Annotated in this window: 49 protein-coding genes; 38 read left to right on the forward strand and 11 right to left on the reverse strand. The window is 47.9% G+C overall.

The features are described 5' to 3' along the window. The 8 genes from KBW69_RS06845 to KBW69_RS06865 all read right to left on the reverse strand — a co-directional run. A partial coding sequence (locus tag KBW69_RS06845) for a hypothetical protein (protein WP_257280396.1) occupies positions 1–679 on the reverse strand: 679 nt, incomplete at its 3' end. 37 nt (positions 680–716) lie between these two features. Further along, the gene (locus KBW69_RS23670) at positions 717–842 is read right to left on the reverse strand and encodes a transposase (RefSeq protein ID WP_373690677.1); all 126 of its coding nucleotides are present in this window, start codon (positions 840–842) and stop codon (positions 717–719) included. 34 nt (positions 843–876) lie between these two features. After that, the gene (locus KBW69_RS06850; RefSeq protein ID WP_257280397.1) at positions 877–2,397 is read right to left on the reverse strand and encodes a C2H2-type zinc finger protein; all 1,521 of its coding nucleotides are present in this window, start codon (positions 2,395–2,397) and stop codon (positions 877–879) included. Next, on the reverse strand, positions 2,304–2,570 hold the full coding sequence (locus KBW69_RS23675) for a transposase (protein WP_373690678.1): 267 nt from the start codon (positions 2,568–2,570) through the stop codon (positions 2,304–2,306). Before KBW69_RS23675 ends, KBW69_RS06850 begins: the two co-directional genes overlap by 94 nt. Positions 2,571–2,604: 34 nt before the next feature. Further along, positions 2,605–4,287 carry a C2H2-type zinc finger protein gene (locus KBW69_RS06855; RefSeq protein ID WP_257280398.1) on the reverse strand — a complete coding sequence of 561 codons (1,683 nt, stop codon included), beginning with the start codon at positions 4,285–4,287 and terminating at the stop codon, positions 2,605–2,607. A gap of 37 nt (positions 4,288–4,324) precedes the next feature. Further along, a complete protein-coding gene (locus KBW69_RS23680) occupies positions 4,325–4,507 on the reverse strand; it encodes a transposase (protein ID WP_373690676.1) in 183 nt (60 codons plus the stop codon). Next, complete coding sequence (locus KBW69_RS06860; protein ID WP_257280399.1) at positions 4,485–6,185, reverse strand: C2H2-type zinc finger protein; 1,701 nt, start codon at positions 6,183–6,185, stop codon at positions 4,485–4,487. The genes KBW69_RS23680 and KBW69_RS06860 overlap by 23 nt, the downstream gene beginning before the upstream one ends. A gap of 176 nt (positions 6,186–6,361) precedes the next feature. Further along, positions 6,362–8,002: a C2H2-type zinc finger protein gene (locus KBW69_RS06865; RefSeq protein WP_257280401.1), complete on the reverse strand. Its 1,641-nt coding sequence runs from the start codon at positions 8,000–8,002 to the stop codon at positions 6,362–6,364. 656 nt (positions 8,003–8,658) lie between these two features. Between KBW69_RS06865 and KBW69_RS06870 the strand changes: the two genes are divergently transcribed. The 4 genes from KBW69_RS06870 to KBW69_RS06885 all read left to right on the forward strand — a co-directional run bounded on the left by KBW69_RS06870 (position 8,659) and on the right by KBW69_RS06885 (position 15,524). Further along, positions 8,659–10,635 (forward strand): hypothetical protein, encoded by a 1,977-nt coding sequence (locus KBW69_RS06870; RefSeq protein WP_257280402.1) that lies wholly within the window; start codon positions 8,659–8,661, stop codon positions 10,633–10,635. 356 nt (positions 10,636–10,991) lie between these two features. Continuing rightward, entirely contained in the window at positions 10,992–13,211 is a 2,220-nt protein-coding gene (locus KBW69_RS06875) for a hypothetical protein (RefSeq protein WP_257280403.1), read from the forward strand. Between the two features lie 292 nt (positions 13,212–13,503). Next, positions 13,504–14,760, forward strand: a complete 1,257-nt coding sequence (locus KBW69_RS06880; protein WP_257280404.1) for a valine--pyruvate transaminase — start codon at positions 13,504–13,506, stop codon at positions 14,758–14,760. Positions 14,761–15,068: 308 nt separating this feature from the next. Then, positions 15,069–15,524, forward strand: coding sequence for a DUF29 domain-containing protein (locus KBW69_RS06885; protein WP_257280405.1), 456 nt, complete (start codon positions 15,069–15,071; stop codon positions 15,522–15,524). On the opposite strand, the gene KBW69_RS06890 is transcribed toward KBW69_RS06885, so the two are convergent. Further along, a complete protein-coding gene (locus KBW69_RS06890) occupies positions 15,484–15,831 on the reverse strand; it encodes a hypothetical protein (protein WP_257280406.1) in 348 nt (115 codons plus the stop codon). The two genes, KBW69_RS06885 and KBW69_RS06890, sit on opposite strands and share 41 nt — an antisense overlap. A gap of 183 nt (positions 15,832–16,014) precedes the next feature. On the opposite strand from KBW69_RS06890, the gene KBW69_RS06895 reads away from it, so the two are divergent. The 16 genes from KBW69_RS06895 (at position 16,015) to KBW69_RS06970 (ending at position 75,640) form a co-directional block, all read left to right on the forward strand. Then, entirely contained in the window at positions 16,015–16,743 is a 729-nt protein-coding gene (locus tag KBW69_RS06895; protein WP_257280407.1) for a PepSY domain-containing protein, read from the forward strand. A 304-nt stretch (positions 16,744–17,047) separates the two neighbouring features. Further along, the gene (gene argF / locus KBW69_RS06900; protein WP_257280408.1) at positions 17,048–18,049 is read left to right on the forward strand and encodes an ornithine carbamoyltransferase; all 1,002 of its coding nucleotides are present in this window, start codon (positions 17,048–17,050) and stop codon (positions 18,047–18,049) included. Positions 18,050–18,418: 369 nt separating this feature from the next. Beyond that, complete coding sequence (locus KBW69_RS06905; protein WP_257280409.1) at positions 18,419–19,822, forward strand: V-type ATP synthase subunit B; 1,404 nt, start codon at positions 18,419–18,421, stop codon at positions 19,820–19,822. A gap of 3 nt (positions 19,823–19,825) precedes the next feature. After that, positions 19,826–20,479, forward strand: coding sequence for a V-type ATP synthase subunit D (locus tag KBW69_RS06910; RefSeq protein WP_257280410.1), 654 nt, complete (start codon positions 19,826–19,828; stop codon positions 20,477–20,479). Next, positions 20,469–22,277, forward strand: coding sequence for a V-type ATP synthase subunit I (locus KBW69_RS06915; RefSeq protein ID WP_257280411.1), 1,809 nt, complete (start codon positions 20,469–20,471; stop codon positions 22,275–22,277). The genes KBW69_RS06910 and KBW69_RS06915 overlap by 11 nt, the downstream gene beginning before the upstream one ends. A 2-nt stretch (positions 22,278–22,279) precedes the next feature. Beyond that, positions 22,280–22,729 carry an ATP synthase subunit C gene (locus KBW69_RS06920; RefSeq protein WP_257280412.1) on the forward strand — a complete coding sequence of 150 codons (450 nt, stop codon included), beginning with the start codon at positions 22,280–22,282 and terminating at the stop codon, positions 22,727–22,729. 51 nt (positions 22,730–22,780) lie between these two features. After that, positions 22,781–23,467 carry an ATPase gene (locus tag KBW69_RS06925; RefSeq protein WP_257280413.1) on the forward strand — a complete coding sequence of 229 codons (687 nt, stop codon included), beginning with the start codon at positions 22,781–22,783 and terminating at the stop codon, positions 23,465–23,467. 62 nt (positions 23,468–23,529) lie between these two features. Then, positions 23,530–24,243 (forward strand): DUF2764 domain-containing protein, encoded by a 714-nt coding sequence (locus tag KBW69_RS06930; RefSeq protein WP_257280414.1) that lies wholly within the window; start codon positions 23,530–23,532, stop codon positions 24,241–24,243. Between the two features lie 77 nt (positions 24,244–24,320). After that, positions 24,321–26,165: a V-type ATP synthase subunit A gene (locus KBW69_RS06935; protein ID WP_257280415.1), complete on the forward strand. Its 1,845-nt coding sequence runs from the start codon at positions 24,321–24,323 to the stop codon at positions 26,163–26,165. Positions 26,166–26,623: 458 nt separating this feature from the next. Then, entirely contained in the window at positions 26,624–33,775 is a 7,152-nt protein-coding gene (locus tag KBW69_RS06940) for a hypothetical protein (RefSeq protein ID WP_257280416.1), read from the forward strand. 239 nt (positions 33,776–34,014) lie between these two features. Then, positions 34,015–40,872, forward strand: coding sequence for a hypothetical protein (locus tag KBW69_RS06945; protein WP_257280417.1), 6,858 nt, complete (start codon positions 34,015–34,017; stop codon positions 40,870–40,872). Positions 40,873–40,968: 96 nt separating this feature from the next. Next, on the forward strand, positions 40,969–47,805 hold the full coding sequence (locus KBW69_RS06950) for a hypothetical protein (RefSeq protein WP_257280418.1): 6,837 nt from the start codon (positions 40,969–40,971) through the stop codon (positions 47,803–47,805). A 93-nt stretch (positions 47,806–47,898) separates the two neighbouring features. Continuing rightward, entirely contained in the window at positions 47,899–54,381 is a 6,483-nt protein-coding gene (locus KBW69_RS06955) for a hypothetical protein (RefSeq protein WP_257280419.1), read from the forward strand. 342 nt (positions 54,382–54,723) lie between these two features. Next, positions 54,724–60,294: a hypothetical protein gene (locus KBW69_RS06960; protein WP_257280420.1), complete on the forward strand. Its 5,571-nt coding sequence runs from the start codon at positions 54,724–54,726 to the stop codon at positions 60,292–60,294. A 90-nt stretch (positions 60,295–60,384) separates the two neighbouring features. Next, on the forward strand, positions 60,385–66,639 hold the full coding sequence (locus KBW69_RS06965) for a hypothetical protein (protein WP_257280421.1): 6,255 nt from the start codon (positions 60,385–60,387) through the stop codon (positions 66,637–66,639). A gap of 271 nt (positions 66,640–66,910) precedes the next feature. Next, the gene (locus tag KBW69_RS06970; RefSeq protein ID WP_257280422.1) at positions 66,911–75,640 is read left to right on the forward strand and encodes a hypothetical protein; all 8,730 of its coding nucleotides are present in this window, start codon (positions 66,911–66,913) and stop codon (positions 75,638–75,640) included. Positions 75,641–75,735: 95 nt separating this feature from the next. Here the strand turns inward: KBW69_RS06970 and KBW69_RS06975 are convergent, their stop codons facing one another. Next, positions 75,736–75,864, reverse strand: a complete 129-nt coding sequence (locus tag KBW69_RS06975; protein WP_257275467.1) for a hypothetical protein — start codon at positions 75,862–75,864, stop codon at positions 75,736–75,738. 104 nt (positions 75,865–75,968) lie between these two features. Here KBW69_RS06975 and KBW69_RS06980 point away from each other — a divergent pair, with 104 nt between their 5' ends. The 6 genes from KBW69_RS06980 (at position 75,969) to KBW69_RS07005 (ending at position 108,019) form a co-directional block, all read left to right on the forward strand. Continuing rightward, on the forward strand, positions 75,969–82,463 hold the full coding sequence (locus tag KBW69_RS06980; RefSeq protein ID WP_257280424.1) for a hypothetical protein: 6,495 nt from the start codon (positions 75,969–75,971) through the stop codon (positions 82,461–82,463). A 262-nt stretch (positions 82,464–82,725) separates the two neighbouring features. After that, positions 82,726–83,208 (forward strand): hypothetical protein, encoded by a 483-nt coding sequence (locus KBW69_RS06985; protein WP_257280425.1) that lies wholly within the window; start codon positions 82,726–82,728, stop codon positions 83,206–83,208. Between the two features lie 112 nt (positions 83,209–83,320). Continuing rightward, positions 83,321–91,003 (forward strand): hypothetical protein, encoded by a 7,683-nt coding sequence (locus KBW69_RS06990; protein WP_257280426.1) that lies wholly within the window; start codon positions 83,321–83,323, stop codon positions 91,001–91,003. A 92-nt stretch (positions 91,004–91,095) separates the two neighbouring features. Next, a complete protein-coding gene (locus KBW69_RS06995; RefSeq protein ID WP_257280427.1) occupies positions 91,096–97,176 on the forward strand; it encodes a hypothetical protein in 6,081 nt (2,026 codons plus the stop codon). A gap of 111 nt (positions 97,177–97,287) precedes the next feature. After that, entirely contained in the window at positions 97,288–102,729 is a 5,442-nt protein-coding gene (locus KBW69_RS07000) for a hypothetical protein (protein WP_257280428.1), read from the forward strand. A gap of 286 nt (positions 102,730–103,015) precedes the next feature. Continuing rightward, positions 103,016–108,019, forward strand: coding sequence for a hypothetical protein (locus tag KBW69_RS07005; protein ID WP_257280429.1), 5,004 nt, complete (start codon positions 103,016–103,018; stop codon positions 108,017–108,019). Positions 108,020–108,124: 105 nt separating this feature from the next. On the opposite strand, the gene KBW69_RS07010 is transcribed toward KBW69_RS07005, so the two are convergent. Then, on the reverse strand, positions 108,125–110,248 hold the full coding sequence (locus KBW69_RS07010; protein ID WP_257280430.1) for a hypothetical protein: 2,124 nt from the start codon (positions 110,246–110,248) through the stop codon (positions 108,125–108,127). Positions 110,249–110,837: 589 nt separating this feature from the next. Here KBW69_RS07010 and KBW69_RS07015 point away from each other — a divergent pair. The 12 genes from KBW69_RS07015 to KBW69_RS07070 all read left to right on the forward strand — a co-directional run. Further along, complete coding sequence (locus KBW69_RS07015; RefSeq protein ID WP_257280432.1) at positions 110,838–116,702, forward strand: hypothetical protein; 5,865 nt, start codon at positions 110,838–110,840, stop codon at positions 116,700–116,702. Between the two features lie 2,631 nt (positions 116,703–119,333). Next, complete coding sequence (locus tag KBW69_RS23685) at positions 119,334–119,495, forward strand: hypothetical protein (protein WP_368736454.1); 162 nt, start codon at positions 119,334–119,336, stop codon at positions 119,493–119,495. Positions 119,496–124,359: 4,864 nt separating this feature from the next. Then, the gene (locus KBW69_RS07025; protein ID WP_257280434.1) at positions 124,360–130,380 is read left to right on the forward strand and encodes a hypothetical protein; all 6,021 of its coding nucleotides are present in this window, start codon (positions 124,360–124,362) and stop codon (positions 130,378–130,380) included. A gap of 126 nt (positions 130,381–130,506) precedes the next feature. Next, positions 130,507–136,692 carry a hypothetical protein gene (locus KBW69_RS07030; RefSeq protein WP_257280435.1) on the forward strand — a complete coding sequence of 2,062 codons (6,186 nt, stop codon included), beginning with the start codon at positions 130,507–130,509 and terminating at the stop codon, positions 136,690–136,692. A gap of 129 nt (positions 136,693–136,821) precedes the next feature. Continuing rightward, positions 136,822–142,701: a hypothetical protein gene (locus KBW69_RS07035; RefSeq protein WP_257280436.1), complete on the forward strand. Its 5,880-nt coding sequence runs from the start codon at positions 136,822–136,824 to the stop codon at positions 142,699–142,701. A gap of 177 nt (positions 142,702–142,878) precedes the next feature. Then, positions 142,879–149,106: a hypothetical protein gene (locus KBW69_RS07040; protein WP_257280437.1), complete on the forward strand. Its 6,228-nt coding sequence runs from the start codon at positions 142,879–142,881 to the stop codon at positions 149,104–149,106. Between the two features lie 136 nt (positions 149,107–149,242). Beyond that, positions 149,243–155,032 (forward strand): hypothetical protein, encoded by a 5,790-nt coding sequence (locus KBW69_RS07045; RefSeq protein WP_257280438.1) that lies wholly within the window; start codon positions 149,243–149,245, stop codon positions 155,030–155,032. Between the two features lie 135 nt (positions 155,033–155,167). Beyond that, the gene (locus KBW69_RS07050; protein ID WP_257280439.1) at positions 155,168–161,641 is read left to right on the forward strand and encodes a hypothetical protein; all 6,474 of its coding nucleotides are present in this window, start codon (positions 155,168–155,170) and stop codon (positions 161,639–161,641) included. A gap of 138 nt (positions 161,642–161,779) precedes the next feature. Beyond that, positions 161,780–167,722 (forward strand): hypothetical protein, encoded by a 5,943-nt coding sequence (locus KBW69_RS07055; RefSeq protein WP_257280440.1) that lies wholly within the window; start codon positions 161,780–161,782, stop codon positions 167,720–167,722. A 406-nt stretch (positions 167,723–168,128) separates the two neighbouring features. Continuing rightward, positions 168,129–173,876: a hypothetical protein gene (locus KBW69_RS07060; RefSeq protein WP_257280442.1), complete on the forward strand. Its 5,748-nt coding sequence runs from the start codon at positions 168,129–168,131 to the stop codon at positions 173,874–173,876. A 28-nt stretch (positions 173,877–173,904) separates the two neighbouring features. Further along, positions 173,905–180,030: a hypothetical protein gene (locus KBW69_RS07065; protein WP_257280443.1), complete on the forward strand. Its 6,126-nt coding sequence runs from the start codon at positions 173,905–173,907 to the stop codon at positions 180,028–180,030. An 82-nt stretch (positions 180,031–180,112) separates the two neighbouring features. Beyond that, positions 180,113–185,744, forward strand: a 5,632-nt coding sequence (locus tag KBW69_RS07070; protein WP_257280444.1) for a hypothetical protein, incomplete at its 3' end; no start/stop codon positions are given.

The following is a 185,744-nucleotide window of genomic DNA, read 5'->3' on the forward strand; positions in this document are numbered from 1 at the left end:
ATTTTTTGGAGCCTGCCTTCCTTTGTTTTTTCGCAGGAGGTGGATTTAATGTTAATGCCAGACCGATTGTACTGTCAGCTCCCGAGACAACGGTCGGACCCTCAGCAGGATGGCTTACCGGGCCAGAATCCTGATCGCCTGTTTGCAAACAGACATCTGTTCTGCAAATGAAAGAGTCATCTGAGGTTGAACGACACCAGGTACTTGTGAAGGGAGCGAAGATACAGCGTCCTTGTCGATGACAGCAGGGCTGTTCATGGCAATTTTCGTCAAGGCTATGTCGGGAGTCTATTGGCCGACCCGAATTTTCATCATTATGGTCGTTGTCGTATAGAGAATGCGATTTTTCTGAATGTCTATTGAATGACTGAACATGATCCTCTGGCTCCGTTGTCCGGGAATAGTTTCCGCCGCCCGTTCCGTACATCAAAGTGATGATCTGAAATTTGTTTCGCCTGCAGGGTTTGTCATCAGGCGGTGAGCCTGACTCTGAATATCCGTTTGTGCAGGTAATGTGTGATGGTTCGTTTTGCACCGGCCTCCCATCGTTCATTGGCATCACAGATAATGTGCCCGGCTCAGTTTTTATAGAAAAACTCTGGCTTGTCAAAGCCCCGTTCTGGTTAACCTCAACGATAAAACGGTAAGTCTGTGGATCAACCGGGCAAACGAAAGGCACAACCACCAATACGTGCAGGAGTAGGCTTTTAATAGTTCTATCCTTTGTTTTCTATGGATAGGAGCAGTGAGGATAGACGAGATTTGTCATCGGTTAACCCGCCGCAGGTGATAGACAGATGGACATGTACATTGCACTTCAGATCATGCCCAAATGTGTGCAGTGCCCTTCCCTCTTGAGCCTATGACGAGCAGACATCAATCACTTGACTTTGCATCATCAAGCTTTCGTTTTCGGTGCTGCCTTTTGTGAATCGACAGGGCTTGAGCGTTTGGCAGGGTCTTCTGGCACTCAGCGCAGGTTTGCTCTGGGGTGTGATCTTTTCTTTTGTGAACCGACAGAGTTCTCGCGTTTGGCAGGGTCTTATGGCACTCAGCGCAGGTTTGCTCTCCGGTGTGATATTGACTTTTGTGAGTCGACAGGGCTCTCGCGTTTGACAGGGTCTTCTGGCACTCAGGGCAGGTTTGCTTTCCGGTATGATCTTTTCTTTTGTGTGACGACAGGGCTTTCGCGTTTGGCAGGGTCTTATGGCACTCAGGGCAGGTTTTCTCTCCGCCGTGATTTAGACTTTTGTGATCCGAAAGGGATTGAGCGTTTGGCAGGGTCTTCTGACACTCAGGGCAGGTTTGGTCTGAGGTGTGATCTTTTCTTTTGTGATCCGACAGGGCTTTCGAGTTTGGCAGGATCTTCTTGCACTCAGCGCAGGTTTGCTCTGGGGTGTGATCTTTTCTTTTGTGAGCCGACAGGGCTTGAGCGTTTGGCAGGGTCTTCTGGCACTCAGGGCAGGTTTGCTCTGGGGTGTGATCTTTTCTTTTGTGATTCCACAGGGCTTGAGCGTTTGGCAGGGTCCTCTGGCACTCAGGGCAGGTTTTCTCCGGGGTGTGATTTTTTCTTTTGTGATCCGAGAGGGCTTGAACGTTTGGCAGGGTCTTCTGGCATTCAGGACAGGTTTGCTCTCCGGTGTGATATTGCCTTTTGTGAGCGCTCGATGAGGCTTGAGAGCTAAATGATTTTTCACAGCCGGGGTTATCACATCGGTATTTTTTGGAGCCTGCCTTCCTTTGTTTTTTCGCAGGAGGTGGATTTAATGTTAATGCCAGACCGATTGTACTGTCAGCTCCCGAGACAACGGTCGGACCCTCAGCAGGATGGCTTACCGGGCCAGATTCCTGATCGCCTGTTTGCAAACAGACATCTGTTCTGCAAACGAAAGAGTCATCTGAGGTTGAACGACACCAGGTACTTGTGGAGGGAGCGAAGATACAGCGTCCTTGTCGATGACAGCAGGGCTGTTCATGGCAATTTTCGTCAAGGCTATGTCGGGAGTCTGTGGGCCGACCCGAATTTTCATCATTTTGGTCGTTGTCGTATGGATAATGCGATTTTTCTGAATGTCTATTGAATGACTGACCATGATCCTCTTGCTCTGTTGTCCGGGAATAGTTACCGCCGCCCGTTCCGTGCATCAAAGTGATGATCTGAAATTTGTTTCGTCCGCAGGGTTTGCCATAGGGTGGTGAGCCTGACTCTGAATATCCGTTTGTGCCGCTAATGTGTGATGGTTCGTTTTGCACCGGCCCCCAATCGGTCATTGGCACCGCAGATAATGTGCCCGGCTCAGTTTTTATAGAAAAACTCTGGCTTGTCGAAGCCCGGTTCTGGTTAACCTCAATGATAAAACGGTAAGTCTGCGGTTCAACCGGGCAAACAAAAGGCACAGAGACCAATACGTGCAGGAGTAGACTTTTAATGGTTCTATCCTTTGTTTTCTGTGGATAGGAGCAGTGAGGATAGACGAGCGGATAAGAGTTTTGTCATCGGTTAACCCACCGCAGGTGATAGACAGATGGTCGTGAACATTGCACTTCAGATCATGCCCAAATGTGTGCAGTGCCCTTCACTCTTGAGCCTATGACGAGCAGACATCAATCACTTGACTTTGCATCATCAAGCTTTCGTTTTCGGTGTTGCCTTCTGTGATTCGACAAGGCTCGAGCCTTTGGCAGGGTCTTCTGGCACTCAGGGCAGGTTTTTTCTCCGGTGTGATATAGACTTTTGTGAACCGATAGGGCTCGAGCGTTTGACAGGGTCTTCTGGCACTCAGGGCAGGTTTGCTCTCCTGTATGATCTTTCCTTTTGTGAACCGACAAGGCTTGAGCGTTTGGCAGAGCCTTCTGGCACTCACGGCAGGTTTGCTCTCCGGTATGATAATGACTTTTGTGATTCGACAGAGCTTTGGCGTTTGGCAGGGTCTTCTGGCACTCAGGGCAGATTTGCTCCGGGGTGTGATCACTTCTTTTGTGATCCGACAGGGCTTTCGTGTTTGTCAGGATCTTCTGGCACTCAGGGCAGGTTTGTTCTCCCGTGTGATATTGACTTTTGTGAGCCGTCAGGGCTTGAGCATTTGGCAGGGTCTTCTGGCACTCGGGGCAGGTTTGCTCTGGGGTGTGATCTTTTCTTTTGTGATCCGACAGGGCTTTCGAGTTTGGCAGGATCTTCTTGCACTCAGCGCAGGTTTGCTCTCCGGTGTGATATTTTCTTTTGTGATTCCACAGAGCTTGAACGTTTGGCAGGGTCTTCTGGCACGCAGGGCAGGTTTGCTCTCCGCTGTGATATTGACTTCTGTGAGCTGACAGGGCTTTCGCGTTTGGCAGGATCTTCTGGCACTCAGGGCAGGTTTGCTCCGGGGTGTGATCTTTTCTTTTGTGAGCCGTCAGGGCTTGAGAATTTGGCAGGGCCTTCTGGCACTCAGGGCAGGTTTGCTCTCCGCTGTGATATTGACTTTTGTGAACCGACAGGGCTTTCGCGTTTGGCAGGGTCTTCTGACATTCAGGACAGGTTTGCTCTCCGGTGTGATATTGCCATTTGTGAGTGCTCAATGAGGCTTGAGAGCTAAATGATTTTTCACAGCCGGGGTAATCACATCGGTATTTTTCAGAGCCTGACTTCCTTTGTTTTTTCGAAGGAGGTGGATTTAATGTTAATGATGGACCGGTTGTGCTGTCAGCTCCCGAGACCACTGTTGGAGCTTCTTCAGGATGGCTTACCGGGTCAGATTCCTGATCGCCTGTTTGCAAACAGATATCTGTTCTGCAAGCGAAAGAGTCGTCTGAGGTTGAACGACACCGGATACTTGTAGAGGGAGCGAAAATACAGCGTCCTTGTCGATGACAACAGGGCTGTTCATGGCAATTTTCGTTAAGGCTATGTCGGGAGTCTGTGGGCCGACCCGAATTTTCATCATTTTGGTCGTTGTCGCATGGATAATGCGATCTTTCTGAATCTCTATTGAATGACTGACCGTGATCCTCTTGCTCTGTTGTCCGGGAATAGTTACCGCCGCCCGTTCCGTGCATCAAAGTGATGATCTGAAATTTGTTTCGTCCGCAGGGTTTGCCATAGGGTGGTGAGCCTGACTCTGAATATCCGTTTGTGCCGCTAATGTGTGATGGTTCGTTTTGCACCGGCCCCCAATCGGTTATTGGCACCGCAGATAATGTGCCCGGCTCAGTTTTTATAGAAAAACTCTGGCTTGTCGAAGCCCAGTTCCGGTTAACCTCAATGATAAAACGGTAAGTCTGCGGTTCAACCGGGCAAACAAAAGGCACAAAGACCAATACGTGCAGGAGTAGACTTTTAATGGTTCTATCCTTTGTTTTCTATGGATAGGAGCAGTGAGGATAGACGAGATTTGTCATCGGTTAACCCGCCGCAGGTGATAGACAGATGGACGTGAACATTGCACTTCAGACCATGCCCAAACGTTTGCAGTGCCTTTTCCTCTCTGGCCTGTGACAAGCAGACATCAATCACTTGACTTTGCATCATCAAGCTTTCGTTTTCGGTGATGCCTTCTGTGATCAAATAGGGCCCTCGCGTTTGGCAGGATCTTCCGGCACTCAGGACAGGTTTGCTCTGGGGTATGATCTTTTCTTTTGTGATCCAACAGGGCTCGAGCCTTTGGCAGGGTCTTCTGGCACTCAGGGCAGGTTTTTTCTCCGGTGTGATATAGACTTTTGTGAACCGACAGGGCTCGAGCGTTTGACAGGGTCTTCTGACACTCAGGGCAGGTTTGCTCTGGGGTGTGATCTTTTCTTTTGTGAACCGACAAGGCTTCAGCGTTTGGCAGAGCCTTCTGGCACTCAGGGCAGGTTTTTTCTCCGGTGTGATATAGACTTTTGTGAACCGACAGGGCTCGAGCGTTTGACAGTGTCTTCTGGCACTCAGGGCAGGTTTGCTCTCTTGTATGATCTTTCCTTTTGTGAACCGACAAGGCTTGAGCGTTTGGAAGAACCTTCTGGCACTCAGGGCAGGTTTGCTCTCCGGTATGATATTGACTTTTGTGATTCGACAGAGCTTTGGCGTTTGACAGGGTCTTCTGGCACTCAGGGCAGATTTGCTCCGGGGTGTGATCACTTCTTTTGTGATCCGACAGGGCTTTCGCGTTTGCCAGGATCTTCTGGCACTCAGGGCAGGTTTGTTCTCCTGTGTGATATTGACTTTTGTGAGCCGTCAGGGCTTGAGCATTTGGCAGGATCTTCTGGCACTCGGGGCAGGTTTGCTCAGGGGTGTGATCTTTTCTTTTGTGATCGGCCAGGGCTTTCGCGTTTGGCAGGGGCTTCTGGCACTCGGGGCAGGTTTGCTCCGGGGTGTGATCTTTTCTTCTGTGGTTCGACAGGGCTTTCACGTTGTGCAGGATCTTCTGGCACTCAGGGCAGGTTTTTTCTCCGGTGTGATATTGCCTTTTGTGAGTGCTCAATGAGTCTTGAGAGCTAAATGATTTTTCACAGCCGGGGTAATCACATCGGTATTTGTCAGAGCCTGACTTCCTTTGTTTTTTCGAGGGAGGTGGATTTAATGTTAATGATGGACCGGTTGTGCTGTCAGCTCCCGAGACCACTGTTGGAGCTTCTTCAGGATGGCTTACCGAGCCAGATTCCTGATCGCCTGTTTGCAAATAGACATCTGTTCTGCATACGAAAGAGTCATCTGAGGTTGAACGACACCAGGTACTTGTGGAGGGAGCGAAGATACATCGTCCTTGTCGATGACAACAGGGCTGTTCATGGCAATTCTCGTCAAGGCTATGTCGGGAGTCCGTGGGCTGACCCGAATTATCATCATTATGGTCGTTGTCGTATAGAGAATGCGATTTTTCTGAATGCGTATTGAATGGCTGACCATAAGCTTCTGGTCCCGTTGTCCGGGAATAGTTACCGCCGCCCGCTCCGTACATCATAGTGATGACCTGAAATTTGTTTCGCCTACAGGGTTTGTCATCAGGTGGTGAGCCTGACCCTGAATATCCGTCTGTGCCAGTAATGTGTGAGGGTTCGTTTCGCACCGGCCTCCCATCGGCCATTGGCATCGCAGATAATGTGCCCGGCTCAGTTTTTATAGAAAAACTCTGGCTTGTCGAAGCCCTATTCAGGTTAACCTCAACGGTAAAACGGTAAGTCTGCGACTCAACCGGGCAAACGAATGGCACAAAGACCAATACCTGCAAGAGTAGACTTTTAATCGTTCTATCCTCTGTTTTCTACGGATAGGAGCAGTGAGGATAGACGAGAGAATAAGGTTAACCCGCCGCGGGTGTTAGACAGATGGACGTGAACATTACACTTCAGATCATGCCCAACCGTATACAGCGCCCTTCCCTGCTGAGCCTGTGACAAGCAGCAATCAATCACTAGACTTTGCGTCGTCAAGCTTTCGTTTTCGGTGTTGCCTTCTGTGATCCGACAGGGTTTTCGCGTTTGGCAGGATCTTCTGGCACTCAGGGCAGGTTCGCTCCCCGGTGTGATATTGACTTTTGTGAGTCGTCAGGACTTTCGCGTTTGGCAGGGTCTTCTGGCACTCAGGGCAGGTTCGCTCCCCGGTGTGATATTGACTTTTGTGAGTCGTCAGGACTTTCGCGTTTGGCAGGGTCTTCTGGCACTCAGGGCAGGTTCGCTCTCCGGTGTGATATTGTCTTTTATGAGTCGTCAGGGCTCGAGCGTTTGGCAGGGTCTTCTGGCACTCAGGGCAGGTTCGCTCTCCGGTGTGATATTGACTTTTGTGAGTCATCAGGGCTTTCGCGTTTGGCAGGCTCTTCTGGCACTCAGAACAGGTTTGTTTTGGGGTATGATATATACTTTTGTGGCACGCCAGGGCTTGAGCGTTTGGCAGGACTTTCTGGCACTCAGGGCAGGTTTGTTCTCCGGTGTGATATTGACTTTTATGAATTGACAAGGCTTGAGCGTTTGGCAGCGTCTTCTGGCACTCAGGGCAGGTTTGCTCCGGGGTGTGATCTTTTCTTTTGTGAGCCGACAGGGCTTGAGCGTTTGGCAGGGTCTTCTGACACTCAGGGCAAGTTTGCTCCGGGGTATGATCTTTTCTTTTGTGATCCGACAGGGCTTGATTGTTTGGCAGGGTCTTCTGGCACTCAGGGCAGGTTTGCTCCCCTGTGTGATATTGACTTTTGTGATTGTTCAATGAGCCTATAGAGCCGAGTGATTTTTCACAGCCGGGGTGAACACATCGGTATTTTTTGGAGCCTGCCTTCCTTTGTTTTTTCGCAGGAGATGGATTTAATGTTAATGATGGGCCGGTTGTGCTGTCAGCTCCTGAGACAAAGGACGAACCTTCAGCAGGATGGCTTACCGGGCCAGATTCCTGATCGCCTGTTTGCAAACAGACATCTTTTCTGCAAACAAAAGAGTCGTCTGAGGTTGAACGACACTGGGTACTTGTGGAGGGAGCGAAGACACAGCGTCCTTGTCGATTACAGCAGGGCTGTTCATGGCAATTTTCATTAAGGCTATGTCGGGAGTCGGTGGGTCGGCCCGAATTTTCATCATTATGATCGTTGTCGTATAGATAATGCGATTTTTCTGAATGTCTATCGAAGGACTGACCATAATCTTCTGCCCCCTTTGTCCGGGAATAGTTACCGTCGCCTGTTCCGTACATCAAAGTGATGATCTGAAATTTGTTTCGCCTACAGGATTTGTCACCGAGTGGCGTGCCTGCACCTGAATATCCGTTTGTGCGGGTAATGTGTAATGGTTCGTTTTGCATCGGCTTCCCATCGGTCATTGGCATCGCAGATAATATGCCCGGCTCAGTCTTTATTGTCAGAGCCCTGTTCTGGTTAACTTCAACAATGAAACGGTGGGTCTGCAGCTCAATCGGGCAGACGAAAGGCACAAAGACCAATACGTGCAGGAGTAGGCTTTTAATGGCTCTATCCTTATGTTTTCTATGGATAGGAGCAGTGAGGATAGACGAGAGAATAAGGAGTAAGGAACTAAAACATGGTTTTTCGTGGATTCTCCTATCCATAGTAAACGTGCTGAAGTTCTACTGAAACGCCGATGCTTTATACATGACAACTGTCGTTAAATAATACTTTTAGCAAAGCGATGTACTCAGAGACGATCACAGAGCTACAGAAAGGCGATTACCTGGTCCCGATGAGGTTCACCTGAATCGTCGAATGCGGGATGTGATGACGACTGCTGAGCAGAGAGCTGAGCAGAGAGCTGAGCAGAGAACCAGATGTTAAGCCCGAGGCGACAAAGCCATCATACAAATAGATATGGCCACTACAAGTGGCCTGCTGGCGAAGCAGATGAATTATGGAGCCATAATCGACACAGATTAAAATTTTAGTGGGGGTTATTTTTAGCTCTTCAATATGACCATTAATCTTCAATATAAAACGAGTCTCACGCCGCTGGATCTCAGGAGGCTTTGGTTCGCAACTCTATTATCATCTATTTTTCAGTCTATCCTGGTCATAGAACAATCTAAATAATAATGACTTTTATTGTTTATATTCTTACCTGCTACCTATACTCTTCCCTTGGCAAGTAAAGCCATTCTCCCGAATAACGATAGTAACTGGCTGTTATCAGGCCGCTGTCCTGTTTCAGTATGAATAATTGTCTGTACTGGCCATTTTTGTTCTACGACAAATATTGTGTAATGAGGACGTCATGAAGCATTCACTGTCTCTTTTCATTATCACTTTTGTTACGATCCTGTGTTCTGAATCTTCTCCGGCTTTGCCTACCACTTCACCAAGCCTGAGACCTACCTTTAACGACACCCATCATCAAACCACTGCCTCAGCGGGCGATCTGAAGCTTTTCGAGTTGTGCTCAGGTAATATTGAGCATCCGGATCTGCTCACTACGGAGGCCATGAAACAAGCGGCTGTTAAAGCGCTTGAGCAGGTCTCTGCTACCTCTAAACAACTCATCGATCGGTGTGTTATCAAGACCCCGCTCAGAGACAGCTACCTCGACGAAGAAATCGCTGAATTCAATGCCAACAAGTCATGGGAAGATACCACCAGCACCGCCTTTTTACTGGTGGGTGTTGGTATGAAGTCAGAAACGATCATAGCAGAAGAAAACTGTGCTTTGAAAAAACCGGTTATTGCCGGCCAAAAGGAGGGTCAGCTTTCAGTCTTGCCCAGTAACTGGCTTGAACAATTTCAGATCAAAAAAACACTTCATTTAAAGACCGGACAGATGCTGATCGGGGTACCACTTGACAGCAGTAACGGTTCATTCGCAGATGACTATTTTGCTGCCGTACAAAGAAAAATTGAACCCACACATCACTGTAATCCAAGTCACCTCTATGAAGGCTACTACAGGAAAAGTACGACTTATAAAGGGGAGCTGATTCACTTCAGTGGTGCAGGTATCCTGATCACTGGTTTAACCACATTGCCTGCATTACACAATACTTTTGGGGCATACCTTCGCATGAAAGATTATTGTTGGAGAGCAGATGAAGAAAAGTATTTCCACATCACAAGCCACGAGGCGCACAGTGAAATGCTGAAAGGAGAACTGGATCTGAAATCGCTGGAAGTTCCGCATAAAGGTTACATGCTCAATATTTTCGGGAATGAGCTCTTCCAAATCCTTCAGCCCGCCGTTAGCATTTCTCTTGCGGATGAATCCGAAGACGTCGATTCAAGGATGTTTAGCGGCAGAACCCTGGTTGGCTTTTCGAACAATAAAGTCTATTCCTGCTACACAGGTCAGGTTGAAAAGGCCCTGAATATTGATATCGCCTACCAGGATGCCTCACCGCAACCCGAGTTTATCCGGGCCCTGGAATTCAAAAACAATCACATCCTGGGGAATGCACCACAGGCCATGAGCCTCGTTCTTCCCGAACACGTTAAAGCCGACATCAGCAACAATCAGTTTGTAACGACAAAAGTCAGTGCCAGGAGTTCAAGAGGTATTTGCCTTGCCGGCCCGGTCCAGAGCAGAAAGAACTGGCAATTCCCACTGATCGCCAATCTATCGGGCAATCTTATAAAAGGCTATCGGACAGCACTGTCCTTGGCGGGCTATCAGAAGCTGGTGTTGAACTCAAACCAGCTTCTGGGCGATCGGGTGTCCATTGGACGCCATGGGAATCTGACTTTGCCGGTCACACTGGCAGGCGACAAAAACAACCAGTTTAAGGCGGGCAATGACCACCCCTGTTACCAGCTTGAACATACTCATATTATCGGTGGCTTTATATTTTCCGACGCTACTACGACCTGTCCAAGTAGCTTCACTCCCCCAACAATGTATACTTCCTTATACCCGCAGACATTCAGCTCTGTAAAATCTTCTGACTCTGTCACAACACCGGTTGTACATTCCCAGACAGAAAAACCATCTACCAGAAAACGGCTCACCAGTTCACAAAGACTCGTGACAGGAATTCGGCAAGTCTTCAGCAATGCGACGGAGGCAAGTTATCTTGAGTCCCTTGATGACAAAGTCAGTGATAGTTCGACGAGTCTGAACGTTTGGCAAACCTCGCTGGTAGTCGTTGGCGGTTTAGCTATTGTGCCTACGGCTATTGTTCTCGGTTATTTCAGATACAAAATGAAACTCTATTTACTGACACCTCCTACCGAATGGTACCGCTTGAGGTCTCAAGATGATCTTTAATGGGCACTGAGCAGCAGTTATATTTTGACAGGGATGATTATCTCCGGTGAAGGTATAAACTTCGCCGCTGTGGGTCGAACGTACTTCTTAATTTCGCCCCTGAAGAGTAATGATTTCAGACATTAATATCCTCCCCCGCCCTGATCAGCTATAGTCTTACGCGAAATGAAAATAATCACTTTTCAAAAAATCCTACCGCCGAATAACACCGACTATACTCTCTTAGCAAATAAAAACATTATCTAACAAAAACAATAGTACCTGCTTGAGATCAAGCTGCAGCCATATTTCGGCATGAATGATTATTAGTACTAACCGTTTTTGTTTTACGACACTTATTGTGTAATGAGGACGCCATGAAATACTTACTGTCTCTCTGCATTATTATTTTTATAACGGCCTTATTTGTTGAATCTTCCCCAGCTTTCCCCACCACTGCAACAACCGCGAGCCCCACTTACAGTGCCACCCAACCTCAAACCACTGCCGCAACAGGCAGACTGGAACTTTCCGAGTTGTGCAAAGGAAAACCCTTAGGCGAGGACCTGCTCACCTCAGAAGCCATGGTACAGGCAACTCTAAAAGCACTCAGGCAAGTCTCTGTCAGGACCAGACAATCCATTGACCGATGTGTTATCTACACCCCGACCGAAAAAAGCTATTTCGACGAAAGCAAAATCAACTACCTCGACGAAAGCATTGATGAGTTCAATTCTGACAGACCATGGGAAGAGACCACCAACACCGCATTTCTTCTGGTGGGTGTCGGCATGAAGTCAGAACCTGTTTCCGCTGGTGAAGACTGCGCTTCGAAACGGCCGGTCATTGCCGGTAGCCACGACGATCTGCCTTCGGTCCTGCCCGGTAGCTGGCTTGAACACTTTCAGGTCAAAGAAACCATCCATTTAAAAGCAGGGCAAATGCTCATCGGGGTGCCACTGGACCGCAGTGACGGTTCATTGGCAGACGGCTATTTTGCTGCCCTGATGAAGAAAATTGAGTACAAACATGACTGCAGAGATGGCGGTTGGTCCTGGTCCAGACGCTACCACCATAACAGCGAAAAAGTTTTTTTCAAAGGTGAGCTGATTCACTTTAACGGTGCAGGCATCCTGATCACGGGTTTGACCACGTTACCTGCACTGGACGCCTTTATGGAAGATGCTGGCAAACATTGCGAAGCTGATTCGAAGATTATCACTACTGCCAGCCACGAAGTGTACACTGAGATGCTGAAAGGAGAGCTGAACCTGAAATCCCTGAAAGTCCCGGCTAATGGCTACATGGCCAATATTTTCAGGAATGAGTTCTTTCAAATCCTTAAGCCTGCCATCAGCCTTTCTCTAGCCGATGAATCGGAAAACGTAGATTCAGCACTGTTCACGAACAGAACCCTGGTTGGCTTTTCGAACAATCAGGTCTATTCCTGCTACAACAAAAAAAATCCCGTTGAAACGGCTGTGGATATTAACCTTACCTACCGGGATACCTCACCCCGAAGCGAGTTTATTCGGGCCATAGAATTCAAGGACAATTACATATTGGGGAATGCGCCAAAAGCCATGAACCTTGCTCTTCCCGAACACGTTACAGTCAGCATTGTCAACAGTGAGTTTGTAACGACAAAAGTCAGTGACGTTAATGCAAAAGGCATTAGCATTCATGGCCCGGACCAGAGCAGCGAAGACTGGCGAGCCCCGTTGACCGTCGATATGACGGGCAATCTTATCAGGGGTTATCAGGCAGCACTGTCTTTGACCGGTTATCAAAAGCTGGTATTGAAATCAAACCAGCTTCTTGGCGAGCTGGTGTCCATAGAACGCCGGAACGATCTGACACTGCCTGTGACACTGTCAGGCGACAGCAACAACCAGTTTAATGCACTCGGTAATGATCCCTGCCACCAGCTTGAACATACTAACATTATCGGTGGCTTTGTATTTTCTGATGGGATCACCTCCTGTCCAGGTAGCTTCACTCACCCAACAATGTTTACTTCATCATTCCGCAGGCTATTCAGCTCGATTAAGTCTATTACTTCTGCTACAACAACCCATGTTAATTCCGGGACACCGAACCCATTAACCTCTGGCTTTTCCTTAAGCACTGAATCTGCTTTGAAATCGATACTGACAAGCTCAGAGAAAAATCTTAAGGGCACATCGTCGCCAACCCACTCAACTCCCTTTAAAAAACGGAGTAACAATACTAAAGATAAAATTTCCAAGGGCAGAAATGCCAGACTTAACGACACCAAGCCCGGTCCATCACCAGCCAGAAACCTGCCCACCCATTCACAAAGTCTTGTGACAGAACTAAAGCCGACCTACAACAATTCAACTCCGGCAAGTCTTGAGTTCTCGGATGGTCGCAGAGGTGGCAGTTCGTCAGGCTTTAAGCCCTGGCAAAAAGCACTGACCGTCGTTGGTGGAGTTTTGGTTTTTGCTGCTGGTATTGCCGCTATCACCTACTACAAGGTCAAAAATAAACGTTCTCCCCAGAAGGAGCCTCTTATCGATATGAAACATATGGATGACCATCTGCAAGTTATGAATGACCCTCTGGCTGAGTTGTAAACGCGTAAACCGTCCGCCGGAACTCCTGTCTCGACTGATACGATGAGGCAGGGTGCAGGACGCAGCGCTAAAAATATCTTATGCACAGCAACACAATCTCAGTTAAACTCCCGAGGTATCTCCTGCCCAAGAGCACAGCACTTTTGCGACAACCTCGCACCCTGACGGCAATTTTCACTCAATAATGCCTCTGGCAGGATATTCCTTTCCGGACTTTACCGCGTAATCAGCGAGAGTCTTTTCGTTTTATGTTGAGCTGTTCACAGCTGTATGCAGATAACCTGAGGCAAGCATGAAGCTTTCCACATTTGGCACTAAATTTACCAGTCATACCGGCATACTCCAGCTTATGGATGATCTGGGCAATGCACTGGCCGGCGGCCAGGATATGATTATGATGGGAGGAGGGAATCCTGCCCATATTCCTGAAGTGGAAGAGGCTTTTCGTCAGCGACTTCAGACAATTCTGGACAGTCAGTCCGAGTTCACCCGACTGATCGGCACCTATGACCCGCCCCAGGGAGAAAAAGAATTTGTTCATGAGACGGCCCGCTTTCTCAACCGTCAGTTTGGCTGGAAACTGGGAGCGGAAAACATTGCCTTGACCAACGGCAGCCAGGCCGCGTTCTTCATGCTCTTCAATATGTTTGCCGGTCATTATGATGATGGCAGCCATCGCTGTATTCAATTGCCACTGGCGCCTGAATATATTGGCTATGGTGACGCAGGTCTGAGCGATAACTTCTTCCTGGCTAACAAGCCTGAAATCAAGATCATCAATGATGACATGTTCAAATATCATGTCGATTTCAGCAGCCTGGAAGTGGATGAACGTACCGGTGCACTTTGTGCTTCCCGTCCGACTAACCCAACCGGTAATGTCCTGACCGACCTGGAAGTCAGCCGACTGGACGAAATGGCCAGAGCCCATGACATTCCCCTGATCATTGACGGTGCCTACGGAACCCCATTCCCAAACCTGATCTTCAGCGATGCCAACCCGGAATGGAATGAGAACACTATTCTCTGCCTCAGTCTTTCCAAACTTGGCCTGCCAGCTGCCAGAACCGGTATCGTTATTGCCAACGAGCAGGTTATCAAAGCATTATCGGGCATCAACGCCATCATGAATCTGGCTCCCAACAGTTTTGGCAGCCTGATCGTGCTGGATATGATCCGTGACGACAGTATCATTGATCTCAGCAAAAATGTGATTCGTCCTTATTATGAAAACAAGGCCAGGTTTGCTGTTTCTTTATTGCAGAAGCATCTCAATGGCGTCAACTGGAAGGTACACACACCGGAAGGTGCCATGTTCCTGTGGCTCTGGTTTGAGGGACTGCCCATCAGCAACCAGGAACTCTACGAACGACTAAAAAAGCGCAACGTTCTGGTAGTCTCCGGCCACTATTTCTTTCCGGGCATCAACGATGACTGGCAGCACAAGCATGAATGCCTGAGGATGACGTATGCTCGCGATAATAAAACCGTAGAGCGTGGTGTTGCTATTATTGCTGAAGAAGTTCGCAAGGCTTGTCAGGGGCAATAATCGGTCCTGATTCTACCGTAAAGCTCTGCTCAAAGTGCGGGGCTTTCAAGTGGTCTTGATGAGCCCCGTGTCAGGTTGAGTGAACCCATCCGGATGAGGCCAAAATAACCAGCGTAATTAAGGTCAATACGGGATTGAGGCCAGCCAGGAGAGGTTTTAAGATGCTTTGCCAGTGAATGGGGGGGGTTGCACGTTAGGTGACTGCTTGAGGTAATGGGCTTGCAGAATACCTGCTATCTGCCGCCTGTTCACTCTTTCATAAGCCTGATAAACTGAATAGACCGGCTGAGATTGTCTGGAATCACACCATGAATAATGATCAGAAAACACTTTATGAGTCCGACTTCTATAGCTGGACAAAACAGCAGGCTCAACTCATTAAAGAACGCCGGTTCGACGAACTCGATCTCGATAACCTTGCCGAAGAAGTGGAAGATATGGGGAAGCATGAGCCGCGTTCATTGACCAGTCACTTGATGCAACTGCTCATGCATTTATTAAAATGGCAGTATCAGCCAGAGCGACGTTCAAGAAGCTGGCGCGACTCCATTATTTTGCAAAGAGCCAAGGCTAAAGATGTACTGGATGAAAACCCCGGCCTGAAGCCCAGGAAGGCAGAACTGTACAAAAAAGCCTACAAAAAAGCCGTCGTCCTTGCGGCCAGGCAAACCGAGTTACCCCTTGAAACCTTCCCTTCAGAATGTCCGTGGACGTATGAAGCAGTCATGCACGATGACTTTCTTCCAGAGAATCCGCCTCACTAGCCGCCATGCGCCTGCGGTGCTTGTGCAGGCGGTTGCCTTCACAGTAAGCACAGCCACCGTGATTGTGCCAGAACCATCCCTGTTCAGCGGTGCATCTTTCCATAAACGGTACAGAGCCTGTCTTGGCTTGCGCTTGGTTCGACTCATAATCCCCCGCCATAATCACGGCGGTCACGGTATCGGTACCCTCTAACTCAATCTGCCACCGTGAACCCCGACCGGCAGGCAGACGAAAGCCCCGATCTGAAGTCAGATCAAACTTTGTCTCGAAATTGTCCCCTACAGAGGACTCCGGCTTGCAATCCATCCATTCAAATCTACATTAACAGCTAGTTCCATAGCTCGTTTTTCTTCGCTGAAAACAGAGCCATTCTTGTAAAACGGTTCTTTCAGAAAAGATGTAAATTCATAGTGCGGTTTCATATTCCAGTTTGGACGAGATCCCTTCCAAGGCTTTGCATCTGCAAAGTAAATCCACAGGTACTGTGTCATGTACAAAAGCCAATTCCCGTCACGTCTCGCTCAAGTCTTCACTCTGTCGCTAATCATGTCACTGTTCATAGTAATGGGTAGTCAGGCCGAATCCCCTACACCTGCGGAAGCTAACCATCTGGTGCCATTGGAACAAATCATCAGTCAGATTCGGAAAAAGTACGGTGAGGTCATCATTCAAAACGTTCGTCTTACAGAAGAAGACAGACGCAGGGTCAGGGTCATTGACTTTACTGACAGTAGAAACAGAAACCAGCGTGCAGTCGTTGATGCCCAATCAGGCAAGGTCATTGAAGTTGCCCAATTGCAGACGCCCATGCCGCTGGAAAAAATCATAGAGAAAGTCAAAAGCAAGCATTCTGTTGCGGTCATCCTGAAAACAAGGACCGACATGCGAAATGGCCAGCGGGTTCGAATCATTGACTTTATAGACAAAAAACAAAAGCGCTGGTCTACGACGCTTGATGCCTATACCGGAATGCTCGTTGATGATATCACCTACACAGTGCAACCTCAGGGTAAACTTGTGTCCCTGAGTCAGGTCATAACAAAGGCCAGAGAAACTCACAATAGTATTGTGATTCTGAAAACCCGACTGGCACGCTGGAAGAAACAGCAGGTTCGGGAAATTTATTATCTGGATGAGAGTCGCTTCAAGAAAAGGCTGGTCGTAAATGCCTCTAGTGGAGATGTCATTGAAGATCGCCCCTACCCGTCGCTGCTCTAGTCGTCGCTATAAAAGTCCGGCATACCCGGCTTCTGACTTCAGGTACTCCACGATAATATATGGGCAATCAGCCAATCGGTGGCTTAAAATCAAAAACATAACGTAAGCACTTACTGATTACGGGAGCCGCACCTGCTCTGACTGGTAACGGCAGACGTATTTCTACGTAGTGCTATCCGGTTTTTGCGCATATATTCTAACGCCCGCTGGAGTCTTGTGCCTGTTCGTCTGGAGTGCCGCCGAAAGATGCGACAAATGTCCACAGCAAGCAACCATGCGCCTAACAAAAAGCAAGAGTAAAACGATGGATTTCAGACTGCCCAACCAACCTTTCCTGAAACTGCTTGATTTCACAGCAGAGGATATTGCCTCGTTGCTCGATCTGTCCCTGCAACTGAAGCAGGCCAGGAAAAGCGGCAATGAACCCCGCTTTCTTCAGGGTCGCAACATCGCATTGATTTTTGAAAAAGCATCCACCCGAACCCGCTGTGCTTTTGAAGTAGCCAGCTTTGATCAGGGTGCAAATGTGACCTACATTTCCGGTGGCTCACAGATGGGCAGTAAGGAATCGGTAAAAGACACCGCCAGGGTTCTGGGCAGAATGTATGATGGTATTGAGTTCCGTGGCCATTCCCAGCAGCATGTTGAAGAACTGGCAAAATACTCAGGCGTTCCCGTTTGGAATGGCCTGACCGACGACTGGCACCCGACTCAGGTCCTGGCCGACTTTCTGACCATGCTGGAACATGGCAAGGGTCGTCCTCTGAGTAAACTTAAGCTCTGTTATACTGGCGATGGCCGGAACAATGTGGCGAACTCACTGCTGGTGGGTTGTGCCAAGATGGGCGTCGACTTCAGAATTGCCGCTCCAAAAGGATACACCCCTGCCCCCGAACTGCTGAATCTCTGCGAGCCAATAGCAGAAAAATCCGGAGCAAGAATCACCGTTACCCAGTCCGCTGAAGAAGCCGTCTCAGAATGTGACTTTATCTATACCGATGTTTGGGTCTCCATGGGAGAGCCGGTAGAAGCCTGGGACGAGCGTGTACGTCTGATGTCACCCTATCAGGTAAATACCTCTATGCTGGAAAAAACAGGAAACCCTGACGTCCGGTTCCTGCATTGTCTGCCTGCTTTCCACAACGATGAAACCACGATTGGCCGTGAGATTGCCAGCAAGTACAACATGTCGGGTCTGGAAGTGACAGAAGACGTTTTTGAGTCCGGGCACTCCATTGTTTTTGATCAGGCAGAAAACCGTATGCATACCATCAAGGCAGTGATGGTGGCGACACTGGGAGCTTGATCGGTCAGGTAAAAGCCGGGGCCATCAAAGGAAAATATTGTTCGCGTCAGGAATGAACCTGACAAAGTCTGGACACTGAAACGTCTGGAATTGTCTACTATTGAGTAAATTTTGCTACATATCCAAGTTGCTGGCTGACACTGTGGAGCTAACACTCCAAAACCTCCGGCAACCCGTTAGCACCTGATTGCCGTTTTCATAACTTTATAGGCGACAGGTAACTTATGATTAACCGGAGGCCCTTCGATCCGGGCCTGAATGACCATGATTTTATTTTGTGGAATGTCAGAAGCGCATGGTGATTAAGTTCTGACGACTCCGGTCAATCGTGCCAATTTTCCAGTTCCCAAGCCGTATAGAGGAGCAGCAATGCCCCAGAGTCTATTGCGATACACCAACATTCTCAGCATCGTTGGTGACTTGATTCGCGTTCAAGTGCCTAACCTGACGGAAGGCAATGCCCGGGCCAGCTATGGCGATCTGGCGATGATCGAACAAAACGGACAGGTGTATTCTCTGGCCCAGATCATCAAGATCGATCAGGAAGAAGTTTCCCTGCAGGTGTTTGCCGGGACCAAGGGTCTGTCCACTGATGCCTCCGTCTGCTTCCTGGGTGAGCCTATGAAGGCCACCTATTCTCCCAACATCCTGGGTCGTATCTTCAACGGTGCCGGTGAGCCCATTGATGGCGGTCCGGGGCTGGAACAGGACCCCAAGGTTGAAATCGACGGCCCGTCGGTAAACCCTGTCCGTCGTGTACTGGCATCAAGAATGGTACGAACCAATGTTCCAATGATTGACGTATTCAACACTTTGGTTGAATCACAGAAGATCCCTATCTTCTCTGTTGCCGGTGAACCCTACAATCGCTTTCTGGCTCGTATTGCCATTCAGGCTGAAGCTGACGTGGTAGTGTTTGCTGGCATGGGCCTGATCTTCGATGACTACCACTTCTTTCGCACAACTTTTGAAGAAGCCGGTGTATCTTCCCGTACCGTCATGTTTACCAATCAGGCCTCTGACCCTACTGTAGAACGTCTTCTGACGCCCGATATGGCTCTGGCAGTAGCAGAGCATTTTGCTGTCAACGAGAGCAAGAAAGTTCTGGTTTTGCTGACCGACATGACCTCCTACGCTGACGCCATGAAAGAGATCGGCGTCGCCATGGATAAGATCCCGGCTAACCGCGGTTACATGGGTGACCTCTACTCTCAGCTGGCCAAACGTTACGAAAAAGCCTGTGACTACAAGGGCGCTGGTTCTGTCACCATCCTTGCGGTCACCACCATGCCGGGCAACGATGTGACTCATCCGGTTCCGGATAACACCGGTTACATTACCGAAGGTCAATTCTACCTGCACAATGGTGTCATTGATCCGTTCGGTTCACTTTCCCGCCTGAAACAGATGATTCAGGGCAAAGAAACCCGGGACGACCACGCGCATATCATGAACACCATGATCCGATTCTACTCTGACTCCGTGAATGCCCAGCAAAAACAGGCCATGGCCTTCGAACTGTCGAGCTACGACCTGAAAGCCATTGCTTTTGGTGAAAAATTCAAGAACCGCTTCATGGTTCTTGAAGCCCGGATGGGTCTGGAAGAAGCTCTGGATCTTTGCTGGCAGACACTGGCTGAATGTTTTGAGCCCGAAGAAACCCTGCTGAAACAGAGCCTGCTGGACAAGTACTGGCCCGGTCTCGCTGAAGCCGGGGAGTCCGCCGGGGCCACTGAAAAGTCTGACTCGGATACAACGGCTGCAGGGGCGTAAACCATGGCCAAGGTAGCCCTCAACAAAAGCTCGCTGAATAAAGAGAAGCGCAGCCTGAAGACCTACAACCGTTACCTGCCAGCACTGGAATTAAAGCGCCAGCAATTGATGGCTGAGCGGAAAAAGGCTGAAGAGGCGCTGGCAGAAACCCGGTCTCATTTGGCAGATGTGGAGCGTCTGGTCAGGGAACAGCTCCCGATGTTGGCCCGTGAAGACGTGCCCCTGGAAGGACTGGTCAGAGTCACCAACGTCACACTGATTGATGAGAATATCGTAGGTACCGCGGTACCCAGGGTAGAGAACATCTCTATTCGTGTGAAAGCCTACAGTGATTTGGCCAAGCCGGTCTGGGTTGACTTCCTGGTCGAGCTGCTTCAGCAGATGGTGCGCCTGCGCATTGAGTATCAAGTGCGTGTACTGCGTCATAAAGAGCTCGATAAGGCCACCCGGACGACATCACAGCGGGTCAATCTATTTTCCAAGGTACTGATTCCGCAAACCCGCGAGAGTATCCAGAAAATCCAGATCTACCTGTCTGATCAGGATCGAGCCAACGTCATGAACGCCAAGCTCTCCAAAGGTAAAGTACTGGCTCAGGAAGCGAAGCTGGCCAAGGCCCGTGAACAGGAATCAGGGGAGGCAGTCAATGGCCATTAAACGACTGAATAAAATGACTCTCTACGGGCCCGGGGAAGAGAAAACCCGAATTCTTCAGGCGCTTCAGGCTCTGGGATGCATGCATCTGATTCCATTGTCCGATAATACGGTGGATCAAAGCCTGCGTATGCAACCGGCACAGGCCACTGAAGCTCTGGCCTGGCTGGAGCGGTCACCGCGTACCCGTCGACAGCTCAAAGACAAAAATCAGGCCTGCATTGATCAGATCGTTGCCGAGGTGCTCGACAACAAGACCTCTGTTCGGGAAGTGTCTGATGCCCGTGACAAATTGATTGAGCGAATCCGTGAAGTGCGTCAATGGGGTGAATTCAGCTTACCCAAACTGTCAGACCTGAATGGCCAGCGCTTCTGGTTCTATGTGGTTCCTCTGAGCAAAATGGAGACCCTTTCCGATGCTCTGAAAGAAAATGACCTGCCCTGGGAGGAGATTCACAGGGATTCTCGCGAAGCTTATGTGATCGTCATTTCCAGCAGTGAACCGGCAGAGGACCTGTTGCCAGTCCCTCGCTCCCATGTGGGTATGGTGCCTCTTTCCAGACTGGAAATGGAACTGGAAGAGTCCGAGCATTTGCTGGAAGAACTGCTGGCAGAGCGGGAAGCTTTGACCCGCTGGAACTACCTGCTGGGCCAGGCAGTTGCAGCCAAACAGGATCAGGCAGCCCTGGAAGAGGCCAGCAGTGGCACTCAGGATGAGGAAACCTTCTTCCTGCTTCAGGGCTGGGTAGCGGTATCTGAGAAAAAAGCGGTGGAAGCTTTCTGTCTGAAAAACAGCGTTGCAGCCATCTTCGAAAAGCCCTCTGAAGAGGACAACCCGCCTACCCTGCTGGAAAAATCTGACAGTATTGGTGGCGGTTCAGATGCACTGGGCTTCTTCCAGACGCCCAACTACCGCACCTGGGATCCGGGTAATCTGGTCTTTTACTCGTTTTCACTGTTCTTCGCCATGATCATGAGTGACGCCATGTACAGCCTGCTGTTTGGTGGCATCGTGTTCATGTTCCGCAAGAACCTGAAAAAAACCGAGGCCGGTTCACGCCTGATGAATTTGGCTTACTTCATGTCAGCAGCGGGTGTTGTCTGGGGTATTCTGATCGGCAGTTACTTTGGTGTGGCGCCGGATTCGGGAAGTGTTCCCGGTCAACTGGCCGTTGTCAACCTGAACGACTACAACGCCATGATGAAACTGTCAGTCTTTGTCGGTGTGACGCATTTGATCATCGCCAACATCATGACGGCAGTGGTTAATCGAAAAAGCAGTTATGCGCTCGCCCCGATCGGTTGGGCAGTCATTATGGGCTCAGGTTTGTCCATATGGTTGGGCATGACTCACACCCTGCCGTCGATTTTTGCCGACAGGGTTGGACCGGCAGGCCTGGTCATAGGTGCTTTACTGGTTTTCCTGTTTACCAGTACCCGACCCGTTCGCTCCGTTGGCAGCTTTTGCCTGAGAGGTCTGGACGGTCTGAAAGCGGTTTATAACATTACCTCCGCTTTCGGTGACGTACTGAGTTACATGCGTCTTTTTGCCCTGGGACTTTCCGGTGCATCTCTGGCCATGACTTTCAACACTCTGGCTATGGATGCACTGGACTCCAGCCCGGTCATTGGTGTGCTGTTCAGCGGCCTGATTCTGCTGCTGGGACACATACTCAACTTTGCCCTGTGCATCATGAGCGGTGTCGTACACGGCATGCGTCTCAACGTTATTGAATTCGTTAACTGGGGTCTGTCCGACGAGGGCTACCCATTCAAATCTTTTAAAAAACAAGAGGATTAACCATGGAAAATCTGATCTTGGCCCTGGGCTGGATAGGCGTATTCGCACCGGTTGCATTGGGGGCAGTAGGTTCAGCCATTGGCTGCTCAGTCGCTGGCCAGGCAGCTTGTGGTGCCATGCTGGATGTTGAGAGTGGATACGGCAAATTTATTGGTCTGTCGGCAATGCCTTCCTCTCAGGTTATTTACGGCATCGTCATCATGTTCACCCTCAGCGGTATCGGTGTTTCCGATAACAGCGCCCCTGGCCTGCTGGGCATTGGTCTACTGACCGGTATTGCCCTGATGTACTCTGCTATCTACCAGGGTCAGGCGGTTGCCGCTTGCATCAATGCCTCCAAGAACAAACCAGAAGTCTTTGGTCTGTCCATTGCTCCTGCTGCGATCGTTGAAGGCTTTGCGGTATTTGCTTTCGTATTTGCCCTGGTTCTGGGTCAGCAGATTGCGGCCTGATCAGAAGACTGTGAACAGTGAACGGTGGACCGTTAACCAGAGGAATAAATTATGACAGCAGCAATGAATCCTGGCGGCCAGAACGTCTCTGTTGGCGTTCAGGAGCTGATCGAGAAACTGCGCAATCAGGGCGTACAAGACGGTCGTGATCAGGCTGACCGTATTATCAACGAAGCCCGGGCCAATGCCGCTGAGCTGATCCGGGAAGCTCAGGCGAAAGCCGACACGATTGTCAGCAAGGCTCGTGAAGAGGCGGACTTCATCACCAAATCCGGTCAGGAAGCCCTTCAACTCGCAGAGCGTAACGCCGTTCTGGAACTGAAAGATTACCTGCTGGAAAAATTCTCCGGACAGGTCAGTGCGCTGGTCAGCGGCTCTCTGGAGAAAGAAGAAGTGCTCAAGCAAATGATTCTGGAAGTGGCGGGCGAAAATAACCTGCACGGCGAGAAAAATCTGGAAGTGGTTCTGCCACGCAAAGTCATCGGTGTTGATGAGCTGCGCAAAAACCCGGATCTGGTTAAACAGGGGCCTCTGTTGGACTTCGTCACCGGTCAGGCCGCTGAAATGCTTCAGGAAGGCGTGACCTTCTCGGTAGGCAAGACCTGCCAGAGTGGTATCAAGTTCCGTCTTCACGACAAAGAGATCGAAGTGGAACTGAGCGACACAACCGTCACGGCTGTTTTGCTGAGACACCTTCAGCCTCGTTTCCGGGCACTGCTGGAAGGTATCGTCAAATAATGAGTAAAGAGTCAGAAGTTAACAGCCAAGACTGAAAACACCTGACTTTCAGGGAGAATGAAATGGCAGAAAATGCCTATTACACTTTGGTGACTTCGCTTCCTCATATCGATTCACTGTTTGACAGCAAGATCACTCCGATCTCCCGTCTGCAACTGGATCGACGCCTCTCCATGTTGAATCAGGAAGACAAGGATACCCTGATCAAGGTGGAGCAGCTTATGCACTGGAGCCACCTGGGCGAAGACGTCGACGAAGCAGCTCTGATCAAACTGGCCGCCCGCCTGCATGGTGAGCTTCCCAGCCAGACCCTGCGTGATCTGATCAACTGGCGGCTAGACATGAGAACGGTCATGGCAGCATTGCGCCGTAAGATGCAGGGCAAGCAGGCACCGGGCGACCCCCAGTGGAGCTTCGGCACCCGCTATGCCTATATTCGCCGCAACTGGAGCAATCCAACACTGGGCCTTCAGCACGCCTTCCCGTGGATTCCACAGGCTATTGATTGCCTGAACAGGCAGGATTATCTCAGTCTCGAGAAAACCCTGCTGGAAGCCGTATGGCGCCGACTGGACGACGCTGGCAGACAGCACTGCTTCGACTTTGAAGCGGTAGTGATCTACCTGCTGCGCTGGAACCTGGTGGCCCGCTGGACAGCCTACGACGGTGAACAGGCAGTGGACCGCTTCAACGAATTGACTGATCTGGCCCTGGGCGAATTCGTCAACCCATTATCTGGAACCCGTGACGGTGACAGCTTGATTGAGCAGTCATAATGTGAAGAGGCACTACTTTTCAAGTGCCCCTGAGTGCATCGTCATGGCAAGCAGTAAACAGCTTTTGGAAAACTCCCATGAGTGAACAGACAAACACAGAACTGGAACAACAGGCTTCGGCCAAAGTCGTTGCCGTGATGGGTGACATCATCACCATCAAGAGTCTGGGCAGTAAGCCGCTGACCAAAAACGAAGTCGTCTACGTGATGCCCGGCCGCCGCTCCAATGAACAGGTGGAGGAGCAACTGATGGCAGAAGTCCTGAGGGTTCGCGGTGATATCGCTGACATTCAGGTCTACGAAGACACCCGGGGGGTCGCAGTAGGCGACGCCATCATCCAGACGGGCCATCTGCTCTCTCTGGAGCTGGGTCCCGGCATTCTTTCCATGATCTACGATGGTCTGCAGAACCCTCTGGAGAGACTGGCCTCTCTGCATGGTAAATTCCTGCAGCGCGGTGTCCAGATTGATGCGCTTGATCGCAGTCAGACGTGGGCCTTTACGGCAGTGGCCAAGATTGGTGACAAACTGCACGCGGGTGAAACCTTTGGTACGGTTCCCGAAGGTCGCTTTACGCACAAGATCATGATTCCTTTTAACACCGAAGGCGAAGTGGAAGTGATCTGGATCCAGGAAGGCTCCTTCAGCGTTGATACCGTCGTTGCCAAAGTGCGAAACCGGCAGGGTGACGAGATCGACCTTACGATGGTACAGAAGTGGCCGGTACGTCACTCCATTTCTGAAACCTTGTCCGGAAAAGGTAAAACTGAACGTCAGTATCCTGATACACCCCTGGTGACTACCCAGAGAATCGTGGACACTTTCTTCCCCATTGCCCGTGGTGGAACCGGTTGTATCCCCGGCCCGTTCGGTTCTGGAAAAACAGTATTACAGCACTCTTTCTCGCGTTACTGCGATGCCGACATCGTCATCGTAACAGCCTGTGGTGAACGCGCCGGTGAGGTGGTGGAAACCATTGAAGAATTTCCACACCTGCAAGATCCTACCACCGGCGGCTCCCTCATCGACCGCACCGTTATCATCTGTAATACCTCATCCATGCCTGTGGCCGCCCGTGAGGCTTCTATCTACACGGGTCTGACGCTCGGTGAATACTACCGTCAGATGGGGTACAACGTTCTCGCGCTGGCAGACTCCACTTCCCGCTGGGCCCAGGCCATGCGTGAGACCTCCAACCGTCTGGAAGAGATTCCCGGTGAAGAAGGTTTCCCGGCTTACATGGACTCTGCCATTAAAGGTGTATACGAACGTTGCGGTGTCATCCGTAACGAAGAAGGAGACGAAGGCTCCCTGACTCTGGTGGGCTCTGTATCCCCCGCCGGTGGTAATTTCGAGGAGCCTGTAACCCAGGCAACCCTGAGTACGGTCAAAACCTTCCTGGGACTTTCCTATGACCGCGCCTATAAGCGTTTCTACCCTGCCATTGACCCATTGATCTCCTGGTCCCGCTATCTTGATCAGTTATCCGGGTGGTACAGCAATAACCTGTCCGCTGACTGGGTAGATACCGTCAAGGAAATGCAGGCCCTGCTTGTCAAAGGTGACAGCATCAACCAGATGATGCAGGTGACCGGTGAAGAAGGTATTACTCTGGAAGATTACGTTACTTTCCAGAAGTCTTTCTTTCTGGATATGGTCTACCTGCAGCAGGACGCCTTTGATGATGTCGACAGCAGTTGCCCATTGAGCCGTCAGAAGGCCTGCTTCGAGCTGGTTGTGAGCCTGATCGGTCAGCAGTACGCCTTCAAGGATAAAGAAGTAGCCCGTGACTACTTCGTGAAGCTGACCGGCCTGCTCAAGAACCTCAACTACTCACACGATGGCTCCCCGGAATATAACGGCTATCTCCAGAAGATCGAAGAGTTAAGAAGTCAATACATTGGTACCGCTGCCGCGGCCTGATTCTGAGCTTCTCAAAAAAGCCGACTACTGTCGGCTTTTTTAATGAATCCATAAAAAAGTTTGAACCTGTTCAAAATACGACAAGTTACAACGATAGTCCTACTTTACCCGCCCTCTCTTCAGTCTCCCCCCCATCAGACCTTACCCATCAGATAGCAGGTAAAAACGACCTGGAAATCGCTCTGATCTCTTAACTGACTCCCTGGCCAAAATTTAGATATTTAGCCTCTCGAACTTGCAGCTCTCCATTTAACTGCTAAATGTTTTGGGTACTTAAAAATTCTCTTAACAGCTTACCGAAACAGCCGTGAGTGATTGGCAGCCGTGAGCGATTGACAGCCGTGAGCGATTGACAGCCGTGAGCGATTGGCAGTCATGAGCGATTGAAAGTTACTTCCTCGCCTGATGTGGAAATGACTTTTCTCGGTAATAAAAGTACTCAGCTCAGAGGTAGTAGAATGACAAAAGCTCGCCCTAATGCATTAAGCCTTGCAGTGACCGTTGCCATCAGCTCTTCGATTATTAGCACACAGGCACTGGCTGATCGCAAACTGCAGATAAAATCTGCCGATATTCTGGGCAATGGACATGCGGAGCTTACCCATAGTGAAGTCATGATTCGGCCCACCTTAGGTCCTGATGAACAGCCAATCCCCAAATCCTTTACAACCACTTACCCTTATGAGCCTGGGGAAGATGAAGTCTGTCTCTATAATTCTTTGAGCTTTGCAGACGCTTTTTATAATACTCCTGCCAAGGTTTCCAGTGTTGATCTGTTTGAGACAGACGAGAATAACGTTGCTCAGAAATACACCAAAGTCCTGAAGGCCGGTGATGAGGGCGTTTTCAGATTCACCCATAATCTTGAAGAAACGGAACTGGTCATCGAAGTCAGAGGCGGAATGACCGATCGGAATACCATTGAGGATATTCGTAATCAATGGCAATCGCTCGGCATCAAAGGATTAGAACCATCAACGAAAATCGCCAACCCCTTGCAACTGGCTGATTTGCTGGAAGTGGCCAATAACAGAGCAGGAAACCTCGGCTCAAGTGAACACTATGTTCCCCTTGCCACCATTGAGGTAGGAAAAATTGAAGTAGAAGGGCGCACATTCATGCGTCTTATCGCTTCGGGCGATCAGCCCCCTGAACTGCAACGTCTGGGTCAATCAATCTTTGTCAATGACGATGCACTCCTGTCAGCAGCCGCCTCAGCCTATATTCAGGTTCATGTCCTGGAAGAGGATCTACAGCAGCAGGCGCTTAATGAACTGTTGGCACACAGCAAACCCGTCGGGTATGTTGTACACGTCGAGAACGACAAGCGGGTTTATCCTGTGCCTGAGGGCTATCCAAAGCTGGAAGTATCAGAAATTCCGGGGGAGGTGATTGTTTTCCATGGTCAGAAACTGAATCCGCATGATATCGCTGTTGTAGAAAGCATCCATAACCTCTGGCAACAAGCTCAGGGTGATAACCCCACTTCCGGATTAACAACAAAGATAAGAAAAAGGAAGGTCGAAAGCTACCAATACGTCATTCGAAGCAGGCAGATGGCAGTGCTGGAGGAGCTTGTTGCACGGCAAAACGCTGCTGTTAACGAAGGACAGGAGACGCTTGCAGGGGAAGATAATCCGGAGATACCTTCGCTTGAAATGAGAGACAGGCTGGCGATACGTTCGCTTGCATACTACGAGTCTCTCCATCAGGCGTTGGCCATTGCTGCTTCAGATCAAGCCGATGAAGTCGAGTTCACACTAAAACCAGAACACATCAAAATCGCCTCGTCATTTATCACACACACCTGGCTGCAAATGCAACTGGCAAAACACTTCAGCTTCAAACCCGTGCTTAGAAATCTTCTGAATAAACAGCATTTTGTTCAGAATATGCTGGATGATACTTTAGCCAGTATCTCCAAACTAATGAACGATTTTATTTACAATGACGAAGATTTTGCTGACAAAATCCGGCGTGACCTGGCCAGACAGCTGATTGAAGTGGATAACAAGCTCGAAGAGCTTCAGCTAAAAGAAGCCAAACTCGTCCAGTTTAAAAATCAACTGCAGCAAGCAACGGAAAGAGCCGACGCCAGTGATAAGGAAAAGCAGGAAACACAATATCGCTATCAAGACGCTAAATTTGCGTATGAAACTCTTCGACGCAACATGGAAGAACTGGAAAGCCAGAAGCAGAAACTTGATCAGGAAGTCAAACAAATTCCAAAGCTGGAACAACAACTCCATGATGCCAGACTGGAGGCCAGAAAGACTTACAACTCTGAACTGGCAGCAATGCTTGGCATTGATGACTGGGATGATACCCAGCCACCAGAAGGGCAAGCCAGACGTCTCTTGGAGAAAATTAATGACATGCGTTCAAAGGTTATCGCAACCTATACCGCACCAGAAACATCTGATGAAGAAGCTTTACAAGCAAAACCGGCGGCGTTTGAAGGCATATCAGGTACTACTCCGATCAATGAAGAGGATCTGAGTTACAGCGCTAATGGGCCCGTTCCAAATATAGATAAGACATTAGACGCAACAGGACGGTCCAGTAAAGAAGCTGCAAAGGCAAAACCGGCGGCCATTGAAGGCCGGTCAGGTATTACTCCAGTCAATGAAAACGATCTGATTTACAATGTTCTTGGGCCCATGCTAATTCAGGATGAGACATTATTGGAAGGAGCGAATCCAGAGCAAATTCTTGCTCCCATTGAAAGAGGCTGTGGTCTGGTCCCGGTTGACAAAGCTGACCTGAAGGCTCGTGTCCGGGCCATTAAGGAACACATTGAGCACGTCAACCACCCCAGCTACCTCAGGCAGCAGGATGAACAGGCCAATCAACAAACGGTTCAGCAACAAAGCACCACCCGCACAGAGGCTGAAAAAGCAGCAGCCACCAAAGCTCGCCTTGCACTCATCGCCTCACATTTAAACATGCCGGATTTTGATGACAATACAGATATTGACACACAGCATAAACTTCTGGTCGAGAAGATCAAATCACTAAATGCCTTAACACAAAAACTAACCAAACTGAGTGATGATCAACAGAGCGAGATTAAAACACTTCGCGAAGAGAATACTCGTCAAGAAGAAGATATTGCAAGACTTCGTCCCGCAGAACAGATGTATGCAATTAAGTTTAAGCTGAAGAAGCCAGCAGATTTGGAAGCAGAACTGGAAAGCCTCAGAACACCACGCCACATAGTTAAACCGGAAGTACTTTGGAAACTGGGCGCCGTGGAGAAAGCTCTGAAGATGGATGATTTCGGTGCAGAGGACGATGTCTATTACCGACGCAACGCCATTTCTGAGGCGTTACAGACATCCATCACAAAATTCAGGCAGAGAGCTGAGGAAGACGCGCTGAAGGTACTGAAGACTGCAGAAGAAATATTTGAGATCAAAGTCAATGAAGGTGATGACAACAGAGAAAGACTTCACAGAATTCGTGCAATACTCGACGGCGATGATGTCACCGAAAAAAAACTGGATGATATAGAGAATGCCCTCAGCAAAGAAAAGTTCACGTCCAATTACGAAACAACGGGGACAAAACCTGGAAAGCTTCATGAGCTTCTTACCTTTTTTGTCGAAGACGCAGATGAACGAGTCTTGGCACAGCAGACAAGCATGCTCAAAACTGCAGAGGACGAGCTGGGCATCGCCACGAGTAAAAACCTCGCTGCCATAGAAAGAGGTAAGGATTCCGTTGCTAAACTGGCCGAAAAGCTGCAAGTAGATTTAATAAAAGACGCCAGTCTGGAAGAACAAAAGGGTTCTCTTATAAACAGAATCCAGACGTTAAAGCCTCTGGTAGGCTCACTCTCTGTCGATGAAGAAGGGGTCAAAAGATATAAAAACAATCACATTGCTCGCGTACTCAACATTGAGGACTATAGAGATGATGCCCCAATAGATGATCAGGTCAATCGTATTTTAGAAAAGCTCGCAGAGCTGGAAGCAGTAGCAAACACAGCGGGTCAGCCTGACACTCATGAGCGTATCGAAGCTATCGATGCTGAACTTGACAGGCAAATAGCCCGCCTGGGCCCCAAACCCCGATACACTCTTGATCGTGAGGTGGCCAGAGCCAGAAGAGCAGTAGCAGATGCTGAAAGTGAGCTGAAGGCTACTTATCGCAAGCTGGAGAACGTTCGTCGCAAACGACAGATATCTGCCGGTCCTGCTGACGTTAACCCAATCACGGATGAGGACAAGACAACGCCTGATCAGGTAATGAAAAAACTTCAGGCTAATTTAGGCCTGACACCGGTTGACAAGCAAACCACTGAAGAGCGAGTAAACGACATCAGAGATCTTTTACATGGAGAAGATTCAGAGAAACAATATGAAATCGCTCAACAACTGAAAGCTACCACATCAGAACTGAAAATCTCTGTTGACGGTGACCCTGACAGGCTGACAGAAGAGGATTACTTTAATGCCATTGTGACCCACGCGGACACTTATGGTCAGGATGAAGTTGATTATCCAGCGGGCGAACTGCCTGAAACCAGGAGAAAGTACGCTCAGGTCACGAAATTCCTTCATGAGCACGCTTTAAGAGTAATGGAAATGACCCATGCACAGGATGAAGAAAAGCAAGCACAAGAGGAACTGAATACTATAAATCAGGCGATCGACCACTCCAAAGACAGTGATCCGAAAGCTAAAACCAAACTTGAAGACGAAAGAGACGTGCAGGCATTAGTCCTGAAACAAAAAAGAGCAGTCATATCAGAAGCACAAGAAGACCTGGAAGCTCATGTAGCGACTCTTAGAGACCTTGAAGATAACGTGGGCCTCAAGCCAGACCCTACTGCCCACTATACTGACCGGGTTGACGCCCTGAGAAACAAACAGCTGGAGCTGGGAGGGGATGATGGTAGTGGCGGCAAGATTCTGCAGCTGACCGGGGAACAGGACACTCTGAACAGAGAAATAGAAGTCAGGAAATCGGAAATAGATAAATTAAAGAAAGTGCTGCATGCTGCGGAGGAAGCCGCCGAAAATGAAGGTGGTCCCTTCCAGTACACGCCGGGGCAGGCAAGAATACTGGCCGATTTGCACGCCTACATGCAGTCGCACTCCCTCAAAAAACAGGCTCTGGAAGCCGTAATTGGCCTGTCAGAATCGGCAGAACTAAACGGTAAATCGATACCCAATCTTCAGACTTTTGACCTGGACGATGAATTTGCGCCGATTCGCCTGCAGGCCCTGGCCGGGGACAATCTGCCCTTTAATCAGGCCAGTCGGATTGTAGCAGTCTTCAAAGACCTGAAGGCGACGTTCACCTTCGAGCTCGCAGAAGATCAGTCTCTGAATCCTTTGGAAGAAGTCCAGATGCTGGCGAGCCGGGCGAGAATTTACATGAACACCGGGGCACAACAATTCGACGATGAAATCCACGGCATAGGTGAAGCAGCCATTCACTTCATTGAGCATGAACCAGAGGGCCTGAAAAGCTTCTCGGAATACTTCGCTACTCATTCTGCCAGTGGTCACAGGATCATCACTCTGCTGCGTGAAGGTCTGATCAGCAAGGTTGAACTGGAACACTACATGAAGGCCGTCAGAGGTGTCGATGGTTATCAGCTGGTGGATGAGTTTGAGCACTTCATTGGCTATAAACACGGCGTCAGGGTGCCTGAGTTCAGGAAGGTTGTTCAGATGCTGTCCGACAAGGGTGCTGAGGAATTCATGCAGAGTGCCTTTACTCCTGTGACCGTGACCACCAATGGCCCGGCAGGCATGAAAGAATCTTTTGCCGGCATGAAGGAGTATGCCGCTTCTGTGATCGCCAACTACGTTCTTGACGATATTGCCTTTGAAAACGGCCGCAGGACGGCAGCATTCCTGACCAATGTTCAGGATACCCTGACACCTTATGCCAATGCCGTTGGCCTGTCTGAATCAGACCTGATCAAGATCATCCATAGTACATTGATGCAGACTCATGCCGCAGCAGTTGAGCAGCAGCTCAATGATTACTGGATCAAGCCTTCAGCCTTCCTGGCACAGGCGGTCACCTGGTACTTCTCTAGCTACAAACCTCTACTGGTCACCCATACCGTCTTGCAGGCCGCCAGGCTGTCCCTGTCAAACATGGCTTTCCTCTATCTTCTGGACCTGACCAACAGGGGTGATTACACGCACAGGATGCTCACACCTTTCCAGCACTGGTTGGAGCGCTATAGTGTTGATCTTGACCGAACCAGGCAATATGCCTACCACCGCGGCATTGAACAAGTCGCTGAAGTTGGCGGACTGGCAATGCCTTTTGGCAAAGCCGCTTCCTCAGTCATTCTGCTGAAAACCGGCTCTATGCTGTTTAAAAGACAGTACAACGCCAACCCCCGGATGTATCGCACTCTTTACCGTCTGGTGCCCGAAATGGTGAAATCCATGGGTTCCGGACAAGGCGTTCAGGTACCATTACTGCACAGAATTACACCAGAAAAAGTGAAAACCCTGGCCTCTGCCACAGCCGGTCTGGTGCTGGGTCCGGTAGCCACCGTCGGAGCATACACCCATGGTCTTATATCCGGGTTTACCTATGCTCAAACCTTCGGACTGGCTCTGGCATCGGGTCTCACATTCGACTTCTTCATGAACGACAACAAAATGCTCACTCAGTGGCTGGGTGGACCTCTGGGCCGCAGTCTTGACAAGCTTAATCGCTGGCGAGGTGCCGGTGAAACGGAATCTGACTATGTGAAACGGACTGCCATTGCCACACCTCAACGCTTCGGTGAAACCGATAAAGAGTATGCCAACCGTGTTAAAACCAACCACATGATGCATGGCTGGACGCGCAAAGAGAATTATCTTCAGTTCCGTGAACGACGTGATCGCACCATGAAGATGTATGAAAATGGCTGGGAGAGATACTTCAGGGAAAATGTGCCTAAATGGTCATTCTCCCACGCAGAAAGTGTTCCTTACTCTTACACCTTAGGCGCCTTTTACGAATGGCAGGAGGGCAGTGACAAGAAAGTGCCTGTCCATCATGAGAAAAATGCTCCTCAATCAAGCTTTTTACCTTCAGCTTCAGGCGATCTGCTTGATACTGATGAGAAGAGGGGGAAGTTGGATTGGGATGAATGGGAAAACGTCAGTGAAGCAACCACGGAATCGGCAACAACCGGTATTTTCAAATCTGTGACCAATGAAACACCGATAATAACTCCAAGTATGACGTTTCACCTTGAGTTCGCAGTCACCACTCCGACTGCCACCCCCCCGGAAGTGGCGATGACACCTGTTGCTAAAACGCTAACTTCTTCGGCTGGTGAGGCATCCGTGACCAGTCAGATACCCTTGGCGACCCCGGGTGTAACGGCTGCCCCCAAATCCACAACGGCGACTTCATTGACAGTGCCCGAAGTAACGCCAACCGCAAAAGTGGATGACTTTGAGGAAGACGAGATATGGGAGGACATTGAACCCCAACCATTACCCACTTCAACTTCAGCGACAACAACTTCAGCGCCTCTGCCCCCCTCTGCAGCCGTGCAACCAAAACAGGCTGATCCGGAGTCGTTCGACTTTGATGAAGATTGGGGTGACATTATGAATACCCACAACGAACTCTGATATTAGAAACCGGTAGACGATTCCACCATAGCTATCCAAAAGAAGCCAGTATAAAGGAATACATACTGGCTTCTTTCTGATCAGGCAACCAATCAGCCACCTGAGAGAAGGTATGAATGAATGTATTCCTTCCCTGAAAAAACGCGACTAACAGCCATGAGCGATTGACAGCCGCTTCTTCGCCTGGTGTGGAAATCACTTTTCACGGTAATAAAAGTTTTCAGCTCCGAGGTAGTAGAATGACAAATGCTTGCCCCAATGCATTAAGTCTTGCCGTGGCCGTTGCAATCAGCTCCTCCATGATGGGTACACAGGCACAGGCCGATCGCAGGCTTCAGACAAAATCTATTGATATTCAGAGCGACGGCCATGCGGAGTTTATCCGGAGTGAAGTCATGGTTCAGCCAACTTTAGGTGATGACCAACAGCCAATACCCAACTCTTTTACCACCTCTTACCCTGACCAGTCTCAAAGAAATACGGACTATGTCCCTCCTTCTCTGAGCTTTACAGCAGTTCTTTCTGGTGTTGATGGTGGTGTTTACAGTGTTGATCAGTTTGAAACAGGCAAGAATAACCTTGCTCAGAAATACACCAAAGTCCTGAAGGTGGGTGATGAAGGCGTCTTCAGGTTCACCCATAATCTGGACAAAAAGGCACTGCACATTGAAGTCAGAGGCGGAATGACCGACCCGGATTCAATTGCGGCTGTTCGTGCTCAATTGGGTTGCGTCCCATCATTGGAACCGTCAACGAAAATCGCCACCCCCTTACAACTGGCTTTTTTGCTGGAAGGTGTCGACGACAGAGCAGGAAGCCTCGGCAGAAGTGATCACTATGTTGCCCTTGCCAGCATTGAAGTAGAAAAAGTAGAGGTGAATGGACGTACCTTTATGCGTCTTATCGCTGCGGGCGATCAGCCCCCTGAACTGCAAAGTCTGGGTCAATCACTCTTTGTCAATGATGAGGTTCTCCTGACAGCCGCTGCCTCGGCTTACATCCAGGTTCATGTCCTGGGAGAGGATTTACAACAGCAGGCTCTTAATGACCTGTTGGCATACAGCAAACCCGTTGGCTATGTTGTACACGCCGAGGATGATACAGAGGTCTACCCTGTGCCTCCGGGTTATCCAAAGCTGGAAGTATCAGAAGCTCCGGGGGAGGTTATTGTTTTCCATGGTCAGAAGCAGAATCCGCATGACATCGCTTTCGTAGAAAACCTCTATAAACTCTGGGTAAAAGCCTGGCTTAACAACCGCACCCCCGCAGCAGCAACACGAGTTAACAAATATAAGGTCAAAAGCTACCAGTACGTCATTCGCAGCAGGCAGATGGAGCTGTTGGATCAGTTTGCCAATCAGCTGGCCGCTCATCCCAATGCTGAGCTTGACGAAGATCAACTGATGATGCTTGCAGACTATGAATCTCTCCAGCAGGCATTGAGTAGCGCCACCCCGGACGCGGCAGATGAATTTCAACTTGCAATAAGACACATCAAAGTTGCCGAGTCGATTATCACGTCACCCTGGATTCAGGTTCAACTCGCAAAACATTTCGGCTTCAAACCCGCACTGAGAAATCTTCTGACTAACGAGCATTTTCTCAAAGAATTTATGTCCATTGTCAACGGCGAGGCGGCCAATGCTTTTGACTACGACGAAGAGTTTGCCAGCAAAATCGTTGCCGACATGACCAGGCAAATACTTGAGAGGGAAAGCAGACAAAAGGAGCTACAGACGAAAGAAGTACGACTCGCCCAGCTCAAAAAGCTTTACCATCTCGAAATGGATAAAGCCAACCCCAATGATGAGGAACAACTGACAACGCAACGACACTATCAGAACATTGAGGGTGAGCTTGCAGAGGTTCGTGTCAAACTGGAAGATCTGAAAAACCAGGAACGGAAACTTCAGCGGGAAGTCAAACGAATTCCAGAGCTGGAACAACAAGTTCGTGATGCCAGAAAAGAAGCCAGTAATCATTACAACGCTCAATTTGCAAAAGAGCTTGGTATTGTTAACTGGGATGACACCCAGCCACAAAAAGAGCAAGCCAGACGCATCACAGGGAAACTTAATGAAATCTTCAGAGCCGTTGCCGCAACAAAACAGCCTGAGGAAGAAGCTGTAAAAACAAACCTCGCCGCTATTGAAGTCCAGCTCGGTATTGCTCCAGACAATGAAAACGATCTGGATGCCCGCTTTCAGTCCATTCAACGGCATCTGCAACAGAAGGAAAAATTAACCGATGAGGCAATCTGGAATAGACTGATTGTCATTGAACAGCTCGGAGAGCAACATCTTCAGCATTTACAAAAGCTGAAAAAACAGAAAAACTGGCTACAGGAACTTCAGCAGGAACTTGATCGAACTCCAGCGCTGAGACGAGAAGTTCGTGATCCTATAGAAAAGACCATAACCGATTACTACGTTCAACTGGCAGAAGGGCTTGGTATTAGCAACTGGGTTGTGACCGAGCCATTTGAAGAACAAGCCAGACTCATCAGAAAGAACATTCATAAAATCAAAAGATCGGGAAAGTCCCGGAAAAAAGCTGTAATAGAAAAACTGGCGGCCGTTGAAGGCCAGTACAACATCTTTCCCAACAATGAAAACGATCTGGAAGCTCGCTTTCAGTCCATTGAACAGCACCTGCAACAGCACCTGCAACAACAAACAGAACTCATCGAAGGGGTAATACGAAATAGACTGGCTAACCTTGAAGTTCAGCTGGGTCTGGTTCCGGGTGACGAAGAGCAAATGGCATACCGTCAAGACCTCATTCGGCAGCACTTAAGGCAGCAGATAGATCAGGTCGACCAGGATTACCTTCGGCAACAGAGCATCAAAACAGGCGCTGAAAAAATAGCTGCAACCAAAGCTCGATTTGCAAGCATTGCCAAACATTTAAACATTCAGAACTTTGATGACAATGAAGATATTGAGACCCAGCAAAAACGTCTGATTCAGAGAATTCAGACACTGAATACTCACGCCGCCAAGGAAGAAACGTTCGTCAAACTCAGGCAGGAAGCTATGGCGACGGTTCTTGGCCTTGAACTGAATGAAGACAGCACATTAGAAGACCGCCAGGAACTGATAGAACATCGTCAGCTCAGGCTCTACAGACTTGCAGATTTCGAAAAAGAACTGGAACACATCTCAGTATCAGGCCATCCGATAACCACGCTTTCGGAATTGGAAGATGTACTACAAGACATCAGAACACCAGGCCACCCCAGATTCAAACCTGAAGTACTTGATAAACTGAGTGCCGTCGAAGAAGCTCTGGAAATGAGGGAACTCAATAGCGAGGATGATGAGTACTATCGTCGTCAGGCTATTTCAAGGGACATTCAGACATACATCAGCGAAGCCAGAGAGCGGGCAGAAGAAGACGCGCAAGATGTACTGAGAGCCGTAGAAGAAATACTCGGGATCAATGTCAATGAAAGTGATGACAAAGGAAAACGACTTGACAGGATTCTTGCAAAACTTGCCGACGATGAAGTTACCGAAAAAAAACTGAGTGATATACATAATGCCCTCTGGGGAGAAGAAGACTTCACACCTGCGAACAGCATAGCCAAGGTTCGAAGACTTAGTGAGCGACTTAGCCTTTATGTCATGGACTCGGATTTGCGAGCCACAACACAACAGACAAGGTTGCTTAAGGCTATAGAAGATGAGCTGGGCATCGACAGGAATGAACACGTTGCAGCTAAAGAAAGAGGCAAGAATTTCGTTGCCAAACTGGCCGATGATCTGAAAATAGACATTGTAAAAGATGCCAGCCTGAATAATCAGAAAGCTGTTCTAAAAGCCAGATTTCAGGCATTGGATGATGCAGTAAGCAAGCCCTGCGATGATGAAGGTAAAAGAAGAGGAATACATAATGAAATTGCCTACCAGCTTGGCATTCAGGGCTATAGAGATGATGCCCCTGCAGATGATCAGACCCATCTCATTAAAGAAAAACTCCAACAGCTGAATAAAGCAGTTTTTATGGCGGGTTGGCCTAAGTTTAATGAGCGTATCACAGCCATTAATGCTGAGCTTGACAGGCTAATGGCTTGTCTGGGACCTAAACCACGATACGTTCTTGATCGTGAGGTAGCCAAAGCCAAAAGTGACACAGAAAAAGCTAACAGTGAACTGGAGAAACTTCGTCGCAAACTCGATGCTGTTCATCGTAAACAAGTGGTAATCGCGCATCCTGATGACGTTCACCCTGATACAGATAAAGTCATCACAGCGCTCAATCAGGTCATGAAACACATTCACACCGAGCTGGGCCTGACTCAGGATGACAATCACACCCCTGAAGACCTATTAGACGACATAGAACGCTTTTTACAAAAAGAAGACGATGCAGTAAGGCGAGTTGAGACCGTTCAGAAACTGAGAGATACCATCAAAGAACTGAAAATCCCTTTTAAGAATGACCCTGATAATCAGTCAGAAGCAGACCATATTAAAGTCATTAGAGAATATACAGCCTCTCATGGCCGGGATAAAGTCGATCAAGCATTGGGCGAATTGCCTGAAACAAGGAGACAATACGCTCAGGTCAGGAAGTTCCTGCATGAATACGATTTTAGAGCAACGGAATTGGCCAATGCACAGGATGAAGAAAAGCAGGCCCGGGAAGCTTTAGACACTAAAAATCAGGCGATTGGCCATTCCAAAGACATCAATCCGAAAGCTAAAACCCAGCTTGAGCGCAGTAGAGAAGTGCTGGATTTAGTTCTGGAACAGAAAAAAGCAATTACATCAGAAGCACAAGAAGCCCTGAAGGCTCATGAAGCGAAGCTCAAAGCCATCGAAGATCACGTGGGTCTTAAGCCAGCCCCTACAGCCCGCTACGCTGACCGGGTTGATGCCTTGAGAAATAAACAGATAGAAATGGGCGGGCTTGATGGTACTGGCGGTAAGATCCTGCAACTGACTCAGAAACAGGACCGTCTAAACAGACAAATAGAATTCAGGACAGCGGAAATAGAGCAATTAAAGGAAGTCCTGAAAGCCGCAGAGAAAGCCGTCGAAAATGAGGGTGGCCCCTTCCAGTACACGCCGAAACAGGCAAATATACTGACCGATATCTACGCCTTCGTACAGTCGCACCCTCTCAAAAAACAGGCTCTGGAAGCCGTAATGGGCCTGGCAGAATCAGCAGAGCTAAGCGGTCAGTTATTACCCAATCTTCAGACTTTTGACTTAGACGATGAATTTGCACCGATTCGCTTGCAGGCGTTGGCCGGAAACCAGCTAACGTTTGATCAGTCCAGACGGATTGTGGAAGTCTTTAAAAATCTGCAGACAACATTCACGATGGAGCCTGAAGAAGGTCGGTCTCTGAATCCTCTGGGAGAACTCCAGAAGCTGGCAGACTCGGCAAGAGCTCACATTAAAACCGGGCCACAACAATACGACGATGAAATACGCGGCATGGGTGCAGCAGTCATTCATTACGTCGCGCATGAATCAGGGGATCTGAAAAGCTTCTCGGAATACTTCGCTACCCATTCTGCCAGTGGTAACAGGATGATTGCTCTGCTGCATGAAGGTCTGATCAGCAAGATTGAACTTGAGCACTACATGAAGGCTGTCAGAGGTGTCGATGGATATCAGACAGTGGCTGAATTTGAGCACTTTCTTGGTGATAAACACGGCGTCAGGGTGCCTGAGTTCAGGAAGGTTATCCAGATGCTGTCCGACGAGGGTATTGAGCAATTCATACAGAATGTCTTTACTCCTGTGACCGTGACCAGCATTGGCCCGACGGGTATGAAAGAGTCTGTAGCCGGTATGAAAGAATACGCAGCTGCGGTCATCGCCAACTACGTTCTTGACGATATTGCCTTTGAAAACGGTCGCAGGACTCTGGCATTCCTGGCCAATTTTCAGGATACCCTGACACCTTATGCCAATGCCGCTGGCATGTCTGAATCAGACCTGATCAAAATTATAAATAGTACATTGATGCAGGCTCATGCCGTAGCGGTTGAGCAGCAGCTCAATGATTACTGGGTCAAACCTTCAGCCTTCCTGGCACAGACGGTCACCTGGTATTTCTCCAGCTACAAACCTCTACTTTCGGCCCATAACACTCTCGAGGCTACCTTACTATCCCTGTCAAACATGTCGTTCCTCTACCTTCTGGATCTGACCAACAGGGGCGATTACCTGCACCGGATACTGACACCTTTCCGGCACTGGATGGAACACTATGGCGTCGATTTTAACCGAAACAGGCAATACGCCTACCACAGCGGCATTGAACAAGTCTCTGAATTGGGTGGACTGGCAATGCCATTGGGCAGGACCGCTTCCTCAATCATTCTGCTAAAAACCGGCTCTATGCTGTTTACCAGACAATATAACGCCAACCCCCACAGGTATCGCAGCCTTTTCCGCCTGGTTCCCGAAATGGTGAAATCCATGGGTTCCGGACAAGGGGTTAAGGTACCGCTGCTACACAGGATCACACCGGCAAAAGTGAAAACCATGGCATCTGCCACAGCCGGTCTTGTGCTGGGTCCGATAGCCACTGCCGGAGCATACGCCCACGGTCTTATATCCGGGTTTACCTATACTCAAACCTTCGGACTGGCTCTGACAACAAGCCTCACTTTCGACTTCTTCATGAATGACAACAAGATGCTCACTCAATGGCTGGGTGGACCTCTGGGCCGGAGTCTTGACAGGATCAATCGCTGGAGAGAAGCAGGCGAAACGGAATCTGACTATGTGAAACGTACTGCCATTACCACGCCTCAACGATTCAGTGAAACCGATGAAGCCTATGCCAACCGTGTTAAAGCCAACAACATGATGCATGGCTGGACGCAGGGCGAGCATTATCTTCAGTTCCGTGAAAGACGTGATCGGACCATGAAAATGTATGAGCATGGCTGGGAAAAATACTTCAGGGAAAATGTGCCTGAATGGTCATTCTCCCATGCAGAAAGCATTCCTTACTCCTACACTCTGGGAGCCCTCTTTGAATGGCAAAAAAGCAGTAATAAGAAACTTCCTGATCATGATAGAAAAATGCTTTCCGGGAAAGAGGATAAAGAGACCAGCGACGAACTTTGATATCAGAAATCAGCGGATGGCCTGTCCATCACAATCCAAACGAACGAAATCACTATAGAGGAATACATACTGGTTTTGTTTTTCTGAGGCAATAGAATGACGAACGCTCGCCCTAATGCATTAAACCTTGCAGTAGCGGCTGCAATCAGCACCTCCATCATTGGCACACAGGCACTGGCCGACCGCAAGCTGCAGACAAAGTCTGTCGATTTTGTGGGCAATGAACATTTGGAGTTTACCCACAGTGAGATCATTGTTAAGCCAACATTAGGTGATGACCAGCAGCCAATACCCAAATCCTTTACCACTACCTACCCTGATCAGCCTCAAGCCAGAGCGGTCTGTGCCGGCCCTAATATGGGCTTTACGAGCATTCTTTCCGTCACTGATAGTTGCGTATCCAGCATTGACCTGTTTGAAACAGACGAGAATGACGCTGCTCAGAAATACACCAAACTCCTGAAGGTGCGTGGTGAAGGAGTCTTCAAGTTCACCCATAACCTTGAAGAAGAGGAACTGGTTATTGAAGTCAGAGGTGGCATGACCGATCAGGATTCAGTGAAGGCTGTTCGTGATCAACTAAAAGGCGTTCAATCACTGGAACCGTTTACGAAAATCGCTGGCCCCGGACAACTGTACGCATTGTTGCAAGGTGCCGATGACAGAGCAGAAAACCTCGGTACCAGTGATCACTATGTTCCCCTTGCCACCATTGAAGTAGAAAAAGTTGAAGTGAATGGGCGTACCTTCATGCGTCTCATCGCTTCGGGCGATCAGCCTCCTGAACTGAAGCGACTGGGTCAATCGCTTTTTGTCAACGATGAAGCTCTCCTGGCAGCCGCCGCCTCTGCCTATATCCAGGTTCATGTCCTGGGAGAGGATATACAACAGCAGGCCCTGAATGAACTGTTAGCACACAGCAAACCCGTCGGATACATTGTACACAGGGAGGATGACACACAATTTTATCCTCTGCCTGCGGGCTATCCAAAGCTGGAAGTATCAGAAGTTTCGGGAGAGGTGATTGTTTTCCATGGTCAGAAACTGAATCCGCATGATATCGCTTTTGTAGAAAACCTCAATAAACCTCTGGGTACCGAACTCGCTTCTTCGTTAACAAGACAGGTTAAAAAATACAAGGTCAAAAGCTACCAGCACGTCATTCGAAGCAGGCAGATGGCAGTGCTGGAGGATTTTGTTACACGACACGACGCTGCAGTTAACAGAGATCAGGAAACGCTTGCAGGGAAAAATAAACCGGAGACACTTTCCCTTGAAGAGGAAGATAAACTGGCGATACTTTCGCTTGCATACTACGAGTCTCTTCATCAGGCGTTAGCCAGCGCTACTCCAGATGAGGCAGATGAATTTGAGTTCACACCGGAACACATCAAAATCGCTTCGTCAGTCACCACGCCAACCTGGTTGCATATTCAACTTGCAAAACACTTCAACTTCAGACCCGTACTGAGAGATCTTCTGAATACCCGGCATTTTGTTCAGAATATGCTGAATACTGCACCCCATATCTCCAAACTACCGGGCGATTTTTGTTACAACGACGAACATTTTGCTGACAAAGTCCTGCGCGACCTGGCCAGACAATTGATTGAGGTGGATAACACGCTCGAAGACCTACAGATAAAAGAAGCCAAACTCTTACAGCTTGAAAATCAATTGCAGCAAGCAATGGAAAGAGTCGACGCAATTGACAAGGAAAAACAGCAAACACAACGACACTATGAGCAAGCTGAATTTGAGCTGGGACATCTTCGTTACGATATAGAAGAGCTTGAAAACCAGGAACGGAAACTTCAGAAGAAAATCAAACAAATTCCAAAGCTGAAACAACAACTCCGTGATGCCAGAATAGAAATCATAAATACCTACAACTCTGAGCTGGCAATAGCGCTTGGCATTGATGACTGGGATGATGCCCAGCCACAAGAAGAGCAATCCAGACGTCTCCTGGAGACAATTAATGACATGCGCACAAAGGTTGTCGCAACCTATACCGCAACAGGACAGTCTGATGAAGAAGTTGTAAAAGCAAAACTGGCGGCGATTGAAGGCCAGTTCAGTATTACTCCGGACGATAAAAACGATCTGAGTTACAGCAACCCCAGGTCCGGTTTAAATCTGGATGAGACATTAATGATGGCCGAAGAGAATCCTTCGGAGAGTCTGGCTTTAATTGAAAGACATTATGGTCTGGTCCCGGTTGACAAAGCTGACCTGAATGCACGTATCAAGGCCATTCAGGAACACCTTAAGCACGTTAACTACTTCAAGCAACTGGAAGAACAGGCCGATCAACCACCTGTTCAGCAACAAAGCATCGGCACAGAGACAGAAAAAGCAGCAGCAACCCGAGCTCACAATGCAGTCATAGGCTCGCATTTAAACTTGCCAGATTTTGAAGACAATACAGATCCTGACACTCAGCAAGAAGTTCTGTTCAATTGGATTGAATCAATGAATGCTGAAATACAAAAATTAACAAAAGTGAGCGATGATCAACTTAGCGAGATTGAAACACATCGCAAAAAGATTGAAACACTTCGCAAAAATATTGAAACACTTCGCAAAAGTCTTAAAACACTTCACATAAAGGATGCTGATCAAGTTGGTCTTATTCGAGAAATTCAGTCACGGAATTATAGACAACTTGACGAAAATGTAGCACTTCTCAGAGAGAATGCTCGTCAACTTGAAAAACTTGTAAGACTTGATACACAGCATATTCAAGGCGAAGCCATCAAGGCCCGGCATTTACAGAAAATGAACGCTGTGAGCGAAGAAGTGGAGATTCCTTTAGAATATATGCTGATGCATTTAGAGGAAATATACTCCAGAAGAGGTTATAGCAAAGCCGACGCCGCATTCTTACGAGCTGCTTTGGCAGGGTTTTATGGTACCAGCGGAGCAGAGGAAAATAGAAAACTGACAGACGCAGTGGAAGTCAGGGTGAAGAAGCTTGCAGATTTGGAAGAAGAACTGGAAAGCCTCAAAACACCTCGCCACATTGTCAAGTCTGAAGTACTTGAGACAATGGGTAACGTGGAAAAAATCCTGGAGCTGGATGACCCCGATAAAGAGGACGATGTTTATAAGCGTCGTAACGCCATTTCCAGGGGAATGCAGACATCCATCACAGAAGCCTCACAGAGGGCAGAGGAAGAGGCGCTGGATGTACTGAGATCCGTAGAAACACTACTCGGGATCGAAGTCAATGAGGATGATGAGAAAGCCACAAGACTTGACAGGGCTCGCAGTAGACTTGACGGCGATGATGTCACCGAAATAAAGCTGGATGATATAAAGAATGTCCTCTGGGATGAAAGCATCAAGCTTGATGAAGATAGAGATAGCAAACTCGATACTCTTCGTGCGCGTCTTACGTATTTAGTTGAAGACACGAATCTGCAAGCCAAATGGCAACAGTTAGATTTCCTTGAAGCAATAGAGTACAGACTGGACATCAACGTGGATGAAAACGTTGCTGCCAAAGAAAGAGGCAAGGATTTCGTTGCTAAACTGGCCGACGAACTAAAAGTGGAATTAAAAAAAGATGCCAGCCTGAATGAACAGATCCACGCTCTGGGGTACAGAATTCGGACATTAAACGATGAACTGGACAAAGTCATCAATGATCTCCTTGATAATGAAAGCATGGAAAGAGCCATATATAGCGAAATTGCCCATAACCTCGGGATTCAGGACTATGAAGATGATGCCGACGAGGATGTTCGGATCAATCTCATTACAGAAAAATTCCAACAGCTGTATAAAGAACTTTATGAAGCGGGTCGTCCTACGGTTAATGAGCGTATTGCAGCCATTGATGCTGAGCTTGACAGACAATTGGCTCGTCTGGGACCTAAACCACAATACGTTCTTGATCGTGAGGTAGCCCGAGCCAGGGGAAACATAGCAAAAGCTGAGATTGAGCTGGAGCAACTTCATCACAAACTGGATGCTGTTCATCGTGAACAGGTGGTATTCGCAGATTCTACTGATGCCCCCCCTGACACAGATAAATACATTGCAGCTCTCAATGGGGCACTGAAAGACATTCATACCAGGTTGGGCCTGACTCAGACTGATAATCAGACCCCTGAAGATCATTTAAACGACATTGAACGTTTTATTCAGAAAAGCGAATACTATGCAGAAAGACGAACTGAGGCCCTTCATCAACTGCACACTACCATCAAAGCTCTGAAAATCCCTTTTGAAAGTGACCCTGATAATCTGTTAGAAGAAAGTAATATCATGAATGCCATTAGAGACTATAGAGCCTCTCATGACCGAAATGAAGTCAATAAAGCATTGGGGGAACTGCCTGAAACCAGACACAAGTACACTCAGGTCACGAAGTTCCTGCATGAGCACGAGGCCAGAGAAATGGAATTAGCCAATGCACAGGATGAAGAAAAACAGGCACAAGAGGCACTTAACACTAAAAATCAGGCGATTGACCCTTCCAAAGACAGCGATCCGAAAACTAAAACCAAACTTGAGCACAATCTTGAGCACAATCTTGAGCACAATAGAGAAGTACCGGACTTAGTTCTGGAAAAGAAAAAAGCACACATTTCAAAAGCACAGGAAGCTTTGAAGGCTCATGAAGCGACTCTTAAAGTCATCGAAGATGACGTGGGCCTTAAGCCAGACCCCACTGCCCGCTACGCTGACCGGGTTGAGGCTTTGAGACATAAACAGGTAGAAATGGGCGGGTTTGACGGTAATGGCGGTAAGATCCTGCAACTGACTCAGGAACAGGACCGTCTGAACAGAGAAATAGAAGTCAGGACAGCGGACATAGAGCAATTAAAGGAAGTCCTGAAAGTCGCAGAGAAAGCCGTCGAAAATGAGGGTGGTCCCTTCCAGTACACGCCGAAACAGGCAAATATACTGACCGATATCTACGCCTTCGTGCGGTCGCACCCTCTCAAAAAACAAGCTCTGGAAGCCGCAATGGGTCTGGCAGAATCAGCAGAGCTAAGCGGTAAGTTATTACCCAATCTTCAGACTTTTGACTTAGACGATGAATTTGCACCGATTCGCTTGCAGGCATTCGCCGGAGACGACCTGACTTCTAAACAGGCCAGTCGGATTGTGGAAGTTTTCAAGAGCCTGAAAACGACCTTCCCGAAATCTCTTTTCAAGCCCATAGAAGGTAGGCCTCAGAATATTCTGGAAGAAGTTCAGGTGCTGGTGCACAGAGCCAGAAATGAAATAAAAACCGCAGCTCAACAATACGACGAAGAAATTCTCGGCATAGGCTCGGCGGGCATTCAATATGTCGAGCATCTGCCAGAAGACCTGAAAAGCTTCTCAGAATACTTCACTACTCATTCTGCGAGTGGTAACAGAATCATCACTCTGCTGCATGAAGGCCTGATCAGCAAGACTGAACTTGAAAACTACATGAAGGCTGTCAGAGATGTCGACGGATATCAGACAGTGGCTGAATTTGAGCACTTTCTTGGTTATAAACACGGCGTCAAGGTGCCTGAGTTCAGGAAGGTTATCCAGATGCTGTCCGACGAGGGTACTGAGAAATTCATGCAGAGTGCCTTCACTCCTGTCACCGTGAGCGCCAGTGGCCCGGTGGGTATGAAAGAGTCTGTTGCCGGCATGAAAGAGTACGCAGCTGCGGTCATTGCCAACTACGTTCTTGACGATATTGCCTTTGAAAATGGCCGCAGAACGGCAGCATTCCTGACCAATATTCAGAATACCCTGACACCTTATGCCAATGCCGTTGGCCTGTCTGAATCAGACCTGATCAAAGCTATCCATGACACATTGATGCAGGCTCATGCCGCAGCGATTGAGCGACAGCTCAATGATTACTGGGTCAAACCTTCAGCCTCTCTGGCACAGATTGTCACCTGGTACTTCTCCAGCTACAAACCTCTGCTGGTGGCCCATACCACCCTGGAGGCTGCCATACTATCCCTGTCAAACATGTCGTTCCTCTATCTTCTGGACCTGACCAACAGGGGTGATTACACGCACAGGATGCTCACACCTTTCCAGCACTGGCTGGAACGCTATGGTCTTGATCTTGACCGAACGCGCCAGTACGCCTTCCACAGTGAAATTGAACAACTCTCTGAAGTGGGTGGGCTGGCGATGCCATTGGGCAAGGCCGCTTCCTCAGTCATTCTGCTGAGAACCGGCACCATGCTGTTTGCCAGACAACACAACGCCAACCCCCGGATGTATCGCAGCATTTCCCGTCTGGTGCCCGAAATAGTGAAATCCATGGCTTCCAGACAAGGAGTTCGAGTGCCACTGCTTCACAGAATCACACCAGAAAAAGTGAAAACTCTGGCTTCTGCCACAGCCGGTCTGGTGCTGGGCCCGGTAGCCACTGTCGGAACATACGCCCATGGTCTTATATCAGGATTTACCTATGCTCAAACCTTCGGATTCGCTCTGGCGTCGAGTCTCACTTTCGACTTCTTCATGAACGACAACAAGGTACTCACTCAATGGCTAGGCGGACCTCTGGGCCGAAGTCTTGACAAGCTTAATCGCTGGAGAGGCGTAGGTGAAACGGAATCTGACTATGTGAAACGTACTGCCATTGCCACGCCTCAGCGATTCAGTGAAACCAATGAAGAGTATGCAAAGCGTGTTAAATCAAAGGACATGATGCATGGTTGGATGCGGAACGAGCATTATCTTCAGTTCCGTGAACGACGTGATCACACCATGAGGATGTATGAGCATGGCTGGGAGAAATACTTCAGGGAAAATGTGCCTAAATGGTCATTCTCCCATGCTGACAGCATTCCCTACTCCTACACTCTGGGTGCCTTCTTTGAGAGGCAACAAGGCAGTAATAAGAAACTTACTGCTCTTGATAAAACAACACTTCCCAAGGGAGACGATAAGGGTATCAGTGACGAACTCTGATATCAGAAATCAGCGGATGACCTCTTCATAGCCATCCAATCGAAGCCGGAATAAAGGAATACATAAGGGCTCCGTTAACTCTGAGGTAGTAGCATGACAAATGCACGCCCCAATGCATTAAGCCTTGCAGTAGCAGTTGCAATCAGCTCCTCCATCATAAGCACACAAGCACTGGCCGAGCGCAAGCTTCAGATAAAGTCTGTCGATATTTCGGGCAATGGACATGTGGAGTTTATCCAGAGTGAGGTCATACTTAAGCCAACCTTAGGTGATGACCAGGAGCCAATACCCAAATCCTTTACCACTACCTACCCTGATCTGACTCAAGCCAGAGCGGACTATCTCGTTCCTTCTAATGGCTTTACAGAGGTTCTTTCTTTCATTGATGGTGCCGTTTCCAGCGTTGACCTGTTTGAAACAGACGAGAACGGTGCTGCTCAGAAATACACTAAAGTCCTGAAGGTAGGTGGAGAGGGAATCTTCAGGTTCACCCATAACCTTGCAGAAGAGGAACTGGTCATTGAAGTCAGAGGCGGAATGACCGATCAGGATTCTGTTGAGGCTGTTCGTGATCAAATAACTTTCTCTGACTTATTTTTAGAACCTTTAACGAAAATCGCCAGCCCCGCACAACTGTATAGATTGCTGCAAGGTGCAGATGTCAGAGCAGGAAACCTCGGAACCAGTGACCACTATGTTGCCCTTGCCACCATTGAAGTAGAAAAAGTTGAAGTGAGTGGCCATACATTCATGCGTCTTATCTCAGGAAGGGATCAGCCTCCTGAACTTAAACGTCTGGGTCAGTCGCTCTTTGTCAATGATGAGGTTCTGCTGGCAGCCGCCACCTCTGCCTATATGCAGGTTCATGTACTGAAAGGGAATTTACAGCAGGAAGCTCTGAATAAACTGTTGTCATACCATAAACCCGTCGGATATGTAGTACACATTGAGGATAACAGGCAGACTTACCCTGTGCCCACCGGTTATCCAAAACTGGAAGTGACTGAGGCTCCGGGAGAGATTATTGTTTTTCATGGTCAGAAGCAGAACTCTGCGGATATCGCCTTTGTAGAAACCCTCTATACACTCTGGCAAGAAGCTGAGGGTAATAACCACGCTCTTGCAGTAACAACAAAGGTTAAAAACCTTAAGATCGAAAGCTACCAGTACGCCATTCGAAGCAGGCAGATGGCAGTGCTGGAAGAGTGGGATGCGCGGTACGAAGCCGGTGAAGCTGTCATTGGCGAAAATGAGGCGAGGAAACGTGCACAAGAAGATCAAACGGTGATGTTTTCGCTTGATTTCTATGAGTCTCTCCAACAGGCATTGACCAGTGCTACTCCAACAGATCATGTCCATGAATTTGAGTTCTCACTGGAACACATCAGAGTCGCTTCGTTATTCATCACACCAATCTGGTTGCAGGTTCAACTCGCAAAACACTTTAGCTTCAAACCCGTAATTAAAGGTCTTCTCACTAACCCGCATTTTATTCGGAGTATTCTCAGCATTATACCCGTTTCCTCCGAATTACAGACCGAATTTTTATACAAAAACGAAGAGTTCGCTAACCAGGTTTTAAGCGACATGGCCAGACAATTGATTGAGATCGAAAGCACGCAGGAAGAGCTACAGATAAAAGAAGCCAAACTCATACAGCTTAAAAGTCAATTGCGGCTCACAGTGGATAAAGCCACTGCCAGTGAAAAGAAAAAATTAAGAGCACAACAAATCAGGCTACAAGTTGAGGATGAACTTGCTCAGCTTCGTAACATACACGAAGTATTGCATAGCCAGACACAAACACTCCAGCAGGAAGCCCAACGAATTCCTGCGCTGGAACAAAAGATTCGTGATGCCAGAAAAGAATCCAGAAAGGTTTACAACTCTGAACTGGCAATACAACTTGGCATAGATGACTGGGATGATACCCAGCCACTGGATGAGCAAGCCAGACGCCTCTCAGAAAAAATTAATGACATGAACAGAGCGGTCGCCGCAACCTTTACTGAAGCAGGTCTGCTTGATGAGGAAGCTGTAAAAGCAAAACTGGCGGCGATTGAAGGCCAGTTCGATATTAAACCCCTCAATGAAGACGATCCGGGAGCCCGCTCCCGGTCCATTCAACAGCATCTGCATTATAGGGCAGAGCTGCTCGGTGAGGAGGCTCCACACAGACTGGCCATCATTGAAAGCCAGCTTGGTCTGGTTTCGGATGACGAAGCCCACCCGAAGACCCGTCGTCAGGCCATTCAGCAGCACCTTGAACAACTGGAAGTTCAGCTCGTTCAACAACGTATTCAACAACAAAGCCCCCCCACAGAGGCTGAAAAAGCAGATACAACCAAAGATCGCCTTGCACTCATAGCCTCACATTTAAACATTAAGGAGTTTGATGGCAATGCAGATATTGACGTTCAACAAAATCTCCTGCTTTGGAGAATTGAGTCACTGAATGCTCAAGTACAGAAAGCTCAATGCTGCAGGGATGACACTATCGTCAAAGTCATGACAAGTGCTTTGGCAGCGATTGTTGGTATCAAGTTGAATGAAGACACCACAGAAGAAGACATCAACGCACTGATGGAAGTCATACATGACAGGTTTCAACGTCTTGAAGATACGGAAGAATTACTCAGCGACATCAGAACACCTGGTCACCCCATATCCAAGCCTAAAGTACTTGATAAACTGCGAGCCGTGGAAAAAGCCCTGAAGATGGATAACCTCGATAGCGAGGACGATGAGTATTACCGTCGTCACGCTATTTCTAAGGACATACAGGCATACATCACAAAAGCCGGAGAGCGGGCAGAGGAAGAGGCGCTGGATATACTGGAAGCCGCAGAAGAAACACTCGGGATCAATATCAAGGAAGGTGATGACAAAGCAGCAAGACTTGACAGGGTTCGTACAATACTAGACGGCAATGATGTCACTGAAAAAAAACTGGATGATATACAGTATACCCTCTGGGAAGAAGAAATCGATTTTGATGAAGATAGGGATACAAAACTCGATAATCTTCGCGCGCGTCTTGCCTCTGAAGTTGAAGATACGAATGAACGAGCCAGAGAGCAACAGGAGTATTTTCTTGGAGCCATAGAATACAGGCTTGGCATCGACACGAGTAAAAACGTTGCTGCTAAAAAAAGAGGCAGGGATTTCGTTGCTAAAGTGGCCGACGATCTGAAAGTAAAATTTAAACAAGATGTCGGCCTGGATGAACAGAAGTATGTTCTGCAATCCAGAATTCGGGCATTGAAGTATGAATTAGACCAAACCTACAATGATCTCTACGATGATGAGAGCATCATCGAAACCAAATATAACGAAATTGCCCACCTCCTTGGGGTTGAGAACTATATAGACGATGGCACTTTGGATGTTCAGTTCAATCTCATTACCGAAAAACTACAACAGCTGTATGAAAAAGTGTTTAAAGCGGGCCAGCCTGAGGTTCATGAGCGTATCGCAGCCATTGAGAATGAACTTGACAGGCAAATGGCTCACCTGGGACCTAAACCCCGATACGTTCTTGACCGTGAGTTAGCCAGAGCCAGAGGAAACATAGAAGAAGCTGAAAGCGAGCTCGATGAACTTCATCGCAAACTGGGGGCTGTTCATCGTCAACAAGTGGTATTCGCAGATTCCACTAACATCGACCCTGAAACGAGTAAAGACAAGACGACGCCTAATCAGGTAATGAAAAAACTTCAGACTGAGTCAGGTCTGACACCGGTTGATAAGCAAACGACCGGAGAGCGAGTAAACGACATCAGACACTTACTGCAGAGCGCAGGTTCAGAGAAACATGATGAAATCGTTCAAAAACTGAGAGCTGCTACATCAGAACTGAAAATCTCTGTTGAAGGTAACGCTGAAAGGCTTGCCGAAGAGGATTACTTCGATGCCATTATAACCTATACAGACACTCATGGTCAGGACGAAGTCGAGCACGCAATGGGCGAACTGCCTGAAACCAGAAAAAAGTACGCTCAGGTCACGAAATTTCTGCATGAGCACGCTTTAAAAGAAATGGAATTGACCTGTGCACTGGATGAAGAAAAGCAGGCACGAGAGGAACTGAACACTAAAAATCAGGCGATGCATCCTTCCAAAGAAATCGATTCGAAAACTAAAACTAAACTTGAGCACAATCGACAAGTGCTGGATTTAGTCCTGAAACAGAAAAAAACAAAAATATTAAAAGCACAGAAAGCTATGATGGCTCATAAAAAGGATCTTAAAGCCATTGAAGACGACATGGGTATTAAGCCAGATCCCACTGCGCGATACGCTGACCGGGTTGATGCTTTGAGAAAAAAACAGATAGAAATGGGCGGGCTTGATGGTACTGGCGGGAAGATCCTGCAACTGACCCGGGAACAGGACAGCCTTAACAGAGAAATAGAAGTCAGAAAAGGGGAAATAGAGCAATTAAAGGGAGTCCTGAAAGCTGCAGAGGAAGCCGTTGAAAATGAGGGTGGCTCCTTCCAGTACACGCCCAGACAAGCAAACATACTCACCGATATCTACGCCTACGGGCAGTCGCACTCCCTCAAAAAACAGGCTCTGGAAGCCGCAATAGGTCTGGCAGAATCAGCAGAGCTAAGCGGTAAGTTAATACCAAATCTTCATACTTTTGACTTAGACGATGAATTTGCACCCATTCGCTTGCAGGCATTGGCCGGAAACCATCTGAGGTTTGATCAGGCCAGACGGATTGTGGAAGTCTTCAAAAATCTGAAGACTGCATTCACAATTGAGCCCGCAGAAGGCCAGTGTCTGAATCCTCTGGGAGAAGTCCAGAATCTGGCAGACTGGGCAAGAACCCACATTAAAACCGGGCCACAACAATACGACGATGAAATACGCGGCATGGGTGCAGCAGCCCTTCACTACGTGGCGCATGAACCAGAGGATCTGAAAAGCTTCCCGGAATACTTCGCTGCCCATTCTGCCAGTGGTAACAAGATCATCGCTCTGCTGCGTGAAGGTCTGATCAGCCAGGTTGAACTTGAGCACTACATAAAGGCCGTCAGAGGTGTCGATGGTTATCGGCTGGTGGATGAGTTTGAGCACTTCCTTGGCTATAAACACGGCGTCAGGGTGCCTGAGTTCAGAAAGGTTGTCCAGATGCTGTCCGACAAGGGTGCTGAGGAATTCATGCAGATCGCTTTTACTCCTGTGACCATGACCACCAACGGCCCGGCAGGCATGAAAGAGTCTGTTGCCGGCATGAAAGAGTATGCCGCTGCGCTCATCGCCAACTACGTTCTTGACGATGTTGCTTTTGAAAACGGTCGCAGGACTCTGGCATTCCTGACCCATGTTCAGGATACTCTGGCACCTTATGCCCATGCTGTTGGCCTGTCTGAATCAGACCTGATCGAGATCATCCATGGCACATTGATGCAGGCTCATGCCGCAGCGGTTGAGCAGCAGTTCCATGATTACTGGATCAAACCTTCAGCCTTCCTGGTACAGGCGGTCACCTGGTACTTCTCCAGCTACAAGCCTCTTCTGGTGACCCATACCGCTCCGGAGGCTGCCGAACTGTCCTTCTCAAACATGGCACTCCTCTATCTTCTGGATCTGACCAACAGGGGTGATTACCTGCACAGGATACTCACACCTTTCCAGCACTGGTTGGAACGCTATAGCGTTGATCTTGACCGAACCAGGCAATATGCCTACCACAGCGGCATTGAACAAGTCGCTGAAGTTGGCGGACTGGCAATGCCTTTCGGCAAAGCCGCTTCCTCAGTCATTCTACTGAAAACTGGCTCTATGCTGTTTAACAGACAGTACAACGCCAACCCCCGGATGTATCGCACTCTTTCCCGTCTGGTTCCCGAAATGGTGAAATCCATGGGTTCCGGACAAGGCGTTCAGGTACCACTGCTGCACCGGGTAACGCCACAAAAAGTAAAGACTCTGGCCTCAGCCACAGCCGGTCTGGTGCTGGGTCCGGTAGCCACCGTCGGAGCATACACCCATGGTCTTATATCCGGGTTTACCTATGCTCAAACCTTCGGATTCGCTCTGGCATCCAGTCTCACTTTCGACTTCTTCATGAACGACAACAAGATACTCACACAATGGCTGGGTGGCCCCCTGGGCAGCAGTCTTGACAAACTTAAACGCTGGCGAGGTGCAGGTGAAACGGAATCAGACTATGTGAAACGGACTGCCATTGCCACACCTCAACGCTTCGGTGAAACCGATGAAGAGTATGCCAACCGTGTTAAAGTCAACCACATGATGCATGGCTGGACGCGGAAAGAGAATTATCTTCAGTTCCGTGAACGACGTGATCGCACCATGAAGATGTATGAAAATGGCTGGGAGAGATACTTCAGGGATAATGTGCCTAAATGGTCATTCTCCCACGCAGAAAGTATTCCTTACTCTTACACTCTGGGTGCCTTCTACGAATGGCAACAGAGACGTAACAGGCGAGCCACAAGGACCGCAGCGCCCGAGGCTACAGCTGTGAAAACTGCACTGAATGACCAGGAGATTGAGAAGTTCGATCCCGATAAAGATGAGAATACCCACGACGAACTTTGATATCAGAAAACAGTGAGTGGTCCCTTCATAGCCACCCAAAAGAAACCAGTATAAAGGAATATACACAGGTTTCTTTCGGATCATGCCATCGATAAAACCCTGTTAGAAGCCATTTTAGAAGCTATGAATGCACTCCTGCCCTGAAAAACAACTCAACTCTATTGGCATTGAACCTTGCCACTGTCAACTAAATTCGCTCAATAGCTTAACGGATTTGCCATAGTGAACTAAATTTTCTCAACAGTCTGGCAAAACTGCCATGAGCGATCGACAGCCGCTTCCCCGCCTGGTGCGGAAATCACTTTTCAAGGTAATAAAAGTACTCAGCTCCGAGGTAGCAGAATGACACATGCTCGCCCCAGTGCATTAAGTCTTGCTGTGGCGGTTGCCATCAGCTCTTCCGCCATTGGTGCACAGGCACTGGCTGATCGCAGGCTGCAGATAAAATCAATCGATATTCAGGGCAATGGACATACAGAGTTTACCCAGAGCGAGGTTGTGGTTCAGCCAACTTTAGGGTACGACCAGCAACCGATACCCAAATCCTATACCACCACCTACCCTGATCAGGCTGAAGCCAGAGCGGGCTATGAGGTTCCTTCTGAAGGCTTCACGGACGTTCTCTCTGGCATCAGTGGTGGTGTTTCCAGTGTTGATCAGTTTGAAACAGACGACTATGGCGTTGCTCAAAAATACACCAAAGTCCTGAAGGTAGGTAATGAGGGGGTCTTCAAGTTCACCCATTACCTTGCAGACAACAAACTGTTGATTGAGGTCAGAGACGGCATGACCCATCAGGATTCAATTGATGCTGTTCGTGGTCAATCATCTGGCATCCAACGGTTAGAACCGTTAACGAAAATCGCCAGCCCGGAACAACTGGTCGCACTGCTAAAAGGTGCTGATGAAAGAAAAGGAAGCCTTGGCGAAGTTGATCACTATGTTCCCCTTGCCACCCTTGAAGTGGACGAAGTTATAGTGAACGGGCGCACCTTCATGCGTCTTATCGCCTGTGGCGATCAGCCTCCTGCGCTGCAGCACCTGGGTCAATCACTCTTTGTTAATGATGAGGCTCTTTTAGCAGCAGCCACCTCTGCCTACACTCAGGTTCACGTTCTGGGGGAAGGTATACAACAGAAAGCCCTTAATGATCTGTTGTCATACCATAAACCCGTCGGCTATGTTGTCCACATCGAGGATGTGGCACAGCCTTATCCTGTGCCTGAGGGTTATCCAAAAATGGAACTGATTCAGGCTACAGGGGAAGTGATTGTTTTCCGTAGTCAGAAACAGAATCCGACCGATATCGCTTTTGTGGAAGGTCTCTACGACCTATGGGGAGAATTTGATGGTAATGACCGTGCTTCTGAAGCAACAGCTCAGCTTATTAAAAAAGACAAGGTCAAAAGCTACCAGCACGTCATTCGAAGCAGGCAGATGGCACTGCTGGAGACTTTAGCTGCCGAGCACAATGCTAATGAACAAACAATAGCCGCATTCGAAGATAAACTGGTGACGCTTGCATTCTATGAATCTCTTCAGCAGGCATTGACCAGTGCCAGCTCAGATGGAGCAGATGAATTTGAATTCACAATACCACACATCAGAGCCGCTTCGTCGTTCATCACGCCAACCTGGATGCATATGCAACTTGCAAAACATTTCGTCTTTAAACCCACACTTAGAAACCTTCTGGCTAACCGGTATTTTTTCCAGAATATTCAGAAAGTCATACCCATTGCCGCCGAAGTGACTGGAGATCCTTTTGCCGAAGACGAACGCTTTGCTTCCAAATTGATGGGTGACATTACCGGGCAACTGTTTGAGATGGAAAGCAAGCTGGAAAAGTTGCAGGTAAAAGAGGCTGAACTTGCCGAAATATCAAAGACAGCACGTGAAACAAGGGCAATGGCCACTCAATATATTAAGGAAAATCACAGGGCAGTAAACCTCAATCAGCTACAGGAGGCTGAGGTTAAAAGGCTCCGTCAAGACTTGGCGGATCTGAAAAACACCAAAACACCGAACCGTCCCAAAGCCAGACCTGAAGTACTTGAGACATTGAGAGCTGTGGAAAGAGCCCTGGATGAGACCAGCCTCAGTGAAAAAGACGATGTCTATTTACATCGCATGCACATCTCTTATTACCTGCGGATACACATCATAGAAGCCAGGAGGCCAAAGGAAGAGGCCTTGGTCATACTGCAAAGCTTAGAAAGATTATTCAACATCAAAATCGATGAAGGTGGCGACAAAGCAGCAAGGCTTGAAAGAATCCGTAAAAGGCTTGATGGCGGTAATATCTCACCCTATGAGCTGGATAAGATGGATGAGATCCTCTGGGAGGATCACAGCACAGCTCTTGAGGATCTCGAAGGCAGAGATATCAGACTCAACTCCATCCATGCACGTCTTGCCTTTAAAGTCGAAGAATCGGAACAGCGAGCCAGAGAACAACAGGCAGCTTATCTTATCGCTGTAGAGGATGAGCTGAATATCTACCCTCACGAACACACTGCTGCTAAAGAAAGAGGCAAAACTTTCATAGCTAAACTGGCCAGTGATCTGCAGGTAAGATTTGAAAACAGTGCCAGCCTGTCTTACCTGAAACATGCTCTAATCGCCAGAATTGAGGCATTACGGGAAGAAGCCAATGAAATCTGCGACGATGAAGGTGTCCAAAGAATCAAAAACAATGAAATTGCCCATCAGCTCAACATTGAAGACTACAGGGATGATGCCAGTGCAGACGAACAGAACAGTCTAATTAAAGAAAAACTTAAACAGCTGAATGAACAAGTTTTCAAAGCGGGTCAGCCTGACGTTAATGAGCGTATTGCAGGCATTGAGAATGAACTTGACAGGCACATGGCTCGTCTGGGACCTAAGCCCCGGTTCGTCCTTGATCGTGAAATCACCATGGCCAAACAAACACTGGAACAAGCAAGAGCTGAGCTGGCAGTTGTTTATCGCAAACTGAATGCTATTCAAGGCAAACGACCGCTAGTTGTGGTTCATAATAAATACCCTGTCCGGGAGGGAGACGGCAAAGCTCTCAGTCGGGCAGTGCAACTCACTCCGGGCGCATTGGGTCAACCCGCAGGTGATGAGCAAACCCCGGAGAGTCGGGTAGACGCCGTGAGACAAATGCCGCTGCAAGGCAGTGAAGAAAGACGAGATCCAGTCATTGATAAACTGGAAGCTGCCTTTAAAAAAATGAACATCAGGATAAGAAGAGGTGATATCGGATTATTGAAGAAAGCTGATTACATTGCCATTAGTGCCTCTACAAATACTGATAATCGGGTCGAAACCGATACAATCGATAATGAACCGGGTGAACTGCTTTTAACCAGAATAAAGTACCGCCATGTCGCGGAATTCCTCCATGAGCACGACAAGAAAAGTATGGAATTGACCAATGCACGGCTGGAAGAAAGGAATGCACAAGAGAATCTGGATCGTAAAAAACAGGAGATTAAAGATCCCGGAGACATCGATGAACAGGCTAAAACCGCACATAACAAGGAGATCGCTGCGCTGACTTTAGCCCTGAAGCAGAAAACTGAAGCCGTATTAAAAGCAAAAGACGCTCTGACGGATTATCATGAAGCAGGTCTTGGCGCTAGCGAAGAAGCTATTGGTCTCAAACCAGACACTTCTGACGCCCATGAACAACGGATTAATGCCCTGAGAAAAAGACAAGTACAACTGGGCGGCTACGATGGTACTGGCGGCACGATCCAGCAACTGATTAAGAAACAAGCTCGTCTGGAAGATGAGATTAAAACCAGAGAAGCAGACATTGAGAAAATGAACGAAGTCCTGAAGGCTGCAGAGGAAGCCGCCGAACATGACGGCGGTCCCTTCCAGTTCACTCCGAAACAGGAAAAAGCCCGGGCTGATATCCACAAATTCGTGCAGCAGCACCCTCTCAAAAAACAGGCTCTGGAAGCCGCACTGGGCCTGACCGAAGCAGCAGCAGAGAGCGGTAAGGCAACACCGTTCCTTACGACTTTCGATTTTGACGATGAATTTGCACCGATTCGCTTACAGAAAATGGTCGGAGACAATTTGAGTTTTGATCAGGCCAGCCGGATTGTGGAAGTCTTCAAAAACCTGAAGAGGCACTTTCCGGTCATCCCTCACGAGCCTCCGGAAGATCAGTCTCAGAATGTACTGACAACAATCGAAAAGCTGGTATTCAGGGCCAGGCATCAGATGAAAACAGGGGCTCAACAATACGACGATGAAATACACGGCATGGGCCTGACAGCCGTTCACTACGTAGAGCATGAACCAAGTAACCTGAAGGGTTTCTCGGAATACTTCACTACCCGTTCTGCCAGTGGTAAGAAGATCATCGCCCTGCTGCGTGAAGGTGTGATCAGCAAGCTTGAACTTGAGAATTACATAAGGGCCGTCAGAGGTGTCGACGGTTATCAGACAGTGGATGAGTTTGCACACTTCCTCGGTTATAAACACGCTGTCAAGGTGCCTGAATTCAGGAAGGTCGTCCAAATGCTGTCCGATGAGGGTGCTGAGCAATTCATGCGGATTGCCTTTACTCCTGTGACCGTGACCGCAACTGGCCCGGCGGGTATGACAGAGTCTGTTACCGGCATGAAAGAGTACGCCGCTGCGGTCATCGCCAACTACGTTCTTGACGATATTGCCTTTGAAAATGGCCGCAAGACGGCAGCATTCCTGACCAATGTACAGGATACCCTGACACCTTATGCTCATGCTGCCGGAATATCTGAATCAGAACTGATCCAGGCTATCCATGGCACATTAATGCAGGCTCATGCTGCAGCGGTTGAACGACAGCTGTATGATTACTGGATCAGACCTTCAGCCTTCCTGGCACAGGCGGTCACTTGGTACTACTCCAGCTACAAACCTCTATTGGTGACCCTGACCGCCATGGAGGCTGTCGACATATCTCTCTCAAACATGGCGTATCTCTATCTTCTTGATCTGACCAACAGGGGTGATTACACGCACAGGATGCTCACACCTTTTCAGCACTGGCTGGAACGCTACGGTGTAGATCTTGACCGAACCAGCCAATATGCCTACCACCGTGAAATTGAAAAAATCTCTGCGTCAGGCGGACTGGCAATGCCACTGGGCAAGGCTGCTTCCTCAGTCATTCTGTTGAAAACAGGCTCTCTGCTGTTTGCCAGACAGTACAACGCCAACCCCCACAGGTATCGCAGTATTTTCCGTCTAATTCCCGAAATAGTGAAATCCATGGGTTCCGGACAAGGGGTTCAGATACCACTGCTGCACAGAATCACACCAGAAAAAGTGAAAACCCTGGCCTCTGCAACAGCCGGTCTGGTGCTGGGTCCGATAGCCACGGCCGGAGCATACGCCTACGGTCTGGTATCCGGGTTCACCTATGCTCAAACCTTCGGATTCGCTCTGGCGTCGAGTCTCACTTTCGACTTCTTCATGAACGACAACAAGATGCTCACTCAATGGCTGGGTGGGCCTCTTGGTCGTAGTCTTGACAAGTTTAATCGCTGGAGAGGCATGGGTGAAACGGAATCTGACTATGTGAAACGCACCGCCATTGCCACGCCTCAACGCTTCAGTGAAACGGATGAAGAGTATGCCACCCGTGTTAAAGCAAACAATGTGATGCATGGCTGGACGCGGGACGAGCATTATCTTCAGTTCCGTGAACGACGTGATCGCAGCATGAAGATGTACGAACATGGCTGGGAGAAATACTTCAGGGACAATGTGCCTCAATGGTCATTTTCCCACGCAGAAAGCATCCCTTACTTCTACACTCTGAGTGCCTTCTTTGAGTGGCAAGAAAACAGTGATCAGAAACTTTCTGGTCATGATAGAGAAATGCTACCCACGGGAGACAATAGAGATATCAGTGATGAACTCTGATATCAGAGATCAACGGATGACCTCCTTATGACCTCCAAACGAAACCTGTATAAGGAATACATATTGGCTTCGTTCCTCTGAGGTAGCAGAATGACACATGCTTGCCCCAATGCATTGAGCCTTGCCGTGGCGGTTGCCATCAGCTCTTCCATCGTGGGTACACAGGTACTGGCCGATCGCAGGCTGCAGATAAAGTCTGTCGATATTATGGGCTATAGCCATATGAAGTTTACCCGAAGCGAGGTCATGGTTAAGCCAACTTTAGGTGATGACCAACAGCCAATACCTAAATCCTTCACGACCACCTACCCTGATCAATCCAGAGTCAAAGCGGACTATGTTACTGCTGCTGAAAGCTTTACAGACACTCTCTCTGAAACCGATGTTGACGTTTCCAGTGTTGATCTGTTTGAAACAGGCGAGGATGACGTTGCTCAGAAATACACCAAAATCCTGAAGGTCGGTAATGAGGGAATCTTCAAGTTCACCCATAACCTTGAAGAAACGGAACTGGTCATTGAAGTCAGAGGCGGAATGACCGATCAGGCTTCAGTTGATGCTGTCCGTACTCACTGGTCTAACATGCTATCACTGGAACCGTTCACGAAAATCGCCAGACCCACACAACTGTTCGCAGTGCTGGATGGTGCCGAAGAAAGAACAGGAAACCTCGGCAACAGTGATCACTATATCGCCCTTGCCACCATTGAAGTAGAAAAAGTTGAAGTGAATGGGCGTACCTTTATGCGTCTTATCTCCGGGGGTGACCAGCCTCCTGAACTGAAGCGCCTGAGTCAATCGCTCTTTGTCAATGATGAGGCTCTTCTGGCAGCGGCCACCTCTGCCTATATACAGCTTCATGTCCAGGGAGAGAATTTACAACAAAAGGCGCTTAATGAACTATTGGCACACAACAAACCGGTCGGATATGTTGTGCACGTCGAAGATAACACAGAGGCTCATCCTGTGCCCGCCGGTTATCCAAAACTGGAAGTGACTGAGGCTTCGGGTGAGATTATTGTTTTCCATGGTCAGAAACAGAATCCAGCCGACGTCGCTTTTGTACAAAACCTCTATGGCCTGGTAAAAACTGATCCTGGCAACCATGCCACAACAAGGATTAACATAGGAAAGGTCAAAGACTACCAGTACGTCATTCGATGCAGGCAGATGGCAATACTGGAGGAGTTAGCCGCAGATCACAAACTTCACAATACTGAAATTGACAAATGTCAGCTGTCAATGCTTACCTACTATGAATCTCTCCAGCAGGTATTGACCAGTGCTATTGCGGATGTGACACCTGGATTTGAATTCACAGCTAAACACATCAGAGTCGCTGCTTCGGTCATCACGTCAACCTGGTTACAGTTTCAACTCAGAAAACACTTCGGCTTCAAACCCGTACTTAAAAATTTTCTGTCTTGCCCGCTCTTTGTTCAGAATATTCAGACATTCATACCTGTTATCAACATTATCAGCAAATCACAGATCGATGCTTGGGGGGGCGACGAACGGTTTGCTTCCAAAGTCATTAGAGACATGACCAGACAGCTGCCTGAAATGTATTACAGACTGGAGGAGCTAAAGGTAAAAGAAGCCAGAATCCTCCGGATTAAACATCAGTTTCAGGACTCAACGGATACAGAGGTTGACAATGAAAAGGAAAAACTCGAAGCACAACAAATCAGGCAAGGAATCGAGGATGAGCTTGCAAAACTTCGTGTCGAAATGGAAAGTCTGGAAATTCAGGAACAGAAACTTCAGCAGGAAAGCAAGCGCATTCCAGCGCTGGAACGACCACTTCATCATGCCAGAAATGTATATAACTCGAGGCTGGCAAGAGAACTTGGCATAGCTGACTGGGATGATACCCTGCCACAAGAAGAGCAAGCCAGACGCATCACAGAAAGAATTAATGAAATCTTGATGGCCACTGTCGCAACAGAACAGCATCAACTCAAAACCGTAACAACAAATCTGGCCGCTATTGAAGGCCAGCTCGGTATTATTCCGGACAATAAAAACGATCTTGATGCCCGCTTTCAGTTGATTCAACAGCACCTGAAGCAGCAGGCAACCCGGATCGATCAAAAATATCTTCAGCAACAGGTCGTCATGACAGAAACTGAAAAAACATCTGTAACCAAGGCTCAATTTGCAACCATTGCCGCACATTTAAACATTCAGGATTTTGACGACAAGGCAGATATTGAGACTCAAAAGGCACTTCTGATTCAGAGACTTCAGACACAGAACACTCAAGGCGGAAAATTGAACGTTCATCAAGAACGTATCCTTCAGAAAATTCAGGAGCTGAATGCTCAAAGCGGTCTTGGTAAAACCGACGACATACTCATGCAAAATGCTCTTTTGACAGTGTTTTATGGTGTGAAACTACCTGAAGATAGCACAGTAGAGGATCGCATCGCACTGCTAGATACAATACATAAGAATGTACTTGAGAATGAACAAAAGCTTGCAAGTTTGGAAGAAGAGCTGGAAGACATCAGAACACCTGGCCATCCCAGAGCCAAGCCTGAAGTACTTGGTAAACTGAGTGCCGTGGAAGAAGCCCTGAAAATGGATGATCTCGATTTAGAGGACGATGAGTATTACCGTCATCACGAAATTTCCAGGGAGATGCAGATATCTATCACAGATGCCAGACAGCAGGCAGAGGAAGAGGCACAGAATATACTGAAAACCGTAGAAGAAATGCTCCGGATCGAAGTCAATGAATGGGATGACAACGAAAAACGACTTGACAGGGTTCTCATAAAACTTGACGACGATGATGTCACCAAAAAAATGCTGGATGATATACATCACGCCCTCTGGAAAGATGACCTCGAACCTGGGGACAAGACAGATAAAGTTTGGAAGCTTCGCAAGCGTCTTACCTTTTATGCCACATACACGGATTTGCGAGCCTCAGAACAACAGACAGAGTTGCTTGACGCTGTAGAGTACGAGCTGGGGATTGACCGAAGTAAAAACGTTGCTGCCAAAGAAAGAGGTAAGCATTTAGTTGCTAAGCTGGCCGATGATCTGAATATAGAATTTGAAATAGATGCCAGCCTGAATGAACAGAAGGCTCTTCTGGAATACAGATTTCGGGAATTAAATTACGAAGTTGGCAAACCCTATGATGATGAAGGTATCAGAAGGGGAATAAATAATGAGATTGCCAGTCACCTGGGCATTCAGGGCTATAAAGAGGATGCCCCTGCTCGTGATCAGATCTGTCTCATCAAAGAAACACTCGGACAACGGTATAGAGCAGCTTTAGAGGCGTTTCACCCCAGAGTAGATGACCGTATCGCAGTCATTAATGCTGAGCTTGACAGGCAAATGGCTCGTCTGGGATCTAAACCCCGATATGTTCTTGATCGTGAGCAAGCCAGAGCCAGAAGATACATAGAAAAAGCTGAAAGTGAGCTGGAGCAACTTCATCGCAGACTCAATGCTGTCCATAGTGAACAAGTGATAGTCGCACATTCTAATGACGCCCCCCCTGACACGGATAAATACATCACGGCTCTCAATCAGGCAATGAAGCAGATTCAGACCGAATTGGGCCTGCCTCACGCTGAAAATCAAAACTCTGAAGACCGATTAAACGACATCGAACGCTTCCTGCAGAGAAACGAGGACGATGCAGAAAGACAAGTGGAAATAATCCGGAAACTAAGAGCTGCCATTAAAGATCTGAAAATCCCTTTTGAAAATGCTCCTGATAATCTGTTAGCAGAAGATTGCATTGATGCCATTAGAGACTTTACAGCCTCTCATAGTCGGGACGAAGTCGATCACGCAATGGGCGAACTGCCTGAAACCAGGAAAAAGTACGCTCAGGTCACAAAATTTCTACGTGAGCATGATTTTGTAGAAATGGAATTGACCAATGCACAGACGGAAGAAAAGCAAGCACAAGAGGCTCTGGACACTAAAAATCAAGACATTGACAATTCCAAAGACAACGATCCGAAAGCTGAGACTACTCCAGAGCAGACCAGAGAAGTGCCGGATTTAGTCCTGAAACAGAAAAAAGCAAAAGTGTCAGAAGTACAAAAAGCTGTAGACGATCATGAAGCTGATCTTAAAGCCATCGAAGACGACATTGGTCTTAAGCCAGATCCCACTGACCGCATCGCTGACCGGCTTGATGCTCTGAAAAACAAACAAGTACAACTGGGCGGGGATGATGGTGCTGGCGGCAAGATCCTGCAACTGACCAGGGAAAAGGACCGCTTGATAAAAAAAGTAGACGCAAAGAAGGCGGCAATAGAGACATTAAAGGAAGTCCTGAAAGCTACTGAGGAAGCCGTCGAAAAAGACGGTGGTCCCTTCCAGTACCACCCGAGACAAGCAAATATATTGGTCGATATCTATGCCTTCGTAAGGACGCACTCTCTCAAGAAGCAGGCTCTGGAAGCCGCAATGGGTTTGGCAGAATCAGCAGAAAAAAGCGGTAAGGTCAGACCCGATCTTCCAACTTTTGACTTTGACGATGAATTTGCACCGATTCGCCTGAGAGCATTGGTCGGAGACGATCTGACGTTTAATCAGGCCAGACGGATTGTAGAAGTCTTCAAAAATCTGAAGACGACATTCATGTTCCAGCCTATAGAAGATCAGTCTCTGAATACCTTGGAAGAAGTCCAGGATCTGGCAGACTGGGCAAGGACTCACATTAAAACCGGGCCACAACACTACGACGATGAAATCCACGGCATGGGCGAAGCAGCTATTCATTACGTCGAGCATGAACCGGAAGACCTGAAAAGCTTCTCGGAGTACTTCGCTACCCGTTCTGCCAGTGGTAACAGGATCATCGCTCTGCTGCATGAAGGTCTGATCAGCAAGGTTGAACTAGAGCACTACATAAAGACCGTCAGAGGTGTCGACGGTTATCAGACAGTGGATGAATTTGAGCACTTCCTTGGCTATAAACACGGCGTCAAGGTGCCTGAGTTCAAGAAGGTTCTTCAAATGCTATCCGACAAAGGTACTGAACAGTTCATGCAGGGTGCCTTTGCTCCTGTGACCGTCACTGCCACTGGACCGGCGGGTATGAAAGAGTCTGTTACCGGCATGAAAGAGTACGCCGCTGCGGTCATCGCCAACTACGTTCTTGACGATATTGCCTTTGAAAATGGCCGCAAGACGGCAGCATTCCTGACCAATGTACAGGATACCCTGACACCTTATGCTCATGCTGCGGGAATATCTGAATCAGAACTGATCCAGGCTATCCATGGCACATTAATGCAGGCTCATGCTGCAGCGGTTGAACGACAGCTGTATGATTACTGGATCAGACCTTCAGCCTTCCTGGCACAGGCGGTCACTTGGTACTACTCCAGCTACAAACCTCTATTGGTGACCCTGACCGCCCTGGAGGCTGTCGACATATCGCTCTCAAACATGGCGTACCTCTATCTTCTTGATCTGACCAACAGGGGTGATTACACGCACAGGATGCTCACACCTTTTCAGCACTGGCTGGAACGCTACGGTGTAGATCTTGACCGAACCAGCCAATATGCCTATCACCGTGAAATTGAAAAAATCTCTGAGTTAGGCGGGCTGGCAATGCCACTGGGCAAAGCTGCCTCCTCAGTCATTCTGTTGAAAACCGGCTCTCTGTTGTTTGCCAGACAATACGACGCCAACCCCCACAGGTATCGCAGTATTTTTCGTCTAATTCCCGAAATAGTGAAATCCATGGGTTCCGGACAAGGGGTTCAGATACCGCTGCTGCACAGAATCACGCCAGAAAAAGTGAAAACCCTGGCCTCTGCCACAGCCGGTCTGGTGCTGGGTCCGATAGCCACGGCCGGAGCATACGTCTACGGTCTTGTATCCGGGTTCACCTATGCTCAAACCTTCGGATTCGCTCTGGCGTCGAGTCTCACTTTCGACTTCTTCATGAACGACAACAAGATGCTCACTCAATGGCTGGGTGGGCCTCTTGGTCGTAGTCTTGACAAGTTTAATCGCTGGAGAGGCATGGGTGAAACGGAATCTGACTATGTGAAACGCACCGCCATTGCCACGCCTCAGGGCTTCAATGAAACGGATGAGGAGTATGCCAACCGTGTTAAAGCAAACAACGTAATGCATGGCTGGACGCGGAACGAGCATTATCTCCAGTTTCGTGAACGACGTGATCGCAGCATGAAGATGTATGAGCATGGCTGGGAGAAATACTTCAGGGACAATGTGCCTCAATGGTCATTTTCCCACGCAGAAAGTATTCCGTACTTTTACACTCTGGGCGCCTTCTACGAAGGGCAAAAGAGCGGTGGCAAGAGAGCCACAAAGACTGTAGCTGAGTAACCCCTTACAGAGCAATTAAACCCCGTTAGAAACTATGTATGTCCCCCCTTCCTGAAAAAACAAATCAATTTTATTGGCATTCCACTTTGCCATTGTGAACAAAATTCGCTCAACAGCCTACCGGATTTGCCAATGTGAACTAAATTCTCTCAACAGCTCATCGGAACAGCAATGAGCGATTAACAGCCATCGGCGATTAAAAGTTGCTTCTTTGCCCGGTGTAGCAATCACTTTTCACGGTAATAAAAGTACTCAACTCTGAGGTAGTAGAATGACAAATGCTCCCCCCAATGCATTAAGTCTTGCAGTGGCCATTGCAATCTGTTCATCCGTCATTGGTACGCAGGCGCTGGCGGATCGCAGGCTGCAGACAAAATCTACCGATATTCAGAGCAATGGATATGCGGAATTTACCCGGAGTGAGGTCATAGTCAGGCCAACTTTAGGTGATGACCAGCAGCCAATACCCAAATCCTTTACTACCACTTACCCTGATCAGGCTCAAGCCAGGGCTGGCTATGACATACCTTCTGAAGGCTTCACAGACACTCTTTCTGGCATCGTCGGTGGCGTTTCAACTGTCGATCTGTTTGAAACAGACGACAATGACGTTGCTCAGAAATACACCAAAGTCCTCAAGGTAGGAGATGAGGGGGTCTTCCGGTTCACCCATAACCTTGCAGAAGAGAAACTGGCCATTGAGGTCAGAAACGGAATGACCGATCAGGAGTCAATTAATGCTGTTCGTACTCAATTGAATGGCATCCATTCCCTGGAAAAGTTCACAAAAATCGCCAGTCCCGAACAACTGGCCGGAGTGCTGAAAGTTGCGAATAGAAGAGCAGGAAACCTTGGCGCAAGTAATGACTACGTCGCCCTTGCCACCGTTCAAGTAAACGAAGTTAAAGTGAACGGGCGCACCTTTATGCGTCTTATCGCTGGAGGCGATCAGCCCCCAGAACTGCGCCGCCTGGATCAATCGTTGTTTGTCAATGAAGAGACGCTTTTAGCAGCAGCCACCTCCGCCTATACCCAGGTTCATGTTCTGGGGGAAGATTTACAACAGGAAGCTCTGAATGAGCTTTTTTACTACCGTAAACCCGTCGGCTATGTTGTATACGTCGAGGATGAGACCAGGGCATATCCCGTACCTGAGGGTTATCCAAAGCTGGAAGTGACTGAGGCTCCGGGAGAGGTGATTGTTTTTCGTGGTCAGAAGCAGAATTCGGCCGATGTCGCTTTTGTGGAAAATCTCTACAACATGTTTGCGGAAGAATTTTCCAGCATACCCCCTTCTGAAGCGAGAGCACAGATTAGAAAAGACAAAGTCAAAAGCTACCAGTACGTCATTCGAAACAGGCAGATGGAACTGCTGGAGGGGATAGCTGCATGGCACAATGCTCAACTTAACGAAGACGGACAAACGACGCTTATATACGAAGATGAACTGAGGCTGATTGCACAGTTCGAATATATCCAGCAGGCATTGACCAATGCTACTCCAGGCCAGGCAGATGAATTTGAATTGACAGTAAGACAAATCGAAGCCGCTATGTCAGCCTCCACGGCAAGCTGGATGCATAATCAACTCGAAAAACACTTTGGTTTCAAACCCGTATTTAGAAATCTTCTAAGCAATCGGTATTTTGTTGAAAATATTCATGAGGTTGAAGGCGATAACACCGAAATGCCTGACGATCCATTAAGCGAAGACGAAAGCATTGCTGCCAAACTCACCGATGACATACCCAGACAGCAGATTGATGATGAGCCTGTGCAGAATCGCAAAGTGATAGAGGCACAGCAAAACCAGTTACAGAAACTTCAGCAGGAATTCGAAAAAACCCCAGAGCAGGAAAAGCAAGTTTTTCAAGTCAGTAGATTTTTCATAAAAAATCAAAATGCTTATTCGGCGGCAAAGCTTGGTATTGATGACTGGGATGATACCCAGCCACTGGAAGAGCAAGCCAGACTCATCAAAATAAAAATTCATGAAATCTACACATCGATGGCCGGAGCGGGACAGCCTGATGAAGAAGCTGTAAAAGCAAAACCGACGGCCATTGGTGGCAAGCGCGGTATTGCTTCGGTCAATCAAAATCATCTGGGTACCCTTCAGTTCGTTCATCAGCGGCTGCAATTTGACAAAACACTGGCCGATGAGGAAGTCCGGGAAAAACTAGCTGTCTTTGAAGGTTACCTCGGTCTGGTTCCGGAAAACAAAGATCACCTTGAAGCCCGTCACCAGGCCATTCAAAAGCACCTTAAACAGCAGGTACTTGAGGTTCAGGATCTTCAGCTCCAACAAGAGATAGAAGAACATAAAAACCATTTACAGAAACTTCAGCAGGACGTCGAACAAATTCCAAAGCTGGAAAGGCGAGTTTATCGAGTCAGAAGATTATTCATAAGAGCTCAAAACGCTTATACAGCAGCAAAGCTTGGTATTGATGACTGGGATAATACCCGACACTTGGCAGAACAATCCAGAATCATCGAATTAAAAACTCATGAAATCTACACATCAATGGTCGCAGCAGGACAGCCTGATGAAGAAGCTGTAAAAGCAAAACCCACGGCCATTGGTGGCAAGCGCGTTATTGCTTCGGTCAATAAAAACCATCTGAGTACCCTTCAGTTCGTTCATCAGCAGCTGCAACAGGACACAGAACTGTCCGATGACGAAGTCCGGGAAAAACTAGCTATCTTTGAAGGTTACCTCGGTCTGGTTCCGGACAACAAAGATCACCTTGAAGCCCGTCACCAGGCCATTCAGCAGTACCTTGAACAGCTGGAACTTGAGATCGATCAACAATATCTTCAGTTTCAACAAGAGCAGGAAAAACAGAAAAGCCTTTTACAGAAACTTCAGCAGAGAATCGAACAAATTCCAAAGCTGGAACAACAAGTTCGTGATGCCATTGAAGATGCTAAAAAAGCTCGCAACGCTCAAACAGCAGCAAAGCTTGGTATTCGTGACTGGGATGAGAACCAACCACTGGAAGAACAAGTCAGGCTCATCGGAAAAAAAATGCATGAAATCATTCAGGCAGTGCCCGCAACATCTACCACAATAGAACAGCCTGGTGAAGATGATGTAGAAGCAAAACAGGCACCGATTGAGTTTGTTATTTCCCCGCGCGATGAGAAGGGTCCGAGAACCCGGCTTGATTACATTCAACAATTTCTGCAACAGATGCCAGACCCCATTGATGAGGAAGCCCGACTGGCTAAAGTTGAAACTCTGCTCGGCCTGGTGCCGAAAAACGAAGATGACCATGAAACCCGTCATCAGGCCATTAAGCAGCACCTTAAACAGCGAGGACTTGAGGCCGTTAAACGATATGTTGAGAATCAAAAGCCGGAAGAAAAGAAAACATGGGCACAGAATGCTCATCACCTGATCGATCTAAATCCATCGCTTGAAAAACAGGTCCTTCATGCCAGAGCAGAAGCCACAAACAATCGCAACGCAGAAATAGCAGCAGAGCTTGGTATTGATGACTGGGATAATACCCAGCTACCCTGGGAACAAGCCAGACTCATCAGGGAGAAAATTCGTAAATTCAAGCAATTGATTCCCGCAACAGGACAGCCTGATGAAGAAGCTGTAAGAGCAAGACCGGCAACCATTGGAAGCAAGCGCAGTATTACTTCGATCAATGAAGACGATCAAGCTGTCGCTCAGTTCATTCGACAGCAGCTGCAACAAGATGAAAAACTGGCCGAAGAGGAAGCCCGCAAAAAACTGGCTTTTTTTGAAAGTAAGCTCGACCTGATTCCGGAAAACAAAGATGACCTTGCAGCCCGTCATCAGAACCTGCGGGAACGCATCAGTCAGCAGTTCAGTGAGGCCTATGGACAACATCTTCTGACTCAACAAGAATTGGCAGGACGGAGAAGATGGTTAAATCATATTCAGGAAGAAGTCGAACGAATTCCAATACTGAGAAAAGAAGTTCGTGAAGCAGTAGCAGCAACCAGACAAGAGTGCTACGTTCAAATAGCAGCAGCGCTTGAAATTAATAACTGGGATGTTACCTGGCCACCCGAAAAACAAGCCAGACTTATCATAGAGAAAGTTCATGAAATCAAACGACAACCAGCCGCAACATCAATTACCGCAACATCAATTACCGCAACATCAATTGCCACAACATCAATTGCTGCAACACCAGTTGCCGCAACACCGGTTGCTGCAACGTCAATCGCCGCAACATCAATTGCCGCAACATCAACTGCCCTAAAACCAGTTGTCGCAACAGATTCCTTAGAAGAGCAGCCTGGGGAAGAAGCTGTAAAAGAGGCACTGGCGACCATTGAAAGTAAGCTCGATATTACTCCAGACAATGAAAACGATCTGCATGCCCGCTTTCATTCCATTCAGCAGCAACTGGAACAAAATGAAGAACGAACCAATCGGATGATCCAGAATAATCTGGCTGACATTGAATTGAAGCTCGGTCTGGTCCCGGATAACGGAAAGACCCCTGAAGTCCGTCACCAAGCTATCATGGAATGTCTAAAGCAGCTGATAGCTCAGGTCGATCAGGCACATCATAAACTTACGACAATGGATGATGAACTTGAAATTCCGCATCAGAGAGTTGAGACATTGAGAGATCAAAAGGATTTTGAAGGCTCTTTCACCCCTTCCAAAAAAGGTGCTCTGGCAACGGTTCCCGGTATTGAGCAGGCTGAAGACACCACATCAGAAGACCTCACCCTTCTGGAATTAAAAGTGCGTGGCAAGCTCATAAGGATTAAAGTGCTGGAAAGAGAACTGGCTGACATGAGAACACCAGGCCACCCCATAGCCAGGTCTGAAGTACTTGAGACACTGAGTGACGTGGAAGAAGCCCTTGAGATGAGTGACCTTGATGAAAGCAATGATGTCCATCTTCGTCGCCAGAAAATTTCTGAACACATGCATGCATTCATCAGAGAAGCCAGACAGCGGATAGAGGAAGAGGCTCTGAACATACTGAAAGCCGTAGAAGAAATACTCACCATCGAAGTCAATGAAGAGGATGACAAAACTACGAGATTCATCAGGGTTCGTAAAATCCTTGACGACAATGATCTCCCGAATTACATGGCGGATAAGATAGACAGTACCCTTTGGGCAACTGGAGGCGAAACTCCGGACGAGAAGCACCTCAAACTCAAGAGGCTTCTTGCCCATCTTCACTATAAAGTCGAAGGCCCGGAACCGGATGAGCATGCCAGAGAACAACAGACAGAACAGCTGGCAGCATTAGAAGAAATACTCAACATCAAATCTGAAGAGAGTGAAAAAGCAGAAAGATTTGCCCGGGTTGTTAAAATACTTCGCTTCACTGATATCCCGGAATACACGCTGGATCAGATAGATCAAAGCCTCTGGAAAGAAGACAGCAAAGCACTCAGCGAATGGGGTCTTAAGCTCAGGAAGCTTCGTGCAAGTCTTGCCTACAAGATCGAAGATTCATACCTGGATAAGCAAGCCAGAAAACGACAGTCGAGGCTGCTTAATATCGTAGAAGACGAACTGGATATCGACATCATTGAAAACGTTACTGCCAAAAAAAAGGGCAAGGCTCTCACTGCCAAACTGGCTGACGAGCTGAAAGTAGAGTTTGAAGAGGGTGACCTGTCTTATCAGAAGGAGGCTCTGAAAGCCAAAGTTCAGACATTAATGGATGAAGTAGACGAAAGTTACGACGATGCAGATGCCAAACAAGCCAGAAACAATGAAGTGGCTCATCAACTCAACATTGAGGGCTATAAAGATGATGCCACTATCGAAAACCAGAACCGTCTGATTGAAGCAAAACTCAAACAACTGTTCAAAGAAATTCTCAATGCGGGTAAGCCCGACGTTCATTCGCGTATCGCAACCATTGAAAAAGAACTTGACATGCAAATGGCTCGCCTGGGACCTAAACCACGATACGTCCTTGATCGTGAGTTAGCCGTGGCCAGACGGGCAATTGAAGAAGCTGAAAGAGAGCTGTCTGGTGTTTATCACAAGCTTAAGAAGCTTCAAGGCAAACAACTGAAATTTGTGATTCATGACACGATCACCCCTATCTCGGAAGAAGGCGACACAGCTCTCAATCGGGCAATGAAACGAATTCAGACCGATTTGGGTCTACCCGCAGGTGATGAACAACCCCCCGAAGAGAGGTTAGAGGACATCAGTCATTTCCTGCAGCGATACGGTGCAGAAAGACTAGGTCATGCTGCTAACAAACTGAAAGCTGTCGTAAAAAATCTGCACATTCTGGTAAAAGAAGGTGATCTCGGATCATTGAAAGAAGCTTATAACTTTGCCATTAAAGTCTATTCATATGCTCACGGTTGGATCGAGCCCGATGCACGCGATAACGCATTAAATGAACTGACGTCAATCAGGAAAAAGTACACTCAGGTCACAGAATTCCTGCATGAGCACGTCAGGAAAACTATGGAAGTGACCCATACACAGCTTGAAGAGTTGAATGCACAAGAGAATCTGAATCGTAAAAAACAGGAGATTGAACATCCTGGATACATCGATGAGCAGGCTAAAACCGCGCATAACAAGGAAATGGCTGCGCTGGCTTCAGTCCTTGAGCAGAAACGTGAAGCTGTATCAAAAGCAGAAGAGGCTCTGACGGATCATCATAAAGCAGCTCTTGACGCCACTGAAAAAGCTCTGGGTCTTAAACCAGACGTTTCTGATACCCATGAACAACGGCTTAATGCCCTGAGAGAAAGACAGATAAAACTGGGCGGTGCTGATGGAACAGGCGGCAGGATCAAGATACTTCAGGAACAGGCCCGTCTTGAAGGCGAGATTAAAACCAGGAAAGCAGATATTGAGAGAATGGAGGAAGTCCTGAAGACTGCAGAGGAAGCCGTGAAAAATGACGGCGGTCCCTTCCAGTTCACGCCAGAACAGGAAAAAGCCCGGGGCGATATCCTCAAGTTCGTGCAGCAGCACCCTCTCAAACAACAAGCTCTGGAAGCCGCAATGGGCCTGACCGAAGCAGCAGTGAAGAATGGTAAGACAATACCATTCCTTACGACTTTCGATTTTGACGATGAATTTGCACCGATTCGCTTGCAGACAATAGTCGGAGACAATCTGAGTTTTGATCAGGCCTGCCGGATTGTGGAAGTCTTCAAGAGTTTGAAGAGGAACTTCCCGGTCTACCCTTTCGAGCCTTTAGAAGGTCAGCCTCAGAATGTCCTGACAAAAATCGAGGGGCTGGTGAACAGGGCCAGAAATGAGATAAAAACCGCGGCTCAACAATACGACGATGAAATACACGGCATGGGCCTGAAAGCCATTCACTACATTGAGCATGAATCCATTGACCTGAAGGGTTTCACGGAATACTTTACTACCCGTTCTGCCACTGGTAGAAAGATTATCGCCCTGCTGGGTGAAGGTCTGATTAGCAAGGTTGAACTTGAGAACTACATAAAAGCCGTCAGAGGTATCGACGGTTATCAGCCAGTGGAAGAATTTGAACACTTCCTTGGCTACAAACACGGCATTAATGTGGCTCAATTCAGTGCTGTTGTCCAGATGCTCTCCGACAGGGGTACTGAAGAATTCATGCAGGGTGCCTTTACTACTTTGACCGCAACCGGCCCGGCGGGTATGAAAGAGTCTGTTGAAGGCATGAAAGAATACGCAGCTGCGGTCATCGCCAACTACGTTCTTGACGATATTGCCTTTGATAACGGCCGCAAGACCTCAGCATTCCTGAACAATGTTCAGGACACCCTGACACCTTATGCCAATGCCGTTGGCGTGTCTGAAGCAGAGCTGATGAAGGCTATCCACGACACATTGATGCAGGCTCATGCCGCAGCGGTTGAGCGACAGCTCAATGATTACTGGGTCAAACCTTCAGCCTCTCTGGTACAGGCAGTCATCTGGTACTACTCCAACTACAAACCTCTGCTGCTGACCCATACCGTCCGGGAGGCAGCCAGACTGTCTCTCTCAAACATGGCGTACCTCTATCTTATGGATCTGACCAACAGGGGCGATTACTCGCACAGGATGCTCACACCTTTCCAGCACTGGCTGGAACGCTATGGTGTTGATCTTGACCGTAACAGCCAACATGCCTTCCACAGTGGCATTGAAAAAATCTCTGAAGCAGGCGGGCTGGCCATGCCATTGGGCAAGGCCGCTTCCTCAGTCATTCTGCTGAAAACCGGCTCTCTGCTGTTTGCCAGACAGTACAACGCCAACCCCCGGATGTATCGCAGAATTTTCCATCTGGTTCCCGAAATAGTCAAATCCATGGGTTCCGGACAGGGTATTAAGGTACCGCTGCTGCACAGGATGACGCCAGAAAAAGTGAAAACCCTGGCCTCTGCAACAGCCGGTCTGGTGATGGGGCCAGTAGCCACTGTCGGAGCATACGCCCATGGTCTGGTATCTGGATTTAACTATGCTCAAACCTTCGGATTCGCTTTGGGGTCGACTCTCACTTTCGACTTTTTCATGAACGACAACAAGCTACTCACTCAATGGCTGGGCGGACCTCTGGGCCGCAGTCTTGACAAAATCAATCGTTGGAGAGGCCTGGGCGAAACGGAAGCGGACTATGTGAAACGAACTGCCATTGCCGCACCGCAACGCTTCCATGAAACGGATGAAGAGTATGCCAAGCGTGTTAAAGCAAACAACGTGATGTATGGCTGGGCACGAAACGAAAATTATCTTCAGTTCCGTGAACGACGTGATCGCACCATGAGGATGTTTGAGCATGGCTGGGAGAAATACTTCAAGGAAAATGTGCCTAAATGGTCATTCTCCCACGCAGAAAGTATTCCATACTCCTACACTCTGGGTGTCTTTTACGACTGGCAACAAAGCGTTGACAAGAAAGTTCCTGTTCATGACAAGAGAAATGCTCCTCAGTCAGGTCTTCTACCTGAAGTCGTGAAACCAACACAGGCAAATCTTGATAAAGGTTGGCGTGACAATGAGAATACCCGAGACGAACTCTGATCAGAAACCAATATAAAGGAATACATCCCGGTAGGAGACGATTTCGAGACAAAGCTTGATATGAGCTGGTTATTTTTGGCCTCATCCAGATGGGTTCAGTCAACCTGTCCCGTATTGCCCGAACTATGGGACACGGTACCGGGATCGACTTCGGGCGTAAACGTCTCAAGCGTTTCTTCGTCCGGAGTGGCATGGATATTCCTTCCCTGAAAAAAACAACGCAAAGGAACAACTCTCAGCTAAATTGAACGATTGAAAGCACCCTTCCCTGCCCGGTTTGGCATTCACTTGTCACGGTGATAAAAGTACTCAGCCCTGAGGTACTAGAATGACATATGCTCGTCCCAATGCGTTAAGCCTTGCAGTGGCCTTTGCCATCAGCTCTTCCTTCATTGGTACACAAGCACTGGCCGATCGCAAGCTACACATAAAGTCTGTCGATATACTGGACAATGGACGTAAAGAGTATACCCAGAGAGGGATCACGGTTCGGCCAACGTTAGGTCATGACCAGCAGCCAATACTTAAATCCTTTACCACCACCTATCGTGATAAGCCTGATCGCAGGGAAAGCTATTACGTTCCTGCTATGAGTTTTACAGAAATTCTTGCTGAAGTTACAAGTGACGTTTCCAGTGTTGATCTGTTTGAAACAGACGAAAATGGCGTTGCTCAGAAATACACCAAAGTCCTGAAAGTGGGCGATGAAGGAGTTTTCAGGTTCACCCATAACCTTGGAGAAAAGGAACTGGTCATTGAAGTCAGAGGCAAAATTACCGTTCAGGATTCAATTGAGTTTGTTCGTCGACAATCAGGTGGCAGCCTGTCGTTAGACCCACTAACGAAAATCGCCAAACCTTTAAAGCTGGCTGAGTTGCTCGACACTGTCGATCTCATGGCAGGAGACATCGACCTCGGCCCTGGCGATCACTACGTTCCCCTTGCCACCATTGAAGTTGAAAAAGTTGCAGTGAAAGGGCGCACCTTTATGCGTCTTATCGCTTCGGGCGATCAGCCCCCTGAACTGCAGCGCCTGGGTCAATCACTCTTTGTCAATGATGAGGCTCTCTTGGCGGCAGCCACCTCCGCCTATATCCAGGTTCATATTTTAGAAGAGGATTTACAACAACAGGCTCTCAATGAACTGTTAGCACACAGCAAACCCGTCGGATATGTTGTACACGTCGAGGATGACACACAGGTTTATACTGCACCTGCGGGCTATCCAAAGTTGGAAGTAACAGAAGCGCTGGAGGAAGTTATTGTTTTTCGTGGACAGAAGCAGTATCCGAACAATATCGCTGTTGTAGAAAAACTCCATAAACTCTGGGAAAAAGATGAGAGTGATAAGCCCGCTCATTCAGTAAAAAAGTGGTTTAAAAGCTATGATATCCAAAACTACCGGTACGTTATTCGGAGCAGGCAGATGGCAGTGCTGGAGGAGCTGGCTGCACACCACGATACTGAATTTAACGAACATCAACTGAAGACGCTTGCATACTATGAATCTCTCCAGCAGGCATTGACCATTGCTAATCCGGATAATGCCTATAAATTTGAATTCACACCAGGTCATATCAGAGCCGCTTCGTCGGCCATCACGCCCTGCTGGTTGCAGTTGCAACTCGTAAAACACTTCAGCTTCAAACCCGCACTTGGAAACCTTCTGGTTAACCCGCATTTTATTCAGAATATTCAGAAAGTTATACCTGATATCAACGATCTCCACCGAGCGCGAATTGATGCTCCTGAGAACGACATAGAGTTTGCTTCCAGGATCACTGTCAACATGGTCAAACAGCTGATTGAGAATGAAAGCAAGCTGCAAGAACTGTGGACAGCAGAAACTCAACTCTTCCAGCTTAGAAACCAGTTAAAGCTCTCAACGGAGCAAGCCACTGCCAGTAAAACGGAAAAACTGAGAGCGCAACAACTCAGGCTGGAAAAGCATGTTCATGATGTCATAGCAGATGCCATCAGAGCTCGAAATACTCAACTGGCAGCAGAGCTTGGTATTGATAACCCGGATGATAGCCAGCCAACTGAAGAACAAGCCAGACTTATCAGAAAGACAAGTCATGAAATTGACCAGTCGCTTGCCTCAACATTTGCCGCAACAGGAAAGCCTGACGGAGACACTGCAGAAGCAACACTGACCGCCATAGAGCGCCAGCTCAGTATTTTTCAAGGCAATGATAAGGATTTGGGTGCCCGCTTTCGGTTCATTCAAAATTATTTGCGACAACACGCTGAACAGAACCACGAGGCATTTCGGAAAAAAATGGCTATCGTTGAAGGTCGGTTAGGCCTGGTTCCGAAAAACGAAGAGGACATGGAAGCCCGTCACTATGCCATTCATCAGGCCATTCAAAAGCATCTCAAGCAGCAGACAGTTCAGATCGAACACCCTCTTCAGCAACAGAGCATTGGAACAGAAGCTGAAGCTGAAATCAAAGCCCGCTATAAAACTCTTGCCTTAGATTTAAACATTAATAATTTTGACAGCAACACAGATATTGACTTTCAAGAATACCGACTGCTTCACAAAATTGAATCACTGAACACTGCAATAAAGAAAGCTCATATGCAGAATCTTCGACAAAAAAATTTGCTTAACGAACTTCAGTCAACGAATGTTCCACTGGACGACCATCAGAATGATCTGTTTCAAAGAATCCGAAAACTCAATGATAAATGCTGTTCGGAAAAACCTCACGTCAAATCCATGAACGATGGTGTGGAATGGATTTTGCGTTTCAGACCGGATAAAGACATCGCACCAGAAGAACAAAAGGCAGATATCGAAGCATTAAATCGCGCGTTCCGCATTCATCCAAATTTTCAACTAACAATGAAAGATATCAGAACACCTGACCACCTCAAAGCCATGCCCACAGTACTCAGGAAACTGAGAGGCGTGGAGAGAGCCCTGAATAAGAAGCACAGTGGTGAGGAGGGCGATGTGTATTCCCGTCGTCGCGCGATTTCTGAGGAAATTCAGACGTACATGACAAAAGCCAGACAGCAGTCAGAGGAAAAGGCTTTGGAAATACTGGCAGATGCTGAAAAAATACTCGAAATTGAAGTCAATAAATATGAACACAAAAAAGCAAGGCTTGACAAGGTTCGTGCAACTCTTGACGGCAATGTCGTCTCCGAAAAAAAACTGAATGATCTGGTGCATACCCTCTGGAGACAAAAAATCCCGGCTGAGTTCGAAGAAAGGGAAGCAAAACTTGAGAAGCTCCATTCGGTACTGACCTATGGTGTCGAAGAAGCCGATGAGCGCGCTTTGGGAAGACAGATTCAGATGCTTGATGATATAGAGGATGAGCTAGGCATCGACGCAAGTCAAAACGTTGCTGCTAAAGAAAGAGGCAAGGATTTGAAAATTAAACTGGCCGAAATTCTGAAAGTAGAATTTGAAAAAGTCAACTTCCTGCATCCACTGGAGGATGTTCTGACTCATAAAATTTGGGAATTAGAGAATGAAGTAGGCGAACCTTATGACAATGAGGGTATCAGAAGAAATAAAAACAATGAAATTGCTCGTCAACTCAACATTAAGGACTATAAAGATGATGCCTCGAAAGATGATCAAATCCATCTCATTAAAAAAACACTCGAGGAGCTGTACGACAAAGTCGACACAGCGGGTCTGCCTCTAGTCAATGAGCGTATCGCAGCCATTGATACTGAGCTTGACAGGCAGATGGCTCTCCTGAAGCCCAAACACCGATACACTGAATCTGAGGTAGCCGAAGTCAGGACAGCGATAAGGGATGCTGAAACTGAGCTAGAGGCTCCTTATCGCAAACTGGAGGCTGTCCGTCGCAAACAGGAGGAGATCTGTGAAAATCCCGCTAACGTCGCCCCTATCACGAATGACGACAAGGCAGCGCCTGATCAGGTAATCAAAAAATTTCAGACCGAATCAGGTCTGACACTGGTTTTTAAGCAAACGACCGGAGAGCGAGTAAACGACATCAGACACTTTTTGCAGAGTGAAGATTCAGAGAAACACGATGAAATCGTTCAAAAACCAGGAGCCGCCACATCAGAACTGAAAATCTCTGTTGAGGGTGCCCCTGATAATTTGGCAAAAGAGGATGACTTCACCGCCATTAAAACACATGCAGACACTCATGATCAGGGTGAAGTTGATCAAACAGTGGGTGAACTGCCTGAAACCAGAAAAAAGTACCTTCAAATCACGAAGTTTTTGCTTGAGCACGATCGCATAGAGATGGAGTTAACCGGTGAAAAGATGAGAGACAAGAGATATCAGGAAGATCTGAAGCGTCAAAATCAGAGGATTAAGGATTCCAAAGACAAGAATCCGGAATCTGCAAGCCTGCTTAAAAACATAAGAAACATGATGAGTTCAGGCCAGAAAAACGTAGGAGTCAGAATATCAAAAGCACAAAAAGCTCTGGAGGATCATCAAACAAATCTTAAAGCCATTGAAGATGACGTGGGTCTCAAGCCAGCGCCCACTCTCAGCAACGCTGAACGGGTTGAAGCCCTGAGAAAGAGACAGCTGAAACTGGGCGGGGATGATGTTACTGCCAGCGCACTTGTGCAACTGGCCCGGGAAGAGCAAAGTCTGAACAAAGAAGTAGAAATCAGGAAAGCGGAAATAAGCGTATTGAAGGAAGTTCTGAAATCTTCTGAGGAAGCCGCCATAGAAAAGGGTGGGTTCTTCCAGTACACGCCGGGACAGGCCAATATACTGGCCGATATCCACGCCTTTGCCAGGGCGCACTCTCTGAAGAAACAGGCTCTGGAAGCCGCAATGGGTCTCATAGAATCAGCAGAAAACAGCGGTAAAGTCAGACCCTATCTTCCGACTTTTGACTTTGACGATGAATTTGCACCGATTCACTTGCAAGCATTGGTCGGAGACGATCTGAAATTTGCCCAGATCAGACGGATTGTGGAAGTCTTCAAAAATCTGAAGACAACATTCATGTTCCAGCCTGTAGAAGATCAGTCTCTGAATACTTTGGAAAAAGTCCAGGATCTGGCAGACTGGGCAAGGACTCACATTAAAACCGGACCACAAGAGTACGACGATGAAATCTATGGCATGGGCGAAGCAGCTATTCACTTCGTTGAACACGAACCAAAGGATCTGAAAAGCTTCTCGGAATACTTCGCTGCCCGTTCTGCCAGTGGTTACAGGATCATTGCTTTACTGCGAGAAGGTCTGATCAGCAAGATTGAACTTGAGCACTATTTAAAGGCTGTCAGAGGTGTCGATGATTACCAGACAGTGGATGAATTTGAACACTTCCTTGGCTACAGACACGGCATCAAGGTGCCCCAGTTCAGGGCCGTTGTCCAGATGCTGTCCGACGAGGGTGTTGACGAGTTCGTACAGAGTGCTTTTTCTCCTGTGATCATGACCGCAACTGGCCCGGCAGGTATGCAGGAATCAGTTGCCGGCATGAAGGAGTACGCAGCTTCTGTCATCGCTAACTACGTTCTTGACGACATCGCCTTCGAAAACGGCCGCAAGACGGCTGCATTTCTGGCCAATGCTCAGGATACCCTGACACCATACGCCAATGCCATTGGCGTGTCTGAATCAGAGCTGATCAAGGCTATCCATGACACATTGATGCAGGCGCATGCCGCAGCGGTTGAGCAGCAGCTCAATGATTATTGGATCAAGCCCTCAGCCTTCCTGGTACAGGCGGTCACCTGGTACTTTTCCAGTTACAAGCCTCTACTGGTGACCGAGACCGCCCCGGAAGCTCTCAGGCTGTCTCTCTCAAACATGGCGTTCCTCTATCTTCTGGACCTGACCAACCGGGGCGATTACACGCACAGGATGCTCACACCTTTCCAGCATTGGTTGGAACGCTATGGTGTCGATCTTGACCGAACCGGCCAATATGCCTACCACACCGGCATTGAACAAGTCGCTGAACTGGGCGGGCTGGCCATGCCATTGGGCAAGGCCGCTTCCTCTGTTATTCTGCTGAGAACCGGCTCTCTGCTGTTTAACAGACAGTACAACGCCAACCCCCGGATGTATCGCAGCATTTCCCGTCTGGTGCCCGAAATCGTGAAATCCCTGGCTTCCGGACAAGGCGTTCAGGTACCGCTGCTGCACAGGATCACACCAGAAAAAGTGAAAACCCTGGCCTCTGCCACAGCCGGTCTGGTGATGGGTCCGGTAGCCACGGTCGGAGCATACGCCCACGGTCTTTTATCCGGGTTTACCTACGCACAAACCTTCGGATTGGCTCTGACAACAAGCCTCACTTTCGACTTTTTCATGAACGACAACAAGATACTCACTCAATGGCTCGGCGGCCCCCTGGGCCGGAGCCTTGACAAGATCAACCGCTGGAGAGGCGTGGGTGAAACCGAAGCTGACTATGCGAAACGTACTGCCATTGCCACGCCTCAACGCTTCAATGAAACGGATGAAGAGTATGCCAACCGTGTTAAAACGAACAACATGATACATAGCAGTAAACGCAGGGGGGTATATGGCTGGACGCGGAACGAGAATTATCTTCAGTTTCGTGAACGACGTGATCGCACCATGAAGATGTATGAGCATGGCTGGGAAAAATACTTCAGGGACAATGTACCTAAATGGTCATTCTCCCACGCAAAAAGTATTCCTTACTCTTACACTCTGGGTGCCTTCTATGAATGGCGGCACAGGAGTGACAGGATTGACAGGAAGGCTACAAGGACTGCAACGCCTGAGAAAACCCTTTCGGCCATGAAAGTAGCACGGGCTGATCAGAAGATTGAGAAGTTCGCCTCTGAAAAAGATAAGAATATCCACAACGAACTTTAATATCAGAAACCAGTGCATGGCCCCCTTAATAGCCATCCAAAAACAACCAGTATAAAAATACGTAGCGTCGGGCCATCGATCAAGCCCTGTTATGAGGCGTGCATAAATGTATTCCTGCCCCGAAAAAACAACACAATTCTACTGTCATTGGACTTTGCCATTGTGAACTAAATTCACTCAACAACTTACCGGAACAACCCTGGGCGATTGACAGCCCCGTGTTAATTGAAGTTGCTCCCTTTCCCGTATGGTGCCCGATATAGTGAAATCCATGGGTTCCGGACAGGGGGTTCAGCTACCACTGCTGCAGAGGGTAACACCGCAAAAAGTGAAAACTCTGGCCTCTGCCACAGCCGGCCTCGTGCTGGGTTCGGTAGCCACTGCCGGAGCATACGCCTGCGGTCTGGTATCAGGGTTTACCTGCGCTCAAACACTTGTTTCCACACCTCAACGCTCCGTTGAAACCGATGAAGAGCATGCCAACCCTGTTAAAGCCAAAAACATAATGCCTGGCTGGACGCGGAAGGAGAATTATCTTCAGTTCCGTGAACGACGTGATCGGACCACAAAGATGTATGAGCATGGTTGGGAGAAATACTTCAGGGAAAATGTACCTGAATGGTCATTCTCCCACGCAAAAAGTACTCCTTACTCCTACACTCTGAGTGCCTTCTTCGAGTGGCAACAGGACAATGACAAGAAGCTCTCTTGTCATGATCGGGAAATGCCTCTCGGGAGACAATAAAGAGACCAGCGACGAATTCTGATCAGAAATCAGCGGATGGCCTCTTGATAACCATCCAACCGAAAGCAGTATGAAGGAATACATACTGGTTTCGTTCTTCTGAGGTAGTAGAATGACGAACGCACGCCCCAATGCTTTAAGCCTTGCCGTGGCCTTTGCCACCAGCTCTTTCATCATGGGTACACAGGCACTGCCCGAGCGCAAACTGCAGACAATATCTGTCGATATTCAGGACAAGGGACATTACGAGTTTGTCCAGAGTGAGGTCATCGTTAAGCCCACTTTAGGTGATGACCAACAGCCAATACCCAAATCCTTTACCACCACCTACCCTGATCTGTCGACATTCAGAGCAGTCTATACCGGCCCTGGCATTAGCTTTACAGACATTCTTTCCGTCACTGATGGTAGCGTTTCCAGCGTTGACCTGTTTGAAACAGACGAAAATGACATTGCTCAGAAGTACACCAAACTCCTGAAGATCGGTGATGAGGGTGTCTTCAGGTTCACCCATAACCTTGCAGAAAAGCAACTGGTCATTGAAGTCAGAAGCGGCATGACCGATCAGGATTCAGTTAAGGCTGTTCGTGATCAATGGAGTGGCGTCCAATCTTTAGAACCGTTAACGAAAATCGCCAGTCCCCCACAACTGTCAGCATTGCTGCAAGGTGCCGATCACAGAGCAGGATACCTCGGCACCCGTGATGACTTTGTGCCCCTTGCCATCATTGAAGTAGAAAAAGTTGAAGTGTATGAGCGTACCTTCATGCGTCTTATCGCTGCAGGTGATCAGCCTCCTGAGCTGAAACGCCTGGGTCAATCACTCTTTATCAATGATGATGCTCTCCTGGCAGCAGCCACCTCTGCCTATATCCAGGTTCATGTCCTGAGAGAGGATATACAACAGCAGGCTCTTAATGAATTGTTAGCACACAGCAAACCCGTCGGATACGTTGTCCAGGTCGAGGATGACACACAGGTTTATCCTGTGCCTGCGGGTTATCCAAAACTGGAAGTGACTGGTGAGACCCGGGGGGGGATTATTGTTTTCCGTGGTCAAAAACAGAATCCGGCCCAAGCCGCTTTAGTGGAACGCCTATTCAGACTCTGGCAAACATCGGGTCATACTCATGAGTCTGAAGCACAAGTATCAACCCGGATTAAAAAAAGGATGCTCAATAACTACCAATACATCATTCGAAGCAGGCAGATGGCAATACTGGAGGAGCTAGCTGTACAGGGCGGGATTGAACTTGAAGATAAGGTAGAAAGGCTGCTTACGCTTGCATACTATGAATCTCTCGAGCAGGCATTAACCAATGCTGCTCCACCCTATGAGGTAGATGAGTTTGAATTCACAGTAAGACACATCAGGGTGGCTTCGTCGGTCGTCACGTCAAGCTGGGTACATAATCAACTCTTCAGACACTTCGGTTTCAACCCCGTACTTAGAAATCTTCTGAACAATCAGCTCTTTATTCACAGTATTCATCGAGTGATACCTGCTATCAGCAATATCAACCAAGTGCAGGATGATGCTCCCGGGGACGATAAACAGTTTGCTTCCAAAGTTATAAACAACATTTCCAGACAGCTGATGGAGATGGAAAACAAGCTGCTGGCTTTGCGGCAAAGAGAAGGCGATATCACCCAGCTCAGATACCTGATGAAGCTCGCAACGGAGAAAGCCGAGGCCATTGAAAAGGAAAAACTCGGACTGTTTCAGGATCGGCAACAACTGGAAACTAAGCTTGCACAGCATCGCAACAGGATGGATGCAGTGCAAGACCACATGGTGAAACTTCAGCAACAAGTCGAACAAATTCCAGAGCTTGAAAAAAAACTTCATATGGTCAGAGCCATTGCCAGAGAAAAGAAAAACCAGTTAGAACGACTTGAGCAGGAAGTCGAACGAATTCCAACGCTGGAACGAGAAGTTCAAGATGCCAGAGACGATGCCATAAGAGCTCGCAACGCTCAAACAGCAACAGAACTGGGTATTGACGACTGGGATGAGACTCAGCCGCTGGAATTACAAGCCAGACGCATCAGAGAAAAAATCCTTAAAATCAAGCCATTGGATGCCACAACAAGACAGCCTGCTGAAGAAGCTGCAAAAGCAAAGCAGGCGAACATTGGAGGCAAGCGCAAAATTACTTCAGTCAATGGAAACACTCTGGATGACCTTCAATCCACTCAAGAGCAGCTGGATCAAATCACCGGACTACCTGATGAGAAAGTCCGGGAAAAACTGGCTACCATTGAAGGTCAGCTCGGCCTGACTCCGAATCACGAAGAAGACCTTGAAGCTCGTCGCAAGGCGATTCAATGGAATCTTAAACGGCAGGCAATTGAGATTACTCAACAATATAAAGAGGAGCAACTGGAACAGGAAAGACCGGATGTCTGGTTACAAAAACTTCACCAGGCATTCGAACAAATTCCACAGCTGGAACAACAGGTTCGTGATACCGCAGCAGATGTCACAAAAGCCCGCAACACTAAAACAACAGATCTTGGTTTTGATGGCAGAGATGATACCCAGCCAATGGTTGCTGCAATGAGACAACCCGCGCAAGAAGCTGCAAACGCAAAGCAGGCGAACATTGGAGGTCAGCGCATCTTTACTTCAGTCAATGGAAACACTATGGGTCAACTTTATTCCATTAAAGATCAACTGCTTCAAATCGCTGGACTGCCCGATGAGAAAGCCCGGGAAAAACTGGCTAACATTGAAGGCCGACTCGGCCTGATTCCGAATATCGAAGATGACCTTAAAGCCCGTCAGCAGGCCATTAAGTGGGATCTTAAACAGCAGGAAATTGAGATTATTCAACAATATAAAGAGGCTCAACATGATCAGGAAAAACCGGAAGTCTGGTTACGAAAACTTCAGCAGACAATCAAACAAATTCCAAAGCTGGAACAACAAGTTCGTGATGCCGCAGCAGACGCCACAAAAGCCCGCAATGCACAAATAGCAGCAGAGCTTGGTATTGGTAACTGGAATGATGCCCTGTCACCAGAGGAACAAACGAGCATCATCAGCCAAAAAATTCTTGAAAACAAGCCTCCAGTACCCGCAACATCGATTATCGCAACACCGTTTGTCGCACCATCGGTTGTCGCACCCTCGGCTGTCGCACCCTCGGCTGTCGCACCCTCGCCTGTCGCACCCTCGCCTGTCGCGCCCTCGGCTGTCGCGCCATCGGTTGTCGCAACACCGTTTGTCGCAACATCGGTTGTCGCAACACCAGTTGCCAGAACATTGGTTGCCGCAACACCGGCTGCCATAACATCAATTCCCGCAAAAGACACAACAGAACACCCTGCGGAAGAGGCTGCAAAAGAAAAAATAGCGGCCATTGAAAGCAAACTCAATATTATTCCAGACAATGAAAATGATCTGGAGACCCGCCTTCAGTCCATTCATCAACAGCTGCAACATGAGCAAGGGCCAATCGGTCGTGTAACCCGGAATAATCTGGCTAACTTTGAAATTCAGCTCGGTCTGGTTCCGGATAATAAAAAGGACCCGCAAGTCCGTCACCAGGCTATCAGGGAGCAACTAAAAGAGCAGGTAGCTCAGATCGATCAAGAACTTTTTCAAGCTAAGGTTAAAGCCAGCTATGCAACCCTTGCCGCCTATTTAAACATTGAGAATTTTGGTAGCAGTGCAGATATTGAGGATCAGGAACAGCGCCTGCTTCAAAAACTTACAACAATGGATGCTGAACATAAAATTCTGCATAAGAGCCTGAAGACATTGAGAGATCAAAAGGATTTAGAGGACTCTTTCACCTATGCCAGAAAAGCCGCTCTGGCAGAGGTTCTTGGTATTGACCTAAATAAAAACAGCAAACTGGAAGACCGGAAAACCCTGGAAAGAACGGTACATGTCAAGCTCTTCGAGCTTGCAAAGCTGGAAAAAGAACTGAAAGACATCAGAACACCAGGCCACCCTGAAGCGATGCCTGAAGTCCTTGAGACACTGAGTAATGTGGAAATAGCCCTTGAGATGCGTAACCTTGATGAAAGTAACGATGTATATCTCCGTCGCCAGGCCATTTCTGATGACATGCAGGCATTCATCAGAGATGCCAGACAGCGGACAGAGGAAGAGGCCCTCAGCCTGCTGAAAGCCGCAGAAGAAATACTCAACATCAAAGTCAATGAAGAGGATGACAAAACAACAAGACTCACCAAAATTTATAGAATACTTTACATCGGTGACCTCCCGGACAAGCTGCTGGATGAGTTAGACAATAACCTCTGGGCTTATAAAATCACGGCCCGGGGCGAGAAGAATCTCAAACTCCTTAAGCTTCTTGCACATCTTCACTATAAAATCGAAGACCCGGGCCCGGGTAAGCATGCCACAGAACAACAGATAGCTCTGCTGGAAGCCGTAGAAGAAATACTTAATATCAATTTCGATGAAGAGGATGACAAAGCAGCGAGACTTGCCTGGGTCCATACAGTGCTTGACGACGGCGATATCTCAGAAGATACGCTGGACCGCATAGGTCAAGCCCTCTGGAAAGGAGACAGCACAGCCCTGAGCGAGAGGGATCTCAAACTCAAGAAGCTTCGTGCGGTTCTAGCCTATAAAGTTGAGGATTGGTACCTGGACAAGCACGCCAAAGAACAACAGACATGTTTGCTTGCAGCCGTAGAGGAGAAGCTGAAGATCCACCCTCATGAATATGTTGCTGCTAAAGAAAGGGGCGAAGCTCTCACCGCGAAACTGGCCAAAGATCTGAATATCGCATTTGCAGAAGATGACAATCTGTCTGATCAAAAGGATGCTCTAAAAGCCAAAGTTCAGGCATTAATGGATGAATTCGACGAAGCTTCTGACGATGAAGGTGTCAGAAGAGCCAGAAACAATGAACTGGCCCATCAACTCAGCATTAAGGACTATGAAGAGGATGCCACTATCAACAATCAGAACAGTCTGATTGAAGCAAAACTCAAAGAGCTGTATGAAGCAATTTTCAATGCAGGTCAGCCTGACATTAATGAGCGTATCGCAACCATTGAAAATGATCTTGACAAGCAAATGGCTCGCTTGGGATCTAAACCCCGATACGCTCTTGATCGTGAGCTAGCCAGAGCCAAAGGAGACATAGAAAAAGCTAAAAGTGAGTTGGAGTCAATCCATCGCAAACTGGATGCTGTTTATGGTAAACAAGCGGCATTCGCACATTCTGGTGACACCCCCTCTGACACGGATTATGCAGCCACTGATGGTCAGGTTGAAGTCGATCACGCTAAGGGCGAAATGCCTGCCATCAGGAGAAAGTACACTCAGGTCACGAATTTCCTGCGAGAGCAAGATTTGCGAGAAATGGAATTGGCAGCCTATGCAAAAGTTGAAGAAAAACAGGCACAAGAGGATCTGAACAACAAAAATCAAGACATTGACGAGAGCCCTTTGCAGAATTTAGTAGCGAACCGGAAGCAAGCTCTGTTATCAGAAGCACAGGAAGCTATGGAGGATCATGAGGGGAGTCTTAAAGTCATTGAAGATGCCATGGGTCTCAAACCAGACTCTACCGCTAGCTATGATACCCGGATTGATGCCCTCAGAAAGAAAAAGCTGGAACTATTCGGGGATGATGGTAGTGGCGGCAAAATCCTGCAACTGATCCGGCAACAGGAGCGTCTGAAAAAAGAAGCAGTAGTCAAAAAAGCGAATATAGAGAACATGGAGCAAGTTCTGGAAGCTGCAGAGGAAGTTGTCAGAAATGAGGGTGGCCCCTTCCAGTACACGCCGGGACAGGCAGAAATACTCGCCAATATGTACGCCTTCATTCGAGCGCACTCTCTCAAGAAGCAGGCCCTGGAAGCCGCAATGGGTCTGGCACACTCAGCAGAACTGAGTGATAAACCAGTACCCGATCTTCTGACTTTTGACTTTGACGATGAATGGGCACCTGTTCACTTGCAGGCATCGGTCGGCAACGATCTAACGTTTGATCAGGCCAGACGAATGGTAGAAGTCTTCAAAAATCTGAAGACGACATTCACGTCCGGGCCTGAAGCAGGTCCGTCTCTGAGCCCTCTGAAAGAAGCCCGGGATCTGGCAAACAGGGCAAGGATTTATATTAAAAGCGGGCCACAACAGTACGACGATGAAATCCACGGTATGGGCGAAGCCGCTATTTACTTCGTCGATTGTGAGGCAAGGGATCTGAAAGGCTTCTCGGAATACTTCGCTGCCCGTTCTGCCAGTGGTAACAAGATCATAACGCTATTGCGTGAAGGTCTGATCAGCAAGGTTGAACTGGAGAACTACATCACGGCCGTCAGAAGTGTCGACGGTTATCAGACAGTGGATGAATTTGAGCACTTCCTGGGCTATGGACATGGAATCAAAGTGGCTGATTTCAAGGCTGTTGTCCGGATGCTGTCCGATGAGGGTGTTAAGGAATTCATGCAGAATGCCTTTACTCCTATGCCCCTGACTGGCCCGGCGGGTATGAAGGAGTCTGTTGCCGGCATGAAAGAGTACGCAGCTTCTGTTATCGCCAACTACGTTCTTGACGATATCGCCTTTGAAAACGGCCGCAAGACGGCTGCATTCCTGACCAATGTTCAGGATACCCTGACACCTTATGCCAATGCTGCTGGCATGTCTGAATCAGAGCTGATCCAGATTATCCATGGCACACTGATGCAGACTCATGCCGCAGCCGTTGAGCGGCAGCTCAATGATTACTGGATCAAGCCTTCGGCCTCGCTGGTGCAGGCGGTCACCTGGTACTTCTCCAGCTACAAACCTCTACTGGTGACATATACCGCCAGGCATGCTGCCAGAGTGTCCCTCGCAAACATGGCGTTTCTCTACCTTCTGGATTTGACCAACAGGGGTGATTACCTGCACCGGATGCCAACACCTTTCCAAAACTGGTTAGAACGCTACGGTGTTGACCTTGACCGAACTGACCAATATGCCTACCACAGTGGCATTGAAAAAGTCTCTGAAGTGGGTGGGCTGGCAATGCCATTGGGTAGGGCCGCTTCCTCAGTCATCCTGCTGAAAACCGGCTCTTTACTGTTTGCCAGACAATACAACGCGAACCCCTACATGTATCGCAACATTTTCCGTCTGGTGCCCGATATAGTGAAATCCATGGGGTCCGGACAGGGAGTTCAAATACCGCTGCTGCACAGGATGACACCCGAAAAAGTGAAAACTCTGGCCTCTGCCACAGCCGGTCTGGTGATGGGTCCGGTTGCCACGGCCGGAGCATACGCCTATGGTATACTATCCCGGTATACCTATGCGCAAACGTTCGGGTTTGCTCTGGCGTCGAGTCTCACTTTCGACTTTTTCATGAACGACAACAAGATGCTGACTCAATGGCTGGGTGGCCCCCTGGGCCGAAGTCTTGACACCATCAACCGCTGGCGAGGAGTCGGTGAAACCGGCGATAACTATGCGAAACGTACTGCCATTGCTACACCTCAACGCTTCAATGAAACGCATGAAGAGTACGCAGGCCGCGTTAAAGTAAACAACATGATGCATGGCTGGACTCGAAGCGAAAATTATCTGCAGTTTCGTGAACGCCGTGATCGCACCATGAAGTTGTTTGACAATGGCTGGGAGAAATACTTCAGGGAAAATGTGCCTGAATGGTCATTCTCCCATGTAGAAAGTATTCCCTACTCTTACACTCTGGGTACCTTCTTCAACTGGCAACAGAGCGACGATAAGAAAGTTTCTGGTCATGATAAAAAAATGCTTCTCAAGGGAGACGATAAAGTGACCCGCGACGAACTCTGATATCAGAAATCAGCGGATGACCTTTTCACAACCATCCCAACGAAACCAGTTTAAAGGAATACATACTGGTTTCGTTCTTCTGAGGCATTAGAATGACGAGCGCTCACCCCAATGTATCAAGCCTTGCAGTAGCCGTTGCCATCAGTTCTTTCGTCACGGGTACACAGGCACTGGCGGATCGCGGGCTGCAGACAAAGTCTGTCGATATTCAGAGCAACGGACATACAGAGTTTACCCGGAGTGAGGTCATCGTTAAACCCACTTTAGGTGATGACCAGCAACCTGTTTTCCAATCCTTTACCACCACGTATCCTGATCAGGCTCCGGCCAGAGCGAGCTATATCGGCGCTTCTATAAGCTTTACAGACATTCTTTCTGATATTGATAGTGTTGTATCCACTGTTGATCTGTTTGAAACAGGTGAGAATAACGTCGCTCAGAAATACACCAAAGTCCTGAAAGTGGCTGATGAGGGTGTCTTCAAGTTCTCCCATAACCTTGCAGAAAAGAAACTGGTCATTGAAGTCAGGGGCGGAATGACCGACCAGGATTCAGTTAAGGCTGTTCGTGATCAATTAATGGGCATTGAATCATTAGAACCGTTAACGGAAATCGCCGGACCCGGACAACTGTTCGGAGTCCTGAAAGGTGCAAATGACAGAGCAGGAAACCTTGGCACAAGTGATCACTATGTCGCCCTTGCCACCATCGAAGTAGGAGCCGTTGAAGTAAACGAGCGCACCTTCATGCGTCTTATCGCTTCCGGCGATCAGCCCCCCGACCCGGGACACCTGGGTCAATCAATCTTTGTCAACGACGAGTCCCTTTTTGCAGCCGCCACCTCAGCCTATATCCAGGTTCATGTCCTTGGAAAGAATTTACAACAGAAGGCACTTAATAATCTGTTAGCACACAGCAAACCCGTCGGATATATTGTACACATTGAGGATGATACACAGGCATATCCTGTGCCTGCGGGTTATCCAAAGTTGGAAGTGGTAGAGGACCCGGGAGAGATTATTGTTTTCCGTGGTCAGATACCGAATCCGGGCGATGTCGCTTTTGTGGAAAGACTCTTTACACTCGACGAAGAAGCTGTCATTGATGACTCTCCTTTTCCAGTGATAGCAAAGGTTAATAAAAACAAGGTCAAAAGCTATCAGTACACCCTTCGTAGCAGGCAGATGGCGCTGCTGGAGGAGTTGGCTGCACAGCCCAATGCAGAACCCGACCCTCATAAACTGATGAAGCTTGCGGACTATGAATACCTCCAACAGGCATTGAGCAGTGCAATTCCAGATCGAGCAGATGAATTTCAGTTCTCATCTGCAAATATCAAAGTCGCTGCAAGGATCATCACGCCAAACTGGATGGAGGCCCAATTCGTAAAACACTTCAGCTTCAAACCAAAACTTAGAGATTTTCTGACTAATGGGTATTTTGTTCAGAAACTTATGCCTCTTTTACCCTCAGTGATGGTCGGGGCCTTTGACAGAGACGAAACGTTTGCAACCAAAATCATGGACGACATGACCAGACAACTGATTGAGGTGGAAAACAAGCTGAAAGAACTACAGAAAGAGGAAATCAGGCTCATCCGGTTTAAATATGCGTTGCAGCACGAATTGGATAGAGCCGATGCCAGCGAGCACATGAAACCGGAAGTACAAGAACGCTATCGGAAAGTTGAGGATAAACTTGCAGAGATTCTTGTTAAGCAGAAAGGTCAGAGAGACCTGCAAGAGAAAATGATGCAGGAAGTCGAGCGAACTGCTCTGCTGGAACAACAACTTCGTAATTCCAGAAAACAAGCCAAAAAAATTCACATTACTCAACTGGCAAAGGAGCTTGGTATTGATGACTGGGATGATACCCAGCCACAAGAAAAGCAAGCCAGACGTCTCTTGGAGAAAATGAATGATATGTGCAAAGCAGTTATCGTGGCACTTACCGCAACAGGACAACCTGACGAAGAAGCTGTAAAAACAAAAGTGCCGATGATTGAAAGCCAGCCCGGTCAACAACGTACTCAACGACAAAGCATCAGCACAGAGACGGAAAAAATAGATAAAATCAAAGCCTGCTTTGCAATCACTGCTTCACATTTAAACCTCAAGACATTTGATGGCAATGCAGATATTAAGACTCAGCAAAAAGTTCTGCTTCAGAGAGTCAGGGCACTGGATGCTCATAGACAGACAATCATGGCGCTGAATGATCGTCAACATCAACCGCTTCAAAGACTTCTCACAAAGAACATTCAAGACGGAGAAATGAAGGTTCAGGATTTACAGGCAAAATTTGTTAAAAGCGGTCTTGATGAAGCTGAAATCAGACTCATGCAAGCTACTGTGGCAACAATTTATGGTACCGCACCGGACCCGGACAGCACACCAGAGTCTCGCAGAGAATTCATGGAAACTATCCAGTTCAATATCAGGAAACTTGAAGTTCTGGAAGATGAACTGGAACTTATCAGAACACCTGTCCACTCAGCCGGGCCTGAAGTGCTTGATAAACTCAGTGCCGTGGAAAAAGTCCTGGGCATGCCCAGTAACGAGTACGATGTGTATTACCGTCGTCAGGCCATTGCTGAGGTAATGCAGTCACACATCACAGCCGCACAGCGCGCAGAAAAAGAGATCCTGGAATTACTGAAGGGCTCAGAGAAAACACTCGAAATTGAAGTCAATAAAGGCGATAACAAAGTAACAAGACTTAGCAAGGTTCACAGGACACTGCTCGAAGATGATATCCCGGAAAACAAACTGGATGAGATAGGAAATAACCTCTTTAAACCAGGCAGCATAACTCTGAGTGCAGACAAGCAAGAAAAAATTAATCTGCTTAGTACACATTTTAGAGGTCATATCTTAAACGAGTTTGAGTCCCCCTTAAGACTACAGAAAAGGTTACTTCAAGCTATAGAGACCGGACTGAAGATTGACAAGAATGAAAACGTTGCTGCCAAAGAAAGAAGCAGGGATTTCATTGCTAAACTGGCCTGGAATCTAAAAGTAGAATTAAAAAAAGATACCAGTCTTAATGAACAGAAGGATGCTCTGAAAGAAAAAATTTGGGCATTAATGGATGATTTATACGAACACAATGTCGATGAAGCTATCAAAAGAGATATAAACAATAAAATTGCTCACCAACTCGAGATTGGGGACTATCAGGATGATGCCCCCATGGAGGATCAGCTCAGTGACATCGCAGCAAAACTCATAGGTTTGGCAGAACAAGTAAACGAAGCGGGTCACCCCAATGTCAACGAACGTATCGCAGCCATTGATGCTGAGCTTGACAGGCAACTCGCTCGTCTGGGGCCTAAACCTCGATACGTTCTTGAGCGTGAGGTCGCCAGAGCCAGACAAGCAGTAAGAGAAGCTGAAGATAAGTCGGAAGCGGTCTATCGCAAACTAGATGATGTTTATCACAAAAAGGGGCCTGTTTCTGCTGACGTCGACCCTGTCACGGGTGAAGACATGATAGCGCCTGATCGGGTAGTGAAAAAAATTCAAACCAGCCTGGGTCTGACACTGGGTGATGAGCAAACCACTGGAGACCGAATAGACGACATCAACACCATCGTTCATGGTTGGGATGAAGTCGATGAAGTTGATCAAACAGCGGGGGGCGAACTGCCTCAAACCAGGAAAAAGTACGCTGATGTCACAGAATTCCTGCGTGAGAACGACTGGAAAAGTGTAGAAGTGACCAATAGACGGCAAGAAGAGTGGAACGCACAAAAGTTTCTCGATCGTAAAAAACTGGAGATTGAAGATATTGGTAACACAGATGAGAAGACTAAAACCAAACGTAAGCAGGAAATCGCCAGACTGGGTTTAATCCTGAAGCGAAGAAGTGAAGCTTTATCAAAAGCAAAAGACGCTCTGACGGATTATCATAAAACCTTTCTTGACGTCGCTGAAGATGCTGTTGGCATTGAACCAGCCCCTTCTGATACCTATAAAGACCGGATCAAGACCCTGAGAAACAAACGTCTGGAGCTGGGCGGGAATGATGGAAAGGGTGGCAAGATCCGGCAACTGGTTCAGGAAAAGGCCCGACTTGAAGCTGAGCTTGAGACCATAAAAGCAGACATCGGGAGAATGAAGGAAGTCCTGAAGGCTGCCGAAGAAGCCGTCGAAAATGACGGCGCCCCATTCCAGTACACGCCCGGACAGGCAAAAATACGGGCGGATTTGCATGCTTACATTCAGGGGGAATCTCTCAGGAAACAAGCTCTTGAAGCCGCAATAGGTCTGGCAGAATCAGCAGTAAAAAGCGGTAAGACAATCCCCTGCCTGTCAACTTTCGATTTTGACGATGAATTTGCACCGATTCGCTTGAAGGTATTGGCCGGAAACGATCTGACGCTTGATCAGGCCACCCGGATTGTCGAAGTCCTCAAAAATCTGAAGGCAACATTCACATCAGAGTCTTCAGAAAACCAGACTCTGAACCCTCTGGAAGAAATTCAGAAGCTGGCCTTCCGGGCGAAGATTCACATCGGAACCGGGACACAAGAGTACGACGATGAAATCCACGGTATGGGCGCAGCAGCTATTCACTTCGTCGAGCATGAACAAGGGGATCTGAAAAGCTTCCCGGAATACTTCGCTACTCACTCTGCCAGTGGTAACAAGATCATCACTCTATTGCGTGAAGGTCAGATCAGCCAGGTTGAACTTGAACACTACATGAAAGCCGTCAGAGGTGTCGACGGTTATCAGACAGTGGATGAATTTGAGCACTTTCTTGGTTATAAACACGGCGTCAAGGTGCCTGATTTCAGGCAGGTTGTCCTGATGCTGCCGGACGAGGGTATTGAGGAGTTTGTACAGGATACTTTTACTCCTGTGACCGTGGCCACCTCTGCCCCGGCAGGTATGCAGGAATCAGTTGCCGGCATGAAAGAGTTCGCAGCTGCTGTCATTGCCAACTATGTTCTTGACGATCTTGCCTTTGAAAACGGTCGCAGGACGGCAGCATTCCTTACCAATGTTCAGGATACCCTGACACCCTACTCCCATGCTGCCGGAATATTTGAATCAGAACTGATCCAGACTATCCATGGCATATTGATGCAGGTTCATGTTGCCGCTGTTGAGCAACAGCTCAATGAAAACTGGGTCAAACCTTCAGCCTCCCTGATACAGGCGGCAACCTGGTACTTCACCCACTACAAACCGCTACTGGTGAGCCACAGCGCCCCGGAGGCTGCCAAATTGTCCCTCTCAAGCATGGCTTTCCTCTATCTTCTGGATCTGACCAACCGGGGCGATTACACGCACAGGATGCTCACACCTTTCCAGCACTGGTTGGAACGCTGCAGTGCTGACCTTGACCGAACCGGCCAATATATCTACCACAGCGGCATTGAAAAAGTCTCTGAAGTGGGTGGGCTGGCAATGCCATTGGGCAAAGCTGCTTCCTCAGTCATCCTGCTGAAAACCAACTCTTTACTGTTTGCCAGACAATACAACGCCAACCCCTGTAGGTATCGCAACCTTTTCCGCCTGGTTCCTGAAATAGTGAAATCCATGGGTTCCGGACAGGGGATTCAGATACCCCTGCTTTACAGGATCACACCTGAAAAAGTGAAAACACTGGCCTCTGTCACAGCCGGCCTCGTGCTGGGTCCGGTTGCTACTGCCGGATCATACGTCCACGGACTTGTATACGGATTTACCTACGCGCAAACCTTCGGATTGGCCCTGGCGTCGAGTCTCACTTTCGACTTTTTCATGAACGACAACAGGATGCTCACACAATGGCTGGGCGGACCTCTGGGGCGAAGTCTCGACAAGCTTAATCGCTGGCGGAGCACGGGTGAATCGGAATATGGCTATGTGAAACGTACAGCTATTGCCACGCCTCAACGCTTCAATGAAACGGATGAAGAGTATGCAGGCCGTATTAAAACAAACAATGTAATGTTTGGCTGGACACGGAGTGAGAGTTATCTGCAATTCCGTGAAAGACGTGATCGCACCATGAAGATGTTTGACAATGGCTGGGAGAAATACTTCAAGAAAAGTGTGCCTCAATGGTCATTTTCCCATGCAGAAAGTATTCCTTACTCCTACACTCTGGGAGCCTTCTATGGATGGCAGCAGAGCGGTAATAAGAAAGTTCATGCTCATGATAAGAAAAATGCTCCTTAAGAGAGACGATAAAAAGACCGGCGACGAATTCTGATATCAGCAATCAGCGGATGAACTCTTCATAAAGAAACGAAACCTACCATACTGATTTAGTTCTTCTGAGGTAGTAGAATGACAAATGCCCGTCACAATGCATTAAGCCTTGCTGTGGCCATTGCCATCGGTTCTTTCATCGTCGGTACACAGGCACTGGCCGATCGCAGGCTGCAAACAAAGTCTGTGGATATTCAGAGCAATGGACAGGCGGAATTCACCCAGAGTGAGGTCATCGTTAACCCAACATTGGATGATGACCAGCAGCCAATCCCTAATTCCTTTACTACCACCTACCCTGATCAGGCTGAAGCCAGAGCGGGCTATGTCGTTCCTTCTGACGGCTTTACAGACATTCTTTCTGGTATTGAGGGTGGCGTTTCCGTAGTTGACCTTTTTGAAACAGACGACAATGACGCTGCTCTGAAGTACACCAAAGTCCTGAAGGTCGGTAATGAGGGAGTCTTCAGGTTCACTCATAACCTTAAAAAAAATAAACTGCTCATCGAAGTCAGGGAAGGAATGACACATCAGGATTCAATCAGGGCTGTTCGCGCTCAATCAGACAACACCCAAACATTAGATCCGTTTACGAAAGTTGCCAGCCCCGAACATCTCGCTGGAGTGCTAAAAAGCGCCAGGGAAAGAACAGGAAAACTTGGCGAAGTAGATAAATTTGTTGCACTTGCCAACCTCGAAGTAGACAAGGTTGATGTAAGAGGGCGCACCTTTATGCGTCTTGTCGCTGTCGGCGACCCTCCTCCTGAACTGCAGCGCCTGGGTCAATCGATCTTTGTTAATGATGAAGCTCTTTTAGCAGCAGCCACCTCTGCCTATACCCAGGTTCATGTTCTGGGAAAAGAATTACAACTGTGCGCTCTGGAAGATTTTTTGTCATACGATCAACCCGTCGGCTATGTTATACACGTCGAGGATGAGACACAGATTTATCCTGTTCCTGCTGATTATCCAAAACTGGAAGTGACTGAAGCTCAGGGGAAGATTATTGTTTTCCGTGGTCAGAAACAGAATCCAACCGATATAGCTTTTGTGGAAGGTCTCCATGACATCTGGGCAGGACTTTCCGATTGTGATGATGAGCCGATTTTACAAGTTAAAAAAGACAATGTCAGAAGCTACCAGTACATCATTAGAAGCAGACAGATGGCACTGCTGGAGGAGTTAGCCTTACAGCACAATACCGGACTTAACAAAGGTAGACAGTACGATCAAAAACTGGAGTCGCTTGCATACTATGAACATCTTCAGCAGGCATTGACAACTGCTACTTCAGATGGAGCAGATCAATTTGAATTCACAATACCACACATCACATTCGTTTCGTCGTTTATCACTCCTACCTGGGTGCATATGCAACTGGTAAAACACTTCGGCTTCAAACCTGTACTTAGAAATTTTCTGACTAACCGGGATTTTATTCATGATATTCACGAACGTATTCCCACTATCACCAAAATGTCTGGCGATCCTTTTGACGATCTTTTTGACGAAGACGGCAGCTTTGCTTCCAGGGTCAATGACAACTTTGCCGGTCAGCTGCTTGAGATGGAAAACGAGCTTTACGAGCTAAGCAAACGGTTACAGCGCAGAGCACAAATAGCCATTGGTAGTGATGAAGAAAAACTGAGAACCCCACAACTCAGGCCGGAAGTTGACGATGAGATTATGCAGCTTCGTCAAGACCTGGAACAAAAGACAAACCTGATACATAGACTTCAGAAAGAAATCGATCGAACAAACCCACAGCTGGAACGCAAAGTCCTTGATGCCAGAGCGAAAGCCAGAAAGATTCGCAACCTTGAACTAGCCATTCAGCTTGGTATGGATGACTGGGATGATACTCTGCCACCAGAACAGCAAGCCGAACTCATCCGCATAAAAATTCATGAAATCAAACAGGCGATTGCTGCCGCAGGGCAGTTTGATGATGAGGCTGCAAAAGAAGCTGCAATCAAAGCCATTTATACATCTTTTGCCGTGTATTTAAACATTCAGAATTTTGATGACAATACAAGTATTGACGTTCAGAAAAAATGTCTGATTCAAAAAATCAAGGCCATAAATTCTCAGGAACAGCTCCTGTCTCAAAAACTTAAGACAATGGATCTTCAACAGGACATCCTGATTAAGAGAATCAAGACACTGAGTAAGCAACAGGCTATTGAGAATTCTTACACTGAGGAAAGAAAATATGCTATAGCGGCGATTCTTGGTATACAGAGCGAAGATAACACACCAGAAGACCGCGAAACTCTGGAATCAACAGTGCGTATGAAACTCTTCGAGCTTGCAAAGCTGAAACAGGAACTGCAAGACATCAGGACACCCGGCCACCCCAGTGCCATGCCTGAAGTACTCAAGAAACTCAGTGTCGTGGAAGAAATCCTGAGTCCGGATCGCTCCTCTGAAAAGGACGATGTGTATCTCCGTCGTCAGGACATTTCTGATGACATACAGGCATACATCCGGGAAGCCGGACAACGGTCAGAGGAAAAGGCCCTGAAAATACTGGAAGCCATAGAAGCACTATTCAACATAAAAACCAATGAAAATGATGACAAAACAACAAGAGTTGACAGGATTCGTACAAGACTTAATGACGATAATCTTCCGAAATACATACTGAATGAGATGGCCAAAGCCCTCTGGGAAGATGACAGCACAGCTCTGGAGGAGAGAGATATCAGACCTGACAGGATTCGTAAGCGTCTTACTTTTAAAATCGAAAATTCGGATCAGCGAGCAAGAGAACGACAGGCAGATTATATTCTGGCTTTAGAGGACAGGCTAAACATCTACCCTCATGAAAACGTCCCAGCTAAAACAAGAGGTGAGGCTTTCACTACTAAACTGGCCAGTGATCTGGGGTTAAAATTTACAAAGAATGAGAACCTGTCTGACCGGAAGCATGCTCTGAGAGGCAAAATTCTGGCATTAATGAGAGAAGTAAACGAAATCTATGACGATGAAAGTATCAAAAGAATCAGAAACTATGAAATAGCTTGCCAACTCGGCATTAAGGGCTTTAAAGATAATGCCCCTTTCGACCAAAGTCTGATTGAAGCAAAACTCCAACAGTTGGATGACAAAGTTCTCAATGCCGGTCGGCCTGACGTTAATGACCGTATTGCAGCCATTGAAAATGAGCTTGACAGGCAAATGGCCCGCCTGGGACCTAAACCCCGATACGTTCTTGAACGTGATGTGGCCAGAGCCAGAAGAGACATAGAAAAAACTGAAAGTGAGCTGGAGGAATTTCGTCGCAAACTGGATGCGGTTCATAGTAAAGCAGTGCCGAATTCAGTACCGGAACAGAAAGAAACACTCGTATCAGATGACGCCCGGATTGTTGCCTTAAGAAACAAGCAGCTGGAGCTGTTCGGGGATGATGATACTGCCGACAGGATCCTGCAACTGACCCGGCAGCACGAATGTCTGGAAAGAGAAGTAGAAGTCAGGGAAGCGAATATAAAGAACATGAAGCAAGCACTGGCAGCTGCAGAACAAGCCATGGAAAATGAGGGCGGGCCCTTCCAATATACGCCGAAACAGGCAAACATACTGGCCCATTTACACACCTTCACTCAGGCACATCCTCTCAGGAAACAGGCTCTGGAAGCCGCACTGGGTCTGGCAGAATCAGCAAAACTGTGCGGTAAACCGGTACCCAATTTCCAGACTTTCGACTTTGACGATGAATTTGCACCCATTCGCCTGCAGGCAAAGGTCCCTGATCTGACATTTAATCAGGCCACCCGGATTGTGAAAGTCTTCAAAGATCTGAAGACGACATTCGCCCTCGAGTCTCCGGAAGATCAGTCTCTGAAGATTCTGGATGAGGTCCAGAATCTGGCGAGCCATGCGAGGGCTTACATTAAAACCGGGCCACAAGAATACGACGATGAAATATACGGCATGGGCGAAGCAGCCACTTACTTCGTTCAGCATGAGCAAGGGAATCTGAAAGACTTCTCGGAATACTTCGCTGTCCGTTCTGTCAGTGGTAACAAGATCATCTCTCTATTGCGTGAAGGTCTGATCAGCCAGGTTGAACTTGATCAATATCTAAAGGCCGTCAGAGGTGTTGATGGTTACCAGACAGTGGATGAATTTGAACATTTTCTTGACTACGGACATGGCGTCAAGGTGCCCCGGTTCAAAGCCGTTGTCCGGATGCTGTCCGACGAGGGTGTTGACGAGTTCGTACAGAGCGCTTTTTCTCCTGTGATCGTGACCGCCACTGAACCGGCAGGTATGAAGGAGTCTGTTGCCGTCATGAAAGAATATGTAGCTGCTGTCATCGCCAACTACGTTCTTGACGACATTGCCTTTGAAAACGGCCGCAAGACTGCAGCATTTCTTACCAATATTCAGGATACCCTGGCGCCTTACGCCAATGCCGTTGGCGTGTCTGAATCTGGGCTGATCAAGGCTATCCATGACACATTGATGCAGGCTCATGCCACAGCGGTTGAGCTAGAGCTCAATGATTACTGGATCAAACCTTCCGCCTTCCTGCTACAGGCAGTCACCTGGTACCTCTCCAGCTACAAGCCTCTACTGGTAACCCGGACCGCCCCGGAAGCTGTCAGGCTGTCTCTCTCAAACATGGCGTTCCTCTATCTTCTGGACCTGACCAACCGGGGCGATTACACGCACAGGATGCTCACACCTTTCCAGCACTGGCTGGAACGCTACGGTGTTGATCTTGACCGAACCGGCCAATATGCCTTCCACACCGGCATTGAACAAGTCACTGAATTGGGCGGACTGACAATGCCTTTCGGCAAAGCCGCTTCCTCAGTTATCCTGCTGAAAACCGGCTCTATGCTGTTTAACAGACAATACAACGCCAACCCCCATAGATATCGCAGCCTTTTCCGTCTGGTGCCCGAAATCGTGAAATCCATGACTTCCGGACAAGGAGTTCAGGTACCGCTGCTGCACAGGATCACACCAGATAAAGTGAAAAGCCTGGCTTCTGTCACAGCCGGTCTGGTGCTGGGCCCGGTAGCCACGGCCGGATCATACGCCCACGGCCTTTTATCTGGGTTTACCTACGCTCAAACCTTCGGATTTGCTCTGGCGTCGAGTCTCACTTTTGACTTCTTCATGAACGACAACAAGGTACTCGCTCAGTGGCTCGGCGGACCACTGGGCCGTAGTCTTGACAAGCTCAATCGCTGGAGAAGCGTGGGTGAAACGGAATCTGACTATGCGAAACGTGCTGCCACTGCCACACCTCAACGCTTCAATGAAACGGATGAAGAGTATGCCAACCGTGTTAAAGCAAACAAAGTGATGCATGGCTGGACCAGAAACGAGAATTATCTTCAGTTCCGTGAACGACGTGATCGCTCTATGAAGATGTATGAGCATGGCTGGGAAAAATACTTCAGGGATAATGTACCTAAATGGTCATTCTCCCATGCAGAAAGTATTCCGTACTCTTACACTCTGGGTGCCTTCTACGAATGGTTGGCAAAAGGGCATCTGTAGTGATTTCTTTCAGGTCGGGCCATCGATCAAACCCTGTTATAAGGCATGCATGAATGTATTCCTGCTCTGAAAAAACAACTCAATTTTACTGGCATTGGACTTTGCCACTGTGAACTAAATTCGCTCAACGGCTCACCGGATTGGCCACTGTGAACTAAATTCACTCAACAACTTACCGGAACAGCCTTGAGCTATTGACAGCCCAGAGTTACTGGAAGTTGCTCTCTCAACTGGTGTAAACATCACTTTTCACGGTATAGAAAGTTATCAGCCTTGAGGTAGTCGAATGACACATGCTCGCCCCCATGCACTGAACCTGGCAGTGGCCGTTGCAATCAGCTCTTCCATCATTGGCACGCAGGCACTGGCGGAACGCAGACTGCAGACAAAATCCATCGATATTGCGGGCAATGGTCATACAGAGTTTACCCAGAGTGAGGTCATGGTTCAGCCCACTTTAGGTGATGACCAGCAGCCAATACCCAAATCCTTTACCACCACCTACCCTGACCAGGCTCAAGCCACAGCGGGCTATAACATGCCTTCCGAAGGCTTCACAGACGTCCTTTCCGGCATCGCCGGTGGCGTTTCCACTGTTGATCTGTTTGAAACAGATGACAATGACATTGCTCAGAAATACACCAAAGTCCTCAAGATTGGTAATGAGGGGGTCTTCAGATTCACCCATAATCTGGCAGAAAAGAATCTGCTCATTGAAGTCAGATTCAGAATGACCCAACAAGATTCCATTGGGGCAGTTTGCGCTCAACTAGGCGACACCCAAACATTAGAGCCATTTACAGAAATTGCCTGCCCTGAGCATCTGGTCGGTGTGCTAAAAGGTGCGAGTGAAAAAGCAGGAAACCTTGGCGAAGTTGATCACTATGTTGCCCTTGCCACCCTTAAAGTAGACAAAGTTAAAGTGAATGGGCGCACCTTCATGCGTCTTATCGCTGCCGGCGTTCAGCCTCCTGAACTGCATCGCCTCGGTCAATCGCTCTTTGTTAATGATGAAGCTCTTTTTGCAGCAGCGACGTCCGCCTACACTCAGGTTCATATTCTGGGGAAAGATTTACAACAGAGAGCCCTGAATGATCTGTTGTCATACAATAAACCCGTCGGCTACGTTGTACACGTTGAGGATGAGAGCCAGTCTTATCCTGTGCCGGCGGGTTATCCAAAACTGGAAGTGACTGAGGCTCCGGGGGATATTATTGTTTTCCGTGGTCAGAAACAGAATCCGGCCGATCTCGCTTTTGTTGAAGGTTTCTATAAGCTCTGGGAAGAAGACGATGTCAATAACCCTAAACCTCCGGTAGCAACACAGGTAAAAAAAGACAAGGTCAAAGGCTACCATTACGTCATTCGAAGCAAACAGATGGCATTACTCGAGGAGATCGCTGCAAAGCACGATGCCCAATATGGCATAGATAAACTGATTACGCTTATGTACTATGAATCTCTCAAGCAGGCATTGGCAAGTGCTGCTCCAGATCAGGCAGATGAATTTGAATTCACAATAAGACACATTAGAGTCGCTTCATCGGTCGTCACGCCAACCCTGATGCATCATCAACTCGTAAAAAACTTCAGTTTCAAACCTACACTTACCAATCTTCTGAATAACCGGTTCTTTGTTTGGGATATTGAGAATACGGTATCTGTTGTCAGCGGCATCAACCTGGCGCAGGCTAACGCTCTTGGGGACGACGAAAGGTTTACTTCCAAAATCCTCGGCGACGTTCTCAGACAGCTGATTGAGATGGAAAACGAGCAGTCAAAGCCAGAGGGAGAAGAGGGCGGAGACACCGTCCTTAACAACCAGTTAAAGAGAGTCATTGCCAGTGACAAAGAAAAACACCGAACGCTTCAGCAAGCCCTGCACAGGGTCATTCAGCTGCACCTTCAGCAGCAGGCAGATGAGGTCGTTCAACCACCTGTTCAGAATCAACAAAAAAAGGAAGAACAGAAAAATGGGTCACCAAAACGTCATCATGAAGTCAAACGAACTCCCGTGCCGAAACAACCAGTTCGTAATTCCCGGCCAGTTGCTACAAGAGTTCAAAACGCTCCGGGGGCAGTAAAGCTGCCTGCGATTGAAGGCCCGTCCGGAATTACTCCGGCCCATGAAAACGACCTGGATGCCCGCTTTAAGACCGTTCAACCTCACCTGCCACACAAGAAAGAACTCACTGATACGGTTATTCATAATTACCTGGCTGACATTGAAATTCTGCTCGGTCTGGTCCCGGACAATAAAAAAGACCCGAAAGTGCGTCATCAGGCCATAAAGCAACACCTCAAACGGCAAGCAACACGAATCAACCAGCTTAGAAACGAGATAGTGTTGACGACGGAGAAAGCTACTGCCAGTGAAAAAGAAAAGCTCAGAGCACTTCAACTCAAGCAACAAATTAAAGATGAGCTTCTACAAGTTCGTAAGGAGAAGGAAGAACTGCAAAACCAGTCACAGATACTTCAGCAGAAAATCGAACAAATTCCAAAGCTGGTACAACAAGTTCGTGATGCCAGAGCAGATGCCACTAAAGCTCGAAACGCTCAACTGGCAGCAGAGCTTGAGATTAATGATTGGGATGATACCCAACCACCCGGGGAACAAGCCAGACTCATCCGACAGGAAATTCATAAAATCAAACAATTGCTGCCCGCAACAGAACAGCTTGATGAAGAAGCAGTAAAAGCAAAACCGGCGACTACCGGAGGCAAGCGCAGTATTACTTTGATCAATGAAAATGATATGGCTGCCCTTCCGTTCATTCCACAGCCGCTGCAACCAAACGAAGAACTATCCGATGAGGAAGCTCGGGAAAGACTGGCTTTTTTTGAAGGTAAGCTCAGCCTTATTCCGGAAAACAAGGATGATCTTGAAGCCCGCCATCAGCACCTGCAGAAGTGCATTAAGCAGCAGTTCTTTGAGGTCTTTCGACAAGATTTTCAGAATCAACAAGATTTGGCAAAACGGAGAAAATGGTTACATCCTGTCCAAGACGAAATCGATCGAATTCCAATGCAGAGAAAAGGAGCTCATGAAGCACTAGCAAGCAGACAAGGGGCAGCAGCGCTTGAAATTGATAATCGGGATGATACCCAGCCATCAGAAAAACAAGCCAGACTCATCATAGAGAAAGTTTATGAAATCAAGCAACCGGAAACTGTAACACCGCTTACCTCAACACCGGTTGCCCTAACATCCATTGCCCCAACATCCATTGCCTCAACACCGGTTGCCCTAACGTCCATTGCCCCAACATCTATTGCCCCAACATCTATTGCCCCAACATCTATTGCCCCAACATCTATTGCCCCAACATCCATTGCCTCAACACCGGTTGCCGCGATATCCATCGCCGCAACAACGCTTACCACAAAAGATTCCTCAACAGAGCAGCCTCAGGTTGAAGCTGTAAAAGAAACACTGGCGAATCATGACGCGCTTCTTGAAGCCACTGAAGAAGCCGTGGTTCTTAAACCAGACTCTACTGACACCTATGATGACCGGCTTGATGCCCTGAGAAAAAAACAGGTACAACCGGGCGGTGATGATGGCACTGGCGGCAAGATCCGGCAAATGATTCAGGAGCTGGCCCGTCTGGAAAGTGAGATTAAAACCGGGCCACAACATTACGACAATGAAATCCACGGTATGGGCAAAGCAGCTATTCACTACGTCGATCATGAACAAAGGGACCTGAAAAGCTTCTCGGAATACTTTGCCAAACATTCTGCCAATGGTGACAGGATCATCGCTCTGCTGCGTGAAGGTCTGATCAGCAAGGTTGAACTTGAGCAGTACATGAAGGCTGTCAGAGGTGCCGATGGTTATCAGACAGTGGATGAATTTGAGCACTTCCTTGGTTACAAACACGGCGTCAGCGTGCCCGAGTTCAAGAAGGTTGTCCAGATGATGTCCGACAAGGGGTCTGAGGAATTCATGCAGAGTGCCTTTACTCCTGTGACCGTGAGCACTAATGGCCCGGCGGGTATGAAAGACTCTGTTACCGGCATGAAAGAATACGCAGCAGCGGTGATCGCCAACTACGTTCTTGACGATATTGCCTTTGAGAACGGCCGCAAAACGGCAGCATTTCTGGCCAATGTTCAGGATACCCTGACACCTTACGCTCATGCTGCCGGAATATTTGAAACAGAACTGATCCAGGCTGTCTATAGCGCACTGATGCAGGCTCATGCCGCAGCAGCTGAGCAACAGCTAATGAAATACTGGGTCAAACCTTCAGCCTCTCTGATACAGGCGGTCACCTGGTACTTCTCCAACTACAAAGCTCTTCTGGTGACCAATACCGCCCGGCAGGCGGCCAGTCTGTGCCTCTCGAACATGGCCTTCCTCTATCTTCTGGATCTGACCAACCGGGGCGATTACACACACAGAATGCTCACACCCTTTCAGCACTGGTTGGAGCGCTATGGTGTCGATCTTGACCGAACCGGCCAATATGCCTTCCACAGTGGAATTGAAAAAGTCTCTGAAGTGAGTGGGCTGGCAATGCCATTTGGCAAGGCTGCTTCCTCAGTCATTCTGCTGAAAACCGGCTCTATGCTATTTATCCGACAGTACCACGCCAACCCCCGGATGTATCGCAGCATTTTCCGCCTGGTGCCTGAAATGTTGACATCAATGGCTTCCGTACAAGGCGTTCAGGTACCGCTGCTGCAAAGAGTCACACCAGAAAAAGTGAAAACTCTGGCCTCTGCCACCGCCGGTATCGTGCTGGGTCCGATAGCCACTGTCGGAGCATACGTCTACGGTCTGATATCCGGGTTTACCTTCGCTCAAACCTTCGGATTCGCTCTGGCGTCGAGTCTTGGTTTCGACTTCTTCATGAACGACAACAAGATGCTCACTCAATGGCTGGGTGGACCTCTGGGCCGAAGTCTTGACGGACTTAATCGCTGGAGAAGCATGGGTGAAAGGGAGTCTGACTATGTGAAACGCAACGCCATTGCCACGCCTCAAGGCTTCAGTGAAACAGATCAGGAGTATACCAACCGTGTTAAAGCAGACAAGGTAATGTATGGCTGGACGCGGAACGAGAATTATCTTCAGTTCCGTGAACGACGTGATCACACCATGAAGATGTATGAGCACGGCTGGGAGAACTACTTCAGGGAAAATGTGCCTAAATGGTCATTCTCCCACGCAAAAAGTATTCCTTACTCTTACACTCTGGGCGCCTTCTACGAGTGGCAACAGAAAGGTAACAGGAGAGCCACAAGGACAGCGTTGCCTGAGGAACCCCTGCAGCCATGAAAGCAGCAATGTTTGATCGTAAGGCTTGTTGGTTCGGAACCTCAGGGCCTGAAAAAGCATGGGAACCCGAGTTTAGCGACACCCTCTCAAGGGACGGGTGTCATTTCAAGGGGTGAGGTCATTGTTCCGGTTTACAGCAACAGGCTTGCGTTTTCGATGTCTTCTTTTGTGATTCGTCAGGTCAAAAGCATTCTTGCAGACAGTCCCGCATGGTCTTTGCAGACCATCCTCTCCGAATACTGTCACATCGCAGGTTTGTGGTCTGCTATGGTCTTTTCTTTTGTGGTTCGACAGGCCTTTGGTATTATCGAAGAGCTTTCCGCATGGCCAAGGTCGGCCATCCTCTCCGATTAGTGTTACGTTGCAGGTTTTTGGCCCGGTATGGTATGTGCTTTTGTGATTCGACAGGCTTGTAGCACTCCTAAGCACCGCCCCACACGGCCGCCGCTGCCCATCCTTCTCAATTACAATTTCCTTACAGGTTTGTTGCCCGGTGTGATCTTTCCTTAAATGATCCGACAGGGCCTGATAACTCCTGCAGACCTTCCCGCATGGCTGCTGCTGGCCATCCTCTCCGGCCATGGTCACTTCACAGGTTCGTTTACCACAGTGCATGTTGCTTTTGTGACTCGACAGGGTTTGAACATTCTTGCAGATTGACCCGCACAGTCGCTCCTTGCCATCCTTGCCAACTACGGTTACGTCACAGGTTTGTTGTCCAGTGTGGAAGATTCTCTTGTGATCCGTCAGGGCTTTAGAACTTTTGCAGTTCGCCCCGCATCGGCGACGCTGGCCATCCTCCCGGATCACGGTTAAGTCACAGATCCGCTGCCCACTATGGTGACTGTTTTTGTGAGTTGACAGTGCATTAGCATTCCTGCAGACCGCCCCGCATGGCTGCGGCTGGCCATCCTTCCCAATCACCATCACGATACAGGTTTTTTGCCCGGTATGGTGTCTTCTTTTGTGATGCGACAGTGCATTAGTATTCTCGCAGACCATTCCGCATGGCCGTGGCTGGCCATCCTCCGGGACTACTGTTACGTCACAAGTTTTTTGCCCGGTATGGTATAAACTTTTGTGATTCGACAGGGCTTGAACACTATTGTAGGCCTTTCCGCATGGTCGCTGCTGGCCATCCTTCCCAACCATGGTCACGTAACAGGTTTGTTGCCCGGTGTGGAAACTTCTTTTGTGATAGCTAAGGGCATTATGATTCCGGAAGACCATTCCGCATGGCCATGACTGGCCATCCTCCGCGACTTCTGTTAAGTCACAGGTTTTTTGCCCGGTATGGTATTTGGTTTTGTGAGACAAAAGTGCTTTTTGATTCTTGTAGACTTTCCGGCATTGCCGCAGTTGGACATCCTCGCTGACTAAGATGACGTTGCAGGTTCCTTGCCCGGTAGAGTCAGTTCTGGCTGCCCCTGCACCCATTGAGTCTGCGACCCCGTCTACAGGGCTGCAACGATAGCAGTGTCCATTGGCCTCGTGGGAGCATGGGCTCTCTCCGGAAGTTTCTTCAGTGCAGTATTTCGAACTTTCTTCACAATCTGACACTATGCTATCGGATGAGTTGGAAGATTGCCGGAATCGACAAACACCATTACAGGGATAGATATAACAATTTAAACCCAAAGTATGCAGGTGTTGTTCAGGATCTTCGTTATCGCCGACAGAGCTGGAAAACAGGAGATTGGTGAAATAGCCCGTGATGTGACTGCTGGCTTGTGGGACACGCTGGCCTGATGATTCTGATGGCTGATAATGAGGTTGTTCTTGTTCAGAGCCTGGCATCATAGCGGTGATGGCAAGCCGGTGATTTTGACTCGTTTCTTGTTGCCCAATCGGGTTAAACAGCGGTGAGTTGGCGTTCCAATAGCTTTTTAAAAGCCAACTGATAGTGATAACTGCTTCTACAGTTATGTGTGAATAAGGGTTTGAGCATAGAGAGGCGTCTCTGGTACTCAGAATGAGCTCATAAGCAACCAGCAGATCCGTCGCGTAAAGCCATCGCCACGAAATTGATTCTATGAGAGTCGTTTTCACTTCCTGACTGTCAGGTTTGTGTCGTTTTTCATCAGATGATGAGTCTGGTTCTACATTGCCGTTTGTGTCGACAGTGTCTGATGGGTTGCCTGACAATGTTGGTCGGTTAAGCTTAATAGAAAAGTTCTGGTCAGGAAAATCTGTATTCTTTTCAACCTCGATAACAATATGTCTTGCCAACGGTTTAGTCTGGCAGACGACAGAAAACGACAGTAACAGCAGTGCCGCAAAAAGTGATTGTTTAATAATTCTGTCCCTGTCTTCTGGTTTACAGAGAAGAAGGATAGATCAGGAAAACAAGGGTGTTTTTATCTTCTTGGCTCGTTACCATGATCTAGCAGCCTGTCGGACTTAAGCGTCCGTAGCGAGGATTGCAAGAAATTGAGGATAAAAATTTCTGCTTCTGAGGAGAATAGCGAGCTATTTGACGAAGAAGCAGGAATTTTTAGACCAATTTATTGCAACCGCAGTAGGACAGCCTTAAGTCCGACAGGCTGCTAGCATGGGAACGAGTCAAAAGCAAAGCTTCTTCAGTTGAATCTCAGAGTTGTTAATCTCTTTAGGGGACAATTTCGAGACAAAGCTAAATTCGCCCAATAGCTAGCGGATTTGCCATTTTGAACTAAATTCACTCAACAGCTTACCGGAACAACAATGAGCGATTCACAGCCGTGAGCAAGTAACAGCCGTGAGCGAATGGAAGTTAGTTCCTGGTCTGGTGTGGAAATGTCTTAACGGTAGTCAAAGTAATCAGCTCTGAGGTAGTCGGATGGCACATGCTTGCCCCAACGCACTGAGCCTTGCTGCGGCCGTTGCCATCGGCTCTTCAATTATTGGTACACAGGCACTGGCCGATCGCAAGCTGCAGACAAAATCTGCCGATATTCTGGGCAATAAACATGCAGAATTCACCTGGAGTGAGGTCATGGTTCGGCCGACTTCAGGCCCTGACCAACAGCCAATACCCAAATCCATTACAACCACTTACCCTTATGAGCCTCTGCTCAGTGTGGACTATGTTATTCCTTCTTTAAGCTTTACAGAGGTTCTTTATGGTATTGAGGGTGGCGCTTCCAGTGTTGATCAGTTTGAAACAGACGAGAATGACGTTGCTCAGATGTACACCAAAGTCCTGAAGGTTGGTGATGAGGGCATTTTCAGGTTCACCCATAATCTTGAAGAAAAGGAACTGATCATTGAAGTCAGAGGCAAAATGACCGATCAGGATTCAATTGATGCTGTTCGTGATCACTTACACCAATCATTGGAACCGTTAACGAAAATCGCCAGCCCGGAACAACTGGCTGATTTGCTGAAAGCTGCCAACAGCAGAGCAGGAAACCTGGGCAAACACGATCACTATGTTGCCCTTGCCATCATTGAAGTTGAAAAAGTTGAAGTGCGTGGTCGTACCTTCATGCGTCTTATTGCTTCGGGCGATCAGCCCCCTGATCTGCAAAGTCTGGGTCAATCGCTCTTTGTCAATGATGAGGCTCTCCTGGCAGCAGCCACCTCTGCCTATATCCGGGTTCATGCCCTGGGAGAGGATTTACAACAGCAGGCTCTAAATGAGCTGTTGGCACACAGCAAACCCGTCGGATATGTTGTACTCGCGGAGGATGATACGCGGGTTTATCCTGTGCCTGCGGGCTATCCAAAGCTGGAAGTAGCAGAAACTCCGGGCGAAGTTATTGTTTTTCATGGCCAGAAGCTGAATCCGAATGATGCCGCTTTTGTAGAAAACCTCTATAAGCTTCGGGAAGAAGCTAAGGCTAATAACCCCGTTCATTCAGTAACAACACAAGTTAAAAACTATAAGGTTGAAAGCTACCAATACGTCATTCGAAGCAGTCAGATGGCACTGCTGGAGGAGTTTGCTGCGCGGCATGGTGCTGAAGCTAACGAAGGTCAAATAACGCTTGAATACGAAGATAAAGTGGCTGCGTTTGCGCTGGCAAACTATGAATCTCTGCTGCAGGCATTGAGCAGTGCTACTCCAGACCGGGCAGGTGAATTTGAACTCACACCGGAACAAATCAGAGCCGCTTCAACAGTCATCACGCCAACCTGGATGCAGAGCCAACTTCTAAAACACTTCAGCTTCAAACCTGCACTTAGAGATCTTCTAACGAACCCGCATTCTGTTGAGAAGATTCTGAAGCATATACCCATTGTCGCCAAATCAGTGACCAATATTTTATACAAAAACAAAAAGTTTGCTTTCCATTTCCTGGACAACATGGTCAGAAAGCTCACTGAGGTAGACAGCGAGCTCGAAGAGCTACTTCAGGCAGTCGAACTCCGCCAGCTTGAATATAAGCAGCAGCACGAATCGGATCCAGCCGATGCCAGTGATGAGATAAAACTGATAGCGCAAGGAATCCATCGGATGATTAAGGATAAACTTGCACAGATTCTTGTGAAGCTGAACGATCAGAGAAGCCTGCAACAGTCGCTTATTCAGGAAATCGAACGAATTCCTCTGCTGAGACAACAAGTTCCTGATGCCAGAAAAAAAGCCAGAAGTGTTTACAACTCCGGACTTGCGATACAACTTGGCATAGATGACTGGGATGACGCCCAACCACTGGAAAGGCAAGCCAGACGGCTCTTGGAGAAAATTGATGACAAGTGCAGCGAGGTTCTCAAAACACGTTATCACTCAACGGAACAGGCTGATGATGGTGCTGTAAAAGCAAAACTGGCTGCGATTGAAGGCCAGCTTGGTATCACTCCCATCAATGAAAACGATCTGGATGACCACTACCGGTCCATTCAACAGCACCTGATATATAAAACAGAACAGATCATAGGGGATGACCCCTTCATACTTATCATTAAACAACGGCCCGGCGGCGGCCTGGTCCCGTTCGACGAAGCTGACCTGCAGGCCCGTGACCAGGTCAATAAGCAACAAAGCGCCCTCACAGAGGCTGAAAAAGCAGCTGAAATCAAAGCTCGCTTTGCCGTCATTGCGGAACATTTAAACATTCAGAATTTTCGTGGCGATGCAGATATTGACACTCAGCTGGCACTTCTGCTTGAGAAAATTAAGTCAATGAAATCTCATCAACCAAGACTTATGAATCTGAGTACCCGCCAAAATGACCCGCTTGAAAAATACCGCACAAAGAATATTCAAACCGAACAAATGAAGTTTCAGCATTTACTGAACAGACCCGTTCAAAACAGGTACGGTGAAGCTGACATCAAACGCCTGCAGGGCACTGTGGCAAATACTTTTGGTATAGAACTGGAAAACCCCGGAACAAAAGGCCAGATAGCCAGACTTGAAATTCTTGAGAAACTGGATGCCGTAGAAAAAGCCCTAATCCCGGCAATAAAGCGTAGTCTCTTCGACGATGTAAGAACCAGATATAACGAGATTGCCCATCATCTTGGCATTGAGGACTATAAATACGCTGCCCCCGATATTGTTAAGATCCATCTCATTAAAGAAGAACTCAAAAAGCTGTCTGTAAAACTTTTTGCACTGGGTGACCCTGACGTTAATGAGCGTATCGCAACCATTAATGCTGAACTTAACTGGCAAATGGCTCGTCTGGGATCTAAACCCCGATATGTTCTTGATCGTGAGGTAGCCAGAGCCAAAGGAGACATTGAAGAAGCTGAAACTGAGCTGGAGGAACTTCATCGCAAACTGGATGCTATTCATCGTAAAGAAGTGGCATTCACACATTCTACCGACGTCCACCCTGACACAGATAAAGATATCACGGTTCTCAATCAGGCAATGAAACACACTCAGACCGGGTCAAGCCTGACTCAGGGTGATAATCAAACCCCAAAAGACCAATTAGACGGCATTGAACGTTTTATTCAGAAAAGCGAAGACGGTTCAGGAAGACGAGTCGAGATCGTTCAGAAACTGATAGCTACTATTAGAAATCTGAAAATCCCCTTTGATAATGACCCTGATAATCTGTCTGAAGAAGATTACATCAATGCCATAGTAGACTATGCAGCCTCTTACGGTCGGGATAAGGCCGATGAAGTCGATTACCTGGGCAAATTGCCTGAAACCAGGAGACAGTACACTCAAATCACGGAGTTCCTCCATGAGCACGATTTTAGAAAAATGGAATTGGCCTATGCACAGGACGGTGAAAAGCAGGCACAAGAGGAACTGGACACTAAAAATCGGGCGATTGACCATTCCAGAAACATCGATCCGGAAACTAAAACCAAACTTAAAGACGAAAGAGATGCGCAGGCCTTGATTCTGGAATGGAGAAAGGCAGTAGTATCAGAAGCTCAGGCAAATCTGGAGGTTCATGGAGCGTCTCTCAGAGTTATTGAGGATGACGTGGGTCTCAAGCCAGAGCCCACTGCCCGCTTGGCTGAGCGTGTTGATGCCCTGAGAAATAAACAGGTGCAACTGGGAGGGCTCGATGGTACTGGCGGCATGATTCAGCAACTGACCGAGGAACAGGACAGTCTGAACAGAGAAATAGAAATCAGAAAAGCGCGAATAGTGATCTTAAAGGGAGTTTTGGAATCGGCAGAAGAGGCTATCGAAAATGAGGGTGTTTCCTTCCAGTACACGCCGGGACAAGCAAAAATACTGACCGAAATACACACCTACATGGGCGAACATTCATTCAGGAAACAGGCTCTGGAAGCCGCAATGGGTCTGGCGAAATCAGCTGAACTAAGCAGTAAGTCAATACCCAATCTTCAGACTTTTGACTTAGATGATGAATTTGCACCGATTCGCTTGCAGGCATTGGTGGGAGATCATATGACGTTTGACCGGGCCAGACGGACTGTGGAAATCTTCAAAAATCTGAAGACGACATTCACGATCAGGCCCACAGAAGATCAGTCTCTGAATCCGCTGGGAGAAGCCCAAAAGCTGGCGGAAAGGGCAAGAAGTCACATTAAAACCGGGCCACAACACTATGACGATGAAATCCACAGCATGGGCGAAGCCGCTATTCACTTCATCGAGCATGAACCAAGGGATCTGAAAAGCTTCTCGGAATACTTTGCTGCCCATTCTGTCAGTGGCAACAGGATTATAGCTCTGCTGAGTGAAAGTCTGATCAGTAAGGTTGAATTAGAGAACTATATGGAGGCCATCAGAGGTGTCGACGAATATCAGACAATGGCTGAATTTGAACACTTTCTTGGTTATAAACACGGCGTCAAGGTGCCTGAGTTCCAAAAGGTTGTCCGGATGCTGTCCGACAGAGGTACTAAGGAATTTATGCACAGTGCCTTTACTCCTGTGACAGCCACTGGCACGACGGGCATGAAAGAATCTGTTGCAGGTATGAAAGTTTACGCGGCTGCGGTCATCGCCAACTACGTTCTTGACGATATTGCCTTTGAAAACGGCCGCAAGACAGCAGCATTCATGGTCAAGGTTCAGGATACCCTGACACCTTATGCTCATGCTACCGGCATGTCTGAATCAGACCTGTTCAAGGCTATCGATAGCACATTGATGCTGGCTCATACCGTTGCTGCTGAGCTACAGCTAAACGATTACTGGATCAAGCCTTCAGCCTTCATGGTACAAGCCCTAACCGGGTACTACTCCAGCTACAAACCTTTAATGGTGACCCATACCGCCCCGGAAGCTGTCAGGCTATTCCTCTCAAACATGCAGCTCCTCTATTTTCTGGATCTGACCAACAGGGGCGATTACATGCACAGGATGCTCATACCTTTCGAACACTGGATGGAACGCTATAGAGTTGATCTTGACCGAACCCGCCAATATGCCTATCACAGCAGAATTGAAGAAATCTCTGAAGTGGGCGCTCTGGCAATGCCATTAGGTAAGGCTGCTTCCTCGGTTATTCTAATGAAAACCGGCTCTGCGCTGTTCACCAGACAGTACAACGCCAACTCCCATAGGTACCGCACCATTTACCGTCTGGTCCCCGAAATGGTTAAATCCATGGGATCCGGACAAGGAATTCAGATACCGCTGGTGCACAGGATCACACCGGAAAAAGTGAAAATTCTGGTCTCTGCCACAGCCGGCATCGTACTGGGTCCGGTAGCCACTGCCGGAGCATACGCCCACGGTCTTTTATCCGGGTTTACCTACGTGCAAACATTCGGATTAGCTCTTACAACAAGCCTCACTTTCGACTTTTTCATGAACGACAACAAGATACTAACTGACTGGCTGGGAGGACCTCTGGGCCGAAGTCTTGACAAACTTAATCGCTGGAGAGGCCTGGGTGAAACGAAAACTGACTATGTTAAACGCACTGCCATTGCCAAGCCTCAACGCTACAATGAAACGGATGAAAAGTATGCTTGCCGTGTTAAAGTAAAGAACGTAATGTACGGCTGGATGCGAAACGAGAACTATCTTCAGTTTCGTGAACGGCGTGACCGAACCATGAAAATGTACAGCAATGGCTGGGAGAAATACTTCAAAAAAAATGTGCCTAAATGGTCATTCTCCCATGCAGAAAGTATTCCTTACTCTTACACTCTGGGTGCCCTCTACAAATGGCATCAGAATATTGACAGGAAAGCCAGGAGGACCTCAGCACCTGCCTCCTCTACAGCTGTGAAAGCAGCAATGGCTGGTCACGAGATTGAGAGGTTCGACCCTGATAAAGATAAGAAAATCCACGGCGAACTTTAATATCAGAAATCAGTGAATGCCCACTCAGTAGCAATACCCATCGAAAAGCAACCAGTATAAAGGAATACATAGTGATTGCTTTCAGGTCAGGCTATCAAATAAACCCTGTTTTCAGGCATGCATGAATGTATTCCCGCCCTGAAAAAACCACTCAATTTTACTGGCATTGGACTTTGTCATTACGAACTAAATTCGCTCAATTGCTTACCGAATTTGCCACTGTGAACTAAATTCACTCAACAACTTACCGGAACAGCCATGAGAAACTGGAAGTTGCCTGCTTATCTGGTGTGGTGATCACTTTTCACGGTAATAAAATACTCAGCTCTGAGGTAGTAGAATGACATATGTTCGCCCCAACGCAATCAGCCTTGCCGTGGCCGTTTCCATCATTTCTTCCATCACTGGTACACAGGCACTGGCCGAACGCAGGCTGCAGACAAAATCCATGATTATATTGGACAATGGACATACGGAGTTTACCCAGAGTGAGGTCGTGGTTCAGCCAACTTTAGGTGATGACCAGCAGCCAATACCCAAATCCTTTACTACCACCTACCCTGATCAGGCTGAAGCAAGGACTGTCCATGACATATCTTCTGAAGGCTTCACAGACGTTCTTTCTGGTATCGACGGTGGCGTTTCCACTGTTGATCTGTTTGAGACAGACGACAATGACGTTGCTCAAAAATACACCAAAGTCGTCAAGGTCGGTAATGAGGGGGTCTTCAGATTCACCCATAACCTTGCAGAAGAAGAGCTGATCATTGAAGTCAGAAATGGAATGACCGATCAGGATTCAATTGAGGCTGTTCTTGCACACTTGGATGGCACCCAACCATTTGAACCGTTAACGAGAGTCGTCAGCCCCAAAAAGCTGGTCGGAGTATTGAAAGGAGCCAATGATAGAGCAGGCAACCTTGGCAAAGTCGATCACTATGTAGCCCTTGCCACCATTAAAGTAGACAAAGTTGAAGTGAATGGGCGCACCTTTATGCGTCTTGTCGCTGTCGGCGATCAGCCGCCTGAACTGCAGCGTCTGGGTCAATCGCTCTTTGTCAATGATGAAGCGCTTTTAGCAGCAGCGACTACTGCCTACACCCAGGTTCACGTTCTGGAAAAAGATTTACAACAGAAAGTCCTGAATGATTTGTTGTCATACCAGAAACCCGTCGGATATGTCGTCCACTTCGAGGATGAGACACAGGTTTATCCTGTGCCTGCGGGTTACCCAAAACTGGAAGTGTCTGAGGCTTCGGGGGAGATTATTGTTTTCCGTGGTCAGAAGCAGAACCTGGCCGACACCGCTTTTGCCAGAAGCTTCCGTAACCTCTGGGACATAGACCCTGATAACCCCAGCTCTCCGGTATCAGTGAAGGTAAAAAAAGATAGGATCAAAAACTTACAATACATCATTCGAAGCTCGCAGATGGCACTGCTGGAAGATTTATTTGAGATGTACGATGCCAGAGCTTACGAAGATCAATCGACTAAGCTTTCACTGAAAAAAGAACAGGCGACGATTGAGCTTGCATACTGGGCATCTCTCGAGCAGGCATTGATCAGTGCTACTCCAGATCAAGCAGATGAATTTGTATTCACACCAGATCATGTCAACATCGCTGCTTCGGTCATCACACCAACCTGGATGCGTGCTCAAATCGAACGACACTTCAGCTTGAGACGCGAAATTAGCAAACTCCTGAATAATCAGCTGTTTCTCCACAATATTAAGGAAGTGGTACCTCTTGTCAGCATTACCAATGAAGCCCAGATCGATATTCTTGGAGATAACACAGAGTTTGCTTCCAAAGTCACGAGCGACATGGCCAGAAAGCTGATTGAGCTGGAAAGCTCGCTGGAAATGCTGCAGGCAAGTGAAAGCGAACGAGAAAGTGAACTCATCCGGTTTAGAAGCCATATAGAGCTCACAACGGAGAAATCCACTACCAGTAAACAGGAATTATTCAAAGCACTTCGAAGCAAGCAAAGAATTGAGAATGAGCTCGCACGGCTTAGAGGAGAGAGGGGAGAACTGCGTAGCCTGTTACTGGAACTTCAGCGGGATGTCGAACGAATTCCCAAGCTGGAGAAAAAAATTCGAATTTTCAAATCATTTGCCACAAAAACTTTCAATACTCAAACGGCAGCAAAGCCCGATATTGATGATTGGGATGATACCCAGCCACCGGAAGAACAAGCCAGACTCACCGGAAAAAAAACTCTGGCGATCAACCCATTGGTTGCCGCAACAGGAGAGCCTGTTAAAGAGGCTGCAAAAACAAAACAGGCGGATATTGGCGGCAAGCGCGGTTTTATTTTGGACAATGGAAACGACCTGACTAACCTTCAGTTCATTCAACAGCAGCTGGAACAAGACGCTGAACTCTCCGATGAGGAAGATCTGGAACAACTAATTCTTAATGCCAGAACCGATGCCACAAAAGCTCGCAACGCTCAAATGGCAGCAGAGCTTGGCATTGATAACTGGGAGGATGCCCAGCCATTAGCAAAACAAGCCAGACTCATCAGCCAGAAAATTATTGAAATCCGACGACCAGTTACCGCAACATCGGTTACCGCAACATCGGTTATCGCAACATCAGTCATCGCAACATCGGTCATCGCAACATCGGTCATCGCAACACCGTTGGCCACAACAGCGGTTGCCAGGACGTCGGTCGCCGCAACACCGGTTGCGACAATATCAGATACCGCGACGGTTACCGCAGCAAACGCTGCAACAGAAAAACCTCGGGAAGAAGCAGTCAAAGAACAACTGGCAGCCATTGAAAGCGAGCACGATATTACTCCAGACAATGAAAACGGTCTGGATTCGGGTCATCGATCCATTCAACAGCACCTGCAACAAAAGGCAGAACCAGCCGATTGGATAGCCCAGAATAATCCGGCTAACATTGACGTTCAGCTGAGTCTCGTCCCGGATGAAGAAAAAAACCTGGAAGTCCGTTACCAAGCCATTCAGGAGCCAGCAAAACAGCAGGCAGTTCAGATCGTTCAAGAACATCTTCGGCTACAGAGCATTAGAAAAGATGCTGAAAAAGAAGATGAAATCAAAGCCCTCTATAAAACCATTGCCGCACATTTAAACATTCCGGATTATGATAGTAATGCTGATGATGATGATATTGAAGCTCAACATGATCGCCTGATTCAGAAACTTAAGGCAATGTACACTAAACATGAAATCATGCGTAACAGACTTAAGACCCTGCTCGGTCAAAAGGATTTAGAGGACTCCTTCACCCACGTCAGAAAAGCCACTCTGAAAAAGATTCTTGGTAATGAGCTGGCTAAAGACAGCAATCTGGAAGACCGCTTTATCCTGGAAAGAACGGTATATCTCAAGCTCTTTAAACTTGCGAAGCTGGAAAAAGAACTGGAAGACATCAGAACACCAGGCCACCCCAAAGTCATGCCTGAAGTCCTTGAGACACTCACTGCCGTAGAAAACGCCCTTGATATGCATTGCCTTGATCAAAACGACGACGTCTATCTCCGTCGCCAGGACATTTCCAGAGAGGTGCAAGTGTACATCAGAGACGCCAGACAGCTGGCTGAGAAAGAGGCCCTGAGCATACTGGGGGTCGCAGAAGAAATACTCGGCGTCATAGCCTATGAAGAGGACGACAAAATATCAAGACTCACCAGGATTTCCGGCATACTCAATAGCCATGCTATCCCGGATGAGAAACTGGATGAGATACGGGATGAGATAGATATCATCCTTTGGGCATTTGAAAGCAAAACCCTGAACGTGAAGAACCTGACACTCATCAGGCTTCTTGCCCACCTTCGCTATAAACTCGAAGACCCTGCCCCGGATAAGCAAGCCAGGTTGCGACAGACCGATCGGCTGGAAACCATAGAAAAAATACTCAACATTAAATTCAACGAAGAGGATGACCAGGCAGCAAGACTTCCCCTGATTCTCACACTGCTTGAAGGTGATGATGTTCCGGAAGATACGCTGGAGCAGATAGATCAGACCCTCTGGAAAGAAGACAGCACAGCGCTCGACGAGAGTGTTCTCAAACTCAGGAGGCTTCATGCGACTCTTGCCTATAAAGTCGAAGATTTGCATCTGGAAAAGCAAGCCAGTGAAAGACAGGCACGTTTACTTGCAGCCGTAGAGGACAAGCTCAAGATCTACCCTTCTGAACACATTGCTGCTAAAGACAAGGTCAAGGCTCTCACCGCTAAACTGGCCAAAGATCTGCATGTAGCACTTGAAGTAGATGACAACCTGCCTGATGGGAAGGATGCTTTAAAAGCCAAAATTCAGGCGTTAATAGTGGGCATGGCCAATGACGATGAAGCTGTCAGAAGAGCCAGAAACAATAAAGTAGCTCACCAGCTCAACATTAAGGACTATAAAGATGATGCCGCTATCGACGACCAGAACAGCCTGATTGAAGCGAAACTCAATGAGCTGTTCGGAGAAATTTTCAATGCGAGTCAGTCTGACGTTAATGAGCGAATCGCAACCATTGAAAATAGACTGGACGGGCTAATGGCTCGCCTGGGACCTAAACCCCGGTACGCTCTTGATCGAGAAGTAGCCAGAGCCAGGAAAGCTGTGGGAGAAGCTGAAAATGAGCTGCAGGCTCTTTACCGCAAGCTGGGGGCTATTCTTCATGTACGTGTGGTATCTAATTCTCCTGCCACCTTCCCTCTCACGGATGAAGAAAAGGCAATTATTAATCAGAGAATGAAACAAATTCAGACCGGTTTAGGTCTGGTTGCAGTTGATGAGCAAACCTCGGAAGAGCGAGTAGACGACATCAGACATTTCCTGCAGGGAGACGGTTCAGGGAGACGAGCAGAAGTTGTTCTGAAACTGAGAGCTGTCACATCAGATCTGGACATCTCTGTTGAGAGTAACCCTGATGCATCAGAAGAAGAGAATTATTTTAATGCCATTAAAGCCTCCGTAGCCACTCCCGGTCGGGATAAATTCGAGGTAGTCGTTGAAACAGTTGGTGAACTGCCTGAGATCATGAAAAAGTACGCTCAGATCGCAAAATTCATGCGTGAGCGCGACCATAAACTGAAGGAAGTGATCCTCGCACGAGCAGAAGAAAGTGATGCAAGACACAATCTGGACAGTAAAAATCAGGAGATTGACGAGCTTAAGGGCGTCGATCAGGAAGCCAAAGCTCTGCTTGAAGACGAGATAGCCGCGCTGGAGTCAGTCCTGAAACAGAAAAGTGCGGCTATACCGTTAGCACAAAAAGCTCTGGCGGATCATGAAGAAAATCTTAAAGACATTGAAGATGAACTGGGTCTTAAACAAGATTATAGTGCCAATTATGAAGACCGGATCGACGCCCTGAAAAACAAACAAGTAAAGCTGGGCGGATATGACGGTACTGGCGGGAAGATCCTGCAACTGACCCTGCAGCAGGAGCGCCTGAAAAAGGAAGTAGAACTCAAGACGGCGACTATAGAGAACATGAAGCAAGCCCTGGAAGCGGCACAGGAAGCTGTCGAAAATGAGGGTGGCCCCTTCCAGTACACGCCGAAACAGGCAAAAATACTAACCGAGTTGCACGCTTATATGCAGACGCACTCTCTCAAGAAACAAGCTCTGTCAGCCGCAATGGCTCTTGCAGAATCGGCAGAAAAAAGCGGTAAGCTAATACTACCATACCTTCCGACTTTCGATTTTGATGATGAATTGGCACCGATTCGCCTGCAGGCAATGGTTGGAGACCATCTGACGTTTGATCAGGCCAGACGTATTGCGGAAGTCTTCAAAAACCTGAAGGCGACCTTTAGGTCTGAGTCTGCAGAAGATCAGCCCACGAATGCCCTGAAAGAAGTCGAATTTCTGGCACACAGGGCCAGGATCGAGCTAAAAACCGGGGCTCAACAATACGAAGACGAAATATACGGCATGGGCGCAGCAGCCATTCACTTTGTCGAGCATGAACCAGAGGACCTGAAAGGCTTCTCAGAATATTTCGCTACTCGTTCTGCCAGTGGTAACAAGATTATCGGTCTGCTGCGTGAAGGTGTGATCAGTAAGGTTGAACTTGAGAACTACATGAAAGCCGTTAGAGGTGTGGATGGTTATCAGACAGTGGATGAATTTGAACACTTCCTTGGCCACAGACACGGCGTCAATTTGCCTCACTTCAAGACCGTTGTCCAGATGCTGTCCGACAAAGGCACTGAGGAATTCATGCAGAGTGCCTTTACGGCTGTCCCCGTGACTGCCACCAGCCCGGCAGGTATGAAAGAGTCTGTTGCCGGCATGAAAGAATACGCAGCTGCTATCATTGCCAACTACATTCTTGACGATATTGCCTTTGAAAACGGCCGCAAGACGGCAGCATTCCTGACCAATGTTCAGGATACCCTGGAACCTTACGCTCATGCTGCTGGAATATTTGAATCAGAGCTGATCCGGGCTATCCATGACACATTGGTGCAGGCTCACGCCGCAGCGGTTGAGCGACAGCTCAATGATTACTGGGTCAAACCTTCAGCCTCTCTGTTACAGGCGGTTATCTGGTACTACTCCAACTACAATCCTCTACTGGTGACCTATACCGCTCCGGAGGCAGCCAGACTGTCTCTCTCGAACATGGCGTTCCTCTATCTTCTGGATCTGACCAACAGGGGTGATTACACACACAGACTGTTTACACCTTTCCAGCACTGGCTGGAACGCTATGGTGTTGATCTTGATCGAAACAGCCAATATGCCTATCACAGTGGCATTGAAAAAATATCTGAAGCAGGCGGGCTGGCCATGCCATTGGGCAAGGCCGCTTCCTCAGTCATTCTGCTGAAAACCGGCTCTCTGCTGTTTGCCAGACAATACAACGCCAAACCTCGTATGTATCGCAGAATTTTCCATCTGGTTCCGGAAATAGTGAAATCCATGGGTTCCAGACAAGGGTTTCAGGTACCGCTGGTACACAGGATCACACCAGAAAAAGTGAAAACTCTGGCCTCTGCCACAGTCGGCCTGGTGCTGGGTCCGGTAGCCACTGTAGGAGCATACGCCCACGGTCTTATATCTGGATTTACCTATGCTCAAACCTTCGGATTCGCTTTGGCGTCGACTCTCACTTTCGACTTCTTCATGAACGACAACAAGATACTTACTCAATGGCTGGGCGGACCTCTGGGCCGCAGTCTTGACAAAATCAATCGTTGGAGAGGCGTGGGCGAAACGGAAGCGGACTATCTGAAACGAACTGCCATTGCCACGCCCCAACGCTTCAATGAAACGGATGAAGAGTATGTCAGCCGAGTTAAAGCAAACAACGTGATGTATGGCTGGACACGAAACGAGAATTATCTTCAGTTCCGTGAACGACGTGATCGAACCATGAAGATGTTTGAGAATGGCTGGGAGAAATATTTCAAGGACAATGTGCCTAAATGGTCATTCTCCCATGCAGAAAGCACTCCGTACTCCTACACTCCGGGTGCCTTCTATGATTGGCAACAGGGCGATGATCAGAATGTTCATGGTCATTAAAAGAAATACCCCACAATCAAGATTTCTACCTGCAGCCATGACCCGCTGACAGCCGCGAGCGATTGGAAACCCTCTTCCTCACCCGATGTGGCCATCGCTTTTCGCGGTAATAGAAGTACCCGGCTCTGAGGTAGTAAAATGACATATACTCGCCCCAATGCATTAAGCATTGCAGTGACCATTGCCATTAGCTCTTCCATTATTACTACACAGGCACTGGCCGCGCGAAGGCTACAGACACATTCTGTTGATTTTTCGGGCAGTGGACAAGCGATTATTACCCAGAATGAGGTTCTGCTTAAGTCAACTTTCGGTGATGCCCGTCAGCCAATACCCAAATCTACCACCACCTACCCTGTTCAGACTCAAGCCAGAGTGGGTAATGATGTTCCTTCCGCAGGCTTCACAGACGTTCTTTCTGGTATTGAGGGTGGTGTTTCCACTGTTAACCTGTTTGAAACAGACGAGCATGACATTGCTGAGAAATACACCAAAGTCCTGAAGGTCGGTGCTGAGGAGGTATTCAGGTTCACGCATTGCCTGAAAGACAAAAAACTGCTCATTGAAGTCAGAAGCGGGATGACCGACCCTGATTCAGTGGCAGCAGTTCGTGCTCAATTAGGTGACGACCTGCAATTAGAACCTTTAACGGGATTCGCCAGCCCCATACAACTAGTCGGGGTGCTCAAAGGTGCGAATCAAAGAGGAGGAAGCCTTCGTTCAACTGATCACTATGACGTCCTTGCCACTATTAGGGTAAAGGAAGTTGAAGTGAACGGGCGCACCTTCATGCGTCTTATCGCTGCCAGCGATCAGCCTCCTGAACTGCAGCGTCTGGGTCAGTCGCTCTTTGTCAATGATGAGGTGCTTTTCGCAGCGGCCACCTCTGCCTATACCCAGGTCCATATTCTGGGGGAAAATTTACAACAGGAAGCTCTGGATGATCTGTTGTCGTACCAGAAACCCGTCGGATATGTTGTACACGTCGAGGACAACACACAGGTTTATCCAGTTCCTGAGGGTTATCCGAAACTGGAAGTAACTGAGGCTCCGGGAGAGATTATTGTTTTCCACGGTCAGAAACACAATCCGACCGATGTCGCTTTTGTGGAGAGCCTCCAAAGGCACTGGGAAGAATTTGACGCTAATGATAATGACTACACTACAAAGATTAAAAGAAACAAGGTCAAAAGCTACCAATACATCATTCGAAGCAGGCAGATGGCTCTGCTGGAGGAGTTTTCTGCCAAATTGGCTGTACAGCACGATGCTGAACTTAACGTATTTAAACTGTCGACGCTGACATACTATGAATCTCTTCGGCAGGCATTGGCCGTTGCTGCTCAGGATGAAACCGACGAATTTGAATTCTCAACCACAAAACACATCCGGGTCACTTCATCTGTTATTACGCCAATCTGGATGCAGGTTCAACTGGAAAAACACTTCAGCTTCAAACCCGTGCTCAGAGAACTCCTGACTAACCCATATTTTGTTCAGAATGTTCGCAAAGATGTAGAGTCGGTCGCGGAACTGATGCAGAGCTTTGCTTTTGACGAAGGCGCAAAGTTTGCTCACAAAGTCATTGGTGACATGACCACTCAGCTGCATGAGATGGAAATTGAGCTGGATGAGCTACAGGAAAGAGAAGGCAGATTCACCGGGCTAAGCAAACGGCTACAGCGAGCCATTGGCAGTTATGAGGAAAAACTGAGAGTCCAACCACTCAAGCTGGAAATTGACGATGAGCTTATAAAGCTTCGCAACCTTGAATTGGCCACACAGCTTGGTATGGACGACTGGGATGATACTCTGCCACTGGTAAAACAAGCCGAACTGATCAGTATAAAAATTCATGAAATCAACCTGGCGATTGCCGCAACAGGCCAGTTTGATCATAAAGCTGTAAAAGCAAAACTGGCAGGCATTGAAGGCCAGCTCGGTATTTCCCCGGTCGATGAAAACGATCTGGATGCCCGCTTTCAATCGATTCAACAGCAAATACAGCATATTCAACACAAGACAAAACAGGCCGACGAGGAGACCCTGCGCAGACTGACTACTATTGAAGGTCAGCTCGCTCTGAGACCGAACAACGAAGCTGACCTCGAAGCCCGTCACCAGGCCATTCTACAGCACCTTAAGCAAAGGGATGCCCTTTTCTTTCAACTGTATCTTCAACAACAGAGCACCAGAAAAGATGCTGGAAAAGAAGCTGAAATCAAAGCCCGCTATGCAACCATTGCTACACATTTGAAGATTCCGAATTTTGATAGCAACGCAGATATTGAGGTTCAACAAGAAAGCATCCTTGCATCACTTGCCGGAATGAATCTCAGAGAGGAAGTTATGCGTCAAAAACTTTATGAAATGAACAATCAACGCAATAGGGAGGATTCTTACACAAGGATCAGAAAAGTTGCTCTGGCAGCAGTTCTTGGTATTGAGCTGAGTGATGTTGAAACCAGACTGAAAGACCGCGACACCCTGGAATCAACAGTCTATTTCAAGCTTTTTAAACTTAAAGAGCTGGAAGAAGAACTAAAAGACATCGGAACACCAGGTCACCCCAAAGCCAAGCCCGAAGTCGTTGGGAAACTGACTGCTGTGGAAAATTCCCTGAAGATGCATTACGCCAATAGTGAGAACGATGTGTATTACCGTCGTCACACCATTTCTAAAAAAATTCAGGCATATATCACAGCAAGCAGGCAGCGGGTAGAGGGAGATGCGCAGGTGGTACTGAAAACCGTAGAGGAAATACTCGGGATCAATGTCAATGAAGGTGATGACAAAGCAACAAGACTTGACAGGATTCGTACAAAACTCGAAAACAATGATTTATCAGACTCCATGCTGGATGCGATAGTACAAACTTTCTGGAAAGAAGACATTACACATGCGAGCCAACAGAGGGCAACAAAATACGAGAATCTTAAAAGGCATCTTACGTTTTATGTCGAAGATGCGAATGAGCGAGCCATTAGACAACAGATAAAGCTGTTTAAAGAGATAGAGGCCAAACTGCATATCTGCTTCACTGTAAGCAATGCGGCTAAAGAAAGAGGCAGGACTTTCCTTGCTAAACTGGCCAATGATCTGGGGATAATATTAGAAGACGATATTCACCTTTCTGACAACAAGTATGCTATTAGCAACGAAATTTCGGCATTAATGGAAGAAGTAGGCGAAGTCTATGGCGATAAAGATGTCAAAAGAGTCAGAAATAATGAAATTGCTCATCAAATCAACATTGAGAATTATAAAGATGACGCCACTATAGAAGACCAAAACATTCTAATAAACAAAAAACTCCAACAGCTGTCTGAAGAAGTTTTCAAAGCAGGTGTTGCTGACGTCAATGAGCATATCGCAGCCATTGAAAATGAGCTTGACAGACAAATAGCTCGCCTCGGACCCAAACCCCGATACGTTCTTGATCGTGAGGTAGCGACTGCATGGCGAGCAATAGAAGACGCTGAAAGTGAGCTGGAGACGGCTAATCAAAAACTGGATGCTATCCTTGTCAAACAATATTTATATGCCGGAACCCGTGCTGTCCAGAAAAGTATCTCGGATGAAGGTGACAGAGCTCTCAATCAAGCAATGAAAGAACTTCAGATCAAGTTCGATCTGGCTGCAGGTGACGAGCAACCCCTTCAGGAGCGAGTAAAGGACATTACACATTTCCTGCCAGAACGAGTGGAGGACATCAGACATTCTCCGCAAGGGGACAGTAGAGAAAGTCGAGATAAAATTGTTCAGAAACTGAGAGCCAAAACAGATGCTGTTGTTCAGGAAGCTTACAATGAAAACAATGAAGTATTGTCTGAATTGACTTTAACCAGAGAAAAGCACTCTCAGGTCACAGAATTCCTGCGTGAGCAGGACAGGAAAAGTATGGAAGTGACCCATACACGGCATGAAGAGAAGAATGCACGAGAGAATCCGGATCGCAAGAAACAGGAGATTGAAGATCCCGGTAACATTGATGAGCAGGCTAAAACCGCACATAACAAAGAAATCAAACAGTTACAACCGGGCAGTAGTAATGTTATTAGCAACAAGATCCGGCAACTGATTCATAAAAGGGCCCGTCTGGAAAGTGAAATTGAAGTCAGGAAAGCAGACATTGAGAGAATGAAGGATGTCCTGAAGGCTGCCAGGGAAGCCGTCAAAAATGACGACGGTCCCTTCCAGTACACACCGAGGCAGGCAGAAGTTCGGGCTGCGATGGCCGCCTTCATTCAGCAGCACCCTCTCAAACAACAAGCCCTCGGAGTCGCATTGGGCCTGACAGATGCGGCGAGAGAAAGTGGTAAGGCAACGCCATTGCTTGCGACTTTCGATTTTGACGATGAATTTGCACCGATTCGCTTGCAGGCAATGGTCGGAAACAAACTGACTTTTAAACAGGCCAGTCGAATTGTAGAGGTATTCAAGAGCCTGAAAACGACTTTGCCGGAATCCCGGCTCGAGCCTTTAGCAGATCAACCCCGGAATGCCCTCATAGAACTCGAGACTCTGACGCTCTGGGCAATGTATGAGATGGAAACAGGGGCACAAGAATACGACGACGAAATTCGCGGTTTAGGCAAAGCGGCCATCAGCTTCGTTGAACATGAACCAGAGAACCTGAAAAGCTTCTCGGAATATTTTGCTACCCATTCTGCCAGTGGTAACAGGATCATCGCTCTGCTGCGTGAAGGTCTGATCAGCAAGATTGAACTTGAGCACTATATAAAGGCCATCAGAGGTGTCGATGGATATCAGACAGTGGCTGAATTTGAGCATTTCCTTGGTTATAAACATGGCGTCAGAGTGTCTGAGTTCAGGAAGGTTGTCCATATGCTGTCAGACAGGGATGCTGAGGAATTCATGCAGAGTGCCTTTACTCCTGTGACTGTAACCACTACTGGCCCGGCGGGTATGAAAGAGTCTGTTGCTGGCATGAGAGAGTACGCAGCTGCGGTCATCGCCAACTATATTCTTGACGACATTGCCTTTGACAGTGGCCGCAGGACGGCAGCGTTTCTGGCCAATATTCAGGATACCCTGGCACCTTACGCCTACGCTGCCGACTTGTCTGAATCAGACCTGATCAAGGCTATCCACGACACATTGATGCAGGCTCATGCCTCAGCGGTTGAGCGACAATTGTCTGATTACTGGGTCAAGCCTTCCGTCTTCCTGCTACAAGCGGTCACCTGGTACTACTCCAGCTACAAGCCTCTGATGGTGACCCAAACCGCCCTTGGGGCTGCCCGTCTGTCTCTCTCAAACATGGCGTTCCTCTACCTTCTTGATCTGACCAACAGGGGCGATTACACACACAGAATACTCACACCTTTCCAGCACTGGTTGGAACGCTATGGTGTTGACCTTGACCGAGTCGGCCAATATGCCTACCACAGCGGCATTGAAAAGATCTCTGAAGCAGGAGGACTGGCAATGCCATTGGGTAAGGCCGCTTCCTCAGTCATTCTGCTGAAAACCGGCTCTCTGCTGTTTGCCAGGCAGCACAATGCCAGTCCCCGGATGTATCGCAGCATTTCCCGTCTGGTGCCCGAAATCGTGAAATCCATGGCTTCCGGACAAGGAGTTCAGGTACCGTTACTGCACAGGGTCACGCCAGAAAAAGTGAAAACCCTGACCTCTGCCACAGCCGGTTTGGTGCTGGGCCCGGTTGCTACTGTCGGATCGTACGCTCACGGTCTTATATCTGGGTTTACCTATGCTCAAACCTTCGGATTCGCCCTGGCGTCGAGTCTCACTTTCGACTTTTTCATGAACGACAACAGAATGCTCACTCAATGGCTGGGTGGACCTCTTGGACGTAGTCTTGACAAAATTAATCGCTGGCGGGGCTTGGGTGAAACGGACGATGAGTATCTGAAACGTACCGCTGTTGCTCCACCCCAGGGCTTTCGTGAAACCAATGAAGAATATGCAAGCCGTGTCAGAGCAAACAACACGATGTATGGCTGGACTCGAGACGAAAATTATCTGCAGTTCCGTGAACGCCGTGACCGCACCATGAAGATGTTTGAAAATGGCTGGGAGAAATACTTCAAGGAAAATGTGCCTAAATGGTCATTCTCCCACGCAGAAAGTATTCCTTACTTCTACACTCTGGGTGCCTTCTACAAATGGCAATAAAGCGATGATAAGAGAGTTCCTGTACATGACAAGAGAAATATCGCTCAATCAGGCCTTCTGCCTGAAGTCGTGAAACCAACACAGGCAGATTTTGAGCAAGGTTAGGGTGACGATAAGGGTAGTAGAATGACATATACTCGTCTCAATGCATTAAGCCTTGCAGTGGCTGTTGCCATCAGCTCTTCCATCATGGTTACACAGGCACTGGCTGATCGCAGGCTGCTGACAAAGTTTGTTGGTATTCACGGCAATGGACGAGCGGAGCTGATCCAGAGTGAGGCCGTAGTTAAGCCGACTTTAGGTGATGACCAGCAGCCAATACCCAAATCCTTTACCACCACCTACCCAGATCCGGCTCCATTCAATGCAGACTTTGTCTTTCCTTCTTTCACAGACGTTCTTTCTGGCATCGACGCTGGTGTTGCCATTGTTGATCTGTTTGAAACAGACGAGAATGACGTTGCTCAGAAATACACCAAAATTTTGAAGGTGGCTGATGAGGGTGTCTTCAGGTTCACCCATAACCTTGAAGAAAGAGAACTGGTCATTGAAGTCAGGGCCGGAATGACCGATCAGGATTCAGTTGAGGCTGTGTTTGATCAAATGGATTGCATCGAACCTCTGGAGCCGTTGACAAAAATTGCCAGACCCGCACAAATGGCCGAAGTGCTCGAAGGTGCCGATCAAAGAGCAGGAAAACTCGGCACCCGTGACCACTATGTCGCCCTCGCTACCATTGAAGTAGAACAAGTTGAAGTGAATGGACGTACCTTCATGCGTCTTATCTCCGGAGGTGATCAGCCTCCTGAACTGAAGCGCCTGGGCCAATCGCTCTTCGTCAATGATGAGGCTCTCCTTGCAGCAGCCACCTCTGCCTACATTCAGGTTCATGTCCTGGGAGAGGATTTACAACAGCAGGCTCTTAATGAACTGTTAAAACACAGTAAACCCATCGGATATGTTGTGCACGTCGAAGATGATACTTATGCTTACCCTGTGCCTGAGGGCTATCCAAAGCTGGAAGTAAAAAAAACTCCGGGGGAGGTTATTGTTTTCCATGGTCAGTTGCAGTATCCGAATGATATCGCCTTTATAGAAAACCTCCATAAACTCCTGGAAAAAGCTGAGAACAATTATCCCGCTGAGGCACTAAAAACACAGATTAAAAGCTACGACACCAGAATCTACCAGTACGTTATTCGGAGCAGGCAGTTGGCACTGCTTGAGGAGTCAGCTGCACACTACGAACAACGCAAAACTGAATTCAAATTATATCCACTGGCCAGGCTTATATACTATGAATATCTCCGGCAGGCATTGACCAGTGCTACTCCGGACAATGACTATCAATTTGAATTCACATTTGGACACATCAAAGCGGTCTGGTCTGTCATCACGCCAACCTGGTTAAAGTTTCAACTCGAAAAACACTTCGGCTTCAAACCCGTAATTAGAGAGCTTCTGACTAATCAACGCTTTATTCAAACGTTCATGTCTGTTATTCGCTTTATCAGCAAAAAGGAGATCGGTCCTCCCGGGGTCGACGAACAGTTTGCTGACAAAGTGATTAGCGACATGATCAGGCAGCTGCCTGAAACGTATAAAAGACTGGAGGAGCTACAGACAAAAGAAGCCACAATCCTCCATATTAAAAATGAGTTGCAGCACTTATCGGCTACAGAAGTTACCAGTGAAGAGGAAAAACTCAAAGCACGACAAATAAACCAACGAATCGAGGATGAGCTTGTAAAGCTTCGTGTCGAACTGGAAGCCCTGGGAAACCGGGAACAGGATCTTCAGCAGGAAAGCAAACAAATTCCAGCCCTGGCACAACAACTTCGTGATGCCAGAAAGGCTTACTATTCTGAAAGAGCAACAAAGCTTGGCATAGGTGACTGGGATGATAACATGCCACCAGAAGAGCAAGCCAAACGCATCCGGGAGAAACTTAATGAAATCTTCAGAGCAGTTACCACAACAGGACAACCTGAGGAAGACACTGTAAAAATAAATCTGGCCACTATTGAAGGCCAACTCGGTATTGTTCCGGATAATGAAAATGATCTGGATGCCCGCTTTCAGTCCATTCAAAAGCATCTTCAGCAAAGCGCCAGCTCATACACCAGAAAAACAGCACATATCAAAGCCCGCTATTTAGCCATTGCCTTACATTTGAAGATTCAGGATTTTGATATCCATGCAGATGTTCACGATCAGGAAAAATGCCTGCTTCAAAAAATTGAAGCAATGCATGCTCAAGAAGCAGTTCAACGCCAACAACTCAAGACAATGGATGATCAACTTGATAAACAGTATGCTTTCATCAAGGAGACAAAAGCCGTTCTGGCAGCGGCACTTGGTATTGATCTGATCGAAGACACTACACTGAAAGACCGCACAAGCCTGGAATCAATGCTGCGTAACAAACTCTATGATCTTTCAAAGCTGGAAAATGAACTGAACGACATCAAAACACCAGGCCACCCCAAAGTCATGCCTGAAGTACTTGAGAAACTGACTGCTGTGGAAAGTGTCCTGAATATAGATAACCTCGATACAGAGAACGATGTGCATTACCGTCGTGACGCCATTTCTAAAGAAATTCAGACATACATCAAAGAAACCGGACAGCGGGTAGAAGAAGAAGCTCTGGAGATGCTGATAGCCGTAGAAAAAGCACTTGAGATCAATGTCAATGAGGGTGATGACAAAGCAACAAGACTTGACAGGATTGAAATAAAAATTAACAACGATGATATCTCAGAGTCCATGCTGGATACGATAGAACAAATTCCCTGGAAAGCTTACACCGCAGTTGTTCAAAAGACGGTTGCTCAAAAAAGGACCAGTAAATACGATAAGCTAACCAGTCTTGCCTTTTATATCGAAGCTGCGGATCGGCGAGCCGTAAGAAAACAGGAAAGGCTGCTTAAAGATATAGAGGACAGGCTGCAGATCTACCCCATTGCAAACGATGCGGCAAAAGAAGGGGGCAAGACGTTCCTTGCTAAACTGGCCAATGATCTGGGGTTAATGTTTGAAAACGACGTCCACCTCAATGACAACAAGTATGCTATTGACTGCAAAATTTCGGAATTAATGGATGAAGTAGAAGAAACCTATGGCGATGAAGAGATCAGAAGGGGCAGAAACAATGAAATGGCTCATCAACTCAACATTGAGAACTATAAAGATGACGCCAGTATAGAAAACCAAAACATTCTAATTATCAAAAAACTCAAACAGCTGGATAAAGAAGTTTCCAAAGCAGGTGTTGCTGAGGTTAATGAGCATATCACAGTTATTGAAAATGAACTTGACAGGCAAATGGCTCGCCTCGGCCCCAAACCCCGATACGTTCTTGATCGTGAAGTAGCGACAATCAGGCGAGCAATAGAAGAAGCTGAAAGTGAGCAGAAGACAGCTAAGCAAAAACTGGATGCTATTCATACCAGACAATGTTTCTTTACCGGGACTCCAGCTGTCAGCGGAGGCCGCTCGGATGAAATCGACACAGTTCTTAATCAGGCAATGGAAATAGCTCAGACCGGGCTGGGTCTGACTGCAGGTGACGAGCAAACCCTTGAAGAGCGGGTAGAGGACATCAAACATTTCCTGCAGGGACACAGTAAAGAAAGACGAAATGAAATTTTTAAGGAACTGAGAGCTCAAATACATCTTGACATTAAAACGACAGGTTATCCCCATTTACACGAAGTAGTTGATTACTTTGTCGATACTTTAGTCTATGTAGATACTCTTGTTCGGGAAGCAGAAGATGAATTCAGTGAAGCATTGGATGAACAGACTTTAACCAGACAAAAACACTCTCAGGTCACAGAATTCCTTCGTGAACACGACAGGAAAAGTATGGAAGTGACCAGTACACAGCTTGAAGAAAGGAATGCACAAGCGAATCTGGATCGTAAAAAACAAGAGATTGAAGATCTTGGAGACATTGATGAGCAGACCAAAACCGCACATAACGAGGAAATGGCTGCACTGGGTTTAGTTCTGGAGCAGAAAAGTGAAGCTCTATCAAAAGCAGAAGAGGCTCTGACGGATTATCATAAAGCAGTTCTTAACACCATCGAAGAAGCCGTGGGTCTTGAACCAGAGGCTACTGACACTCAGGAACAACGGGTTAATGCCCTGAGAAACAAACAGTTACAACTGGGCCGTGATGACGTTGTTAGCAGCAGGGTCCGGCAACTGATTCAGGAAAAGGCCCGCCTGGAAGGTGAAATTGAAATCAGGAAAGCAGACATTGAGAGAAAGAAGGACGCCCTGGCGGTTGCAGAGAAAGCTGTTGAAAATGACGATGGTCCCTTCCAGTACACGCCGAGGCAGGCAAAAGTTCGGGCCGCTATGGACGACTTCATGCAGGAGCACCCTCTCAAGCAACAAGCTCTGGAAACCGCCATCGGTCTGGCAGGATTGGCAGCAGAAAGCGGTAATGCAATACCAACCCTTGCGTCTTTCAATTTTATCGACGAATTTGCACCGATTCGCTTGCAGACAATGGTTGGAGACCATCTGACGCTTGTTCAGGCCAGTCAGGCTGTAGAAATCTTCAAGGACATGATGAGGTGCTCCCCACCCTACCCTTTGTCTATCGTAGATCACCCTGTCTTGCCAAAAGTCCAGGAGCTGGTTTACAGGGCCAGGAATGAAATGAAAACCGGGGCTCAACGATACGACGACGAAATTAATGGCATGAGCAAAAGAGCCTTTCACCCTCTCGTGCCTGAAAGATTCTTCTCGGAACACTTCGCTACTCATTCTCACACTGGTATCAGGATAATAGCTCTGTTGAGTGAAGGTCTGATCAGCAAGGTTGAACTTCATAATTACATTAAAGCGGTCAGAGGTGTCGATGGTTATCAGACAGTGGATGAATTCGAGCACTTCCTTGGCTACCGCTACGGCGTCAATGTGCCTCAATTCAAAAAGGTTGTTCAAATGATGTCTGACGAGGGTGCAAAGGAATTCATGCGCAATGCCTTCGATCCTGTGACCGTGACCACCACTGGCCCTTCAGGTATGAAAGAGTCTGTTACCGGCATGAAAGAGTACGCAGCTGCGGTCATCGCCAACTACGTCCTTAACGATATTGCCTTCAATAACGGCCGCAGGACGGCAGCCTTCCTGGCCAATATTCAGGATACTCTGGCACCTTATGCCAATACCCTTGGCGTGTCTGAATCAGAGCTGATCAAGGCTATCCATAACACCTTGATGCAGACTCATGCTGCAGCGGTTGAGCATCGGCTCAATGATTACTGGCTAAAACCTTCAGCCTCTCTGGTACAGGCGGCCGCCTGGTACTTCTTCACCTATAAGCCTCTGCTGGCGATCCATACCGCCGAGCAGGCTGAAAGGCTGTCTCTCTCAAACATGGCGTTCCTCTATCTTCTGGATCTGACCAGCCGGGGTGATTACCTGCACAGAGCTCTCACACCTTTCGAGCACTGGCTGGAACACTATGATGTTGATCTTGACCGAACTCGCCAATATACCTACCACGACGGCATTGAAAAGATCTCTGAAGTGGGCGGGCTGGCCATGCCATTGGGTAAGGCCGCTTCCTCAGTCATTCTGCTGAGAACCGGGTCTCTGCTGTTTGCCAGACAGTACAACGCCAACCCCCGGATGTATCGCAGCATTTCCCGTCTGGTCCCTGAAATGATGAAATCCATGACTTCCGGACAAGGGTTTCAGATACCGCTGGTGCACAGGATCACACCAGAAAAAGTGAAAACCCTGGCCTCTGCCACAGCCGGTTTGGTGCTGGGTCCGGTAGCCACGGTCGGATCGTACGCCCACGGTCTTTTATCAGGGTTTACCTACGCTCAAACTTTTGGATTCGCTCTGGCGTCGAGTCTCACTTTCGACTTCTTCATGAACGACAACAAAATGCTCACTCAATGGCTGGGTGGCCCCCTGGGCCGCAGTCTTGACAAGATCAACCGCTGGATAGGCATGGGCGAAACGGAATCTGACTATGTGAAACGTACTGCCATTGCCACACCGCAACGCTTCAATGAAACGGATGAAGAACATACCAACCGTGTTAAAGCAAACAACATGATGTATGGCTGGACGCGAAACGAGAATTATCTTCAGTTCCGTGAACGACGTGATCGCACCATGATGATGTACGAGCATGGCTGGGAAAAATACTTCAGGGACAATGTGCCTAAATGGTCATTCTCCCACGCAGAAAGTATTCCGTACTCCTACACTCTGGATGTCTTCTATGGGTGGCAAATGGGGGATGATCAGAAAGTTCATGGTCATCAAGGAAAATAACCTCTCAATCAGGATTTCTACCTGAAACAGTGATCCCCTGACAGCCATGAGCGATTAGAAATCGCTTCCTCGCCCGCTGTGGCAATCACTTTTCACCGCAATAAAAATAGTCAGCTCCGGGGTAGTAGAATGAGAAAATTTCGTCCCAATGCATTAAGCCTTGCCGTAGCCATTGCCATCAGCTCTTCCATCATTGTCACACAGGCACTGGCCGATCGCAGGCTGCAGATAAAATCTTTCGATATTCGGGACAATGGACATAAGGAGTTTACCCGGAGTGAGGTTATAGTTAAGCCAACTTCAGGTGATGACCAGCAGCCAATACCCGGATCCTTTACCACCACATACCCGGACCAGACTGAAGTCAGAGCGGGCTATGACGTTCCTTCTGAAGGCTTCACAGACGTTCTTTCCGGCATCGAGGGTGGCGTTTCCAGTGTTGATCTATTTGCAACAGACGATAATGAAATTGCTCAGAAATACACCAAAGTTCTCAAGGTCGGTAATGAGGGAATCTTCAAGTTCACCCATGATCTTGCAGAAACGAAACTGGTCATTGAAGTCAGAAAAGGAATGACCGATCAGAGCTCAATTTCAGCTGTTCGTGCTCAATCAGATGATATCCAACCATTAGAACCGTTTACGAAAGTTGCCAACCCTGAACTTCTGGTCGGAGTGCTGAAGGGTGCGAATGAAAGAGCAGGAAGTCTTGGCGAAGTTGATCACTATGTTGCCCTTGCCACTATTGAAGTAGACAAAGTTGAAGTGAATGGGCGCACCTTCATGCGTCTTATCGCAGCAGGCGATCAGCCTCCTGAACTGCAACGTCTGGGTCAATCGCTCTTTGTCAATGATGAGGTGCTTTTAGCAGCAGCCACCTCTGCCTACGCCCGGGTTCATCTTCTGGGTGAAGATTTACAACAGGAAACTCTGAATAAACTGTTGTCCTGCCATAAGCCCGTCGGCTATGTCGTATACGTTGAGGATGACACGCAGGCATACCCTGTGCCTGCAGGTTATCCAAAACTGGAAGTGACTGAGACTCCGGGGGAGATTATTGTTTTCCGCGGTCAGAAGCAGAATCCGACCGATATCGCTTTTATTGAAGGTATCTATGACGTCTGGATGGAAGAGTTCTACAACAGCCCTCGCCCCCGGGAAACAATACAGGTTAAAAAAGACAGGGTCAAAAGCTACCAGTACATCATTCGAAGCAGGCAGATGGCACAGCTCGAAGGGTTAGCTGCAGAGCACAATAATGGAATTGTCAAAAGTGAACATACGTCGCTTTTATACCATGGCAAACTGGTGACGCTTGCATACTATGAATATCTCCAGCAGACATTGACCTGTGCTGTTTCGGATGGAGCAGACGAATTTAAATTCACAATGCCACACGTCAGATTCGTTTCGTCATTCATCACGCCGACCTGGATGCATATCCAACTCGTAAAACGTTTCAGCTTCAAACCCGTACTTGGAAATCTTCTGACTAACCGGGATTTCATTCAGAATATTCATGAAATAATCAGGTCCGATATCAGCGTATTTTCTAACGATTATTTTGACGATCCTTTTAGTGAAGAGGAAGGCTTTGCTTCCAAAGTCGCTGGCAGATTTGCCGGACAGCTCATTGAGATGGAAAATGAGTTGCAAGCACTAAGGGCAACAGAGGCCAAACTCAACGATCAAAAGGAATTAACAGAACGAACATTAACAGAACGAACAATAGTATCAGTCATTCCAAGTGGTCAGAAAAAGCAGAAAATATCAGGACAAGCACAGTATTGTGTGGATGAACTTGCACAGATTCATAACAGGTTCGACAGCCTTGCAGATTCGAAACAAGAACGGCAAGACATCAGAACACAAAGCAACCCCAAACCCATGCCCGAAGTCCTTGAGACGCTGAGTGCCGTAGAAAAAGCCCTTAAGATGCATGACCTTGATGAAAACGACGACGTGTATCTCCGTCGCCGGGGCATTTCTGAAAACATGCAGGAATACATCAGAGATGCCAGACAGCTGGCAGAGAACGAGGCTCTGGACATACTGGATGACGTAGAAGTAGTACTTGACATCAGAGTCAATGAAGAGGATGACAAAACAACAAGACTCACCAGAGTTTTTATAACACTTAACCGCAATCCTCTCTCAGAAAAGATACTGGATGCGGTACTGAATCGAATCGATAACATCCGCTGGCAATATGAAAGCAAAACTCAGGACGAGAAGGAACACAAACTCATTATGCTTCTTGCAAACCTTCACGATAAAGTCGAAGGCTCTGACCCGGACATGCAAGCCAGAGAACAACAGTCCGCTGTGCTCGAAGCCGTAGAAAAGATTCTTAACATCAAATTCGACGAATGGGATGACAATGCAGCAAGACTTGCCCGGGTTCATACCCTACTTGCCGATCATGATGTCTCAGAGCAATTGCTGGATCAGATAGATCAAACCCTCTGGAAAGAAGACAGCAAAGCTCTGAACAAGAAAGATCTCAAATACAACAAGATTCGTGCGACTCTTATCTATAAAGTCGAAGATGCCTACCTGGACAAGCACGCCAGGGAACAACAGACAATTCTGCTTAGAGCTGTTGAGGACGAGCTAAGCATCAACCCTGATGAAAACGTTGCTGCCAGAGAAAGCGGCAGAGCTTTCACTGTCAAACTGGCCAAAGACCTGAATGTAGCACTTGAGCAGGATAACAACCTGTCTGATCAGAAGGATATCCTGAGAGCCAGAGTTCTGGAATTAATCGAAGAATCAAATACAGCTTATGACGATGAAGCTGCCAGAAGATCCTGGAACAATGCAGTGGCTCATCAACTCAACATTGAGGATTATAGAGAAGATGCCATTATCAACGACCAGAACAGTTTGATTGAAAAAAAACTCCTGCAGCTGGACGATTTAGTTATCAATACAGGTCAGCCTGACGTTAATGAGCGCATTGCAGCCATTGAGAACGAGCTTGACAGGCAATTGACTCGTCTGGGCCCCAGACCCCGATACGTTCTTGATCGTGAGCTAGCCAATGCCAGACGAGCATTGGAAAATGCTGAAAACGGACTGAAAGAGGTTTACCGTGAACTTAAGACAATTAGTGGCAAACACGTATTATTTGCGGGAAAACGCAGTGATCTCCAACACCTCCCGGATCAAGACGACGCAACTCTCAATCGGCTAATGAAACAACTTCAGACCGGCTTTGGTCTGGCTGCAGGTGACGAACAAACGTCTGAAGAGCGATTAGAGGACATCAGACATTTCCTGCGGGAACACAGTACAGAAAAAAGAGATGAAATCATTGAGACACCCGGAGCCAGAGCAGATCTGGATATCCATATAAAAGAAGATGACCTCAGTTCACTGCAAAAAAATGATTACTTTTTTTCAGTTACAAGCCATAAAAAAAATCATGGTCCGGACGAAACCGGTACCCTTGAGGAAGCATTGGGTGAACTGCCTTTAGCCAGAAAAAAGTACACTCAGATCACAGAATTCCTGCGTGAGCACCACAAGAAATTTATGGACGTGATCAATGCAATGTCTGAACAGAGGGATGCACAAGAGAATCTGGATCGTAAACAACAGAAGATTATTGATTTTGGAGGCATCGATGAGGAGGCTAAAACCCTACATAAGCACGAAATGGTTGAGCTGAGTTTAATCCTGAAGCAGAAATGTGAAGCTGTATCAAAAGCAGAAGATGCTCTGACGAATTACAATGTAGCGTTTCTTGGTACCACTGAAGAAGCCGTGGACCTTAAACCAGACACTTCTGACACCTTTAGACGACGACTTGATATCCTGAGAAACAGACAGGTACAACTGGGTGGTCATGATGGTACCGGCGGTGAGATCCGGCAACTGATTCAGGAGCAGGCCCGTCTGGAAGATGAGCTTGAACCCAGGAAAGCAAACATTGAGAGAATAAGGGAAGTCTTGAAGGCAGCAGAGGAAGCCGTCGAAAATGATGTCGCTCCCTCCCAATTCACACCCAGGCAGATAAAAGTCCTGACCGATATCCATGACTTCATGCAGCAGCACTCTCTCAAGAAACAAGCTCTGGAAGCCGCAATGGGTCTGGCAGAATTAGCGGAAAAACGCGGTGGGCTAATACCCTACTTTCCGGCTTTAGGTTTTGCCGATGAACTTCAACCGCTTCGCCTGATTGTATCGATCGGAGACGGGCTGACGCTTGATCAGGCCAGTCGGATTGTGGAAGTTTTCAAAAGTCTGAAAACGACCTTCCCGCCCCCTCTCAACCCTGGAAAAGATCAGCCTCTCAATGTCCCTAAAAAAGTCCATGAGCTTGTGGTCAGGGCCAGGCGCGAGCTGCAAAACGGGGCTCAACAATACGACGATGAAATTCGCGGCATGGGCAAAACAGCCATTCATTTCGTCGAGTGTGAACCAAAGGAGCTGAAAAGCTTTTCGGAATACTTCGCTGCCCATTCTGCCAGTGGTCACAAGATCATCACTCTGCTGCGTGAAGGTCTGATCAGCAAGGTTGAACTTGAGAACTACATAAAGGCCGTCAGAAGTGTCGATGGTTATGAGCCAGTAGAAGAATTTGAACACCTCCTTGGCTACAGACGTGGCATCAAGTTAATCCACTTCAGAGGCGTTGTCCATGGGCTGTCCGAAAAGAGTGCTGAGGAATTCATGCAGAGTGCCTTTGCACCTGTGACTGTGACCACCACTGGCCCGGCGGGTATGAAGGCGTCTGTTGCCGGCATGAAAGAGTATGCAGCTGTGGTCATCGCCAACTACGTTCTTGACGATGTCGCCTTTGAAAACGGCCGCAAGACCGTAGCATTCCTGACTAATGTTCAGGATACCCTGACACCTTATGCCAATGCCGTTGGCGTGTCTGAATCAGAGCTGATCAAGGCTATCCATGACACATTGATGCAGACTCATGCCGCAGCGGTTGAGCAGCAACTGATTAAATACTGGATCAAACCTTCAGCCTTTCTGGTACAGGCTGTCACCTTGTACTTCTCCAGCTACAAACCTCTTCTGGTGACCCGGACCGTTCTGGAGGCTGCCAGACTGACCCTCTCAAACATAGCGTACCTCTATCTTCTGGATCTGACTAACAGGGGTGATTACACGCACAGGATGCTCATACCTTTCCAGCACTGGCTGGAACGCTACGGTGTTGATCCTGGCAGAACTGGCCAACATGCCTACCACAGCGGCATTGAACAGATCTCTGAAGTGGGCGGGCTGGCGATGCCATTGGGCAGGGTCGCTTCCTCAGTCATTCTGCTGAGAACCGGCTCTATGCTGTTTACCAGACAGTACAACGCCAACCCTCAGATGTATCGCAGCATTGTTCGTCTGGTTCCCGAAATACTAAAATCCATAGCTTCCGGACAAGGGGTTCAGGTACCGCTGCTGCACAGGATCACACCAGAAAAAGTGAAAATACTGGCCTCTGCCACAGCAGGTCTGGTGCTGGGTCCGGTCGCCACGGTCGGAGCATACGCCCACGGTCTTTTATCCGGTTTTACCTATGCTCAAACCTTCGGATTCGCTCTGGCATCGAGTCTCACTTTCGACTTCTTCATGAACGACAACAAGATGCTCACTCAATGGCTGGGAGGACCTCTGGGCCGCAGTCTTGACAGAATTAATCGTTGGAGAGGCGCAGGTGAAATGGCATCTGACTATGTGAAACGTACTGCCATTGCTACGCCTCAACACTTCAGTGAAACGGACGAAGAGTATGCCAACCGTATTAAAACAAACAACATGATAAATGGCTGGACGCGGATCGAGATGCATGGCTGGACACGAAACGAGAATTATCTTCAGTTCCGCGAACGACGTGATCGCACCATGAAGCTGTACGAGCATGGCTGGGAGAAATACTTCAGGGACAATGTACCTAAATGGTCATTCTCCCACGCAGAAAGTATTCCTTATTCTTACGCTCTGGGTAGATTCTTCGAGTCAAGGATTGCAGCGCCAGAGGAAACCCCTCCCTGAAAAAACAACTCAATTTTACTGGCGTTGAACTTTTGCCACTGTGAACTAAATTCTCTCAACAGCTTATCGCAACAGCCATGAGCGATTGACAGCCATGAGCGAATAAAAGTCGCTTCCTCGTCTACTGTAGCAATCGCTTTTCACGGCAATAAAAGCACTCAATTCCGAGGAAGTAGAATGACACATTCTCGCCCCAACGCATTAAGCCTTGCAGTGGCCATTGCAGTCTGTTCTTCCATCATTGGTACACAGGCTCTGGCCAATCGCAGACTTCAGACAAAATTTGTCGGTATTCAGGACAATGCGCAAGCGGAGCTGATCCGGAGTGAGGTCATAGTCAAGCCAACTTTAGACGATGACCAGCAGCCAATACCTAAATCCTTTACCACTACCTACCCTGATCGGACTCGATTCAGTGCATATTTCATTCCTTCTTTCACAGACATTCTTTCCGGCATCGACGCCGACGTTTCCATTGTTGATCTGTTTGAAACGGACGAGAATGACGTTGCTCAGAAATACACCAAAATCCTGAAGGTGGGTGATGAGGACGTCTTCAGGTTCACCCATAACCTTGAAGAAGAAAAACTGATCATTGAAGTCAGGGCCGGAATGACCGATCAGGATTCGGTTGAGGCTGTGCTTGATCAAATGGATAGCACCGAACCACTGGAACCGTTGACAAAAATCGCCAGACCCGCACAACTGAACGAGGTGCTCGAAGGTGCTAATGAAAGAGCAGGAAAACTCGGGACCCGTGATCACTATGTTGCCCTTGCCACCATTGAAATAGAACAAGCTGAAGTGGATGGGCGTACCTTCATGCGTCTCATCTCCGGGGGGGATCAGCCTCCTGAACTGAAACGTCTGGGTCAATCACTTTTCGTCAATGATGAGGCTCTCCTGGCAGCAGCCACCTCTGCCTATTTTCAGGTTCATGTCCTGAGAAAGGATTTACAACAGCAGGCGCTTAATGAACTGTTAAAACACAGCAAACCCATTGGATATGTTGTACACGTCGAAGATGACACGCGGGCTTACTCCGTGCCTGTGGGCTATCCAAAGCTGGAAGTAACCGAAGCTCCGGGGGAGGTTATTGTTTTCCATGGTCATATGCAGTATCCGAACGATATCGCCTTTATAGAAAACCTCCATAAATTCCTGGAAAAAGCTGAGAGTAATTACCCCGTTGATGCACTAAAAACACAGGTTAATAGCTACGATACCATGATCTATCAGTACGTTATTCGCAGCAGGCAGATGGCACTGCTGGAGGAATCAGCGGCACATTACGAACAGTACAAAACTGAATTTAAAACCTATCCACTGGCGAGGCTTGCATACTATGAATATCTCCGGCAGGCATTGACCAGTGCTACTCCGGATAATGCCTATCAATTTGAATTCACATTTGCACACATCAAAGCTGCCTGGTCTGTCATCACACCAGCCTGGTTACAGTTTCAACTCGAAAAACACTTCGGCTTCAAACCCGTAATTAGAAATCTTCTGACTAATCAACGCTTTATTCGGACGTTAAGTTCTGTTGTCAACATTATCAGCGAAACGCAGGTCGGTCCTCCCGGGGTCGACGAAGAGTTTTCTGCCAAAGTGATTAGCGACATGACCAGGCAGCTGCCTGAAATGTATAAAAGCCTGGAGGAGCTACAGACAAAAGAAGCCATAATCCTCCAGATTAGAAATAAGTTGCAGCACACAACGGGTGCAGAGGTTACCAGTGAAGAGGAAAAACTCAAAGCACAACAAATAAGCCAACGAATCGGGGATGAGCTTTTAAAGCTTCGTGCCGAAATGGAAGCGCTGGAAAACCGGGAACAGGCACTTCAGCAGGAAAGCAAACGAATTCCAGCCCTGGCACAACAACTTCGTGATGCCAGAAAGGTTTACAATTCTGAAAGAGCAACAATGCTTAGCATAGATGACTGGGATGATACCCTGCCACCAGAAGAACAAGCCACACGCACCCGGGAGAGACTTAATGAAATCTTAACAGCCGTTGCCGCACCGGGACTGCCTGAGGAAGACACTGTAAAAACAAATCTGGCCGTTATTGAAGGTCAAATCGGTATTATTCCAGATAATGAAAATGATCTGGGTGCCCGCTTTCGGTCCGTTCAAACGCATCTTCAGCAACAAAGCACCAGAACAGACGCTGCAATCAAAGCCCGCTATGCAACCATTGCCGCTCATTTAAACCCTCAGGGTGTTGATAGCAATGCAGATATTGATGCTCAAGAAGAACAACTGATTCAAAAAATTAAGACAATGAGTGCTCAAGAGCAACTTATGCGTCAGCAACTGTATAAAATGGACGATCAGCGCGAAATAGAGAATTCTTACACCAGGACCAGAAAAAGGGCTGTGGCAGCGGTTCTTGGTATTGATCTACGTGAAAACACCCTACTGGAAGACCGTGCCACCCTGGAATCAACAGTCTATTACAAGCTCTACAAACTTAAAGAGCTGGAAGAAGAGCTGGAAGACATCAGAACACCAGACCACCCCAAAGCCAGACCTGAAGTACTTGAGAAACTGGCTGCTGTGGAAAAAGTCCTGAAGATTGATGACTTAAATGGAGAGGACGATGTGTATTACCGTCGTGAAGCCATTTCTAAAGAAATTCAGACATACCTCATAAAAACCAGACTGCGAGTAGAGAGAGAAGCGCTGGAGATACTGAAAACCGTAGAAAAAATACTCGAGATCAATGTCAATGAAGGTGATGACAAAGCAACAAGACTTGGCAGGATTCGTACAAAATTTGACAACAATGAAGTCTCAGAATCCATGCTGGATACGATAGGACAAACTCTCTGGAAAGAAGACATCACAGCTGCGAGCCAAAAATGGGCAGTAAAATACGAGAAGCTTCAGAGGCGTCTTACCTTTTATGTCGAAGATGCGGATGGGCAAGTCATAAGACAAAATACAGAGTTGCTTAAAGATATAGAGGAAGAGCTGCAGATCTACTCCATTGTAAGATATAAGGCAAAAGAAAGAGGCGGGGCTTTTCTTGCCAGGCTGGCCAATGATCTGGGGGTAAAATTTGAAAACGATGCCCCCCTGTCTGACAACAAGTATGTTCTTTACAACCAAATTTGGGCATTAATGGAAGAAGTAGAGGAAGTCTGTGGCAATGAAGATGTCAAAAGAATCAGAAACAATGAGATAGCTCATCAACTCAACATTCAGGACTATAAAGATGACGCCACCATCGAAGACCAAAACATTCTCATTAACAAAAAACTTCAACGGTTGGATGAAGAAGTTTTAAAAACAGGTTTTGCTGACGTTGACGGGCATATTACGGCCATTGAAAATGAGCTTGACAGACAAATGGCCCGCCTGGGCCCTAAACCCCGATACGTCTATGATCGTGAGGTAGTCACTGTCAGGCGGGCAATAGAAGAAGCTGAAAGTGAGCTGACAGGTGTTCAACGCAAGCTGAACACGCTTCGTGACAAGCAGGTGGCATTTTTGGTGAGCCGTGCGGACCTCCAACATACTTCGGATGAAGAGGAAACACCTCTCAAACAGGGCATTAAACAACTTCAGAACGAGTTGGGTCTGGCTGCAGGTGATGAGCAAACCTTTAAAGATCGAGTAGACGACATCAAACATTTCCTGCGGACATGCAGCGCAGAAAAACGGGATGAAGTCCTTGGGAAAGCCACAAAAGCACTGAATATTCAGATAAATGGTGACCTCGGTTTACTGGAAGAAGCTGATCACTTTATTGCCAATAAAGCCTATTCAGAGAGTCATGATCAGGACGAAACCCATGAAGTCCGGGGTAAACAGCGTTTTGCCACGAAAGAGTACATTCAGGTCAGGAAATTCCTGCGTGTGCATGACAAGAAAGTGATGGATGTAAACGATGCAAGGGCTCAGGAGGATCATGCACGAACGAATCTGGTTCGTAAAGAACGGGAAATGATCGATTTTAGAATCACCGTTGGGCCGTCTGAAGCAGTACCTAGGTACGAAATGGCTCAGCTGGCTTTAGCCCTGAGACGTAAAAGTGAAGCTGTTTCCAAAGCAAAACAGGACTTGGCGGATCATGACGCGCTTCTTGAAGCCACTGAGGAAGCCGCGGGTCTTAAGCCAGACTCTACTGACACCCTTGAAGACCGGATTAATGCCCTTAGATACAAACGGGTACAACTGGTCTGGGATGGTGGTAGTGTCGGCAAGATCCGGCAACTGAATCAGGAACAGGCCAGCCTGGAAGGTGAGATTGAAATCAGGAAAGCCTGCATTGAGAGAATGAAGGATAACCTGAGGATTGCAGAGAAAGTTGTCGAAAATAACGATGATCCCTTCCAGTACACACCGAGACAGACAAAAGTTCAGGCCGCTATGAACGCCTTCACACAGCAACACCCTCTCAAGCAACAAGCCCTGGAAGCAGCCATCGGTCTGACAGAATTAGCAGCAGAAAGCGGTAATGCAGAACCGTTCCTTACGACACCATTCTTTTCGACTTTCGATTTTAAAGATGAATTTGCACCGATTCTCTTGCAGGCAATGGTTGGAGACAATCTGACCTTTGATCAGGCCATTCGGATTGTGAAAGTATTCAAGAGCCTGAAGACGACCTTCCCACCCAGCCCTTTCGAGCCAACGGAAGATCGGCCTCTGAATGTCCTGAAAAAAGTTCAGGAGCTGGTGTACAGGGCCAGGAATGAGATGGCAACCGGGGCTCAACAATACGACGGTGAAATACGCGGTATGGGCAAAAGAGCCATTCATTTCGTCGAACATGAATCAAAGGATCTGACAACTTTCCAGAAATACTTCACTGCCGGTTCTGGCAATGGTAACAAGATCATCGCTTTGCTGCGAGACGGTCTGATCAGTAAGGTTGAACTTCAAAACTACATGAAAGCCATCAGGGGTGCCGATGGTTATCAGCCAGTGGAAGAGTTTGAACACTTCCTTGGCTACAGACACGGCGTTAATGTGATTCACTTCAGTGCCGTTGTCCATATGCTGTCCGACAAGGGCGCTGAGGAATTTATGCAGAGTGCCTTTATGTTTGTCCCCGTGACTGCCACTGGTCCGGCGGGCATGCAAGAATCTATTGTCGGCATGAAAGAGTTCTCAGCGGCGGTCATCGCCAACTACGTTCTTGACGATATTGCCTTTGAAAACGGCCGCAAGACGGCAGCATTTCTGACCAATGTTCAGGATACCCTGACACCTTATGCCAATGCCGTTGGCGTGTCTGAATCAGAGCTGATCAAGGCTATCCATGACACATTGATGCAGGCTCATGCCGCAGCGGTTGAGCAGCAGCTCAATGATTATTGGATCAAGCCTTCAGCCTTCCTGGTACAGGCGGTCACCTGGTACTTCTCGAGCTACAAGCCCCTTCTGGTGGCCCAGACCGCCCCGGAAGCTCTCAGACTGTCTCTCTCAAACATGGCGTTCCTCTATCTTCTGGACCTGACCAACCGGGGTGATTACACGCACAGAATGCTCACACCTTTCCAGCACTGGCTGGAACGCTCTGGTGTCGATCTTGACCGATCTGCTCAATATACCTACCACACCGGCATTGAAAAAATCACTGAACTGGGCGGGCTGGCCATGCCATTGGGCAGGGCCGCTTCCTCTGTTATTCTGCTGAGAACCGGCTCTTTGCTGTTTAACAGACAGTTCAATGCCAACCCCCGGATGTATCGCAGCATTTCCCGTCTGGTGCCCGACATCGTGAAATCCATGGCTTCCGGACAAGGTGTTCAGGTACCGCTACTGCATAAGGTCACACCAGAAAAAGTGAAAACCCTGGCCTCTGCCACAGCCGGACTGGTGATGGGTCCGGTAGCTACGGTCGGAGCATACGCCCACGGTCTTTTATCCGGGTTTACCTACGCACAAACCTTCGGATTGGCTCTGACAACAAGCCTCACTTTCGACTTTTTCATGAACGACAACAAGATACTCACTCAGTGGCTGGGCGGCCCCCTGGGCCGGAGTCTTGACAAGATCAACCGCTGGAGAGGCGTGGGTGAAACGGAAGATGACTATGTGAAACGTACGGCTATCGCTACACCTCAACGCTTCAGTGAAACCGATACAGACTATGCCAACCGTGTTAGAGCAAACCACACGATGCCTGGCTGGACGCGGAACGAAAATTACCTGCAGTTCCGTGAACGCCGTGATCGCACCATGAAGATGTTTGCGAATGGCTGGGAGAAATACTTCAGGGAAAATGTGCCTAAATGGTCGTTCTCCCATGCAGAAAGTATTCCTTACTTCTACACTCTTGGAGCCTTTTACGAATGGCAGAAGGGCGATGATCAGAAAGTTCACGGTCATGACAAGAGAAATTACCATCAATCAAGCTTTCCACCTACAGCCTCAAGACAACAATGACGCCAGACATTTCAGCTTGCCGGAACAGCCATGAGCGATTAACCAAAAGCCATGAGTGATCTTAAAAGTTGTTTCCTCGTCCAGTGCGGCAATCACTTTTCACGGCAATAAAAGTATTCAGCTCTGAGGTAGTGGAATGATACATGCTCGCCCCAATACATTAAGCCTTGCAATGGCCATTGCAGTCAGCTCTTGCATTATTGGCACACAGGCACTGGCCGATCGCAAGCTGCAGACAAAATCGATCAATATTCTGGTCAATGGACATGAGGAGTATGTTCATAGTGAAGTCATGGTTGGGCCAACTTTAGGTCCTGACGAGCAGCCAATACCCAAGTCTTGTACAACCACCTACTCTGACCATGCTATAGACAGGGATAAGTATGACCTTCCTGCTTTAAGCTATACACAATTGTTTTCTGTTATGGATAGCGGCGTTTCCAGTGTTGATCTGTTTGAAACAGGCAGGAATGACGTGGCTCAGAAATACACCAAAGTCCTGAAGGTAGGCAATGAGGGAATCTTCAGGTTCACTCATAACCTTGAAGAAACGAAACTGGTCATTGAAGTCAGAGCCGGAATGACCGATCAGGATTCAGTTGAGGCTATTCGTGCTCAATTTCCCTGGCCATTTCACGTCAGTCAACCATTCGAACCGTTAACAAAAATCGCCAGCCCCGTACAACTGGCTAAAGTGTTGATTGCTGTCAGCGAAAGAGCAGGCAATCTTGGTCCGGGCGATCACTACGTTGCCCTTGCCACCATTGAAGTGGAAAAAGTTGAAGTGAATGGGCGCACCTTTATGCGTCTTATCGCTTCGGGCGATCAGCCTCCTGAACTGCAACGTCTGGGTCAATCACTTTTTGTCAATGACGACGCTCTCCTGGCAGCAGCCACCTCTGCCTATATTCAGGTTCATGTTGTGGGAGAGGATTTACAACAGCAGGCTCTTAATGAACTCCTGGCACACAGTAAACCCGTCGGCTATGTTGTACACGCCGGGGATGACACACTGGATTACCCTGTGCCTTCAGGTTACCCAAAGCTGGAAGTAGCAGAAGCTCAGGGGGAGGTGATTGTTTTCCGTGGTCAGAAGCTGAATCCGAATGATATCGCTTTTGTAGAAAATCTCCATAACCTCTGGCAAGAAGCTGAGGCTGATAACGCCGCTCCTGCAGTAGCAGCACAGGTTAAAAAATATCAGGTCAAAAGCTACCGGTACGTCATTCGAAGCAGGCAGATGGCAATACTGGAGAAGTTTGTTGCAAGGCACGGCGCTGAAATTAGCGAAGATCAACCGACGCCCCTTACAAATGAAGATAAGCTGGCGACACATGCGCTTGCATTCTACGAATATCTCCAGCAAGCATTGGCCAGTGCTATTCCAGATCAGGCAACTCCGGCAGTAAAATTTGAATTTACACTGGAACACATCAGAGCTGCTTCGTCTGTCATCACGCCAACCTGGCTGCAGATTCAACTGACAAGACACTTCAGCTTCAGACCCGTACTTAGAGGTCTTCTGAATAATCAGAATTTTGTTCAGGGTATTATGAGTCTTATACCCGTTGTCGACGAATCACAGCTCAATGCTTCCTGCAACGACGACCAGTTTGCTTTCAAAGTTCTGAGCGACATGGCCAGGCAGCTGATTGAGAGGGAAAGCATGCTGGCAGAGCAGCTGGCGAGAGAAGGCAAACTCATCCGGGTTAGTAACCAGTTAAAGCTCATATTGGAGAAAGCCACTACCAGTGAAAAGCAAAAGCTCATAGTACTTCAGCTGAAGCAACAAGCTGAGCATGAGCTTGAACAGCTTCGTGGCGTATCGGAAAGACAGCAAAGCCTGTTGCGGAAATTTGGGCAGAAAGTCGAACGAATCCCGGAGCTGGAAAAACAAATTCGTAATGCCAGGGCGGAAGCCACAAAAGCCCGCAACGCTGGACTGGCAGAAGAGCTTGGCATTGAAGATTGGGATGATAGCCAGCCACCAGAAAATCAAGCCAGACTCATCAGTATAAAAATTCATGCCATCAACAAGGCGTTGGCCGCAACAGAACAGCCTGAGGGAGATTCTATAGAGACAACACTGGCGGCTGTTCAGCACCAGAACGCCAGAACAGATGCTGAAAGCAAAGCCAGCTATGCAACCATTGCCGCACATTTAAACCTTCAGAATTTTGATACCAGTGCAAACATTGACGCTCAACTGGATCACCTGCTTTGGAGAATTGAGGCACTAAATACTCAACTACAGAGTAAGCATATACTGAATCTTCAACAAAAAAGCCTGTTTGACAAATTTCAGTCACTGAATACTCAGGGCAATACTCTCGACGAAAATCAACAACATTTGCTTAAGAAAATCCAGGCACTGAATGCTCAATGCTGTACGGAAGAACCTGATGTCAAAACCCAACAAGATGGTCTGGCACTGACCCTGCGTATCAGGCTGGATGAAGACAGCACGATGGAAGAACACCCTGCACTGAAAACAGCCATGTATGAGAGGTTCAGCAGTCTTGAATATTTAGAAGAAGAACTGAAAGACATCAGAACACCAGGCCATCCCAAAGCCATGCCTGTAGTACTGGAGAAACTGTCCAACGTGGAAAAAGCCCTTAAGATGGATAACCTCAATAGTCAGGACGATGTGTATTACCGTCGTAACGCCATTTCTGAGGCCATTCAGGCAAGTCTGGCAAAAGCCAGACAGCAGGAAGAGGAAGTGGCTCTGAAAATACTGAAAACAGTAGAAGAAATACTCAAAATCGAAGTCAATAATGAAGATCACAAAACAGCAAGGCTTGACAGGATTCGAACAAAACTTGACAGCGGTGATGTCTCAGAATCCATGGTGGATAAAATAGAGCATTCACTCCGAAAAGAAGACATTATATTCACGAGCAAAAGAGGGAACACAAAACTCCGGGACCTTCAAAACAGTCTTGAATTTTATGTCGAAAAAGTAAACAGACTAGCCATAATAGAACAGACAAAGATACTCAAAGTTTTAGAGGACAAGCTGCACATCTACGAGTTTGTACGCGATGAGGCTGATGAAAAAGGCAAGGCTTTCGTCGCTAAACTGGCCAATGATCTGGGGGTAATACTTAGAAGAAAAGCCCATCTGCCTGAAAACAAGTATGTTCTTGAAAACAAAATTTTGGCATTAATGGAAGAAGTAGACGAAACCTATGGCAATGAAGATGTCAGAAGAAGCAGAAACAATGAAATCGCCCATCAACTCAACATTAAGAACTATGAAGATGACACCACTATAGACGACCAGAATATTTTAATTAAAGGGAAACTCCGGGAGCTTTATAAAGAAGTTCCCAAAGTAGGTGATGCCACCGTCAATGAGCATATCGCAGCCATTGAAGGTGAGCTTGACAGGCAAATTGCACGCCTGGGACCTAAACCCCGATACGTTCTTGATCGTGAGCTGGCCAGAGCCAGGCGAGTACTGGAAGAAGCTGGACATGAACTGGCAGGTCTTTATCGCAGGTTGAATCATTTTCGTGGCAAACACGTGTTATTTGCGGAGAAACCTGATGACCTTCAACATCAAAGTGAAGCTGTATCAGTGGCAGAAGACACTCTGGCTGATCCTCATAAAGCGATTCTTCACGCCATTGAAGAATCCCTGAGTCGCAAACCAGAGTCTTCTGACACCTATGAACAACGGGTTAATGCCCTTAGAAACAAACAGCTACAACTGGGTGGGTATGATGGTAGCGGCGGCAAAATCCAACAACTGATTCAGGAACGGGTTCGTCTGGGAAGAGAGATTGAAACCAGGGAAGCAGACTTTGAGAGAATGAAGAAAGACCTGAAGGCTGCCGAGAAAGCGGTCAAAAATGACGGCGGTCCCTTCCAGTTCTCGACGAGACAGGTCAATGTTCTGGCCGATATGAACACCTTCACACGGCAGCACTCTCTCAAGCAACAAGCTCTGGATGCAGCACTGGGCCTGATGGAATCAGCATTCAGCAGCGGTAAGACAATACCCTGCCTGACAACTTTCGATTTTGACGATGAATATGCACCGATTCGCTTGCAGGCACTGGTCGGGGACGACCTGACATTTAATCAGGCCAGCCGGATTGTGGAAGTCTTCAAAAGCCTGATGATGAGCTTCCCGCTCTCCTCCCCTGTCGTGCCTTTGGAAGATCAGCCTCAGAATATCATTAAACAAGTCCAGGCTCTGGCAGACGGGGCCAGGAATGAGATGAAAACCGGGGCTCAACAATACGACGATGAAATACGCGGTATGGGCAAAAGAGCCATTCACTTCGTCGAGCATGAATCAGGGGATCTGAAAGGCTTCTCGGAATATTTCTCTACCCATTCTGCTAATGGTAACAAGGTCTTGGCTCTGCTGCGTGAAGGTCTGATCAGCAAGACTGAACTTGAGAACTACATGAAAGCCGCCAGAGGTGTCGACGGTTATCAGACAGTGGACGAGTTTGAACATTTCCTTGACTACAAACACGGCGTCAATCTGCCTCACTTCAAGAAGGTTGTTCAAATGCTGTCCGACAAGGGTACTGAGGAATTCATGCAGAGCGCCTTTACTCCCGTGACCATCACCGCTACTGGCCCGGCGGGTATGAAGGCGTCTGTTGCCGGCATGAAAGAGTATGCCGCTGCGGTCATTGCCAACTATGTTCTTGACGATATTGCCTTTGAAAACGGCCGCAGAACGGCAGCGTTTCTGGCCAATGTTCAGGATACTCTGACACCTTATGCCAATGCAGCTGGACTATCTGAATCAGAACTGATCAAGGCTATCCATGGCACATTGATGCAGGCTCATGCCGCAGCGGTGGAGCAGCAGCTCAATGATTACTGGGTCAAACCTTCAGCCTTCCTGGCACAGGCTGTCACCTGGTACTTCTCCAGCTACAAACCGCTACTGGCGACCCATACTGTCTCGCAGACTGCCGCGTTGTCTCTCTCAAACATGTCGTTCCTCTATCTTCTGGATCTGACCAACCGAGGCGATTACACGCACAGAATGCTCACACCTTTCCAGCACTGGCTGGAACGCTATGGTGTTGATCGTGACCGATCCGGTCAATATGCCTTCCACACCGGCATTGAAAAAATCACTGAACTGGGCGGGCTGGCCATGCCATTGGGCAAGGCCGCTTCCTCGGTTATTCTGCTGAGAACCGGCTCTCTGCTGTTTAACAGACAGTACAACGCCAACCCCCGGATGTATCGCAGCATTTCCCGTCTGGTGCCCGACATCGTGAAATCCATGGCTTCCGGACAAGGTGTTCAGGTACCGCTACTGCATAAGGTCACACCAGAAAAAGTGAAAACCCTGGCCTCTGCCACAGCCGGTCTCGTGCTGGGTCCGGTAGCCACGGTGGGGGCATACGCCCACGGTCTTTTATCCGGGTTGACCTACGCTCAAACCTTCGGATTCGCTCTGGCGTCGAGTCTCACATTCGACTTCTTCATGAACGACAACAAGATACTCACGCAATGGCTGGGCGGCCCCCTGGGCCGGAGTCTTGACAAGATCAACCGCTGGAGAGGCGTGGGTGAAACGGAAGATGACTATGTGAAACGTACGGCTATCGCTGCACCTCAACGCTTCAGTGAAACCGATACAGACTATGCCAACCGTGTTAGAGCAAACCACACGATGCCTGGCTGGACGCGGAACGAAAATTACCTGCAGTTCCGTGAACGCCGTGATCGCACCATGAAGATGTTTGCGAATGGCTGGGAGAAATACTTCAGGGAAAATGTGCCTAAATGGTCGTTCTCCCATGCAGAAAGTATTCCTTACTTCTACACTCTTGGAGCCTTTTACGAATGGCAAAATGGCAATGATCAGAAAGTTCACGGTCATGAGAAGAGAAATTACCATCAATCAAGCTTTCCACCTGAAACCTCAAGATCACCATGATAATAGTGAACATTTCAGCTTACCGGAACAGCCATGAGCGACTGACAGCCATGAGCGATTTTAAAAGTTGCTTCCTCGCCTGGTACGGCAATCACTTTTCACGGTAATAAAAATACTCAGCTCTGAGGTAGTGGAATGATACATTCTCACCCCAATGTATTAAGTCTTACAGTGGCCATTGCAATCAGCTCTTCCATCATTAGTACACAGGCACTGGCCGATCGCAAACTGCAAACTAAATCTGTCAATTTTCTGGCCAATGGACATGAGGAGTATACCCATAGTGAAGTCATGGTTCGGCCAACTATAGGTCTTGACAAGCAGCCAATACCGAAATGTTATACGACTACCTACCCTTATCAAGCTGAAGACAGGGTGGACTATGATCTTCCCACTATAGGTTTTACAAAAGTTCTTTATGAGATTCATGGTGGCGCTTCCAGTGTTGACCTGTTTGAAACAGACGAAAATAACGCTGCTCAGAAATACACCAAAATTCTGAAGGTGGGTGATGAGGCAGTCTTCAGATTTACCCATAACCTTGAAGAAAAGGAACTGTTCATTGAAGTCAGAGCCGGAATGACCGATCAGGATTCAGTTAAGGCTGTTCGAGCAAAATGTCCCGGGCTATATGGCCTGGAACCGTTAACGAAAATCGCCCCCCCCCTGGGACTGGCTAAATTGTTGGAAGCTGCTTATGACAGAACAGGAAACCTCGGCACAGGTGATCACTATGTCCCCCTTGCCACCATTGAGGTAGAAAAAGTTGAAGTGAACGGACGCAGCTTCATGCGTCTTATCGCTTCGGGCGATCAGCCCCCTGAACTGCAACGTCTGGGTCAATCACTCTTTGTCAATGACGAGGCTCTCATGGCAGCGGCTACCTCAGCCTATTTCCAGGTTCATGTTCTGGGCGGGGATTTACAACAGCAGGCTCTAAATGAACTGTTGGCACACAGCAAACCCGTCGGCTATGTTGTACACGTCGGGGATGACGCACAGGTTTCTGCTGTACCTGCGGGTTATCCAAAGCTGGAAGTCGCAGAAACTCCGGGGGAGGTTATTGTTTTTCATGGTCAGAAGCTGAACCCCCGTGATACTGCTTTTGTAGAGAAGCTCCACAACCTCTGGAAAGAAGCTGAGGGCAATAACCTGGCTCCTGCATGGGTAACAAAGATTAATATATTCCGCGTCAAAAGCTTCCAGCACGTCATTCGAAGCAGGCAAATGGCACTGTTGGAGGAGTTTGTTGCACGGCACAATGCTGAAGTGAGCAAAAATCAACCGACAACGCTTACAAACGAAGATAGAGTGTCGGGACGTGCGCTTGCATTCTATGAATATCTCCAGCAGGCATTGGCCACCGCTGATCAAGATCGGGCAATTACGGTATTAGAATTTGAATTCACACTGGAACATATCAGAGCCGCCTCGTCCGCTATCACGCCAACCTGGCTGCAGATTCAACTGACCAAACACTTCAGCTTCAAACCCTTACTTAGAGACTTTCTGAGTCATCAGAATGTTGTTCAGGGCATTATGGGTCTTGTACCCGTTGTTGACGAATCACAGCTCGATGTTTCTTACGACAACGACCGCTTTGCTTTCAAAGTCCTGAGCGACATGACCAGGCAGCTGATCAAGAGTGACAGCAAACTGATAGATCAGCTGAAAAGAGAACGCAAACTCACCCAGGTTAATAACCACTTAAAGATCATGTTGGGGAAAGCCACTGCCATTGAAAAGCAAAAGCTCATAGTACTTCAGCTTAAGTATCAGGCTGAGCATGATCTTCGACAGCTTCATGGCGTATCGGAAAGACAGCAAAGCCTGTTACGGGAATTTCGGCAGAAAGTCGAACGAATCCCGGGGCTGGAAAAACAAATTCGTAATGCCAGAGCAGAAGCCACAAAAGCCCGCAACGCTCGACTGGCAGAAGAGCTTGGCATTGAAGACTGGGATGATTGCCAGTCACTGGAAAAACAAGCCAGACTCATCAGTATAAAAATTCATGCAATCAACAAGGCGTTGGCCACAACAGGACAGCCTGAGGGAGAATCTATAGAAACAACACTGCCGGCTCTAGAACGCCAGCTCGGTATTATTAAAATCGATGAAAAAGATCTGGATGCCCGCTTTCAGTGCATTCAAGAGCGTCTGCGACAACACCCAGTTGAACCCTATGATGCTGTATTCCGGGAGACAATGGCTATCGCTGAACGTCAGCTGGGCCTGGTTCCTGAAAACGAAGATGACCTGGTAGCCCGTCAACGTGACATTCTTCAGGCCATTCAGCAGCAACACAAGCAGCGTATAGTTCAGATCTATGAACGGCTTCAGCACCAGAAAACCAGAAGAGATGCCGAAACCAAAGCCAGCTATGCAACCATTGCCGAACATTTAAACCTTCAGAATTTTGATCGCAATGTAGATATTGACGCTCAACTAAATCAACTGCTTCAAAGAATTGAGACACTGAATGCTCAACTACAGAGTAAACATATACTGAATCTTCAACAAAAAAACCTGTTTGACAGACTTCAGTCACTGAATACTCAGGGCACTACCCTCGGCAAAGATCAAGAACATTTGCTTCAGAAAATCCAGGCACTGAATGCTCAATGCTGCATGGAAGAACCTGACGTCAAAACCGAGCAAGATGGTCTGGCACTGATTTTACGTATCAGGCTGGATGAAGACAGCACCACGGAAGAAGACAATGCACTGAAAACAGCAATGTATCAGAGGTTCAGCAGTCTTCAATATCTGGAAGAAGAACTGAAAGACATCAGAACACCAGGCCACCCCAAAGCCATGCCTGTGGTACTGGAAAAACTGTCTGATGTGGAAAAAGCCCTTGATATGGATGACCTCAATAGTGAGGACGATGTGTATTACCGTCGCAACGTCATTTCTGAGGAAATTCAGACAAGGATGACAAAAGTCAGACAGCAGGAAGAGGAAGTGGCTCTGAAAATGCTGAAAACAGTAGAAGACATACTCAAAATAGAAGTCAATAATGGTGATGACAAAACCGCAAGGCTTGACAGGGTTCGTACAAAACTTGACAGCGGTGAGGTCTCAGAATCCACGGTCGATACGATAAAGCACTCACTCCGGAAAGAAGACATCCTATTCAGGAGCCAGGCCGGGAACACAGAACTTCAGAACCTTCAAAGGAATCTTGACTTTTATGTCGAAAATGTGAGCAGCCGAGCCGCAACAAGACAGTCAAGTATACTCAAAATTATAGAGGACAAGCTGCACATCTACGACTTTGTCCGCGAAGAGGCTGATGAAAAAGGCGGGGCTTTCGTGGCTAAACTGGCCAATGATCTGGGAATAATATTCAGAAGAAAAGCCTACCTGCCTGAAAAAAAGTATGTTCTTGAAAAAAATATTTTGGCATTAATGGAAGAAGTAGACGAAGCCTTTGGCGATGAAGATGTCAGAAGAAGCAGAAACAATGAAATCGCTCATCAACTCAACATTAAGTCCTATGAAGATGACGCCGGTATAAACGACCAGAATATTTTAATTAAAGAAAAACTCCAAGAGCTTTATGAAGAAGTTCCCAAAGTAGGTGTTACCACCGTTAATGAGCATATCGCAGCCATTGAAGGTGAGCTTGACAGACAAATGGCTCGCCTGGGACCTAAACCCCGATACGTTCTTGATCGCGAGGTAGCCAGCGCCAGACAAACAATACAACAAGCTGAAAGTGAACTGGCAGCCGTTCATCGCAGGCTGATTGCTGTTAGTGGCAAACACCTGTTATTTGCGGGTCAACCTGCTGACCTCCGGGATCTCCTGGATGAAGAGAACATGGCTCTCAATCAGGCAATGAAACAAGTTCAGATCGAGTTGGATCTGGCTGCTGTTGACGAACAAACCTCTGAGGAGCGATTAAGGGACTTCAGTCATTTCCTGCGGGGATACGGCAGAGAAAGACAAGGTGAAATCCTTAATGAACTGAATGCCAAAACAGGTCTGAGCATCCAGATAAAGGATGAATTCGGTTCAGTGGAAAACGCTCTTTACTGTATTGGCCTTGCCAATACAGATTCTCATGTTCAGAACGAAGATAATGAAGCATTGGGTGAACTGTTTTTAGCCAAGAGAAAGTACTTTCAAATCAGGAAATTCGTAGATCAGCACTACATAAAAAGCAGTGATTTGGTGAATGCACAGATTGAACAGTGGAATGCAAAAGAAAAGCTGGAGCTTAAAGAAAAGGAGATGATCGATCCTGGCGACATCGATCAGAAAGCTAAAACCCTGCATATGAACGAAATGGACAGGCTGGGCTTAATCTTGAAGCAGGCAAGTGATGCTGTATCAAAAGCACAAAAAGCTCTGGTGGATCATCATGAAGCGGCGCTTGACGCCACTGAAGAAGCTGCGGGTCTCAAACCAGACTCCACTGACACCTGTGAACACCGGATTAGTGCCCTGCTAGAAAAACTTTTACAGCTGGGCGGGTATGATGGTAATGGCGGCAAGATCCGTCAACTGCTTAAGGAACGGCTTCACCTTAGAAGTGAGATTGGAGCCAGGAAAGCAGACATTGGGAGAATGAGGGAAGTCCTGAAGGCTGCAGAAAAAGCTGTCGAAAATGATGGCGGTCCCTTCCAGTTCTCGCCGAGACAGGTCAATGTTCTGGCCGATATGAACACCTTCACGCAGCAGCACTCTCTCAAGCAACAAGCTCTGGATGCCGCACTGGGTCTGACGGAATCAGCATTCAGCAGCGGTAAGACAATACCCTGCCTGACAACTTTCGATTTTGACGATGAATTTGCACCGATTCGCTTGCAGGCACTGGTCGGGGACGACATGACATTTAATCAGGCCAGCCGGATTGTGAAAGTCTTTAAAAACCTGAAGATGAGCTTCCCTGTCGGGCCCTTGGAAGGTGAGTCACAGAATATCATTGAACAAGTCCAGTTTCTGGCGCACAGGGCCAGGAATGAGTTGAAAACAGGGGCTCAACAATACGACGATGAAATACGTGGCATGGGCAAAAGAGCCATTCACTTCGTCGAGCATGGGCCAGGGGACCTGAAAAGCTTCTCTGAATATTTTGCTGCCCGTACTGCCAGCGGTAACAAAATCTTAGCCCTGCTGCGTGAAGGACTGATCAGCAAGACTGAACTTGAGAACTACATGAAGGCCATCAGAGGTGTCGACGGTTATCAGACAGTGGCTGAATTTGAGCACTTCCTTGGTTATAAACACAACGTCAAGGTGCCTGGGTTCAGGAAGTTTGTCCAGATGCTGTCTGACAGGGGTGTTGAGGAATTCATACAGAATACCTTCGCTCCTGTGACTGCGACCGGCCCGGCGGGTATGAAAGAATCTGTTGCCGGCATGAGAGACTACGCAGTCGCTGTCATCGCCAACTATGTTCTTGATGATATTGCCTTTGATAACGGTCGCAGGACGGCAGCATTCCTGACCAATATTCAGGATACCCTGACACCTTACGCTCACGCTGCCGGACTATCTGAATCAGAACTGACCAAGGCTATCTACGATAGATTAATGCAGGCCCGTGCCGCAGCGGTTGAGCACCAGCTAACTGATTACTGGGTCAAACCTTCAGCCTTCCTGCTACAGGCTGTCACCTGGTACTACTCCAGCTACAAACCGCTACTGGTGACCCATACCACCGGGCAGGCTGCCAGGCTATCACTCTCTAACATGTCGTTCCTCTATCTTCTGGATCTGACCAACAGGGGTGATTACCTGCACAGAATGCTCACACCGTTCGAGCACTGGCTGGAACGCTATGGCGTTGATCCAGACCGAACCGGACAATATGCCTACCACAGCGGAATTGAACAAGTTTCTGAAGTGCGCGGGCTGGCCATGCCATTAGGTAAAGCTGCTTCCTCAGCCATTCTGCTGAGAATCGGCTCCATGCTGTTTGCCCGACAGTACAACGCCAACCCGCACAGGTATCGCAGCATTTCCCGTCTGGTGCCCGAAATAGCGAAATCCTTGGGTTCCGGACAAGGGGTTCAGGTACCGCTGCTACACAGGATCACACCAGAAAAAGTGAAAACTCTGGCCTCTGCCACAGCCGGTCTGGTGCTGGGTCCGGTAGCCACGGTCGGGACATACGCCCACGGTCTTTTATCTGGATTTACCTATGCCCAAACCTTCGGATTCGCGCTGGCGTCAAGTCTCACTTTCGACTTCTTTATGAACGACAACAAGATGCTCACCCAATGGCTGGCTGGGCCTCTGGGCCGTAGTCTTGACAAGATTAATCGCTGGACAGGCGTAGGCGAAGCGCAAGATAAATATGCGAAACGTACGGCTATTGCTTCGCCTCAACGCTTTGGTGAAACCGATGAAGCCTATGCAAACCGTGTTCAAGCCAACAACACGATGTATGGCTGGACTCGACACGAAAATTATCTGCAGTTTCGTGAGCGCCGTGATCGCACCATGAAGATGTACGGGAATGGCTGGGAGAAATACTTCAAGGAAAATGTGCCTAAATGGTCGTTCTCCCATGCAGAAAGTATTCCTTACTTCTACACTCTGGGTGCCTTCTACAATAAGCAACAGGACGATGATCAAAAAGTTCATGGCCATTAAGGGAAATAACCACTCAGTCCAGATTTCTAACTGAAACAGTGACCCGCTGACAGCCACGAGCGATTAGAAGTCGCTTCCTCGCCTGCTGTGGCAATCACTTTTCACAGTAATAAAAATACTCAGCTCTGAGGCAGTAGAATGAGATATTTTCGCCCCAATGCATTAAGCCTTGCAGTGGCCATAACCATCAGCTCTTCCGTCATTGGTACACAGGCACTGGCCGATCGCAGGCTGCAGATAAAATCTGTCGATATTCAGGGCAATAGACATACGGAGTTTACCCAGAGCGAGGTCATCGTTAAGCCAACTTTAGGAGATGACCAGCAGCCAATACCCAAAACCTTTACCACCACTTACCCTGACCAGACTGAAGTCAGAGCGGGCTACGACATTCCTTCTGAAGGCTTCACGGACATTCTTTCTGGCATTGAGGGTGGTGTTGCCAGTATTGATCAGTTTGCAACAGACGAGAATGACGTTGCTCAGAAGTACAGCAAAATCCTGAAGGTGGGAAATGAGGGGGTCTTCAGATTCACCCATAACCTTGCAGAAGAGAAACTGCTTATCGAAGTCAGAGAGAGTATGACCCATCAGGATTCAATCAGGACTGTTCGGGCTCAATTAGGGGGCACCTGGAGATTAGAACCGTTTACTGGCATTGCCAGCACCGATCATCTGGTGGGAGTGCTGAAAGGGGCGAATAAAAGGGCAGGCAAACTTGGCGAAGCTGATCACTATGTTGCCCTTGCCATCCTCGAAGTAGACAAGGTTGAAGTGAACCGGCGCACTTTCATGCGTCTCATCGCCGCAGCAGATCAGCCTCCTGAACTTCAGCGTCTGGGTCAATCACTTTTTGTTAATGATGAGGTGCTTTTGGCAGCAGCCACCTCCGCCTATACCCAGGTTCATGTTCTCGGAAAAGATTTACAACAGGGCATTCTGGATGATCTTTTGTCATACCATAAACCCGTCGGCTATGTTGTTCACGTCGAGGATGAGACACAGGCTTATCCTGTACCTGCTGGTTATCCAAAACTGGAAGTAACAGAGACTCCGGGAGAGATTATTGTTTTCCGTGGTCAGAAACAGAATCCGACCGATGTCGCTTTTGTGGAAGGTCTCTATTACATCTGGGATAAATTTGGCTGCAATGCCCCCACTCCTTATACAACAGCACGAGTTAAAAAAGACAAGGTCAAAAGCTACAAGTACGTTATTCGAAGCAGGCAAATGGCAATGCTGGAGGAGTTTTCTGCACAGCAAAATGCTGGACTTGACTCAGGTGAACAATACGATGATAAAGTGGCAACGCTTGCGTACTATGAACATCTTCAGCAGGCATTGACCAGTGCTGCTTCAGTTGGAGCAGATGAATTTAAATTCACAATACCGCACGTCGGATTTACTTCGTTCTACTTCATGCCAACCTGGATGCATATTCAGTTCGTAAAACACTTCGGCTTCAAACCTGCGCTAAGAAATTTTCTGACTAGCTGGCATTTTGTTCAGGATATTCACGAAGTTATACCCAGCTTCAACAATATCTATAACAAATATTTTTATGATGATCCTGCCAGCGATTCTTTTGACAAAGGCGGTAACTTTGTTTCCAAAGTCATTGGCGACTTTGCCGGGCAGCTGATTGAGATGGAAAACGAGCTGGCAGAAAAACAAGCCGGACACATCGGCCAGAAAATCCATGAAATCAAACAACCGGTTGCCGCAACATCAATTGCCTCAACATCGTTTGCTGCAACAGGACAGCCCGGGGAAGAAGCTTTAGAAGAAGAACAGGCGGCCATTGAAAGCAAGCAGGATATGGCTTCAGACGATGAAAACGATCCGTATACCCGCAAGCAGTCGCTTCAACAGCAGTTGCGTCAACTAAAAGCAGAACTGGCCGATCGGGAACAGGTAATCGAGAATAGTCTGGCTGACATTGAAAGTCAGCTCGGTCTGACCCCGGATCACGAAAAGAGCCCGGAAGTCCGTTTTCAGGCCATTAAGCAACAAAATAAGAAACAGATAGCTACGATCGTACTACAACAGCAACATCTTCAGCACCATCTTCAGAACCATATTCAGCAACATTTCCAGCACCATCTTGAGCAACAAGGCAGCAGAACAAATCTTGAAAAAGAAGATGAAATCAGGGCCCGCTATGCAACCATCGCCGCACATTTAAACATTCAGGATCTCGATAGCAATGCAGGTGTTGACGCTCAAGAAGAATATCTGCTTCAAAAGCTTAAGACAATGGATGCTCAAAATAAACGCCTGCTTCAGAGAGTTAAGAGACTTAATAATCGAAAAGATTTAGAGGATTCTTACACCAGGGCGAGAAAAGACGCTCTGGCTGCCGTTCTTGGTATTGATCCAGGTAAAGACAGCAAACTGAAAGACCGCGACACACTGGAAAGAACGGTATATTTCAAGCTCTTCAAGCTTGCAAGGCTGCAAAAGGAACTGGATGACATCAAAACACCCGGCCACCCCAAAGCTATGCCTGAAGTCCTGGAGACACTGAGTAACGTGGAAAAAGCCCTGGAGAGGGATCCCCCCGGTAAAGAGTTCGATGTCTATCTCCGTCGCAAGCATATTTCTGAAGACATGCAGAGATTTATCAGGGAAGCCAGACAACGGGCAGATGAAGAAGCCCTGGATATACTGGATGCCGTAGAAAGAATACTCAACCTCGAAGTCAACAAAGAGGATGACAAAACAGCAAGACTCAGCAGAATTCATAGAATACTTGACGCCGATAATCTCTCAGATGACATACTGAATGATATAGACATTACCCTTTGGACACACAATGGCAAGGCTCTTGACGAGAAGGACCTCAAACTCAAAAGACTCCTTGCGCATCTTCATTATAAAGTCGAAGACCAGGGTCCGAATAAGCAAGCCACAGAACAACAGACCAGGCTGCTGGACGATGTAGAAGCAATACTTACCCTCGCAATGAATGAAGCGCAAAGCAGAGCAGCAAGACTTGCCCTGTTTGATGAAATAATTAAAGTCGATAATCTCTCAGATGGCACACTGGATCTGATAGATCAAACCGTCTGGAAACAAGACAGCGCAAATCTGGACGATAGGGCTCTCAAACTCAAGAAGCTTGGTGTGAGTCTTACCTATAAAGTTGAAGATTCGTATCTGGATGCGCTAAGCGATGCACGACAGAACAAAATGCTTGAAGCTATAGAGATAGAGGTGGATATCTACCTTCGTCGATGCCTTGCTGCTGAACAAAGGGGCATGGCCTTCACTGCCAAACTGGCCAGTGATCTGGATGTGGCATTTGAAGAAGATGCCAACCTGATTGAACAGAAGGACGCCCTGATAGCGAAAATTTGGGTGTTAATTGATGAAGTAAACCAGGTCTACGAGGATGAAAGTGTCAAAAGGGCCAGAAACAATGAAATGGCCTATCAGCTCAATATTAAGGATTACAAGGAAGATGCCACTATCGACGACCAGAACCGTTTGATTGAAGCAAAACTCCTGCAGCTGGATAAAGAAGTTTTCAAGGCGGATCAGCCTACCGTTGATGAGCGAATCGCAGCTATTGAAGATGAGCTTGACAAGCAAATGGCTCGGCTGGAGCCTAAACCCCGGTACGCTCTTGACCGTGAGGTAGCCATGACCAGGCGAACAATAAAAGAAGCTGAAAGTGAGCTGGAGGCGGCTAATCACAATCTGGACGCTATCCTTCGCGAACAGGTGGTATTTTCAGGTCGTACTGACGCCCATCCTGCTGCCTTGGATGAAGACGAAAAAGCACTCAATCAGGCAATAAAAAAAATTCAGACCAGATTGGCTCCGCCCGCAGATGATGAGCAAACCTCTGACACCAATCAAGGACGCAGTACTGCCCTGAGAAACAAACGGTTACAACCGGGCGGTGATCACGCTGATGCCGACAAGATCTGGCAACTGCTTCAGGAACAGGCCAGTCTGGAAGCTCAGATTGAAGGCAGGAAAGCAGACATTGGAAGAATGAAAAAAGTCCTGAAGGCTGCCGAAGAAGCCGTCGAAAATGACGGCACCCCCTCCCAGTACACGCCGATACAGGCAAAAATTCTCGACGATCTCCACACATTCGCGCAGCAGCACCCTCTCAAACAACTAGCTCTGCAAGCTGCAAATGGTCTGGCAGAATTAGCATTAGAAAACGGTAAGGAAATACCCTACTTTCCGACTATTGATTTTGACGACGAATTTGCACCCATTGGCTTGCGAGCAATGGTCGGAGACAAGCTGACGTTTGAACAGGCCAGTTGGATTGTGGAAGTTTTCAAAAACCTGAAAACGACCTTTCCTGAACCTCCTTTCGAACCTGCAGAAGATCATCCGCCCCTGAGTGTCCCGTACACAGTCCTGCGGCTGACTTACGCGGCCAGGCACGGAATAGAAAGAGGGGCACAAGAATACGACGACAGAATTCGCAGCATGGGCTCAGCAGGCATTCACTACATCGAGCATCTACCAGGAGTTCTGGCAGGCGTTCTGAAAAGCTTCCCGGAATACTTTGCTACCCGTTCTGCCAGTGGTAACAAGGTCATCGCTTTGCTGCGTGAAGGACGGATCAGCAAGACTGAGCTTGAGAACTACATGAAGGCCATCAGAGGTGTCGACGGTTATCAGACAGTGGCTGAATTTGAGCACTTTCTTGGCTACAAACACGGCATCAAGGTGCCTCACTTCAAGAGTGCTATCCAGATGCTGTCCGACAAGGGTGCTGAGGAATTCATGCAGAGTGCCTTTACTCCAGTGACCTTGACTGTGACTGGCCCGGCAGGCATGAAAGAGTCTGTTGCCGGCATGAAAGAGTACGCAGTTGCTGTCATCGCCAACTATATTCTTGATGATATTGCCTTTGATAACGGTCGCAGGACGGTAGCGTTTCTGACCAATATTCAGGATACCCTGACACCTTACGCTCATACTGCCGGACTATCTGAATCAGAACTGACCAAGGCTATCTACGATACATTAATGCAGGCCCATGCCGCAGCCGCTGAGCGCCAGCTAACTGATTACTGGGTCAAACCTTCAGCCTTCCTGGTACAGGCTGTCACCTGGTACTACTCCAGCTACAAACCGCTACTGGTGACCCATACCACCGGGCAGGCTGCCAGGCTATCACTCTCTAACATATCGTTCCTCTATCTTCTGGATCTGACCAACAGGGGTGATTACCTGCACAGAATGCTCACACCGTTCGAGCACTGGCTGGAACGCTATGGCGTTGATCCAGACCGAACCGGACAATATGCCTACCACAGCGGAATTGAACAAGTTTCTGAAGTGGGCGGGCTGGCCATGCCATTGGGTAAAGCCGCTTCCTCAGCCATTCTGCTGAGAATCGGCTCCATGCTGTTTGCCCGACAGTACAATGCCAACCCGCACAGGTATCGCAGCATTTCCCGTCTGGTGCCCGAAATAGCGAAATCCTTGGGTTCCGGACAAGGGGTTCAGGTACCGTTGCTACACAGGATCACACCAGAAAAAGTGAAAACCCTGGCCTCTGCCACAGCCGGTCTCGTGCTGGGTCCGGTAGCCGCGGTCGGGGCATACGCCCACGGTCTTTTATCCGGGTTTACCTATACCCAAACCTTCGGATTCGCTCTGGCATCGAGTCTCACTTTCGACTTCTTTATGAACGACAACAAGATGCTCACTCAATGGCTGGGTGGGCCCCTGGGACGTAGTCTTGACAAGATCAACCGCTGGAGAGGCGTGAGTGAAACGGAAACGGACTATGTGAAACGTACTGCTATTGCTACGCCTCAACGCTTCAATGAAACGGATGAACAGTATGCGAACCGTGTTAAAGCAAACAACGTGATGCATGGCTGGACGCGGAACGAGCATTATCTTCAGTTCCGTGAACGACGTGATCGCACCATGAAGATTTATAAGCATGGCTGGGAGAAATACTTCAGGGAAAATGTACCTAAATGGTCATTCTCCCACGCTGAAAGTATTCCTTACTCTTATACTCTGGGAGCCTTCTATGAATTGATAGTAGAGCCAAAAGGACTACAGCACCTGAGAAGACACCAGCTGCCGTGAAAACTGCAATGCTGATTACAGGTTTGAGAAGTTCACTCCTGATAAGAATACCCGCGACGAACTTTAATGCTAAAAATCAGTGGATGCCCCCCATAGCTACCCAAAAGAAACCAATCATAGAAGGATACATAATGGTTTCTTCCGGTTCAGGCTATCGATTAAACCCTGCTATAAGCAACGACGTTATTCCCCGGCTGAAAAAACAATTCAGTTTTACTGACATTGGACTTTGTCAGTTCGAGCAAAATTCGCTCAACAGCTTACCAGATTGGCCGCTGTGAACTAAATTCACTCAACAGCTTAACAGTGAGCGATTGACAGCCATGAGTGACTGAAAGTTGCCTCCTTGCCTGGTGTGGCAATCACTTTTCACGGTAATCAAAGTACTCAGCTCTGAGGTAGTAAAATGACACATGCTCACCCCAATGCATTAAGCCTTGCAGTGGCCATTACTATCAGCTCTTCCATCATTGCTACACAGGCACTGGCCGATCGCAGGCTACAGACAAAATCTATCGTTATTCAGGACAATGGACATACGGAGTTCATCCAGAGTGAGGTCATAGTTAAGCCAACTTTAGGTGATGACCAGCAGCCAATAACCAAATCCTTTACAACCACCTACCCCGATCGAGCTGAATTCAGAGCCGACTACGATATTCCTTCCAAGGGCTTCACAGACGTTCTTTCTGGCATTGACGGTGGCGTTTCCACTGTTGATCTGTTTGAAACAGACGACAATGACATTGCTCAGAAGTACACCAAAGTCCTCAAGGTAGGTAATGAGGCAGTTTTCAGGTTCACCCATAATTTTTCAGAAAATAAACTACTCATCGAAGTCAGAGACAGAATGACCCATAAGGATTCAATTGGAGCTGTGCGCTCTCAATTAGGCGACAATCATACATTAGAACCATTTACGAAAATTGCCAGCCCCGAACACTTGGTCGGAGTGCTGAAAGGTGTGAATGAAAGAGCAGGAAACCTTGGCGAAGTTGATCACTATGTTGTCCTTGCCAACCTTGAAGTAGACCAGGTTGAAGTGAAAGGGCGCACCTTCATGCGTCTCATCGTTTCCAGCGACCAGCCCCCTGAGCTGCAGCGTCTGGGTCAATCAATCTTTGTCAATGATGAGACGCTTTTAGCAGCAGCTACCTCTGCCTATACCCAGGTTCATGTTCTTGGGAAAGATTTACAACAGGGAGCTCTGGAAGATCTGTTGTCATTCTATAAACCCGTCGGCTATGTAGTACACGTCGAGGATGACACACAGGTCTATCCTGTACCTGAGGATTATCCAAAACTGGAAGTGACTGTGGCTGAGGGGGAGATTATTGTTTTTCATGGTCAGAAGCAGAATCCAACCGATATCGCTTTTGTGGAGGGTCTCTATGATATCTGGGAAGGATTTTACGACAATGGACCTACTCCTGAAACAATAGCACTGGTTAAAAAAGACAAGTTCAAAAGCTACCAATACGTCATTCGAAGTCGGCAGCTGGCGCTGCTGGAGGAGTTAGCTGCGCAGCACATTACCAGACTTGACGAAGGTGGTAAACCGACGGATGAATACGAAGATACACTGGCCTCGCTTATATACTATGAATATATCCTGCAGGCATTAACCAGCGCTACTTCAGATCAGGAAGATGGATTTGTAATCACCAGAACGCACATCAAATTAACGTCGTCGTTCATCACGCCAACCTGGATGCATATTCAACTCACAGAACACTTTGGCTTCAAACCCATACTTAGAAATTTTCTGACTAACCGGAAGTTTATTCAAAATATTCATGAAATTATGTCTGTTATCGCCAAAATGTCCGGCGATCCTTTTGACGATTCTTTTGACGCAGACCGCAGCTTTGCTTCCAAAGTCGCTGGCGTCTTTGCCGAACAGCTGCTTGAGATGGAGCACAAGCTGGAAAAACTGCAGGTAAGAGAGGCCATGCTCGCCGAGCTAAACGAAGCATTTCAACGCACAGGGACAATGGCCATGACCCATTTTGAGGAAAAACTGAGAGCCGTTGGACTCAATCAACCAGTTGTGAATGAGCTTAAAAAGATTCGTCAGGAGTTGGAAGAGACGAAAAACTCGGTGGATCAACTTGAGCAGGATAATAAACGAATTCCGGAGCTCGAAAAACAACTTCTTGCTACCAGAGCAAAAGCCACAAACACTCCCAATAGTGAAATGGCAGCAGAGTTTGATATTGAGCCTGATGAAGACGACACATCAGAAGACAGGGCGCTGGAAACAAGGGTATCTACCAAACTCCTCAGGCTAGCAGAGCTTGAAGAAGAGCTGGATGACATTAAAACACCAGGCCACCCCAAAGCCAGACCTGAAGTACTTGAGACACTGAGCGTCATAGAAAAAGCCCTTGAGATACGTGACCTTGATGAAAAAGAAGATGTGTATCTCCGTCGCCGGTACATCTCTGAAAATATGCAGGAAAATATCAGAGACGCCAGACAGCAGGCAGAGAGAGAGGCCCTGGACATACTGGAAGTCGCAGAAGAAATACTCGACATCGAAGCCAATAAAGAGGACAACAAAATAGCAAGACTCGAAGTGGTCATGAAAACTCTTGACAGCGATGCGCTATCAGAAGAAATACTGGATGAGTCACTGGAAGAAATAGGTAACATCCGATGGGCATATGAAGGCAAAACTACGGATCTGGACGAGAAGGAATACAAACGCACTATGCTTCTTGTAAACCTTCGCCATAAAGTCGAAGACCCGGACATGCGAGCCAGAGAAAAACTCACCGATCTGCTGGAAGCCATAGAAACAATACTCAACATCAAATTCAATAAAGAGGATGGAGAAGCAGAAAGGCTTGCCCGGATTTATTCAATACTTGAAGGCAATGATGTCTCAGAAAAATTGCTGGATCAGATAGATCAAACCCTCTGGAAAGGAGACAGCACAGCACTGAACAAGAGAGATATCAAACACAATAAGCTTCGGGGGACTCTTACCTATAAAGTCGAAGATTCCTACCTGGATAAGTTCGCCAGAGATCAACAGACAAGTCTGCTTGGCGCCATAGAGGACGAGCTGAGCATCTACCCTCATGAAAACGTTGCTGCCACAGAAAGAGGCAAGGCTTTCACTGCTAAACTGGCCAGAGATCTGAATCTGGCATTCGGGGAAGATAGCAAACTGTATGATCAGAAGGAAGCTCTGAAGGCCAGAGTTCAGGCATTAATGGATGAAGTACACGAAGCTTATGACGATGTAGGTGTCAGAAGAGCCAGAAACAATGAATTGGCCCATCAACTCAAGATTGAGAACTATAAAGATGATGCCACTATCGACAACCAGAACATTCTGATTGAAGCAAAGCTCAATGGACTGCTCGAAGAAATTTTCAATGCCGGTCAGTCTGCTGTTAATGTCCGTATCGCAACCATTGAAAATGAGCTTGACAAGCAAATCGCGCGCCTTGGGCCCAAACCGCGATACGTTCTTGATCGTGAGAAAGCCAATGCTAAACGAGCATTGGCAAAAGCGGAAAGTGAGCTGACAGGTGTTCGTCGCAAACTGCACGCCCTTCGTGGCAAACACGAGGTATTTACAAGCTGTAAAGATAATCAGGGTCTGGACGAAGCCGGTATATTCGAGGAAGCATTGGCCGAGCTGCCTTTAGCCAGAAAAAAGTACACTCTGGTCACACAATTCCTGCAAGATTACGACAGCAAAAGTATGGAAGTGAACCATGCACAGTTTGAAGAGAGTAATGCACAAGAAAAACTGGATCATAAAAAACAGGAGATTATCGATTTTGGAGACTTCGAAGAGCAGGATAAAACTGCACATAACAAAGAGATAACTGCGCTGGGTTTAGTCCTGGAGCAGAAAAGTGAAGCTTTATCAAAAGCTAAAGATACTCTGACGGATTTCCATAAAACAGCTCTTGACGCTACTGAAGAAGCCGTGGGTCTTAAACCAGACACTTCTGAAACCCATGAACAACGGGTTAATAACCTGAGAAACAAACAGGTTCAACTGGGCGGAGATGATGGCACTGGCGGGAAGATCCTGCAAATGACCCACAAGCTGCACAGTCTCAACAGAGAAATAGAAGTCAGGAAAGCGAAAATAGAGAAATTAAAGGAAGTCCTGAAGGCGGCAGAGCAAGCCGTCGAAAATGAAGGCGGTCCCTTCCAGTTCACACCGTGGCAGGTAAAAGTTCTGACCGATATGCACGACTTCATGCAGGATCACTCTCTCAAGAAACAAGCTCTGGAAGCCGCAATGGGTTTGGCAGAATTAGCAGTAGAAAACGGTAAGAAAGTACCCTATTTCACAATTTTCGATTTTGACGATGAACTTGCACCGGTTCGCCTCAGGGCATTGGTCGGAGAAGGTTTGACGTTTGATCAGGCCAATCGGATTGTGAAAGTCTTCAAGAGCCTGAAGACGACCTTTCCGACCCTCTCTTCCGGGGCTTTAAAACTTCAGCCTCCGAAGGTTCTGTCAAAAGTCCAGGGACTGGTTTTCAAGATCAGGCATCAGCTGCAAAACGGGGCTCAAGAATACGACGATGTCGTTTACGCCATGGGCAAAACAGCCATTCACTACATCGAGTATGAACCTCGGAACCTGGAAAGCTTCCCGGAATATCTGGCTACCCGTTTTGCCGGTGGTAAAAAGACTATTGCTCTGCTGCGTGAAGGTCTGATCAGCAAGGTTGAACTTGAGAGCTACATGAAGGCCGTCAGAGGTGTCGACGGTTATCAGACAGTTGATGAATTTGAGCACTTCCTTGGTTATAGACATGCTGTCAGGGTGCCTGAGTTCAAGAAGGTTGTCCAGATGCTGTCCGACGAGTGGGTTGAGGAATTCATAGAAAATACCTTTACTCCTGTGTCCGTAACCAGCCAGGCGGGTATGAAAGAATCTGTTGCCGGCATGAAGGAGTATGCAGCGGCTGTCATCGCCAACTACATTCTTGACGATATTGCTTTTGAAAACGGCCGCAGGACGGCAGCATTCCTGACCAATGTTCAGGATACCCTGGCACCTTATGCCAATGCCGTTGGCGTGTCCGAATCAGACCTGATCCAGGCTATCCATGGCACATTGATGCAGGCTCATGCCGCAGCGGTTGATCAACAGCTCAATAATTACTGGGTCAAACCTTCAGCCTTTCTGGCACAGATTGTCACCTGGTACTACTCCAGTTACAAACCACTGCTGGTGACCCAGACCGCCGTGGAGGCTGCCATCCTGTCCCTGTCGAACCTGTCGCTTCTGTATCTCCTGGACTTCACCAACAGGGGCGATTACACGCACAGGATGATCATACCCTTCCAGCACTGGTTGGAAGGCTATAGTGTTGATCATGACCGAACCGGGCAATATGCCTACCACAATGAAATTGAAAAGTTCTCTGAAGTGGGCGGGCTGGCAATGCCGCTGGGCAGGGCCGCATCCTCAGTCGTTCTGCTGAAAACCGGCTCTCTGCTGTTTGCCAGACAGTACAATGCCAACCCCCGGATGTATCGCAGCATTTCCCGTCTGATGCCTGAAATGGTGAAATCCATGGCTTCCAGACAAGGGGTTCAGGTACCGCTGCTGCACAGGATCACTCCAGAAAAAGTGAAAACCCTGGCCTCTGCTACAGCCGGTTTGGTGCTGGGCCCGGTAGCCACGGCCGGATCATACGCCCACGGTCTTTTATCTGGATTTACCTACGCTCAAACCTTCGGATTCGCTCTGGCGTCGAGTCTCACTTTCGACTTCTTCATGAACGACAACAAAATGCTCACCCAATGGCTGGGTGGCCCCCTGGGCCGCAGTCTTGACAAGATCAACCGCTGGAGAGGCGCCGTTGAAACGGAATCGGACTATGTGAAACGCACTACCATTGCCACACCGCAACGCTTCAATGAAACGGATGAAGAGTATACCAACCGTGTTAAAGCAAACAACGTGATGTATGGCTGGACAAGAAACGAGAATTATCTACAGTTCCGTGAACGACGTGATCGCACCATGATGATGTACGAGAATGGCTGGGAAAAATACTTCAGGGACAATGTACCTAAATGGTCATTCTCCCATGCAGAAAGTATTCCTTACTCTTACACTCTGGGTGCCCTCTACGAATCCCGCGCCGAGCACTTTTTACGGTAATAAAAGTACTCAGTTCTGAGGTAGTAGTATGACACACGCTTGCCCCAATGCATTGCGCCTTGCCGTGGCCGTTGCCATCAGTTCTTCCATCCTTGGTACACAGGCACTGACCGAACGCAGGCTACAGACAAAATCTATCGATATTCAGGGCAATGGACACGCGGAGTTTACCCACAGTGAGGTCATAGTTAAGCCAACTTTAGGTCACAACCAGCAACCAATACCCAAATCCATTACCACCACCTACCCCGATCAGACTCAAACCAGAGCTGGCTATGAGATTCCTTCTGAAGGCTTCACAAATGTTCTTTCTGGCATCAGTGGTGGTGTTTCCAGTATTGATCTGTTTGAAACGGACAAAGATGGCGTTGCTCAGAAATACACCAAAGTCCTGAAGGCAGGTAATGAGGGGATCTTCAAGATTACCCATAATCTTGCCGAAGAAGTACTGGTCATTGAAGTCAGAAACGGAATGACCAGTCAGGATTCAATTAAGGCTGTTCGAAGTCAATCGGGTGACATCCAACCACTGGAACCGACAACGAAAATCGCCAGCCCCAATCATTTGGTCGGGGTGCTGAAAGGAGCCAATGAAAGAGCAGGTAGCCTTGGCGAAGTTGATCACTATGTTGCCCTTGCCACCATCGAAGTTGACAAAATTGAAGTGAACAGTCGCACCTTTATGCGCCTTGTCGCTGCAGACGATGAGCCTCCTGATTTGCAGAGTCTGGATCAAGCACTCTTTGTTAATGATGAGCCACTTTTGGCAGCAGCGACCTCTGCCTATACCCAGGTTCATACTCTGAGAGAGGGTTTACAACAGAAAGCTCTGGACGATCTTTTGTACTACCATAAACCCGTCGGCTATGTTGTAAACGTTGGGGATGAGTGGCGGGCTTGCCCTGTGCCTGAAGGTTATCCAAAGCTGGAAGTGACTGAAGCTCCGGGAGAGATTATTGTTTTCCATGGTCAGAAGCAGAATCCGACAGATGTCGCTTTTGTGGAAAAAATCTTTGACGTCTGGAAAAGGGTTGATGCTAATACCCCCGCTCCTGGAGTATCAACACAAGTTAAAAAAGACAAGATCAAAAGCTACCAATACGTCATTCGAAGCAGGCAGATGGAACTGCTCGAGGGGTTAGCTGCGCGGCACGATGTTGGTGTTTTCGAAGATCATGATGCGGCGCTTATGCTGGCATACTATGAAATTCTCCAGCAGGCATTGACCGCTGCTACTCCTGATCATGCAGATGAATTTTATTTCTCAGTAGAACACGTCAAATTCGCCTCGTCTTTCATTACGCCACCCTCGATACATAATCAACTTGCAAAACACTTCAGCTTCAAACCCGCACTTAGAGATTTTCTGACTAACCCGCATTTTGTTCGGAATTTTCTCAATATTTTACCCTTTGCCGCCGAATTACAGACCGATAATTTTTACAACGCGAAACCGTTTGCAGACAAAATCATGGCCGACATGGCCAGAGAGATGATTGAGAATCAAATCAAGCTGGAAGAGCAGCGGGCAGCAGAAGGCGAACTCATCAAGCTTAGAAACCAGTTAAGGATCACAACGGAGAAAGTTACTGCCAGTGAAATGCTAACAAAGGAAACACTCCTGCTCTATCGGCAATCTGAGGATGCGCGAGCACGGCTTTCTGTCTATGTGGAAGAGCTGGTGAAAGAAGTTAACATACTGGATGTTCAACAAAAAAGCCTGCGCAACGAAATACTTTCAATGAGAGCTCCAGACGACGAATTTCATAAAGATCAGCTTCAGAAAAACCAGGCACTGGAAGAACGCATCGCACAGTTTGAAGAACGCATCGCACATTTAGAAGAACGCATCGCACAATTTGAAGTAATGCGACACAACAGATTCCATCGTCTTGCAGATTTGAAACCGAAAGTGGATGACATTACAACACCAGACCTCCAGGAAGCCATGCCTAAAGTCCTCAAGACGCTGAGTGCCGTAGAAAAAGCTCTGGAGATTCATTACCTTGATGAAAACAACGATCTGTATCTCCGTCGTCAGGGCATTGCTGAAGACATGCAGGAATACATCAGAGACGCCAGACAGCGGGCAGAGGAAGAGGCCCGGTACATACTGGAAGTCGTAGCAGAAATGCTCAACATCAACGTCAGTGAAGAGGATGACAAAACATCAAAACTCACCAGGATTTTCAGCGTACTTAACAGCTATGATCTCTCAGATAAAATACTGGGTGAAACGCTGGATGAGATTGATAGCATCCTCTGGAGATATGAAAGCAAAATTCTGCACGCGAAGGATTTCCAGCTGCTCACCCTTCTTGCGCACCTTCACTATAAACTCCAGGACCCTGGCCCGAACACGCAAGCCAGAGACCAACAGACTGATCTGCTGGAAGCCATAGAAAAAATACTCAACATAAAATTCAATAAAGAGGACGACAATGCAGTAAAACTTGCCCGGGTTCATACAATACTTGACGGCGATGATGTCTCAGGACACTTGCTGGATCAGATAGATCAAACCCTCCGGAAAGAAGACGGCGCAGCTCTGAACGAGAGGGATCTCAAACTCAACAAGCTTCGTGCGATTCTTCACTATAAAGTCAAAGATTCGTGCCTGGACATGCAAGTCAAAAAACAACAGGCAAGTCTGCTTGGAGCTTTAGAGAGAGAGCTGAACATCTACCCTCATAGAAACGCTGCTGCTGAAGGAAGAGGCAAGGCTACCACTGTCAAACTGGCCAAAGTTCTGAATGTGGCATTTGAGCAGGATGACGACCTGGCTGAACAAAAGGGTGCCCTGAGCACTAAAATTCAGGAATTATTCGAAAAATCAGACGCACTCTATGATGACGAAGCTGCCCGAAGAGTCTGGAACAATGAAATGGCTCATCAACTCAACATTGAGGACTACAAAGAGGATGCCACTATTGAAGACCAGAACAGTCTGGTTGAAAAAAAACTCCAACAGTTGAATAAAGAAGTTTTCAATGCGGGTCAGCCTGACGTTAATGAGCGCCTTACTGCCATTGAGAAAGAGCTTGACAGGCAAATAGCCCGACTGGGCCCCAAGCCCCGATACGTTCTTGATCGTGAGGTGGCCACTGCCAGACGAGCATTGGAAGAAGCTGAAAGTAATCTGAGAGATGTTCATCGCGAACTGAAGACGCTGCGTGGCAAGCACATTGTATTTGCCGGGAAACTTTCTGACCTGGACTATATCCCCGATAAAGACGATGTAGCTCTCAATCAGCTAATGAAAAAACTTCAGACCGACCTGGGTCTGACTGCAGGTGACGAACAAACATCTGAAGAGCGAGTAGAAGACATCAGACATTTCCTGCAGGAATACAGTGCAGAAAAACGAGATGAGATCACTGAGAAACTGAGAGCCAAACATGATCTGAATCTCCTGATCAAAGAAGGTGACCTCAGTACACTGCAAAATACTGATTACATTTTCTCCGTTACAGCCCATAAAAATAATCATGATCCGGACGAAACCGGTATCCTCGAGGAAGCATTGAATGAACTGCCTTTAGCCAAAAAAAACTACGCTCAGGTCACGAAATTCCTGCGCGATCGTGACAGAAAATGTATGGACTTGACCAGTAGATGGTTTGAAAAGAGGGATGCACAGGAGAATCTGGATCGTAAAAAACAGGAGAATATCGATTTTGGAGATTCCGATGAGAAGGCTAAATCCGTACATAAGAACGAAATGGCTAAGCTGGATTGGATCCTGAAGCAGAAAAATGAAGCTATATCAAAAGCAGAAGACGATCTTGCAGATTATGATGAAGCGTTTCTTGATGCCACTGAAGAAGCCGTGGATCTTAAACCAGATACTTCTGACACCTTTGGACAACGGATGGATGCCCTGAGAAACAAACAGTTAGAACTGGGCGGAAAAGATGGTAATGGTGGCAAGATCCGGCAACTGATGAAACAGGCCCGTCTGGAAGAGGAGATTGAAATCAGGAAAGCAGACATCAGGAGAAGGAAGGAAGTCCTGAATGCCGCAGAGACAGCTGTCGAAAGTGATCGTGGCCCCTTCCAGTACACACTGAAACAGGCAAAAATTCGAGCCGCTATGGACGCCTTCATGCAGCAGCACTCACTCAAACAACAAGCTCTGGAAGCTGCAATAGGTCTGGCAGAATTAGCAGCAGAAAGCGGTAAGACAACACCGTTCCTTAAGACACCATTCCTTACAACTTGCGATTTTGACGATGAATTTGCACCGATTCGCTTGCAGGCAATGGTCGGAGACAAGCTGACGTTTAAACAGGCCAGTCGGATTGTGGAAGTTTTCAAGAGCCTGAAGGCAACGTTCCCGGAATACCCCTCCGAGCCTGAAGAGGAGCAACCTCGTAATGCCCTGGAAGAAGTCCGGATTCTAACGTACAGGGCCAGGAATGAGTTGAAAACCGGGGCTCAACAATACGACAACGAAATTTATGGCATGGGCAAAAGAGCCATCCACTTCGTCGAGCATGAACCAGAGAACCTGAAAAGTTTCTCTGAATACTTCGCTACCCATTCTGCCAGTGGTGACAGAATCATAGCTCTTGTGCGTGACGGTCTGATCAGCAAGATTGAACTTGAAAGCTACATGAAGGCCGTCAGAGGTGTCGACGGTTATCAGACAGTGGACGAATTTGAACACTTCCTTGGCTACAAGCACGGCGTCAATCTGCCTGACTTCAGGAAAGTTGTCCAGATGCTGTCCGACAAGGGTGCTGAGGAATTCATGCAAAGTGCCTTTGCCCCTACCATAACCGCCACTGGGCCGACAGGTATGAAAGAGTCTGTTGCCGGCATGAAAGAGTACGCCGCTGCGGTCATCGCCAACTACGTGCTTGACGATATTGCCTTTGAAAACGGCCACAGGACGGCAGCATTCCTGGCCAATGTTCAGGACACCCTGACACCTTACGCCAGTGCTGTTGGCGTGTCCGAATCAGACCTGATCCATGCTATCCATGACACATTGATGCAGGCTCATGCCGCAGCGGTTAAGCACCAGTTCAATGATTACTGGGTCAAACCTTCAGCTTCTCTGGTACAGGCGGTCACCTGGTACTACTCCAACTACAGACCTCTACTGGTGACCCATTCCGTCCTGGAGGCAGCCAGACTGTCTCTCTCAAACATGGCGTTCCTCTATCTTCTGGATCTGACCAACCGGGGCGATTACACACACAGGATGCTCTCACCTTTCCGGCGCTGGCTGGAACGCTTTGGTATTGACCTTGACCGAACCGGCCAATATGCCTGCCACAGTGGCATTGAAAAAATCTCTGAAGCAGGCGGGCTGGCCATGCCATTGGGCAAGGCCGCTTCTTCGGTCATTCTATTGAAAACCGGCTCTCTGCTGTTTGCCAGACAGTACAACGCCAACCCCCGGATGTATCGCAGCATTTACCGTCTGGTTCCCGAAATCCTCCAATCCATGGCTTCCGGACAAGGGGTTCAGATACCGCTGCTGCACAGAATCACACCAGAAAAAGTGAAAATCCTGGCCTCGGCCACAGCCGGCCTGGTGCTGGGTCCGGTAGCCACTGTCGGAGCATACGCCCACGGTCTTGTATCCGGGTATACCTATGCTCAGACCTTCGGATTCGCTCTGGCGTCGAGTCTCACTTTCGACTTCTTCATGAACGACAACAAGATGCTCACTCAATGGCTGGGCGGACCTCTGGGCCGCAGTCTTGACCAGCTTAATCGCTGGATAGGCATGGGGGAAACGCAAGATAAATATGTGAAACGTACGGCTATTGCCACACCTCAACGCTTCAATGAAACCGATGAAGAGTATGCCAACCGTGTTAAAGCAAACAACATTATGTATGGCTGGACCCGAAACGAGCATTATCTTCAGTTCCGTGAACGACGTGATCGCACCATGAGGATGTTTGAGCATGGCTGGGAGAAATACTTTAAGGCAAATGTGCCCAAATGGTCGTTCTCCCACGCAGAAAGTATTCCTTACTTCTACACTCCCGGAGCCTTTTACAAATGGCAAAAGGGCGATGTTCAGACAGTTCACGGTCATGATAAGAGAAATGCCTCACAATCAGGCTTTCCATCTGCAACCTCGGCACACCACCTTGATACTGGTGAACATTTCAGCTTAACGGAACAGCCATGAGCGACTGACAGCCATGAGCAACTGACAGCCATGAGCAACTAACAGTCATGAAGCGACTAATACTCAGCTCCGAGGTACCAGAATGACACAGGCTCGCCCCAATGCAGTAAGCCTTGCAGTGGCCATTGCAATCTATTCTTCCATCATTGGTACACAGGCACTGGCCGATCGCAGGCTGCAGACCAAATCTTTCGATATTCCGGGCAATGAAGGTGTGGAGTTTACCCAGACTGAGGTCGTGGTTCAGCCAACTTTGGGGGATGACCAGCAACCAATACCCAAATCCTTTACCACCACCTACCCTGATCAGACTGAAGCCAGAGCAGTCTATGACGTTCCTTCTGAGGGCTTTACAGATGTTCTTTCTGGCATTGACGGTGGCGTTTCCAGTGTGGATCTTTTTGAGACAGGCAAGAATGACGTTGCTCAGAAATACACCAAAGTCCTGAGGGTCGGTAATGAGGGGGTCTTCAGGTTCACCCATAACCTTGCAGAAAAGCAACTGGTTATTGAAGTCAGAGATGGGATGACTTGTCAAAATTCAATAAGGGCTGTTCGTATTCAATCAGTTAACACCCGACTGTTAGAACCTCTGACGAAAGTCGCCAGCCCCAAACAACTGGCCAGAATATTGAAAGGTGCGAATGGAAGAGCAGGAAGCCTTGGAGCGGCGGACAAGTATACTGCCCTTGCCACTATTAAAATAGACGAAGTTGAAGTAGCCGGGCGTACCTTCATGCGTCTTGTCGCTTCAGGCGATCAGCCACCTGAACCGCAGCGTCTGGGTAAATCACTCTTTATCAATGATGAGACTCTCTTGGCCGCAGCCACCTCAGCCTATACCCAGGTTTATGTTCTGGGTAAAAGTTTACAACAGGAAGCTCTGAATGAACTGTTGGCATACCAGAAACCCGTCGGATATGTAGTACATGTTGAGGATGAAACACTGGCTTATTATGTGCCCGATGGTTACCCAAGACTGGAAGTGGTTCAGGCTCCGGGAGAAGAGATTGAAGAGATTATCGTTTTCCATGGTCAAAAGCAGAATCCAACCGATATTGCTTTTGTAAAAAGCCTCTTCAACCTCAGGGCAGAAGTTGTCGGTAATGCCCCCGCTCCTGCAGTGACGGCACAGGTTAAAAAAGACAAACTCAAAAGCTATCAGCACATCATCCGAAGCAGGCAGATGGCGCTGCTGGAGGAACTTGCTATTGACTTCGCTGTGCAGTTCGATGCTGAATTTGAAGAAGGTAAACTGTTGGCGCTTGCCCGCTATGAAGCGCTGCAGCAGGCATTGATCAGCGCTACTCCCGATAATGAAAATGAGTTTGAATTCACAGCAGCACACATCAAAGTTGCTTCCTCGATCATGACGGCAATCTGGCTACAGATTCAACTCGAAAAACACTTCAACTTCAAACCTGTACTGAGAGATCTTCTGGCTAGCGAGGCATTTGTTCAAAGTGTTCAGAGGGTTATACCCGTTGTAGCTGAATTGCCTGCCAATGGTTTTGGAGACGACGTCAAGCTGGCTACCAAAGTCTTTGGAGACATGACCAGACAGCTACTTGAGCTGGAAAACCAGCAGGAGGGGCTGAATGCAAGAGCGGGCGAACTCGCCCAGCTTAAAAATTTCTTACAGCATGCAACCGAAAGAGCCAATGCCATTGAAGCGGAAAAGCAGAGAGCACAATCCCTCAGGAAGCAAATTGAGGAGGAGCTTGAAATGCTTCTTCAAGAATGGAAAGACACGAAAAAATGGCGAGATAAACTTCAACAGGAAGCTGATCGAATTCCAGAGCTGGAACAACAAGCTTCTGACGCCAGAGTGAAAGCCACAAAAATTCGCAACGCTCAAATGGCAGCCGAACTCGGCATTGATGACTGGGATGATTTCCAGCCTCCCGAAGTGCAAAAGAGACTCATCACAGAGAGAATTAATGAAATCAACAGAGCGGTTGCCTCAACCGTTGCCATAGCAGGAGAGTTTGAGGAAAAAGCAGTTAAAGCAAAACTGGCGGCTATTGAAGGTCATCTCGATATTATTCCGGGCAATGAAGACGATCTGGATGCCCGCTTTGAGTCCATTCATCACCATCTGCAACAGCAGGCAGGCCAGAACATTGAGCTGGCCGCACAGAGACTGGCTATCGTTGCAGATCTTCTCGGTCTGGTTCCGGATAACAAAAATGATCTGCAAGCTCGTCATCAGAACATTCAGCATCAACAGCACCTGATGCAGCAGGTCGATCAGGAACCTCTTCAGAGCACCGAAACCTATGCTGAAGAACTCACTGCAATCAAAGCCCGCCATGCAGACATTGCCGAGCAATTGAACATTGAGAATTTTGACGGCAATGCCGATATTTTTCTTCAGCAAGAACGCCTGCTTCGGAAACTTCAGACCATCAGTGATCATCAAAAACACCTGCTACAGAAACTTCAGACCCTCAATGTTCAAGACGCAGAAGGAGAAGCCATCCTCAAGGCCAGGCAAAATGCTCTGGCATCAATGCTCGGTATTGAGATGAGTAAAGACTGGACAGTAGAGTATCGTAGCACCCTGATAGATGTAGCCTGTCGTAAGATTCGCAAGTTGGAAAAAGTACTGAAAGACATAAGAACTCCGGGCCACACAAGAGCCTGGCCTGAAGTACTCTTGAAAATCAGTGCTGTGGAAAAAGCTGCCGGGATAGAAGGTCTCCATAAAGAGCAGGATATTTATGTCCGTCGTCAGGCTATTTCTGATGAGATGCAGACACACATCGAAGAAATCGCAAAGCAGGCAGAGGAGGAGGCCCTGCAAATACTGGAAGCAATGGAGACAATACTGAACCTCAAAGTCAAAGTCAGAGTTTATAAAGATGATGACAAAGCAGCAAGGCTCTCCAACATTCGTTTAAAACTTGACAGCGATGATATCCCGGAAGACGTCCTGGATCAGCTGCTGACTGCCCTCTGGGAAGAAGACAGAACACTACTGGACAGAACACTACTGGCTGAGAGGGCTATCAAATTCCAGAGGCTTCGAGCGCGTCTTTCCTATAGTGTCGAAGGTTCGAAGGAGCGAGCCAGAGATCAACAGAGACAATGGCTTGAAGCTATAGAGGAAAAGCTGAACATCAAAACGAGTGAAAACGCTTTTGCTAAACCAAGAGGCCATTTATTGGTTTTTATACTGGCCGATGATCTTGGGGTAGAGTTAGAAATGGATGACAGCCTGCACAACAAGAAGGATGCTATAAGAGCCAAAATTTTCGACTTACTGGATGAAGTAGACGAAGCCTATGACGATGAAGCTGTCAGAAGAGACAGAAACAATGCATTGGCTCGTCAACTCAACATCAAGGACTACAAAGATGATGCCACCATCGACGAACAGAACCGTCTGATTGAATACAGACTGTATCAGTTGGATGTCAGCGTTCGGAAAATAGGTGAGCCTGATGTGAGTGAGCGCATCAGAGCCATTGATAATGAGCTTGACGAGCTGATGGCTCCCCTGGGACCAAAGCCCCGATACGTCCTTGATCGTGAGCTGGCTACTGCCAGACGAGAAGTGGAAGAAGCAGTGGATGAGCTAACAGGCGCATATCGCTTGCTGGCTACGCTTGAAGGCAAAAACGTGAAATTTGCGGGGAACCGTGCTGACATCCAACACCTCTCGGATAGAGGCAACAAAGCCCTCAATCGGGATATGAAAAAGGTTCAGATCCACTTGGGTCTGGCTGCCGATGATGATCAGACCTCTGAAGGACGAATAGAAGACATAAGACTTTTATTAAAGAAAAAAAGCGCAGAAAAACGAGATGAAATCCTTGAGAATCTGAGAGCCAAAACAAATCTGAACATTGAGATAACGAGTGGCCTCAGTTTACTGGAAGACTCTGATTACTTTATTACCATTTCTTCTTGCACAGACTCTCATGGTCAGAAAGAAGCCTTGGGTAGACTGCCTTTAACCAGAAAAAAGTACACTCAGGTCACGGAATTTCTGCGTGAGCACGACAGGAAAAGTATAGAACTAGCCAATGCACGGCTTGAAGAGTGGGATGCAAAAGAGAAACTGGATCGTCAGGAAAAGGAGATTATCGATCCTGGATACATGGATCAGAATGCTAAACCCATGCATGAGGACGAAATGGCCTGGCTGGGTTTAGTCCTGAAGCAAAAAAGTGATGCGGTATTAAAAGCAGAAGTCGCTCTTACGGATTATCACAAAGCAGTTCTTGAGGCCACTGAAGCGTCCGTGGGTCTTAAATCAGACACTTCTGACACCCATGAACAACGGATTAATGCCCTGAGAAACAAACAGGTACAACTGGGCGGTGATGATGGTACTGGCGGCAGGATCGGGCAACTGTTTCGTGATCAGGCCCGTCTGGAATATCAGATTGAAATCCGGGAAGTATCCATGGCGACAAGGACCGAAGCTCTGAGGGCTGCCAGGCAAGCTGTTGTGAATGATGACAGCCCCTTCCAGTACTCGCCAAAACAAGCAGAAGTTCTGGACGCTATCCACAAATTCACGCAGCAGCATTCTCTCAAAAAACAAGCTCTGGAAGCCTCACTGGGTCTGGCAGAATTAGCAACAGAAAGCGGTAAGTTTATACAGGACTCTAACTTTTTCGATTTTGACGATGAATTCGCACCGGTCCGCCTGCGGGCATTGACAGGAGATGGTCTGGCGTTTGATCAGGCCAGTCGGATCGTGGAAGTCTTCAGGAACCTGAAGACGACCTTCCCGGACCTCCCTTCCGAGCCTATAGAACATCAGCCTCTGAATGTATTGCAAACTATCGATAAGCTGAAAATAATGGCCAGAAATGAGCTGAAAACGGGGGCTCAACAATACGACGACGAAATACACGGCATGGGTGCAGCAGCCATTCACCACATCGAGCATGAACCAGGGAATCTGAAAAGCTTCTCAGACTACTTCGCTACCCATTCTGCCAGTGCTAAAAAGATTATCGCTCTGCTGCGCGAAGGTCTGATCAGCAAGATTGAACTTGAGCACTACATGAAGTCCTTCAGAGGTATCAACGATTATCAGACAGTGGATGAATTTGAACACTTCCTTGGTTATAAACATGGCATCAAGCTGCCTGAGTTCAAGAAGGTCGTCCAGATGCTGTCCGACGAGGGTATTAAGGAATTCATGCAGAGTGCCTTTAATCCTGTGACCTTGACCACCACCAACCCCGCGGGTATGAAAGAGTCTGTTGCCGGCATGAAAGACTACGCCGCTGCGATCATCGCCAACTACGTTCTTGACGATATTGCCTTTGAAAATGGCCGCAGAACGGCAGCATTCCTGACCCATGTTCAGGACACCCTGACACCTTATGCCAATGCCGCAGGCCTGTCTGAATCAGAGCTGATCCAGGCGATCCATGACACATTAATGCAGGCTCATGCCGCAGCGGTTGAGCAACAGCTCAATGATTACTGGGCCAAGCCTTTAGCCTCCCTGATACAGGCGGTCACCTGGTACTTCACCAACTACCGACCTCTGCTGGTGGCCCATACTGCCCCGGAGGCTGCCAAATTGTCCTTCTCAAACATGGCCTTCCTCTATCTTCTGGATCTGACCAACAGGGGCGATTACAGCCACAGAATGCTCACACCTTTCCAGCACTGGCTGGAACGCTACGGTGTTGATCCTGACCGAACCGGCCGATATGCCTACCACAGCGGCATTGAACAAGTCT

The sequence above is a fragment of the Endozoicomonas sp. ISHI1 genome, assembly GCF_024606225.1.
GTDB lineage: Bacteria > Pseudomonadota > Gammaproteobacteria > Pseudomonadales > Endozoicomonadaceae > Endozoicomonas_A.

Excerpts from the sequence above, each read along its gene's own strand:
- KBW69_RS23680 (WP_373690676.1), bottom strand. The coding sequence starts at position 4,507 with ATGATGCAAAGTCAAGTGATTGATGTCTGCTTGTCACAGGCCAGAGAG.
- KBW69_RS06865 (WP_257280401.1), bottom strand. The coding sequence starts at position 8,002 with ATGGATAGGAGAATCCACGAAAAACCATGTTTTAGTTCCTTACTCCTT.
- KBW69_RS06870 (WP_257280402.1), top strand. The coding sequence starts at position 8,659 with ATGAAGCATTCACTGTCTCTTTTCATTATCACTTTTGTTACGATCCTG.
- KBW69_RS06875 (WP_257280403.1), top strand. The coding sequence starts at position 10,992 with ATGAAATACTTACTGTCTCTCTGCATTATTATTTTTATAACGGCCTTA.
- KBW69_RS06880 (WP_257280404.1), top strand. The coding sequence starts at position 13,504 with ATGAAGCTTTCCACATTTGGCACTAAATTTACCAGTCATACCGGCATA.
- KBW69_RS06885 (WP_257280405.1), top strand. The coding sequence starts at position 15,069 with ATGAATAATGATCAGAAAACACTTTATGAGTCCGACTTCTATAGCTGG.
- KBW69_RS06890 (WP_257280406.1), bottom strand. The coding sequence starts at position 15,831 with ATGGATTGCAAGCCGGAGTCCTCTGTAGGGGACAATTTCGAGACAAAG.
- KBW69_RS06895 (WP_257280407.1), top strand. The coding sequence starts at position 16,015 with ATGTACAAAAGCCAATTCCCGTCACGTCTCGCTCAAGTCTTCACTCTG.
- argF (WP_257280408.1), top strand. The coding sequence starts at position 17,048 with ATGGATTTCAGACTGCCCAACCAACCTTTCCTGAAACTGCTTGATTTC.
- KBW69_RS06905 (WP_257280409.1), top strand. The coding sequence starts at position 18,419 with ATGCCCCAGAGTCTATTGCGATACACCAACATTCTCAGCATCGTTGGT.
- KBW69_RS06910 (WP_257280410.1), top strand. The coding sequence starts at position 19,826 with ATGGCCAAGGTAGCCCTCAACAAAAGCTCGCTGAATAAAGAGAAGCGC.
- KBW69_RS06915 (WP_257280411.1), top strand. The coding sequence starts at position 20,469 with ATGGCCATTAAACGACTGAATAAAATGACTCTCTACGGGCCCGGGGAA.
- KBW69_RS06920 (WP_257280412.1), top strand. The coding sequence starts at position 22,280 with ATGGAAAATCTGATCTTGGCCCTGGGCTGGATAGGCGTATTCGCACCG.
- KBW69_RS06925 (WP_257280413.1), top strand. The coding sequence starts at position 22,781 with ATGACAGCAGCAATGAATCCTGGCGGCCAGAACGTCTCTGTTGGCGTT.
- KBW69_RS06930 (WP_257280414.1), top strand. The coding sequence starts at position 23,530 with ATGGCAGAAAATGCCTATTACACTTTGGTGACTTCGCTTCCTCATATC.
- KBW69_RS06935 (WP_257280415.1), top strand. The coding sequence starts at position 24,321 with ATGAGTGAACAGACAAACACAGAACTGGAACAACAGGCTTCGGCCAAA.
- KBW69_RS06940 (WP_257280416.1), top strand. The coding sequence starts at position 26,624 with ATGACAAAAGCTCGCCCTAATGCATTAAGCCTTGCAGTGACCGTTGCC.
- KBW69_RS06945 (WP_257280417.1), top strand. The coding sequence starts at position 34,015 with ATGACAAATGCTTGCCCCAATGCATTAAGTCTTGCCGTGGCCGTTGCA.
- KBW69_RS06950 (WP_257280418.1), top strand. The coding sequence starts at position 40,969 with ATGACGAACGCTCGCCCTAATGCATTAAACCTTGCAGTAGCGGCTGCA.
- KBW69_RS06955 (WP_257280419.1), top strand. The coding sequence starts at position 47,899 with ATGACAAATGCACGCCCCAATGCATTAAGCCTTGCAGTAGCAGTTGCA.
- KBW69_RS06960 (WP_257280420.1), top strand. The coding sequence starts at position 54,724 with ATGACACATGCTCGCCCCAGTGCATTAAGTCTTGCTGTGGCGGTTGCC.
- KBW69_RS06965 (WP_257280421.1), top strand. The coding sequence starts at position 60,385 with ATGACACATGCTTGCCCCAATGCATTGAGCCTTGCCGTGGCGGTTGCC.
- KBW69_RS06970 (WP_257280422.1), top strand. The coding sequence starts at position 66,911 with ATGACAAATGCTCCCCCCAATGCATTAAGTCTTGCAGTGGCCATTGCA.
- KBW69_RS06980 (WP_257280424.1), top strand. The coding sequence starts at position 75,969 with ATGACATATGCTCGTCCCAATGCGTTAAGCCTTGCAGTGGCCTTTGCC.
- KBW69_RS06990 (WP_257280426.1), top strand. The coding sequence starts at position 83,321 with ATGACGAACGCACGCCCCAATGCTTTAAGCCTTGCCGTGGCCTTTGCC.
- KBW69_RS06995 (WP_257280427.1), top strand. The coding sequence starts at position 91,096 with ATGACGAGCGCTCACCCCAATGTATCAAGCCTTGCAGTAGCCGTTGCC.
- KBW69_RS07000 (WP_257280428.1), top strand. The coding sequence starts at position 97,288 with ATGACAAATGCCCGTCACAATGCATTAAGCCTTGCTGTGGCCATTGCC.
- KBW69_RS07005 (WP_257280429.1), top strand. The coding sequence starts at position 103,016 with ATGACACATGCTCGCCCCCATGCACTGAACCTGGCAGTGGCCGTTGCA.
- KBW69_RS07015 (WP_257280432.1), top strand. The coding sequence starts at position 110,838 with ATGGCACATGCTTGCCCCAACGCACTGAGCCTTGCTGCGGCCGTTGCC.
- KBW69_RS07025 (WP_257280434.1), top strand. The coding sequence starts at position 124,360 with ATGACATATACTCGCCCCAATGCATTAAGCATTGCAGTGACCATTGCC.
- KBW69_RS07030 (WP_257280435.1), top strand. The coding sequence starts at position 130,507 with ATGACATATACTCGTCTCAATGCATTAAGCCTTGCAGTGGCTGTTGCC.
- KBW69_RS07035 (WP_257280436.1), top strand. The coding sequence starts at position 136,822 with ATGAGAAAATTTCGTCCCAATGCATTAAGCCTTGCCGTAGCCATTGCC.
- KBW69_RS07040 (WP_257280437.1), top strand. The coding sequence starts at position 142,879 with ATGACACATTCTCGCCCCAACGCATTAAGCCTTGCAGTGGCCATTGCA.
- KBW69_RS07045 (WP_257280438.1), top strand. The coding sequence starts at position 149,243 with ATGATACATGCTCGCCCCAATACATTAAGCCTTGCAATGGCCATTGCA.
- KBW69_RS07050 (WP_257280439.1), top strand. The coding sequence starts at position 155,168 with ATGATACATTCTCACCCCAATGTATTAAGTCTTACAGTGGCCATTGCA.
- KBW69_RS07055 (WP_257280440.1), top strand. The coding sequence starts at position 161,780 with ATGAGATATTTTCGCCCCAATGCATTAAGCCTTGCAGTGGCCATAACC.
- KBW69_RS07060 (WP_257280442.1), top strand. The coding sequence starts at position 168,129 with ATGACACATGCTCACCCCAATGCATTAAGCCTTGCAGTGGCCATTACT.
- KBW69_RS07065 (WP_257280443.1), top strand. The coding sequence starts at position 173,905 with ATGACACACGCTTGCCCCAATGCATTGCGCCTTGCCGTGGCCGTTGCC.